General features: G+C 46.2%; 238 protein-coding genes, 2 pseudogenes, 1 riboswitch and 2 other annotated features (1 of these 243 running past the window's edge). Of the genes and pseudogenes, 176 read left to right on the top strand and 64 right to left on the bottom strand.

All coding sequences use genetic code 11. The annotated features are described in order from the left end of the window. The 3 genes from Q9R36_RS21085 to Q9R36_RS21075 all read left to right on the top strand — a co-directional run. A protein-coding gene (locus tag Q9R36_RS21085; protein ID WP_311225838.1) for a YhgE/Pip domain-containing protein crosses the window boundary here: on the top strand, positions 1–1156 show its 3' portion. It extends 674 nt beyond the left edge of the window; only the last 1156 of its 1830 coding nucleotides appear in the window; its start codon lies off the left edge, out of view; the stop codon is at positions 1154–1156. 116 nt (positions 1157–1272) lie between these two features. Next, positions 1273–1357: riboswitch (cyclic di-GMP riboswitch) on the top strand. A gap of 84 nt (positions 1358–1441) precedes the next feature. Next, positions 1442–2401, top strand: coding sequence for a sensor domain-containing diguanylate cyclase (locus Q9R36_RS21080; RefSeq protein WP_311225837.1), 960 nt, complete (start codon positions 1442–1444; stop codon positions 2399–2401). A 56-nt stretch (positions 2402–2457) separates the two neighbouring features. Further along, the gene (locus Q9R36_RS21075) at positions 2458–3519 is read left to right on the top strand and encodes a DmpA family aminopeptidase (RefSeq protein WP_311225836.1); all 1062 of its coding nucleotides are present in this window, start codon (positions 2458–2460) and stop codon (positions 3517–3519) included. 36 nt (positions 3520–3555) lie between these two features. On the opposite strand, the gene Q9R36_RS21070 is transcribed toward Q9R36_RS21075, so the two are convergent. Together Q9R36_RS21070 and Q9R36_RS21065 are read right to left on the bottom strand one after the other, a co-directional pair. Further along, positions 3556–4758 (bottom strand): DUF4085 domain-containing protein, encoded by a 1203-nt coding sequence (locus Q9R36_RS21070; protein WP_311225835.1) that lies wholly within the window; start codon positions 4756–4758, stop codon positions 3556–3558. 53 nt (positions 4759–4811) lie between these two features. Beyond that, positions 4812–5243, bottom strand: a complete 432-nt coding sequence (locus Q9R36_RS21065) for a hypothetical protein (RefSeq protein ID WP_311225834.1) — start codon at positions 5241–5243, stop codon at positions 4812–4814. A gap of 528 nt (positions 5244–5771) precedes the next feature. After that, positions 5772–6000, top strand: a binding site (T-box leader). 51 nt (positions 6001–6051) lie between these two features. On the opposite strand from Q9R36_RS21065, the gene asnS reads away from it, so the two are divergent. The 5 genes from asnS (at position 6052) to Q9R36_RS21040 (ending at position 10767) form a co-directional block, all read left to right on the top strand. Then, positions 6052–7443 (top strand): asparagine--tRNA ligase, encoded by a 1392-nt coding sequence (gene asnS / locus Q9R36_RS21060; RefSeq protein WP_129613517.1) that lies wholly within the window; start codon positions 6052–6054, stop codon positions 7441–7443. Positions 7444–7608: 165 nt separating this feature from the next. Then, positions 7609–8505 (top strand): DMT family transporter, encoded by an 897-nt coding sequence (locus Q9R36_RS21055; protein WP_101551430.1) that lies wholly within the window; start codon positions 7609–7611, stop codon positions 8503–8505. Beyond that, positions 8502–8777 (top strand): hypothetical protein, encoded by a 276-nt coding sequence (locus Q9R36_RS21050; protein ID WP_253616388.1) that lies wholly within the window; start codon positions 8502–8504, stop codon positions 8775–8777. The genes Q9R36_RS21055 and Q9R36_RS21050 overlap by 4 nt, the downstream gene beginning before the upstream one ends. Positions 8778–9007: 230 nt before the next feature. Continuing rightward, positions 9008–9736 (top strand): EAL domain-containing protein, encoded by a 729-nt coding sequence (locus Q9R36_RS21045; protein WP_022543432.1) that lies wholly within the window; start codon positions 9008–9010, stop codon positions 9734–9736. A gap of 26 nt (positions 9737–9762) precedes the next feature. Beyond that, entirely contained in the window at positions 9763–10767 is a 1005-nt protein-coding gene (locus Q9R36_RS21040; protein ID WP_009791971.1) for a GGDEF domain-containing protein, read from the top strand. Positions 10768–10856: 89 nt separating this feature from the next. Here Q9R36_RS21040 and Q9R36_RS21035 read toward each other — a convergent pair whose 3' ends face one another. Together Q9R36_RS21035 and Q9R36_RS21030 are read right to left on the bottom strand one after the other, a co-directional pair. Continuing rightward, a complete protein-coding gene (locus tag Q9R36_RS21035) occupies positions 10857–11258 on the bottom strand; it encodes a DUF1761 domain-containing protein (protein WP_009791970.1) in 402 nt (133 codons plus the stop codon). Between the two features lie 12 nt (positions 11259–11270). Then, positions 11271–12206, bottom strand: a complete 936-nt coding sequence (locus Q9R36_RS21030; RefSeq protein ID WP_311225833.1) for an AraC family transcriptional regulator — start codon at positions 12204–12206, stop codon at positions 11271–11273. Positions 12207–12374: 168 nt separating this feature from the next. On the opposite strand from Q9R36_RS21030, the gene Q9R36_RS21025 reads away from it, so the two are divergent. The 5 genes from Q9R36_RS21025 to Q9R36_RS21005 all read left to right on the top strand — a co-directional run bounded on the left by Q9R36_RS21025 (position 12375) and on the right by Q9R36_RS21005 (position 15599). Then, positions 12375–13247: a YitT family protein gene (locus Q9R36_RS21025; protein WP_022543433.1), complete on the top strand. Its 873-nt coding sequence runs from the start codon at positions 12375–12377 to the stop codon at positions 13245–13247. A gap of 114 nt (positions 13248–13361) precedes the next feature. Further along, on the top strand, positions 13362–13757 hold the full coding sequence (locus tag Q9R36_RS21020) for a VOC family protein (protein ID WP_311225832.1): 396 nt from the start codon (positions 13362–13364) through the stop codon (positions 13755–13757). A gap of 327 nt (positions 13758–14084) precedes the next feature. Continuing rightward, positions 14085–14285, top strand: coding sequence for a hypothetical protein (locus tag Q9R36_RS21015; protein ID WP_009791965.1), 201 nt, complete (start codon positions 14085–14087; stop codon positions 14283–14285). Positions 14286–14312: 27 nt separating this feature from the next. Continuing rightward, a complete protein-coding gene (locus tag Q9R36_RS21010) occupies positions 14313–14690 on the top strand; it encodes a hypothetical protein (RefSeq protein ID WP_253616392.1) in 378 nt (125 codons plus the stop codon). Between the two features lie 186 nt (positions 14691–14876). After that, positions 14877–15599: a peptidase MA family metallohydrolase gene (locus tag Q9R36_RS21005; protein ID WP_311225831.1), complete on the top strand. Its 723-nt coding sequence runs from the start codon at positions 14877–14879 to the stop codon at positions 15597–15599. A 189-nt stretch (positions 15600–15788) separates the two neighbouring features. On the opposite strand, the gene Q9R36_RS21000 is transcribed toward Q9R36_RS21005, so the two are convergent. Then, positions 15789–16565 carry a metal-binding protein ZinT gene (locus tag Q9R36_RS21000; RefSeq protein WP_311225830.1) on the bottom strand — a complete coding sequence of 259 codons (777 nt, stop codon included), beginning with the start codon at positions 16563–16565 and terminating at the stop codon, positions 15789–15791. A 303-nt stretch (positions 16566–16868) separates the two neighbouring features. On the opposite strand from Q9R36_RS21000, the gene Q9R36_RS20995 reads away from it, so the two are divergent. The 8 genes from Q9R36_RS20995 to Q9R36_RS20960 all read left to right on the top strand — a co-directional run bounded on the left by Q9R36_RS20995 (position 16869) and on the right by Q9R36_RS20960 (position 23433). Beyond that, the gene (locus tag Q9R36_RS20995; RefSeq protein ID WP_148950396.1) at positions 16869–17639 is read left to right on the top strand and encodes a TerC family protein; all 771 of its coding nucleotides are present in this window, start codon (positions 16869–16871) and stop codon (positions 17637–17639) included. Between the two features lie 139 nt (positions 17640–17778). Continuing rightward, the gene (locus Q9R36_RS20990; RefSeq protein WP_311225829.1) at positions 17779–18237 is read left to right on the top strand and encodes a DinB family protein; all 459 of its coding nucleotides are present in this window, start codon (positions 17779–17781) and stop codon (positions 18235–18237) included. Between the two features lie 116 nt (positions 18238–18353). Beyond that, positions 18354–18598: a binding site (T-box leader), on the top strand. A gap of 53 nt (positions 18599–18651) precedes the next feature. Continuing rightward, positions 18652–19650, top strand: a complete 999-nt coding sequence (locus Q9R36_RS20985) for a tryptophan--tRNA ligase (RefSeq protein ID WP_311225828.1) — start codon at positions 18652–18654, stop codon at positions 19648–19650. 375 nt (positions 19651–20025) lie between these two features. After that, complete coding sequence (locus Q9R36_RS20980; protein WP_311225827.1) at positions 20026–20499, top strand: 8-oxo-dGTP diphosphatase; 474 nt, start codon at positions 20026–20028, stop codon at positions 20497–20499. Between the two features lie 102 nt (positions 20500–20601). Then, on the top strand, positions 20602–21291 hold the full coding sequence (locus Q9R36_RS20975; RefSeq protein ID WP_311225826.1) for a hypothetical protein: 690 nt from the start codon (positions 20602–20604) through the stop codon (positions 21289–21291). A gap of 229 nt (positions 21292–21520) precedes the next feature. Then, complete coding sequence (locus Q9R36_RS20970; protein ID WP_187445491.1) at positions 21521–22054, top strand: dihydrofolate reductase family protein; 534 nt, start codon at positions 21521–21523, stop codon at positions 22052–22054. An 81-nt stretch (positions 22055–22135) separates the two neighbouring features. Continuing rightward, on the top strand, positions 22136–22312 hold the full coding sequence (locus Q9R36_RS20965) for a hypothetical protein (protein ID WP_165352667.1): 177 nt from the start codon (positions 22136–22138) through the stop codon (positions 22310–22312). A gap of 563 nt (positions 22313–22875) precedes the next feature. Continuing rightward, positions 22876–23433 carry a DUF5412 family protein gene (locus Q9R36_RS20960; RefSeq protein ID WP_311225825.1) on the top strand — a complete coding sequence of 186 codons (558 nt, stop codon included), beginning with the start codon at positions 22876–22878 and terminating at the stop codon, positions 23431–23433. A gap of 166 nt (positions 23434–23599) precedes the next feature. Here the strand turns inward: Q9R36_RS20960 and Q9R36_RS20955 are convergent, their stop codons facing one another. Next, the gene (locus Q9R36_RS20955; protein ID WP_165352666.1) at positions 23600–23749 is read right to left on the bottom strand and encodes a hypothetical protein; all 150 of its coding nucleotides are present in this window, start codon (positions 23747–23749) and stop codon (positions 23600–23602) included. Between the two features lie 297 nt (positions 23750–24046). On the opposite strand from Q9R36_RS20955, the gene Q9R36_RS20950 reads away from it, so the two are divergent. From Q9R36_RS20950 to Q9R36_RS20925, 6 genes are all read left to right on the top strand, one after another. Then, on the top strand, positions 24047–24469 hold the full coding sequence (locus Q9R36_RS20950) for a hypothetical protein (RefSeq protein ID WP_253616401.1): 423 nt from the start codon (positions 24047–24049) through the stop codon (positions 24467–24469). Positions 24470–25090: 621 nt separating this feature from the next. Further along, on the top strand, positions 25091–25543 hold the full coding sequence (locus tag Q9R36_RS20945) for a DUF6843 domain-containing protein (RefSeq protein ID WP_141195041.1): 453 nt from the start codon (positions 25091–25093) through the stop codon (positions 25541–25543). A 113-nt stretch (positions 25544–25656) separates the two neighbouring features. Continuing rightward, on the top strand, positions 25657–26148 hold the full coding sequence (locus tag Q9R36_RS20940; RefSeq protein WP_253616402.1) for a GNAT family N-acetyltransferase: 492 nt from the start codon (positions 25657–25659) through the stop codon (positions 26146–26148). 80 nt (positions 26149–26228) lie between these two features. Continuing rightward, complete coding sequence (locus Q9R36_RS20935) at positions 26229–26594, top strand: hypothetical protein (RefSeq protein ID WP_253616403.1); 366 nt, start codon at positions 26229–26231, stop codon at positions 26592–26594. Positions 26595–26759: 165 nt separating this feature from the next. Continuing rightward, positions 26760–27566: an aldo/keto reductase gene (locus Q9R36_RS20930; protein ID WP_253616404.1), complete on the top strand. Its 807-nt coding sequence runs from the start codon at positions 26760–26762 to the stop codon at positions 27564–27566. Positions 27567–27910: 344 nt separating this feature from the next. Continuing rightward, positions 27911–28312 (top strand): hypothetical protein, encoded by a 402-nt coding sequence (locus Q9R36_RS20925; protein WP_311225824.1) that lies wholly within the window; start codon positions 27911–27913, stop codon positions 28310–28312. 458 nt (positions 28313–28770) lie between these two features. On the opposite strand, the gene Q9R36_RS20920 is transcribed toward Q9R36_RS20925, so the two are convergent. Next, the gene (locus tag Q9R36_RS20920) at positions 28771–29790 is read right to left on the bottom strand and encodes an aminoglycoside phosphotransferase family protein (RefSeq protein ID WP_253616406.1); all 1020 of its coding nucleotides are present in this window, start codon (positions 29788–29790) and stop codon (positions 28771–28773) included. Positions 29791–30303: 513 nt separating this feature from the next. After that, positions 30304–31078, bottom strand: a pseudogene (locus tag Q9R36_RS20915) (SDR family NAD(P)-dependent oxidoreductase). 175 nt (positions 31079–31253) lie between these two features. On the opposite strand from Q9R36_RS20915, the gene Q9R36_RS20910 reads away from it, so the two are divergent. The 6 genes from Q9R36_RS20910 (at position 31254) to Q9R36_RS20885 (ending at position 37485) form a co-directional block, all read left to right on the top strand. Continuing rightward, complete coding sequence (locus Q9R36_RS20910) at positions 31254–32507, top strand: aminopeptidase (RefSeq protein WP_253616407.1); 1254 nt, start codon at positions 31254–31256, stop codon at positions 32505–32507. Between the two features lie 101 nt (positions 32508–32608). Further along, positions 32609–33043 carry an SMI1/KNR4 family protein gene (locus tag Q9R36_RS20905; protein WP_311225823.1) on the top strand — a complete coding sequence of 145 codons (435 nt, stop codon included), beginning with the start codon at positions 32609–32611 and terminating at the stop codon, positions 33041–33043. Positions 33044–33182: 139 nt separating this feature from the next. Beyond that, entirely contained in the window at positions 33183–33965 is a 783-nt protein-coding gene (locus Q9R36_RS20900; RefSeq protein WP_253616409.1) for an SMI1/KNR4 family protein, read from the top strand. Positions 33966–34128: 163 nt separating this feature from the next. Next, the gene (locus Q9R36_RS20895; protein WP_253616410.1) at positions 34129–34668 is read left to right on the top strand and encodes an RNA polymerase sigma factor; all 540 of its coding nucleotides are present in this window, start codon (positions 34129–34131) and stop codon (positions 34666–34668) included. After that, complete coding sequence (locus tag Q9R36_RS20890; protein WP_253616411.1) at positions 34658–35581, top strand: stage II sporulation protein P; 924 nt, start codon at positions 34658–34660, stop codon at positions 35579–35581. Before Q9R36_RS20895 ends, Q9R36_RS20890 begins: the two co-directional genes overlap by 11 nt. Positions 35582–36135: 554 nt before the next feature. Continuing rightward, entirely contained in the window at positions 36136–37485 is a 1350-nt protein-coding gene (locus tag Q9R36_RS20885; protein WP_253616412.1) for an amidohydrolase family protein, read from the top strand. Between the two features lie 140 nt (positions 37486–37625). On the opposite strand, the gene Q9R36_RS20880 is transcribed toward Q9R36_RS20885, so the two are convergent. The 3 genes from Q9R36_RS20880 to Q9R36_RS20870 are packed head-to-tail and all read right to left on the bottom strand — an operon-like array spanning position 37626 to position 40027. Further along, positions 37626–38834 (bottom strand): methyl-accepting chemotaxis protein, encoded by a 1209-nt coding sequence (locus Q9R36_RS20880; RefSeq protein ID WP_253616413.1) that lies wholly within the window; start codon positions 38832–38834, stop codon positions 37626–37628. Next, positions 38831–39427: an ECF transporter S component gene (locus Q9R36_RS20875; RefSeq protein ID WP_022543445.1), complete on the bottom strand. Its 597-nt coding sequence runs from the start codon at positions 39425–39427 to the stop codon at positions 38831–38833. Before Q9R36_RS20875 ends, Q9R36_RS20880 begins: the two co-directional genes overlap by 4 nt. A gap of 51 nt (positions 39428–39478) precedes the next feature. Then, positions 39479–40027: a DICT sensory domain-containing protein gene (locus Q9R36_RS20870; RefSeq protein WP_129613494.1), complete on the bottom strand. Its 549-nt coding sequence runs from the start codon at positions 40025–40027 to the stop codon at positions 39479–39481. 368 nt (positions 40028–40395) lie between these two features. Between Q9R36_RS20870 and Q9R36_RS20865 the strand changes: the two genes are divergently transcribed. The 15 genes from Q9R36_RS20865 (at position 40396) to Q9R36_RS20795 (ending at position 49523) form a co-directional block, all read left to right on the top strand. Further along, on the top strand, positions 40396–41031 hold the full coding sequence (locus Q9R36_RS20865; RefSeq protein WP_101551485.1) for an NAD(P)H-binding protein: 636 nt from the start codon (positions 40396–40398) through the stop codon (positions 41029–41031). Between the two features lie 35 nt (positions 41032–41066). After that, positions 41067–42677 (top strand): FMN-binding glutamate synthase family protein, encoded by a 1611-nt coding sequence (locus Q9R36_RS20860; protein WP_311225822.1) that lies wholly within the window; start codon positions 41067–41069, stop codon positions 42675–42677. A 106-nt stretch (positions 42678–42783) separates the two neighbouring features. Next, positions 42784–43701, top strand: a complete 918-nt coding sequence (gene hprK, locus Q9R36_RS20855) for an HPr(Ser) kinase/phosphatase (RefSeq protein WP_101551488.1) — start codon at positions 42784–42786, stop codon at positions 43699–43701. A 156-nt stretch (positions 43702–43857) separates the two neighbouring features. After that, positions 43858–44253 carry an outer membrane protein assembly factor BamD gene (locus Q9R36_RS20850; protein ID WP_311225821.1) on the top strand — a complete coding sequence of 132 codons (396 nt, stop codon included), beginning with the start codon at positions 43858–43860 and terminating at the stop codon, positions 44251–44253. 151 nt (positions 44254–44404) lie between these two features. Continuing rightward, positions 44405–44590: a serine kinase gene (locus Q9R36_RS20845; RefSeq protein ID WP_141195042.1), complete on the top strand. Its 186-nt coding sequence runs from the start codon at positions 44405–44407 to the stop codon at positions 44588–44590. Beyond that, complete coding sequence (locus Q9R36_RS20840; RefSeq protein ID WP_129613490.1) at positions 44577–45008, top strand: NUDIX hydrolase; 432 nt, start codon at positions 44577–44579, stop codon at positions 45006–45008. The genes Q9R36_RS20845 and Q9R36_RS20840 overlap by 14 nt, the downstream gene beginning before the upstream one ends. Positions 45009–45023: 15 nt before the next feature. Beyond that, a complete protein-coding gene (locus Q9R36_RS20835; RefSeq protein WP_311225820.1) occupies positions 45024–45461 on the top strand; it encodes a hypothetical protein in 438 nt (145 codons plus the stop codon). Positions 45462–45494: 33 nt separating this feature from the next. Then, a complete protein-coding gene (locus Q9R36_RS20830) occupies positions 45495–46037 on the top strand; it encodes a hypothetical protein (RefSeq protein WP_101551497.1) in 543 nt (180 codons plus the stop codon). A 45-nt stretch (positions 46038–46082) separates the two neighbouring features. After that, a complete protein-coding gene (locus Q9R36_RS20825; RefSeq protein ID WP_101551499.1) occupies positions 46083–46544 on the top strand; it encodes an NUDIX hydrolase in 462 nt (153 codons plus the stop codon). After that, the gene (locus Q9R36_RS20820) at positions 46541–46900 is read left to right on the top strand and encodes an NIPSNAP family protein (RefSeq protein ID WP_101551501.1); all 360 of its coding nucleotides are present in this window, start codon (positions 46541–46543) and stop codon (positions 46898–46900) included. The genes Q9R36_RS20825 and Q9R36_RS20820 overlap by 4 nt, the downstream gene beginning before the upstream one ends. A gap of 39 nt (positions 46901–46939) precedes the next feature. Continuing rightward, positions 46940–47800 (top strand): phosphotransferase, encoded by an 861-nt coding sequence (locus Q9R36_RS20815; RefSeq protein ID WP_311225819.1) that lies wholly within the window; start codon positions 46940–46942, stop codon positions 47798–47800. An 85-nt stretch (positions 47801–47885) separates the two neighbouring features. After that, a complete protein-coding gene (locus tag Q9R36_RS20810) occupies positions 47886–48272 on the top strand; it encodes a hypothetical protein (RefSeq protein WP_094768772.1) in 387 nt (128 codons plus the stop codon). 105 nt (positions 48273–48377) lie between these two features. Beyond that, the gene (locus Q9R36_RS20805; RefSeq protein WP_022543449.1) at positions 48378–48647 is read left to right on the top strand and encodes a hypothetical protein; all 270 of its coding nucleotides are present in this window, start codon (positions 48378–48380) and stop codon (positions 48645–48647) included. Between the two features lie 19 nt (positions 48648–48666). Continuing rightward, positions 48667–49134 (top strand): hypothetical protein, encoded by a 468-nt coding sequence (locus Q9R36_RS20800; protein WP_311225818.1) that lies wholly within the window; start codon positions 48667–48669, stop codon positions 49132–49134. 35 nt (positions 49135–49169) lie between these two features. Next, positions 49170–49523: a terpene synthase gene (locus Q9R36_RS20795; protein WP_396137128.1), complete on the top strand. Its 354-nt coding sequence runs from the start codon at positions 49170–49172 to the stop codon at positions 49521–49523. 62 nt (positions 49524–49585) lie between these two features. Here the strand turns inward: Q9R36_RS20795 and Q9R36_RS20790 are convergent, their stop codons facing one another. Next, positions 49586–49786: a cold-shock protein gene (locus Q9R36_RS20790; protein WP_009791915.1), complete on the bottom strand. Its 201-nt coding sequence runs from the start codon at positions 49784–49786 to the stop codon at positions 49586–49588. Between the two features lie 476 nt (positions 49787–50262). On the opposite strand from Q9R36_RS20790, the gene desA reads away from it, so the two are divergent. The 3 genes from desA to Q9R36_RS20775 all read left to right on the top strand — a co-directional run bounded on the left by desA (position 50263) and on the right by Q9R36_RS20775 (position 53225). After that, positions 50263–51291 (top strand): Delta(5) desaturase DesA, encoded by a 1029-nt coding sequence (gene desA, locus Q9R36_RS20785; protein WP_311225817.1) that lies wholly within the window; start codon positions 50263–50265, stop codon positions 51289–51291. 244 nt (positions 51292–51535) lie between these two features. Beyond that, entirely contained in the window at positions 51536–52564 is a 1029-nt protein-coding gene (locus Q9R36_RS20780) for an STAS domain-containing protein (RefSeq protein WP_129613483.1), read from the top strand. 196 nt (positions 52565–52760) lie between these two features. Continuing rightward, a complete protein-coding gene (locus tag Q9R36_RS20775; protein ID WP_311225816.1) occupies positions 52761–53225 on the top strand; it encodes a GNAT family N-acetyltransferase in 465 nt (154 codons plus the stop codon). 52 nt (positions 53226–53277) lie between these two features. On the opposite strand, the gene Q9R36_RS20770 is transcribed toward Q9R36_RS20775, so the two are convergent. Then, positions 53278–53817 carry a DUF6241 domain-containing protein gene (locus tag Q9R36_RS20770; protein ID WP_311225815.1) on the bottom strand — a complete coding sequence of 180 codons (540 nt, stop codon included), beginning with the start codon at positions 53815–53817 and terminating at the stop codon, positions 53278–53280. Positions 53818–54129: 312 nt separating this feature from the next. Here Q9R36_RS20770 and Q9R36_RS20765 point away from each other — a divergent pair, with 312 nt between their 5' ends. From Q9R36_RS20765 to Q9R36_RS20725, 8 genes and pseudogenes are all read left to right on the top strand, one after another. Beyond that, positions 54130–54930, top strand: a complete 801-nt coding sequence (locus tag Q9R36_RS20765) for a phosphotransferase (protein WP_311225814.1) — start codon at positions 54130–54132, stop codon at positions 54928–54930. A gap of 169 nt (positions 54931–55099) precedes the next feature. Beyond that, entirely contained in the window at positions 55100–55969 is an 870-nt protein-coding gene (locus Q9R36_RS20760; RefSeq protein WP_311225813.1) for an alpha/beta fold hydrolase, read from the top strand. 10 nt (positions 55970–55979) lie between these two features. Next, positions 55980–56440 (top strand): annotated as a pseudogene (locus Q9R36_RS26185) (DUF2691 family protein). 192 nt (positions 56441–56632) lie between these two features. Beyond that, the gene (locus Q9R36_RS20745; protein ID WP_311225810.1) at positions 56633–57052 is read left to right on the top strand and encodes a DUF6220 domain-containing protein; all 420 of its coding nucleotides are present in this window, start codon (positions 56633–56635) and stop codon (positions 57050–57052) included. Beyond that, positions 57049–57243 carry a DUF5957 family protein gene (locus Q9R36_RS20740; protein ID WP_311225809.1) on the top strand — a complete coding sequence of 65 codons (195 nt, stop codon included), beginning with the start codon at positions 57049–57051 and terminating at the stop codon, positions 57241–57243. Before Q9R36_RS20745 ends, Q9R36_RS20740 begins: the two co-directional genes overlap by 4 nt. Before the next feature lie 92 nt (positions 57244–57335). Further along, positions 57336–58421 carry a sensor histidine kinase gene (locus tag Q9R36_RS20735; protein ID WP_311225808.1) on the top strand — a complete coding sequence of 362 codons (1086 nt, stop codon included), beginning with the start codon at positions 57336–57338 and terminating at the stop codon, positions 58419–58421. Beyond that, the gene (locus Q9R36_RS20730; RefSeq protein ID WP_311225807.1) at positions 58422–59105 is read left to right on the top strand and encodes a response regulator transcription factor; all 684 of its coding nucleotides are present in this window, start codon (positions 58422–58424) and stop codon (positions 59103–59105) included. 123 nt (positions 59106–59228) lie between these two features. Continuing rightward, positions 59229–59579: a hypothetical protein gene (locus Q9R36_RS20725; RefSeq protein WP_311225806.1), complete on the top strand. Its 351-nt coding sequence runs from the start codon at positions 59229–59231 to the stop codon at positions 59577–59579. Positions 59580–59816: 237 nt separating this feature from the next. On the opposite strand, the gene Q9R36_RS20720 is transcribed toward Q9R36_RS20725, so the two are convergent. Both Q9R36_RS20720 and Q9R36_RS20715 read right to left on the bottom strand, forming a co-directional pair. Continuing rightward, positions 59817–61448 carry a glycoside hydrolase family 43 protein gene (locus tag Q9R36_RS20720; protein WP_311225805.1) on the bottom strand — a complete coding sequence of 544 codons (1632 nt, stop codon included), beginning with the start codon at positions 61446–61448 and terminating at the stop codon, positions 59817–59819. A 27-nt stretch (positions 61449–61475) separates the two neighbouring features. After that, positions 61476–62675 (bottom strand): ROK family transcriptional regulator, encoded by a 1200-nt coding sequence (locus tag Q9R36_RS20715; RefSeq protein ID WP_257989854.1) that lies wholly within the window; start codon positions 62673–62675, stop codon positions 61476–61478. Positions 62676–62817: 142 nt separating this feature from the next. On the opposite strand from Q9R36_RS20715, the gene Q9R36_RS20710 reads away from it, so the two are divergent. From Q9R36_RS20710 to Q9R36_RS20700, 3 genes are all read left to right on the top strand, one after another. Continuing rightward, positions 62818–64119 carry an extracellular solute-binding protein gene (locus Q9R36_RS20710; RefSeq protein WP_257989855.1) on the top strand — a complete coding sequence of 434 codons (1302 nt, stop codon included), beginning with the start codon at positions 62818–62820 and terminating at the stop codon, positions 64117–64119. A 90-nt stretch (positions 64120–64209) separates the two neighbouring features. Beyond that, on the top strand, positions 64210–65088 hold the full coding sequence (locus Q9R36_RS20705) for a carbohydrate ABC transporter permease (protein ID WP_257989856.1): 879 nt from the start codon (positions 64210–64212) through the stop codon (positions 65086–65088). 14 nt (positions 65089–65102) lie between these two features. Next, positions 65103–65924 carry a carbohydrate ABC transporter permease gene (locus Q9R36_RS20700; RefSeq protein ID WP_311225804.1) on the top strand — a complete coding sequence of 274 codons (822 nt, stop codon included), beginning with the start codon at positions 65103–65105 and terminating at the stop codon, positions 65922–65924. 20 nt (positions 65925–65944) lie between these two features. On the opposite strand, the gene Q9R36_RS20695 is transcribed toward Q9R36_RS20700, so the two are convergent. Beyond that, positions 65945–66574, bottom strand: a complete 630-nt coding sequence (locus Q9R36_RS20695; protein WP_311225803.1) for a YesL family protein — start codon at positions 66572–66574, stop codon at positions 65945–65947. Positions 66575–66791: 217 nt separating this feature from the next. On the opposite strand from Q9R36_RS20695, the gene xylA reads away from it, so the two are divergent. The 3 genes from xylA (at position 66792) to Q9R36_RS20680 (ending at position 70720) form a co-directional block, all read left to right on the top strand. After that, positions 66792–68114: a xylose isomerase gene (gene xylA / locus Q9R36_RS20690; RefSeq protein WP_224904960.1), complete on the top strand. Its 1323-nt coding sequence runs from the start codon at positions 66792–66794 to the stop codon at positions 68112–68114. Between the two features lie 22 nt (positions 68115–68136). After that, positions 68137–69636, top strand: a complete 1500-nt coding sequence (gene xylB / locus Q9R36_RS20685) for a xylulokinase (RefSeq protein ID WP_311225802.1) — start codon at positions 68137–68139, stop codon at positions 69634–69636. 100 nt (positions 69637–69736) lie between these two features. Then, positions 69737–70720, top strand: a complete 984-nt coding sequence (locus tag Q9R36_RS20680) for an aldo/keto reductase (protein ID WP_311225801.1) — start codon at positions 69737–69739, stop codon at positions 70718–70720. Between the two features lie 71 nt (positions 70721–70791). Here the strand turns inward: Q9R36_RS20680 and xylE are convergent, their stop codons facing one another. Further along, positions 70792–72213: a D-xylose transporter XylE gene (gene xylE / locus Q9R36_RS20675; protein WP_022543455.1), complete on the bottom strand. Its 1422-nt coding sequence runs from the start codon at positions 72211–72213 to the stop codon at positions 70792–70794. A gap of 350 nt (positions 72214–72563) precedes the next feature. Here xylE and Q9R36_RS20670 point away from each other — a divergent pair, with 350 nt between their 5' ends. From Q9R36_RS20670 to Q9R36_RS20645, 6 genes are all read left to right on the top strand, one after another. Beyond that, positions 72564–73304, top strand: coding sequence for a sulfite exporter TauE/SafE family protein (locus Q9R36_RS20670; RefSeq protein ID WP_396137127.1), 741 nt, complete (start codon positions 72564–72566; stop codon positions 73302–73304). 124 nt (positions 73305–73428) lie between these two features. Further along, positions 73429–75030, top strand: a complete 1602-nt coding sequence (gene dcuS, locus Q9R36_RS20665) for a DcuS/MalK family sensor histidine kinase (protein WP_248138978.1) — start codon at positions 73429–73431, stop codon at positions 75028–75030. Continuing rightward, a complete protein-coding gene (locus Q9R36_RS20660; protein WP_248138976.1) occupies positions 75027–75734 on the top strand; it encodes a response regulator in 708 nt (235 codons plus the stop codon). Before dcuS ends, Q9R36_RS20660 begins: the two co-directional genes overlap by 4 nt. Positions 75735–75855: 121 nt before the next feature. Next, complete coding sequence (locus tag Q9R36_RS20655) at positions 75856–77205, top strand: 2-hydroxycarboxylate transporter family protein (RefSeq protein ID WP_248138974.1); 1350 nt, start codon at positions 75856–75858, stop codon at positions 77203–77205. A gap of 415 nt (positions 77206–77620) precedes the next feature. After that, on the top strand, positions 77621–79315 hold the full coding sequence (locus Q9R36_RS20650; RefSeq protein WP_248138972.1) for an NAD-dependent malic enzyme: 1695 nt from the start codon (positions 77621–77623) through the stop codon (positions 79313–79315). A 530-nt stretch (positions 79316–79845) separates the two neighbouring features. After that, positions 79846–80751, top strand: coding sequence for a macrolide 2'-phosphotransferase (locus Q9R36_RS20645; RefSeq protein WP_253616432.1), 906 nt, complete (start codon positions 79846–79848; stop codon positions 80749–80751). Between the two features lie 80 nt (positions 80752–80831). Here the strand turns inward: Q9R36_RS20645 and Q9R36_RS20640 are convergent, their stop codons facing one another. Then, the gene (locus tag Q9R36_RS20640; RefSeq protein WP_224951292.1) at positions 80832–81368 is read right to left on the bottom strand and encodes a hypothetical protein; all 537 of its coding nucleotides are present in this window, start codon (positions 81366–81368) and stop codon (positions 80832–80834) included. Positions 81369–81590: 222 nt separating this feature from the next. Here Q9R36_RS20640 and Q9R36_RS20635 point away from each other — a divergent pair, with 222 nt between their 5' ends. After that, the gene (locus tag Q9R36_RS20635) at positions 81591–82625 is read left to right on the top strand and encodes a GGDEF domain-containing protein (protein WP_311225800.1); all 1035 of its coding nucleotides are present in this window, start codon (positions 81591–81593) and stop codon (positions 82623–82625) included. Here the strand turns inward: Q9R36_RS20635 and Q9R36_RS20630 are convergent. Both Q9R36_RS20630 and Q9R36_RS20625 read right to left on the bottom strand, forming a co-directional pair. Next, on the bottom strand, positions 82622–83113 hold the full coding sequence (locus Q9R36_RS20630; RefSeq protein ID WP_248138968.1) for a hypothetical protein: 492 nt from the start codon (positions 83111–83113) through the stop codon (positions 82622–82624). The two genes, Q9R36_RS20635 and Q9R36_RS20630, sit on opposite strands and share 4 nt — an antisense overlap. 23 nt (positions 83114–83136) lie before the next feature. After that, positions 83137–83637, bottom strand: coding sequence for a hypothetical protein (locus Q9R36_RS20625; RefSeq protein WP_248138966.1), 501 nt, complete (start codon positions 83635–83637; stop codon positions 83137–83139). A 175-nt stretch (positions 83638–83812) separates the two neighbouring features. Here Q9R36_RS20625 and Q9R36_RS20620 point away from each other — a divergent pair, with 175 nt between their 5' ends. Together Q9R36_RS20620 and Q9R36_RS20615 are read left to right on the top strand one after the other, a co-directional pair. Then, a complete protein-coding gene (locus tag Q9R36_RS20620; protein ID WP_248138964.1) occupies positions 83813–84313 on the top strand; it encodes a DinB family protein in 501 nt (166 codons plus the stop codon). A gap of 27 nt (positions 84314–84340) precedes the next feature. Further along, positions 84341–85216, top strand: a complete 876-nt coding sequence (locus tag Q9R36_RS20615) for an aminoglycoside 6-adenylyltransferase (RefSeq protein WP_094768809.1) — start codon at positions 84341–84343, stop codon at positions 85214–85216. 17 nt (positions 85217–85233) lie between these two features. Here the strand turns inward: Q9R36_RS20615 and Q9R36_RS20610 are convergent, their stop codons facing one another. Then, on the bottom strand, positions 85234–85398 hold the full coding sequence (locus tag Q9R36_RS20610) for a hypothetical protein (protein WP_009791875.1): 165 nt from the start codon (positions 85396–85398) through the stop codon (positions 85234–85236). 307 nt (positions 85399–85705) lie between these two features. On the opposite strand from Q9R36_RS20610, the gene abc-f (Q9R36_RS20605) reads away from it, so the two are divergent. Then, positions 85706–87337 carry a ribosomal protection-like ABC-F family protein gene (abc-f, locus tag Q9R36_RS20605; protein ID WP_311225799.1) on the top strand — a complete coding sequence of 544 codons (1632 nt, stop codon included), beginning with the start codon at positions 85706–85708 and terminating at the stop codon, positions 87335–87337. Between the two features lie 212 nt (positions 87338–87549). On the opposite strand, the gene Q9R36_RS20600 is transcribed toward abc-f (Q9R36_RS20605), so the two are convergent. The 3 genes from Q9R36_RS20600 to Q9R36_RS20590 form a co-directional block, all read right to left on the bottom strand. Next, complete coding sequence (locus tag Q9R36_RS20600; RefSeq protein ID WP_094768811.1) at positions 87550–88278, bottom strand: amino acid ABC transporter ATP-binding protein; 729 nt, start codon at positions 88276–88278, stop codon at positions 87550–87552. Beyond that, the gene (locus Q9R36_RS20595) at positions 88275–88919 is read right to left on the bottom strand and encodes an amino acid ABC transporter permease (protein WP_009791872.1); all 645 of its coding nucleotides are present in this window, start codon (positions 88917–88919) and stop codon (positions 88275–88277) included. Before Q9R36_RS20595 ends, Q9R36_RS20600 begins: the two co-directional genes overlap by 4 nt. Before the next feature lie 63 nt (positions 88920–88982). Then, on the bottom strand, positions 88983–89774 hold the full coding sequence (locus tag Q9R36_RS20590) for a transporter substrate-binding domain-containing protein (RefSeq protein ID WP_094768812.1): 792 nt from the start codon (positions 89772–89774) through the stop codon (positions 88983–88985). A gap of 277 nt (positions 89775–90051) precedes the next feature. Between Q9R36_RS20590 and Q9R36_RS20585 the strand changes: the two genes are divergently transcribed. The 5 genes from Q9R36_RS20585 to Q9R36_RS20565 all read left to right on the top strand — a co-directional run bounded on the left by Q9R36_RS20585 (position 90052) and on the right by Q9R36_RS20565 (position 95687). Beyond that, on the top strand, positions 90052–90948 hold the full coding sequence (locus Q9R36_RS20585) for an aminoglycoside phosphotransferase family protein (protein WP_094768813.1): 897 nt from the start codon (positions 90052–90054) through the stop codon (positions 90946–90948). A 51-nt stretch (positions 90949–90999) separates the two neighbouring features. Then, positions 91000–92010: a C45 family autoproteolytic acyltransferase/hydrolase gene (locus Q9R36_RS20580; RefSeq protein ID WP_248138959.1), complete on the top strand. Its 1011-nt coding sequence runs from the start codon at positions 91000–91002 to the stop codon at positions 92008–92010. 477 nt (positions 92011–92487) lie between these two features. Beyond that, entirely contained in the window at positions 92488–94389 is a 1902-nt protein-coding gene (gene abc-f, locus Q9R36_RS20575; protein ID WP_253616436.1) for a ribosomal protection-like ABC-F family protein, read from the top strand. A 67-nt stretch (positions 94390–94456) separates the two neighbouring features. Continuing rightward, entirely contained in the window at positions 94457–94972 is a 516-nt protein-coding gene (locus Q9R36_RS20570) for a YehS family protein (protein WP_094768816.1), read from the top strand. Positions 94973–94979: 7 nt separating this feature from the next. Then, positions 94980–95687 (top strand): M48 family metallopeptidase, encoded by a 708-nt coding sequence (locus Q9R36_RS20565; protein ID WP_253616437.1) that lies wholly within the window; start codon positions 94980–94982, stop codon positions 95685–95687. A 399-nt stretch (positions 95688–96086) separates the two neighbouring features. Here Q9R36_RS20565 and Q9R36_RS20560 read toward each other — a convergent pair whose 3' ends face one another. Further along, the gene (locus Q9R36_RS20560) at positions 96087–96983 is read right to left on the bottom strand and encodes a 3-hydroxyacyl-CoA dehydrogenase (RefSeq protein WP_311225798.1); all 897 of its coding nucleotides are present in this window, start codon (positions 96981–96983) and stop codon (positions 96087–96089) included. 278 nt (positions 96984–97261) lie between these two features. Here Q9R36_RS20560 and Q9R36_RS20555 point away from each other — a divergent pair, with 278 nt between their 5' ends. The 5 genes from Q9R36_RS20555 to Q9R36_RS20535 all read left to right on the top strand — a co-directional run bounded on the left by Q9R36_RS20555 (position 97262) and on the right by Q9R36_RS20535 (position 104013). After that, on the top strand, positions 97262–98719 hold the full coding sequence (locus Q9R36_RS20555) for a protein adenylyltransferase SelO (protein WP_311225797.1): 1458 nt from the start codon (positions 97262–97264) through the stop codon (positions 98717–98719). Between the two features lie 72 nt (positions 98720–98791). Continuing rightward, the gene (locus tag Q9R36_RS20550) at positions 98792–100249 is read left to right on the top strand and encodes a carboxylesterase/lipase family protein (RefSeq protein ID WP_311225796.1); all 1458 of its coding nucleotides are present in this window, start codon (positions 98792–98794) and stop codon (positions 100247–100249) included. 77 nt (positions 100250–100326) lie between these two features. After that, entirely contained in the window at positions 100327–101448 is a 1122-nt protein-coding gene (locus Q9R36_RS20545) for a sugar diacid recognition domain-containing protein (protein WP_253616440.1), read from the top strand. A gap of 119 nt (positions 101449–101567) precedes the next feature. Continuing rightward, entirely contained in the window at positions 101568–102842 is a 1275-nt protein-coding gene (locus Q9R36_RS20540; protein ID WP_311225795.1) for a GntP family permease, read from the top strand. 25 nt (positions 102843–102867) lie between these two features. Beyond that, positions 102868–104013 (top strand): glycerate kinase, encoded by a 1146-nt coding sequence (locus tag Q9R36_RS20535; RefSeq protein WP_257989883.1) that lies wholly within the window; start codon positions 102868–102870, stop codon positions 104011–104013. A gap of 103 nt (positions 104014–104116) precedes the next feature. On the opposite strand, the gene Q9R36_RS20530 is transcribed toward Q9R36_RS20535, so the two are convergent. Together Q9R36_RS20530 and Q9R36_RS20525 are read right to left on the bottom strand one after the other, a co-directional pair. Further along, positions 104117–104539, bottom strand: a complete 423-nt coding sequence (locus Q9R36_RS20530; RefSeq protein WP_311225794.1) for an anti-sigma regulatory factor — start codon at positions 104537–104539, stop codon at positions 104117–104119. A 127-nt stretch (positions 104540–104666) separates the two neighbouring features. After that, positions 104667–105365, bottom strand: a complete 699-nt coding sequence (locus Q9R36_RS20525) for a DUF2294 domain-containing protein (protein WP_257989885.1) — start codon at positions 105363–105365, stop codon at positions 104667–104669. A gap of 310 nt (positions 105366–105675) precedes the next feature. Here Q9R36_RS20525 and Q9R36_RS20520 point away from each other — a divergent pair, with 310 nt between their 5' ends. Both Q9R36_RS20520 and Q9R36_RS20515 read left to right on the top strand, forming a co-directional pair. After that, entirely contained in the window at positions 105676–106374 is a 699-nt protein-coding gene (locus tag Q9R36_RS20520) for a DUF2294 domain-containing protein (protein ID WP_257989886.1), read from the top strand. 138 nt (positions 106375–106512) lie between these two features. Next, the gene (locus Q9R36_RS20515) at positions 106513–106689 is read left to right on the top strand and encodes a hypothetical protein (RefSeq protein WP_257989887.1); all 177 of its coding nucleotides are present in this window, start codon (positions 106513–106515) and stop codon (positions 106687–106689) included. 53 nt (positions 106690–106742) lie between these two features. Here Q9R36_RS20515 and Q9R36_RS20510 read toward each other — a convergent pair whose 3' ends face one another. Beyond that, positions 106743–107048: a DUF2500 domain-containing protein gene (locus tag Q9R36_RS20510; protein WP_311225850.1), complete on the bottom strand. Its 306-nt coding sequence runs from the start codon at positions 107046–107048 to the stop codon at positions 106743–106745. Between the two features lie 556 nt (positions 107049–107604). On the opposite strand from Q9R36_RS20510, the gene nhaC reads away from it, so the two are divergent. Next, positions 107605–109026 (top strand): Na+/H+ antiporter NhaC, encoded by a 1422-nt coding sequence (gene nhaC / locus Q9R36_RS20505; protein ID WP_253616445.1) that lies wholly within the window; start codon positions 107605–107607, stop codon positions 109024–109026. A 71-nt stretch (positions 109027–109097) separates the two neighbouring features. On the opposite strand, the gene Q9R36_RS20500 is transcribed toward nhaC, so the two are convergent. Continuing rightward, positions 109098–109508, bottom strand: coding sequence for a potassium channel family protein (locus tag Q9R36_RS20500; protein ID WP_253616446.1), 411 nt, complete (start codon positions 109506–109508; stop codon positions 109098–109100). 248 nt (positions 109509–109756) lie between these two features. Here Q9R36_RS20500 and Q9R36_RS20495 point away from each other — a divergent pair, with 248 nt between their 5' ends. Next, positions 109757–110521, top strand: a complete 765-nt coding sequence (locus tag Q9R36_RS20495; protein ID WP_253616447.1) for a GNAT family N-acetyltransferase — start codon at positions 109757–109759, stop codon at positions 110519–110521. A gap of 61 nt (positions 110522–110582) precedes the next feature. On the opposite strand, the gene Q9R36_RS20490 is transcribed toward Q9R36_RS20495, so the two are convergent. After that, a complete protein-coding gene (locus tag Q9R36_RS20490) occupies positions 110583–111308 on the bottom strand; it encodes a MurR/RpiR family transcriptional regulator (protein WP_009791838.1) in 726 nt (241 codons plus the stop codon). Between the two features lie 237 nt (positions 111309–111545). On the opposite strand from Q9R36_RS20490, the gene Q9R36_RS20485 reads away from it, so the two are divergent. The 9 genes from Q9R36_RS20485 (at position 111546) to Q9R36_RS20445 (ending at position 123148) form a co-directional block, all read left to right on the top strand. Continuing rightward, positions 111546–112982, top strand: coding sequence for a glycoside hydrolase family 1 protein (locus Q9R36_RS20485; RefSeq protein WP_253616448.1), 1437 nt, complete (start codon positions 111546–111548; stop codon positions 112980–112982). 91 nt (positions 112983–113073) lie between these two features. Beyond that, entirely contained in the window at positions 113074–113934 is an 861-nt protein-coding gene (locus Q9R36_RS20480; protein ID WP_253616449.1) for an EamA family transporter, read from the top strand. 268 nt (positions 113935–114202) lie between these two features. Continuing rightward, positions 114203–116569, top strand: coding sequence for a polyprenyl synthetase family protein (locus Q9R36_RS20475; protein WP_253616450.1), 2367 nt, complete (start codon positions 114203–114205; stop codon positions 116567–116569). A gap of 151 nt (positions 116570–116720) precedes the next feature. Then, a complete protein-coding gene (locus tag Q9R36_RS20470; protein WP_248138404.1) occupies positions 116721–117158 on the top strand; it encodes a MarR family winged helix-turn-helix transcriptional regulator in 438 nt (145 codons plus the stop codon). A gap of 32 nt (positions 117159–117190) precedes the next feature. Beyond that, positions 117191–117952, top strand: coding sequence for a TerC family protein (locus Q9R36_RS20465; RefSeq protein ID WP_022543473.1), 762 nt, complete (start codon positions 117191–117193; stop codon positions 117950–117952). A gap of 210 nt (positions 117953–118162) precedes the next feature. Beyond that, entirely contained in the window at positions 118163–118948 is a 786-nt protein-coding gene (locus Q9R36_RS20460) for an SDR family oxidoreductase (protein WP_253616451.1), read from the top strand. A gap of 550 nt (positions 118949–119498) precedes the next feature. Then, positions 119499–120710 carry a hypothetical protein gene (locus Q9R36_RS20455; RefSeq protein ID WP_129613451.1) on the top strand — a complete coding sequence of 404 codons (1212 nt, stop codon included), beginning with the start codon at positions 119499–119501 and terminating at the stop codon, positions 120708–120710. Between the two features lie 19 nt (positions 120711–120729). Beyond that, complete coding sequence (locus Q9R36_RS20450; RefSeq protein ID WP_253616452.1) at positions 120730–121971, top strand: Zn-dependent hydrolase; 1242 nt, start codon at positions 120730–120732, stop codon at positions 121969–121971. A 1-nt stretch (position 121972) separates the two neighbouring features. After that, on the top strand, positions 121973–123148 hold the full coding sequence (locus Q9R36_RS20445; protein ID WP_253616453.1) for an amidohydrolase: 1176 nt from the start codon (positions 121973–121975) through the stop codon (positions 123146–123148). Between the two features lie 144 nt (positions 123149–123292). Here the strand turns inward: Q9R36_RS20445 and Q9R36_RS20440 are convergent, their stop codons facing one another. After that, complete coding sequence (locus Q9R36_RS20440; protein WP_253616454.1) at positions 123293–123805, bottom strand: GNAT family N-acetyltransferase; 513 nt, start codon at positions 123803–123805, stop codon at positions 123293–123295. Continuing rightward, positions 123802–124734 (bottom strand): glutathione S-transferase family protein, encoded by a 933-nt coding sequence (locus Q9R36_RS20435; protein ID WP_396137129.1) that lies wholly within the window; start codon positions 124732–124734, stop codon positions 123802–123804. Before Q9R36_RS20435 ends, Q9R36_RS20440 begins: the two co-directional genes overlap by 4 nt. Positions 124735–125063: 329 nt before the next feature. On the opposite strand from Q9R36_RS20435, the gene Q9R36_RS20430 reads away from it, so the two are divergent. The 6 genes from Q9R36_RS20430 (at position 125064) to Q9R36_RS20405 (ending at position 131016) form a co-directional block, all read left to right on the top strand. Beyond that, positions 125064–126329 (top strand): hypothetical protein, encoded by a 1266-nt coding sequence (locus Q9R36_RS20430; RefSeq protein ID WP_253616456.1) that lies wholly within the window; start codon positions 125064–125066, stop codon positions 126327–126329. Between the two features lie 360 nt (positions 126330–126689). After that, positions 126690–127082, top strand: coding sequence for a hypothetical protein (locus Q9R36_RS20425; protein ID WP_253616457.1), 393 nt, complete (start codon positions 126690–126692; stop codon positions 127080–127082). A gap of 157 nt (positions 127083–127239) precedes the next feature. Continuing rightward, positions 127240–128688, top strand: coding sequence for a phytoene desaturase family protein (locus tag Q9R36_RS20420; protein WP_253616458.1), 1449 nt, complete (start codon positions 127240–127242; stop codon positions 128686–128688). Between the two features lie 107 nt (positions 128689–128795). Then, positions 128796–129221, top strand: a complete 426-nt coding sequence (locus Q9R36_RS20415) for a YhfM domain-containing protein (protein ID WP_253616459.1) — start codon at positions 128796–128798, stop codon at positions 129219–129221. A gap of 84 nt (positions 129222–129305) precedes the next feature. Then, complete coding sequence (locus Q9R36_RS20410) at positions 129306–130190, top strand: helix-turn-helix domain-containing protein (RefSeq protein ID WP_170939552.1); 885 nt, start codon at positions 129306–129308, stop codon at positions 130188–130190. A gap of 211 nt (positions 130191–130401) precedes the next feature. Continuing rightward, positions 130402–131016, top strand: coding sequence for an acetate uptake transporter (locus tag Q9R36_RS20405; protein WP_253616460.1), 615 nt, complete (start codon positions 130402–130404; stop codon positions 131014–131016). A 47-nt stretch (positions 131017–131063) separates the two neighbouring features. Here Q9R36_RS20405 and Q9R36_RS20400 read toward each other — a convergent pair whose 3' ends face one another. The 3 genes from Q9R36_RS20400 to Q9R36_RS20390 form a co-directional block, all read right to left on the bottom strand. Next, positions 131064–133106 carry a molybdopterin-containing oxidoreductase family protein gene (locus Q9R36_RS20400; RefSeq protein ID WP_253616461.1) on the bottom strand — a complete coding sequence of 681 codons (2043 nt, stop codon included), beginning with the start codon at positions 133104–133106 and terminating at the stop codon, positions 131064–131066. A gap of 109 nt (positions 133107–133215) precedes the next feature. After that, positions 133216–133842: an FMN-dependent NADH-azoreductase gene (locus Q9R36_RS20395; RefSeq protein ID WP_253616462.1), complete on the bottom strand. Its 627-nt coding sequence runs from the start codon at positions 133840–133842 to the stop codon at positions 133216–133218. 123 nt (positions 133843–133965) lie between these two features. Further along, the gene (locus tag Q9R36_RS20390; protein ID WP_009791814.1) at positions 133966–134391 is read right to left on the bottom strand and encodes a MarR family winged helix-turn-helix transcriptional regulator; all 426 of its coding nucleotides are present in this window, start codon (positions 134389–134391) and stop codon (positions 133966–133968) included. A 183-nt stretch (positions 134392–134574) separates the two neighbouring features. Between Q9R36_RS20390 and Q9R36_RS20385 the strand changes: the two genes are divergently transcribed. Continuing rightward, positions 134575–136620 (top strand): bifunctional diguanylate cyclase/phosphodiesterase, encoded by a 2046-nt coding sequence (locus Q9R36_RS20385; RefSeq protein WP_129613442.1) that lies wholly within the window; start codon positions 134575–134577, stop codon positions 136618–136620. Positions 136621–136669: 49 nt separating this feature from the next. On the opposite strand, the gene Q9R36_RS20380 is transcribed toward Q9R36_RS20385, so the two are convergent. Then, complete coding sequence (locus tag Q9R36_RS20380; protein ID WP_253619044.1) at positions 136670–136963, bottom strand: DUF5634 family protein; 294 nt, start codon at positions 136961–136963, stop codon at positions 136670–136672. Between the two features lie 200 nt (positions 136964–137163). Here Q9R36_RS20380 and Q9R36_RS20375 point away from each other — a divergent pair, with 200 nt between their 5' ends. The 24 genes from Q9R36_RS20375 (at position 137164) to Q9R36_RS20260 (ending at position 159402) form a co-directional block, all read left to right on the top strand. Beyond that, positions 137164–137736, top strand: a complete 573-nt coding sequence (locus tag Q9R36_RS20375; protein WP_232217721.1) for a sigma-70 family RNA polymerase sigma factor — start codon at positions 137164–137166, stop codon at positions 137734–137736. After that, a complete protein-coding gene (locus Q9R36_RS20370; RefSeq protein WP_009791810.1) occupies positions 137721–139076 on the top strand; it encodes a DUF4179 domain-containing protein in 1356 nt (451 codons plus the stop codon). The genes Q9R36_RS20375 and Q9R36_RS20370 overlap by 16 nt, the downstream gene beginning before the upstream one ends. Positions 139077–139149: 73 nt before the next feature. Beyond that, positions 139150–139575 carry a flavoprotein gene (locus tag Q9R36_RS20365; protein ID WP_148950937.1) on the top strand — a complete coding sequence of 142 codons (426 nt, stop codon included), beginning with the start codon at positions 139150–139152 and terminating at the stop codon, positions 139573–139575. 77 nt (positions 139576–139652) lie between these two features. Next, positions 139653–140360, top strand: a complete 708-nt coding sequence (locus Q9R36_RS20360; protein WP_253616463.1) for a hypothetical protein — start codon at positions 139653–139655, stop codon at positions 140358–140360. An 85-nt stretch (positions 140361–140445) separates the two neighbouring features. Next, on the top strand, positions 140446–141165 hold the full coding sequence (locus Q9R36_RS20355; RefSeq protein WP_094769132.1) for a FadR/GntR family transcriptional regulator: 720 nt from the start codon (positions 140446–140448) through the stop codon (positions 141163–141165). 227 nt (positions 141166–141392) lie between these two features. Then, complete coding sequence (locus tag Q9R36_RS20350) at positions 141393–143177, top strand: L-lactate permease (RefSeq protein WP_253616464.1); 1785 nt, start codon at positions 141393–141395, stop codon at positions 143175–143177. A gap of 183 nt (positions 143178–143360) precedes the next feature. Next, complete coding sequence (locus Q9R36_RS20345; protein ID WP_253616465.1) at positions 143361–144077, top strand: (Fe-S)-binding protein; 717 nt, start codon at positions 143361–143363, stop codon at positions 144075–144077. 27 nt (positions 144078–144104) lie between these two features. Then, on the top strand, positions 144105–145532 hold the full coding sequence (locus tag Q9R36_RS20340) for a LutB/LldF family L-lactate oxidation iron-sulfur protein (RefSeq protein WP_094769089.1): 1428 nt from the start codon (positions 144105–144107) through the stop codon (positions 145530–145532). Continuing rightward, on the top strand, positions 145532–146248 hold the full coding sequence (locus Q9R36_RS20335; protein ID WP_253616466.1) for a LutC/YkgG family protein: 717 nt from the start codon (positions 145532–145534) through the stop codon (positions 146246–146248). The genes Q9R36_RS20340 and Q9R36_RS20335 overlap by 1 nt, the downstream gene beginning before the upstream one ends. A gap of 668 nt (positions 146249–146916) precedes the next feature. After that, positions 146917–147981 carry a C45 family autoproteolytic acyltransferase/hydrolase gene (locus tag Q9R36_RS20330; RefSeq protein ID WP_253616467.1) on the top strand — a complete coding sequence of 355 codons (1065 nt, stop codon included), beginning with the start codon at positions 146917–146919 and terminating at the stop codon, positions 147979–147981. Between the two features lie 20 nt (positions 147982–148001). After that, entirely contained in the window at positions 148002–148742 is a 741-nt protein-coding gene (locus Q9R36_RS20325; RefSeq protein WP_148950943.1) for a hypothetical protein, read from the top strand. Next, positions 148739–149344 carry an SAM-dependent methyltransferase gene (locus Q9R36_RS20320; RefSeq protein WP_253616468.1) on the top strand — a complete coding sequence of 202 codons (606 nt, stop codon included), beginning with the start codon at positions 148739–148741 and terminating at the stop codon, positions 149342–149344. The genes Q9R36_RS20325 and Q9R36_RS20320 overlap by 4 nt, the downstream gene beginning before the upstream one ends. Positions 149345–149435: 91 nt before the next feature. Further along, entirely contained in the window at positions 149436–150401 is a 966-nt protein-coding gene (locus Q9R36_RS20315; RefSeq protein WP_101551637.1) for an alpha/beta hydrolase, read from the top strand. A 158-nt stretch (positions 150402–150559) separates the two neighbouring features. After that, the gene (nagE, locus tag Q9R36_RS20310) at positions 150560–152023 is read left to right on the top strand and encodes an N-acetylglucosamine-specific PTS transporter subunit IIBC (protein ID WP_022543487.1); all 1464 of its coding nucleotides are present in this window, start codon (positions 150560–150562) and stop codon (positions 152021–152023) included. Between the two features lie 71 nt (positions 152024–152094). Continuing rightward, the gene (locus Q9R36_RS20305) at positions 152095–152232 is read left to right on the top strand and encodes a hypothetical protein (RefSeq protein ID WP_156916998.1); all 138 of its coding nucleotides are present in this window, start codon (positions 152095–152097) and stop codon (positions 152230–152232) included. Positions 152233–152614: 382 nt separating this feature from the next. Then, complete coding sequence (locus Q9R36_RS20300; RefSeq protein ID WP_022543488.1) at positions 152615–153046, top strand: MarR family winged helix-turn-helix transcriptional regulator; 432 nt, start codon at positions 152615–152617, stop codon at positions 153044–153046. Positions 153047–153198: 152 nt separating this feature from the next. Beyond that, complete coding sequence (locus Q9R36_RS20295) at positions 153199–154827, top strand: MFS transporter (RefSeq protein ID WP_311225793.1); 1629 nt, start codon at positions 153199–153201, stop codon at positions 154825–154827. Between the two features lie 28 nt (positions 154828–154855). Next, positions 154856–155491: an efflux RND transporter periplasmic adaptor subunit gene (locus tag Q9R36_RS20290; RefSeq protein ID WP_253616470.1), complete on the top strand. Its 636-nt coding sequence runs from the start codon at positions 154856–154858 to the stop codon at positions 155489–155491. Between the two features lie 39 nt (positions 155492–155530). Beyond that, positions 155531–156076 carry an NAD(P)H-dependent oxidoreductase gene (locus Q9R36_RS20285; RefSeq protein ID WP_094769078.1) on the top strand — a complete coding sequence of 182 codons (546 nt, stop codon included), beginning with the start codon at positions 155531–155533 and terminating at the stop codon, positions 156074–156076. Next, positions 156076–156438, top strand: coding sequence for a hypothetical protein (locus Q9R36_RS20280; RefSeq protein WP_253616471.1), 363 nt, complete (start codon positions 156076–156078; stop codon positions 156436–156438). The genes Q9R36_RS20285 and Q9R36_RS20280 overlap by 1 nt, the downstream gene beginning before the upstream one ends. Positions 156439–156645: 207 nt before the next feature. After that, on the top strand, positions 156646–157449 hold the full coding sequence (locus Q9R36_RS20275; RefSeq protein WP_253616472.1) for an amino acid ABC transporter substrate-binding protein: 804 nt from the start codon (positions 156646–156648) through the stop codon (positions 157447–157449). 14 nt (positions 157450–157463) lie between these two features. Continuing rightward, a complete protein-coding gene (locus Q9R36_RS20270; RefSeq protein ID WP_009791579.1) occupies positions 157464–158144 on the top strand; it encodes an amino acid ABC transporter permease in 681 nt (226 codons plus the stop codon). A 13-nt stretch (positions 158145–158157) separates the two neighbouring features. Continuing rightward, on the top strand, positions 158158–158904 hold the full coding sequence (locus tag Q9R36_RS20265; RefSeq protein WP_094769074.1) for an amino acid ABC transporter ATP-binding protein: 747 nt from the start codon (positions 158158–158160) through the stop codon (positions 158902–158904). A gap of 123 nt (positions 158905–159027) precedes the next feature. Then, positions 159028–159402 carry a YbaN family protein gene (locus Q9R36_RS20260; RefSeq protein ID WP_311225849.1) on the top strand — a complete coding sequence of 125 codons (375 nt, stop codon included), beginning with the start codon at positions 159028–159030 and terminating at the stop codon, positions 159400–159402. A 47-nt stretch (positions 159403–159449) separates the two neighbouring features. Here the strand turns inward: Q9R36_RS20260 and Q9R36_RS20255 are convergent, their stop codons facing one another. The 3 genes from Q9R36_RS20255 to Q9R36_RS20245 all read right to left on the bottom strand — a co-directional run bounded on the left by Q9R36_RS20255 (position 159450) and on the right by Q9R36_RS20245 (position 161730). Next, a complete protein-coding gene (locus Q9R36_RS20255; protein WP_311225792.1) occupies positions 159450–159890 on the bottom strand; it encodes a hypothetical protein in 441 nt (146 codons plus the stop codon). A 6-nt stretch (positions 159891–159896) separates the two neighbouring features. Next, the gene (locus Q9R36_RS20250; protein WP_022543494.1) at positions 159897–160241 is read right to left on the bottom strand and encodes an ASCH domain-containing protein; all 345 of its coding nucleotides are present in this window, start codon (positions 160239–160241) and stop codon (positions 159897–159899) included. Between the two features lie 73 nt (positions 160242–160314). Continuing rightward, positions 160315–161730, bottom strand: coding sequence for a Na+/H+ antiporter NhaC family protein (locus tag Q9R36_RS20245; protein WP_311225791.1), 1416 nt, complete (start codon positions 161728–161730; stop codon positions 160315–160317). 172 nt (positions 161731–161902) lie between these two features. On the opposite strand from Q9R36_RS20245, the gene Q9R36_RS20240 reads away from it, so the two are divergent. The 4 genes from Q9R36_RS20240 (at position 161903) to Q9R36_RS20225 (ending at position 165389) form a co-directional block, all read left to right on the top strand. Further along, positions 161903–162319, top strand: a complete 417-nt coding sequence (locus tag Q9R36_RS20240; RefSeq protein ID WP_094769071.1) for an SRPBCC family protein — start codon at positions 161903–161905, stop codon at positions 162317–162319. Then, complete coding sequence (locus tag Q9R36_RS20235; protein WP_094769070.1) at positions 162319–162675, top strand: ArsR/SmtB family transcription factor; 357 nt, start codon at positions 162319–162321, stop codon at positions 162673–162675. The genes Q9R36_RS20240 and Q9R36_RS20235 overlap by 1 nt, the downstream gene beginning before the upstream one ends. 145 nt (positions 162676–162820) lie before the next feature. Beyond that, on the top strand, positions 162821–164149 hold the full coding sequence (locus tag Q9R36_RS20230) for a sensor histidine kinase (RefSeq protein WP_094769069.1): 1329 nt from the start codon (positions 162821–162823) through the stop codon (positions 164147–164149). 352 nt (positions 164150–164501) lie between these two features. Then, positions 164502–165389, top strand: a complete 888-nt coding sequence (locus Q9R36_RS20225) for a GNAT family N-acetyltransferase (protein WP_311225790.1) — start codon at positions 164502–164504, stop codon at positions 165387–165389. 60 nt (positions 165390–165449) lie between these two features. On the opposite strand, the gene Q9R36_RS20220 is transcribed toward Q9R36_RS20225, so the two are convergent. From Q9R36_RS20220 to Q9R36_RS20205, 4 genes are all read right to left on the bottom strand, one after another. Further along, positions 165450–166460 (bottom strand): hypothetical protein, encoded by a 1011-nt coding sequence (locus tag Q9R36_RS20220; protein WP_311225789.1) that lies wholly within the window; start codon positions 166458–166460, stop codon positions 165450–165452. 399 nt (positions 166461–166859) lie between these two features. Next, positions 166860–167036, bottom strand: a complete 177-nt coding sequence (locus tag Q9R36_RS20215) for an SE1832 family protein (protein ID WP_009791566.1) — start codon at positions 167034–167036, stop codon at positions 166860–166862. A 183-nt stretch (positions 167037–167219) separates the two neighbouring features. After that, positions 167220–167384 carry a hypothetical protein gene (locus Q9R36_RS20210; protein WP_009791565.1) on the bottom strand — a complete coding sequence of 55 codons (165 nt, stop codon included), beginning with the start codon at positions 167382–167384 and terminating at the stop codon, positions 167220–167222. Positions 167385–167474: 90 nt separating this feature from the next. Beyond that, positions 167475–167876 (bottom strand): VOC family protein, encoded by a 402-nt coding sequence (locus Q9R36_RS20205; RefSeq protein WP_022543495.1) that lies wholly within the window; start codon positions 167874–167876, stop codon positions 167475–167477. A 314-nt stretch (positions 167877–168190) separates the two neighbouring features. On the opposite strand from Q9R36_RS20205, the gene Q9R36_RS20200 reads away from it, so the two are divergent. The 4 genes from Q9R36_RS20200 (at position 168191) to Q9R36_RS20185 (ending at position 171204) form a co-directional block, all read left to right on the top strand. Further along, a complete protein-coding gene (locus tag Q9R36_RS20200; protein WP_083783065.1) occupies positions 168191–168316 on the top strand; it encodes an FbpB family small basic protein in 126 nt (41 codons plus the stop codon). A gap of 15 nt (positions 168317–168331) precedes the next feature. Continuing rightward, on the top strand, positions 168332–168607 hold the full coding sequence (locus Q9R36_RS20195; RefSeq protein WP_009791562.1) for a YkvA family protein: 276 nt from the start codon (positions 168332–168334) through the stop codon (positions 168605–168607). Positions 168608–168631: 24 nt separating this feature from the next. Continuing rightward, the gene (locus Q9R36_RS20190; RefSeq protein WP_009791561.1) at positions 168632–169408 is read left to right on the top strand and encodes a TerC family protein; all 777 of its coding nucleotides are present in this window, start codon (positions 168632–168634) and stop codon (positions 169406–169408) included. Positions 169409–169974: 566 nt separating this feature from the next. Next, on the top strand, positions 169975–171204 hold the full coding sequence (locus Q9R36_RS20185) for an MFS transporter (protein ID WP_311225788.1): 1230 nt from the start codon (positions 169975–169977) through the stop codon (positions 171202–171204). A gap of 35 nt (positions 171205–171239) precedes the next feature. Here Q9R36_RS20185 and Q9R36_RS20180 read toward each other — a convergent pair whose 3' ends face one another. After that, positions 171240–172001 (bottom strand): MBL fold metallo-hydrolase, encoded by a 762-nt coding sequence (locus Q9R36_RS20180; RefSeq protein ID WP_311225787.1) that lies wholly within the window; start codon positions 171999–172001, stop codon positions 171240–171242. 118 nt (positions 172002–172119) lie between these two features. On the opposite strand from Q9R36_RS20180, the gene Q9R36_RS20175 reads away from it, so the two are divergent. Next, positions 172120–172530: an Lrp/AsnC family transcriptional regulator gene (locus tag Q9R36_RS20175; RefSeq protein WP_022543498.1), complete on the top strand. Its 411-nt coding sequence runs from the start codon at positions 172120–172122 to the stop codon at positions 172528–172530. A 45-nt stretch (positions 172531–172575) separates the two neighbouring features. On the opposite strand, the gene Q9R36_RS20170 is transcribed toward Q9R36_RS20175, so the two are convergent. Both Q9R36_RS20170 and Q9R36_RS20165 read right to left on the bottom strand, forming a co-directional pair. Then, a complete protein-coding gene (locus tag Q9R36_RS20170; RefSeq protein ID WP_311225786.1) occupies positions 172576–175605 on the bottom strand; it encodes an efflux RND transporter permease subunit in 3030 nt (1009 codons plus the stop codon). A gap of 463 nt (positions 175606–176068) precedes the next feature. Continuing rightward, positions 176069–176911, bottom strand: coding sequence for a metallophosphoesterase family protein (locus tag Q9R36_RS20165; RefSeq protein ID WP_306010308.1), 843 nt, complete (start codon positions 176909–176911; stop codon positions 176069–176071). Positions 176912–177104: 193 nt separating this feature from the next. On the opposite strand from Q9R36_RS20165, the gene Q9R36_RS20160 reads away from it, so the two are divergent. The 11 genes from Q9R36_RS20160 to Q9R36_RS20110 all read left to right on the top strand — a co-directional run bounded on the left by Q9R36_RS20160 (position 177105) and on the right by Q9R36_RS20110 (position 188347). Next, the gene (locus Q9R36_RS20160; protein ID WP_306010309.1) at positions 177105–177737 is read left to right on the top strand and encodes a glycerol-3-phosphate responsive antiterminator; all 633 of its coding nucleotides are present in this window, start codon (positions 177105–177107) and stop codon (positions 177735–177737) included. A gap of 273 nt (positions 177738–178010) precedes the next feature. Further along, positions 178011–179318: an ABC transporter substrate-binding protein gene (locus Q9R36_RS20155; protein ID WP_311225785.1), complete on the top strand. Its 1308-nt coding sequence runs from the start codon at positions 178011–178013 to the stop codon at positions 179316–179318. A gap of 76 nt (positions 179319–179394) precedes the next feature. After that, positions 179395–180222, top strand: a complete 828-nt coding sequence (locus Q9R36_RS20150; RefSeq protein ID WP_306010311.1) for an HAD family hydrolase — start codon at positions 179395–179397, stop codon at positions 180220–180222. Positions 180223–180272: 50 nt separating this feature from the next. Continuing rightward, on the top strand, positions 180273–181352 hold the full coding sequence (locus Q9R36_RS20145; RefSeq protein ID WP_306010312.1) for an ABC transporter ATP-binding protein: 1080 nt from the start codon (positions 180273–180275) through the stop codon (positions 181350–181352). Positions 181353–181356: 4 nt separating this feature from the next. Next, entirely contained in the window at positions 181357–182223 is an 867-nt protein-coding gene (locus Q9R36_RS20140; protein WP_306010313.1) for a carbohydrate ABC transporter permease, read from the top strand. 15 nt (positions 182224–182238) lie between these two features. Then, positions 182239–183063: a carbohydrate ABC transporter permease gene (locus tag Q9R36_RS20135; protein ID WP_009795174.1), complete on the top strand. Its 825-nt coding sequence runs from the start codon at positions 182239–182241 to the stop codon at positions 183061–183063. 20 nt (positions 183064–183083) lie between these two features. Further along, a complete protein-coding gene (locus Q9R36_RS20130; RefSeq protein WP_094769057.1) occupies positions 183084–183833 on the top strand; it encodes a glycerophosphodiester phosphodiesterase in 750 nt (249 codons plus the stop codon). Further along, positions 183830–184801 carry a glycosyltransferase family 2 protein gene (locus Q9R36_RS20125; RefSeq protein ID WP_094769056.1) on the top strand — a complete coding sequence of 324 codons (972 nt, stop codon included), beginning with the start codon at positions 183830–183832 and terminating at the stop codon, positions 184799–184801. The genes Q9R36_RS20130 and Q9R36_RS20125 overlap by 4 nt, the downstream gene beginning before the upstream one ends. Further along, on the top strand, positions 184782–185192 hold the full coding sequence (locus Q9R36_RS20120) for a GtrA family protein (RefSeq protein WP_148950955.1): 411 nt from the start codon (positions 184782–184784) through the stop codon (positions 185190–185192). The genes Q9R36_RS20125 and Q9R36_RS20120 overlap by 20 nt, the downstream gene beginning before the upstream one ends. Further along, a complete protein-coding gene (locus tag Q9R36_RS20115; protein WP_311225784.1) occupies positions 185156–187813 on the top strand; it encodes a YfhO family protein in 2658 nt (885 codons plus the stop codon). Before Q9R36_RS20120 ends, Q9R36_RS20115 begins: the two co-directional genes overlap by 37 nt. Before the next feature lie 123 nt (positions 187814–187936). Further along, positions 187937–188347 (top strand): ClpX C4-type zinc finger protein, encoded by a 411-nt coding sequence (locus Q9R36_RS20110; protein WP_009795180.1) that lies wholly within the window; start codon positions 187937–187939, stop codon positions 188345–188347. 131 nt (positions 188348–188478) lie between these two features. On the opposite strand, the gene Q9R36_RS20105 is transcribed toward Q9R36_RS20110, so the two are convergent. Further along, positions 188479–188670 (bottom strand): alpha/beta-type small acid-soluble spore protein, encoded by a 192-nt coding sequence (locus Q9R36_RS20105; protein WP_009795181.1) that lies wholly within the window; start codon positions 188668–188670, stop codon positions 188479–188481. 171 nt (positions 188671–188841) lie between these two features. Between Q9R36_RS20105 and Q9R36_RS20100 the strand changes: the two genes are divergently transcribed. Continuing rightward, positions 188842–189570 (top strand): DsbA family oxidoreductase, encoded by a 729-nt coding sequence (locus tag Q9R36_RS20100; RefSeq protein ID WP_094769053.1) that lies wholly within the window; start codon positions 188842–188844, stop codon positions 189568–189570. A gap of 52 nt (positions 189571–189622) precedes the next feature. Here Q9R36_RS20100 and Q9R36_RS20095 read toward each other — a convergent pair whose 3' ends face one another. From Q9R36_RS20095 to Q9R36_RS20080, 4 genes are all read right to left on the bottom strand, one after another. Then, positions 189623–190678 carry a M20 family metallopeptidase gene (locus Q9R36_RS20095; RefSeq protein ID WP_094769052.1) on the bottom strand — a complete coding sequence of 352 codons (1056 nt, stop codon included), beginning with the start codon at positions 190676–190678 and terminating at the stop codon, positions 189623–189625. An 80-nt stretch (positions 190679–190758) separates the two neighbouring features. After that, entirely contained in the window at positions 190759–191808 is a 1050-nt protein-coding gene (locus Q9R36_RS20090; RefSeq protein ID WP_101551679.1) for a TolB family protein, read from the bottom strand. Positions 191809–191821: 13 nt separating this feature from the next. Continuing rightward, positions 191822–192691 carry a permease prefix domain 1-containing protein gene (locus Q9R36_RS20085; RefSeq protein WP_009795185.1) on the bottom strand — a complete coding sequence of 290 codons (870 nt, stop codon included), beginning with the start codon at positions 192689–192691 and terminating at the stop codon, positions 191822–191824. Beyond that, a complete protein-coding gene (locus Q9R36_RS20080; RefSeq protein WP_035403153.1) occupies positions 192688–193011 on the bottom strand; it encodes a PadR family transcriptional regulator in 324 nt (107 codons plus the stop codon). The genes Q9R36_RS20085 and Q9R36_RS20080 overlap by 4 nt, the downstream gene beginning before the upstream one ends. A 498-nt stretch (positions 193012–193509) precedes the next feature. On the opposite strand from Q9R36_RS20080, the gene Q9R36_RS20075 reads away from it, so the two are divergent. Then, the gene (locus tag Q9R36_RS20075; protein ID WP_101551683.1) at positions 193510–194019 is read left to right on the top strand and encodes a DoxX family protein; all 510 of its coding nucleotides are present in this window, start codon (positions 193510–193512) and stop codon (positions 194017–194019) included. A gap of 76 nt (positions 194020–194095) precedes the next feature. Here the strand turns inward: Q9R36_RS20075 and Q9R36_RS20070 are convergent, their stop codons facing one another. From Q9R36_RS20070 to Q9R36_RS20060, 3 genes are all read right to left on the bottom strand, one after another. After that, positions 194096–194278, bottom strand: a complete 183-nt coding sequence (locus tag Q9R36_RS20070) for a YfhD family protein (RefSeq protein ID WP_022543504.1) — start codon at positions 194276–194278, stop codon at positions 194096–194098. An 89-nt stretch (positions 194279–194367) separates the two neighbouring features. After that, positions 194368–194493, bottom strand: a complete 126-nt coding sequence (locus Q9R36_RS20065; RefSeq protein WP_009795189.1) for a YfhE family protein — start codon at positions 194491–194493, stop codon at positions 194368–194370. A gap of 73 nt (positions 194494–194566) precedes the next feature. After that, positions 194567–195469 carry a TIGR01777 family oxidoreductase gene (locus Q9R36_RS20060; protein WP_148950959.1) on the bottom strand — a complete coding sequence of 301 codons (903 nt, stop codon included), beginning with the start codon at positions 195467–195469 and terminating at the stop codon, positions 194567–194569. A gap of 121 nt (positions 195470–195590) precedes the next feature. On the opposite strand from Q9R36_RS20060, the gene recX reads away from it, so the two are divergent. Continuing rightward, the gene (gene recX / locus Q9R36_RS20055; protein ID WP_248138439.1) at positions 195591–196403 is read left to right on the top strand and encodes a recombination regulator RecX; all 813 of its coding nucleotides are present in this window, start codon (positions 195591–195593) and stop codon (positions 196401–196403) included. Positions 196404–196453: 50 nt separating this feature from the next. Here the strand turns inward: recX and Q9R36_RS20050 are convergent, their stop codons facing one another. After that, positions 196454–197128 carry an SDR family NAD(P)-dependent oxidoreductase gene (locus Q9R36_RS20050; RefSeq protein WP_009795192.1) on the bottom strand — a complete coding sequence of 225 codons (675 nt, stop codon included), beginning with the start codon at positions 197126–197128 and terminating at the stop codon, positions 196454–196456. 118 nt (positions 197129–197246) lie between these two features. Here Q9R36_RS20050 and Q9R36_RS20045 point away from each other — a divergent pair, with 118 nt between their 5' ends. Further along, on the top strand, positions 197247–197591 hold the full coding sequence (locus Q9R36_RS20045; protein WP_035403156.1) for a YfhH family protein: 345 nt from the start codon (positions 197247–197249) through the stop codon (positions 197589–197591). 12 nt (positions 197592–197603) lie between these two features. Here Q9R36_RS20045 and Q9R36_RS20040 read toward each other — a convergent pair whose 3' ends face one another. Next, entirely contained in the window at positions 197604–197762 is a 159-nt protein-coding gene (locus Q9R36_RS20040; RefSeq protein ID WP_009795194.1) for a YpzG family protein, read from the bottom strand. 22 nt (positions 197763–197784) lie between these two features. Then, on the bottom strand, positions 197785–197958 hold the full coding sequence (locus Q9R36_RS20035; protein ID WP_009795195.1) for a small, acid-soluble spore protein K: 174 nt from the start codon (positions 197956–197958) through the stop codon (positions 197785–197787). Between the two features lie 130 nt (positions 197959–198088). On the opposite strand from Q9R36_RS20035, the gene Q9R36_RS20030 reads away from it, so the two are divergent. Next, positions 198089–198364, top strand: a complete 276-nt coding sequence (locus Q9R36_RS20030; RefSeq protein WP_022543506.1) for a YfhJ family protein — start codon at positions 198089–198091, stop codon at positions 198362–198364. Between the two features lie 26 nt (positions 198365–198390). On the opposite strand, the gene Q9R36_RS20025 is transcribed toward Q9R36_RS20030, so the two are convergent. Then, positions 198391–199371, bottom strand: a complete 981-nt coding sequence (locus tag Q9R36_RS20025) for a metal-dependent hydrolase (RefSeq protein WP_022543507.1) — start codon at positions 199369–199371, stop codon at positions 198391–198393. Between the two features lie 116 nt (positions 199372–199487). Between Q9R36_RS20025 and Q9R36_RS20020 the strand changes: the two genes are divergently transcribed. Both Q9R36_RS20020 and mutY read left to right on the top strand, forming a co-directional pair. Next, a complete protein-coding gene (locus Q9R36_RS20020; RefSeq protein WP_022543508.1) occupies positions 199488–199805 on the top strand; it encodes a hypothetical protein in 318 nt (105 codons plus the stop codon). A gap of 48 nt (positions 199806–199853) precedes the next feature. Next, positions 199854–200951, top strand: coding sequence for an A/G-specific adenine glycosylase (mutY, locus tag Q9R36_RS20015; RefSeq protein WP_009795199.1), 1098 nt, complete (start codon positions 199854–199856; stop codon positions 200949–200951). Positions 200952–201197: 246 nt separating this feature from the next. Here the strand turns inward: mutY and Q9R36_RS20010 are convergent, their stop codons facing one another. Then, complete coding sequence (locus Q9R36_RS20010) at positions 201198–201422, bottom strand: hypothetical protein (protein ID WP_009795200.1); 225 nt, start codon at positions 201420–201422, stop codon at positions 201198–201200. Between the two features lie 118 nt (positions 201423–201540). Here Q9R36_RS20010 and fabL point away from each other — a divergent pair, with 118 nt between their 5' ends. The 10 genes from fabL (at position 201541) to Q9R36_RS19960 (ending at position 212098) form a co-directional block, all read left to right on the top strand. Next, on the top strand, positions 201541–202290 hold the full coding sequence (fabL, locus tag Q9R36_RS20005) for an enoyl-[acyl-carrier-protein] reductase FabL (RefSeq protein WP_311225848.1): 750 nt from the start codon (positions 201541–201543) through the stop codon (positions 202288–202290). Positions 202291–202377: 87 nt separating this feature from the next. Next, entirely contained in the window at positions 202378–202575 is a 198-nt protein-coding gene (locus Q9R36_RS20000; protein WP_009795202.1) for a gamma-type small acid-soluble spore protein, read from the top strand. 637 nt (positions 202576–203212) lie between these two features. Beyond that, a complete protein-coding gene (locus Q9R36_RS19995) occupies positions 203213–203467 on the top strand; it encodes a YgaB family protein (RefSeq protein WP_009795203.1) in 255 nt (84 codons plus the stop codon). Between the two features lie 238 nt (positions 203468–203705). Next, entirely contained in the window at positions 203706–204236 is a 531-nt protein-coding gene (gene ntdP, locus Q9R36_RS19990; RefSeq protein WP_009795204.1) for a nucleoside tri-diphosphate phosphatase, read from the top strand. 107 nt (positions 204237–204343) lie between these two features. Further along, positions 204344–206092, top strand: a complete 1749-nt coding sequence (locus Q9R36_RS19985; protein WP_009795205.1) for an ABC transporter ATP-binding protein — start codon at positions 204344–204346, stop codon at positions 206090–206092. A gap of 370 nt (positions 206093–206462) precedes the next feature. After that, a complete protein-coding gene (locus Q9R36_RS19980) occupies positions 206463–207473 on the top strand; it encodes an ABC transporter ATP-binding protein (RefSeq protein WP_311225783.1) in 1011 nt (336 codons plus the stop codon). Continuing rightward, complete coding sequence (locus tag Q9R36_RS19975; RefSeq protein ID WP_094769933.1) at positions 207454–208440, top strand: ABC transporter ATP-binding protein; 987 nt, start codon at positions 207454–207456, stop codon at positions 208438–208440. Before Q9R36_RS19980 ends, Q9R36_RS19975 begins: the two co-directional genes overlap by 20 nt. A gap of 30 nt (positions 208441–208470) precedes the next feature. Next, positions 208471–210084, top strand: coding sequence for an ABC transporter substrate-binding protein (locus Q9R36_RS19970; RefSeq protein WP_129613409.1), 1614 nt, complete (start codon positions 208471–208473; stop codon positions 210082–210084). A 93-nt stretch (positions 210085–210177) separates the two neighbouring features. Then, on the top strand, positions 210178–211182 hold the full coding sequence (locus tag Q9R36_RS19965; protein WP_009795210.1) for an ABC transporter permease: 1005 nt from the start codon (positions 210178–210180) through the stop codon (positions 211180–211182). Positions 211183–211198: 16 nt separating this feature from the next. Next, positions 211199–212098 (top strand): ABC transporter permease, encoded by a 900-nt coding sequence (locus Q9R36_RS19960; protein ID WP_022543512.1) that lies wholly within the window; start codon positions 211199–211201, stop codon positions 212096–212098. 495 nt (positions 212099–212593) lie between these two features. Here Q9R36_RS19960 and Q9R36_RS19955 read toward each other — a convergent pair whose 3' ends face one another. From Q9R36_RS19955 to Q9R36_RS19945, 3 genes are all read right to left on the bottom strand, one after another. Next, positions 212594–213673 carry an FUSC family protein gene (locus Q9R36_RS19955; RefSeq protein WP_009795212.1) on the bottom strand — a complete coding sequence of 360 codons (1080 nt, stop codon included), beginning with the start codon at positions 213671–213673 and terminating at the stop codon, positions 212594–212596. A 331-nt stretch (positions 213674–214004) separates the two neighbouring features. After that, positions 214005–218477: a glutamate synthase-related protein gene (locus tag Q9R36_RS19950; RefSeq protein ID WP_311225782.1), complete on the bottom strand. Its 4473-nt coding sequence runs from the start codon at positions 218475–218477 to the stop codon at positions 214005–214007. A 359-nt stretch (positions 218478–218836) separates the two neighbouring features. Then, on the bottom strand, positions 218837–220132 hold the full coding sequence (locus tag Q9R36_RS19945) for a glutamate-1-semialdehyde 2,1-aminomutase (RefSeq protein ID WP_009795214.1): 1296 nt from the start codon (positions 220130–220132) through the stop codon (positions 218837–218839). A gap of 450 nt (positions 220133–220582) precedes the next feature. On the opposite strand from Q9R36_RS19945, the gene Q9R36_RS19940 reads away from it, so the two are divergent. Genes Q9R36_RS19940 through Q9R36_RS19930 form a run of 3 tightly spaced genes read left to right on the top strand, consistent with a single transcriptional unit; the run spans position 220583 to position 223182 of the window. Then, a complete protein-coding gene (locus Q9R36_RS19940; protein WP_009795215.1) occupies positions 220583–221590 on the top strand; it encodes an ABC transporter ATP-binding protein in 1008 nt (335 codons plus the stop codon). Positions 221591–221600: 10 nt separating this feature from the next. Continuing rightward, positions 221601–222392, top strand: coding sequence for an ABC transporter permease (locus Q9R36_RS19935; protein WP_101551695.1), 792 nt, complete (start codon positions 221601–221603; stop codon positions 222390–222392). Between the two features lie 4 nt (positions 222393–222396). Further along, positions 222397–223182 (top strand): ABC transporter permease, encoded by a 786-nt coding sequence (locus Q9R36_RS19930; RefSeq protein ID WP_009795217.1) that lies wholly within the window; start codon positions 222397–222399, stop codon positions 223180–223182. Between the two features lie 68 nt (positions 223183–223250). Here Q9R36_RS19930 and Q9R36_RS19925 read toward each other — a convergent pair whose 3' ends face one another. After that, positions 223251–223493: a hypothetical protein gene (locus Q9R36_RS19925; RefSeq protein WP_009795218.1), complete on the bottom strand. Its 243-nt coding sequence runs from the start codon at positions 223491–223493 to the stop codon at positions 223251–223253. A gap of 147 nt (positions 223494–223640) precedes the next feature. On the opposite strand from Q9R36_RS19925, the gene Q9R36_RS19920 reads away from it, so the two are divergent. From Q9R36_RS19920 to perR, 6 genes are all read left to right on the top strand, one after another. Further along, positions 223641–224045 carry a potassium channel family protein gene (locus Q9R36_RS19920; RefSeq protein WP_009795219.1) on the top strand — a complete coding sequence of 135 codons (405 nt, stop codon included), beginning with the start codon at positions 223641–223643 and terminating at the stop codon, positions 224043–224045. A 71-nt stretch (positions 224046–224116) separates the two neighbouring features. Next, complete coding sequence (bcp, locus tag Q9R36_RS19915; protein ID WP_009795220.1) at positions 224117–224587, top strand: thioredoxin-dependent thiol peroxidase; 471 nt, start codon at positions 224117–224119, stop codon at positions 224585–224587. A gap of 120 nt (positions 224588–224707) precedes the next feature. Then, on the top strand, positions 224708–225295 hold the full coding sequence (locus tag Q9R36_RS19910) for a hypothetical protein (RefSeq protein ID WP_009795221.1): 588 nt from the start codon (positions 224708–224710) through the stop codon (positions 225293–225295). A 218-nt stretch (positions 225296–225513) separates the two neighbouring features. Beyond that, the gene (locus Q9R36_RS19905) at positions 225514–226464 is read left to right on the top strand and encodes a D-2-hydroxyacid dehydrogenase (RefSeq protein ID WP_022543513.1); all 951 of its coding nucleotides are present in this window, start codon (positions 225514–225516) and stop codon (positions 226462–226464) included. Position 226465: 1 nt separating this feature from the next. Then, positions 226466–227017: a cob(I)yrinic acid a,c-diamide adenosyltransferase gene (locus Q9R36_RS19900; RefSeq protein WP_022543514.1), complete on the top strand. Its 552-nt coding sequence runs from the start codon at positions 226466–226468 to the stop codon at positions 227015–227017. 108 nt (positions 227018–227125) lie between these two features. After that, positions 227126–227563 carry a peroxide-responsive transcriptional repressor PerR gene (perR, locus tag Q9R36_RS19895; RefSeq protein ID WP_022543515.1) on the top strand — a complete coding sequence of 146 codons (438 nt, stop codon included), beginning with the start codon at positions 227126–227128 and terminating at the stop codon, positions 227561–227563. A 127-nt stretch (positions 227564–227690) separates the two neighbouring features. Here the strand turns inward: perR and Q9R36_RS19890 are convergent, their stop codons facing one another. Continuing rightward, positions 227691–228059 (bottom strand): YgzB family protein, encoded by a 369-nt coding sequence (locus Q9R36_RS19890; protein ID WP_009795226.1) that lies wholly within the window; start codon positions 228057–228059, stop codon positions 227691–227693. A gap of 307 nt (positions 228060–228366) precedes the next feature. Here Q9R36_RS19890 and Q9R36_RS19885 point away from each other — a divergent pair, with 307 nt between their 5' ends. Next, a complete protein-coding gene (locus Q9R36_RS19885) occupies positions 228367–229239 on the top strand; it encodes a nucleotidyltransferase-like protein (RefSeq protein ID WP_022543517.1) in 873 nt (290 codons plus the stop codon). The last annotated feature ends 194 nt before the right edge of the window (positions 229240–229433 follow it).

Genomic DNA, 229433 nt, shown 5'->3' with positions numbered 1-229433 from the left:
GCTAGAAGGCATTGATATCACAGCCATTCCGTCTTCACTCCCGATTGATGCACCTGACATCGATGACATGACAGGTGAGATGGATACACTGACAAAAGCGATCAAAGAAGTCAATGACGGAGTGGGGCAGCTGCAGAACGGCGCTTCGGAATTGCATAATGGCGCCGCTAAGCTCAGCGATGGCTCCAGGGAGTACCGTAATGGAATAGCGGCGCTCGATGGTTCCTCTTCCAAGCTGGTCAGCGGCTCAAAGAGCATCGAGCAGGCTCTGCAAAAGCTGAATAGCAGTCTGAGCGCTGGCTCTGGAGAAATGGGCCTTGGCGATTTGAAAAAGATGCAGGATGGACTGTCCCAATCCGCAGCCGGCCTGCGGGAAGTGTCCAGGAATCTGTCAGAATTGCAGCAGGCCTTTAGTGCCTCTTACAATAGCTTGAATGAAGCAATGGAAGGCATTCCGAATCATGAGATTTCCCAGGCACAGATCGAGCAGCTGAAGCAGAGCGGGGCCGATCCGGATGTGGTCGCGCAATTGCTTGAGACTTATACAGCTGCTCAAAATGCCAAAGGAGTCTTTGCTGCTGGGCAAGGCAGCTTTGCCGCTGTCAGCGGGACCTTAGAGCAAGTGAGCGCGTCTCTTACAGAGATGGCCAAGAATCTTGACGCTATGTCTGCCGGACTCTCTCAGGCTCTAGCCAATTCAGATGCTGCCGATGCGATGGCACAGCTGCAGGCAGGCGTTAATGCACTTGCCGCCAATTACGAATCCTTTCACTCGGGATTGGTGGACTACACCGGCGGAGTGAGCAGGCTGGCAGGTTCCTATTCTGAACTGCATAACGGCATTACTGGCGTCGCCGACGGAACAGGAGAAATCGCCAACGGCGCAGCCAGCCTTCATACCGGTACCACTGAACTTTATGAAGCAACCAGGGATCTGCCTGAACAAATGAAAGAAGAAGTTGAAGGCATGCTCGAAGAATATGACAAGAGTGACTTCAAACCGGTATCCTTCGTATCATCGCAAAACGAAAAGGTCAACTCAGTTCAGTTTGTGCTGAAGACAGAAAGCATTAAGCAGGAAGAAACGAAAGAAAATGAAAAGCCTAAAGAAGAGCCGAAAGGGTTTTGGGCTCGTCTGAAGGCGCTGTTTTCATAGGAGTGAGCCAAGGGGACAGGTCCCTTGGCTCTTTTTGATATTGGGCCACGGGGTCTGTCCCCCTGGCTCCATGGTTTGCATTGGAAGTCTTGCCGCTTATCCTTTAAAATTAAATAGATAAATATAGGCAAATTCATCGAAAGGTGAGGGCGCAAAACTATAGGGGCTAAAGCCAAGGGGCTATGTCGGCCAGTTACCGATTCATCTTTATGGACGATAGGCTAATCGGTTTCGGTTGGTCTATTTTTTATGCTGAAGGATCGAGGAAAATGAAGAGGGACAGCAATGATGAACATACAATTTGCACAAGGTTTTGGATTAGGGGCACTGACTGTTTTATTGATTGTGATTTATTTTTTCAGAAGTTGGAAAAAGAAAGAAACGGACTCTTTTAAAAATCATGAAAGTTATATGCATGTGATCGAAAACACCAAGGATTTCCTTTATTACTGCCAAGTCTATCCGGAGCTGCAATTCAAATATCTTGGTCCTTCAGCTGAATGCTTTTTCGGCGAAGGTTCCAATGCGGATGCCTATTCGGACGCTGGTGTTGCCTTCAGGGATATTCACCCGGAGGATATGGATATTCTCCAAAAAAAAGTCCATGGACAGGTAGATTTCAATCAAGCAATCGTTCAGCGCTGGAAAGATAAAGACGGCTACTATCGATGGTTTGAAGAGTATGCGACTCCCATATATGAAAATGGCGTGCTGGTTGCTCTTCAAGGGGTGGTGCGGAATATTGATGAGAGAAAAAAGCTGGAGGAGACATTGACATATCGAATCGCCCATGATGCGTTGACAGACATATATAACCGTGAATTCTTCGAGCAAATGATGGAGAAATATAATGAACGTGAGGATATAGCTGCAGCCATCATTTTGTGTGATTTGGACGGTCTAAAATGTTTAAATGACAACCACGGACACAAAACAGGGGATTTTCTAATTAAAGAAACAGCACATCTATTAGAACGCTTTTTTACAGAGGATGCTTATGTTTCCAGGATTGGCGGAGATGAATTTGCCGTCATTCTTTTAAAAAAGGAAAAAGAACAGGTGGAGTTACTGGCCGAAAAGCTAGCTGAAGAGATTAGCAGGTATAATGAAAGCAGCCAGGAAGTCAAAATCAACCTATCAATAGGCTTTGCGTTCAGTGAAAATTCCCGAGGCGTAATGGAACGCTTATTTGTTGAAGCGGATAACCATATGTATCAGCATAAAAGAACGAAAAAAGGTGCCTGAATCTATCCTAACAGATGGGAGAGAGATGCCTTTCTTCGCAAAAATGGAGGATAAAAATGCCTGCCAAAAAAAGAATCAGAGACTATGGAGTAAAAATAGGAACCCTTCAGACAGGTCCGCGCAATAGCATCACAGATGTGGAAGGCGTAACTGTGGGGCATACGACGCTGAGCGATGGTGCCAAACAAACCGGTGTCACAGCGATTGTGCCGCATCCGGGGAATCTTTTTAAAGAAAAGCTAATCGCCGCAACCCATGTGATCAACGGGTTTGGGAAGAGTATGGGAACAATTCAGATCAATGAGCTGGGTACGCTTGAATCCCCGATCATCCTGACCAACACGCTCGGCATCGGTACAGCGGCAGATGCTTTGATTCAGTATATGCTGGAGTCTAATCCCGAAATCGGCCGGACGACTGGAACGGTAAATCCGGTGGTGTGTGAATGCAATGATATGTTTTTGAATGATATCAGGGCTGGGTTTATAGAGCGGGAGCATGTTTTCCAGGCACTGCAGAATGCCTCGGCCGAGGTGGAAGAGGGAACGGCTGGAGCCGGGACCGGCATGCTTTGCTATTCGCTGAAGGGCGGGATCGGGACAGCTTCAAGGGTAATGGAGATGGACCATGGGACATATACATTGGGCGTTCTCGTGCTGACGAATTTCGGCGGTTTAAAGGATCTGCGGGTGAATGGGAAAGCGGTCGGGGTAGAGCTGAGTGAGGCTATCCAAGCTAAGGAGGAGCAGGATAAAGGTTCAGTTATCATCATTGTGGCTACAGATCTGCCTGTGTCAGAGAGGCAGCTAAATCGAATTATTAAAAGGACGGTTACAGGATTGTCCCGGACGGGGTCAATCATCGGGACGGGAAGCGGCGAGGTTGTCATTGGGTTTTCGACTGCTGTGAAAATTCCTCATGAAAAACCGGCAGATTGCCTGACCTTTTCTATGATACATGAAGAAGATATTGATCTGGCCTTCAGGGCGGCAGGCGATGCAACGGAAGAAGCTGTCCTGAATTCTTTGGCAGCGGCAACACGGGTGGTGGGCCGGAATGGGAATGTGCGGCCGGCTTTGAGTGATTTGCTGCGGGAGCATGGTATCCGGCTGGTGTAAAAAAAGCCATGCCCCCAATATTGCGGCGCATGGCTCCTATTCATGATCAATCAATTCTCCGTACTTTTTCATATTATCTTCAGTCAAAACCCCAGCTTTATAAAAATGATTTGCATAAACGAACAGCATCATTTCATTTTCTTCGGTAAACTCCAGTTTCTCCATGATGAGATTGATCGTCTCCGCATGCTCTTCAGGACTGGTATACATCGTATTCCAGGCGCGGACCTGCTGTTTAGGGATCCCGCTGAAAATGGCAGCTTCCAGCTCTTCCGGAGGGACCGGCTCCTTTAAGTGTGCGTATGGGTCTTCATCAATGTCAGTGTAGATGAAGCCGATCGGATTATATTCCTCCAAAGGGTAGGTGTATTGCCCGCTTGAGGTTGTAACCACAGTGTTTTTCTGGTCAATTTGCAGCTTTCCATCCTTAAAAAGAAGCGGTTCTCCTAAGACGCTTATCTCGCTTAGCACATCCGGCGCAGCCAGCCAATAGCGCTGATTTTGTTCTAGCTGTGCGATATATTTCCCAAGCGGCATATCCTCTAATTTTCCTTCATCTTTTAATCTCGTATAAAGCACCGGACGATAAAAATACTGCACAGTCAGATCCTTCATATGAATAGTCCATTGGGCATCCGGGCATTCAAACAGAACGCGGAAGGCAAAGCCTGCAGCGGTTATCTGGAGCTCATAGTATATCAGCCATTGGCCGGTCTGCAGCTGCTCAGCTGCTTCTTCCTCAGTAATATGATGGAAAGTAAAGTGGATATAAGGCTTTGTGGAAAAACCGCTCTCTGTATTGATATACAGATGAAGATTGCCATTCTCCCGCTCAATCCGCTCAATAATCGCATCATGGAGGCTTTCTGCAAACACCTCCTGGACAGCAGGTGATAAATGGGCAGCAGCCTGTGTTGTCTGCTCGTATGCGGCATCCAAAACCTGTTCAAACTCCCTGTCACTGTTGCGCATCCATTGAAGATAATCCTCCCGGACCGATTTTGGCAGGGAAGGCTGATTGAGCGTTCCATTTTCAAGATAAGGAACAAAGCGGCTCGGGAGCACAGTCAGCAGCTCAGCTTTTATATCCTCCAGTTCCTCTTTCAGGCGGGCAGGGAGATCTTCTCCTTCTTCCTTGGCTTCTCTCAAGGTGCTTTCCCAGTCAGAGTCTGTCTCAGGAATGGGGAGGAGGTTATGCTTTAAGAATGCTTCTTTTGCTTGAATTGTTAGATTCCACATTGAGGCACCTCAAATCATTTGGTAAAGTAGTATATTGTACATCTCCATTAAATCTAGTAAACAACCCCAAATTGCCGCGATGCGCAGCCATGGCATGTATCATTGTCAAACCGATGCTCCTTGGCAACCTTTTCACCGCAAAACTGACACTTTCGATATTGCCTTTTTCTGGTGTTAATAGTCTTAAGCAGCAGTTCAAGCATCACGTCCTGCTGCTCTTCTCTGTTCAAGGATTGAACTTCCTTCCAGGGAAAAGAATGTTTTGTATAAATGCCAGGCACCGGAGCCGGAATAGGTCCGTTCCATTGTACAGCTTCATATCCAAAGTCCAGACCTGCATCGGTAAAACGGATATAAACCTCTGGTTCATCGGCAAATCCATCAAGCTTAAAATAAGCGGCATGATTACCAGTAAAACTGTTAATTGAGTATTGATCATTAAGGGATTCAATCCAGGTGAAGGCCTTCATTTTTAAAGATTTCATTGTGAGCATCCTTTTGGCTTTTTCTATTATTATAGCATTCTGGAAATTTATGTGCCCCTGCTCATTCATGCCATTACCGCGAGTAAGGGAGCCAAGGGGACAGACCCCCTGGCCCAAAACAGAGCCAAGGGGACAGACCCCCTGGCCCAAAACAGAGCCAAGGGGACAGACCCCCTGGTCCAAAACGGAGCCAAGGACAGACCCCTGGCCCAAAACCGAGCCAAGGGACCTGACCCCCTGGCCCACCAACCGAGCCAAGGACAGACCCCTGGCCCAAAACCGAGCCAAGGGACCTGACCCCCTGGCCCACCAACCGAGCCAAGGACAGACCCCCTGGCCCACAAACTAAGCCAAGGGACCTGACCCCCTGGCCCACCAACCAAGCCAAGAAACCCGTTTCTCAAGCTGTTTATCCCCTCAAACTTTCGGCAATAATGCTTAATGAAGAGATTAATCTGCCCTGCAGCCAATATCCCAGTTGAAACTATCCCGCTCTTCGATTAATATATATGGTGTTGAACTAAACAAACGAAATCGATGATGAGGAAGAGTAGCTGGTGCTGTAATCTAAAGCGAGTCAGGGATGGTGTGAGCCTGATGAGGATGCATGAGCGAAGAACACCTCTGAGTTCTAACCGAAAAGGCTCACTGAGTAGGCTTAGACGTGTCCGGGACGTTATCTGCCGGAATTGATAAGCTGGCCGCATTTTGCGGCAATGTGGGTGGTACCGCGGAAGCAAAGCCTTTCGTCCCTTTTAGGGGGACGTAGGCTTTTTTTTATGAACACTATTTTTTAGGAGGATCAATCATGATTAAAGCAACTGTTAAAGAGCTGTACAGAGATCCTGAAGCCCATTTGAATGAGAAGGTGCGTATAACCGGCTGGGTCCGTACGTCCCGCGATTCAAAGACTTTCGGCTTCCTTGAAGTCAATGACGGCACTTTTCTTAAAAATGTACAGGTCGTTTACGGAGACGAGCTGCCGAATTTTAAAGACATCACAAAAGCGGCCATCAGCTCTACTGTTTCTATAGAAGGTTCCATCGTTCTGACGCCTGACATGAAGCAGCCATTTGAAATGAAAGCCGAGCAGATTACGATTGAGGGTAAATCAAATTCAGACTATCCGCTGCAAAAGAAGAAGCACTCTTTTGAATACCTGAGGACGATTGCCCATCTGCGTCCGCGCACGAATACGTATTCAGCTGTTTTCCGGATCAGGTCTCTGGCTTCTTATGCCATCCATAACTTCTTCCAGGAAAAAGGCTTTATTTACGCTCAAACTCCAGTCATTACAGGCAGTGATACGGAGGGTGCCGGCGAGATGTTCCGTGTGACAACGATGGACATGAATAATGTTCCTAAAACGGATGAAGGCGACGTGGATTTCAGCAAGGACTTCTTCAATGGAGAAGCCAATCTGACCGTCAGCGGGCAGCTATCAGCAGAAGCATTCGCTCTTGCTTTCCAGAAGGTGTATACATTCGGGCCGACTTTCCGTGCAGAAAACTCTAACACAACCCGCCATGCGGCTGAGTTCTGGATGGTTGAACCGGAAGTGGCATTCGCTGAGCTGCCGGATATCCTTGACCTGGCAGAAGCGATGATTAAGCATGTCATTCAGTATGTGCTGAACGAAGCTCCTGAGGAAATTACATTCTTCAACAGCTTTATCGATAAGACTCTTATCGAAAGGCTGAACACAGCGCTGAATACTGAATATGCACGCGTGACTTACACGGATGCAATCGAGCAGCTTAAAGAGTCAGGCGAGAAGTTCGAATATCAGCCTGAATGGGGTGCAGACCTGCAGACAGAGCATGAGCGCTACCTGAGTGAAGTCATTTATAAGCGTCCTGTCTTTGTCACAGACTATCCAAAAGATATCAAGGCTTTCTATATGAGAGCGAATGATGATGGCAAAACCGTTGCCGCTGCAGACCTGCTTGTTCCTGAAATCGGCGAGCTGATCGGCGGAAGCCAGCGTGAGGAGAGGGAAGAGCTCCTTAAAGAAAGAATCACTGAGATGGGCATGGACCTGAAGGACTACTGGTGGTATCTTGAGCTCCGCAAGTATGGAGAAACCAAGCACTCCGGCTACGGAATCGGCTTTGAGCGCCTGATCATGTACCTCACAGGCATGAAGAACATCCGTGATGTTATCCCATTCCCGCGTACTCCGGGGAATGCTGAATTTTAATTTACCTCCAGATCATTTTAAAAAGCCTGTCTGCTATTCCTTTAGCGGACAGGCTTTTTCATTTGGGATTCCAGTAAGCCGGCAGCAGAAATCCAGAACCATTTTAGGGAACCGAAATACAATGGAAGCATTGAGAGCCTAAATGCGGGAAGGGGAAGTAACAGCGTGGGGGTTATTTTAGCCATTTTCTGTGCCATAGCTTATTCTTTCAACTATATATTCATCCAGCTTGGGATGAGAAAATCCCCGCAGGATAATGGCAGTTTCCTGTCTCTGTTCATTTGTGTGCTGACCGTGACGGGGATATACGGATCGATGTTTCTTTTTGGGGAAAAAGAGATGGCGCCTGTTAGCTGGATTGGTGTCTTTTTTTATATGCTGGCAGGATTTTGTACGGTATTTTTAGGCAGGACTCTTCTGTTTGCCGGTATTCGAAAAATAGGCTCTTCCAGGGCGGCCGCGCTGAAAAATGCTGCCCCGGTATTCACCATTATCATGGCCGTTCTTTTTTTAGGAGAAACCATTTCTCTTCTTGCCGGGACTGGAATCCTCGTCATCCTGACCTTCCTCTTTCTGCAGGCACGATTTGACTTCCGCTCAGCAGGGGACCATGCGGAACGAGAGGATAAATCGGGGTTCATGCTGGCGATTGCTGCGGCCATCTGCTTTGGCATTGGCCAGGGGCTGAGAAAATTAGGAATTCTGTATGATTCTGATGCAGTCTTAGGATCATTGATTGGCTCCGTATTCGCCCTGCTCGTGTTTATTTTGATGGAAATTGGCAGAAAGCAGCTGAAGCTGACATTGGCATGGAACTTTAAAAATATCAATCTCTATTTTGTGGCAGCCGGCATTGTGACAGGGTTTGCCCAAGTCTCTTTTTTCGTGTCCCTTCTTTATACTCATGTATCGTATGTCAGTACCATAGCGGCTATTGAGCCGATCATTACGATTTTCCTGGCCAGGATGCTGTTGGCCTCTGAAGAAAGATTCGACTGGAGGCTGATTGCAACAGCCTGTGCTGTCTTTTTGGGGACGGTAATTATTATTATTGGGCAGTGAAAGCCAGAACGGAAGCCATTGCAGGTTGGGGCATTCTCCAGCTTGATCTGGAAGGGCTGACAAAAAGGGAGAATGGGATAGTAACAGAGTGGAAGGATCAAGAAATCCCATACATACTTGAAGCAAGAGCTTTTATTCATGCGATTAAGACAGGGTACGCCTCCGGGATTAAAACGGACTATTTGGATGCCTGCCGAACCCAGGGAATTGCAGCGGCAGCTGTGGAGTCAGCCCGTACCGGCGGCCTAGTAAAAATTATGGACGACTTTTAGCTTTGGAAAAAACGCAGTTATGAACAGGTTTTCCTTGATCAGTGGGAAGCGCGGGTAATAATGATGGGGGGAGCTCATAGGGGCTTTCCCTTTTTTTATCTTTGGCTGCAATGTAGGAAGCTTGTCAAATTCTTATATACCTAGAAAGATTTTTACAAGAACCTTACACGAATTTAACAGAGAAGTAGTACATTTGGATTATCGACTTTATGTTTAGGAAGGTATTTTTGATGACAACTATGCTGTTTGAATCTAAAGAAGATCAAAACTTCCATATGTTCAATTTCTGCCATGCGTTTCAGCCTATATTCAGTTTGGCAGAGCATTGTATTGCAGGTTATGAAGGACTGATCAGAAGCTTTGAGATCCAAAATCCCGAAGTGCTGTTTGCAATGGCCAAACAGAACGGAAAGCTGTATGAGCTGGATGTTTTTTCGATTGCCCGGAGCATCAGCACATTTGAATATCAAGCTGCAGCTGCTGCATCTTTCCGTTTATCTGTGAATATTTTCCCATCTACAATGCTGGAACCGGCTTTTTTATGGAAAATCGATGATATAATGAAGAAAGCATTGCTGAAGCCGGAACAGATTACGTTTGAGTTGAATGAAGCTGAATCGGTTGTTTCTTTAAACAGGCTGAAGGATATTGTCCAATATTTGAAGTCTCTTGGCTTCAGGATCGCACTTGACGATCTTGGAAAAGGACAGTCTTCCTTGCGGATTGCTCTGGAGCTTGAGCCGGATATCGTCAAGCTTGACCGTTATTTTTGTGAAAACCTGGCTGAGTCTGTGAAAAAGCAAAAGTTCCTTGATTGGATTGCTGCCTATTTTATCAGCGAAGGCGTGGCCGTTACGCTTGAAGGGATTGAAACTGCGGAGCAATTAATGATTGCCAGGCAGGCAGGCATTCAATTGGGACAAGGATATTACCTTGGAAGGCCCAGCACTCATCTATAACTTTGTACTGAAATGAAGGTGTCGTTATGCAAGCGACGATTGGAGAAATCGCCGAGAGAGTCATGTTTGTTGCTCCTTCGACAAAATGTGAATATGTTTATTCCATTTTTAAGGAAACGCCGGAAATTGAAGGGGTCGTTGTCTGTATGGACAGCCGGCCGGTCGGGCTGGTGTCGAAAACGAAATTTTATCAAAAGTTGTCCACTCAGTACGGCTTTGACCTGTTCATGAAGCGGAAAGTTGAGCTGGTCATGATCCCGGAGCCTCTTGTTATCGACCATTCTGTCCCAATTACGGAAGCCAGTGCCCTTGCTATGGACCGGACACAGGAGCAGCTGTATGATTACGTAATTGTAACGAAAGAAGACCTGCTGATTGGTACAGTGAGCATCCGGAATCTCCTGATGAAGCTGGCGGAGGAACAGATCAGCATAGCAAGATATTCAAATCCGCTGACAGGGCTCCCGGGCAATTTCGAGATTAAAAATGCCCTTAAGAAGGCAATGTCCTCGGATCAATATACCGTGCTTTATATTGACATCAACTCATTTAAAACCTTCAATGATACATTTGGATTCAAAACTGGCGATGAGGTCATCCAGGCAACAGCAGCAATAATGAAAGATGTGATTGCTGCAAGTCCCATGAGCAGCCATTCCTTTATCGGGCACATTGGAGGGGATGATTTTATTGCGGTTTTCCCTCATCATAACTATCAAAACATCTGCTCGGCGATTCTCGAAAGATTTGATGATTATGCCCGTTCATTTTACTCGGAAGAAGAGCTTAAGGAAGGGTGCATCCAGGCAGTAAACCGGATGGGAATCCCGGACAGTGTCCCGATCCTTGGTCTATCCATTGCTGTTGTCCTCAACACGAATACTGACTTTCAAACGATTGAAGAATTGAGCAGAGAAGCCGCCCGGCTTAAGAAACACTGCAAATCTTTCCGCAAAAGTGTTTATCTTACTTTGGAAGATGAAAAATGCTGCCAGGCCTTAGAGGAGTACACGAGCGGGTCATTGGTCTAATGAGGAAACATCACACAGCTCTCTTCTCGCTGCATAAAAAGGTGCCTGCCCTTGTAATAGAATACTGGACAGGCACCTTTCTTCAATACTTATAAAAATAACCCCACAACCATCCCCACCATAGTAAATGCAATTATATGGTCTCCAACAGCAATAACCAATGATTTCTTTGTGACAAGTCCGAATAAAGCATTTTTTACATAAACGATGGAGATCAATAATCCGGCGGAAAATCCCAGCACTGCGCCATCCAGCAGGCTGTCAGAGCCGGTCGCCTGAAGGACGGCAGCCATTAAATATGAAATCATGAATGCAATAATAACTGAGTAGATATATTTGAATGGGCCCTGGCTTTGTTTATTGATGATTTCATGATTGCTTGTATACTTTTTCGATAAGGCGATTGAATAATAGATTCCTCCGTAAAGGATGTATACCATTCCTCCGGCAATTACCGGAAGGAGGGAGATGCTGCTCCAATCAATTGACATAAGATTGCTCCTTTATTTGGGTTCGATGGCCAGGCATATTGCCCTGATTTTACACTCTACTGACAGCGACCCTTTGAGCGGCTTTACATCAACCAATTCCACGGGATTATCCAGATACCTGTATCCGCTTCTCGGCAGCCAGAAGCTGTACAGTTCAGAATAGCATTCAATCAGTCTGCTTCTTTCACTGTAATCGACAGGTTCATCAAACTCATATACAACATGCTTTCCCCCTTTAAATAGAAAGGCGGGTTCGCCCTCCGGAATCTTATCCTGATCAATTGCTATGCGGCAGTCATATCTGGTTTTTTCCGGAGGTGTTATATATGGATTATTTCTCGGCACACCAAAGGTGAACGGATCCGGTTTCATTAGCTCCCTTGATGTTGTCCAATGGTAGAGGTCTTCCCAGGCATCCGGGATTCCTTCCGTGTAAGGGCCGACGCTTTGTCTATGCACAGTTGCGCAAACTGGAAGCTCAATGGTCCTGACTTTATCCAGGTCCAGCCATCTAAACTCATTATAGGGATTCTGCTGCTGTTCCTCTTTCTTTATATTGCTGAAAAGTTTAGATTTCTTGCTATCCTGATAGACTCTCGGAAATAATTCCAGATAGGCTCCTTCACGCCACTTCTTGGGGCTCGTACTGAAATTTTCTTTAAATGAATAGGTAAAATAAGAGATGGAGGAGAATCCGCACATGAGGGCTACCTCGGTAATTGGAATCTCACGCTCATATATCAATAAGTGTGCGGCATTCTCGAGCCGGAGCCTTTTTATATATGCAGCCGGGGATTCTCCCATGAATGATTTGAAGATGCGCTGAAAATGAAAAGGGGAGTAAGTCGATACCTTGGCCAATTTTTCAAGCGGCAAAGTATCCTGCAAATGCTGATCTATATATTCAAGTACTTTAGTAATTTGTATAAACTGTTCTTTCCCAGACATCTTTTGTACTCCTTAGTGTAAATTTCCTAACTTATATTAAACAGGATATGCTGTTCAGGGACAAGGGCGGGCAAGGCTCTTTCCCCTGGCAAGTGTGAAGTAGTGTTGGGGATTGGCTAAAATATGATACACTGTAAAAATGAAAATAGAGTAAAGGCAGGAAATTTTATGACTGAAAAGAGAAAGCATAAGTCGAATAAACTGAAATTTGCTATGAGGGTGCTGCTGGTCATCCTCGGGGGAGTGATAGCTGCATATGGCCTCGAGACCGTTCTGATTCCGAACGATGTCTCAGATGGAGGTGTCACAGGCCTCAGTATCGTTGGGGCGCAATTATTTGATTTTCCATTAGGGATTTTGATCGCGGTCCTGAACATCCCGTTTATCTGGCTGGGATATAAGCAGATCGGAAAAACCTTTGCGATCCTTTCCATCATCGGAATTGCTTCCCTGGCTATAGGGACAAGCATGATGCATCATACCCCGGCAATCATTGAAGGCGATACCTTGCTGGTCACAGTAGTTGGGGGGATCATCCTCGGGTTTGGCATGGGGCTGGCGCTGCGGAATGGCGGTGCTTTGGATGGCATCGATATGCTGGCCGTGCTGCTGTCCCGGAAATTGCCGTTTGGGACGAGCGATATCATTCTCTTCTTGAACATCTTTGTATTTATCTTCGTTTCAACCGTGTTTGGCCTGCAGGGGGCAATCCTGTCAGCAATTGCTTACTTTATCGCATCCAAGGTCATTCACATTGTTGAGGTGGGACTGAGCGGTTCTAAAACTTTTCAGATTATCACCACTCAGCCTGCATTGATGGTAGAGACCATTCGCGACCGTCTGGGCCGAAGTGCGACTTATAAAGAAGTCTACGGAGGCTTTTCCCATGAAAAATTCAGGGAGATCACCTGTGTCATCAACCGCATGGAAGAAACCAAGCTGAAAGAAATCATCAATGAAATTGACCCCGATTGCTTTGTCACTGTTTATGATGTTTCCGAAGTAAAGGGCGGAAATTTCAGGAAAAAGGATATCCACTAATAGAAAAGATGCCTGCTCCAAAAACTTTGGGGCAGGCGTTTTTTTGTAGAAGGGATTCCTAAAGATAACTCGAAGTTAGTATTAGAAATTATAATTGGAAATCGGGAGGTAATCATGGGAAGACTAATTCATTTCGAAATTCATGTGGATGAAATGGAGCGTGCGAAAAAGTTTTATGGAGATGTGTTTGGCTGGTCGTTTCAGGACTGGAGCGAATATGCCGGGATGCCATACTTCGGCGCAGTGACGGGCGATGACAGTGAAATGGGCATCAATGGGGCCTTGATCAAACGCCAAAGCCCGCCGCCCGAACCCGGTCAGCCAGTGAACGGCTATTCCTGTACTTTAGGTGTTAAAGATTATGACAGCACGGAAGCCAAAATCATTGAATACGGCGGAAAGGTCGCATTGCCGAAATACGCTCTGCCGGGGATGGCGTGGCAGGGATATTATGTGGATACAGAAGGTAATATCTTTGGAATCCATCAGCCTGATGAGGGTGCGAAATAGCGGCAAGTGCTGAAATTTCTGCGAAAATCCAGGAAGAATTTTTATATCCTATTGCTTATCATCCTGATAGCCTGGTTTAGCTTGTATGACTTTCTAACAGAAAAGGAAGTCCACCTCCTTTCTAATTGTATCCAGGCAGCCGTATATATGGCCGTATATGCCTTCCTGGATTGGGGCTTTTTCGGAAAAGAACGGAAAAAAGAATAAAGAAGCAATGGGCATTTCCTTTTGATGGGGAAATGCTTTTTTTGTACTAATAAAAAGGAACTTTTTTCCTTATTAACCGTATATGTGATTAAGCAAATTGTCGGCAAAGGGGGAGCAAGGATGTTTTATAGTGATATACAAACGGTCCTGACGGCATTATTTTTCTGGTGGCTTGTGCTGCTTCTGTTTCAGCGCTTGGCCAATCGCTATCCTGAAAGGAATACGTGGAAAAAGGATATTTTGACTTCTTTTTATCAAAGCGTTTTGATTCTGATCCTGCTGCCGGTGCTGAAGTTTATATTGAACCAATTTGGGTACTAATAATCCGGCTAAGTAAGGAGTGAAGCGATGCGAGTCAAGAATATACTTATTGCTGCATCTATTTTTCTGAACATAGGATTAGGGCTGGTTGTCTATAAAGAGTTGAGCAAACCAGATGCTGGTGAAGTTGGGCTGATATTCAAGGAAGCGGTCAGGACAGAAAATGACCAGCAGGCCAGAACACTCATGGCCGAGGGAAGAAAGGCGAAAATCTCTGATGAGCTGCTGCAGCAAATGAAGGTAAGAATGAGTTCAGGTACAAGCTTCAATACCTATGAGCTGTTAAAATTTGAAAATGGCGAAATGGTGCTGCTTCATTTAACGCCTGATGATCGGTATGAAATACAGGATGTGATGATTGTGCCTGAGGAGATGAGAGGGGTATTTGATGGAGATGTACATTAAAAATAGGAAGTGGAAGGCGGGCAGAAGGATAAAGGCTGCCTCTGCTGCCATTTTGCTAATGGGGCTTCTTATCGGCTGTACCAATACTGACAAGGATGCCGAGGTCACCAAAAGAGCTGAGCCTCCAAAAAATGAATTGACAAATTTTAAAACAGAAGATGGGAAAATGGGAAAATTGATATTGTTATGCAAAATAAAGGGGAGTTTTCAACGGATACGCTAAAGCAGATCAAAGAAGAAATCCTCGGCTTTTATGGGGCACTGCAAAAAGAAAAGATTCCTCTTTCTCCACCCTCCAGGATTTATTTGAATCTGCATAATGAGCAAAAGGTCAGCTCCCATAACGGCGGCACCATCAATCTTTATTATATTTCAGAAGGAAATGATCCGCTCATTCATGAAATGACCCATGCACTTTTTAATGATGAAAAAGGACAAGTTACACAAGAAGGCCTGGCGATTTTTATGCAGGAAACCTATTCGGAAAGAAGTGTGAATCCTAATTATAAGGAAGATACACATGAAATCATGAAGGATTTAATCTCTAAAGACATCATACTGCCTCTTGAAACCCTGCTGCTGGATGACAGATTCTTCTCCTATACAAACCTGGATAAAGACTCATCCTCCCTCAGATGGCTGGCTTACATCGAATCCGCTTCGTTTACAAGGTATCTTATCAATGAATATGGAATGGAAAAATTCCTGGAAATTCATGGTGAAGCGAACCTGGCAGCAATTATTCAGGCAGTCTATGGAAAGTCACTGGAGCAGTTAGAAGGAGAATGGAAGCAATTTTTGCAGAGTGGTTCTGAACCAAATGAAGAAGCGGTGAGAAGCTATGAGTCTGGCATTCAAGGAATTATGAAGCATTTGGAAGAGAATAAAGAGCGTTTATTGGACGGGTGATAGGGGAGATTTTTATAAGGACAGAAGCTCTTCCTTCAGGCCAGTTGTCAGGATAAAAGGGGCTTGGTTAAAAAAAGCAGTGAAACGATTTAAACACTGAGCAATTTACCCAAAAAATGATGTAGATTAAAAAAGCTGAGAGACAAATATCACCTGCAAAAGGGCAATATCTCTCTCAGCTCAAATTTATTAATGAGCAGTCATTTCATGCACTATTTCGTCTCCGCTTAAATCAGAGAAATAATAGGTTGGCCAGTGCTCCAGTTCTTTCAGAAGCTCTGCATGTTCTTCATCCCCGAAATAAATGTGGTAATGGTCTGCTTTTGTCGGGTAGATGCTGTGATCGCTGAATTGGACATGCTTTGGCAGCCCGTCTGTTTCTTCTCCTGCCAGATCAAATAGAAAACGGACGCCCCGGTTTCCGGCTTCATAGGTCAGGATTTCGTAGCCGTGATATTCATATTCTCCTGTTTTTGCTTCACCATTTCTGTAAAATGTCATCTCGTTATCCTTGATAACAATTCGTTCAACGTCTGTCTCATAACCAGTTTTATAATAAGCTTTGTACTCCTCAGCGGATTTATCCTTTTTTGTTTCAGCTTTGTGTTCAAAAACCTCATCCAGCGTTCCGTCCAGCAGATAAGGGTAAACAGACTGCCAGTCTCCTTCCCAGTCAGATAAAGGACGGTCTTCGACTTGGTCATCTTCAAATATCCCTGAATAGATTTGTTGTTCTTCCTCTGAGCCGTGGCTGTGGTCATGCTCGTGTTCATGATCTTCCTCGTCATCATGGTCATGTTCATGATCATGGCTCTCTTCGGCACTCTCAGTGGATTCCTCGGCATTTTCAGCGGATTCCTCAGGGGCTGCCTCTTTAGCCGGTGCATCGCTCTTTTCCTGGCAGCCTGCAAGGATGATGCCTAATAAGAAAAGGAAAAAAATAGAACTGGTAAGCTTTTTGCTCATAAATGATATCGCTCCAATCATTATGTATTGTATAAATCGTAATTGTTACTATTTATACCTTACTGAATATACTATGTGCGAAAAAATGTGTCAATGTAAACCGTAATTATTTTGATTTATGATTAAAAAAACTATTTGAAAAAATAATATTGCAGACAACATCATGTGTTATAAAATGGAGTTATTGTATACATTGAGGGGATCATTTAAAAAAGAAAATGATTAATGCTTAATTAAATGGTTATAACCTGCCTTATCAGGGAAATCTACAAAAAATGTATTGTTGTTGAGAGGAGTGTTTTTATGGAGGGCATATGGCTTGAATATGCATGGGCATTACTGATTTTAATTGGATTGGAGGGCTTGCTTTCTGCGGACAATGCGCTTGTACTGGCTGTCATCGCGAAGCATCTGCCTGAGGATCAGAAGAAAAGAGCTATCAACTACGGAATCATTATGGCTTTTGCCTTTCGATTTATCGCGCTTTTTGCCATTTCCTTCATTGCCAACGTGTGGCAGATACAGGCAATCGGGGCGGCTTACCTGCTTTACCTGGGATTGAAGCATGTGATTAAAGCGAAGTTTGGGAAAGATAACGAACATAACCGCGAGGATCTGAAAGAAGAGTCCCGCGGCAAGGGATTTTGGCCGACTGTAGGGAAAATCGCATTAGCCGATTTGGCATTTGCAATTGACTCAATCCTTGCTGCGGTTGCACTTGCTTTGGGACTGCCGGATTCACCGCTCGATGATTTCGGCGGCATGGACGGCGGACAGTTCATTGTCGTAGTCCTTGGCGGTATCGCGGGCTTGGTCCTTATCAAATTCGCTGCAACCTGGTTTGTGCAGCTGCTTGCGAAACGACCGGCACTTGAAACAACCGCCTATGCCATTGTAGCGTGGGTCGGAGTCAAGCTTGCTGTCATCACGCTTGCACATGAAGATATCGGCGTCCTAGACCACCACTTTCCGCACAGCACAGGCTGGACACTGGTCTTCTACGGAATACTGATCGCAATAGCCCTCCTCGGATGGTTTGCACCGCAGAAAAAATCGAATACCGAAACATTATAAAGAGCCAAGGGGACAGGTCCCCTGGCTCTTTTTGCGGCTGGGCCACGGGGTCTGTCCCCCTGGCTCTTTTTTCAAGAAGGATTGGCGCCGTGTTTTGTGGAACTTATGGTGGATGTCATTATAAGAAGGAGTTCAAAAAATGAATGACCGCCACGAAAATCTTTTCACCCAGCTGCAAGCTTATAGGGAAGATATTCTGCTTGTGTTAGAAGGAATAACCGCCTGTCAGGCAGAGATTGTTCCCGATAAATTCCGCAATAACATCAGATGGAATATGGGGCATATTTATCTGGACCAATATTTATGGATTGAAGCGCTGACGAAGGAAAAATCACCGGTGCCGGAAGCATTCCGCACCTGGTTTGGCTATGGCTCAACACCTGCTGATTTTACTGAAGAAACACCCTCATTTGATGAACTTAAGGATCTGCTGAGACAGCAGCCGACATGCCTGAGGAAAGCCTATGGCCACCGCCTTGAAGAAGAATATCCGCCAACAGAAATGGGAATGCGGACAATCGAACAAGTGCTGATCCGGACGATATTCCATGAAGGCATGCATCTGCAGGCTATCATGGATATTCGGAAGTGGCTTTGAGCCAAGGGGACAGGTCCCTTGGCTCTTTTTTATGAATGGGCCAGGGTGTCTGTCCCCCTGGCTCGAAATAACTCTTGACCTCTTGATATCCATATTTTAGAATTAATTTTAATTATTGGAGAGCGATGATGAAGAATAGTAGGCATTAAGAGTGTGGCAGAGAGCTGATGTTGGGTGCGAATCAGTACAGGATTAATGCTGAATGGGCTTCTGAGCTTCCGGGCTGAATTTGCAGTAGGTCCGGCGGAGTGCCTTACCGTTACAAGAGGCTAAGTATTGGAACCTTTGGTTTCAGTATGGATAAGTGCGTTTACTTATTGTGAACGAATGAAGGTGGCACCACGGGTTACTCGTCCTTTTTGGAGGGGTAGCCCTTTTTGTATTTCATCCGATTTTGAACTAGGGGGAGGCATTATGGCAAAAACGATTTTAACAGGGATAAAGCCTACAGGACAGATTCATTTAGGGAATTATATCGGGGCGATCAAGCCTGCATTGGAGCTGGCTGATTCAGGGGAATACAGGGCGGCTTACTTTGTCGCCGATTATCATGGACTGACCAAAATCCATGATGGGGCCGAATTTAACCAGTTATCATATGGGATTGTTGCAACATGGCTGGCATTGGGACTGAATCCTGACAAGGTGATTTTTTACCGGCAATCAGACATTCCTGAAATCTTTGAGCTGAACTGGATATTAAGCTGTTTTGCATCCAAAGGGCTTATGAACCGTGCCCACGCCTATAAAGCCGCTGTTGAAGCCAATAAGATTGCTGGGAAAGATGCTGACTTCGGTGTGAACATGGGTTTGTTCAACTACCCAGTGCTGATGGCCGCCGATATTTTGATGTTCAAGACGGAGGTTGTTCCTGTCGGGAAGGATCAGATCCAGCATATTGAGATTGCCAGGGATATTGCAGAAAGCTTTAATCATCATTATGGCGAAACATTTCTGCTGCCAGAGTATAGAATTCAAGAAGATACAGCAGTGCTGCCAGGCTTGGATGGCCGGAAAATGAGCAAAAGCTACAAAAATACAATTCCTCTTTTTGAGGAGCCGGGCAAGCTGCAGAAACTTATCAACAAAATCAAAACAGATTCACTGCCGCCAGAGGCGCCGAAGGATCCGCAGTCTTCCGTATTATTTATGCTGTATAAAGAATTCGCTTCAGCTTTTGAAGTTGAAAAGATGAGAGCAGAATATCAGAAAGGCATCGGCTGGGGAGAAGTGAAAAAGGAGCTCTTCCATACAATGAATAGATTCATGGAGGAGCCGCGGGAAAAATATAAGGAGCTGATGTCCTCGCCGGCAGCAATTGATAAGATTTTGCAGGAGGGAGCAGAAAAAGCCAGGGCTGTCAGTGCACCGTTTTTAAAAGAAGTAAAGAGGAAAATAGGGTTCACTGTATAACTGTTTAACCAGCAGGATTCTAACTTCCCTGCTTTATAAATGCCATATGAATCTGATTGGGGGATATTTTGAGGGCAAAAATAATCGTATTCCTACTTACTCTTTTCACCTTTCTTACATGGCTGTTCATGGCCATCTATTTTTCTACAGAGAATGATTGGTGGTCTGTGCTTGAAAGCAGAGAGACCAGCTATGATACAGCTGTAGTTGGAGTATCTTATGTAAAAGTTCTCTTGGGCACAGGTCTATTTCTAGCGGGGGGAACCTTAGTGTACATGTTAATTTGCAGAAAATGAACCAGGGGGTCAGGTCCCTTGGCTCATTTTGAGGCTGGGCCAGGGGTCCTGACCCCCTGGCACGAAATGAGGAGATATTTTGGAGAATCAAATAACCTATAAAATCTGGACAGTGGTGATGATTCAGGATGGAGATAAAGTGCTGCTGCTGGACAGGCAGCATGACCACTTTAAGGGCTTTCTTCCGCCGGGCGGGCGAGTGGAATTCCCGGAGAGCTTTACTGATGGAGCAATCCGGGAGGTCAGGGAAGAAACCGGCCTTGAAGTGAGCAATCTTGTATTTAAGGGGATTTCGGAGTTTGTGAATCCGGTGAAAAATGAGCGGTATATGATGATGAATTATTGGACGAAGGACTTTGAGGGCGAACTGCTGGAGAATCCGCCGGAAGGGGAGCTGCATTGGATCAGCATAAAAGATGCAAAAAATTTGCCGATGCAGGAAGATATCAAAATGAGATTTGATTTGTTTTTCGAGCCGGGGACATTTGAGATTCAGACGGTTTGGGATGAGGAGAGGAATGGGCCGGGGGCCATTATGATTAAGAGAACATGAAGAGCCAAGGGGACAGGTCCCTTGGCTTTTTTTTGAAGCTGGGCCACGGGGTCTGTCCCCTTGGCTCACAATTTGGGAATGCTAAAAACGAGGTGAGGGCTATTGAAGAGAGTAGTATTTTTCTTATTGTCTATACTCTTAGTGAGTTTATCAAATGAAGCTGGAGCTGCAGAACCAAAACATAAAATAGTCGCCAAATCAGACAGCATCACTTTGCATGCCATAGAGAGGAATGGTCTTTTTTACGACTTTAAGTTGAATTTTCAGGGAAGTGAGTATTCCAGGCCCTTCTGGATAAATGCATCCAATCCCACTTACGCCCCTGAAATCCATTACGAGGATATTAATGGTGATAAAAAGAAAGAACTGATTATTATCCTGACCAAAGGTTATGGTACAGGCGTCTTAGAGCAAGAAGTGGCTGTCTTTCATGTAAATGGCCAGCCGTTGAGAGAAGTACTGGTTGACAACCCAATGGCAATTGTAAATAAGAATATAAAATCAAGCTTAACAAAAAACAAAGCAGTGATAACGATTGGACAGAAGTCTTATCAAATTGATGTTAAAAAGTTGAAGATTTTACCTGATACCATATTTCCAGAGATTAACTTTGGCAGCATCATTAAGTACGAAATAAGAGATAATAAACTTTATGCTGTATTGTATCCCCAGCTGTCTCCAGGTGCTTTTGCAGGCAGCATTGTCATTGGATATGAATACCGGGATCGTATGTATCAGGCAAAATCAATAATTTTTGTGAGCCAGGGGGACAGGTCCCATGGCTCTTTTTAAAACTGGGCCAGGGGGTCGTCCCTGTGGCAAGTCATTTTGTGATGTCAAAACTGATAATAATAAAAAGACCTAAGGGCAGAAATATATTTTAATGTAACAGGCGGGTTGATCCAGGAAGGATAACCGCCTTTTTTATTGAATTCTTATTTTATGAAAGTGCAGCTTAAAACAAGTGTCTTGTTATTAAAATAACATGGGACAAGTTTCTCCATAGTTAGGACGGTGCATGATGAAGAATCGGCGGAACATAGTACTCTTTATTGCTCAAAGCTTGGATGGTTACATTGCAACAAAAGAAGACTCATTAGATTGGTTATTCAAAGTTGAGGGTGAAGGTGATAATGGCTACTCGGAATTTTATGAAGAAATTGACACAATCATTATGGGCAAAAGAACATATGACTGGATAATGAAACACGAAAAAGGTCAATTTCCATATGAAAATAAAGATTGTTACGTCTTTACCAGGTCTCAAGTAGAAGATACAGCTGATGTTAAGTTTGTGAATGAAGATATTGTAAATTTCGCCAATAGCCTTAAAAAAGAAGAAGGTAAAAATATTTGGGTAGTTGGCGGCGGAGAATTGTTACACACGTTTTTGAAAGAAAAATTACTCGATGAACTGTTTATCACAATTGCTCCTTCCATCATCGGAGATGGAATCCCATTATTTAAATCCGGCGATTATCAGCTGGACTTAAAACTTAAAGGGACCCGAACTTTTAACCAATTTGTTGAAATACATTACACAGTAAAAAAGTGAGCCAAGGGGACAGGTACCTTGGCTCATTTTGAGACTGGGCCACGGGACCTGTCCCCCTGGCATGTTTAAGGGGGAAAAATAATGGAAGTGAGAATGGAGTATTATGTTCTCGGGCTACTCACAATATCATTTATGTTTTTCAATATTGCTGCCTATTTGATGGGTGGTGTAAATGAGCCGTACAGAGACCTATTATTAACTATTGCAGTCGGTCATTTTGTGATGTCAAAACTGATTATAATTAAAAAGAAAGAATGAGCCACGGGACCTGTCCCCCTGGCCTCATTGAAACTGAGGGGACAAATTGAAAATAAACATTATTATTTCACTCTCATTGGTTTTAATAACACTTTTAGGAGTAATTTTGGGTGTGTTTCAATAACTAGGGATCAAGTATTAAGCTATTTAAATGCTAGAGAAGATGCTCCATTAATTAGTTCGGCCGAGTTGGTTTATGATTGGAAAATGGGCAGATATATGGCAGATGTTAGATATGAAGATGAGTTGGATGTACGATACAGCTATATTTATGATAAGGAAAATAAAAAGGTTCGGGTCTATAATATTATTAAATCTAATCAAGGTATGGAGGGCGGAGTGCAAGAAGGTAAACATGACAGCTTGGATAATTATTGATAGATTCCTGATAAAACCATGGGAACATCAATTCACTTCTGGTCATTTACCTGATAAAAACTGAATTTGTAAAGTGAAGTGCTATTTAACTAACAAAGGCTATGCTCAAGATCAGCTGGCATAATAGGGAGGATTTCTTTATTTTTAGTTTGCTTGGAGAGTATAGTAATTAAAGCAGGGGGATTATGAATTTAATGTTATCTGGTTTCTTAGCATGTGTCGCTGCTACTATATTATTGGTGATTCTATGTGCCAAAATCATAAATGTTTTTGTCAAAAAGAAACGTTTCCCTAATAAATTACTGATAGCAGTATTGGCTGGGGTTATTTTGGTTTCTTCAATATATGTGTATGAAACGTACTTTTTTACCTTTAGTAAAATTGACAGAGACAATGTCCAAACGGGACCTGGATCTGTCACATCACCCAATGAAGAACTTACCGCTGCTGCTTTTTATGAACCATATGGCGGCGCGGCAGGCGGTGTTAACGTCTGGGTTGAAGTCACAAACAATCATAAGAAGAATAATGTTCAAACTGTTTATTATGCTGATGCAAAAAGTGACTTTTCAATGAAATGGATGGATGAAGACACCCTGTATATCCTCAATGACGACCCCGACTATCCAAATTCAAACAGAAGCATCAAGTTAAAAATCGGCAGAGAAATTTATCACGAAAATGGATTGGCTTGTAAAAGTCTGCTAATGAAAGACGAATTTGAGACTTGCTACCAAAACTAATATCTTCTATGTTCCGGTTCAGCTGCTGCCAAACCAGGCAGCTTTTCTTATATAACTTTGAGGCAGAAATGACGTTGTTCTAGATCGTCCTCACTTTAAGCTTGTAATGCGTAGCAAAGATAAGATGCTTATTCTGTTGAAAAAAGGCGATGAAATCATCGCCAATTTAAGCATCTTTTCTTGAACGTTCCTTATGATAAATATAATCAACCCGTTCTTTGGTTTTCATAAGCATTGAAGATAAAATTGCTGTGTATATAGTTGTTAAAAGAATTGCAATAATTCCTATGCCAAACAAATTATTATCACGATGCATCAATACCACCACCTTCTTTTAGTTGCAATAATATATTGCTCCTGATGCTTATTTTTATTCAAAAAATCAAGGAATCGGAGCAGTTGGCTGTTGATACTCAATTCACTTTTTCCAGATAACAGCTGCTTATGTTTTGGATGGCTGGTAAGCCAGATACCTTTCTTATCTCACAAAAGGGGGCAGCCTTCTGTAATGAAGTTAAGTATATGAGATAACATATGCCGGCCAAAGGCGGGTATTAGTGCATAGCATCTAATTGCGATGGGAAATCTATTGAAAAATATGGGAGTGACTTTCATGAGGAAAGTGATCGTTCTTTTCACCATTTTATTTATACTTACAAGTGGTGATTTTGTTAATGCTAAACCTTCCGAACCCAAGGTAATTAAACCTTATGCAGAAGATTGGTATGTCACTCCAGAAGATATTATTAAGGATATTGTATTTCCCTCAATTGATAAAAAAGTGACGCAGGAGTATTCAGGCAATGATGAAGCGATCTTTGGGTGGCAGTTCCAAAGAATCGTCGGTATTGTTTACAATAATAATCATTCTTATGATATTTCCATAAATATTCAAGTTCCAGAAGGAAGTAGCACACTCGGCAACTATGCACATGACCTTGTTAAAGTTAGGGTATCACCATCTTGTGATAGTCCTAAAATTGGTTGCAGTCATGGATTTAAAGTAGAAATAGTAGAGTACAGCCATTTGTCATGATAAGTTCTAAATAATACTTTGTTTGAACAGCGGCGTTTCAAATCAATTTTTGATAACAGTTGTAAAAGAAATACAATTAAACTGCAGATGCTTATGCTAAATCGGCTGCCAATCAGGCGGCCTTTCTTTTGTATAACAAACGGGGTGTAATGTATAACAAAATTTTGACTGACATGTAACTATTTAAAAGTTAGTTCGTCTGTTTATTTACACAAGGCGGCATCATATAAAATTGACGAAAATAATATCTTTTATAAGTATTTTGTTTATGATCTGAGTTAATGTGCGATAACGGTTTTATTAACAACCCCGCAAAAGCATTCCGGATCCAAGGGATTTTCTTTAAAAAAAATGCCGGCATAATTGCTGGATAAAATTGTTTATTCTAATGCCCAGACGTTAAATGGGTTTCTGATTTTGAATAACAATTAGGTGAACAATTGGAGAAATAACTAAACAAATAGATAAGGCATGGAGTTTTAAAAACGGGACAGCAAATATATTGTTGGAAGTAGGATATATAAAACAGATACTCCAGCTTATTTTGCGAATATAGAGGGGAAAGAAATACTGTTGTTCCATTATTAGGTATTTATGGCTCAGATCGGAGGTAAAGTTTATTTGTTTACCAGAATTGGATTAGCTGCGTTAGCTCTAATAATCTTAGTAACAGTTTATAGGTTGATAGCCATTCAAGAGGGAGTTGACCAAACCTATTTATTACCGATGGGTTTTGAGGGATGTGTAGTAATTAATTACAATGTGAAGGGTGCAAGGCCACTAAAAATAGATAACAATGAAATTGTTTATAAGGTTCCTAAGAGTGGGGTTTTAAACACTTCTTCCCCATCTGATTTTGGCTGGGTCAATGAACAGCATTCTGGAGGATACCAATTACGTGCGTTTTATGTTGACGGCAAAGGAAATAAAATTAAAGAATTACATCAAGAAAAAATAAGGTTTGGAGCGAACGGAGCAGCTCAAGAGGAGGGAAAGCCAGAAAGACAATATTCCTATCAGATTTTTGGTTCAGAAGACATTGAAAACAAAGGTTGTCCAGCACTTGATAGATAGAAACTGCTTCTATTGCACTAATGGATGCTCACGTTCCAAACCAGGCAGTTTTTTTTCCACATAAGTGGCAGTCGAAGAAGGAATTTTTACTTCTTATTCAAAGGGGACTTAAGATGAATATCACCATCCGCAAGATGCACTACCAAGATACAAAACAAGTTCAAAGCATAGCGAAAACAACTTGGAATGCCACATATGAGGGCATAATCCCCTTAGAAGTACAAAATAATTTTATAAAGTTAAATTATAGTGATGAAAGTATGAAACAACGTATAGAACGTTCTATAGTTTATGTTGCAGAAGTTGAGGGAGAAGTTGTCGGTTTTGCAAACTATTCTACAGTGAGGGATGGCGGAAAGGTCGAATTGGCGGCTATTTATCTTTATCCAGAATTCCAGGGCAGAGGGATTGGCACTGCTTTGATACAACAAGCGGTTAAAGAATTAAAAGGTATAAAAGAAATTTATATAAACGTCGAAAAAGATAATAAGGTTGGCATGTACTTTTATGAAGCTAAAGGTTTTGAAATAGTTAAAGAATATGAAAAAGAGTTCGATGGACATATCTTAAAACAAGTACGGATGGTTAAAAAGTTTAATTGCTAACGGGTGATTATGTTGCAGACTAGCTGCCATATCACGCTTTTAAAGTTATTTCATCTGTTTATTCAAAAAGGAGGCATCACATGAAATTCACAAAAATCTTATTTCCTATAAGTATGTTGTGTATTTTCTTAGTGGGATGCAATAACGGTCTTATTGACAATCCGGCTCCAAAGGACTTTCTTAGCGATGATAGTGCTGATATATTTCTTCTGGGTGGAATTGTGTATTCTAATGCCCAAGATGTTGATTGGGTTTCTGATCTGGAATATCAATTGGGTGAACAAATTGGAGAAATAACTAAAATAACAGATAAGGCCGGCTGTTTTAAAAACGGTACGGCAAATATATTACCTGTTGGAACTAAAATATATGAAACAGATACTCCAGCATATATTGCAAATGTTGATGGAGAGGAAATACCATATTTAAAACAGATTGAAGGTTAATCGTTGCTAGGCTATTGGGTGCTTATGGTTCAGATCGCTCACTAATCGATACTGCTGCTGAAACTTATTCCGATCAAGGAAAACGATAGCCAGAGGCACTTTTTGAAAATTCCATAATTTGATATGATATAAGTAAAGTAATAGACAGAGGGAGTGCTTAAAAATATGGAATACATAACGCTTAATAATGGGCTTGAAATGCCTATAGTAGGGACAGGTACAAATACGTATGGAAAAGAAAACAACGATTATAACGGAGCTTTAACAAACGAAATACCTGAACTGGCATCCGCAATTGAGCTGGGTTACCGTTCCATAGACGCAGCCATCATGTATCGAAACGAAAAGCTTGTCGGAAGTGTGTTGGCAGAAAGCAAAGTGCCTCGGGAAGAGTTTTTCATTACAACCAAAATTCCAGCCAGTGAAGAATATATTTCTTCAAAGGAAGCTACCCGGGCAGCTATTGATAATAGTCTGAAAAATTTCCAGACAGACTATCTCGACCTGCTTCTTATTCACTTTCCTATCGAGGACAAAGTACAGCTTAAAAACACTTGGGAAGTCTTTGAAGAATATTATGAAGCGGGCAAACTAAAAGCAATCGGTGTTTCAAACTTTGAAAAAAATCATCTGGATGAATTGAAAAAATTCGCTAAAGTGAAGCCGGCTGTTAATCAGATACAAATCAACTTAAAAGAACCCAACAAAAATCTCCTTGCCGTATTAAAAGACGAGGAAATTACCCCTGTTGCCTGGGGACCTATGAAAGCCGAAGCCCACCAAAAAGAAGCTTTGGATGAAATCGGTAAGATCTATCATAAATCCGGTGCACAAGTCTTATTAAAATACCAAATCCAACGCGGTGTGATTGTTATCCCTAAATCTCACAAACGAGAAAATCAAGCGTCCAATCTGGAACTTTTCGATTTTGAATTGACTGCGGAGGATATAGAAAAGATAGAAAATCTATAATTGCTTAGTCCTTTATCCTGGTAATATGAATAATATTGCTGGGATTTTAATTTTTTTTGAGCAATTCAGCTGCCATTTCAAAAAAAAGGCAATTACCTTATTGTTAATATATGGTAAAATAAGTTAATGAGGAGGCGATTAAAATTAAACGAACGCCATTTGAGCCACCAGCCGATTTTTACGATGAACGGTTAAGCAAAGTTGATGATCAAATCTGTTCTTTGTTAAAACAGCGGAGGGATATTTCAAACAACAACCCAGGGTTTCCGACGGATACTTTTATCTCTAACTGGGCTATCAAGTATGATCTCTATGAAGAGTATTTGAAGGCGTTATTCGGGGGAATGAGAATATACGATTTCTTTAAACCGCGTATTGAACCGGCTGGATTCAGAAAACACCTATCGGTTTTAAAATCGGTTGAAAAAGATGATCGGATATATTCCATAACCGTTATTCGGCAGTATGAGAATGCCAGCGTTATACAGCTGCATATTGATTGGGATGAGCCGGATGATTCGCCAATCGGCCGGCATCATCATAATAGTTTTGAATTGTTTTTAGGAGAGCAATACGATTGCTGGCAGTCTCGTGGTGGTGGCTCAACAGGGCATTTTACATACAGCTTCATTGTTTCTCCGCCATTGCCTGACGATATTTCCAATACAAAGATAGTCTTTAAAGAGTATAGCGACACCTTTAAGGAAAAGCCAACAGGACTTGAAATTGTTATGAATATAGAATAACAAGCTAAATGCAGAAATGTTTAAGATCTGAATGTGAATTGGTCAGATCTTTTTTTTGATGGTGAAAGAGGAGTAACCTATAATCACCAATTATGATGGTTGTCAGAAGTCGTTGGCTTATACCGGCTAGATAGTTCATCTCCAACAACCAAAGTGTATTCTTCTACTAATCACTCGAATATTAAAATGCAAAGAGTATTTGGAGAAAATGGTTTTACTCGAAGTGGGGTGGTTGAAAACCCTAGAGGACGGATACCCTGAAATCATTCATTACAAATTAAAAATACAGTTATTGAACTATCCAGTCTTATATTCTAAATCAGCTGTCAGCGATTTGTATAGCCTTCCACGATCAAGATCCAATAATGCGAGTAATAATGGAAGGTTAATTGGCAACAGGCAAAAAATTGATAGAAACTCCAAAAACAATCCAAAGCTTTTGGAGTTTCTTTTAAGCGTTATCCCTGTACCGGAGCGGTCTTCATTTCAAAGATTTTTTGGAGCGTAAGGATATGCTTTGTCTTCTCGTCATCGTCTTCTGTGTGGAGATACCACTCCACAAGCCTGTACCCAAATAGAAGAAGTATCATCTCGTAGATGCAATGATCAGCACTATGAGATACTCCACCCGCATATTCCGAAAAGCCTTTATAATAAGCGGGAACGCATCTTTGGTAATATTCGACCATGTGATCGGTATCCGCTTCATCCGCAATAAGGCTTGCGAGATCTTCCCCCAAATAACCCCAGCCGCATGTGTCCCAATCAATGAGTGCAATTTTTCCATCCGCATAAATCAGGTTGGCCACCCAGAAGTCCCGGTGGCATAGGACAAGGGGCAGTCTTTCAATATGGGCAAGTATCTCATCAGCTTGATTATCGATTTCTATGAGCATTTGCCGTATGTGCTGCGGCAATTCGCAATCTTCCGAGCGTATATAATTGTATACGACCGGCCATGAACGGTAATGCAGATACGTATTCTTCATGAGATCTGCATGGCTAAGATTACTCAGGTTCTGCAGCACTGCCGGCCGCTCCTTATACAGTTTGCCTTGAAAGCGTCCTAACTCCAGCGCGGCCTGCTCATACATATTACCGGTCAAGTCTAAACCAGTTACACCATCGATATATTCCAGCCACAGCTGGAATTCATTTTCTTCGGCATTCAACTCAGCGTGATAACATGCCGGCCAGCGTAATGCTTCTGAGAAGACCGCTCCCAATCCGGATGTATAGAGATCATATTCCCGGCGCCATGAATCGGGATCTCCATAACGCTCCCATTTCTTCTGGACTTTAAGCACAATACGATATGGTAATTTCTTGTCATCAGCGGTTTCGGCAATCCCTGTTACCAGGTACACACTTCCCACAGTTCCGCCCTGTAAAGGCATGGTTTGGCAGTCGGCAGAGACAATATCCTCTTTGAACCGTTGGCTTAAGATATGGTTCAGTATCTTAGAATTAATAATCATTTCTTCCTTCCTCCGTTTGCTCCCTCTGAATGGAGAGAATTTGGCTTCAAGATCTCTTTTCGTTATGTCTTGGACATACTCGGTCCTTGCTGGCTGTTTGTGGACGCAAAAATGCCACGGACCAGCAGCCTCTAAAGAAGCTGCTGTCGCGCGGCATCAGGACGTAAAAAAGATACGACCTTCATCGTATCCTGCAACAGCAAAATTCACGAAAGGTTACTTTAAATGGCATACCAAATAATACGGGAGAATCCCGCTTTTCTTCGCGCATGCCTGCTATTCAGTTTTAAGGCCAAATCACCATAAAAGTAGTTGCCATTAAAAACACATCTCCCTTCAGGTTAAGGAATTGGCTTATCGCTGGTTGACTTGAAACATTAATTGACAGGTCATTCCGTTTGCAGAACTGTCACTTTATTTACTAAAGCAGCAAACAACAAGAAATTAGGCCACTGGGACAGGCCCCCTGGCTCTTTTCTAGACTTGCCCATAGGACCTGTCCCTGCGGCATTCTCAATCCGAAGCCGGCGGGCGTGAAGTATATGGATAAATAGGATCCAGCAGTTCAAATTCATAACTCTCGCTATTTACTTTTCCAACAATTTTCTCACTATCATAAAGATCCAGCATGAATCCGGCCATTTCCCTGGCGGTATGGTATTTTTGCACGTTGTCACGGTAGCTGAATTCTTCTACTTCGCGAGCGTTTATAACAAATTCAGTTTCTGTCATAGCCGGCGCAAGCACTTTTACTTTCATGGCAGCTCCCTGATCCTGAAGTTCCTGGGCGAGCCCTTCTGTAAATGCACTCACATAAAACTTAGTAGCAGCGTACGTTACCCCGTTTGGTACCATTCTATAGCCTACATCAGAAGCCACGTTGATTAATTGGGTGCCTGCCTTTTGAGAATAATCATGTGTGTATAAAGTGGAAAGGGTTGTGAGTGCTTCAATATTGACTCTGAGCATCTTTTCAATCTTTTGTACATTCTGTTCGGCAACGGGGGCACTGTTTCCGAAACCGGCGTTATTGATCCAGGTTTCAATATCGTATTCTTTTAAACTCTCATATAAAGAATGAAGAATGAACATTTTCGCTTTCAGAAAGATCTGCCGGCAGAATTACCACATCCAGATCGGCGTTTATGTTGTGGATTTCTGCTTTTAGCTTATGCAGCTGATCTTCCCGCCTTGCAGTCACAATGACATTTTTATTGCGTGAAGCAAATGCAAGCGCCGCTTCGTAACCAATTCCTGAGCTGGCACCTGTAATCACCGTATACTTCATGAGAACTCCCCCTTTTAAATATTTCACAATTCATACTTATCTTACTGTTAACATTAACCAAAAAGCAAATGAACCAAGGGGACAGGTCCCTTGGCTCTTTTTGAGCCATGGGACCTGTCCCCTTGGCTTCATTTAAAGTACAATTACACAAAGAACACCACAGAGGAGATTCTAAATGATTAAAGGAATATATGAATTCGTAAGTGAAGCACAGTTAAAAAAGTATGCAGAGCTTGCTGTGCGGGCTGGTGTAAATCTGCAGAAAAATCAATTATTGATTATACATAGTGATATACAAAATGCTGTGTTTGCACGTCTGATCCAGTCGGCTGCCTACGAGGCAGGAGCTTCGAATGTATTTATAGATTGGACAGATGAACAATCTGCCAAAGAATTTTACTTACATGCAGCGGATCGTGATATTGATCACTTTCCTGATTGGCAGGCTGCCCGTTTTAAGGAGTGGGAAGATGCGGGTGCTGCTTACATCCATATTATTTCAGAAAACCTGGATGTTTTTAAAGAGGCTTCTCCAGAAAGGATAAGCCGTTTCCAAAAAGCTTCTCGTACCAAATTAAAGGATTATCATGCGAAAATCAGATCCCATGAGATACGCTGGTGTCTGCTGGCTGTCCCATATGTTTCCTGGGCAGCCAAAGTATTTCCGAACCTAAGTAGAGAAGAAGCCTTGTATTCATTATGGGAATTAATTTTAAAAGGATCCCGGGCAGATGGAAAAGATCCTATAAAAGATTGGGAGAGTCATAACAGAGCCTTCGAGTCCCGCAAAAAAATCCTGAACGAGAGCCAATTTGAAGCCCTCCATTTTACCAATAGCCGTGGAACTGATTTATTAGTGGGCCTGCCTGAAAATCATCGCTACATTGGCGGCGGTGTCACAGATAAAAATGGAATACCTTTCTTTCCGAACATTCCTACCGAAGAAATATTTACAGCTCCCCATAAAAATAAGGTGAATGGCAAATTGGCCGGTACGAAACCTCTTATCTATGGGGGAAGTATCATCGACGAATTTTATCTGATTTTTAAAGATGGAATGATTACCGACTATTACGCTGCAAGGGGACAAGAAGTGTTGCAAAATCTGATTGAAACAGACGAAGGTTCACATTATCTGGGCGAGATTGCCTTGGTCTCTAATAAATCACCTCTTGCTCAGACAGACACTCTTTTTTACAATACCTTGTTTGATGAAAATACAGCCTGTCATATTGGAATCGGAAATGCCTCTCCCTCCAATATTCAAAATGGCATTGGCCAATCTGAGGAAGAGCTGAAGGCCGCGGGTCTGAATGCCTCACTTTTGTTAGTCAATGTGACCTTTGGTACCGAAGATATGAAAGTAGTGGGCATTAAAGAAGATGGAACTGAAGTTTTGTTAATGAAGGATGGGGATTTTCAATTTTAAGGTTTCTATCACTATATGAAAAAACAGGAAGTAAGAAGGAGAAATAAGATCCTGGAGAGAATTAATATTCATTCAGTTTTCAAAGGTGGCAAGAGCTGATTATGTGGAGAGATTATTTGACAAGTATTTCAAAAGAGTGTGAGTTTAAAGCACCTGCAACGGAAGCGGAGACCGCTATAATTAAGAAGGAACTAAAAGTTGAATTGCCGGATAAGTTGGCTGAATTATACAAGGAAACAAACGGAGTTTATGGGAACTATGGAATTTCGTTTGTTTGGTCCATAGAACAGATGATTAAAGAAAATTTATTTTTCTGGACCCTTCATGAGCGAAGCGATTTTATGAAACCTCTGGATACCTTTTTATTTTTCTCTGATGCCGGAAATGGAGACTTATTTGGCTATTCAATAACAGATGGAAGGGTTCAGACAGAGCATATTTATGTCTGGAACCATGAAGATGACAGTCGTTGGAGAGTAGCTTCATCTCTAGAGGAGTTTATCAGAGGATGGATGATTGGGGAGATATCTGTATGAGTTTTCCTATGGGAAATCTTTAATTCATCCAGTCTGCTTCCTTTTGTGGAGAAAGGAGCATTTAAGCTTAATAGAAATTGCCAAATAATTATTTTGAAGTTCTAACTAATAAAAGAGTTTTTTGGGAGAGAATGCCGCTGTGAAAAAGATATGGCAAGAAGATGATGAATACTATAAATTGGAACCTTTAAAAGATAAAGAAGTAGAAAGAGCAGAAAAAAAACTTAAAGTGAAGTTGCCTAAATCCTATATTTATCTTCTTAAGATCCAGAATGGTGGATATATTAACTATAATTCGTTCCCTTCTAATGTCCCAACATCTTGGGCTGATGATCATATTAATATTGATCACATTTTAGGTATAGGTGAAGAAAAAGGTATATTAGAAAGTGAATACTTAATAAAAGAATGGGGTTTGCCGAAAAATATTGTTTTAGTCTCAGGAAGTGGGCATTCGTGGGTAGCATTAGATTACAGAAATACAAAAGTAGAGCCTCCGGTAATATACATTGATATGGAATCTGAACAGATTATTGAATTAGCTCCTAATTTTGACATATTCTTAAATGGATTATACGTAGAAAAAGCAGAACTTGAAGATATTTATCTTGAACAAGAGGGAAGACATTGGACCCCCGATGAACTTAACACAGCCTTATCAACGACTAACGAGCAAGAGATTACCCTCGCTTTGAACTATCTTTATGAAAATACTAAGGGAAATGAACATTTGATTGAACAAAGCTTGGTTGTTCTCCTTCAAAATCCTGTTATTGATATCAAACAGTTAGCAGTCAATTTTGCTCATCATTTCAATGAAGAAGGAATACTTTCTTCTGTAGTGGTTGAAGAAATGATATCAATTATACGGAAGGACAAGGAAATTGATTATTATGCCGATATGTATTTCAGTGAAAACTGAGATGACATCTTCAGCTACCGGGAGCTTAAATTCCAAATCGCTGCCAAAACTGGCGGCTTTTTTATTTTATAAAAGGAGCAGGTATCCTTTGTTTAAAATTAATTGTAACCTTTCTTGCAGCTCAAACGATTAATACTTGAAGACTAAACAAGGAGGGAACCATTTGGCCGGCAATGAAAGGTTAGGGGAGAGAATCGATCAGATCTATAAGAGTCATTATTTGGATGTATATCGTTTTCTTATTTGCTTTACTGGTAACCAGAATGATGCCGAGGACTTAACTCAAGAAGTTTTTTTACGAATCCTGAATAACTTGACCAGAGGCAAAAATATTGACCATCAAAGAACTTGGATTTTCTCCATTGCAAAGCATGTTGCCATTGACCATTATAGAAAAAGGAGATTTTCTTCCCTTTTTACCGACAGCTTCTTTAAACATATTGTCTCGGCCGAAAAGGAACCGGGAGAATTAATTGAGGAAAATGAAATGAAAAGGATTGTTCATGATGCTATATCTGAGCTGAAACCAAAGTATAGGACTGTAGTGATCCTAAGAGGCATTAATGAATTTTCAATCCGGGAAACATCCGAGATCCTTCAATGCAGCGAGTCAAAGGTCAAAGTAGATTATCACAGGGCTTTAAAAATACTTAGGATGAAGCTTGAGTGGGATATAGAGGAGGTCATCGGGAATGCAAACTGATAAAGACTTGTTCGACTTAATAAAGGAAACATATCCAATCAACCCAAGAGAGAAATTTGTCTTGGACACTGCTGATAAACTCAAAAAATCGGCCAGGCAGATAAACAGAAGAAGCCGGCTCAAACAATTTACGGTTGCTTCAGCCAGTATTGCCATGTGCACATTGGCTCTTTCATGGTTCTTCTTTTATGGCGGAAAAGATATCTTTTATAACAACTTCTCCACTCCTCAAAATGAACATTCAGCTTCGACAGCAGCTATAAAAATCCAAGATCCTTTAGTATATATCTACCATTCACACAATCAGGAATCTTTTGTGTCAGAAACCTCAACGAATCACTCAGATGATTTGTTTCACAAAGAAAGAAATATTTCACTGGTGGGTGAGCGGCTTAGACAAGAACTTAAAAATTATGGAATTCATGCTATCCATGATAGCACGAATATTAAGGCGGAATTAGAAGAAAAAAGACTCTCGTATAGCGACGCATATAAAGTTTCCAGAGTACCACTCGAAAATACCTTATCACATAATAAAAAGCTGAAAATGGTCCTTGATATACACAGAGATTCATCAAAGAGAAATCAGTCAACGATTAGCATAGAGGGGAAGGACTATCCTAGAATTGCATTTATAGTGTCGAAATCCAGTGCTAAATACGAAGTGAATTTTAAATTTGCCCAACTGCTGCATGAATATACTGAGGAAAGATACCCCAACTTATCCAGGGGAGTTTTTACTAAGGATACCCCTACTCAAAATTCTTATAATCAAGATCTGTTTGGTAACTCTGTGCTGTTAGAAGTTGGAGGGAAGGAAAATACTTTGGAAGAAGAGTATCGAACTGTTGATGTCCTTTCAGAAGTCATCAGTGAGATCCTTACCGACTGGAACGAACAAGAAAAGGAGTAAACTATTCTGTACTTACATTAAAAGTTAGCTGCCAAAAGTCTGGCAGCTTTTCTTATTCCATGAAAGGGGCAGGATAGTGAGGTATGGTTTTAAAAAAACAGGAATTCTTATCCTTATTTGAGTGCCAGCAAGCATCAAAATAAGCGGAGATTCTCCGGTTAGGATGCTGAGTACTGCACTGTAGAGGGTAAATTAGAGGGTGAATTTCCGGTTAAGCGGACCGATGGTGCACATTTTCTTGTTTATTGAATCGATAGCCGGAATTTCTCCGCCTATTTGAGCTATTTTAGAGTATTTTTGAAATTAGGGTGAATTTCTACGTTTATTTTTCAACCTGATACTGATTCTCTCATTCAGGTCCAGGGAGGGCCGCTCTGGGCGGGGAAGAAAAAAATTATAAAGACTAAAGACTACAGCCTGATAAGAAATACTTATCAGGCCATTTTGTTTTTCAAAGGTATTCCACTTATCCATTAAAAAGGATTTTACGCTTTTTCTGTTGAACTTTTATGGAAAAGTGAAATTTCTATAATAAGACTAAATTTGGAGGGGCTATGAAAGATAATTCTAAGTTGCTTTTATATAATGCAAACTTAATCGAGGTGATTTCGGGGACTGTTAAGAAAGCGTCGATTTTCATTTCTCACGGATATATTGATGAAGTTTTTTACGATAAAGAGCCGCTGAATGGAGAAGTTCCTCCTGATGTTAAAAGAATCAATGGTGAAGGTAAATGGATCATTCCGGGTTTGATAGATATGCATGTTCATATAAAGGAGGGATTTGCCCCATTTTTTACAGCTTCGGGAGTTACTGCTGTGCGGAATACAGGCGGTAATGTGCTAGAGCTGGCAGATTTAATCAAAGCTTCCACAGATGCCCCGACTCCAAGGGTTTATTCGGCAGACAGGGTGATAGATGGACCTCCAGGACTATGGGGGGAAACGAGTCCTTGGAATGTGAATATTGAGGATTCTCAGACAGCCAGGCAGGAAGTTAACAGACAGATTGAAGCAGGAGCTGACTTTGTAAAAGTGTACGGCTGGCTTTCAAAAGAAATGATGGAGTCTGTTTGCCAGGAAGCAAGGAGTCATGGCAAAGAGGTGAGCTGTGATTTGATTTATTCCTTCCATATTAATGCCGTTGAGGCCGGGCGGATAGGGATCAAGTGGAATGAACACGCTTCAGGTGTTCTGCAGGCCATGTATCCGCAATGGAGCATGGGGGCGGATCAGTCCACTTGGGATGCAATCAATTGGCTTGAGCCTGACTTTGAAAAAATAAATACGGTGTGCCGGCAGTTAATTGATTTGGATGTGAAGATATGTCCAACGATGACTCTTTTTGATGGGATGGATCGGGGAGCGGAATATTGGAAACCCCTTAATGAAGTCACATCCAGGATATTAGAGAGCAAGGCTTTAACAGGACAATGGCAAACCCTCTCCCAATACGAGGATGCCTTAAAATCCTTGGGAGTCCAGCACCAAATCAATAAAGCCATGGCAAAAGCATATTTCGATTTGGGCGGAACCGTAGTGGCTGGCACGGATACCCCGGCTGGAATATGGACATTTCCCGGAATGGCTCTCCATAGGGAATTGGAGCTGTTTGTTGAAGCTGGATTCAGTGAAATCGATGCAATCAGGTCTGCAACCTGCACAGCCGCTGAGGCCATAAATCAATCTGACCTTGGTGTAATAAGGGCTGGTGCAAGAGCTGATATGGTTATCCTGAATCAGAATCCTTTGGCAGATATAAGACATACAAAGGATATATACTCTGTCATAAAGGGCGGTAAAATTTTTACACAGTCTGAAATTCTAGATAAAGTTCCCGATGAGGAGTCTGCCAGTAAAAGAGCTGAGGAGTTTATAAAGGATTTTAATTTACTGCTGCAATAAGTTAAAAAGGTGCCTTGCCCCAATGGGGAAAAACACCTCTTTTTTTTCCTAAGGGAGAGCCTGTTTCCGCTGTCCCTATTGAGCGGGGAATCTTAACCATCTTTCCCTGAAGGCCAGTCTCAGTCTCAACGTTTCAAAGATTACTCAGCAAGCTTCATCTCATTTCTCTTTTTCATTTCACCAGGCCGGATCCATACTACATTTCCTTGGTGCTCTGTTTGTTCTTTTAAGTGATCCTGGATTTTCCGGATATGCTCTCCCATGGTCATGACAGTCATGTCGAGCTCTATCAGGTGTGCCTGCTGCTCCATCGTCAGTTCAGATGAGCCCATGGTTTTTTGGCTTAAGTTTTCTGTGATTCCCAATACTTCCTGCATCATTTCAATCAGACGCTGATTCTCGGCTTCCACCTCAGTTGAGTCGCGTTTGATTTCGTGTGATTGCAGTGAAAGTGTATTGATGCTTGAAATCACGCCATCAAAGATATCGATCATCTGCAGGCTCTTATCTTTTCCTTCTTCTAATACCAACACATTCGAACTATACGATTTTTCTTGTTCTTCTATATTTCTGTTCACATCGGTTACGATGGTGTTAATCGTTTCTGCACTCTCTTTGACCTGAACGGACAGCTTGCGGATCTCAGAAGCAACAACTCCGAATCCAGCCCCATTTGAGCCTGCACGGGCAGCTTCAATAGAGGCGTTCAATGCAAGGAGGTTTGTCTGGTTGGAGATATAATCGATAGCTCCGAGAGCCTTTGTGACTGCTTTCATTTTCTCGAGGAGCGTCTGGTTATAATCACCGAACTGCTTTGTGAGAGAGATGATTTTTGTGAAAACAATGCTGAAATCGTCGACCTTCAGCTTCCCCTCGTTGGACAGCAGCGTTACATCTGAGGTAGTGGAGTTCGTTACTTCAATAATGGCATCCAGGTTTTGTATCATCCCATTCATTTTTCCTAATTGATCCCCAAAGTACGATATCAGCTCATGCTGCTTTTGAATATCCTGTACCATATCCATAAGCTGGCCGCCAACCATTTCAGAAGAAGCGCTTACCTGTGTGTTCATTGAAACTAAGTGCCCGCTATGTGCTTCGAGATGGCGCAGTTCCTGCAGCGACTCCTCGATTGAGGTCTGAGCTGATGAGTTCTTCTCTGCAACTTCCTCATTTTGAGCATTCTCCTGTTTCAGCATCCTGGCACAGCCGATGAAGAGGGCTGCCGTAATGACCAGGGTTCCGATAAGAGAAAGTATGAATGAGTCTACGTAATAGTGGAGTGCCGACAGCAGCACAGAAGCCAGGAGGACGGAAGCTGCCATCACAGGATTCTTCTTGTTTTTCATACAGCCAGACTCCTTTTCTGTAAAATACGCTCCAGCCTGAAAGCGAACGGCAGGCCGATTGAATAAACTACGAATATCTTAATTAAATTAAAGGGGATGATAATGAGCAGAACAGCTGATTCAAAATCTTTCACAAGCGGGTTCGCATCGGTGAAAGATGTCAGATACTGATCCATATTCAGTCCGAGCAGGTTCATGATCGCCGGCAATATAAAGTAATAGTTAAGCAGGTACATAGCCGCGAGAAATATACTGATCGACAGGGTAAAGCTGACCCAGCTCAATTTTTTCTGATAGTGATAAAAAGCGCCTATCATTCCCACAATGAGCGCGCCAGAGCAGAAGTTGGCAATCTGGTTCACCGGGAGTCCCACATAGCTTCCGTGAGTTATATATTCAATGACATTTTTCAGGAATTGAACAAGGATCCCGGCAGCAGGCCCCATTGTAATGGCACCGATTAAGGCAGGAATATCGCTGACATCAAGTGTTAAGAAAACAGGGAAAAAAGGAAGCGGGATTTTAAATAAGTATAAAATAAGGCTAAGTGCTGTTAAAATGCCAATCGAGGCCATTTTCTGAATACGTGACATATGTAAAATCTCCTTTATGATAAAAGGGCAGCCCTGGGGCTACCCTTGGCATTAACCGATAAGTGAGAATCCTATATGTGGTGTTAACAGTTTTGTTGCATGAGCAATTACTTGCGGGTTTGAAGTCTTAACTCCTTTAAACTTGCGCCCTTCTTCCACCTCATGTACGCCGAAGCCCTCCATGTCATAGGCAACCATCATGGATTTGAATACCGGGCTGTCAATAATGAGGAACCATTCGCGCATCAGTTCACTGTTCTTTGGAAGCTCAATATAATGAATGCCATCACTTGGATCCATGGCTGCATCATTTTCTCCAAAGATATGAACGTTAGAGTACTCGGCCATAGCCTGGAAACGGTCCAGCACGTTCTTCGTGCGCGAGAACTTTTGAAAGCCTGCATAAACGTTCCCTTGAAGCTTCTTCGTTAGGACGATGTTCTCCATCATTAAGCACATATACTCCAGCTGCGGGACTTTAGTCTCGTATTTTAAAGACTGTGCATTCAACTGGCTTAAGGGAGCATTGTCGAGCTTTTGAGTCTCCCCCTCAACCTGGCCAAAACATTCTTGAAACAATGACAGCTTCTTTAATTCCATGAAAAATCTCCTCCTGTAAGTGGTTGTTGGGTCTTAAGAACCGAGAAAAAAGAACTAGTTCAAAGGTAAAAAAAGTAGTCCGCTACAGCGTGGACTATGCTGGGGTATGTATGAAAAGTATGTATTACTTCTTTCGCTAATTCTTTACCTTACTAAACTCCCTACCTCCTTTACCACGTTAAAACTAATTTAAACACAGTAATATAAAAATTTAAAATCTGAATGTTCTATGAGCCAAGGGGACAGGTCCCTTGGCTCTTTTTCAAAACTGGGCCATGGGGTCTGTCCCCCTGGCACAAATCCTTTTTGGTTTTCTCTGGAAATAGTGTGGTAAATAATAAAGATTAACTAAAGCGGGGAGGCATTCTATGAGAGTCCTTGTGATTGGAACGGAAGACTTGACGGGGGAGCATGTAATCAAGCAGCTGTCGGACAAGCAGCATGAGGCGGTGGCATTGGTTGGGACAAAGAGTAAGGTGGATGAAATGGGAAGGCTGGGGGCAGCGGATGTTTTTGTGCAGGAAAATGATGGTTATGCCAAGGCCTTTTCAGCTTGTGATGCGGTCATTTATGTGGGCGATGCTAGTGCGCGGACGGGTGAAAGCAAGCCGATTCTGATTGACCATCAGTCAGTCATTGATTCGGTGCAGGCGGCAAAGGACCAGGGAGTTAAGCGCTTTCTGCTGATGAGTGCGATGCGTGCGAATGAGACGGACAAAGGCGGTTCAGGAACAGACGGGGCGAAGGATCAGCCTGAGGAGCTTTTAAGAAATGCAGAATTAACTTATACCATATTACGGACAGGCAAGCCTGTAGACAAGCCGGGAAAAGGGAAGATTGAAGCAGCACTTTCTCTTAAAAGTAAGGAAAGTGAAATTCCGAAAGAGGATATCGCTACTGTACTGGTCGAGGCACTGGAACTGGAGGAGGCTTTTAACAGAACCATTGAAGTGTCTTCAGGAGAAATGCCGATCCGCGAGGCATTACAGCAGATAAGCAACTGACTGATACTTAACTATTTTATGAAAAGGGTGATAAGATGTCCAATATGAAAAAATACCTCCCAGCCGTTCTGAAGGGGACTGCGGCACTCGGGGCTGCGGCAGCTGCGACTTATATCTACCGGAAGGATGACACGCAGCAGCAGCATTCCATCCTGAGGAATTTCCCGCTCCTTGGCAGGGTCAGGTATATGACAGAGAAGATCGGCCCCGAGCTCAGGCAATACTTATTCGAAAGCAATAATGAAGGGACACCTTTTTCCCGGAAAGAGTTCGAGGATATCGTCAAGGCCGGGAAGTATAAGGAGCGTCTGATCGGCTTCGGTTCGGAGCGGGATTTTTCAAAAAGCGGCTATTATATCCGCAACAGCATGTTTCCGAAGCAGCGGGAAGAACTGAGGATCGATAACAGCCAGAAAATCAATACAAAGGTTTATAAAGTGGATGAAGAAGGCCTTATGACAAGGAAGGAACACCGGGAGGAAAGCCAGACAGATCCCTATTTTCTAACAGACGAAGACGCAGTCATCCTTGGCGAGCATACATGCCGGCAGCCGTTCAAGCTGAAAGGGCTTGTCGGGCAGTCTGCGATGAGCTATGGCGCGCTCGGCGACCGGGCGATCACGGCTTTGTCAAAAGGGCTGGGCCTTGCCGGCGGAACATGGATGAATACCGGGGAAGGCGGTCTATCAAAATATCATTTAATCGGAAACCCGGACATCATGATGCAGATCGGGCCGGGCCTGTTCGGCGTCCGGACTCCGGCCGGGGAATTTTCATGGGATGAATTTGAGAAAAAGAGCAAAATTGAGCAAGTGAAGGCATTTGAAATCAAGCTGGCCCAGGGGGCAAAAATCCGCGGAGGCCATATTGAAGGAGAAAAGGTTAACGAAGAAATTGCGGAGATCCGCCTTGTTGAGCCGTGGCAGACGATCAACAGCCCCAACCGATTCTACGAATTTAACAATTATGATGAGCTGTTTCAGTTTGTAGAAAAGATGCGGGATAAAGGCGGCAAGCCGGTTGGCATCAAGATCGTGGTCGGTGATTTGGATTCTCTTGAGGAAATGGCCCAGGTGATGAAGGAAACAGGAATGGGCCCTGACTTTATCACTGTCGATGGCGGCGAAGGCGGGACAGGCGCCACCTATCAGGAGCTTGCCGATGCAGTGGGGCTGCCTATTGGATCTGCGCTGCCGGCTGTTGATGAAATGCTGGTTAAATATAAAGTCCGCGACAGGGTGAAGCTGATCGCATCAGGCAAACTGATTACCCCGGATAAAGTTGCGATTGCTCTTGCCATGGGGGCAGATCTCGTCAACATCGCCCGCGGATTCATGATCAGCGTCGGCTGCATCATGGCGGAGAAATGCCATACCAACCACTGCCCTGCCGGTGTCGCCACAACCGACCCGAAGCTTCAGGATGGGCTGGTCATTGAGGAAAAACAATACCGGGTAGCCAATTATGTGGTTTCCCTCCGTGAAGGGCTGTTCAATCTGGCTGCAGCTGCTGGCCTTGATACCCCGACAAAATTCGAGCGGAAGCATCTCGTCTATAAAGACGAATGGGGAAGAGTTTCAGCTGTCCAAGATATGATCCTTACACCGAAAAAGGTAGATGAAATACAGGAGAAGGAACAAGAGTGAGCCAGGGGGACAGACCCCTTGGCTCAAACGAGCCAGAGGGTCTGTCCCCCTGGCTCATTTTTGATATAATATGAAGTTATATACGTTATTGGCGGTGATTTGGAGAGTGAAGAGTGTTAAGGTTAGTGATTTGGTTGAGAGGTTTTCGTTGAAGGTGCTGGCTGGGAAGGATAATCTGGATAAGCTGATCACTCAGTCCAGGGTGCACAGGCCGGGCTTGGAATTTGTGGGGCATTTTGATTTTTTCCCAACAGACCGGATTCAGATTTTGGGAAGAAAAGAGATCAACTTTTTACATAAGCAGACAGAAGAGGAACGGAAAATACGGATTGGCAATATCGTCAACTATCATCCGCCATGCTTTATTGTAACAACAGGTGATAAGGGGCTGACGTATTTAAGGCATTATTGCAATGAGTATGGCATCCCGCTGCTGACAACAGAAATTCCTGAAACGACATCAGATTATATCTCTCAATTAGATGCTTATTTGGTGAAGGAGCTGGCAGAGGAAACCTATGTTCACGGAGTTTGTGTGAATGTGTATGGAATGGGGATCCTGCTGCGGGGGAATTCGGGAGTGGGGAAGAGTGAAACAGCTCATACGCTGATTGGCCGGGGACACAGGCTTGTGGCAGATGATATTGTCGTGCTGAAAAAGCTTAGCCCGCAGACGCTCTTAGGGACGCATGATGAAAAAACAAAAGAGTTTCTGGCCCTCCGGAGTGTTGGGCTGATCAATGTTGTCCGCTCTTATGGACTGAAGGCATTCCAGAATGAAACACGAATTTCGCTGGATATCCAATTAACGAAATGGGAAAAGAATTCGTTGAACAATGATTTAGAGCATCAGCCTGATTTCACGGAATATCTGGGCGTTAAAGTGCCATCAATGGAAATCCAGCTTCAGCCAGGCCGTGACGTGGCCGGGTTGATTGAGGCAGCTGCGAACAACTGGTATTTGAGGCAGCAGGGGTACAGCGCTGCATCGGATTTCATGAGCAGGCTGGATAGTGAATTTTAACTGTTTAAAGAAGGGCCTTGCGGGGCTCTTTTTTTGTGCTTCTTTCCTGCTGCATAAATAGAGCGGGGGAAAATGAAACATTACAGCTTTTGTTTCGTCTATAATAAAGATGAATTAATTGGAAATTTTGTCTGTTTGCAGAGGGAAGGGATACTTTTGAAAAGAGCAGCGGCATTCATCGTCCTGATGCTGTTATTAGCAGGCTGCAACGGCGTTCAGCATAATACAGAATTAGAAAAGTCCATTTCTGATATCGTAGAAAATAAGGATAATAATGAGATAGCTCTTGACTCACTGGCAAGTTTCGATTGGGAAAAGGCCTTTTTATTTATGCCGTATAGTCCTCAAGAGCATATAGAGGAACAGTTAGGTGTCTCTTTTAACGATTCCAGCAGCATTGATTTTAGAGATGATATTTATCTGCTGGTCTTCAAGAACGATGGTGAAGTGGTGCAGTATGCTGAAGTGGAAAGGCAGGGGACTGATTTTTCGATCGGGGAAGAGGAATATCTGACGCCTGCTGAGGATGTTATCACGATTGAAAGACCATAGATATAACATCATATTTAAAAGAACTTATCGAAAATATAAAGCTGGTAAATATTGAACCAGGTGATAACTGATTGAGCCTGCTGATGTTCAGTCTAAAGGCAAGTTTTTCAGCATGAGCTCGTCAGAAAGATTGCTCCGGAGGGAATTTGATTTGAGATTCATTTTAGCTGTTCCATTATTAATAATGGGGAGCTTTTTAATAAGCATCACCGTAGATCGTTTAGGCAGCACCGGCAATTTTATCATGCACGCAATGGGTGTGGCCATTAATTTATTTGCTGTCTTTTATATATGGAAAAGAAAGCCGAAGCTGGAGGGGAAGGATGATAAGAAATAATATTCGGGCTATTGCCATCTGTGTGTTCAGGAAAAATGACTCTATACTTGTGGCTGAGGGATTCGACAAAGTTAAGCAGGACTATTTCTACCGTCCAATTGGCGGGGGGATCGAGTTTGGCGAAAAAAGCACTGAAGCGCTGGAAAGAGAAGTGTTCGAGGAAATTGGGGCAAACGTTAGGAATCTCATTCATTTAGGCACCCTTGAAAATATCTTTACCTACAATGGGATTCCCCGCCATGAGTTCGTTTTTGTCTATGATGGGGAGTTTGTTGACGCATCCTTCTATCAAAAACCATCTTTTATGGGTCTTGAGGATAATGGGGAAGAGTTCAAGTTAATGTGGAAGTCTATCAATGAGTTTCGGGATAAGGGATTAAGGCTGGTCCCTGAGGAACTATTAGCGCTGATTCAATAGACAGGGGGAGTAAGGTTGAAAAAAATACTCTTGTTATTTTTTTCCTTGATGTTTTTAGCTGCCTGTTCGAAAGAAGTGAACACTTATGACTATCGATTTGTCGGGGAAAGCGACCATTGGGAAGCGGAGTACGTATTTAAAGGAACAGAGGTGTGGGGCGAGAAAAATGGAAGCCGCACATACTCTAACGAAAATAATGATGAGTTCTTTTTAGAGTATAAAGGGCCTTTAGAAGAGCTTTCATCCATGAAAAAAATAGAGTACTCTTATGAAACGTCAGCAGGGAGGGGAAGCGGCGCAACAAAATTTGATGCACCGCCGACGAAAAAGGTTTTTAAAAGCAGCGGATCTTCGGAGGATAGCGGCATAGTGAATGAGGATGATATTATCAAAGTTTATGTAAAATGGGATGATGCCGAGGAGACTTTTGAACTGCACAGAGAAAAGCAGTAGACTTTTAAACTTATAAAAGAGAGGTTCGGGTTAATGTCTGTAAAAAAGCGTTTCTTCATTGGAATAGCCATTGCGGCTGTTTTCTCCTTCATTTGGCTTCTGCCTGCTCGGGGGAGCGAGGCACAAATTGCTAATGAGATTGCGAAAAAAACAAACGGAGTCAGTATAGACCATATCGATATGATTGATAACCATCTATCCGTTGCTTTCCTGCACACTGCAGCAGGTGAGGAAAGGGAAATGTATTTAGAGAGGTCGTTATTTTCTTGGGAGGCCAAAAAAGAGTTTGCCTTTACACCGGAAGGAATACATGACCCGATTCACCTTGCCTTCTTCACTTCGCCATTTACAGGTGAAGAAGAATACAACGCTGTGATTCTTCGGGTATTTGATAAAGAAATAGACCGTGTTGAAATAGTAAAGGGAGATCAAACTATTCACAACTTCAAGCTTCTTACTAAAGCTGCGGATGAAAAGTTTGGACTATTCAGAACAGATAGCGATGAAATCTATGATGCTGAATATATTGCTTACAATGCAGAAGGAGAAGTGGTTTTTAAGAACAAGTTATCTTAAAGACCTGTCCCTTTGTCCTAAAAAGGAGGCTCGCATCGTTTTAGGATGATTACTTTTGGAGAAAAAATTGAGAAAATAGAATATACCAGCAGACCGGCTGTCTACGGACTGTTTCTTCACCCGGAGAATGGGAAAGTCGCTGTCATACAGACCGGGGACGGAAAGTATTTTCTTCCCGGCGGAGGAATAGAGGCCAGGGAGACGCATGAAGAATGCATGAAAAGAGAGGCTCTTGAAGAAATGGGGACCGAGATTGAACTCGGTCCTTTTCTGGGGCAGGCACAAAGATATTTTTACTCTACCAATGAATACAAATACTATTTGAGCGAAGGGTATTTCTACTTATGTGAAATCGTCAGGCAAATAAGCCTGCCGCTGGAAGAGGACCATACGCTGATATGGCTGGATCCTTTGGAAGCTGAAGCAGGTCTGTTTCATGAGCACCAGGGATGGGCAGTGAAGGAAGCGTTGAAAATACATAGTTTAAGTAAGGGGGAAAGCAGATGATTTACCGCAGAAAAAGCTATAAAGTGGATGAAAGCATTGTAGAAGATTTCAATCTTCATTTTAATCAGACGCTGCTGCCGGCCCAGCTGAAATACGGGTCAAGGCTGGTCGGAAGATGGATGGGACAGCCGGCAGAAGGGGCAGTCGAAATCTTTGCAATATGGCAATATGACAGCCGTGAAGCATATGAAAACATTGAAAACAATGTGAGACATGATAAAGAGCACGTCCAGCGTGTGCAGGATTGGTTTGAGAAAATGGGCGGTAGGGAGAATCTGGGCAGGATATTTTTTAAGGTGGATGAGGACTTTTTGGAGACTACGGTACCTGAAGGACATACGATTCTTTCATGCTAGTAATAAAGATCATTTCCAAGTTGCGAGGAGAAAAAGGCAGTGAAATCAAAAATAGAAAATGTTATTAGGGATTTACTGGACAAGAGGATTATTGATTTAAACGAACCAGATATCAACATGCTTAAAGGAACGACTGAAGGAATTGTGTATACTTTAGCTGAAAATACTGTGCCGAAGTATGTGATAAAGTATGACCGGCCGCAGGAAATTGAATACGTGGAACGGTTTCTTCAGAGCTGCGGGAGTGTCAGCCTTCTGCCAGAATGGCTCTATACAGATCCTCAAAAAGAGTTTATCGTCTATTCTTTTATAACGGGAACAACGCACAATAATCGCGGCTTAAAGAAGGACTGGATGAGGACCCTGGTGAAGGAAGTATTAAATCATTACGAAGAATGCCATCCTGAAGAAGCATGGGGCAGGCTGGATCAGCCAAGGAAATCGTGGCATGAGTTTAATAAGATTAGTGTAGAACTCGCATATAGAGATTTAGGGGATTTGCTGCCGGAGGAAGATTATTTTAAAGTAAAATCAATTGTCGAGCGGATAAGCAGGTCTGGGGAAGAAAAAAAGTACCTGCTTCACGGAGACACAGGAGTCCATAATTTTGTTTTTAATCACAGAGTTCTGACAGGAGTCATCGACCCTTCCCCGATTATTGGGCCAGTCATTTATGACTTCACCTATGCCTTCTGTTCATCTCCGGATGATTTAGATATAGATACATTGCTTTCTTCATTCTCGCTGCTGGAGCATGTCTCAATGGGAAAATCGCAGCTCATAGACGAAGTGGTGGTGCAATTATACACGCGCCTTGGCATTTGTGTCAGGGTTCATCCTCAGGATTTAGATGGATATCTTATAGCATGGGAATATTGGAAGTCCTTGGTTTCTTCCTGATTTATAGGAATACAAGATATAGAGAAAGGTTTCATCGTCCAAAGCAGCTCAAAGAACCAATAGGTACAAAAAAGGGGGAAGCAAGTTGTTTCGGACGCTAATCTGTCTCTTGATTGGTTTAACGCTTTTCACTGCAGCAGGATGTGCGAATGGAGAAGAAAGCACTTCAGTTTCTGTTGACACCATTGATGCAGAAGAGGTTTTAAGGATGGATCCGGATGCTGATATTTTTCAGTATGATGATGTCATCTACCAAACCAATATAGATTGGGTTGAGAAATTGTCATTGAAAAAGGACGCTCAAATTGGTGAAATACAATCCAGAAATAAGAACGATACAGATTTTGAAAATGGAATGTCGAATAAGCTTCCTGTCGGTGCAAGGATATTCTCTGCTAAGGAGAGAGAAGATATTTTACTAGTGGAGTCTGAGGGGAAGGTTTTGAAGTATCTGGCTATTGTTGAGGGATAATGGAAGAGTAATGACGTACACTGAAGTCAATTTAGAATAGGTCCAACCGGGCTTTTTTTTTGTCCGATCTGATTCCGAAAAGCAGAAAGCAGGTGAAGATGAAATATGGCTGAATTAACCAGGCTGTCACTTTTATGCGTAGCCATCAATCTAATCTCAAATATACTGTTTTTTCTTATAGGAAACTGGGGCGGATTCTTTACTATGCTGTTAACTTTAAGCAATCTGGTATTGCCAATGTTTCTGTCATTTACAGGCGTTCTTTTAGGAATTGGGGCTTTAGTGTTAAAAGAACCGATCATAAAATCCTTGCTGGCCATAGCAGCAAATATAGGTTACGTGTTGATCTTCTTTTCTGTTATAAAAAACTTTTAATAGAATAAAGGATGAAGAAATGAAATATTTTGTTGATGACGACCATTGGGATGTACAGGGATATAGTAAAGAATTACAGAAGCTGTTGCCCAGATTTAATAATGAAACAGCCAATTTCCTGAAAAACCATTCTTTTCATGATGGAAAGGTTGTTTCGCTGACGGTTTTAAATAAAGAGAATGGAATAACAAAGGATCCGACCGCAATTCTGATGGTCATTAAGCAGTATGATGAGACTGCAGGCACCTATGAAATACAATGGGAGAATGTCCGCAAGTTTTTCATGGACTATGATATCACGCGAAATGTTTATGGCAACAATTCCAAAAAGATTGCATTTGGCGGCAGAAACGGCCTCGATGATTGGGGATATGATGAAATCACTCCGCTGAGCAAAAAGAAGCTGAAGCATGAGATTTTTCTGTTTTCACAGACGAAGATAATCATCCATTGTTCCGCTATAAAAATTAGAAAAGTGAGAGCATAGGGAAATCCCGGTATACACCGGATAAGGAGTACACGATGATATCACTTGCCAGAATCTTAAAATTGCGTGATCTGGAGATTTTCCAAGTAATAAGGAAGGGAAGAGTTTTAGCGTATAGCATCATTGAGGATACTCGGAATCCTTTTACAGAAGAAGACAAAAAATTTGATCCTTTGTGCTTTATGGATGAAGAGGATATTAGTGAGATTTTAAATGTTTTCAGGATTGCATTGATTAGCGATAAAAAATTAAGCAAAGCCGATTCGATTACATTAAGAACATTCTTTTCGGAGTTTGTGAACAACACCCATTTGACGAATTTCATCATTCAGGAATATGTTCAAAAGGACTTGTATGAAGAGGAAGAGGTGCTTTCTAACACGGAGTAATTTTCATTATACAGAAAAAAACAGGCCCTATTTATATAGGGCCTGTCTGTATTATGCGAAGATTAAGCTTTTTGAACGTTAGCTGCTTGAGGTCCGCGAGCACCTTGCTCAACGTCAAAAGTTACTTTTTGACCTTCGTCTAAAGATTTGAATCCTTCGCTTTGAATAGCAGAGAAGTGTACGAATACATCGTCTCCACCTTCACGTTCGATGAAGCCAAAACCTTTTTCTGCATTAAACCATTTAACTGTACCTTGTTCCATTTTTGTTGCCTCCTAGTGCTGCCGCACAATGTATTACTATCCCTGCTCAAAGTATTTATATAGACGAAAAGTCATTAATTAACTTATACCGAACAAAAATAATTCTTTTTCATCATAACAGCAATCGGAAAAAATTGCAAATTATATTCTTGTTTTATTATGGCAATATTTGTTAGGTGGGATGAGTTGCTTAACCGGGTGCCAAATTTTCAATCATTTCTATAATGAAAGCTATATTCCCACAAAGGAGCAGGCAGAAAGTTTTATCCGATATCGAGCTGGGTATAATTTTTTTACGCCGCTATACATAGGTTCAGCTATCTTCCTGGCAGATGAGAAAGTGAAAGTTTTTTTGAAAAAAAAAGAGATAACCATGACACTTATCATGTATGGTATATGACAGCTGGGACTACCGCAAAGATAAAACGTTTTCTATACTTAAATTAACTAATTGAGTGAAGGAGAAACTTTTAAAAATGAACGAACAAAACCCAAGGGCTTTGAGAAAAATGGTTACTCCTTATGAAAAGTCCGATTTACAAAAAAGTATCTGGCAGATTATTAACACATTGGTGCCATTCTTCCTGTTGTGGTACCTGGCTTATAAGAGCATACCGGTCTCTTATTTCCTTACATTAGCGATTTCTGTGGCTGCTGCAGGTTTTTTAGTGAGAATCTTCATTATTTTTCATGACTGCTGCCACTATTCCTTTTTCAAGAACAGGAAGGCGAATCGGATCCTTGGCACGATAACGGGGATTCTGACGCTGCATCCTTTCGATCAGTGGGCACATGATCATTCTGTCCATCATGCCACCAGCAGCAATCTGGACAAGCGCGGTACAGGCGATATTTGGGTACTGACTGTTGAGGAATATTTGGAAGCTTCAACTAAAACCAAAATCTTATACCGTTTGTACAGAAATCCGTTTGTTATGTTCATCCTCGGCCCGATTTACGTTTTTGGCATTACCAATCGTTTCAACCGCAAAGGGGCAAAGCGCAAAGAACGGATGAATACGTATATTACGAACCTGGGAATAGCGGCTGTGGCGGCACTGCTATGCTGGGCAATCGGCTGGCAGAACTTCCTGCTCGTTCAGGTGCCGACTTTTATGATTTCAGGTACTCTAGGAGTATGGCTGTTTTATATTCAGCACACGTTTGAGGATTCTTATTTTGAAGAAAATGAGCATTGGGAATATGTAAAAGCAGCTGTTGAAGGAAGCTCATTTTACAAGCTTCCAAAAGTCATGCAATGGCTGACAGGCAATATCGGTTTCCATCATGTCCACCACCTGAGCCCAAGAGTCCCAAACTATAAGCTTGAAGAAGTGCATAAAAACACGGAACCCTTGCAAAACGTTCCGACCATTACACTGGCAACCAGTCTTCAGTCCCTGAAGTTCCGTCTTTGGGATGAAGATGGGAAGAAATTTGTTGGGTTCAGCCATCTGGGGAAAGCTGCTAAAACCCAGGGATCAGCACGGCTGGGATCTGATTAATTGATCAGGATATCATGATAAGAGGTTTGTACCTTGCAAAAAAAGTGCTCACATGCGCAAATGATTTGTGCAGTCAGCACTTTTTTTGTGCTGATAAAATGTACTTCTCACATTCTTGTGCCCACTGAATGATCGGGTACAGATGAGATATGTATAGAACTGCACATAAATGGTGAATTTATTGGTAAAAAAGCGGTCAATCTATTAAAATAAACAGGCGTAAGATTAGCGGGGAGTGAACTTCATGGCGTTGGCAAGGGAAAAAGTATCTGTACAGGTAAACAGTAATGAGTTTGTGTGGGATCCCCAAAACGGGCTCTTTACCTTTGATGGTGCACCAGCTCTTTTGTTTTGGGATTCAGCAATAGAATTATTCTTAAGAACAATTGAAGAAGTTTCTGGTGAAGATGTATCTAAAACCGTTTATGAAGCAACGGGATATCGAATGGGTCACCTGGTAACTTCTTATTATACCGGCCGAAGGGACCTCGAACAGCTCCTTGAAGAATATAGTGATATATACAGAAATGCCGGCTGGGGCAACGTCAAAATTGTTCACTATAATTTTGAAGAAAAGAGAGCAACCGTTCAGCTGACCAACAGCTGGGAGCACAGGATTTTTAATCATACAGACAAGGAAAAGGCTGGCGTATTATTGCCGAGCCACTGGGCAGGAGTCTTTACAGGCCTATTTGAACAAAAAGTCTGGTACAAAATCAGCAAAAGCCAGCTGGATGGAAACGAATATGACGAAATTGAAATCTTTCCTTCTGATGTTTCACCTACAGAAAATATCTTCGAACTAGCAAGACAAAAAGAGACAGAACATATCCTGGAGCTGGAGCAAAAAGTAAAAGAGAGAACCGAAGAACTTTCCACCCTTGTGAATGAATTATCCACCCCTATTATTCCGGTATTGAAAGGAATTGTTGTCGTCCCGCTTATTGGCAATTTCAACGATGAACGACTATCCAATTTTATCGAACGTTCACTGCTTGAATTTTCCAGGCTTAAAGCCAATTACCTGTTAATTGATCTGACAGGTGTGAAAGGGCTGGACAGTTACACGATAGAAGGCATCCAAAAGCTGATTCTTTCTATCCGCTTGATAGGCGGGGAATGCTTTATTGTCGGTATTTCAGCGGACCAGGCCATACAAATATCACATTCAAACATTCAATTCAGCAAAGTACAAACCTTCTCTACCTTACAGCACGGAGTAGAATATGCCATTGGGCAGAACGGTTTTGAGATTAAAGAAAAGAAGGCGTGAAGTGCCTTCTTTTTGTGTTTTTTCGACCTGGTTCCGCCTTCTGACGGCTGCAGATCTATCCACTTAAAAGGGAAGCCCGAAAATACCTGGCTGTAATCATAAGAAATCTTTATGAAGAGTCATCATATACTTGTAATTCCTTTATGGAATGAACTCAGTTAGCATAGAAATATAGATTCTATAGGGAGGGAAAGGAATGGAGGCCAAAATATGCATTAGATCCGCTGCTCAGGAAGACTTGGACAGCATTGTGCTCATGCTTGCTGATGATGTTCTCGGGAGTACACGCGAAAAGTATGAGGATCCGCTTCCAGACAGCTACATAAAGGCATTTCAAGCTATTTCATCTGATCCTAATAATGAGCTGATCGTTGCATGCAGGGGAACTGAAGTCGTTGGGGTTCAGCAAATAACCTTTACACCCTATCTCACACATCAAGGCGGATGGAGGGCTGCGATTGAAGGGGTAAGAACAGCGGCTTCAGTAAGAGGTATGGGAATAGGGTCTGAACTGATTACATGGGCCATTCAGCGTGCAGAAGAACGCGGCTGCCATCTGGTGCAGCTGACAACTGATAAAAAAAGGCCGGATGCGCTGAGATTTTATGAGCGTTTAGGGTTTAAGGCAACACATGAAGGGTTGAAGCTGAAGCTTATATAAAACAAGGCCCTCAGGCTTTTAAAAACAGCGGCCAATCCGGCAGCTGTTTTATTTATGGATTCCTAAAGTTATTCTCAATAAATTTCTCCTCATCAGCTGGCTTCAGAACCCTGTATGCCTTGCCAATCTGGCCGCCATCCATTTCCCAAAAATAATTATGATCCTCTATGATGCCAGTAAAGTCTTCGTTTCTCCACTTCGCTGCTATTTCCAGCAGCGTTTCTTTTTTTTCAAAATCACTCGATTGCAGGATGCTAAAGATTTTTTCAACATTTTCTTTGCTCATCTCGACAGCACCGGTCTTTTTCTCGGCCATGACTTTCTGATGTGTCATAAAGTGCATGGCATCCATGACTTCTTTTTCAGCAGAGCTTTGGTCTACCGGGAATGTTGTAGTTGCCCCTTCCACTTTGGCAACCTGTTCAGGTGCTGCATCTGGATCCCAGGCTTCTTCAGAGGGACCGGACTCTGGCTGAGTTTGTTCTATGCTTTCATTCTGATCTGTGTTATTGGTTGTTTTCATGAAATTGACTGTGATAAAGAGAACCAGGAGCAAGGGGATGGCTGCCAATATGAAGATTATTTTTTTCATGGATGGCTCTTCTCCTTTTCTCCATTATACCACTCGGGTTTCACTGGAATGCTAATATTTGGTATTATAAAAATTGAGAGATGCATAGAAAGGGGAATCTATATTGCACATGTGGAATATCTTGAATTGATTTGTAGAATTGGATAGAGGCAGTGGGCGGTCCTTGTTGGGGGATACGTTTATTTGCTGATCTTAATTCATTCAAGGGATACATGATGCGGCCATATAAATTTCCATTGCCAGGCAGATATTGCGGGTGGAGTTGCATCTCTATTGGCATAATCATAGCGTCCCTGACCAGGAGGAATCTTCATGAAGAGTCAGGACAAAAACGAAGAGCTGCTATCAGGAGGAAATGTCACAAACGTTTATCGTTCTGGAGATACAGTCCGGCGGGAAATGAAGCCTGATAGTAAAAACATCCAAAAGTTATTGCAGCATTTAGAAAATAAAGGATTCAGCTTCGCACCGAGGTTTTTAGGCATTGACGAAAAAAATAGAGAAATCCTGAGCTTTATTGAAGGAGAAGCCGGCAATTATCCTTTAAAAAAGTATATGTGGTCTAATGATGCCTTAAAAGAGATTGCAGGAATGCTTCGGCTCTATCATGATGCTGTGAGCGATTTTCCAATTGATGAGAGCTGGCAGCCGATTGATAACACCCCTCAGCCGTTTGAGGTAGTGTGCCACAATGATTTTGCCGTTTATAATATTATTTTCAGGCACGAAAAGCCGGCAGGGATTATAGATTTTGACGTTGCTGCGCCCGGCCCGAGAATTTGGGATATCGCTTATGCTCTTTACACTTGTGTTCCTTTAAGCAGACTGTACCATACGGAAACAGGTGAAGCAGTTTATTATGACCGGTCAAAGGATGCCGAACGCATAAAACAGAGGGTTGCATTATTTTTTCAATCCTATGGTATGGCTGGATTGGAACATGGTTATATAGAGATGGTGCGGCTCCGGGTAGATGGGTTATGCAAAACCATAAGAAGGAAAGCTGAAGAGGGAGACAAGGCGTTTCAAAAGATGATTGATGAAGGGCATCTTGAGCATTACCAGAAGGAACTTCAATTCATTCGTGTTCATGGTGAAGAATGGATGATGTGAATGAAAAAAAGCGCTAAGCCTGGCCGGTTTAGCGCTTTTATTTAAAAAGTCCTGTAACAGCTTTTATTTAAAAAGTCCTGTAACAGCTTTAATTGAAATGAAACTTACCAGCTCTTTCGGGCGTATATCCACTGTAAAGGCTGATATAGAAATGCTGGGGAGATGCCAAATGACCATCTATAAAAATGAACATGGCAAACGCACGCTGGAGAAGGATTATGAAGAGTATATAGGCACTTTGAGTTTTGATGTGGAAAGGATATTTGTGGATACCAGCTATGGAAGGACACATGTCCTTGCTGCCGGGCCAAAGGAGGCGAAGCCTGTATTTATTTTTCAGGGAGGCAATTGCATCAATCCGATGACACTGTCGTGGTTCTCCTCATTAGCGGACAGCTATCGGATTTATGCCCCTGATACCATCGGACACCCGGGATTCAGCGCAGAAACAAGGATTTCAGCTCAGGATGATAGTTTTCCGAAATGGGTAAAAGAGCTGATGGATCATTTCCAGCTCAGCAGATGCGCCTTTGTCGGTCCTTCTTATGGCGGAGGAATCATTATGAGGATTGCAGCCTACATGCCCGGCCTGATTGACTGCGCAGTGCTGGTGTCTCCGGCAGGGATCAGCCTTGGGTCCAAGACCAGGATGATTAAGGATATTTTACTGCCGATGGTGGCCTTTAAGGCTTTTTCTTCGGAAGCACAGCTGGATAAGCTCACTGGTATTATGTCTGGCGGTTCGATGAAAGTGCGGGATAAAGAGATTATCGGTCATGTGTTCAAATATGTGAAGCTTGAACAGGATATGCCGAAGATAACGGAGCGTCATGAGTTGGCGGGATACGAGGCGCCGACACTGGTTATAGCGGGAAAAAAAGACGTCTTTCTTCCTGAGCAAAGTCTTAACCCGGCAGCAAAAGAAATCATTTCAAATCTAACCGACTTTAAGGCATATGAAATGGGGCATTTTCCTTCTGAGGAATATTTGATTAAGATCAACGAGGATATTACAGCGTTTTTAAGTGCTTATTATTAGGAGGGGCCACATGATAAGAGGGATGACTTTTGAAATTCCCAATGAATATGGCCGGTTTCTTTTTGAGATTCTGCTGGCGCTGAAAGCTTCCAGCTTTGAGTGGATGATTGCTGGTGAGGAAGGTTATTTTATAGAAAACGGAGAGCTGGCAGAGAGCTTTTCCCGGAAAATAAAATGGTCATGGCAGGCGGGGATCTGATGCTGTATCTCAGCCCTTACACCTGCTATCTCATTTTTGCCGACTTAAAGGCTTTTTCAAAAGGAAAGGCTGCTGATGATATCCGGACCTATAAAGATTTCTTGAAAAGTGATTGCCAAATAGCAATTCTCATTGTGGACAGCTCTTATACCGCTGTTTATTGCAAGGATAGGGAGAGGACAGAAAGGCTGTACCGCTTTTGCAGGGAGCGATTCTTGAATGCGGAATATATTACGGATGAAAATGATAGAAATGAGCTTGCTGTTTGGTGATTAGAAGCCGGATGCCTGCCTTGAAAAAGGGCAGGCATCCAGCTTTTTTTTGAGCCAAGGGACCTGTCCCCCTGGCTCGAACCAGGGGGACAGGTCCCTTGGCTTATTTAAGAATTATTTAAGATTTCCATAAGCCCCGGTTTAGAAATTCTCTGTACGATGTTCACAGAGTCAATTGAAGGAGGATTGGTTATGAAAGAGGGTTCTTTAAGGTTTCGGGCCGGGGGGATGGCTTTTGTGGTGTTTTCGATTTTGTTTGCGGTGTGTGTCCTGACACAGCTGTATATTGCGGGGATGGCGGTGTTTGTAAATCCGGCAAGCTGGACGAGGCATGTCAGGTTTGTCCACCTTTTTGGTTTTTTTCTCCCGCTTTTAATGCTTATCTCGGCTTTTGTTGGCAGACTGCCGCGTTCTATTTTAGTTCAGGTGCTGGGTGTGATGCTGTCGATTTTTTTAATGTATTTTACAGCGAATATAACGGGTACGCTGCCATGGGCAGGGGCGCTGCATCCGGTTATAGCGGTGATTATTTTAATTCAGTCGCTGCTGATAGTGAAGAGTGCCTGGGGATTGTTATTCCCTAACCATAAAGGGGAGGGTGTTGAAGAATGAGGGGTTTTGCAGCTATGCTGCTTGGCATTGTGGGCGGTTTTATTGTTGGGATTGCGTTGTCGAGTGTAATCGGGATCATCAGCATGGGTTTGTTCAGCCAGCCGTTTGGGATTAAATATCTCCCTTATTTTACAGCGGTCATCTGTGCAGTGCTTGTACCTGTGATGGACCGCATAAGCCTGAAGAATTAAAGATAATAGGAAGGCTGTCAGGGGAATCTTGACAGCCGGCAGCTATATATGTGGAAATTAGGATAAACTGGATCAGGAGAGCAGGTGAATAAATGTCGATAAGAAAAAGGCTGATCTTGTCCAATGTCGGGATGATTCTGATTCCGGTCCTCAGCTTGCTGCTGGTAGAGGTTATTGCGGGATATTTATTTTTTTATCTATTCAACGGGAAGCCTGAGGGGCGGGATCTGCAGCTGTTCCTGACTGCCCGGTTTGCGGCAGTGATTGTGATCCTTGTGCTGACCAATGCAATACTGACTTATTTTGTATCAAAGAGCATTCTTGTGCCAATCCGGAAACTGTCTGAGGCGGCCGGAAAAATCAGTGAAGGAAATCTGGAATACAGTGTGAAATCCAGCAGCCGGGATGAACTGGGGCAGCTGTCCAATACATTTGAAGACATGAGGCTGAAGCTGAAGGAAGCTGAGCGCATGCAGAAGCAGTATGAAAGAAACCGGCAGGAGCTCATCGCCAGCATTTCGCATGATCTGAAAACACCTTTAACCTCAATCAAAGGCTATGTGAGCGGGATTCAGGACGGCATAGCAGGAACTCCCGAAAAGCTGGAGCGGTATATGAACAAAATCAGCAGGAATGCCAATGATATGGACGCCTTGATTGATGAGCTGTTTTTATATTCGAAGCTGGACCTGGAGCAGATGCCCTTTCATTTTGAAAAAGTGAGGCTTGATTCCTTTTTTGCCGATTATATTGAGGAGCTGTCATATAAGATGGAAAGGGAAAATGGGCGTGCAGAGCTGATTTTAGAAGGGGAGCAGGGCTTTCTCGCTGAAGCCGACCGGGAAAAGCTGAACAGGGCTGTTATGAACATTACGCAAAACAGCCTGAAATACATGGACAAAACATCTAAACGGATTCAGATCAGGCTGACTTCGGGGACGGAAGATCTAGAGGTTGAAATCAAGGATAACGGGGCCGGCATCGGTAAAGAGGATCTTCCCCGCATATTTGACAGCTTCTACCGTACTGATGCATCCCGCAATTCGGCGACAGGCGGCAGCGGACTCGGCCTTTCAATTGCCAGGAAAATCATTGAAGGGCATGGCGGGAGGATTTGGGCAGCCAGTGAGCCGGGGAAAGGAACAAGCATTCATTTTACATTGAAAAAGGTGAAGTAAATGAAAAGGATACTGATTATAGAAGATGAGACGGATATTGCCGAGCTGGAGCGGGATTATTTGGAAGTGAGCGGCTTTGACAGCGATATTGCTTCCAATGGCGAGGAAGGGCTGAGGCTGGCTAAGACAAATGAATACAGCCTGATCCTGCTGGATTTAATGCTTCCGGGGATTGATGGCTTCCAGCTATGCAGGGAAATGAGAGAATTCCTGGACATCCCGATCCTGATGGTGACTGCGCGTGAGGAGGATATTGATAAAATCAGGGGCTTTGACCGGGGCGCGGATGATTATATTGTGAAGCCGTTCAATCCGAATGAGCTTGTCGTCAGGGTTAAGGCGCATACAGCCAGATATGACCGGCTGATCAGCCGCCAGCCGGAGAAGCGGGAGGTACGGAAGAGAGGGCTGGTGATGGATGCCGATTCACGGCGGGTGTATGCAGATGGAGAAGAGAAGGTGTTCACGGCAAAGGAATTCGATTTGCTGTGGTTCCTTGCTTCAAACCCGGACAGAGTTTTCTCGAAAGAGCATTTGTTTGAGCGGATCTGGGGCTATGATTCCCTGGGTGATATCACGACCGTCACAGTTCATATCAGGAAAATACGCGAAAAGATTGAAAAAGATCCATCGAATCCGGAGTACATCGATACGGTCTGGGGAGTAGGATACAGGTTTAAATGAGGGTGTGGGGAGAAAATGATGGAGCACCTTTTTCGCGCATATTGTTTTTGATTAAAGGTGAAAGAATTGACATTGTCTAGTTTCAAGTAACTATTTTATAATAGAGTAAAGGGAGGTGAGAAAATGACGGAAGAAAGATTTGACCGAATTGAGGGAATGCTGACGCAGCTGCTTACAAAAGTAGCTAATATGCAAACCGTTCAACAGGAGCACAGCAGGAAATTTGATTCTATCGATAGGAAGTTTGATGGCATTGAAAAGAAATTTGATTCTATCGACAAGAAATTTGATTCTATTGATAGGCGCTTTGAAATCATTGAAGCAAGAATGGATGCTACTGATGCAAAAATTGATGGACACCATAAAGAAGTAATGGACCGATTCAATAGATTAGAGCTGGATCAGGACTTTATTTGGGAAAAAGCTGCACGTAATGAAAGAGAACTGGAGCTTATTAAAAGGAGACTTTCTTGAAATTCTCTATACTTTACCCTCAATAATTAAAATTCTCTTCATAAGCAATACTCCTCTGTTTTGTTCCACTGAAATATATTCCTCTACACTAAATATCAACACAGCCAATTAAGAACTACGGGGCTTTAATTGAATATAAAGTTTAATACTAGTCTAAAAAAACTCCGCCTGGCTGATGGCAGCAAGCGGAGTTTTTGTGATTGGATTTTGAGCCATGGGGTCAGACCCCATGGCTCCTTAATTCTGGGCCAGGGGGTCAGACCCCACGGCTCGATATACAAAATAATCAAAATCTGCATGAAGCTTTTGCCCGGATGTGTCCTGGCATTGCATGCCTACGAATGCGCCGGTGAAGAAGCCGCCTCCGTTGATGTAGTCGTCTGAGAGTTTGTAGGAATCCAGGGTGACTGGGACTTCGGTCCAGCTGTTTCCGTCGAATGAATAGGAATAGCGGTAAGTGTTAGTGCTTACATTTACGCGCAGGTAAACATAGTCTGCTTCGTCCGGAACGGTGATTGGGCTGTCCTGGAGCGGCTGGCTGAATGTGAAGTTGTCGCAGACTGTCAAGTCAAGGATGCGGCCTTTTTCTTCGTTCCAGGTGATCTGCAGGGCGGTCCAGTTCTGAGTATTATAGTAGTTTACGAGTCCGGCAGCCTGCTGGAATGTGTCAGGATTGAAGGCCACTTTTGTTTCGGCCGTAAAGTTGAAATGCTGCCAGCGCCTCGCAATATGTGCTTGCGTAAATTTAGAAGTTAGAGATTCCCTTCCATAAAGGCGCAGATGTCCAGGGTTGTCTTTTAATGAAACGATATCTTCTCCGAGCGGAATCCTTAGAGACTGGAAGTGTAGATTCAAAGTTTCAGAGCTGAAATCATCCTTCTCATCAAAATCCTTCTCCCATTTGACCTCCTCTATGGCCGGTCCTTCGATTTCGACGGATGGCTGGTTGCCTCCGACCACATATGGCCAGTCATTTTTCCATTCGAGGCGCTGGATGGCGGTTTCCCTGCCCAGAGGACAATAGCCGCGCGGGTCGAGAAGCGCTTTGTTTTCCTGCGGCAATGGGCGGCCGGTCAGGTGCACAAGGAACCATTCGTCCGTATGTGTCTTTACGATCGAAGCATGTCCGGCTTTCTGCAGCGGATTCCTTGGGTAAGGGAATGACGTGATCAGCGGATTGTCAGGATGCACTTCATATGGTCCCCACAGGTCTTTTGAGCGGGCGATGGTTGCCTGATGATCGTATTTTGTTCCTCCTTCGGCTGTGAGGAGATAATAATAGCCGTTCATCTTATAAAGATGTGGCGCTTCAGTCAGTTTAATATCGGTGCCTTTGAAAATGACCTCTTTTTTGCCGACCAGCTTCTGCTCCTCAACACTGAATTCTTGCAGGACGATACCATAGAAGTTATGGTGGCCGACCCGGTGATCCCACATCATGTTGACGAAATATTTCTTTCCGTCCTCATCATGGAATAAAGAAGGATCAAAGCCGGAGCTGTTCATGTAGACAGGCTCAGACCATTCGCCATCAATCTTATCGCAGGTGACGAGATAGTTGTGGCTGTCTTTCCACTGTCCTTCAACGACTTTGACATCTGTGTAGATCAGCCAGAATTTATCATCATGGTAAGAGAGTGCAGGAGCCCAGATGCCGCCTGAGTCAGGATTGCCCAGCATATTCAATTGGCTGAGGCGGTTGAGCGGGCGGGAGATGAGCCGCCAATTCTTTAGGTCCTTGGAATGATAGATCCCGACGCCAGGGAACCATTCAAACGTAGAAACGGCAATATAATAATCTTCGCCTGCACGGCAAATGCTTGGATCAGGGTTAAAGCCTGTTAAGATCGGATTTTGAATGATTGTCATTGTACAGCACCTCTCCTGGATATAATGTTAGGCTTCCTGGATATCGATGGTCAGGAAGTTTTCGCTCGCATAAGCGGCCGCCCCGAATGCAGCAGCATGGGTGGATAACTGGGAAAAATCAATCTTTAGATCCTTTTTGTGTGTAGAAAGCGCATGGACCAGCTTCTTCTTCAGCGGTTCCTCCAGCCACTTGGAAGAAGAGGCGAGACGGTTGCCGATGATGACCTGCTCAGGGTTGAAGATATTGATGATGTTATTGATTCCGACCCCGATATAGCCGCCGATCTCTTCAAAAATGTGAATGACGCCGGCATCCCCGTGTTCAGCCAGTTCATTCAGGCTTTCAAGTGAAAGCTTCTGCCCATTCTCCGGCTGGATGGCATCCCTGGCTGCGGATTCAACCAATGCTTTTTCAGAAGCATAAAGCTCCCAGCAGCCCTGGTTGCCGCAGCGGCATACAGGTCCGTCTGTTTCAATGGTCATATGGCCAAGCTCACCGGAGAATCCATTGTTTCCTTTGTAAAGCTCTCCGTTTAAAATGAGGCCGACACCGATGCCGATGCCGATGCTTACATAGATGATATTATTGGCTTCCTGGCCTGCACCGAATTTTTTCTCTCCATATGCTCCTGCATTAGCTTCATTTTCAATCAGGATGGGAACATTGTACTTCTCTGTCATCACTGATTTCAGGTCGATATTCCGCCAATTCAGGTTGGGGGCAAGAAGGATTTCGCCTTCCGTGCTGACGGTGCCAGGCACGCCGATGCCGATCCCGACCAGTCCGTAACGGCTTTTCGGCATTGAACCGATCAGGGTATCGACTATTTTGAATAGCTCTTCTTTGATTTCTTCAAAAGTCAGGTCATTGAACTTTATCAGTTCCTCACTGCAGATTTTTCCCTGAAGGTCGGTCAGGATCCCAAGGATATAGTTGACGCCGATATCAATGCCGATGGAGTAGCCGGCAACCTGGTTGAAGAGCAGCATAACAGGCCTGCGCCCGCCGCTTGAAACACCTGGCCCTGATTCAAGGATCAGGCCTTCGCTGAGCAGCTCGCTGACCTGGGAGGAGACGGTCCCTTTATTCAGTCCGGTCAGGTTGGCGATATCTGCCCTTGAAATAGGAGTGTATTCCTGGATGGTCTGCAGAACTAATGACTTATTGCCTTTTTTCACAACATGCTGGTTGTAGGTCTGGGTCAGCCTCATTTTTAAAAGCTCCATTTCGTGTGGTTTTCCTAAGTGTACCATTTTCATTTTATATTATAAACTTAGTTTATCCGCTAGACAAACATTCTTTGAGATGGTAATCTATGTTTAGTAACAAATCTCGGAATCAAAATAAAGAATATTGGGGGTATTTAGTTTGAGAAAGAAGAAAGCGGTTACAACACTCTTTGCCATTTTTTCCTCCCTTGCCCTGATTACAGGCTGTTCAGGATCCGACGAAAAAGCGAGCGGCGGCTCCGGTGATGAGAAAACAATTGAATTCATGCACCTATGGCCTGAAGGAAGCTCCAAGCTGCACAACGAAATTGTAAGCGGAATCATCAAAGACTTTGAGAGCGAGCATCCAGATGTGAAAGTGGACCTGGAAGTGCTGAGCAATGAGCAATATAAAGATAAGCTGAAAGTATTATCTACTTCTAACCAATTGCCTGATGTAGGGCTGACATGGGCTGCAGGATTCCTGGACCCTTACGTGAGCGGAAAGAAATTCACCCCGCTGGATGACCTTCTTGAAGGAGATTTGAAAGATAAGTTTGTATCCGGCACAGCAGAAGCATATGAAGTCGATGGAAGCACATATGGACTGCCGCTTGAATTGAACATTGCAACAGTATTTTACAATAAAGCTATATTTGAAAAATACGGGCTGGAAGCGCCTAAAACTTATGAAGAGTTTCAGAATGTAGTAGAAACATTGGATAAAAACGGCGTTGCTCCAATTGCGCTTGGAAACAAAGACCGCTGGACCGGGTCTCTATGGTATATGTATCTGGCTGACCGGATCGGCGGCGGAGATGTCCTGACAAAAGCGATCGACCGCAGCGGTTCATTTGAAGATCCTGCCCTTGTTTCAGCTGCTGAAAAGGTGCAGGAGCTGGTTGACATGAATGCGTTTGTCAAAGGCTTCAACGGACTTGCCGATGAAGAAGCGAAGAGCATGTTCATGAACGAACAGGCAGCTATGTACCTGATTGCGACATGGGATCTGCCGAATTACACAACCAATGAAGACGTTCCTCAGGAATTCAGGGATTCGGTCGGCTATTTCAACTTCCCGACTGTCGATGGAAAAGGTGATATGGACAGCTTTGTCGGCGGTCCTGGAGTAGGATTATTCGTTGCAGAGGATTCCGATGTGAAGGAAGAAGCGAAAGAATTCGCCTCGTACTTCATCCAGCAGTGGGGAGAAAAGTCCGTGACGGATGCAGGCGTTATCCCGGCAACAAAAGTGGATGCGGCGTCACTTGATCTTCCTGATATGTATGTCGATGTCCTGGAAGACCTGAACTCTGCCAGCAATATCACGCTTTTTGCAGATGTACAGATGAGCGCAGATACAGCTCAGGTCCATTTAGATATGATTCAGTCGCTGTTTGGAAAAGAAGTGTCTCCTGAAGAATTTGCCAAGGCGCATGAAGAAGCGCTGTCCAAAGAATAAGGGTTCGCTGAACACTAGTAATCAACTAAAGAAAAGGACATACCCTTTGCCGGATTGTCCTTTTCATTTTTAAATATGGGGTTGAATGTGATGAATAAAGTAATGTCAAACAAGTGGATTATCGCATTATACGTTCTCCCTGCACTCCTTCTGATTGGTATCCTCATCTTCATCCCTCTGATCTTGACCGGTTATTACGGCCTGATGGACTGGGATGGCATCGGAGCTATGGAGTTCATAGGGCTGGAAAACTATATCAATGCCATCCAGGATGGGAAGTTTTGGGACAGTGCCTACCATTCTTTCCTGCTGGCCGTATTTTCAACGCTGAGCCTGGTCATCTATCTGGCCATTTCAATGATATTGGCATCCCGGATCAAAGGGGCAGATTTGCTGAGAAAGATCTATCTGATCCCGATGCTGCTGTCATCTGTAGCGATTGCACAGCTGTGGATCAAGGTGTTCAACCCGACCAACGGAATGCTCAACAGCATCCTGATGGCCTTCGGTGTGGAAGATCCTCCAGCATGGCTGGCAGAACCGTCAATCGTTCTTTATGCGATTTTTATTCCTATCTTGTGGCAATACGCAGGGTTTTACATTTTGATTTACTATGCAGCACTCAAAAACATTCCGGAATCATTGGTTGAGGCAGCAAGGATCGATGGGGCCACACCGCTCCAGATCGCCTGGAAAATCAAGCTCCCATTGATCATGGGTGTTGTGAAAGTGACGATTGTGCTGGCTGTAGTCGGGTCGCTGAAATACTTCGACCTGATTTATGTAATGACCGGCGGCGGCCCAAATGGCGCCAGCGAGGTTATGGCATCCTATATGTATAAACTGGCTTTCTCAAGCAATGACTTCGGATACGGCAGCGCCATCGGCTTCCTTCTCCTGATCATTACGCTGATTGTGACAGTGATTGTGCGCAAGGCAACAGCTACCAAAGAAGAAATTCAATATTAAGCGGGGGTTGTACAATGAAACGAGCAGGTTACTTCATACTCTATCTTTGCCTGGCAATCGTAGCCATCTTTCAGGTCTTCCCGGTCATTTGGCTGTTCCTGTTTTCTTTGAAAAATAACCAGGAAATCTTCTCAAAATCCCCTTTCTCGCTGCCAACTGAATTCAGGTGGGAGAACTACACCAAGGTGTGGGAAGGCGGCATCGGGATTTATTTCTGGAACAGCATCTGGATTACAGGCGTGGCCATCCTCTTGACCGTACTCCTGGCGAGCATGGCGACATTTGTCATTACAAGAATGCAGTGGAAGCTGAGCAAATTGGTGCTTGGGCTGTTCATGGTCGGACTGATGATCCCGATCCATTCAGCAATCATCCCGCTGTTCAGCATGTTCTTAAATGTAAATCTGATTGACAATCCTTGGTCAATCGTCATTACGTATACGGCTTATAATCTGCCGATCACGATGATGATCCTTCTCGGCTTTTATTACACTTTGCCGAGGGAAATTGAAGAGGCTGCGATTATGGACGGCTGTTCAGTCCACAGGATGTTTTTCAAAATCATCCTGCCTATGACGATCCCGATCATGTCGACCACTGTGATCATCAATATGATCTATAACTGGAATGAGTTTGTATTCGTCAATACCTTTATCAGCTCTGATCAGTATAAAACCCTTACGGTCGGAATCCAGAACTTCATCGGCCAGTATATGACCGATTGGGGCGCGATCGGCGCAACACTCATCATCAGTGTGCTCCCAATCCTCCTGGCATTCCTTTTCTTCAGCAATAAAGTTGTTGAAGGCATCTCCTCAAGTGCAGTTAAAGGATAATACAAAAAACACTTTCTCCTTCAATCAGGAGAAAGTGTTTTTTGTTTGGCCTGCTTCCGCTGGATTTTATTGAAGGCATGGAGGCAGAGCCACATGATGATAAAAGCTGCTGAACTGCCTCCGAATATAAAGGCAAGGGCCGGGGCCAGCTGAGTGATAAAATAAAGCGAAGCAAGGCAGAGGATCATCAATACGGTGTGGACCGGATTGACGAGCATGATCAGCAGGGCCTGTTTGATGAGCTGCCTGACGTTCAAATCAAAATGCACAAATACTGGAAAAAGATAAAGAAGAAACAGCAGAAAAATCATCAGGAATGCGAGCGAAGGGACATAGGCCCAGGTGAGCACATCAAAACCGGCCTGGGTGAACCAAAGATTGAAGCAGGCCAGGGAACCGATGATTATGATAATGAGGCCCAGGCGATTGCCCTTCCAGAAATCTTTTTTATAATATGAAAGGAAGCTGGAGAATAGGGGTGCGTCTGTTTTCCCCCTCAGCCAGTCCCTTGTGATGGCAAACATGGCGAGGGTGGAGGGAAAGAACCCAAAGAGGATGCCTCCTGCAAGAGTGAATAGTATCCATAAGAGATTCATATAAGCGAAACGGGTGATCCATTCAAATATCCGGTATAAAACGCTGCTTACCATGGCTGAAGCCTCCAATTATCCTTAAGTAAAACCTATTATACTGGAATAAAAATCATTTCGCAGTATTATAAGTAATCTTTGTTTATTCAATAGACAAACAAATGAAATATTGATATAATTCTTTTGAAAGCATTTACATTTTATAAAAAGATAATCTAAAAGAATCTGCTCAAAAGATTCTCAAAGAACTTTATTATGATTCTGGGAGGAACGAAAAATGGCTTATTTTAACATTGAAAAGATTAAATATGAAGGTTCAGCATCAACCAATCCATTTGCGTTTAAATTTTATAACCCGGAGGAAAAAATCGGCGGCAAAACAATGGAAGAAATCCTGCGTTTTGGTGTAGCTTACTGGCATACGTTCACAATGGACGGCTCTGATCCGTTCGGGACCGGGACAATGCTCCGCCCTTGGGATAAGTACACTGGAATGGATCTGGCAAAAGCTCGCGTAGAGGCGGCATTTGAATTTTTTGAAAAGCTGGATGTGCCATTCTTCTGCTTCCATGATGTAGATATTGCACCAGAAGGAAGCAGCTTGAGAGAAACTAACCAGAATTTAGATATCATTGTAAGCATGATTAAAGATTATATGAAGGACAGCAAAACAAAGCTGCTTTGGAATACTGCGAATAACTTCACGAATCCACGCTTTGTCCATGGTGCTGCAACTTCGAACAGTGCGGATATTTTTGCTTATGCGGCAGCGAAAATCAAGAAAGGCCTTGAGGTCGGAAAAGAACTTGGCGCTGAGAACTATGTGTTCTGGGGCGGCCGTGAAGGCTATGAAACGCTGTTGAATACAGACATGAAGCTTGAAATGGACAATCTTGGCCGCTTCATGCACATGGCAGTCGACTATGCGAAGGAAATCGGCTTTGATGCCCAGTTCCTGATCGAGCCGAAGCCAAAAGAGCCGACTACCCACCAATACGATTTCGATGTGGCGACAGGTTATGCGTTCCTGCAGCATTACGGATTGCAGGACCACTTCAAATTCAATATTGAAGCAAACCATGCAACATTGGCCGGCCATACGTTTGAACATGAGCTTCACTATGCACGTGTGAACAATATGCTTGGCTCTGTCGATGCCAACCAGGGTGATCCATTGCTTGGCTGGGATACAGATGAGTTCCCGACAGACTTGTATTCTACTACACTTGCAATGATCGAAATCCTAAAAAATGGCGGACTTGGCCGCGGCGGGCTTAATTTCGACGCCAAAGTAAGAAGGGGTTCATTTGAGCCTGAAGATCTTTTCCACGCCCATATTGCGGGGATGGACAGCTTCGCGGTTGGCCTGAAGGTCGCTCAGAAGCTGATTGATGACAAGGTACTGGACAATGTGGTTGAAAACCGCTATAAGAGCTATACAGAAGGCATCGGCCTTGAGATCGTTGAAGGAAGGACAGACTTCCATAAGCTTGAGGAGCATGCATTGGGCTTGAGTGAAGTGAAGCACCAGTCCGGCCGCCTCGAAAGCATCAAGGCTACAATCAACCAGTATCTGTTAAGGGCTTATGCCGGAGAGTAACTCTTAGAGGGTAGGTGCACCAATGAAATATGTTATCGGCGTTGACTTAGGAACAAGCGCGGTAAAAATATTGCTGGTCGACCAGGAGGGGAATGTGGTCCAGGAGGTTTCCAAGGACTATCCCCTGATCCAGGAGAAGACCGGCTACAGCGAGCAGGATCCGAAAGAGTGGGTAAATCAGACAGCGGCAGGGCTGTCTGAACTGCTTCAAAAATTCGGCGGTAATCCTGAAGACATTGAGGGCCTCAGTTTTTCCGGGCAGATGCACGGCCTTGTCCTTCTGGATGAGAACCGTGAAGTGCTGCGGAATGCGATCCTTTGGAATGATACAAGGACGACGGCACAGTGCAGGGAGATTTATAATCAGGTTGGCGAAGAGAGGCTGCTTGAGATTACGAAGAATCCGGCGCTGGAAGGCTTTACACTTCCGAAACTGCTTTGGGTAAAAGAGCATGAGCCGGAGATCTATAAGCAGGCCAGAACCTTTGTCCTGCCAAAGGATTATGTAAGATTCAAGCTGACAGGCGAGCTGCAGATGGAATATTCCGATGCGGCGGGAACGCTGTTATTGGATATTGCGAAAAAAGAGTGGAGCAGCGAGATTTGCGATCTTCTCGATATTGACGCTGCACTTTGCCCTCCATTGGTTGAATCTCATGAAAAGACGGGGAATATCACTCCAGAGTTCGCAGCAGCGACCGGCCTTCCGGCTTCTGTCCAGGTGTTTGCAGGCGGCGCCGACAATGCCTGCGGAGCGATCGGCTCAGGGATCCTGGAAGAGGGGAAAACTCTTTGCAGCATCGGTACCTCTGGTGTGGTCCTGTCTTATGAAAGCAGCAGCGATAAAGACTTCGCGGGAAAAGTCCATTATTTCAACCATGGAGCCGAGGATGTTTTTTACACGATGGGAGTCACCCTTGCAGCAGGCCACAGCCTGAGCTGGTTCCGGAATGTGTTTGCCGCGGAAGAAAGCTTTGAGGAATTGCTTGCTGAAGCAGGAACGGTTCCTCCAGGATCGAACGGACTGCTGTTCACGCCTTACATATCCGGGGAGCGCACCCCGCATGCGGACGCAAGCATACGTGCAAGCTTCATCGGAATGGACAGCTCTCATGAACGCAAGGAATTCGTCCGCGCCGTCATGGAAGGGATCACTTTCTCACTGAACGAATCCCTCGCCATTTTCCGAGAAAATGGCAAGAAGATCGATACGATTGTTTCTACCGGCGGAGGCACGAAAAACGAAGACTGGCTGCAGATGCAGGCGGATATCTTCAACTCCAGGATTGTAAAGCTGTCGAGTGAGCAGGGTCCTGGCATGGGTGCGGCTATGCTTGCCGCTTACGGATGTGGATGGTTTTCTTCCTTGAAGGAATGCGGCGATGCCTTCCTGAGGGTGGAAAAAGAATTTGTCCCTGATGCAGGAAATGCGGAGATCTATCAAGAATTATTTCATGTATACCAGGAAGTCTACGGGCAGACAAAAGCACTTAATGAAAAGCTGCTGGCCTATCGAAAATAAACATAATGAAAACTGAAGGCTGCCCTGGAAGGATGCATCATAAATGCAATGCTCCCGGGGCGGCCTTCAAGGTTTCAGGATAAAAGAAGGAGTTGGCGAAATGAAATATAATCAGCTGGGCGATACCGACTTGAAAGTAAGTGAACTGAGTTTCGGCACTTGGGCAATCGGCGGCTCATGGGGCAAGACAGATGACGGAGAAGCGCTCAAAGCTCTGGAACGCGCCATAGATGCAGGAGTCAATTTCTTTGATACGGCCGATGTGTATGGTGATGGACATAGCGAGGAGCTTTTGGCGAAGGCCACGAAAGGCAAAGAAGATTCCATCCATATCGCTACAAAGTTCTGCCGCAGCGCTGATATTTATGATCCGGCAACCTATTCAATGGATAGTGTCCGTTCTTTTTGCGAGAATAGCTTGAAAAGGCTGGAGCGGGAGGCAATCGACCTTTATCAGATTCATTGTCCGCCTATGGAGATTTTGAAGGATGGCAGCGTTTTTGAAGTGCTTGAGCAGCTGAAGCAGGAAGGAAAGATCCGCTATTATGGCGTCAGTGTGGAAACGGTCGAGGAAGGGATCTTCTGCCTGGAGAATACGAAGGCAAGCGCGCTGCAGGTCATTTTCAACCTGTTAAGGCAAAAGCCGCTGGATGAGCTTTTCCCAATGGCGATGGAAAAGAAGGTAGGGATTCTTGCGCGTGTACCTCTGGCTAGCGGGCTTCTGACAGGAAAATTCTCAAAGGATACCACGTTTGAGCAGGATGACCACCGCAACTTCAACCGCAACGGGGAAGCCTTTAATGTCGGCGAAACATTCGGCGGACTTGATTTCGAAAAAGGCGTGGAGCTGAGCGAGCAGGTGAAGTGGATGGAAGAAGGCAGGGGAAGCATGGCAGGAGCAGCCATCAAATGGATTCTTCAGCAGCCGGAGGTGAGCACAGTCATCCCTGGCTTCCGGAATGTGAAGCAGGTGGAGAGCAATCTCGAAGCACTGGATGCAAAGCCGTTCAGTGAAGAAGAACTGCAGAAGTTGAAGGACTTTTATCAGAAGGAAGTGCATGCCCATATCCGGGGCGTTTATTAATAGGTAAGGCCTCCAGCTCTGGCTGGAGGCCTTTTTTGTTTGGGGACAGGGTTGCTGTCCCGTTTTATGAATTACATTGCTTTAGAACGCTTTGTTTCGGCAGGCGCCTTCCACAGGCTTTCCATCTGCTCTAGGGATTTGCCTTTCGTTTCAGGCACATACTTCCAGACGAAGATGGCGGAAAGGACGCTCATCAGGCCATAAATGCCGTAGGTCATCCCGCCGCTGAATTCCATCATCATCGGGTAGGTGGAGGAGACCAGATAGTTGGCACCCCATTGGGCGGCAACCGCGATCGCCACAGCCTGTCCGCGGATGCGGTTCGGGAAGATCTCGGAAATCAGCACCCAGCAGATTGGCCCCCAGGACATCATGAAGGAAGCGGTATACACGATGATGAATAAAAGCGTGCTGATGCCGATGATATTGGCAAAAGCGAGGCCCGCGACACCGAACATGCCGATGGCCATTCCGATCGAGCCGATGATGAGGAGCGGCTTGCGTCCCCATTTATCCACAGTCATGATGGCGATAACAGTGAAGATGACGTTGACAAGTCCCATGACGATCGTCTGCAGCATGGAAGCATCCTTTGCAGCGCCCATGCTTTCAAAAATGCGCGGAGCGTAATAGAGAGCTACATTGATGCCGACAAACTGCTGGAAAACGGATAGCAGGATGCCGATGACAATCACTTTTTTTCCAAAAGCAAAGGTGGACATTTTCTCTGCAGTTGCATTCATGGAAGATTTGATTTCGCTGAGTATCTGTTTGGCGCTTGCCGGGCCGTTGATTTTCGAGAGAATCCTCAGTGCGCTTTCGTCCTGATTCTTCAGAGACAGATAGCGGGGCGTCTCCGGCACGAAGAAAAGGAAAACGAAAAACAGCAGGGCCGGGATGGCTTCAGACAGGAACATATACCTCCAGCCGGTTTCATTGATCCATTCCACTGATTGCCCGCGTGCGATTCCCCAATTGACAAAATAAACGACCAGCATGCCGAAGATGATGGCAAATTGATTGAAAGAAACCAGCCGGCCCCTGATGGCTGCCGGGGCGATTTCCCCTATGTACATTGGCACAATGGCGGAAGCGAGTCCGACCCCGATGCCGCCGATGATGCGATAAAGATTGAATGTCAGCAGAAGGCCGATAGTAGGTTCACCCGCTGAGAAGAACAGAAACTCAGGGTAAGCAGAGCCAAGTGCTGATAAAAGGAATAATACGGCCGCAATGATCAGCGATTTTTTTCGGCCAAATGCAGAAGAAAAATAACCGGAAATGATGCCGCCGATGATGCATCCGATCAGAGCGCTGGAGATGGTGGCTCCATGAATAAACGAGCTTAAGCCCAGGCTGTCCACCAGATAGGTTTGGATTGATTTTTCAGCCCCTGATATGACAGCTGTATCATAGCCAAAGAGCAGGCCGCCGAGAGTGGCAACGAGTGTGATAGAGAAGATGTAAAGCGAACCATTGTGCTGTTTCGTCATGTGTGAAGGCAGTTTTCATTATACTGGAATGATAGTTAAACGCTTACATTGTTATCATAGTTTTTGAAGCGTTTACATTTACCGGTATAAAAGAAATTCACTGCCCATTCCCTCCCCTGCTGATAATTTTTTTACAATAATGAATAATTGCATTATAGCAGACTATATTAAGTTTGTCCAATGAATGAACTAAGTTTTGGATAGTAGGAAGGAGCCAAGGGGTCAGACCCCCTGGCCCGGTTTTTTTAGTTACAAAATTCTCCCGCACTTTTGTAAAGTTTTATAATAGTAGCTGGTGCTTTTCTTCCATTTATGAATTCTGCTGGAGCTGCTTAAGAGGGGGAATTTGCGTGGCTATTACGTTTACGATGCTGTTTTTGGGGATTTTGCTTGGTTTTATCGGGGCCGGGGGATCCGGTTTTATTATTGCGCTATTGACGGTGGTGTTCGGTGTGCCGATCCATACGGCGCTTGGGACGTCGCTTGCGGCGATGGTGTTTACGACCTTGTCGGGGGCTTACAGCCATTACCGGCAGGGCAATATTGATGTGAAAATGGGACTGGCTGTCGGGTGCTTTGGAGCGGTCACTTCGTTTCTGGGCTCGGGAATCGCGGTGTGGATCCCGGTTGATTCGCTTCATTGGCTGACGGCCGGAATGCTGTTTCTGTCAGCAGTGATGCTGCTGGTCCGTTTGTTCATCGTCAGCCGGATGGAGGACAAGGGAGCAGAGCCGCAGCGAAGGCTCTTCATGAAAGCTGCATTTGTGGGCATTGTCTGCGGCTTGCTGTCAGGCACGTTCGGCATCGGCTCTGCGCCTTTCATTCAGCTTGGACTATTAGCCGTCTTAGGCCTTTCTGTGCAGAAGTCTGTCGGGACGACGATGCTGGTCATCCTGCCGATTGCACTGGCAGGCGGCATCGGCTATTATTTTGAAGGATACTTTGATTCGATCCTGCTGCTGCAGGTGCTGGCCGGAACGATGATCGGTTCATACCTCGGAGCGCGGTTCACCAATTATGTGCCGCTTCCTGTTTTAAAAAGTGCCATGGTGCTGACGCCTATTATGGCCGGATTCATCCTGCTGTTCTGAATTAGGTAAAGACAGACTGCAAGGTCCTTCCTCAGGGAAGGGCTCTGCGGTCTTTTGTCATTACTTTGTGTGGATAAGGGTATGGTGGAGAATACTTTAATTAAATCTATGGCTGGAGGAAACTATGAAAAAGGGCCGCTGGAGCTTGCAAGCCATCATTATTATATTTGTTTGTGTGGTGGTCATGATTTCCCTTATGATCACCGACCTGCTGATCAGCAGCAGGGTCACCTCCAGTGTTGAGGAAACACAGGAGGATAAAGCTTTAAATGTCGCTAAAATGGTGGCGCACAGCCGGATTGTTGAAGATGCTTTGGAAGGGGATCCTGAGGGCGCAGGGGTCCAGGATTTTGCCAATGAAATGCGGGAGCTTACAAATGTCAATTTCATTGTAGTAATGGATATGAAGGGCTACCGCTTGTCACATCCGGAGTCATCTGAGATAGGAAAGCATTTCAGGGGCGGGGATGAAGGCCCTGTGCTGGAGGGGGAAGAGTATGTTTCCTATTCCAAGGGCATACTCGGTCCATCGATGCGGGCATTCACTCCTGTCATTGGCAGTGCCGGGGAGCAGATAGGGGCTGTGGCTGTCGGCATTTCTCTAGAGACGGTAACGAAGGCTGTCTATAAGAGCCAGAACGCAATCTACATCGGCACGCTGATCGGCATCCTAGTGGGGATTATCGGTGCGGTGATACTTGCCAGGTACATAAAAAAAATCCTGCTGGGACTGGAGCCTTCCGCGATTGCCAAGGTGCTGGAGGAGCGCAGCTCAATGCTGCAGTCTGTGCGTGAAGGGATCATTGCCGTTGACCAGAGCGGGAAGATTACGCTCGTAAACCGGGCGGCAAGGAAGCTTTTTCAAAAGGCCGGCATTGAAAAGGATCCGGTTGGGCTGCAGATTGAGGAGTATCTTCCGGAAACCCGCCTGAAGGAAGTCCTGATCACAGGGAAAACACATCTTGACCAGGAGCAGAGCTTCCACGGGGTGACGATTCTAGTCAATCGGGTGCCGGTGGTGGTGGATAATCAGCTCGTCGGCGCCATTGCGACCTTCCGGGATAAGACGGAGGTCCAGCTGCTTGCCGAACAGCTTACAGGTGTCCGCAATTATGCAGATGCTTTGAGGGCACAGGCCCACGAGTTCATGAACAAGCTTCATGTTATCCTGGGGATGGTCCATACCGAGCAGTACGAGCATCTTGCCAGGTATGTGAACGAGACGGTCAATCACCGGGAGAATGAAATGGGCTTTGTAACAAAGAAGATCCATGACCCGGTCCTGGCCGGTTTTCTCATCGGCAAGCTGAGCAATGCCCGGGAATCAGGGGCGGTGCTGTCGTTTGATTGTGCCGATAATCTGCCAAAGCCGGTGGACCCGGAAATCACCCATGATCTGATCACGATCATCGGCAACTTAATCGATAATGCATTGGAAGCTGTATCAGGAAGGCCGGTCAAAAAAGTGGAGTTAATGCTGGATTATGCCGAGGAAATTTTAACAATAGAAGTAAGAGATACAGGAAGCGGTATGACAAAGGAAATCCAGGATCGGATTTCCGAGAAGGGTTTTTCCACAAAAGGGAAGGACAGGGGCTTCGGGCTGTACCTGGTCACACAGGCGGCTGATAAGCTGGAGGGGGAACTGATCATTTCCTCCAAGGCAGGAAAGGGGACGCAGTTTGCCGTCTATATACCTTATAAAGCAGGGGATGATGAGACATGATCAATGTAATGATTGTTGAAGATGATCCGATGGTCGCTGAAATTAATAAACGGTATCTTGCCAAGGTAGAAGGGTTCCGGCTGGCTGCGTCGGCCAGGTCGGTCGATGAAGCGGTCAGCCTTCTGGAGAAGGAGGACATCCAGCTGATTCTCCTTGATATTTATATGCCCGGGAGGCTCGGGCTTGAACTGGTCACTTATCTGAGGGAAAATGAGCTGGAAACCGATGTGATCATCATCTCTGCCGCAAAGGATATGGACCGGATCAGGCAGGCCCTGCGTTCGGGTGTGGTGGATTATCTCATCAAGCCATTTGAATTTGAACGGTTCAATGCGGCGCTGACAGCCTATGAGCAGCAGAGCCGGTTCGCTGAAAAGAGGGAAGAGGTCACCCAGCAGGAGCTGGACAGCCACCTGCTGCGGCGCGAGGAGCCGTCGGTCGTGGAAGAACTCCCGAAAGGACTGACAAAGGATACGCTGAAACAGGTCTGGGAAGCCGTGCAGGAGCTTAAGGAAGGACCGTTCTCCACCGACGAGATGGCCGAGGCGGTAGGCGTCTCAAGAGTATCGGCGCGGAAATACCTGAACTTTTTAAAAGAGCTTGGCATACTGGATGTGAAGGTCATCTATGGCACGATCGGCCGTCCCGTGTACCAGCATGAATATAACCCATATAAAGAGCATTTGATTAAGAACTTTCTGTAAGCAGTTTCTGAAACTGCTTACTTTTTTTAATTTCAAAAAGAATTTCTCTAATTACATAATCTATGAAAACGCTTTTAGAAAAATTAAGATGGACATGTAGAACAGATGGGAGGAAAGCTTTATGGAACCAGCTAAGAAACTGCAGCCGATTTCTGCACCAGAAGATAATAAAAGGGAAGAGAAAAAAGGCTTTTTTGCAAAATTGGGAAGTATAAAAGTAGGAGCAGTGCCGCTTCCGCTTTATGTTTTAATAGCACTTGTTGTATATGCTGCGGCAGCTTATGAATCACTGCCGGCTGATATGATCGGCGGATTTGCCGTCATTATGGCAATGGGAATCCTGCTTGGCGATATCGGAATGAGAATCCCGATCCTGAAGGATATCGGGGGCCCGGCGATACTATCGCTGCTCGTTCCTTCTATATTGGTATTTTTTAATATTATTAATACAACCGGAATGGATGCTGTCACCCAGCTGATGAAAACATCCAATTTCCTGTACCTGTATATTTCGATCCTGGTTGTCGGAAGTATCCTCGGTATGAACCGCAGGGTCTTGATCCAGGGGTTTACCAGAATGTTTGTGCCGCTTGTTCTGGGTACACTTGCCTCAGTTTGTGCGGGCGTTCTTGTCGGTATGCTGTTTGGATATGATGTAAAGCATACGCTGTTTTATATTGTTGTGCCGATCATTGCCGGAGGGATTGGCGAAGGAATCCTGCCGCTGTCCATCGGCTATGCTGATGTCCTTGGCCAGAGCTCAGAATCATTTGTCGGCCAGCTGATTCCTGCAGCGGTCATCGGAAATATTGCAGCGATCATCTGTGCCGGCATCCTGTCCCGCTTGGGAGAGAAAAAGCCGGAGCTTACAGGAAAAGGAGTCCTGGTCAAATCGAAGGGCGGAGACGGGATCACAGAATCTTCGACAATCAACAAACCTGTCGAGTTCCCGCTAATGGGGGCAGGGCTCCTGATTGCCTGCAGCTTCTTCATTATCGGAGGGCTTGGCCACCATGTCCTTGGCATCCCGGGTCCAGTCCTGATGATTTTTGCGGCTGCCCTTGTTAAATGCCTGCAGCTTATGCCGGCCAAAATGGAGCAGGGTGCCTTCCACCTTTATAAATTCGTTTCATCCAGCCTCACATGGCCATTGATGGTCGGCCTTGGAATGCTGTATATCCCGCTTGAGGATGTAGTGAAAATCGTAACGCCTTCTTATATTGCAGTTTGTGTGGCTGTTGTCCTGGCCATGGTCATCACAGGCTACTTCACAGGAAAACTGATGAAAATGTATCCTGTTGATGCCGCAATCGTTACAGGCTGCCACAGCGGCCTTGGCGGAACAGGCGACGTTGCCATCCTTTCAGCTTCCAACCGCATGTCCCTGATGCCGTTCGCACAGGTTTCCACAAGAATCGGCGGCGCATCAACAGTCATCCTTGCCATTCTGTTAATGAAGATCTTGAACTGAACCGGGTCCGGGACTGGGCTGAGGGGGCTGGGCCAAGGGCAGGGCCAAGGGGACAGACCCCCTGGCCCGAAAACTGGGCCAAGGGGACAGACCCCCTGGCTCGAAAACCGCGCCAAGGGGACAGACCCCCTGGCTCGAAAACTGCGCCAAGGGGACAGACCCCCTGGCCCGAAAACTGAGCCAAGGGGACAGACCCCCTGGCTCGAAAACCGGGCCAAGGGACCTGACCCCCTGGCCCGCGAATTGACAGAAAAGCTGGAATAGTATTTAATGGATTCTGGTATAGGCGGGCGGCATGTGATGCTGCTTGCTTTTTTAAATAATTTTAGTTAAATAACCTGGAGATAATGGGTAAAGGCTACTAACATGGAATAGTACGGAAATTGACTCCAATTGAAAGGAAGAACTATGATCTATGACTGCTTCAGATGGTGCAAAAAACGTAATTTACACAGATTTGAGAGGAAAAGAGCTTCTATCAAATCCTTATTTGAATAAAGGTGTCGCATTTACAAAAGAAGAGAGGGATGATCTGGGGCTTCAGGGCTTGCTGCCAACCCAGGTGCTGACTCTTGATGAACAGGCAACACGTGCGTATGAGCAGTTCTCCAGACGGACAAACAATATGTTCAAAAACGGAGTGCTCTATGATTTATATAATCGTAATGTCGTCCTGTTCTACCGTCTCCTCAGGGATCACTTGAACGAGATGCTGCCGATCATCTATACACCGACTGTGGGTGAGGCGATCCAGCGCTATTCCCATGAATATCATCGTCCGGGCGGCCTCTATTTGACCATTGAAGATCCGGAGGAAATGGACAAGGCATTCGAAAACCTGAATAAGCCCCATGAAGGAATCGATCTGATTGTTGTGACGGATTCTGAGAGTATCCTGGGAATCGGCGACCAGGGCGTCGGCGGGATCAATATCGCGATTGGCAAGCTGGCAGTTTACACAGCGGCAGCCGGCATTGATCCAAGCCGTGTGCTTCCGGTTGTGCTTGATGTAGGGACCAATAATGAGGACCTGATCAAGGATCCTTTATATATCGGAAATAAATTCCCGCGCGTCCGCGGTGAGCGCTATGAGCAGTTTGTCGACCAGTTTGTTGTAACGGCGCGCAAATTTTTCCCGAATGTTCTTCTTCACTGGGAAGATCTTGGCAATGTGAACGCACGGAACATCATGGAAAAGTACGGCAATGAAATCCTGACTTTCAATGACGATATCCAGGGAACAGGGGCTGTTACACTTGCTGCCGTCATGTCTGCCCTGAAGGTGACAGGCGGATCCTTGAAGGACCAGCGCATCCTTGTTTTTGGACCTGGGGCGGCAGGCATCGGAAACGCAGACCAGATGGCAGAAACGATGATCCTTGAAGGTCTTGACCGTGAAGAAGCATATGACCGGTTCTGGGCATTTGACTATCGCGGACTGCTGACGGAAGAAACGCCTGATGTCCTGAAATTCCAAAAGCCTTATGTACGCAGTGCAGAGGAAGTCAAGGATTGGGAAAGAGACGGAGCGTACACGATTCCGTTATTGGAAGTGGTGAAGCGGGTAAAGCCGACGATCCTGATCGGCACCTCCGGCCAGGCCGGCGCCTTCACAGAGGAAATCGTAAGGGAGATGGCCAAGCACGTTGAAAGACCGATCATCATGCCAATGTCCAACCCGACACTCCTAGCTGAAGCGGTGCCTGAGGATCTTTTCAACTGGACAGACGGCAAGGCGCTCATTGCCACAGGAAGCCCGTTTGCGAATGTAGAGTATAACGGAATCAGCCATGAAATCGGCCAGTCCAATAACGCATTTGTTTTCCCTGGCCTCGGCCTCGGAGCGATTGTCGCCAAAGCTGAAATCATTTCAAAAGGCATGTTCGCCGCTGCAGCCAATGCAGTTGCCGAGAAATCAGACAGCAGCACGCCTGGTGCTTCCCTGCTGCCGGCCATCACCAAACTGGCTGACGTCTCAAGGCATGTTGCCATCGAAGTAGCCAAGGCTGCCGTCCAGGAAGGCATTGCCAAAGCGGAGATCGACGATATTGAACAAGCTGTAGAGGATGCTATGTGGAAGCCTGAATATAAACAAATTAAGAGTAAATAGTGGTACAAGGGGGGGACAGGTTTTGCTGTCCCTCTTTTTTGGGATTAGGGCGGTGCTCTATGTACTGATCGGACACTGTATTGGCCTAATGCGGGACAGTCATGAAAAAAAGGTTTTCTATCAGGATAAATGTGACAGCAGCCTGTGTCCCTGCGGCCCCTTTCATGATATAATAGATTCAACTTTTAACAGAAATGGAGGTTTTCTTTGTGGCAGCCAGCATCAGACTACGTTTTTTCCCAGCTTTGAATCGTTAATTAAATACGTTCAAGGGCTCTGCCTGTGTGCAGGGTAAATGGGATTGGTCTGCCTATTTTTAAGAAAACCTTATTTTACGTTTGATTGTATAAGGAAAGGGAGGACGAGTCTGTCCTCTTTTTTTGCTGTCTTTTTTCATGGCCTTTTGAGTTTAGTCTTCTCTTTGGCATTTCTTTTTTAGGACAGACATAACTATATTTTCCATTTACTTTAAACACAGGCGGCCAGTCTGTGTTTTTTTAGTACAAAATAGCATTAAAGGAGAATGGACTATGAGTATGGCAAAAGAAAAGGTATTGAGAATTGCAAGAAAAAATGGTATTGAAGCTAAAGAAGAGCCGCTGGAATTCAATGAGTCGGGGCTTGATTTCCTGGTTGTATTTGTGGAAGATGTCAAGGGAGAGAGATGGGTGCTCCGTTTCCCCAGGAGGGAGGATGTAATACCGTCAACTGCGAAAGAAAAGAGGACACTTGAGCTGGTCGGCTCCTACATCCTGATCCAGACTCCGGATTGGCTTGTATATAACGAGGAACTGATTGCCTATAAAAAGCTGGATGGCGTTCCTGCAGGCACCATTGATCATGAAGCTAAAGCCTATAAATGGGAGCTGGACGTGAATGATTTGCCAGAGAAGTATATAGAGAGTCTGGCAAAAGCCATGATTTCCCTCCATAAGATTGGGAAGGACGAAGCTGAGGGAGCGAAACTGCCAGTTGAGAGTGCAGAAACGGCGAGAGCCAGTATGATGCTGAGAATGGAAAAAGTGAAGGAAAAGTTTGAAGTACATGACGCCTTGTGGAAAAGGTGGCAGACGTGGGTGCACGATAGCTCGATGTGGCCCAAACAGACTGGTCTGGTGCATGGGGATCTGCATCCAGGGCATATCCTAATCGACGAGGACTCACGGGTGACTGGTTTTATCGACTGGACAGAAGCGTCAGTAACTGATATAGCCAATGATTTCGTAGGGCATTACCGTACATTTGGCAAAAAAGAGCTGGAACGGCTGATCGGCTGCTACAGTGCTGCCGGGGGGTACGTGTGGCCAAACATGGCAAAGCATGTCATGGAGCTTGAAGCAGCCTATCCTGTAGCCATTGCCGAATTCGCCTTGAAATCCGGCCTGGAAGAATATATGGAAATGGCGAAACAGATTCTAAGCCAGGAAAACTTATAAATGCAGCGGGACAGGGGAAGTGCACCTTGTCCCGCTTTTTATGGAACATTGTGCATGACCTGCCCCTCAAGATCAATTGCCTATTCTGCCTCATTTCCTGCACTTGCAGGATCCGAACCTTCATCACCAGCAGTGAGCGTGTCCCACGATTGGCTGCTGCCGCCCATAACCGCCTCGCTGATTGGATGTGTATATCTGTTTCTCACCTCAAGCAGATCATCATGGCGGAAGAACATGGTCGGTTCATTCATTTCATCAGCAAGCCTTTGTCCTACAAAGGAAAGCTCCAGTTTTACCGCCTGAAGCTCCACATCACCGACTGCGAAGAAGCGGAGCTGGTCACCGGCATTTCCTCCTATGTCCGGGTCTAAAAAACCGAATGTCCTGTTTCGGCAGCTGCCTGCCGGGATGACAAATACAGCGTCTGGAAAGAGGGTTGATTCGCCAACACCGTCCTCGTCTAATGAACAGACTTCCGCAAACAGCTGAATCCTATAATCTCGATTAGTCGGATTGGAGATGGAAACTCTTACAACGTCAGGCGGACCTCCTGCTGGATCCCCTGAGATTTGGCCCGGAATTTTCATCGGTCCTGTCGTCAAAATATTAAATCGCATTCATTTCACTCCCTTCATAATCAATATATGAAAAGCAGGAAGAAACGAATGGACAAACCTCCTGGAGCTGCAGACTATTTTAGGGCGGAGGAAAGATCTTTTGCCGGCGGGGCAGGAGCTTTGTTTTGTGCCGAAAAGACTGGACTTTTTTCCATTTGTTTGTAAGATAAAGAAAGAAGTTTATAAAGCAGAACTGCACTGCGACTTAAAGGGGAAGCGGATTTGAGAAAGTATAATTCATATATGGATTTCAAACGTATGATCTATCTGTATATGATTCCTTTGATTCTGTTGGCGATGGTTAGTTATAATCTTATGGAAAATGACTCGGAAGACAATTTAGAAACATATCTGACAAGGATTTTGATAGCTTGGAATATCATCAGCTGGGCTGCTGTTTATAAAAGAAAGTTTTTGCGTGCTTTTGAGCTCGCTACTTTGGCGATCATCAGTGCTGCACATATAGCCATCATATATGATGGTGTCTTTAATTATATCGGAAAGGGGAAGGAAGGGGCATTTGGGGTCTCTGTCATATGGGTTCCGGCAGTTATTTTGATTTTCTTCCTGATCTTAAGGGCAAAATGGGGCGCTGTTTATTCGCTTTTCATTTTTGTCATTATATTTGCTTTTGGACTGATGAATCTCCCTAATGCCTCTGGCGACAGCCTTGAGTCACTGGCTCAGTTTTATGTGGCCTACCTTTTTTATATACTTGTATTTTATATGGCCCTTCACCTGTTCAAGCTGTTTTCAGAGCTTGAAAGCATGAAAAGGGTCGCCTTTACTGACTCGCTTACTGGAATTGCAAACCGGCTTCAAATTGATGGGTGGCTTGAAGAATGGATAAAAAAATCAGAAGGCTTTTCTGTTATCTTCTTTGATATCGACCATTTTAAATGTGTGAATGATACTTATGGCCATGATGCTGGTGATCTTGTTCTGAAGCAGCTGGCATCCCTGGTTGAAAATCAGTTGACAGGCGCTGAGCTTTTTGGGCGCTGGGGAGGGGAAGAATTTATCATTCTTACCCCAAAGACGGGGGAAGGTGCGGCACAAATGGCTGAGAAATTGAGGAAGGTGATTATGGAAAGCAGCTTTGCTCCGGCAGGGAATCAGACTGCCAGCTTTGGCGTTGCCCCGTATAGAAGCGGCGATACTGTAGATTCCCTTCTCTCAAGAGCTGACCAGGGACTTTATCAATCTAAACATGAGGGGCGGAACCGGGTGACGTTTGGGGATGAGGGACAGATTTAGTGTCCCTTTTTTGCTGCAGGGACAAGGTACCGGTTTCTTCGTCCGGTGCATTTTTTTAATATCATAGTTAGTAGAACAATGATGAGCAGTACCGTGCTAAAGCTGAACATATTGATATAGACAGCATTAGTGTAGATTGTCATGCCGCTTGTTAACTGACTGACATCGCTGCTTTCAAAATGTGCGGAAAGAGATTTTCTGATGTGGCCCAGTCTTGATTTTCCAATATAAATAGAAATCAGCATAAGAAGGGAAACTGAGAAGAAAACAGCTGCAATCCAGCTGTTTTTAATTGTATTTGGGATAGATTGATAGATCGGCACTATGAGAAAAATAGAAAGAAGGAGCAAGAAGCCTGCAGGCAGGAGACCGATATTTCCGTTGCCGGACATAATGTCAAACCGTTTGATCGTGTAAATTTCGGTAATCATGAAAACGGTGAGATAGGAAAGGGAAAGGCCTATAATCAATATCCAAGCTTTTTTCATGGTATGCTCCTTTTGGAAATGGCTTAGATTTCTGTATAAAGACACTCTTCATTTTTTTTTAACGCAAGGACTGTTTCATCAAACTCATTAAATAGCGAAATATAGCCTTTAGCTGTCTTCAATCCTAATCCTTTTAGTGTGCTGGAGTGACCTCCTTGTGCTGTTTCAATCAAGTCTGCCCCCTCTACTGGACTGCCGGTGAAAGCAGAAGTGCCTTTTATCGCATTTTTTCGCCATTCAAGTCTTAAATCCCTGGATCCATACCATATTATACTTTCATTTACATCAATTGCATTCCAGCTTACAGCGATTTGATCTTTAAACGAACAAAACTCCAGCTGCTGTCCTCCTATTAGTAAGACGACTGGACAATCACCCCAAAATTCACCGCTCGACACTTCGTGGACAGTCCACATCCCACATAGATTTTTATTAACCATGGATCTAAGGCGATTGCCGTGATTCTTTATGAATTCCAAAGAGTCTCCGTAGAAAACTGGCTTATAGTTTTTAATGCCAAGCATGAAGAAGCCTCCTGTATTAATATTCATATTAACTTTAGCAGGAGACACTGCTTTTTGGAAATGCTAATATTTCTTGTTTTTTGAGCCAAGGGACCTGTCCCCCCGGCCTCACAAAGGATTTCCCAATTGGAGTGGAGAATAGTAGTGTCAGGGACTTTGGAAAGGAGCGGGAGCGATGGCGGAGCAGAGTGTCATGGAGATTTATAAACAAAGCCTCGGAAAGTATGATTTGGAACAGCTGAGGCAAATTCCGGCTGATGGGGTATGGTCTCTTGCGCAGATGTATGATCATGTGATTGTGGTGGCCGATGAGTATTTGGATGAAGCGGAAGCGTGCGCTGCTGCTGAGCCTGTACAGGGCAGAGGGAAAACGGAGTTTGGCGAAAAGCTGTTCAGGGAAGGAGGCTTCCCGCCTGTTAAAATCAGGCTGCCGGATGAGATGAACCAGCCGCCGGACAACTCAGGCACTTCAGCTTCCCTGCTCGAAAGGCTTGTGCAGCTGGAAAGAAGGATGAGGGAGCTGGGGGAAAAACTGGATAAGATTCAACCTGACCTTAAAACTGAGCATGGAGGCTTCGGCTGGCTGAGCGCCATGGAGTGGCACGAGCTGGCTGAAATGCATTTCCGGCATCATCTCCGGCAGAAAGGGGAGCTGGAGGAGAGGCTGGGGATTTAAGAGTATGAGTAAAAGGAGCAGTAAATAATGAACAAACTGACTTATGAAACAATAATAGCGGGATTTATGGAGATGGCTAAAAACGATGAAAAGATCCGGGCGGCGCTCATTGTAGGTTCCAGGGCAAGAACGGAGGTGCCGGCTGACGAGTATTCCGACCTTGATCTTGTGGCTATCGTGGAAAACCCGTCTGCATTTCTTGATGATACAGACTGGCTGGGGAAAATAGGGAAGCATTATCTGACATTCCTTGAGAATACTGCCGTTGGGGGAGGAAAGGAAAGAAGGGTCCTGTTTGAAGAGGGGCTTGATGTCGACTTTGCGTTTTTCCCGGTTTCCGCACTGCCGGAGCTTGAGCAGGATCCGGAGCCGCTTGGCGTATTTGCAAAGGGTGTGAGGGTACTGTTCGACAAGGACGGCACCGTCACAGCCCTGGTTCATCAGGCGCCCAAAAATCTGCCTGCCCCTCAGATGCCTGGTTCAGAGGAGATAAGAAATGCTATCCATGATTTCTGGTACCATGCTGTATTGGCTGCAAAGAAAATCAGGCGGGGAGAGCTGCTTGACGCAAAATCGATTTGCGACTCTTATATGAAGCATTTGCTCATGCAGCTGGTACGGACGCAGACCAAGCTTAATAAAGGCCTTGCTTTTGACACCTGGCACGGTAACCGCTTTTTTGAAAAATGGGCTGATCCTGAAACAGTGTCCGCCTATAAAAACCTTTATGGAGTTTATGAAGAAGAGGATGTCTGGAGGGCCCTGCATAATACGATGAGCTTTTTCAGAGAAACTGCCAAAGATGTTTGTGTAAAAATGGATCTCCACTATCCTGAAGAAGGGGATGCATATGCAGCAGGGCTGGTGGAGTCTCTTTATAGCCAAGAGCAGCGGCCAGTGTGAGCCTCGATAATTTCCCTCTATAACTTGTCCGCAATATAGACAGAAGGAGTGTTGAAGGCAGTATCATCCGTACCATCATTGGTTTCCATATAACTGAAAAACAAATTCATAACAACAAACAAAATAATGACCAGAGCCAAAACACCAACAAAGATGAATACGGCTACTTTTTTTCCAGACATCAGGTGTCCTCCTTTTCCTTATTTTTACGTATTATATCACAATGTTCCGCCATTTTGTGGTATACTAATATCCAACTAAGTGCGAAAGGAATGATGGGTGGACGATGGATAACTGATCTTATTTTTTCTTGATTGAAATAGCATATTTCAATTCACACAAAAAATAGGATTAGTCTGCCCATTTTTCACTTATACATCTTTCAGCCATTATGATAATGGTTTATTTGCTGATGCAAAGGTACGGCTAATCCTTCCAATTCAATTGGGAGGATTTTTTTGGTTCTCCCTTAAAGAGAGGGATGAGAGTATGAAGGAAATGTTGAAACTGAATGACCTTAGCTATGAAATTATGGATGTAAGCCTGTTTGAAGGGGTGAATAGCAGTGTCCTGCAGGGGGAAGTGATCGGCATCATTGGGAAAAATGGAGCCGGAAAATCCACTCTGCTGCAGCTGATCACCGGTGAGAGGCAGCCTTCCAGCGGGCAGATCCAGTGGGTGGGGCAGGAAGCTGATATCCTGATGGTAGAGCAGGAAACAGAATCCTATGCTTCAGGGCATCAATCTCCATTGGAAATTAAGCTGCTGGAAAAATGGCAGGTTCCTGCTGTGGGCTATGTACGGATGAGCGGCGGGGAAAAACTGAAGGCCCGTCTCGCAAAAGGCTTTGCGGCAGATGCAGGCCTTCTGCTCCTTGATGAGCCGACCAACCATCTGGATGAGCAGAGCATGGAGATTTTGAAGGAACAGATTGCAGCCTATAAAGGGACGATCATCCTCGTATCCCATGACCGCCACTTTTTGGATGCTGCGGTTTCTAAAATCTGGTCGATCGAGGATAAGCAGCTGATTGAGCATAAAGGGAATTATTCGAGTTATATGGAGGCCCGGAGGCAGAAACGGCTTGCACAGCAGCGGGAATATGAAAAGCAGCAGAAGATGGTCGAGCGGATCGAGGGGCAGCTGAATGAGCTGAGCTCCTGGGCAAACACCGGCCATGCTAAATCGATGAAAGAGGAAGGCTTCAAGGAATATCACCGTGTGAAGGCGAAGCGCCTTGATTCACAGGTGAAATCCAAACGGAAGCGGCTGGAAAAGGAGCTGGAAAAATCAAAAGCAGCTCCTGTCGCGCCTGAGCATGAGGTCCGCTTTTCGATTTCGGCAAACACAAAGCGGGGCAAGCGGTTTTTGGAAGTGAAGAATCTTGCAAAATCCTTTGATGGGCGCAGTCTGTTTGAAAAAGCGCATTTTACCATCCAGCATGGTGAAAGAGTGGCCATAACAGGGCCGAACGGCAGCGGGAAGACGACTTTCCTGAAAATCATCATGGGAAAGGAAACAGCAGAGGGAGAGGTCTGGGTGTCGCCGGCAGCCAGTGTCGGCTACTTGACGCAGGAAGTATTCGATCTGCCGCTCGACCAGACGCCGGAAGAGCTTTTTTACCGGGAAACGTTTGCTGAAAGAGGGAAGGTTCAAACCTTAATGAAGCATCTTGGCTTTTCGGCATCGCAGTGGAAGGAGCCGATCAGGAATATGAGCATGGGCGAGCGCGTCAAGTGCAAGCTGATGGAATACATCCTGGAGGAAAAAGATGTGCTCATACTTGATGAGCCGACCAACCATCTTGACCTTCCTTCGCGCGAACAGCTGGAAGAAACCCTGTCAGCCTATCCAGGGACACTACTGGCGGTGTCGCATGACCGCTATTTTCTTGAGAAAATAACCAGCAGCAAGCTCGTGATTGCAGGCGGGACTATTCAAAGGCAATTCGGCCAGGAACCGGAAACAAGGGATGACCGGGAAGAGCTGAGGATGAAGCTTGAAACTGAAAGGCAGGAAGTGCTGGGGAAGCTCAGCTTTATGACGCCGAAAGACAAAGAATATCAGGAGCTGGACCGGAAATTTAATGAGCTTACAAGGCGGATAAGGGAGCTTGGATGAATGTTGTGCGGATATTAGGTTGGGGAAGGGTGCAGGGGACGGATATTAGCAACTTTTTGATGTTATTAGCAACTTTATCCATATATTAGCAAGTTTCCCGTTTTATTAGCAACTTCCCAAATATATTAGCAACTCGCCTTTTCAAAAGTCCAAATCAAAAGGAGCCCTGCCGCCGCAGCAGGGCTCCTTTCTGTTGTATCCACAAACCCGGCCTAAAGCACTTTGCCAAGAAAAGCCTTAGTCCGTTCATGCTTGGGGTTGCCGAATAATTCGCCTGGGACATCTTCTTCGACGATATATCCGCCGTCCATGAAGATGACACGGTCCCCGACTTCGCGGGCAAATCCCATTTCGTGAGTGACGACGACCATGGTCATGCCTTCACGGGCAAGATCTTTCATAACCTCGAGCACTTCCCCGATCATTTCAGGATCGAGGGCAGATGTAGGCTCATCGAACAGCATGACCTTTGGCTCCATGGCAAGTGCCCTGGCGATGGCGACACGCTGTTTCTGCCCGCCGGATAATTCGCCGGGGTAGCTGTCCGCTTTTTCCTCAAGCCCTACTTTTCTAAGAAGTTCGAGGGCTTTCTTTTTTGCAGTTTCTTTGTCGACGCCCTTCGTTTTCATTGGGGCCAGGGTAATATTCTGCAGCACTGTTTTATGAGGGAAAAGGTTGAAGTGCTGGAACACCATCCCGACTTCCTGGCGGATTTTATTGATGTTGATTTTAGGATCGGTTATGTCATTTCCATTCACGATGACATGGCCACCCGTAATTTCCTCAAGTTTATTCAGGCATCTCAGAAAGGTACTCTTTCCAGAGCCGGAAGGGCCGACAACACAGACCACTTCCTGCTCTTTTACCTCTGTACTGATATCTTTCAATACTTCGAGTTCGCCGAATGATTTTTTCAGATTATTGACTTGGATTACGCTCATCGCAGCTGATATCTCCTTTCAATAAAGTCGCCGAGCTTGGTGAGCAGGTAGATCAGGATGAAATACATGAGCGCGACCATGCCCCATATTTTAAAAGGTTCATAGGTCGCTGATACGACGACTTGCCCTCTTTGAGTCAGTTCGGCGATTCCGATGACCGACAGGAGGGAGGTGTCTTTCAGGCTGATGATCGCCTGGTTCACAAATGTCGGCAGCATCCTTCTTAAAGCCTGGGGCAGGATGATATAGCGCATGGTCTGCGTACTTGTCAGCCCCAGTGTGCGGGCAGCTTCTGTCTGCCCTTTATCGATGGACTGAATGCCGGCCCGGATGATTTCAGCTATATAGGCGCCTGCATTGATGGCAACGCCGACAATACCTGCCGTTACAGGCTCAAGCGAAATAAACGAAAGTGAATTCAATCCAAAGTAAATGAAAAATAATTGAACGAGGAAAGGTGTTCCCCGTACTAAGTTGATGAACCAAATGGCGATCCACCTTAAAGGCGGAATCGGGGAAAGGCGGAAAAGTGCGGTGATCAGCCCGATGATGAATCCAAACAGCAGACCGAGAACGGTAATATATGCAGTCAGTTTTAGCCCGGCCCATAAGACAGGAAGGGCTTCTATGAAAATATCCAAATCGCTGCTCCTCTCTTTCTCGAAAAAGACAGCGCGCTTTTGAGGAGCGCGCTGAGCAAATTCTTACTCTTCCAGATAACGTCCTAAAATCTCATCATATGTGCCGTTATCCTTTATCTTCTGGAGGCCGCTGTTGATTTTTTCAAGCAGCTCCTGGTTCTCGCCTTTCTTTACAGCGATACCGTATTGGTCGCCGGTCAGGCGGTCCCCGACGGTTTTCAGATCAAGGCCGCTTGTTTTAATGGCGTACGCGATAACCGGATAGTCTTCAATCAGCACGTCTGCGTTCCCGTTGGCCACTTCCTGGAACATGGACGGGCTGTCATTGAATTGGCGGACTTCTTTTATGCCGGCTTCCTCTTTAATTTCCTCGGCATGCTCCGCACCTGTTGTACCATTCTTAACGGCGACCACTTTCCCTTTTAAATCGTCTATACTGGTAATGTCGCTGTTATCTTCTGAAACAACAAGGGTCAGCCCGGCATCAAAATACGGGTCTGAAAAATCAACTTTTTCTTTGCGGTCATCTGTAATGCTCATGCCAGCAATAGCTACATCAAGCTGGTCAGCCAGGATGGCCGGGATGATGCCGCCAAAATCCATAGGCTTTAATTCAATCTCAAACCCTTCTTCCTCTGCAATGGCATTGATGATATCAATATCAATCCCTTTATACTCGCCGCCTTCTTCAAACTCAAACGGAGGATAGGTTGTATCGGTCCCAACCGTATAGGTTTTGCTTCCGTCGTCACCGGAGCTCCCTCCATCACCGCTGCTGTCTGCATCATCTGTGCCGCATGCAGCCAGGACCAGCATCACTAGCATCATAAAGCTGAATAATTGTATTTTTTTCATCTAACCCCTCCCAATCTATTGTCTGATAATTCGCTACATTGACAATGTTAGCAAATGTTTACAGGTAATTTCAAAGGAAAAGGCTTTCAGCAGGAGAGCTGGGTGGGTAATGTGTCCCGGTTTTGCGTTGTTATTGGACAGGGAGAAAGGCTTTGTGAGGCAGTTTATGTGTGGGGAAAAGGCAGGGGGAAAAGGTCCTGTACCTGCGTCTGTTATGCTATACTTGGAAAAAAACGGGAGAATACCTTCAGTAAGCTAGAGGGAGGCTGGGGTTTATATGCTGGGAAAAGAAGAATATCTTGAGTTCATTTCGGATGAATATCCAGACTTAAAAATAAAAAAGTTTCAAGCAAATGAAAAGGGCTGGGATAACGATATTGTGATCATTAATGAAAGTCTCGTCTTCAGGTTTCCGAAATCTGAAAATGTGATCTCAAAAGTAGAGGCGGAAGGAAAGCTCTTGCATCTGCTGAAAAAGAAACACCCCATCCTGCAGTTGCCGGATTATGAATATTTGTACCAGAATCAAATGTTAAGATGTGTCCGGTATGATTATCTCGAAGGCAGGATGCTAGGCGATATCAGCATGGACTCCTTCAAGAATAACAAGGAAAATGCAAGGCTGCTGGGCGATTTTCTAACTAAGCTGCACTCCATAGACCCTGCAGAGGCAGACACTATGAATCTGAAAACCCTTCATACATTGGAGTACTGGGAAGCCTTGCATTCATCTGTCAGGGAGGAAATTCTCCCTTATCTAAAAGACAGGGAAAAGGATCTGATTAATAGGATATTCAGGGATTTTCTTGAAGAATTCCCTGGCTATTCTATTAAAAAATCTATCATTCACGGTGATTTGACAGCTTCCAATATCATTTACAGCGAAAAGAAGGGCCGTATCAGCGCGGTCATTGATTTTACCGACGCCCAGCTTGGAGACCCGGCATTCGACTTTGCGGGCATTTACTGGGCTTATGGAGAAAACTTCACCAGGGAGGTCCTGTCCTGGTATCAGACGAATGAATCAGCAGATGCCCTCTTTAAAAGGGTTCAGAGCTTTTACGGGCTTCAGCCTATTTTTCATGAGCTCCTTTATGATGTACGGAATGGAAAGAAGCCGGACTGGAAAGCGGGACTGGGAAAGTTTGGAGCCTTAGTGTCATTGGTTTTATAAACAGCGTTGAACTCTTTAAGCGGTATGAATCTATCAAAAGGAGACCTCGATATGGAATTCAAAACGGATATTTTGCAGCTGCGGAAGGGCCCTTATGAAAACGGTGCAGCCTTGGGCAGGCACTTGTCAGGGAAGCCTATAGTGAATGTGTTTAAAAGTATCACAAAGGCTGCTATCAATATAGAGAAAATGGAGGGAATCCTTAAAGCTTATTCTCCTCATCTCCTGGATGAATTAAAAGGGATTGCTGACGGCTTGGAGATTCCTTATCATAAGGCAGCAGCACTTTTCAGCGGTTATGATGTGCCCAAGGTGGCTGCCATGGGCTGTACAGCGGTTATGACGAAAGACTTTTATGTGCGCAATTATGATTTCTCCCCAGAGTTCTATGACGGTATCTTCACTCTATCAGAGAATCTGCCGGCTCTTGCGTCAGCCGGCTACAATCTTCAGGCCATCGGCCGGCATGATGGGGTGAATGAAAAAGGGCTCGCGGCAGGGCTTCATTTTGTCAGTCACGATGGCTATCAGGAAGGGCTATCGGCATGGACAAGTGTGAGGATGGTGCTGGATACTTGCGCCACTGTGAGGGAGGCTGCTGAACTTCTGAAGGAAATTCCCCATGCAGCCTGCTATAATTTCTCCCTAGCTGACAGCTTTGGCAATCAGGGGGCAGTGGAGGCAAGCCCCGATAAGGTATTGATAAGACAAGGGCCGGAAGTGTTTCATTCCTGCGTCAACCATTTCAGGTCAAAAGAGATGGCAGGGAAGAATCGTGAGCATATTGATGGGTCGATCAAGCGAACCGGTTATCTCGATTTGGTCGGAAGTAAACAGCTTTCTTTCCAGCAAACCTTCGATCTGTTCAGGGACTCAGAGTCACCGCTGTTTTTTACAGACTATGAAGATCTCTTTGGAACACTGCACACGTTTGGCTACTCTTTTCAGGACTCTCAGATAGTTACTTCTCTCTGCCGTGGAGAAGATCCGCTGCAGATTAATCTAAAAAAGTGGCTTGCTGGGGAAGATCTTGAACAAACAGCAATGCAAGGGAAAATATGAGCCGGATTATTATTAGTCCGCATGCTCATTTACAACTAAAGGATAACATGAGATAATACAGAAAATTATGAAGGGGTGAAGTAAGTTTATGGAACCAACTAATTGCCAATATTAATTGATTTTAAAATTAATATGAATTTTGTATTGAGTGTTAAAATGCCTAATCTGATTAGGTCTATTTGTTATGCTCTTTATGGAATGATGGCAAATTAGAAGGAAACTTACTTTACTCACCGGGTTTATAATTTACGGGATCAGTCCGGCAGCTCTAGGCTGCTCCAGAGGCTGAAATGGGCTTATTTTGTGATGGGCGCATTTCAGGCTTCACTGGCGATAAATTATAGAAGCATCCAGGCTGCAGGAAGGGATATCTTCTTGCAGCCTTTTTATATGCGGGAAAATTCAATAGTTGGAAGATCTTCTTTGCCTTGTCCATAAAAGTGTAGCAGCCAATATGGATGAAAGAAGGAATAAAAGATGCTCGAATTAAAATTGAACGGAATCAAAAAATATATGGAAGCCACACTGATCATGAGGAATGTATCAATTGAAGCCTTTGAAGGGGAGAAGATTGGGATTGTCGGGGCCAATGGCTGCGGAAAGAGCACCATCCTGAAGCTGATCGCGGGGATTGAAAAGATGCATTATTATCCGGGTTATCCGCAGACATCCAGTCCCGGCTATGATGAGGGCCTGATTCATTTTCCAAGAGGGGCGAGCAAGGCATATCTGGAACAGTCGCCGGTTTTTCCGCCGGGCTTGACTGTGAACGATGTACTGAATCTTGCTTTCGAAGAAATCGATGAAATTGAAGCACGCATGCGTGAACTGGAGGAGCAGATGAAGGTGCTCACAGATAAGGAGCTTGAAAAAGCCTTGAACCAATACAGCGATCTGGTTATGCAGCTTGAGGCGAAGGGCGGCTACGAGCGGGAAGAGAAGCTGGGCAAGGTGTGCACCGGACTTAAGTTCAGCGAAAGCTTTTTGAACACAAATTTTGATCTTTTGAGCGGCGGGGAAAAAACGACCGTTGTGCTCGGCAAGCTGCTGATCCATAATCCTGACATCCTGCTGCTGGATGAACCGACGAATCATCTTGATATGGAAGCGATCGAGTGGCTGGAAAGTTATCTGAAAAGCTGCAGGGGCATTGTCCTGATCGTCTCGCATGACCGGTATTTCCTTGACCGCACCGTGACGAAGATAGTCGAGATTGAGGATATGGAATCCATCACTTACAAAGGCAATTATTCTTCTTTTATCAGCCAGAAGGAAGAGAATATGCGGATTCAATATGAGCATTTTCGTGAGCAGCAGAAAAAAATCAACGGCATGGAAAAGACGGTGTCCGACCTGCGCGAATGGGCGATGAGAGCGGATAACAATAAATTCTTCCGGCGGGCAGCGAGCATTCAGAAGAAGCTTGATAAAATGGATATCATTGAAAAGCCTGTCTTCAAACGGAGAAATATGAGGCTGGATATTAAAGCCGCCCAGCGTTCAGGCAAAGAAGTCATCAAAGCTGACGGGCTGTGCAAAAGCTTTAATGATAAGGTTATTTTTAAAAACAGCGTCCTTTTGGTCCAATATGGAGAAAGAGTCGGTCTGCTTGGCTCAAATGGCAGCGGCAAAACCACTTTCCTGAAAATGCTCCTCGGCGAGGTGCTGCCAGATGGAGGCACAGTAGAGCTCGGCGCCAATGTGCAGGCAGCCTATCTGCCGCAGAAAATCGTATTCAATGATGAAGAGCTGACCGTACTCGAGGCCTTCCGGGAGGACATTTCCATTGTGGAAGGAAAGGCCCGCGAGTATTTGGCTAAGTTCATGTTTTATAAAAAAAGTGTCTTCACGAAGGTGAAGCAGCTGTCAGGCGGCGAAAGAATCAGGCTGAAGCTGGCGATGCTATTATACCAGGATATCAATCTGCTGATCCTGGATGAGCCGACCAACCATCTGGATATCCCATCGATCGAAACACTGGAAGCTGCCTTGGAAGACTTTGAAGGAACGATCTTCTTCATCTCACATGACCGTTATTTTATCAACAGAATCAGCGAAAGAGTGGTTGCAGTAGAAGATTATTCGCTGAAAAACTACCCAGGCAACTATGATTCCTATAAAATGATAAAGGAACAAAAAGCCGTCCAGGTGATGCCAGTGCCTGAGGAGAAAAAGAAGAATCAGCATTCTTATGCAAAACAGGACACGTCAGCTGAGAAGGCTGAAGCAAGAATACAGCGGCTTGAGCAGGAATTAAAGGAAATTGATGCCTTCATGGCAGAGGCCGGAAGTGATTATGACAGGCTCAATCTGCTGTATGGCAGGAAAGAGAAATTAAATAAAGAACTGGAGGAAGCCATCGGGCTTTGGCTGGGATGAGAGTTCCTCCGGTTCATCAATAAATTGGGACAGTGTGCCTGTCCCGGTATTACAGGAGTGTGTTAACGTGGATAATAATGATATTTTGATTCGGTGCAGGTATGCAATGGATATTAAGAATAACGATGTAGTGGAGATTTTCAAGCTGGGCGGAATGGAATTTACGCGGGAAGAAGTGCTGCTGATTCTGACGAAATCGCCTGATTTGGAGGATGATGCGGCTCCAGTGGCAACAGATAGGCATATTCCGTGCACAGATGACATGCTGGAAACGTTTTTGAATGGATATATTGTTTTTAAGCGCGGCCCGCAGCAGCCAAGGCCAGGTGAGCCGGAAGCGCCGCAGGTCAGGCTGTCTGACAATGAACATCCTAATAATCTATTGCTGAAAAAGCTGAAAATAGCATTGTCCCTGACAAGTGAAGATATGCTCGATGTATTCAAGCTGGCAGGGCTCACAGTGACTAAAGGCGAGCTTGGCGCTTTTCTCAGGAAAAAAGGCCATAAAAACTATAAAGAATGCGGAGACAATTTTGCCCGTAATTTCTTAAAAGGATTAACGGTTAAATATAGAGGAGAATGACAGGATCATGCTGCACACATTTCAAGGGGAGACGATCAGTTTTCAGATTGTCCATAAAAACAGGAAGTCGGCCGGGATTTATATCGATGGTCTTGGCCATATTGAAATCCGGGTCCCTAAAGGCACAAAGGATGAAAGTGTGCTGAAGCTGGTGGAGGAGAGATGGGATTGGATCCTGGAGAATACCCAGGAAATGAAGGACCGGCTGGAGGGCCCAAAGGAACGGAGCTATGACCGGGATGAGAAGTTCCTCTATCTGGGGAAATCTTATCCTATTGAAGTGACCATGGATGCCGGGGTTGAGCAGGATTATGCTGCAGTGGACGGAGATAAGCTGCGCATTTTTGTGAAGCAGCCGGGGGATGAACAGATCCAGCAGGCTCTGAAGCGGTTTTACTATCAGCAGTGCAAAGCGCTTGTTGAAAAAAACATTCAGACCAATCAGCAGCATTTCAAAATGAAGCCGCAATCTATTCGCATCTCCGACAGCCCTACTACATGGGGAACCTGCGACTCCAACCGCCGGCTTACGTTCAACTGGAAGCTGGCCATGGCTCCGCCGAAGGTGATTGAATATGTGGTGATCCATGAAATGTGCCATATGATGCATATGAATCATGACCGCTCCTTTTGGCGCCTCGTCGGGAAGCTGATGCCGGATTATAAAGAGCAGGAAAGATGGCTGGCTCTTTCAAGCTGGCAGATGACGGTTTGAGCGGAGTTTGGGGGACACCAGCCTGGGGGCTGGTGTTTTTTTGAGTTGGCGGGGAGGGTGATTTTGGGCTAGTTGCTAATAAAAAGTGAAAGTTGCTAATATATCTGGAAAGTTGCTAATAAAAAGCAAAAGTTGCTAATATAATCCAAAAGTTGCTAATATATCGGAAAAGTTGCTAATAAACATTATCCAGCCCGCAAACATACCCTCTATTTGGGAGTGAGAATGTAAAATTCCTGCCGGCAGGCGCTTTGTAAAGCTAAATTCACCAAATATCATCTGCTCAAAGCACATTTTCCCGGTCCGAAACCTGAATCCATCCAAATACTTCACCCCAAACCCACACAAAAAAAGCTGCCCTCCAGCGCAATAAGCACATCGGGCAGCTTTTTCAAATGATCAGCTGTCTAAAAAGTCGTCTTCCATATAGCTCGGGTTCGGGTATTTATAAAATCCTTCACCTGTTTCTCTTCCAAGCTTGCCTTTGTCGATATAATCTCTCTTCAGCATTTCAGCCAGTTTGGCGGATTCTGCCATGCCGGCCTGGCCTTTGCCGTTTGCGATATTGTAGGCAGTTGTGATGCCGACGATATCGAGTATGGCGAATGGGCCTTTTGGCGCTCCGGTTGCGATCATCCAGGTTTTGTCGATGGTTTCCGGATCGGCAACGCCGTTCAAGAGCAGCTTCTGGCCTGCTTCCAGGAATGGAACAAGCAGTGAATTCAGGATATAGCCCGGCTGTTCTTTGTGCACAGGAAGGGCTACCATGCCGATTGCTTTCGCAAACTCGATGACATCATCGAATACTTCCTTGCTTGTGCCGGGATGCCCCATTACTTCTGCTGTATTGTTTGTCCAGATTTCATTCGCAAAGTGCAGTGCCAGGAAATGTTCCGGACGGCCTGTCGCGTCAGCAAACTGGCTTGGCAATAGAGTAGATGAATTAGTGGCAAAGATGGTTTTCTCAGGTGCCACAGACCCGAGCTTTGTATAAAAATCAATCTTGATCTGCACCACTTCTGGAACAGCCTCGATTACGAGGTCGGCATCAGCAACAGCTGCAGCCAGGTCACTGTGGAAGGAGATGCGCTCATAGGCTGAATTTACTTCTTCTTCACTGGCCCCAAGGTCCTCCTGATAGCGCGGCTTCAGCTTCCCGATTCTATCTTTTGCACGGTCAAGTGCCTCGTCGTTAATGTCATATACAGATACATTGAACCCTTTAAATGCAGTTTGGAATGCGATCTGGCTTCCAAGCACTCCGCTTCCGGCAACGGTTACATTCTTGTAATTCATAGAAAAAACACCCTTTCTATTTGAATCATTCATAGTTTTATTACCACTTTTATTATAAACCTAAGCTGAGAAATTATAGAAGTATAATGCTTGGGTAATAAGGACTATATGACCATTTGAAAAATGATGATATACAAAAGTCCCTAACAGTTTTGAGCCATTAAAATCATCTCTCCGTTCCTCCCGTGCATTCCGCGCGTCAACTCAAAAAGGAAAGGGTATAATAAAATTATCGACTGCAAACAGGATTTTTATGTCAAAAACGTAAAGGGGATAAAATGACAAACAGCAATAGAACAGGATGGAAGCTGGAGAACAGCTATGCACGCCTGCCGAAAATGTTTTTTACAAGCCAGGATCCGAATCCTGTGGAGGCGCCGGAGCTGGCAATTCTGAATGGCCCTTTGGCCGCTTCACTCGGACTGGATGCTGAGCAGCTTCAGAAGGGTGAAAGCATTAGCGTGCTGGCCGGGAACGAAATGCCTGAAGGAGCAGCGCCGCTTGCACAGGCATATGCAGGGCATCAGTTTGGACATTTCAATATGCTTGGGGACGGCCGAGCGCTCTTGATCGGCGAGCAGATCACCCCGGAAGGCGAACGGTTTGATATCCAGCTGAAGGGCTCGGGGCGGACCCCTTATTCCCGCGGCGGAGACGGCCGGGCGGCACTCGGCCCGATGCTGCGCGAGTATATCATAAGCGAAGCGATGCACAGCCTCGGGATCCCGACGACCAGGAGCCTTGCCGTTGTAACGACAGGTGAAATGATCCGGAGGGAGACCATGCTGCCGGGGGCCATTTTAACGAGGGTAGCTGACAGCCATCTCCGAGTCGGGACCTTCCAATTCGCGGCTCAATTCGGGGAAAAGGAAGATGTAAAAGCTCTCGCGGACTATGCCATCAGCCGCCACTACCCGGAAATAGAGGGAGGGGAAGAGCCTTATCTGGCACTCCTGAAGGCGGTCATCAGGCGGCAGGCTTCATTAATCGCCAAATGGCAGCTGGCCGGGTTCATCCATGGGGTTATGAATACCGATAATATGACGATCAGCGGCGAGACGATCGACTACGGCCCATGTGCTTTTATGGATACCTACAATCCTGAAACAGTCTTCAGCTCCATTGATGTGCAGGGACGCTATGCCTACGGAAATCAGCCGTACATGGCCGGCTGGAATCTTGCCCGATTGGCGGAGAGCCTCCTGGTCCTGCTGCATGATGATCAGGACCAGGCTGTTGAGATTGCCCAGAAGGAAATTTCCGGTTTTATGGACATTTACCAGGGCAACTGGCTGGAAGGTATGGGAGCCAAACTCGGGATCTTCTCTATTGAAAAAGAAGACAAAGCGCTCGTCGATGAACTCCTTTCCCTAATGAAGGAGCACCAGGCTGATTATACGAACACATTCAGGGCCTTAACGATCGGCAGGGAAACAGCCTTAGAGGGCAAGCCGGGGTTTTCCGAGTGGCATGATAAATGGAAGTCCCGTCTGGAAAAACAGGATAAGACATCTGAAGACAGCAAAACGCTGATGCAAAACAGCAACCCGGCAGTGATCCCAAGGAACCATAGAGTGGAAGAGGCCCTTGAGGCGGCTGCTGAAGGAGACTACAGTGTGATGGGCAGGCTCCTGAATGTGCTGGCAAAGCCATATGCCCATTCGGAGGCTGAAGAGGAATATTGCACCGGTCCCGATGATGAAGGCAATGGCTATGTAACTTATTGCGGAACCTGATCAGCAGGAGCGTGCCCCGATCATGGGGCATGGCTCTTTTTTTGAAAAAAAATCCAAAGGGAGAGTGTGAAAATGGATTCAGCCATTGTAAAAACAAAGCAGGGACCAGTAAGGGGGACGGAGGGACATACTGCCACAGTGTGGAAAGGCATTCCTTTTGCCAAGAAACCGGTCGGCGATCTGCGCTTTCAGCCTCCAGAGCCGCCTGAAGCGTGGGAAGGAACTTTTGAGGCAAATGAATTTGGCCCTGTTTGCACGCAAAATAAAGATATAGCAGCCATGCTTGGCGCGCCGGCTGAAAACATGTCAGAGGACTGCCTGTATTTGAATATATGGGCACCGGCTGGTCCAAGGGAAGGGCTGCCGGTTATGGTATGGATTCACGGCGGCGCCTTCAGGGCAGGTGCGGGGAGCAGTCCGCTCTATGATGGAGCAAGTATGGCGGAAAACGGCGGGGTCATTGTTGTAACGATCAATTACAGGCTCGGCGCCTTCGGCTTCCTGCACCTTGCCGGACTGGACAGCAGTTATAGTGCGAACCTTGGATTGCTTGACCAGATTGCGGCATTAAAATGGGTCCGGGAAAACATTGAAGCGTTCGGCGGCGATCCTGAACAGGTGACGGTGTTCGGGGAGTCGGCAGGGGCAATGAGCATCGCCTCTTTATTGGCCATGCCTGCTGCAAAGGGACTGTTTCAGAAGGCCATCCTGGAAAGCGGGGCATCGCAGATCATCCCGCCGGAGCAGGCTTCCATGATAGCTAAAGCGGTGCTGCAGCAGCTTGGCATTGATGAGGGGAACATGGATAAATTAAAGGAAGTGCCAGCGGAGGATATTTTGAAGGCTGCCGAACGGGTCACCGCGGGTCAGGGACCGGGTATGATCTTCCAGCCGACAGTTGATGCTGAGACACTGCCGGTTCCTCCGCTGCAGGCAATTACCGGAGGAGCAGCAGAAGGGATCCCTATCATGATCGGGACCAATCATGATGAAGGGGCATTTTTCTTCAGGCCGGGTTCAGCCCCGATGCCTGGTCCGGCAAGAGATGAAGCGATGGCCAAGCTGATTGGTCCGGAAGCGGCGGAAAAGGTAAAAGAGCACTACCCGGCAACAATTGAAGGGGAATCCCAGTTCATGACCGATTTTGTTTTCTGGAAGCCTGCGATTGAATATGCTTCCGGGCAGGCAAAGCATGCTTCTGTCTGGATGTACCGGTTTGATTGGCATATTCCCGGTCATCCGCATGTCGGCAAGGCAGCACATGGACTTGAGATTGCGTTTGTTTTTTCAAATCTTTTCTACTTTAGCCGGCTTGGCGTCAAAGTGGATGAAACCATACAAAGACTTTCCCGGCGCATGCAGACAGCCTGGATCTCATTTGCCAAAGCGGGCAATCCGAATGCAGGAGATGAAATGAATTGGCCGGCATACCAGCCGCTGGACCGCTATACTTATATTTTTGACAGTGAAAGCCGGGTTGAAGCTGACCCTTACAAAGAAAAGCGTGAGCTGATCACAGGACGGGGATAATGGCCGGGTTAGTTGTCCCGCTTCGTCAACAGGCGGGGACAGTAAACCTGGCACCTCCGTCCTTTAGGAGGTGCGAAATGAAGTTTCTGGATGGAGCTTTGGCTCAGGAGATCGTGGATCGGACGATGCAGATCATCGGCCGGAATATTAATGTAATGAATGAAAAAGGTGTGATCATCGGTTCCGGTGATAAGGGGAGGATCCAGTCTGTCCATGAAGGGGCGGTCCAGGTGATCGGGGCTGGCCGCGGGTTTGAAATTACTGAAGCAGAGGCCGGGCGGCTGAACGGCGCCAGGGCAGGGATCAATCTTCCGATCACCTTCCAGGATCGTATCATCGGCGTAATCGGTATCACGGGGGAGCCGGAAGAAATCAGAAGCTACGGAGAGCTTGTCAGAATGGCGGCCGAAATGATTCTTCAGCAGGCTGTTTTGATGGATGAAATGCAGTGGGATGAAAGACTGAAAGAAGAGCTGACAAGCCAGCTGCTGTCCGGGATTGAAAATCTGGACTCGCTCTATTTTGAAAGAGCGGACCGCCTCGGAATTGACTTGGAAATCCCGAGGACGGCAATCGTCATTGCAGCCGATGAGCAGACCAAAAGCTATAAATGGATCCGCGGCAGGCTGGAAAAGGATGATTTGTATGTGATGAACCCTGAGTTTATCGTCCTGCTCAAAAAGGTGATCATAAAAGGAGAAAACTGGGATCACGGCCAAACTATGAACCAGGTGGAGGATTGGCTTTCAGGGCTTGCAGGCAGCCAGGGGCTGTCATGCCAGGCGGCCATCGGCCAGTATCATCCCGGTTTGGAGGGAATCTCCAGCTCTTACCGGGAGGCTGTACATACGCTGGAGGCGGGAAGGAAGATTGACCCGCACCAGGCACTTTATTACTATGAAGATTATAAGCTGCCAGTCTTCGTTGCCAGGGCAGCAGAGCTCGGAATAGCAGGAGCGTTCCAGCACCATGCCGTAAACTTAAATCAGCATGACAAAAAAGGCGAGCTGCTGGAGACTTTGAGGATGTATATTGAAGAAAATGGGGACAGCAGCTCTGCGGCAAGCCGCCTTTATATACACCGCAACACCTTGAGATACCGCCTGGAGCGGATCAGGGAGCTGACCGGAAAAGATCCGCGCTCCATAAAGGATCTGCTGGAACTCTATTTATCTCTCTTGCAGAATCAGCTTATATAAATTATGCAAATGCACAAAAAGGTCCGGAATTACCGGGCCTTTATTTTACGATGTGAACAATGTAAACCTTTACGCAAACGCTTACAATAGAGGTAACATCTTTTGAGGGAGGAATCATCTTGGAAGCTACCATTCAAGTAAGCGCTTTAGGGGCAATTGCCGCTTTAGCCGTTGCCATCATATTAATTCTGAAAAAAGTTTCCCCGGCCTATGGCATGGTTGCCGGCGCCTTAATCGGCGGCCTCATCGGCGGGGTAAATATCACCGATACCGTCACTTTAATGATGGAGGGTGCTAAAGGCATCATCCCGGCTGTTTTAAGGATTTTGGCTGCCGGCGTCCTGGCCGGTGTGCTGATCGAATCGGGCGCTGCATCCGTCATTGCAGAAACGATTGTGAAAAAGCTCGGTGAAACGAGGGCTCTGCTTGCATTGGCGGCGGCCACGATGATTCTTACAGCGGTAGGCGTGTTTGTCGATGTGGCAGTCATCACGGTTGCACCGATCGCCCTGGCCATTGCGCAAAGAGCAGCTATCAGCAAAACGGCGATATTGCTCGCCATGATCGGCGGAGGCAAGGCCGGCAATATTATGTCGCCGAACCCGAATGCCATTGCAGCATCAGATGCATTCAATATCCCGCTGACCAGCATTATGGCAGCCGGGATCATTCCAGCCGTATTCGGCCTGGGGATGACCTATTTCATCGCGAGAAAGCTTGTGAATAAAGGGACTGCCATTTCTGCAAGCGAAGTTGCCCCGCACAAGGGAGGCGCGCTTCCGCCGTTTTGGGCCGCGCTGATCGGACCTGTCGTTACGATCATTTTACTGGCATTGAGGCCATTATTTGATATCAGCATCGATCCGATGATTGCCCTGCCGCTTGGAGGGATTGCGGGAGCGATTGTGATGGGCAAAGCAAGGAAGATCAATGATTTTGCCGTCTCAGGACTCGGAAAAATGACAGGCGTCGCCATCATGCTGCTTGGAACAGGCACATTGGCGGGAATCATCGCCAATTCAGGGCTGAAGGATGTTCTTATAAATGGACTTGAGGCCGTCGGTCTGCCAGGGTATGTGCTTGCACCTGCATCCGGGATCTTCATGTCGGCTGCCACCGCTTCGACAACCGCAGGTACGGCTGTAGCAAGCCAGGTATTCAGTTCAACGATCCTGGAAATGGGTGTCAGTGCTTTAGCGGGCGCAGCCATGGTCCATGCGGGGGCTACAGTCCTTGATCATCTGCCGCACGGAAGCTTTTTCCACGCAACAGGCGGAAGCGTCAATATGGAAATTAAAGAACGTTTGAAGGTCATGCCGTATGAATCACTGGTCGGCCTAACGATGGCGGTTGTATCTACTCTCATTTACGGTGTATTTCAGGTGTTCGGATAGAATTCAATAAACAGGAGTGATAGAAATGAAGATTGTGATTGCACCAGATTCCTATAAAGAGAGCTTGTCGGCCATGGAGGCCGCTGACTGTATCGAAAAAGGCTTCAAGCGGATCATTCCTGATGCTGAATATGTGAAAGTGCCGATGGCTGATGGAGGGGAAGGTACGGTCCAGTCGCTGGTCGATGCAACTGCCGGCAGCATCATCCCGGCAATGGTGACAGGCCCGCTGGGGGAGCCTGTTGAAGCCTTCTTCGGCCTTTTGGGAGATAAGAAAACCGCTGTCATTGAGATGGCGGCAGCATCCGGCATCCATCTTGTGCCGCCAGGAAAAAGAAACCCGCTAGTGACAACTACAAAAGGGACCGGCGAATTAATCAAGGCTGCACTTGATCTCGAAGTCAGCCATATCATCATCGGCATCGGCGGCAGCGCGACGAATGACGGAGGGGCCGGGATGGCACAGGCACTTGGCGCCCGTTTGGTCGATGCAGAAGGGCGGGAAATCGGCGGGGGCGGGGGAGCGCTCTCAAGCCTCTCATCGATTGATCTTTCACAGCTCGATGAGAGGCTTGCAGGTGTAAAGATTGAGGTCGCATGTGATGTCGACAACCCGCTGACAGGGGAAAAAGGGGCTTCCGCCATTTTCGGTCCGCAAAAAGGAGCCGATTCTCAAATGGTGGGACTGCTGGATCATAACCTGGCACATTATGCGAGCGTTATTGAACAGGATCTTGGGAAAAGAATCAAGGATGTGCCTGGATCCGGAGCGGCTGGCGGCCTTGGCGGCGGACTGCTGGCTTTCCTTCCGGCTGAACTGAAGCGGGGAGTCGATATTGTCATTGCAGCTGCCGGGCTGGAGCAGATCGTGGCAGATGCTGATCTTGTCATCACAGGTGAAGGCAGGATCGATGGACAGACGATTTTTGGAAAAACCCCGATCGGTGTTGCCAAATCCGCCAAAAAATCGGGAGTTCCGGTGATCGGGCTGGCCGGCAGCATTTCCAGGGACTGTGATATTGTACAAGAGCATGGGATTGACGCAGTCTTCAGCATCGTCCCGGGAGCAGTCTCCCTGGAGGACGCATTTCGGAACGCAGCAGTATATGCAGAACAGGCAGCAGCCAATGTTGCGGCGGTCTGGAAGATGGGACGGCAAGGCAAGCAATAGCTTTCATATAAAAAAGCGCCATGATTTTATAAATACAGGCGCTTTTTATTGTGTTTCTAAAGAAATCCTTACGTTTTTTCCTCAATCCATCCGTAGCGGCCTCTTAGCACATTCCTTCACAGACTCTCGTTTTCCATTTAATCACGGTAATTTTGGTGCCCGTTTCATTGCTGGAATCTATACAGAACTCATCCATCATCCTTTTGACAGCAGGCAGACATGCCCCAAGCCCACTGCTGCTGGAATAGCCCTGCTTCAGTGCCTTTGGAATGTCAGCGATTCCTGGGCCGCAATCAGTGGCAGTAAGCCGCAGCCCAATCTGATCGCCTGCGGAAATACTGTCAAATTGAATCTGCCCCCTGCCGGCATACCGGTAGATGTTCCTGGCAAGCTCAGAAATGGCGGTCAGAATTCTTGCCTGGTCAATTGGATTGAAGTGCAGGGATTGGGCAAGCTCTCTGCCCCTTTTCCTGGCCAGGATGATGTCATTCTCCTTTATAATTTGAACCACTGCAGATTTCTCCATGTCTGGCAAACCCCTTACTGCCATTTCACGCTCTGGCATTTGTATGGTCACGTGTCTAATGTTAAAAAAAAGAGCCAAAAGAAGGAAGCTTCCTTCTTTTGGCTCATGTCCAGTTCTGTCGCCTGGGTCATTGCTGCCTGTTATTATTGGGCTTTAAGATGAATAAGCATACGCTTTTATCCTGTTCAAAATCCCATGAAGCAAACACATTTTCCAGCTCTGCATCCAAATAGCTCTCGAACTGTGGTCTGTGCTCCATTAACAATCTTTTTTCAAGATCCCGCTTGGCCAGAGTAAGGACTTCCGGATAGCCCTGCCGGATCAATTCTTTTTCAACAGCTACCAGTATTTGATTACGGACAATCACCAGAGTCCTTGGATTCAGAAGGGAAGAGTGTACTTCACCCGGGGCCTTTTCGGCTTCCAGGCTGACTTGGATGACTTCCTTATGTACAGCTTCCTGGCTCTGGTATGGGCTGTATTCCGGAGCGGCCTCTGTTGAAATGCCGACGAACATACCTGAATGGCTTTCCAGGTTCCAGTCATAATAGAATTCATCAATGGTCACGCCTATATCCATTTGGATATATACCTTAATCTCCTCTATAAGTGCAGGCATCAGCATATCCCTGATTTTCTCGACATACTTGCTTTGCTCTGTATCTAATAATCTATCTTCTATCGGTGACATAAAGTCTTTCATATATACAGTAATATAAGGGGGAGAAATGGTGGCAAACACTGCCCCCGGCCCCTTGCCGAAAGCGCCGCGCAAAACCCGTCCGATAAAAGATCCCAATTCCTTTTCTTTTTTCTTAATGTCCATACTCGCCATCCTTTGATTCAGGCATCATATCCCGAATCCATTCAGCTGCGGGGACGGGGATCGTTTAGTCTTGAGATAATGCAATTATACCGTAAAAAATGATTCTACCTTATTTATTCTTCCAAAATTAAAATATTCCTCTAAATTTTTACAGATTATTCATAAAATATGTTTTTTTTGTGAGAAAAAGGGGAAAATTATGTTGTGGAGATTTGCCTTTTAGGAGTTTCCCTTATGGCAGGCAAATGCTAAAATGGAAAAAGGAGAGAGGATATGATGCTTCTTTCTATGTGCAAGGGTAGACGGAAACATGGAAATTAAGGCGCAGCAGACAAAACTGGCAAATAACTTTGGCAAACTGCTGCGGGAGAAATTTGGAAAAGGCCCGGAAGCTATTTACGCGACGGTATCAAAGCCATATGTCCTTATTTATATAAGCGGCTTTATATCAGCCACAGAGCAGGTGCTTCTTGACCAGGGCCAGGATTTGACGGTATTGACAACAAGAGAATATCTGATGAAATCGCTTGACCCTGAAATGCGGGGACAGATCAAAGCGATCACCGATATAGACATTCAGCATATGTATTATGATTGGAATCTTGATAGGCAGACAGGGGTCTTTGTCGGCGTCGGCCCGTCCATTGTGGCTGAGAGCAAAGATTTAGAATCTGACTATAAGGGGAAGAAAAAAGTCCACGAAGAAATCATCAGCATAAGCAGGCAGGCGGAGAAAGCGCCGGACCGGGTTGAATCATATATGCTCGGAGCCCGGACATTGGTTGTCATCCGCGAGGGAATATTAGTGCCGATCGAAAAGCAGCTGATAGCCCTTGGATTTGTTGAAACGCTCCGGGTTGCCAAAAGGCAGCTGGAAGGTGAATTGCTCAGCAATGATATTCATTTTTCTGCTATCCTGGAAGCAGGGATACAGGACGTTTTTGTTGATTGGAATTTTGAACTGGATAACAGTGTTATTTCATTTATACTCAAACCCAATGATGCATAAGGCAGTAATGAACCGGACAAATTGTGCCGGACATAAGCCGAAGAGAACAGGAGGTCCTGTTCTTTTCGGCTTTTTCTTTTGCACATCAGCAGATCTTGCAATAGGTTTTTGCGGCCTATTAAAAACAGGAGGGTATCAATGGCACAGAAACAGCCAAAGACCGGCATAATGGAGGAAGAATTAGATCTCTTTATGGAAGAGCTTTTTCGCCTGAAACAGGATTATGAACAATGCGAAGATGAATTTTTTAAAAAAGAACTCCAGAATGATATCAGGGTTCTCTTGTCTGCTATTAATAGGATGGAGAGGATGTAAATTAATCGAATGTCCCGGCAAGAAATGAAGGAGAGGCAAATCCCCGCCTCTCCTTAAGAATGACCTAGCCCTCTGTTCCTCTCAAACCCCAAATACCGCGTTCCCTGAAACGTCAGCATCCCCAAGTCTCCTTCTGCAAGCAAACCATATTCTTTCCCGGATACATGGAATTCCGAGCGGTCGCCGCTGTCAAATTCAAACGTCACATAATAGCGGGTGCTTGAGGAAACATGATGATGGTTATCATGATGGGCATGTGATCTCCTGGATACATCTGTCCGCTTTGATTTAACGGCCGCCCTCACACTCAGCGTGGGGGACTGCTCATTTTTCTGCCACTGGCCGACCCCTTTGAAAATATTGAATATTAGGCCGCCGATAACGATGATAAATATGATGCCGATAAAAACGGGGGTCAGCCTGAAAGATAAAGTCCCCCATGAAAAATGGTTCTGACATGTCAGTGCTCCTTTCGCAGTGTCCTTTATAAAGCATACGTTACAGCGCAGGAAAAGGTTTCAAGTGGTCTTTGTGTGTGAAGACAGTCCGGCTTGCCCTTCAGGAAGCCTCCCGGACCATACGAGTGCATTATTAAGAATTACAGAGTTAAGAAGCTTTCAGGTAAGCTCACCATGTTTCATGATGAAATATGCGCTTATATCGGAATTTACAGAAAAATTCCACTATAGTATTATTTTTATATACCTTTTTACAAGGTCAGCGTGAAGGAACCTCTGCATAAGCCTTCCAAGTAAAGCTTGTCACATCAAGCTCTGCACGCTGCTGCCCTTTTTTGGGCCCTCTGTTTTATCCTATTTAAACCTCGTACTGCAAAAACAAAAGATCTTATTTCATTCTTGTCAAAAAACAATCCAGGACAGTTGTAAGATCAAATTCACCGTAAGGAGTGGTTGGTTGGAAACCGATATTAGAAAACCGTCTTTTATTTATGCGTTATCAATGTTATGTGCGGCAATTGCCGTCATCTCGGTCGGCATTCTTGCTTTTGATGCACCGATTCAAATTCTGATGTTTATTAGTATGCTTGTATTGATCCCTTTCATGATGGGGCTGGGATACTCTTATAAGCAAGTGGAGAAATCGATGCTGTCATCGATGAGCAAGGCGCTTCAGCCTTCGCTGATTCTTTTAACCGTCGGCATTTTAATCGGTGCATGGATTGCATCCGGAACCGTGCCTACCCTGATTTATTATGGAATTAAAGCAATATCGCCCCAATTCTTCCTGGTCACGACCCTTTTGTTCTGTTCATTGGTGTCTGTGGCAACAGGGACTTCCTGGGGAACCATTGGAACAGCAGGGATTGCCATGATGGGTGTAGGGACAACATTAGGCATACCTGTCGGTGTGACAGCCGGCGCCATTATCAGCGGAGCGTACTTTGGGGATAAAATGTCGCCATTATCTGATACGACGAATCTGGCTCCGACTGTCTCAGGCGGTGATTTGTTCAGCCATATCAAGCATATGCTCTGGACGACTGTGCCCGCTTATCTGATTACGGCGATTATCTTCATGTTTATCGGCTTTAAATACAGCGGAGCCAGTGTGGATGCGGCGAGTGTAAATGAACTGACATCCTATCTTGCTGAAGCATTTAATCTGGGTCTTGTGCCGATGATTCCTGTCATTGTCCTGATCGGGATGCTTATGCTGAAAAAACCGGCCATTCCGGCCATTTTTATCGGCGCAGCCGTTGGCGGCATCATTGCCATCGTTTATCAGGGCTTTAGTTTTTCAGACACAATCAGCATTTTTTATAACGGCTATGGAGTAGAATCCGGCATTGAAATGGCCGACAGCCTGCTTCAGCGCGGCGGACTTGTCAGCATGCTTGCGCTCATCGCGCTGTTCCTGTTCGCCTTGGGCCTTGGAGGGATGCTTGCCGAATCCGGCGTCCTGGAAGCGCTCATTGCTTCTTTTGCCGATAAGATCCAAAGCACAGGCATTTTGACCCTTGTGACCATCCTTGTCAGCTATGCAACACTTGCCATCGGCGGATCGGTATACTTCTCGACCGTCATGGGCGGCACACTGATGAGGCCTATTTTTGAACGGCTTAACCTCAAGCCTGAAAATCTGTCGAGAATATTGGAGGATACAGGGACACAAAGCTCTTCCCTTGTCCCATGGACCGGAAGCGGCATTTACACAGCAGGCGCGCTCGGAGTTGCAACAGGGGCATATCTGCCATTCTGTTTCCTTGCCCTGATCACCCCGCTTGTATCCCTGTTCTACGGATTCACCGGGCTGACCATGACTGAAAAAGAACGTCCAAAAAAGAAAACTTCCATGAAAACTGTGGAAGCATCATAAGATAAAAAGAGGCTGCCGGAGAATTTTGTCCGGCAGCCTTTCTTTATGACGCAGAATGGGAAGGCCTTTCCCTAATCCTGCTCTTCTTCATTTCCTGACGATCCCATCGCTTTCATAAAATACGCAGTCGGCAGCAGGACACCTGTGGCAGCTTCCAGCAGGGCGAAAAAACGCAGTGGGCCTACCGGGATCAAGTCGCCGTAGCCGACGGATAGAATGGTGACTCCGCTGAAATAGAGCAGATTCCAAAACGACTGATCTGCCGGTTTCCCGTCCAGTGTCCCAATCCGCAGCACCACATCATCGAATGAAAGGGCGTAAAAAATGACGGAAAAGCCAAGCGTGAGGCCGAGCATCACAAAAAACAACTTCAAAAATAAGACAGAGCTGAAGCGGCTCTTCTTATAGGACTTATTGGCAAAAAAATAATACAGATTTGCCCCGATAAAAACGAGGGCAGCCCCTGTTAAAACAGAACTCAAAACAAAGTGAACCTCCTTGTATCCAGCCTATATTATGTATTTGACCTTAATGGTCGGCGGGTAAACGTTAGAACTGCCAGCAAACGTTCCTATCTGGTAAAAGGAGGAAATCCGGCCGGTGTGAAGAAATAATATGCATGGAAGCGAAACGGATGAAAAAAGAAGAAAGATGACGGATAAAATTGGGCTCTCATCATCCTTATCTTATACGCATCCTTGCAAACTAGAGAAAAAGGAAGGGGAGAAATATGCCTGCTGCAGTACTGAAAGAACTAAATGGAGAATGCCTTGGGGAAGGCTGCTACTGCCTGCGCAGCAAGCCGGGTTCCTCAGGCTACCAAAATAAAAATCTATGGCTGACCGAGAGATTTACAGAGGGCCTGAAGTATTTGAAAGTCCTGGAGAACGGCAGACAGGCCGGATTCATTGAATATACGCCGATCGAATTTTCCTCAAGGGCTATCTATGGGGAAAATTATCTTGTCATCCATTGCCTTTGGGTGCATGTGACAGGGAAAGGCTATGCCTCGCAATTGATTGAGCGTTGCTTGGAGGATGCCAGAAAGCAGCAGAAAGCAGGTGTCATCGTAATCACTAATCCGGATACCTCCTGGACGCCAAGCGCCGACATTTTCATCAAGCATGGATTTGTGGAAAAAGGAAGGGCTCCCTATGGGTTCGAGCTCATGGTTTATAAATTTGGGGATGATCCTGACCCCTATTTTCCCGGTGACTGGAAGAAGCGGCTGGAACCATTCGAGGAACTGACGATTCTGCGAATGCCGCAGTGTCCGTTTGTGGGAATTGCGGCAGACAACCTCACAGCCGCTGCAGAAAAACTGGGGCTGAGAGCGAATATCATTGAGCTGACAAGCAGGGAAGAACTGCTGCGCCTTTCGCCGACACCGTATGGCATTTATGGGGCAGTTTTTAAAAAGATACTGATTTCTTATCATAGGCTGACTGTGCATTCGGCGGTGAAGCGATTAAAGGCGCTGGGTGGCTTAGGCTAGATTTGGATTTTCAGCGATATGGTGAGGCAGGGTCTTAAATTTAATTCCAGATCTTTTTACATTAATGGCCAAGCCGATGTATCTCCCTGCCCATCGATTCAAGAATATACACAACCGGAACCTGAGTGGTGATATTCGACTCTCCCATAAACTCTTCGCTTACATAATAAGAGATATTTAAGTCAGATATCTTTGCAATCGTGGAAGCGCGGTTATTCGTAATGCTGATGACTCTGCTTCCTTCCTGCTTCAGCCTATTCAGGTGGGCAACTGTAAAAGGCGTTTCCCCTGAAACGGAGAGGGCAATGACAACGCTGTTTTTCTGCCACTTTGAATGGATCGGAAAATGAGGATCTTTTATATACAGCGAGAAAGCGCCTAAGCTTGAAAAATATCTTGCCCCATATTCCGCCAGGATGCCTGAGCTTCCGATCCCGATAAAAATGACACTGTCTGCCTCTGCCACAAGCCTGGAAGCTTTTGCAATGCTCTCCTCAAGATCCCCTTTAAGCGCCCTTTCCAGAAATTCGGCTGCCGACTCCCGTGAGCTTTTGATGTTTGCTCCCTGCTGTTCTTTCAGCTCCATTTTCAGCTTTACCTTAAACTCCGAAAAACCTTCGCAATTCAGTTTGCGGCAAAAGCGGAGAATCGTACTTGTCGACACATGTGTTTCATCTGCCAGCTCCCGGATCCGCATATAGACCACTTTCTCGCGGTTTTGGGAAATATAATTATATAGAGAAATCTCCAGCGGATTAAAGCTGGCAATCATTTCATTTGTAAACAAGGCTGTTCCGCTCCTATCTAAAGGATATCATCAATCGTTTTTCTATTTTATCACAAGCATGCTCTCTGAAACATAGTGTTTCAGTTATGAAACAATTCTCATTTTCGGTAAAAACGAACTGAATGGGCAGTCTTCATTTACTCTTCTTGAGATTCAGCGTTAAGATACTTAGTACAAGGCTTATTAAGAGAAGAATAAGCTAAAAGTAAAATAGGATCAGCCAGAGGAGGCAACATCATGAAAGAATACCGTTTTCCAGAAGGTTTTTTATGGGGAGGCGCGACGGCAGCCAACCAAATAGAAGGCGCCTATAATCAAGGAGGCAAGGGACTGAATATAGCAGACGTCCTTCCCGGCGGAAAAGGGCGCTATGACATTTTAACAAGGCCGGGCTTTGACTTTGAGATCCATCCTGACGATTACTATTATCCCAACCATGAAGCGATTGATTTTTACCATCGCTATCAGGAGGATATCGCTTTGTTCGCGGAAATGGGCTTCAAGGCTTTCCGGATGTCGATTGCGTGGACGCGGATTTTTCCGAACGGGGATGAAGCTGAAGCAAATGAAGAGGGATTGGCATTCTATGACCGTGTCTTTAATGAGCTTCATAAGCATGGCATTGAGCCGGTCGTAACACTCTCCCACTATGAAATGCCGCTTCATCTGGTGAAGGAATATGGCGGCTGGAGAAGCCGGAAGGCCGTTTCTTTTTTTGAAAAATATACAAGGACAGTTTTAACCCGTTATAAGGATAAAGTAAGGTATTGGATGACCTTTAATGAAATCAACAGCGGCCTTGTCATGCCGATTCAGGGGCTGGGCTTTTCCATCCAAGAAGAAAAAGACCGTTATCAAGCCACATTCCAGGCGTATCACCATCAATTTGTCGCCAGCGCTCTTGCAGTGAAGCTGTGCCGGGAAATCAGCCCTGAATCCAGGATCGGATGCATGATCCTGTTTGCCCCTGTGTATTCTTATGACAGCAATCCGGCCAACGTTATGCACAGCTTAAGGGAAGAACAGCTCTTCAACTATTTTTGTGCAGATGTGCAGGTCAGGGGAGCATATCCTTCCTATATGGACAGATACTTTAAAGATCATGGTATCCAGCTTGAAATGGAAGAAGGAGACCTGGATATTATCAGCGAAGGGACTGTCGATTATATCGGCTTCAGCTATTATATGTCCCGCACCGAGAAGAAGGAGAAGTCAGATGATGAAGCTTCACAGGGCAATCTGATCGGAGGCGTCCGCAATCCGTTCCTGAAGAGGAGCGACTGGGGCTGGGAGATTGATCCAGAAGGGCTGCGGATCAGTTTGAACCTGCTGCATGACCGCTACCAGAAGCCGCTTTTCGTAGTTGAAAACGGTCTGGGTGCCTATGATGAACCTGAGGAAGACGGCACAATCAATGATGATTACCGGATCGATTACCTCCGCGGCCATATTGAAGCGATGGGGGAGGCCATTGAAGACGGAGTTGATTTGATGGGCTATACAAGCTGGGGCTGCATCGACATGGTCAGCATGTCGACGGGTGAATTCTCAAAGCGCTATGGATTCATCTATGTGGACAAGCAAGATGACGGAACCGGCACCATGGAGAGAAGCAGAAAGAAATCTTTTTATTGGTATAAGGATGTAATCGGGACAAACGGGCGTACACTATAGGGTACAAGAACCCGGATGTACCCAGTCTAAGGCTGCTGTAACCGGCAGCCTTTTTATTTGGGCAGGCATCCTATTCAAGGGAGATGTCACAATGAGTATTATCCTCGCATTATTGGCCGCTCTTTTCGCCTCAATGACCAATATCCTGGCGAAAATCGGGATGGAAAATGTAAACACCAACCTGGCAACTGCCGTCAGGACGATCGTTGTCCTGATCCTCGCTTTCCTCATGGTCCTGATCACAGGCAAGTTCGGCACAATCGCTGCGATACAGCCGAAAGCCATGCTTTTCATTATTTTATCAGGCTTCGCCACAGGGCTGTCCTGGCTGTTTTTCTTCAAAGCGCTGGGAATCGGCGAGGTTTCCAAGGTCGTGCCGATTGATAAGTCCAGCATCGTCCTGACGATCATCCTCTCCATTTTGCTGCTTGGCGAGCCCGCAGCGCCCCAAATCCTGGCCGGAGGTGCCCTCATCACCATCGGCACCTTCGTGCTGATCGGCAAAAATGAAGACAAAAAGAGATTCACCGGATCACAAAGCTATATTGTGTACGCGATATTGGGCGCTGTTTTTGCTGCCCTGACCTCGATCCTGGCCAAAATCGGAATGGAGGGGGTAGATTCCAATGTCGCTACCTTTCTGAGGACCATCGTCATTCTCCTGTTTGCATGGGCCATTGTTTTTTACCAGAAGACATACCGGGAAATGAAAACTATCTCCTCCAAAGGCTATCTGTTTCTCATCCTTTCGGGAGCGGCAACAGGGCTGTCCTGGCTCTGCTACTTCGGGGCGCTCGCGATTGGCAAGGTCTCCGTTGTGGCTCCGATTGACAAATTCAGTGTGGTGATCACTATGATTTTGAGCTTCGTTATTTTAAAAGAAAAAGCGAGAAAGCATACTATTGTGGGCGGGGCAATCATCACTTTGGGGACGGTTTGTCTTGTTTTCTGATCGAAGCCCGTCTTTCTTTTGGGACGGATCATGCAACATCCTTGCTGACGGCATCCATATCCCTGCTAACTCTTTCATGCAGAAAAACCAATAGATACAACCAGCAATCCTCTGCGTTATCTGTCAGGGGATTTTTTTCCTTTCTATCCCCGCAAAAGCCCCCAAACATGCTATGTTAAAAGAATGATATAGGAGGATGGCCTCATTAATGATTGCCCGTAAACATGCATACATATAAAACAGACCAAAATGCAAAGGTAGTGTCCAGATGATAAAAGAAACCTTAATAAACCCTGAAGCCTGCTACCGGGAGGCGGAGAAGAAGGCCGCTGCCTATTTTCAGACTCTATTTGCGCAGGCATCAGAAAAAAGCTTTATCCCTGTTCTGGAAAGAGACTTTCATTCATGGAAAAAGAATCATCGGCAGACATCGTCTTTTTTGCCGTTTTTTTCACGGAAAAACAGAAAGCCTGATTCCAAAGCTTATCATTCTTATATCAAGTGGCTGGAATACAGGGGCAAGCTGGATGATTATCTGGACCGGAGCATTTCTTATTTATATATGAGGGATTTGGGGAAATCCCTTGATGACCGGGATACGAAGGAAAGCATCGGAAGGGCAGTGGAGAGCCTGAAGGAGCGTCTCACGGCACCGAAGCAGCAGGAAGCAGGGAATTTCGGCATGGCCGGGCTGTACAGATGGGCTGAGAAAGAGGGCATCCAATCAGCTGTCATCTGGCTGATGGAAAAATTGCAGCAGACTGCACGGAATATCCCTGAAGGCATGGATGCTGCCCATGCCCAGCGGAAGCTGATTAAGATCATTGCAGGTGTACTGATGCATGAAAATGAAGCTATGAAAGAAGGGATAGAGGCAGGGGAGCGGAAAAGAAGATTGGATCGGGCTATCAGGCTTGGCTATTCTTATGGACTGACTTATCCTTTCATAGATGATCTGCTGGACAGCCGGGTACTGTCTGAAGAGGAGAAAAAACAGTTTTCTGAGCTGATCCGCACTACCCTGACAACAGGTAGCATCCCGCCGCTTGGCAGGTGGCAGCGTGATATTCTGCCTTTTATCACCTATGTACATAATGAGCTGCGGGAAGCCTTCCATTATATAAAAGCCCAGCAGACGCCTGAGACGCTGGCCAGCTTCCTTGAACAGGCTTATGTCTTTTTCCAGTCCCAGGAGGTGGACCGGCAGAAGGATCTGAATGATTCATCATACACAAATGAAGAATTGTATATTCCCGTTATCCTGAAGTCGTCCTCGTCGCGCCTGATTGTCCGTTCTGTGCTGAACAGCGGAAAGGATGACGGCTTTGACAGCCGGACCTTTTATTATGGAATCTACAACCAGCTTGCCGATGATTTTGCAGATCTGTTCGCTGACCTGGAGGATGGGGCGGTCACCCCTTATACATACTACCTCACCCACCACAGGGCGCGGCATGACCTGCTGAATCCGTTTGAGGTGTATTGGACCGTTATTATCCACCTGATCCATGATGTCTACGGTTCCAATCCAAAAGCGAGGGAAGTAATTTTGGACCGGGCCATCAATGGTTTAAAGCGAAGCAAGGAGAGGCTCGGAAAAGAAAAATACAGGGAAGTCATGGAGCTGTTTGCACCCGGAAGCCCGGAGTTCAGCCGGCTGATTCAGCAGATGGCAGCAAAGGCCGCTGATGTCGACTTTTTCGATAAGCTGCTGAGGGACCATATGCTTGACAGCCTGCAAAAGGAGCGGCTGGGGCAGGAGGATTTCCGGTATAAAGTGGAGGAAGTGCAGAAAAGGATTAATAACGTGCTTCCGATTGAGGATAAAGATCTGCTGATGGGGGAGCCTGTCCGGGAGGCGGCCAATTACAGCCTGGCAGCCGGGGGAAAAAGGCTGCGGCCTGTCATTGCCTGGTTTGTGGGCGTTGAGGCATACGGTATGGAGGAAACTGCTTTGATGCCGCTTCTCCGGTCCTTGGAATACATGCACACAGCTTCTCTGATTTTCGATGATCTTCCGGCCCAGGATAATGCCCCGAGCAGAAGGGGGAAGGCTGCTGTCCATGAGGTATATGGCACGGCAGCAGCTGAGCTTTCCGGTCTTTATTTGACGCAAAAAGCTATGGAGGATCAGGCATCGCTCACCTCTTCCACGCCGGATGCGGTACTGGAACTGATCCGCTATACCGCCCGTTCAACCGCTGAAATGTGCCGCGGGCAGGCGATGGACCTTGAGGCGAAAGGAAAAGCATTGACGGCAGGGGAGCTGGATGCTCTTTGTTTTTATAAAACAGGCATTGCCTTTGAGGCGTCCATCATCATGCCGGCCATCCTTGCAGGAGCAGAGCAGGATGAAATTGATGTCCTGAAAAAATTTGCCCGGCATGCCGGGATCGCATTTCAGATACGGGATGACCTGCTCGACGTGGAGGGAGATCCGATGCTGCTCGGCAAGCCGGTAGGAACGGACAGCAGAAACAAGAAGGAAACATATGTATCGGCACTTGGGAAGGATGGCGCCAAAAGGTCGATGTGGGAGCATTATTGTTCGGCAGCTGAATTGCTTCAGGAGCTGCGGGGGGAGTTTGCCTTTTTGGGATATCTGCTGGATTATATGGTCCATCGTGAAAAATAAAATAGATTGCGTACGGCTGCTGTAAAGCGGCCTTCTTCTATTTTTAGCGAGTACACTATCATTTTCTTTCAATACTTGCCAATTTTATCATTATGATCTATAATATATATAGATTATATATAATATAAAACATACTTAACGGAGGACTATCATGGTTGTTATGGATTTTAAAAATATGCTGTGGAACTATACACGGAAAATCAGCGAAAATACAAATGTGATTATCACTTCCATTTGTGAGCAATATGGACTTACAAGCCTTCAGATCCGGATACTGGTCGAAGTTCAGCAGCATGGTTCCCATACAATCGGCAGCCTTGCATCCCGTCTGAACATGGCTGGCACCAATATTTCAACCATGTGCAAAAAACTCGAAAAGCTGGAATTCCTGAGGCGGTTCCGGGATCCGAATGATGAGCGCGTCGTCAAGGTAGCCCTTACCGATAAGGGTGCTCAAACAGTTGAAGAAATAAATGCAGCACTGATAGAGAGGATTTCTTTTTCCATAAAAGACGAATCCGATGAGTCGCTTACTGACATTATTGAAGGCCTTAAAAAGCTGAATGAACTGCTGGAAAGAATGAAATAAATAAGCTCAAGACATCAAAGGAGATATGAAGAATGTGGCAGGAAATATTATCAACGTACGCTTCAATGTTTGATTGGCATATGTGGGCGGAGATGCTGACCTCATCAAAAGCATGGGGGATGATTTTATCGCTGGCGGTCCTTGAATGTATACTATCAGCCGATAATGCACTGGTCCTGTCGGCTTTCGTCAAGCCGCTGCCTAAAGATCAGCAGAAGAAAGCCCTCATTTTCGGACTGTGGGGAGCTTATCTGTTCCGATTCATCTTCATCGGTCTCGGTACGTTCCTAATCAAGTTATGGTTCATCAAATTGATCGGTGCCTTGTATCTGCTATGGCTGTCCGTTAAGTTCTTTATGGACAAGCTGAAAAACAAAGAGGAAGGCGAAGAGGATGAGGCCCGCAAGCCAAAAGGCTGGCTTGTTACGACATTCGGGCTCTTCTGGGCAACCGTCATCAGTGTCGAGCTCATGGACTTGGCGTTCTCAGTCGACAGCATCCTGACCGCCCTGGCTGTATCAGAGGAAGTCTGGGTCATCCTGCTCGGCGGCATGATCGGCATCCTGCTGATGAGGGGTGTTGCAACCTTCTTCATCAGCCTGATGAACAAAGTGCCTGAGCTGGAAACGACCGCTTATGCACTGATTACTTTCATTGCGGTTAAAATGGGACTGACACTGGTCGAAATCCATATACCGAATGAAATTTTCATCGGCGTGATGATCCTTGCGTTCATTGTTACCTTTATCATCCACGCTATCCGCAAAAACAGGACAGAGAAATTCTCACACTGATTAAAACGCCCGGCAAAGCTGGAATCCAGCTTTTAGCCGGGCGTTTTTTGTATTGGGAAAAATGGAATGAAGGTTTCACAATTTGGCTATTCACAGCCATTGGCTAATCTGGCAGCAGGTGAAAGAATAGACCTCCGCCTATTCCTGTGTTTAGAACAGCCCCTGATGGGAAGAGAGAATGGTAGAGCAAATAATAGGAGGAATCAGATTATGAGCAAAACCATTTTCATTACCGGTGCAGGCAGCGGACTTGGAAGAGGGGCTGCCATCGGCCTTGCCAAAAAGGGGCATAAAATCATCGCGACAACAGAAATTACACCGCAAAAGACAGATCTTCTCAGGGAAGCACGCGATCTTGGACTCGATATGGAGGTATTCAAGCTGGATATCACCAATGAGCGAGACCGGTCTCAGATAGAGGAATACGACTTTGATATTTTTGTGGCCAATGCGGCCATCAATGAAGGCGGACCGCTCGGTGAAGTGCCGATGGACCGCTTCAGGGCTTTATTTGAAGTGAATGTGTTTTCCACTTTGGAGACTGTTCAAATCGCTGCCCGGAAATTCGTCAAAAAAGGCAGCGGCAAAATCATTTTCTTGAGCTCGATGGCAGGCATTTCCGCAACTCCTTATGTCGGACCTTACACCGCTACTAAGCATGCTATTGAAGGAATTGCACAGACATTGAAGAGCGAGCTCGAGGAATTTGGCGTAAAAGTTGCCACAATCAATCCAGGCGCCTACAACACCGGGTTTAATGACCGCAGCGCCGAGGAAATATGGAAATGGTACGATGAAGACAAGAATTTTACCAGGAAAGAAGATATGCTCAAGCAGCAGGAAGGGCTGAAGCATCAATTCGATCCAGAGGACATGATTGAAAAAATGATTGAAATCATCCCGGCGGACCATCATAAATTCCGTACGGTCCATCCGCAGGAAACTGAAGAACAATTGAAGAAAACCCAGCAGGAGCGCTGGGAGATGGAGATATAGGATAAGGGGTGCCAGGCACCTGCTGCGGCAGGTACTGGCACTTTTTTTGTCACTATTTGAAGTCTGCAGGCATATTTCCCCGGAAATGGTCGAATGCAATGGTATTGTGAAGATGTCATGCCAGGCACCGGCCGTGGACAGAATAGGTTGTAGTGTCCATATGGAGTGTCAGGCACGGTCATTACAGGGAATGTATTTTTTGTAGAATTAGGCCGATTTTATGTAGAATAACTGAAAAACTTGTTTTATGTAGAATACTAGGAAACTTATGTGGAATCGAATGATTTTCTTCGCAAATGATTGATAAATGCCGGTCCGAAGCCAATCGGACCGGCATTTTTTTACATTAAAAACTCACTAACTAGCACCAAGCCTTCAAGCAGAATTTCTTACTTCATCACTTTAAAACGGCCATACATAAAAATGTAAACGGTTACTTAAATATTTAAAATAATTTAAATTGACTGACTAATTTTGCTGTATTATTATACTAATATTAATAATTTTTCGCTCACCGAAATAATAAATTCAGAAAAGGAGGGAGTTTCCTATGTCCCAAATGTTGGCAGTTGTTATTCTTGTTTTAATTTTATTCATCGGAGATTTTGTGGCAGTCCGTACGAAGGCATGGGTGCCTTCCATCTTTGTGTGTGCAGTATTATTCCTTGCGGGATATTGGACATTTTTTCCGCAGGATATCGTCGCGCTGGCAGGTGTGCCGCCGGTTGTTGCGACACTAATGATGTATCTGCTGATTACAAATATGGGTACGCTCTTATCGGTCAAGGAACTGAAGGATCAATGGAAAACGATTGTTATTGCTATTTCCGGCATCCTTGGCATCATCGCCATACTCTTCGCAGTCGGAACATTTATCTTCGGCTATCAGACGATTGTTGTGGCAATTCCGCCGTTGGTCGGAGGTGTAGTCTCTGCCTTGATCATGTCAGAGGGTGCAAAGGAAGCGGGGCTTGCTTCACTGTCCGTGTTCGCCATTGTCATCTATGTGATGCAGGGGTTTGCAGGCTATCCGATTACATCCTTTGTTTTGAAAAAAGAAGGAAAGAACCTGCTGGAAGCCTATCGCAAGAATGGCGGTGCAGCACCGAAGGAACAGCAGCCTGCCAAAGCGGAAATGGCAGCGGCGGCTGAGGCTCCAGCCGCGCCGGAGCTCAAGCTGTTCAGGAGTATGCCGGAAAAATACAATACTGATTTCTTCAAGCTGCTGCGCCTTTCGGTCGTTGCTTTCCTGGCCTACCAGGTTTCCGCCTGGCTGGCGCCGGTTGTCAGTGTGAGCCCGTTTGTCATCTGCCTGCTGTTTGGCGTAATCGCCACAAGCTTAGGCTTCCTGGAAAAGCAGGTCCTCCAAAAGGCCAATGCCTTCGGTTTCGCAATTATGGCCTTGATGCTCTTTATCTTTGATGGTCTGAAGCAGGCAACACCGTCCATGATGCTGCAGATCATCGGGCCGCTGGTCGGCACTATTGTGCTTGGCGTCATCGGGATGTACATCTTCTCCTTTATTGCCGGAAAAATTCTCGGCGTCAGCAAAAATATGGCCTTCGCCGTATCATTGACAGCTTTATACGGATTCCCGGCAGATTATATAATCACGAACGAAGTGATTAAATCACTGACCGAAGATGAGGAAGAAAGGGAGATGCTGACTAGCCATATGCTTCCGCCAATGCTCGTCGGCGGCTTCATCACCGTCACCATCGTTTCCGTTGTCCTCGCAGGGTTCTTTGTCAGCCTCTTATAAAGAAAGGAAGGATTAGAACATGAGTCTAGTAAAAGAGCAGCTTGCTGCCAGAATAGAGAAGCATATAGAAGCGCTGAGTCATTTTACGGCTACGCCTGGAAAGGGTACAACACGGCTCACCTACAGTCCGGAAGACCTTCAGGCCCGCAATTATATTAAGGGAAAAATGAAAGAAATCGGATTGGAAGTCACTGAGGACGGCCTTGGAAATATTTTTGGAAAGCTCGAAGGAACCCTGGAGGATGCACCAAGCGTGCTGATTGGCTCACATTTCGATTCTGTTCCGAATGGCGGCTCCTATGACGGACCGGCAGGCGTTGTGGCAGGTCTTGAAGTGGCTGCGCTGTTTGCAGAGAATAATGTGAAGCCGAAGTACCCGCTGGAAGTCATCGCAATGGTGGAAGAGGAAGGCTCCCGCTTTGGAGGCGGTCTCATGGGGTCGAGAGGTATCACCGGGCTGATGTCCGAGACAGAATTTTTCAAGCTGGCAGACCGGGATGGCGTGCTGGCGAAGGACGCAATGGAGAAAATCGGGCTTGATCCTTCTCTTCCAAAGCAGAGGGACCCGAAAACGATTAAAGCGTTCCTGGAGCTGCATATCGAACAAGGGCCAATACTCGAGGAAAAAGGTATCCCGATCGGTGTGGTAGAAGCGATTGTCGGTCTGACCCAGCTGGAAGTAACTGTGAAGGGGCAGGCAGGCCATGCCGGGACGACTCCGATGGACCGCCGCTCAGATGCACTCGCTGCGGCGGCTGCCATCATTGCCGGGCTTTCGGGACTGGCTGAAGCAGAAGGGGAAGGGAGCGTTCTGACCGTCGGCCGCCTGAATGTTTTTCCTAATGGAGCCAACGTCATCCCGGATAAAGTGGTGTTCTCAGTGGATATCCGCTCAGGCAAGGAAGAGCATGTACTGAATATGGTTGAAAAAGTGAAAGAACGAATCGGCTCCTACGATGGCGGCGGAATTCAGACCTCCGTCGAACAGCCGCTGTATATGAAGCCTAAAGCAATGAACGAGGAAATCCTGACGCTATTTAAAGAAAAAAGCGCTGAATTGAATATTCAATACTGCCCGATCAACAGCGGAGCCGGGCATGACGCAATGGTCCTTTCCGATTTCACGGACGTAGGCATGCTGTTCATTCCAAGCAGGAACGGCCTGAGCCATTGTCCTGAAGAATGGTCAGATTCCAAGGATATTGCGAAAGCCGTCGAAATTTTCTATGAAGCAGCAAAGAAGCTGACGGAGGCTGAGTAAGATGCTCCACCCTGCAATCAAAGCCTCTATTCAGGCTGGCAGAGAAGAGCTGGTCAGCATCCGGAGGAAGCTTCACAGCGAACCGGAGCTTCCGTGGGAGGAAGAGAAAACAACAGAGTTTGTGGTTACCTCTCTTGAAAAACTCGGCATTCCCTTCAGGAGGATGAACCCAACCGGGGTGTTGGCTGAAATCACCGGCGGCAAACCCGGAAAACGGGTGGCCTTGAGGGCAGATATGGATGCCCTTCCTGTTGATGAGCTGAATAACAATTTGCCTTATGTGTCAAGCTCTCCCGGAAAAATGCATGCCTGCGGACATGATGCCCATACAAGCATGCTGCTTGCCGCTGCGAAGGCCCTTGTGGAGATCAAAGGCGAGCTGCCAGGCACCGTCCGCCTGATTTTCCAGCCGGCTGAGGAAATTGCCGAAGGGGCGAAGGAGATGGTGAAGCAGGGAGCGATGGAAGGGGTCGACAATGTGTTCGGCATCCATATCTGGTCCCAGATGCCGACGCATAAAATCTCTTGCACTCCTGGCCCGTCATTTGCTTCCGGCGATATATTCAGAATCAAGTTCAAAGGACGGGGCGGACACGGTGCCATGCCGCACGAATGCATTGATGCCGCTGTTGTCGCATCTTCCTTTGTCATGAATGTCCAGGCAGTCGTATCACGGGCCATCGATCCGCAAAGCCCGGCCGTCCTGACAGTCGGCAAGATGTCAGCCGGCACCCGCTTCAACGTCATTGCGGAAAATGCCGAGATTGAAGGAACGGTCCGCTGCTTTGATGCGGAAACGCTGGATCATGTGGAAATGCTGCTGAAGCAATTTGCAGAGCAGACCGCCTCTGTCTACGGGGCAGAAGCCAAGGTGGAATATATCCGCGGCACGGATGCTGTCATCAATGAGGAACACAGTGCAGGATTGGTGCAGAAGATCGCGGAAGAAGCTTTCGGGAAAGAAGCGATCTATCATGAAAAGCCGACAATGGGCGGCGAGGACTTCAGCATCTACCTCGCACACGCACCAGGAAGCTTCGCACTCGTCGGCAGCGGCAATCCTGATAAAGATACCGAATGGGCTCACCACCACGGACGTTTCAACATAGACGAAGACGCACTCACAACAGGCGCAGAGCTTTATGCGCAGTATGCATGGGTGTATCTGAATGATTAGTGTGGGTGCCTGGCACCGCAGATGGACAGATTGGGTAAAAGTGTCCATGGGCGGTGCCTGGCACTTTTTTTGCCAACTCAGCTTAATCAGTATGCGTCTGAGCTATGAAAAGGAAAACGGGGGAAGTACACCTTCCCCCGTTTTTTACTCTATTTCTAAAACATAAGCCCTCACAATAATCCCATCACCAGCCGGCTCAAAATCATACTGCGGCAGCCTTTTAAATCCAAAGCCTTCGTAAAGTTTCATCGCGTTTTTCATAAAATCGCCTGTGTGCAGGCCGATTTTATGGAACCCCTGTTCCTTTGCGCGGCGGATGCATTCAGAGATGAGAGCTTTCGCAATGCCCTTGCCCTGAAACTCAGGAGCAACGGCAAGCATCCGGATTTCCGGGTAATCCAGTTCCTCCACATAACCTTCATAGGCATCAGTCCTGGCCGGAAAAAGGGCGACGCTGCCGGCGAGCTTTCCATCCTCCTCGGCAATGATCAGCTCTACGCCCGGCTGCTGGTCGGCATCAGAGGATATCGCTTTTTTCAATGCTTCCCAATGCGGCCCTGGAATGCTGCCGGTATGGGCCGAATAGGCGGAAACCCGCTGCCCGCGGATGCTCTCTGCCATGTCCTTGTCCGCATTGCGGATGATTACGCCGCTCATCTGCCATCTTCTCCTTTTTTCAAAAACTTCTCTTTCTTACCGCTGAGCTTTTCTCGTCCATGCTCTGTGTTCCAAACTGAAACTTCAGGGCCCTTTGGCAGGATAGCCGGCTCTGTTTTGTCAGTTGAGATGGTGATGGACAAATGATAGTGCTGCTTAATTGCATCAAAATCTGTTGTGTCCCCGAAGCCCGGTGTCTGGTAGAGATCGCGGGCGTAGCCCCATAGATGCGTATACTCGCGGATCAGATTCCGGTTAGTGTTGAACGCCGTGTAATAGGCAGCATCAAACCGGGCAAGGGTCGTGTACAGCCTCACATCCGAATCGGTGATATAGTCGCCGAACAGGAAGCGCCGGCTGGAAAGTCTCACTTCAAGTTCGTCAAGGCGGCTGAACAGCTTTTCATATGCCTCTTCATAAGCTTCCTGCGAATGGGCGAAGCCGCATTTGTAGACGCCATTATTTACATCATGAAAGATGCTTTCATTCAGTTCGTCGATTTCAGCTCTCAATGCTTCCGGATAAAGGTCAGGTGCATCTTCTTTATGCAAAGAGGCCCATTCTGTCTCAAGATAGTTTGTGAGCTTAAAATAGTCGTTGTTGACGGCCTTTTTTTCTTTTATATCAACCATGACCGGCACCGTCGGCCTGCCGTCATAATCAGGGTCTGCGTTTTTATAAACTTCGCTCATATATTGAATGCCGAGGACAGGATCGCGGTTTCCTTCATCAAGTGAGAATTCCCAGTCAACATGCTGAAGGCGGGGCCGCATCGGGCTGGCGGTGCCAAGGCTGATGCTGTCTTCCAAGCCAAGCACACTCCGGACAATAACCGAACGGTGCGCCCATGGGCAGGCGGCCGACCATAAAAGGCGGTAGCGCCCCGCTTCGGCAGGCAGCTTATCCGCCCCCTCGCCAAAAGGAGTCATAAACCTGTTCGTCTGGCGCTTGAAAGAGCCGTCAGATGAAATCTCCTTTGGTTTATTGCTTGAAGGCAATTCACAATTTGAACCTTGAGATGATTGTGGCAATGTACAGCATCCTTTCTTATTTAAAAAGTAGTTAAGCAGTTAAATATCTCAATCTGCTACCAGTTTAGTATAAGGGCAATTTTCAGTCAATTTTCAGCGGTGCCTGGCACCGCAAATGGACACTTACCCCATATTTGTCCACTGACGGTGCCAGGCACTGCCACATTCTTTGAAACCAAATTACAGTTTCTTTCGTAAAGAAATTAGGATGAAACAAGGAGGCTGCTATGGATCAAAGAATAAAGAAATTTGCAGATTCAGTTTTTGAAAAGTTCGGGCTGGCAGAATATGATCTCGGAAGAACCGGGTTCTATCAAGACTCGCCTTTTCAGAACAAGACGGACTATACTCTCTGTATGGAATGGTTTCCTATTGGTGCAGCTGCAGAGGGTGATGACAGCAATCCGGAGGGCACGGCTGTCATAGAAGTGCACATCCCGAGCGGCAGGACGAGGAAAGCGATATTTGCGGGCGGGAAGACATCGGCCGACGGGGTTAAATTCATGCCCGGTGACCGGGGCAGTATGATTGATTGGATTGAGAAAGAAACTGGCCTGAGCTATGGGCAGCAATTCATGCTGACGAGGGAACAGGGCAGAAGGCTTCATTTTTCAGCGGCTGTCAATGACACCGCTATCTATCCTGGTGGTTATATAGAGCTGGAAACAGATGAGGAAGGAAGGCTGATTACTTTTTCTTCATATGGAATTTTTCCAGAGGCAGGTCAGGTACAGGAAGAGAAATATGCTCTCTCGCTTGAAGACATAGATGAAGATCTTCTTAGAGAGCAACTGATATTCGCTCAATTCCCAAACCAGGAAAAAGAAAAGTGGTTTTCCCTATTTGCGATTGAGGAAGTCTTCATCAAGAATGACAGGATGAAAACGATTGAATTTGACCCGATAGGGATGGAGCCAAAGCTTATGGTCGATCAGGTAATAGATTGGGACAAGCCTTCAGACGTTCCTTTTGAACGAAAGCCTATCATAGAATCCGAAGACATTGGAGCAGACCAGGCATTCAGCGGAGAACCTCATATAGAGTCCTGCCCGATCAGGGAGGAAGAGACTGATAAATGTACGGATGCTGTCAGGCAGGTGCTCAGCCGCGAATATCCTGGCGAGTCCGGCCAGTGGACTTTGAAAACACTTCGCCGGAGCCGAGGGTGCATTGATGCGGTATTGAGGAAATCCGGGCACGATTTTAGTGTTTTTAAGCGAAAGCTGACGGTTGTGATTGATGCCCATAGTTATGAGCCGAGAAATTATATCGACAACAAGATGATGCTCGACATGTTCGACGGATACCAGGTACCAGGGGAGAAAACGGTCGATAAGGACGAAGCCTTTGAAAAATTAAAATCATACTTTTTCTTAAAACCGGTGTATGTCTATGATGTTGAGAAAGAAAAGTATGTTTTATGCGGAAAATTGGACTGCCGGCATGCAGTAGATGCTGAGACAGGCGAAATCGTCCTGCTGGATGATATTTAAAGTAGAATTTGCGCCGGAAATGCCCTTCTGATAGATATCAGAGGGGCATTTTTTCATTAAATACTTTGCAGGGGCAAGTGATTCTACAAAAAATTTCTGTTATTCTACCTAAAATTGTTATTATCCTACCAAATTTTCCTGTTATTCTACCTAAAATCAGCGTGATTCTGCATAAAATACATTTATTGGAATTCACAAGCATCGCCCGTGCCTGACACCTCAAAAAGACACTTTCCCCCATTCTGTCCACGGGCAGTGCCAGGCACTGACTTCACCAGGAACATACGTTTTCAAGGGACATGCATAATGCCGCCCTCGCCTTAATAAGATGAACTATCATCTTAGAAATGGGGCGAGAATTTGGTAAATGCGAATGGCATTGTTACAAAGGAAATCCTTGCGCGCTATGTGGAATTGAGCAAGACAAAGAAAGCTGCGGAAGAGGAGCTTGAGTCGCTGAAAAAGATGTTCAACCTACATTTTGATCAATCAGTCGGACAAAATGAAAAGGGCGAAATCACAGTGAGCACCTTCAAACTCCAGCGGCAGATCAGGAAAGCAGAGAAATTTGAGCAGGAACTAACCGTAAAAAGGCTTGAAGAGTTAAATCTCCATGAACTGATCCAAAAAAAGCCGGATGAAGGTAAAATTAAATCAGCCATGGACCTTGGCCTGCTAAAAGAAGCAGATCTGGAGGGCTGCCGTACCATCAAAACCAATGCAGCCATATATGTAAAAGAGATAGATTCCTGACCGTGACAGGCACCGGAAATGGACACTTCTTCTGAATTTGTCCACGAGCGGTGCCTGACACCGTAATAGACACCATATTAGAATTTCAATATCGCCGCCAATATTGCTTATAATGGGGTAAACATGTAGCGCGTACAGCAGGAATGGAGGCGGTGAAATGGAAAAGTCAGTTTGTATAATCGGCGCCGGGATCGGGGGTTTGACAGCCGGTGCCCTTCTGGCCAATGCCGGTTTCAATGTGACTGTCCTGGAAAAGGCATCAACCGTTGGCGGATCGGCTGGCTTTTATATACGAAAAGGACGGATGTTCCCGACCGGTGCAACTGTCGCATTCGGACTGGAAGAAGGAGGACTGCTGAGAGAGCTGCTAAATGAAGCAGGGGTACACCTCCCGGCAGAATGTCTGTCCCATCCTATGGATGTTATATTGCCCGATCGGAAAATTTCCATTTTCCAACGCACAGAATACTGGGAGGAAGAGCTCCAGCGCGTATTCTTTGAGCACCCAGAGGATGTTTTGCGGTTCTGGAGAGAGCTTCACAAAATCGGGGAAATGGTACAGGCTGTTTCCGCTTCAGGGATATCTCTTCCGATAAAAAAACTTTATGATCTAGGAAGCTTCCCAAACCTTGCCCTCCGGCGTCCTTTTTCCATGTTAGGGCTCGCCCGCTATGCGGTTTCAACAGTAGAAGATCTCTTAAAGAAGCATAAGCTCGAACATTATCTCCCGTTCAGGCAGTTCTTGGATGCCCAGCTGCTGGATGCCGCGCAGACAGATGCTTCTGAGTCTGCTTTGCTGCCTTCAAGCCTGGCCCTGACCATTTATAGGAATGGAAGCTTTGCCATTGAAAAAGGGCTGGGGCAGATCAGTTCTTCTTTAGCAGAGAGGATAGTGGAACTTGGCGGAAGGGTGGAGCTTGTTTCTCCAGTTAAGAAGGTTGAGTACTGCAAAAGTGAAAGAAAGTGGAAGGCAGAAAGCAGGAAATGCAGCGGAGCATTTGACCTTATTATCAATAACAGCGGCATTTCCTTTGGAAAAGGGACAAGCCATAGTGAAGGTGATGAGTTTTCGTGGGGAGCTTTTCGTGTTGACAGCATTGTGTCAGGAAAGGACCAAAGAAAACTGCCTTTCGCCTATCAAATCATGCCGCAAGGGGAGCAGGAAGAGTTTCACGGCCCCATCTATGCAACTCTGCAGGAATCGAGGGACGCAAGCGGGCTTACAATTGAGGACGAAATGATATTGACGATTTCTGTTCATACCGACAGCACCATATGGGCTTCATTTGGAAAAGAAGAATACAGGCGGCGGAAAGATCAACTGGCAGGCAGGCTGCTCCATGAAGTGGATAAAATCACACCAATTAAAACCCGCTTGCAAAAGGCTGAAGCTGGAACCCCTTTAACGTATCAAAAGTTTGTAGGTAAATCGGAGGTCGGCGGATTTCCCCTGACCATCCGGAACAGCATCCTCAAGCCAAAAAGCTTCCGGACTTCCTTGCCCGGATTCTATTTAGCAGGAGAGCAGGTCTTCCCAGGACCGGGTACACTATCAGCAGCGCTAAGCGGCCGCAATGCCGCGAGGGCCATTATAAAAGAACATTAACCCTGCGTGCCAGGCACCGCAAATGGACACTTTCCCCAAAAATGTCCACGAGCGGTGCCTGGCACGCATTTTTTGGTATAAAATGAGAAAAACAGAGGAGGACAACCATGAAACAATCTATCATTATGCTAATATTATTCGCCATTCTTTCAGCCGGGTGCCAGGCACCGGAGAAGATGGTTCTGCTTGATGAGCCAATATCAGAAGTGAACGTTTCAAAATCTGATGGATTCGGCGGGATGAACGAAGAAATCCTCTATTCTTTTCAGGACAAAGAAAGTCTAACCAGATTCGAGGATGCAATCACATCTGCGGTCCTGCGGCCTGGGAAGGCCGATATCTCAGATCCTGAATATGACGTGATGGTGGAATATCAGCCGGAGGGGGAGTTTCCGGCACATGGGATCCACCTGTGGCTCGGCGGGGAAAACGAGAGAAGCACCTTCATGTATATCGGGGATGATGCTGTTTATCTCACCTCTCCTTCACATACAGAGAAATTAAGGCAATTGCTCTTCCAAGAGAAAAAATAATGGCAGCTTGCTCAACTTAGCAATATAGGTCAAAAAAACCGCCATCTGCTTTTGTTATCTTAAATATGGAAGGAGGTGCCAGCAGTGGCCTACAGTTCCATCATCCAGAAAAGCATAGAGCATATTGAATCAAGCCTTCATGAGGACCTGTCGCTGGACAATATCGCTCAGACAGCCGGGTTTTCTAAGTTTCATTACCACCGGATTTTCCAGAAGGAAGTCGGGGTGACGGTTTCCGAGTACATCCGCTACAGAAGGATTGCCAACAGTGCCCATATGCTGCTTTATACAGATGAGAAAATCCTTGATATTGCTTTATACTTTCAATTCGAATCACAGGAAGCCTTCACAAGATCATTCAAAAAATATTATCATTTGCCGCCGGGAAAATACAGAAAGCTGATCGGGAAACTGGCGGAGCAAAAGGAGGAAAAAAACATGGACAAAGAACAGAAGCCAAAAGGATGGGTGCTCAGTGGAAGCCATCCGTTCAACTACCAGATGGGAATTGATCATGAGACTTTTCACAAAGGAAAATCATCAGGGTATCTGCAGTCACAGACTGTGGAAGCGCCAGGAGAATTTGCGACCATGATGCAGGAAATCAACGCAAAAAACTATCGAGGGAAGCGGCTTAAGTTTTCCGGTTTCCTGAAATCAAATAATGTGGACGGCTTCTGCAGCTTTTGGATGAGAGTAGATAATGCTTCCGATGAAGTACTGCAGTTCGATAATATGGGCAATCGCCCGATCAAGGGAAGTACAGGCTGGAATTATTATGATATTGTCCTCGATGTGCCGGAAAATAGTGCGGTGATTGCCTTTGGCGTCATACTATCCGGCAGGGGAAAAGTGTGGGTGGATGAATTGAAGTTTGAGGAAGTCAGCACCTCCGTCCCTACAACCAATATTGATTTTACAAGAGATCTTCACGAAGAACCGGTCAATCTCTCTTTTGAAGAGGAGTAGAGAATGAGGAAAAAAGCAGGCATAATCCTTGGGGCCGGCCTTGTAATTGGGATCACATTGCTGAAGCTTCAGACAGGCAGCTTTCTGTGGAATTTTATCAGCGGCCTATGGGGCTGACCAGCGTAATAAAGCCCTTCCCATTAATAGGCTGTTGACACTCTTACTTTTATCCTATAAAGTACACGAGTATGTTTTTTATTAGGAGGAAAGTATGGAGACTCAGAATCACAAACAAGTTAAAATCACAGCAGCAGATCCATCCGCGTTGGGCTTATTCGGCCTTGCCATGGTCACGTTTGTGGCGTCATCACAGAAATTGGGCCTGACAGACGGATTATCTTATATCCTTCCCTGGGCGTTTTTCCTTGGCGGATTGGCGCAGCTTTTCGCTTCGGTTCAGGATTCGAAGCATAATAATATTTTCGGGACAACGGCCTTCGGGGCTTTTGGATTGTTCTGGTTCGGTGTCGGCATGACCTGGCTGATCCAGCTTGGCTTCTTTGGAGAAGCCCTTGCCTTGGATGGAGACCCGAAGCAGCTGGGGTTCGCGTTCGTCGGCTATTTGATTTTCAGCCTCTTTATGACGGTAGGGGCTATGGAGACCCATAAGGTGCTGTTTTTCATTTTCGTGTTCATCGATTTTCTGTTTATCGGTCTATCTCTGAGCACCTTTGGCATTATGCATGAAGCGACACATATGCTGGCAGCTGTTGCGGAAATGTGCATTGCGCTTCTGTCCTTTTATGGATCAGCGGCCATTGTGCTGAATACGCATTTTGGAAAAGTCGTGCTGCCAATCGGCAAGCCATTCGGGATTTTTAAATAAAAAGAGGGTGCCAGGCATCGGGAGCAATCCCGTGCCTGGCACCTTTTTTATATAGATCTCTCCACATTCACACGTCCGGAAAAAAAGGTGGCGCCTCCGCCCATGTCGGCGATGCGGTCAGGGACGAGTGCGTTGACAAGATGCTTTTTGCCGGGGGAATCTGCCCAGAGGCCTTGGGACACTAGGACTCCCGGCAGCACACGATCCCCGGCATTCGCCTTCAGGATGCATTCGCCCCGGTCATTCCAAACTCTCACCATGTCCCCATCCAGAATCCCCAATTCCTGTGCATCCTGACTGTTCATGAACAGCTGCGGCTCTTTTTCCAGGTCCTGATGCTTTTGATTATTGGAAAAAGTGGAGTTCAGGAAATTATGGTTCGGCGCAGGGACGAAGAGGAACGGGTGCTCGCTGTCTTTTTCAAGCGGCGTATAGACAGGCAGCGGCGGATAGCCGTCCTTTGCCATCTGCTCGGAATACAGCTCAATTTTCCCGCTGGGCGTTGGCAGTTTACCAGGGAAAAGAGGCTGTACCTTACCCTTCACAAAGCTATTCTCCTTCAGCGTTTCGTAAGTGACCCCATCCAGTGCAGGATTTCCGGGATGATCGAGCGCCTGGCTGATCATTTCCGCCTCGGTGTCAGAAAAAGCCTCATCTTCAAAATCCATGCCTGCCGCCAAAAGCCGGAAAACCTCCACATTAGATTTTGATTCACCATAAGGTTTGATGACCGGCTCCTGCAGCTGCAGAAAATGATGCCAGTATGAGGTGTACAAATCCGTATTTTCAAAAGAGGAAGTCGCTGGGAGCACGATATCGGCATATTTGGCCGTTTCGGTTAAAAATAAATCATGGACCACCGTGAAAAGATCTTCTCTCTTGAGGCCGCCCCTGACCAGATTGGCTTCCGGAGCGACAACCGCAGGATTGGTCCCGTAGATGAACAATGACAGAATCGGGTGCTCTGATTCTTGAAGCGCCTGGCCGAGAAGGTTCATATTGATGGTCCGGGCCCTGCTCTCCTTCCGAAGATCCGGGCGCTGCAGCTTGAAATTATTGAGTGCCAGATACCCGCCATTGCCTTTAATGGCTCCGCCGCCTTTTTTCAGCCATTGGCCTGTGATCGCGGGGAGGCAGGAGATGGTGCGTATGCACATGCCGCCATTGTCATGGTGCTGGATCCCATTGCCGATCCGGATGAAGGAAGGGGAAATGGTCCCGTACATCCTTGCCAGTTTATAAATATCATCCACAGGGACGCCGGTGATAGCGGAAACAGCAGCAGGATCATAGGCAGCACAATGCGCTTTCAGCTCTTCATGTCCAACCGTACAGTTCCTGAGGAATTCTTCATCCGCCATGTTTTCCTCAAACAGGATATGCATGATGCCAAGGGCAAGGGCTGCATCTGTCCCTGGAAGGATGGGGATGAACCAGTCGGCAGCCCGTCCTGTCTGATTTTTGTGGACATCAATGACGATCAGCTTTGCCCCGTTCTTTCGCGCCTTTTGCGCCAGGGCGATCTGGTGCATATTCGTGCTTGCCGCATTGATGCCCCAAAAAATCATCAGCTTAGAATGGATCGTATCCTCAGGATCAATGCCGAAGCTTCCGCCCATCGTGTAGCGGTAGCCGACGGTGCCTGCCGCCTGGCATATTGTATAATCCAGCTTTGAAGCGCCAAGCCGGTTGAAGAAGCGCCGGTCCATGCCCTCGGAATTCAGCCTTCCCATATTTCCATAGAAGCTGTAAGGAAGGATGCTCTCGGGTCCTGCAGTTTGCAGAAGTTCTTTCCAATGCGAGGTAATTTCCCGAATGGCTTCATCCCAGCTTATTCTCTCAAATCTGCCTTCGCCTTTTTTGCCAATTCTTCGCAAAGGATGTGTCAGGCGCTTTTCATCGTAAATCCGTTCAGCCTTATGCCGCACCTTCTGGCAAATATGCCCCTTTGTGACCGGATGCTCCGGATCCCCGGCAATTTTAACAATTCTTCCATTCTCTTTCTGCAGCAGCAGCCCGCACTGATCAGGGCAGTCCAGCGGGCATACGCTCTTGAATATTCCATTCTCTGTATCTGCAGCTGACATCATTTGACCGCCTCTCTTATTTCGTATATTAGTATCTTAAAAGAGTTGGACAATTCCTGCAATATAAGAAAAAGCCTGCTCCGATTGGAACAGGCTTAATGGTGCGGGCAGATTAAAATTCCTTCGCTGCCGCTTTTGCTTTTTCAAGTCCTTCATTGATGATTTCCTGTGCACGGTCAGGGAATTGGTTATGGCCTTCAACGATGATAGATTCAACGTTCTGGACGCCCCAGAAGTTCAGGATGGTGCTCACATAGTTGACGGCCATTTCAGCGCTTGCCGCAGGGCCTTCAGAATAAATGCCTCCGCGTGCATTAAGAAGGACAACCTTCTTGTCTCCCAGCAGACCGACAGGGCCTTCTGCTGTATAGCGGAAAGTTTTTCCTGCCTGTCCGAGATAATCAAGATAGGTGTGCAGTACTGCAGGAACAGTGAAGTTCCAAAGCGGGAATGCGAATACCACTTTATCTGCAGCCAGGAACTGGTCCAGATATTTGTTTACCAGGTTTGCTGCTTCCGTTTCAGCTGGCGTAAGCTCCATGCCTTTAGCAAGCTTGAACATGCCGCCCATCATATCATTGCTGTAGTATGGCAGGTTTTCGCCGAATAGGTCCAGCTCAGTGATTTGTTCGCCTGGATGAGCTTGTTTGTAGCTTTCAACAAAAGCATTATAGAGCTGAACGCTTACAGCCTGATCGGCCGGGCGGGAATTGGCTTTGATGAATAATACGTTTGACATAAGAATACCTCGCTTTATTTTTCTGGGTTGCTATAGCAACTGTGAATGATGCTGTATAAGACAAACATCACTTTACCACATTCTTGGTTGTTGTAGCAACATTTATGCAGGCAAATGAACAGACTACTGGACATTTGCCTGCATTTTGCGGAGAATCCTTCTGACTTCGTTCTGCTCTTCCTCTGAAATTCCCTGGCAGACGAGAGAGTTGAACTCCTCGGTTAGGGGAATGATGTGCTCCCCGAGCTCCCGGCCTTTTTCTGTCAGGAACAGCTGGAGGGAACGGCGGTCGCTTTTATGCTGGATCCTTTGAATAAATCCCTTTTTCTCAAGATTGGATACCATGCGCGCAATATTGGTTTTATCTTTCAGCAGCCTTTCCGCTACTTCATTTTGTGTGATTCCATCCTTTTCCCAAAGCAGCATCATGATTAAATTTTGCTCGGGAGCCAGATTATAAGGCGCCAGCCTGTTCTTTACATAGCTGGTCAGCGTCAGGTCGGTCTGATGGATATAGATGCTGATGTAATCGGTAAAAGAAAGCTTCAAAAGGGTTCCTCCGTTCTATAAGTAAACAGGCTGCAGATAATCATATTTTATGGTTATGACAGCAAAAAAACAATAAGTTGAGCATCAATTTGCCGGAAGGTGATCTTTTAGTTGATAATCGGAAAAAACTGCCGATATAACCAGTATGATATGCCTATAAAAAATGAATGAGGTTATACACCCATGTTTACAGTCCGAGACTCAGAGAATATATATATTCTGCAAGGACATTATTCTGTCCCGATTGTTCTTCTTTCTATTATTATTGCCTGCTGTGCGTCTTATACCGCACTATCCATGAACCAGCGTATGCAGCAGCCAAGCTTTTTCCAGCAGAGGTTCTGGCTGCTGCTGTCTTCCATTGCCATGGGGCTCGGAATCTGGTCCATGCATTTTATCGGCATGAGCGCGTTCATGCTTCCGATGCCGATGAAGTATGATTTGACGCTTACAATCGTTTCTGTGTTTCCAGCCTTTTTGGCCTCTTATCTGGCCTTTTATATCAGCAACCGGAAGAACAGCACTCATTGGCCATCTGCTATTTCAGGGGCCATCATGGGGATGGGCATCTCAGCCATGCATTATTTCGGTATGGCTGCCATGAAGATGGAAGCTGAATACAGCTATAAGCCGGGCCTGTTTGCCGCCTCCATCGCCATTGCTGTCGTAGTATCCTATGTTGCCTTGTATATATTTTCTGTGCTGCAGAAATATATGGGCAGATTTCTGGTAAAAGCGGCCACTGCTCTTATCATGGGCCTTGCGATTACAAGTATGCATTACACCGGTATGGCCGCTGTTGTTTTTTATACAGATGCGCCATTGGGCCATGCTTTGCATGAGATGCATAGTATGGATATGAGGCTCTTGATTGGCGTCATCACGGCGGGAATCTTGATTCTCCTTGCCATTTCCGGCCTGACGAGCCTTCTGGACCGTTATGTAGAATACCGCCTGAGCTATTTTGATCCGCTTACAAAGCTGCCGAACCAGCGGCAGTTTGAACAGGATTTGAAAAACGGGGGCAAAGGATGCCTGGCCATCATCCATATCCATGACCTGGAGAAATGGAACAGCGGTTTTGGCTATTCATTCGGAGATGAAATCATCCAATCTGTCCATGGGGGGATTAAAGGGCTGCTTCCGCTGGAAATGAAGGCATACCGCATCGAAGGAAATCGTTTTGCGATGTTCGCCTCCGGGGAGCATGAATATGAAAAATTAAAGGCAGCCTTGCATAGAATCATGGCTGTATTCACTCAGCCGCTGATCATCGGAAAACAGCGGCTCGTGATAGATATGGTGTGTGCAGTAAGTTCAGCCAGCGATAAACAGCCGCATAAAGAACTGTTCTCAAGCACAATGGCTGTACTCCTGCATTCAACAACCAGGTACAAGCATGAGGTAATTGAATATAATCCCGCTGTCCATACCTACAGCTTTGAAAAGGAACTGGCTAAGGATATCACACTTGCTATGGAAAATGACGACCTTTTTCTTGTCTACCAGCCGAAAATCTCCTCAAGCACATGGGAGGTTTCAGGCATGGAGGCATTATTGCGCTGGAACCACCCCAGGCATGGCATGATTTCGCCAGGCGTTTTCATTCCCATCCTCGAGGAAAGCGGGAAGCTTTTCAAAGTCACAGACTGGGTGATTGAAAAAGTATGCCTTCAGCTGTCCCACTGGCGAAAAGAAGGGGCAGCCCTTCACCAGATTTCCATTAACATCCCGGGCCCTTATCTGACTTCAGCCAAACTGCTGAACGTTTTAATAGACAGTCTTGAGAAATATGATATCAGCAGCCATCTGCTTGAATTGGAAATCACGGAGACCAGCGTCATCCATGATATTGAGAATGCCATTCAGGCAGTGGCGCAGTTCAGGGAAATGGGGCTTTCTGTTGCCTTGGACGATTTTGGTACAGGCGTATCCTCTCTTTCGTATTTAAAAAGAATACCGATTTCGACCATCAAAATTGATAAATCCTTCGTCGACGGGGTGCCGATGTCAGAAAAGGATTCGGCCATCCTGCGGGCCATCATTTCTCTGTCCTGCTCCCTGAATTTAAAGGTCGTCATCGAGGGAGCAGAATATCAGGACCAGATCGACTTTATTGCTTCTTTAAGCGAATCGCCGCATGTACAGGGCTATTATTTTTCCCGCCCGCTGAAAGAAGAAGAGCTGCAGGACTGGATACAGAACAGACATGAAGAAGCATTGGTTTAAGAAAGAAGGCAGGCCGGACACTTTCAGTCCAGCCTGCCTTTTCTATATGCTAGATTTCTTTGAGTGCACTCTCCAGATCTCCATATCCCCTTTTGTCCTGAAGCATCGGATCATCCGTCTCGGCCGTCCAGCCGTTTCCAAGAGCCGTAAATCTTCCATCCTCCTGCTGTGCAAAAGGTGTATGTATATGGAACGTCTGATCATCCTTCTTGACCGTGCAGCCGAAATAATAGCGCCCGCCCTGGCCTGGCTCCTCATAAGTGCCTATACTGTCCGCCCCGTATTCATTCAAATAGCCCTCAAAAGACCTCTGCAAATCCGCCAGAATCTGCTCACGCGTCATCGATTCCACTGTGCTGTCTCCTTTCGTTGTTATCTGCTTTTAATATGGCTTGGTTCTTAGGTTTTATTCTTCACAGTGAATGGGTTACTTGTAAAAAGGTGTGAGATATAATGATAATTATTTGTTTTTTAAAAAAATTTGAAACCCTCAGCTGCTTCACCTCGTCAAATCACGAATTTTAAACAAGGAGGTGGGTTTTGGTGTATATAGAAGGTGAGCAGGATTTTAATCCGGATTTGGCAAAGAATGAAAATTTGGAAGAAATATTAGAAGAAATCATGGTTACATACGGAACGGAGCTTGCAACGCTTGCTTTCTCTTATGTAAAGGATGCCGGGCTGGCCAAGGATATTGTACAGAATGTATTTATCAGCTGCAGCTCCAGCCTGCAAAAGTTTAAAGGGGAGTCTTCCCTGAAGACCTGGCTGTACCGGATCACCATTAACCAGTGCAAAGACCATTTAAAGAGTGCGTACTTCAAAAGGATACTTTTACCAGGTAAACAGGAGGACAACTCAACACCTCATGCGGACAGCCCTGAGGCAGCGTTACTCGAAAAAGACCATAAAAGGCAAATCAGGGATTGTATCATGTCTTTAAGCCCGAAATATAAAGAGGTCATTTTTCTATACTACTATCAGGAGTTTACAGTTGGAGAGGTCGCCTCCACTCTTCGTATATCAGAGAATACTGTCAAAACGAGACTGAAACGGGGAAGGGAAAAGCTCGGGGCGATATTGAGAAAGGAGGACATGCAATGGGACAGGATATAAAAAGCAAAGATCTTTTTAGTGAGGTGGAATTTACTGCAGAGGACAGACAGAAGGTGCAGGACTGTATAAAAAATAGTGAAAAACCACTTTTCTTTAAATGGCGGATCAAATCGATTGCAGCAGCTGCAGTTCTCCTCACTTTGGCAGGTTCCTTGGCTTTATTCGGATCAGGAACAAAGGCATTTGCTTTTTCAAACTTTCCTTTCTTTGATTCCATCTTCAGCCTTTTTGGCGATGAAGGGCTCCAAAAGGCCTCAAATGACGGAAATGTATCGCTTTTATCTTTAGAAAAGCAGGAAGATGGGATTAAGATGAGCATAAAGGAAGCAGTTTACGATGGACGCAGACTCTCAATCAGTTATGTGATTGAATCAGAAAAGCCGATAAATAATTACTCATATAAACAAATCGATGCTTATATACCCCTTAATCATTCTGAAGAGGGTATCTCCAGAAATGGTGTAAGGGATGAACAGATTTCTGAAAACAAAGTGGCAGGCATCTCAACCTTTACGTACGATTATGATAAAGGCGAATTGCCGGATAAAATAAAGGTGGACTTTCTATATAAAGCTACAACAGACAAATCTTACAAATGGGAAAAGGACTTCTCGTTCCGGTTCCAGTTCCCTGTTGAAAAATCAGAGGATATTAAAACCATCCCTATGAATATGGTTAAACAGTGGGAAAACAAAGTACTAGAACTAAAGAGTATTAAGCTGAGCCCGCTGACTACATCGGTTAATCTCCGATATAAGGAGCCATATAACAATAGGGAGCCCTATCCGTCTCATACAATCAGGCTTATTGATGAAAATGGCAAAGTTTTAAGGAATTTAAACAATTGGACAATGGGAATGGGGACCCAGACAAAAGAAAACGGCCAATGGTACAGTGTGACTGAATACAAAGAGTTTTTCGAGCAAGTGGACAAAGGTTCGTCAACCGTAACCATACAGGTGATAAATGGGACTTCAAACAGGTTTAAAGAAGATACGCCTCTAAGTAGTACCCCGCTCTCAACTGAAGCAGCCTTCCAGATGGGAGAAATGGGCAGCATTGAAATAGAAGGGATTGAAAGGGCAGACCAAACACTCATAATTGCCTATAAATATAAAAGCTCCCTGGCGTTCCTGAATGATTTTCAGTTTATGCTTACAGATAAAAATGGGGAATTTTATCATGGCATTGAGAAGTCCCGGGAATATTTAGGAGGCGAAGCTTATCTTGTTGAAGAAGTGTTCCCGAATACGCCGGATGAAGGTCTTTTCATCAAATATTTTAATGAAAAGGCTCCCGAGCTCATAGAAGAATTCCAAATGGAAGTACCGATCAAATAATCCTTTCAGGAAAAGGATATCCCTTCTCCACTGTAGAAGTTAACTCCAACAAGAATATACAGGAGGCTGAGCAATGGAACAGGAATTCAAATCATTTCTCAACCATTATCTCCAGGTCTGGAGGGAATCCTCGATCGAAGAAATGAAAGAGCTGATATCAAAGGATTATCAGGCAAGGGAAATCCGCGGGGATCAGATTGATGATTTTGGCTACGATGAGTCGGTCAAAGGCTGGGAGCAGGGATTTCGGTATGTAAAAGAGAATGAAGGGATCTGGGATTTGAAGGAGCTTGCTGTCATTCCGCTGAAGGAGGATGAAGTGATGGCGGTCTTGTCGGCCTCGATTATTATAAAGGGAGAACGGATCGGCACAGCCAATCTCTTTTTCGATACCTTCAAAAAAGACGGAGAAGGCAGCTGGAAGCAGGCCAGAAGCTATGTAGAAACAGGAATTTCCCCGGAAAGAATCGGCACCCTGCAGCTCGAGCAGCATATCTGAAAAGGACCATGCGCAGTGGTCCTTTTTCTTTGCTATCATACATATAACAGTAAATGGAACCGCAGGAGGTGAGCTCCATGATCAATCTGGATTTTACAGGTAACGCAGTAGAATGGGCAGCCACCATATTGGCTTATGCAGCTATTGTGATTGCCGCAATCGTTTTATATAAAAAGCAGGAGGAAAAGCCCAAGGTATTAAAAATCATCCTCATTATGTTTATTGGACTCTTTTCTTTTTCAATTAACTGGCAAAGTGACGGCCTGCCCATCCGGCTGCCGATACTGCCTCTCGGGGTATGGATCCTTTACTTTTTTTCCAGGGGCAAAGAAGGGAGATGGGCAAAGTACCGGCGGTTTGCCTGGCTGGGGTTTGCCGCCAATTTTGCTTTGCTTGCGGCTTCACTTGCAGCGGCTATGTTTTACCATGGGGTCTATGACACAAAGGATCCTGCCGTCTATTTGGCCAGTGTTGAGAATGCAGAAGTGGTCCTGCTGCACCCTTCAGCAGAACGGACAGTTCTCCGCCAGGGAGCACTGCTGGAGACAGGAACATGGACCAGGGGAAATTTTGATAGTGAAGAATGGTACAGGGAAATAACGATGGACGACAATCATGATGAAAGATTTCCTTACCTTCTTTCAGGGACAGAGCCTAAATGGGGAAGCGGCCTGGAGTCAGTCATTTATATTGAAAAGGATGGGAAGGGCGTCTTGATCTCAGGGCCTGATGCTCAGATGTATTACCGGTCTGAAAAGCCGCTGATTGAACCCTATGCCAGATAAAAAGAATCTTAGCTGGCCTCTCCGCATTGTCCGTTCATCCATTATGCTATAAAATCAGAAGCAGAAGGATAATGGGGTGAGCCATGTGAACTATAAACGGATTAAACCGCGTAAAATATATGAAGAAATTGCTGAGGCGCTAATGGATATGATCAAGTCAGGAGAGCTGAAGCCGGGAGATAAGCTTGCTTCGGTCCAGCAGCTGGCTGAAAACTTCCAGGTCGGCAGGTCTGCGGTCCGGGAGGCCTTGAGCGCTCTGCGTGCCATGGGGCTTGTGGAAATGCATCAGGGCGAAGGAACCTATATCAGGGAATTTGAATCCAATATGCTGACGCTTCCAGTGTATACAGCCATGCTGATGAAAAAGGCAGATGTTAAAAATCTTCTGGAGGTGCGGAGGATCCTTGAGGTCGGCGCCGTCAGTGCTGCTGCAGAAAGGCGTACGGTAGAGCAGCTGGCTGAAATTGAATCAGCGCTTGAGCAGATGAAAAAGGCCAGCGATGAAGAGCTTGGGGAAGAAGCGGATTTTCAGTTTCATATGGCGATTGCCAAGGCGTCGCAAAATGATCTGCTGATCAGCCTGATGAATAATGTTTCGGAAATGATGGTGACCACCATGCGTGAGACAAGGAGAATCTGGCTGTATTCTACCGAAAAAGCTTTAGGCCGCCTCACACTCGAGCACCAGAGCATCTATGAAAGCATCCGGGACCAGGATGGGCCCCGCGCCCAGCAGCTGATGCTCGACCACCTGCATAGTGTGGAAGAGGTCCTGATGAAATATATGAACGAAATGGAAGAGTGAGGGCCTGCATCCGAGGGGGATGCAGGCTTATTTATTTTTTATGATTCTTTGCTCGGTATTTAGGAATCCATTAAAACCGAAAAGCGTTACTCCCTGCAAAAGTTAATATCTGAAAATTTCCTATTGTAATGTGAAAGCGTTTTACTTATACTGTTTAATAGAATAAAGTCATCTGATGACCTGTTAATATGATGAATGAATATGCTATTAAAAAGGAGAGAAAAACGATGAGTATTGGAATGCTCGCTCTCATTGCTACCATACCGATTGTTTCGGTATTTGTTTTTTTAGTCATATTGAGATGGCCAGCGAATAAGGCGATGCCTTTATCGCTGATCGTAACCGTCCTGATGGCCATGGCTGTGTGGAAGGTGCCTGGCGCCCAGATCGGGGCTGCTGCTGTCAAAGGCCTGGCGACCGCCCTTGAAGTAGGGGTGATTGTCTTCGGAGCAATCCTGCTTCTTAACACCTTGAAAGAAAGCGGTGCCATCTTTACGATACGTAAAGGCTTTATGAGCATCTCGCCTGACAGGCGCGTCCAGACGATCATCGTCTGCTGGCTGTTCGGTTCCTTCCTGGAAGGTGCCGCAGGATGGGGAGCCCCGGCGACAATTGTCGGTCCGCTTCTTGTGGCAATCGGATTCCCCGCGATGGGAGCTGTCATGGTTGCCCTGATCCTGCAGTCAACGCCGGTATCATATGGAGCCGTCGGTACACCGATCCTGATCGGCGTCAATACCGGACTGAAGGATTCGCCGCTTGTCCAAAGCTATGTTGCTGAACAAGGAACAACGATGGAGGCATACATAAACGGTATCGGCGGCCAGGTTGCCCTGATTCACGGAGTGATCGGGATATTCATCCCTCTCTTTATGGTTACGATGCTGACTTATTTCTTTGGAAAAAATAAATCGATTGCAGAAGGGCTTGCCATCTGGAAGTTTGCTATTTTCGCAGGACTCGCATTCACGGTGCCTTACGCGCTTGTGGCCAATCTCCTTGGACCGGAATTCCCGTCCATGATCGGCGGTTTGATAGGACTTGCCATTGTGGTGCCGGCAGCAAGGAAGGGATTCCTTGTTCCGAAAAAGTCCTGGGATTTCGATTCAGCAGACAACTGGGATCCTGCCTGGACGGGAACCCTCCAGGTTGATAAAGAAGATGCTGCGACAAAGCCTGTCTCTTTCCTGGCAGCCTGGATGCCTTACATCCTTGTTGCGGTACTGCTGGTGCTGACAAGACTGAAGACACTCCCGTTTGCAGGGTGGATCCAGTCCTGGGTCATCAGCCTTGAGAATGTATTCGGGACAGTCATCACAGTTGAATCCAAGCCGCTGAATATTCCCGGTGTGGTATTCATTGCTGTATCGCTGATCTCCATCCTTATTTACAGGATGAATATGAAAGCATACGGCCGGGCGGTCAAAGATTCTTTCAAAACCGTTGTCAGTGCCATGGCAGCCCTTATTTTCGCAGTGCCGATGGTGCAGGTATTCATCAATTCCGGCGTCAACGCAGCTGACTATACCAGCATGCCGCTCGCACTCGCTGAGGGCATATCAGAGGTATTCGGCTCCTACTGGCCGCTTGCAGCACCGACGATTGGAGCGATCGGCGCATTTGCGGCCGGAAGCAATACAATCAGCAATATGATGTTTTCGCTCTTCCAGTTCGGGGTGGCAGACAATATCATGGCAGCACCTGCCACAATCGTTGCCCTGCAGGCAGTCGGCGGAGCTGCCGGCAATATGATCTGTGTGCATAATGTTGTGGCTGCGTCCTCTTCTGCAGGCCTGATCGGAAAAGAAGGAAATTTGATCAGAAAAACACTGATCCCGATGACCTTCTATGTCATTTTTGCCGGGGGGATCGGCTATACAGCCATCAATGGCTTCGGCTTGAATGCAGGGACAGCCATCCTCGCGCTTGCCGCCGGCTTCATCCTCGTGATGCTGTACAAAGGGGAAAAACAGAACCGTACGGAAAGCAGGCAGCTGAAAAAAACAGCTTGATAATCGGCAGGTTCCTATAAGGGGCCTGTCTTTTTCTCAGGAAAGTATTTTAGTGTACTAAAGTCATCTGATGACCTGTTGACTATAAACCTATAAAGATTTAAACTATATAGTATCAAAAGTAAAAAAAGTGAATCAGCTTTCAAAAGAAGTGAAAGCGATAACAAGGAAAAGGTGAAATCGATGAAAGTATCATTATTTGTTACCTGCCTGATCGATATATTCCAGACTGAAGCGGGAAAAGATACCGTGGAGCTGCTCGAAAGGCTCGGCTGCGAGGTCGATTTCCCGGAGCGCCAGACATGCTGCGGACAGCCTGCTTACAACAGCGGCTATGTGGAAAAAGCGAAAGAATCGATGAAACATATGATAAAAGTTTTTGAGCATGCAGATTATGTGGTATCTCCTTCGGGATCATGCAGCACGATGTTCAAAGAATATCCCCATATTTTCAAAGGGGACCCGAAATGGGAAGAGAGGGCCCAGCGTTTGGCTGATAAAACGTTTGAACTGACGCAGTTCATTGTTGATGTGCTCGGCGTTGAAGATGTCGGTGCCAGGCTTGATGGGAAGGCAACCTATCATACTTCCTGCCATATGACGAGGCTGCTCGGAGTGAAGGAAGCGCCGATGAAGCTGCTGGGCAATGTGAAGGGGCTTGAGATGAGGCCGCTTCAGAACAGCTATGACTGCTGCGGATTTGGAGGCACTTTTTCGATAAAAATGACACCGATTTCAGAGCAGATGGTCGATGAAAAAGTCATGCATATTGAAGAATCAGAGGCTGATATTTTAATAGGCGGAGATTGCGGCTGCCTGATGAATATCGGCGGGCGGATCGAGAGGCACGGAAAGCAGATCAAAGTAATGCACATAGCATCCGTCCTGAACAGCAGATAAAAGTGCAGAGAAAGAGGGGGAATAAAAATGGCAATGAAGATTGGAGATAAGCCCTTTAAGGAACGGGTTGCCGGCGGCATCAATGATACGTTTATGCGCGGAGCCGTTTCTTCTGCACAGGGGCGCTTCCGCACAGGGCGCCTGAATGCAGCGGAAGAGCTTGGGAACTGGGAGGACTGGCGCCAGCTTGGCGAAGAAATCCGCTCCCATACAATAGAAAATCTTGACTACTATCTGGAGCAGCTGAGCGAAAATGTGGCAAAGCGCGGCGGCCATGTCTTTTTTGCGGAAACGGCGGAAGAAGCGAATGACTATATCACGAATGTTGTAAAACGGAAAAAAGGAAAAAAGGTCGTTAAGTCCAAATCAATGGTCACAGAAGAAATCAACATGAACGAGGCGCTTGAAAAGGCCGGCTGTGAAGTCATTGAAACTGACCTTGGGGAGTGGATCCTGCAGGTCGATGACCATGATCCTCCTTCCCATATCGTCACGCCCGCACTTCATAAAAACAAAGAACAAATCCGCGATGTGTTCAAAGCGAAGCTGGGCTATGACAAAACGGAAAAGCCGGAAGAGCTTGCCTTGTTTGCACGGGAAAAGCTTCGCAAGGAATTCCTGGAGGCAGACATCGGCATCACAGGCTGCAATTTTGCCATTGCAGAGTCCGGCACGGTTTCTCTTGTGACGAATGAAGGAAATGCCCGGATGGTTACGGCGATCCCGAAGACGCAGATCACCGTTATGGGCATGGAGAGGATTGTACCGACCTGGGAAGAAATGGAGGTCCTGGTCAGCCTTTTGACAAGGGCGGCAGTCGGGCAGAAGCTGACAAGCTATGTCACCGGCCTGAGCGGACCCAAGCAGGAGGGCGATGTTGACGGACCGGAGGAATTCCACCTGGTCATCGTCGACAATGGGCGCTCGAAGATATTGGGGACGGCCTTCCAGTCAATCCTGCACTGCATCCGCTGTGCAGCCTGCATCAATGTTTGCCCGGTCTACCGCCATGTAGGCGGACATTCCTACGGCTCCATCTATCCGGGACCGGTCGGGGCTGTCCTGTCGCCATTATTGGGCGGCTATGATGAATTTAAAGAACTTCCTTATGCTTCAACCTTATGTGCGGCGTGCACAGAGGCATGCCCGGTAAAGATTCCGCTTCACGAGCACCTGCTGCGCCATCGCCAGGAAATTGTCGAGAAAGAGGGCAGGGCTCCTGCCTTTGAGAATCTTTCCATGAAGGCCTTCAGCATGGGTACTGCTTCACCGGCCATGTACAATATCGGTTCAAAGCTGGCACCGGCGGCACTTGGCGTCTTTTCAAAGGATGAGAAAATTTCCAAAGGACCCGGCCCGCTGAAAAATTGGACAGATATCCGCGAATTCCCGGCACCTAAGAAAGACCGGTTCAGGGACTGGTTCAAAAAGAGAGAAAAAGAGGGTGACAAATAATGCCTGCAGGACAAATCCAAAACCGCTCATCTTTCCTGGATAGCCTGGCGAAGAATCTTGGACGGGAACGGCGCATTCATGTTGAAAAGCCGGTCTGGAAGCATAATCCGCAGTGGGAGGTCCTAAAGGGCTTTTCACAGGATGAGCTTGCCGAAGTCCTCATCAAGCAATGTGAAATCATCCATACAGAAGTGCATCGGACAGTAACAGCCGACCTTCCTTTTCTGATAACAGAACTGATAAAGGAAACAGGCGGAAAATCAGTCGTCACATGGGATGACCCCCGTTTTGAAGAATGCGGGCTCGGCAGCATGCAAAGCACCCTTAAAACGGACGGAATCGATCTGCATGTATGGGATCCCGAAGCCGGGGAAGAAAACCTCGCCATTTCAGCCACCGCCGATATCGGGATCACCTTCAGTGACACAACCCTGGCAGAATCCGGAACCGTTGTCCTATTCAGCGGCCAAGGAAAAGGGCGGTCCGTCAGCCTCCTGCCAGCCATCTACTTTGCCATCATCCCAAAAAGCACCATCGTCCCAAGAATGACCCAGGCAGCCAAAGCCATCCACGAAATCGCAGCCAAAGGAGAAGAAGTCCCATCCTGCATCAACTTCATCTCCGGCCCAAGCAACAGCGCCGACATCGAAATGAACCTAATCGTCGGCGTCCATGGCCCAGTCAAAGCTGTTTATTTGGTAGTAGATGACTTATAAGGAAAGCTGACGAAATAAAGCTGTTCAGTAATTAAAGGCTCCCAAAATCAAGTTATAAGCAGACTAAGAGTTATTTAAGCTGCATAACATTTCAGCCAAGGCTTACCATATAAATTCCGAAAACCTGCTGATTGGAGTGGAAGCACGCAGACTCCTGCGGGAGATAGCGGCAAGGCTGAGACCCCCCAAGAGCTTGCTCTGAGGAGGCTCAGCGCTGTCCCGCGGAAAGCGAAGTGCCTGAAACGGAAATCAGCAGCCCCCATTAGCAAGAGAAAAAGAGTCTATGAGTTGAATCAGATTGAAAAAAGGGTATAACCACCCAAAAGAGTTATTTGTGTTAAACAACTTTTCAATGGAAACCATGCCAAAAAATTTCGAAGACCTGTTGATTGGAGTGGAAGGCACGCAGACTCCTGTGGGAGATAGCGGCAAGGCTGAGACCCCGCAAGAGCTTGCTCTGAGGAGGCTCAGCGTCGCCCCGCGGAAAGCGAAGTGCCTGCAACGCAAATCAACAGCCCCCATCAACAAGTGATAAATAGTCTAAAAGCTGATCCTAATCGGGTCAGCTTTTTCTTAATAAGAGTAGCTTTATTTTCAAGATTCCTTCCAGTATCCTTAATAAGAAGCAAGTTTAATCAGGTAATCTAAGAGATAAAAGAGGGATCCCTATGAAACAAATACACAGCGACATCATCCAGTTCCGCGGCACCCACTATGACTTCGGCTATAAGCAGGGAGAAAAAATCAAAAACTCCCTTTCCGTAAAAAACCGCGAAGAACAATGGAAAGTAAGAAAACCGCGCTTCATCATCGATGAAAAAGAAGCAAAGGATGCAATCAAAAAATTCGCCCCCGGCACTTGGGACGAACTGCTCGGCCTCCAGGAAGCACTGGAATGGCCGATGCAGAAAGTCCTCCAGGAGTTCGGCGGCTATCGCGTCGATTATAACCGATCCGGCTGCTCCATCTTGACAGGCAGCAGCTATCTGATCCGCAACTACGACTATCATCCCAAAACCTATGAAGGCCGCTACACCCTTTTCCAGCCAACTGACCAGGGCTATGCCATCATCGGGCCCAGCCAGCGGGTCACAGGGCGGATGGATGGAATGAACGAAAAAGGCCTGGTGGTAGGCTATAACTTCATGAACCGGAAAAAACCGGGCGACGGCTTTATCTGCTGCATGATCGGGAGGCTGCTTCTTGAATCATGCGCAGATGCCGATGAAGCTGTAAGCATGCTCAAGGAGATTCCGCACCGCCATTCTTTCACCTATGTTGTATATGACCGAAGCGGGAAATCCTTTGCGGTGGAAACTTCCCCGCGCCGTGTGGAGATCCGGCAGACGAATGCCTGCACCAACCATTTTGAAATTATGAAAGATGAAAACCGCCACCATTTGGCAGACTCACTCCGCAGGCTTGCTGTTATCAAAGAAGCAGGCGTGGAAATGACCGAAGCGATGGAGGCGTTCAGACTCCTGAATGATACAGATAAAGGCGTTTTTTCTGATTTATACAGCAGCTGGGCCGGCACCATCCACACATCAGGTTATTTGCCTCAGGAAGGTAAAGCCTGGTTTGCCCTGGGCGGCGACCGGAGCCCGGTTGAATTTGACTTTGACAGATGGCTGCAGGGAGAAGATATTGATATGAAAAGGATCACAGGTGAAGTGAATACCAGCATCCCCTTCCTGCATATGGATGATCATGCAAACTGGTTCAGCAAATAAACGTTGCCGGAGGTATGGATATGAATAAGAAAAGGCTGTTCCTGCTGTCCGGTCTTATTATTACAATAACAGTCGGCATCGGACTTTATTGGCTTTATTTTTCCAAACCGGACGGACTGCCTGATGACAAGAAGCTCATAGATTATATGAACCGCTATCATTCCGACATGCAGGCCAGTGATATCAAGGCAATCATCCCAGCCGATGAAGAGCATGTTTTTGTTCCTTTTGTGAGGAAAGGCGGAGAATATGGCGCCAGCTTCTGGACATGGAGAAAGCGCGATTGGGAGCTTGATTATATAAGCTCTGCCGGGGAGCCGAAGATTTGGCGGATCGACCCGGATGACCCATCTTCATTCCGGATAGCCTGGAGCTTTTCGCCTGACAGCGGCTTAGAAAAGATTCGCTACTATTTAATGAGAGACAGGGACTTTTTTGTTTCAGGGGGAAAAGAGACTTATTTGCCAAAGGTGCAGATGGAGCATGAAACCATGCTTGATGAAGGCAGCTATGGGATGATGGAGCTGCCGGAAGAGTGGAAGTCCGTCGCGGGTTCGTTGGCGGATTCTGTCAAGAAGAGCCAGCCTGATTGGTTCTCTTTTCCTGTGCTCGGCATCCATTTTGGCTGGATTGGCTACGATGAAAATGGAAAAACCTTTTTTCCGGATGTGGGTGACAGCTTTGGTACTGGCGGTTCAAATATAGATTATATGCAGATGCTTGGGGAGAATGACATTGAACAGCCAGGGAGGAAAGAATGAAAGAACAGGATTATGACAGACTTCTTCATATTAAAACAGAAGGCGGACAGCAGGGGTTTACCCGCTCTTTCCATTATCACCGATATGAGGCGACACCTTATTCCGCACTGGATATTTTATTCGAGGATTACAAATTGGCGGGCACCGACACGCTTGTTGATTTCGGCTGCGGGAAGGGCCGGCTTGTCTTTTACAGCCATTATCTGTTCCAGGCTTCCGGCACAGGTGTTGAAATGAATGAGGATTTATATGAAGAAGCCCTTCGCAACGCAGAAACTTATGTGAAAAAAAGCAGAAAAAGCAGGGGGATGCTCCAATTTGAATGCAGCCTTGCAGAGGAATACAGGATCAGGCCGGAAGAGAATTGCTTTTACTTCTTCAACCCCTTTTCCATCCAGGTGTTCAGGAATATCATCGCAAATATCCTTTTGTCTGTGGAAGAACACCCGCGCTCTGCAGATATTGTGCTGTATTACCCATCAGAGGATTATATTTTTTTCCTTGAAAATTATACAAGCTTTGAACTGGAAAAAGAGGTAGAGCTCCCGGAAAGCAGCCATGATCAAAATGAAAGGTTTTTGATCTACAGGCTAAAGATGTGAAATCGCTTACATTTTATTTGCTGGAGATATAGAATTTATTGGAAATGATAGATATAATGGTTTCAAGATAAATAGTAAATGGGGTAGGAGAATGAATAAGAAAAAGATCCTTCTGATTAGCGGCATTGTCATCGTGCTTTTAGCTGCGGTTCTGATAGGAGCAGGCAACTACTTTTATAATGTAGCAATCAATCGGAGTGATGAGTCCCTGAAGCTCCATGGCGGCAGCGAGTCAAGAGCAGTCAGTGCAATGGCAGCTGAGGAAGAGGCGGCCAAGCTTGCTGAAGTGATGGAGTGGACGGAAAAACAGGACTTCAAGACTGTTGAAATCACTTCGGACGACGGGCTGAAGCTAAAGGCAGCTTTCCTGAAGAACCCGGATTCCAATGGCAGGGCAGTCATCCTGGCTCATGGATATAAAGGCAGCAGCGAACAGATGCCGGGCGTTACGAAATTTTACTATGAGCAGGGGTTTGACGTCCTGAAGCCGGATGCCAGGGGCCATGGCTTAAGCGAAGGGAATTATATCGGCTATGGCTGGCATGAACGGAAGGACTATGTGAAGTGGGCCAGCAGGCTGATAAAAGAGGAAGGGGCAACTGATATTTTTCTGCACGGCTTTTCCATGGGGGCAGCGACCGTCCTGATGGCAAGCGGGGAAAAGCTTCCGCCGGAAGTGAAAGGGATCATTGAGGATTCAGGCTACACAAACGTTCATGAAGAGCTATCCCACCAGCTGAAATATCTGTACCATCTGCCTTCATTCCCTCTCATGCAAGTGACGAGCGCTGTGACGAAGGTAAGGGCAGGCTATACGTTCAGCGAAGCTTCGGCAGTTGAACAGGTGAAAAAGAATAAGCTTCCGCTCTTCATCATCCACGGTGACCAGGACGAACTGGTCCCGACCGAAATGGCAGACCGGATTTATGATGCGGCGACAAGCGAGAAGGAAATCTGGATTGTGCCGGGGGCCGGTCATACAGAGGCTTATACAATCGCTGAAGAAGAATACCAGAAGCGCTTGACGGCTTTTATTAAAAAAGTGCAAAATAAGTAAGGCAGAATTGGAAATTTGATTGAATATTTACAATTTTGTGAACTATAATAGATGCAGGCATGGACTTTTTTCGTTTATCTTATAAAATATCACGAAGAGGAGGACCGTTCTGCATTACAAATTAGACAAACAAGTTTTTCATCCAGGGGGGAATAAAAATGGTCATGAAGTACTTACAGAGAATGGGCCGCTCTTTAATGCTGCCTGTAGCCGTGCTGCCGGTGGCTGCGATTTTGATGGGGATTGGGTATTATATCGATCCAAACGGCTGGGGGGCAGGAAACCCGGCTGCCGCTTTCCTGATTAAAGCTGGAGGCTCTATCCTTGATCATATTCCGGTGCTGTTCGCGGTCGGAATTGCCTTGGGAATGGCGAAGGAAAAAGATGGTTCCTCAGCTATTTCCGGATTGGTCGCCTATCTCGTTGTCACAACACTGCTATCAACTGACACGGTTGCGATGCTGCAGGGTGTAGACGCTGCCGATGTAAACCCTGCTTTTGGGAAAATCGAGAATGCTTTTGTTGGTATCTTATCAGGGATTGTAGCATCGATTATGTATAACCGCTTTGCCAAGGTGAAGCTTCCGGATGCCCTGGCATTCTTCAGCGGAAAGCGGCTTGTTCCGATCATGTCCGCTGTGACAATGCTGGCCGTGGCCGCAATCCTGTTCTTTGTCTGGCCGCTCATCTTCTCCGGACTGGTATCCTTCGGGACAGCGATAAGCAAGATGGGCTTTGTGGGCGCAGGGCTTTACGGGTTCTTTAACAGGCTCCTGATCCCAACTGGGCTCCACCATGCTTTGAACTCTGTGTTCTGGTTCGATACTGTCGGAATCAATGATATCGGAAAGTTCTGGGCAAGCGAAGGAACTAAAGGGGTGACTGGCATGTATCAGGCAGGCTTCTTCCCTGTCATGATGTTCGGTCTTCCGGCTGCTGCCCTGGCCATGTACCATACGGCGAAATCAAAACAGAAGAAAATGGCGGCATCACTGCTGCTTGCTGCAGGCTTTGCTTCCTTCTTTACGGGAGTGACTGAGCCGCTCGAGTTCTCATTCATGTTCATTGCGCCTGCTCTTTATGTCGTGCATGCGGCATTGACGGGAATATCCCTTGCTGTTGCGGCCTTCTTCCATTGGACAGCAGGCTTCGGATTCAGTGCAGGGCTGGTCGACTTTGTATTGAGCCTAAAGATCCCTATTGCCAACCAGCCGTGGATGCTCCTGGTTCAGGGTCTCGTATTTGCAGTCCTGTATTATGTGCTGTTCAGATTCCTGATCACCAAGTTTAACCTATCCACTCCTGGCCGGGTTGAAATGACTGAGGGAGCAGAGGGCGCTGAAGGCGGAGAAGTATCTGCCCCTGCGGCAGGAAGTGAAAAATTCGCCATCATGGCTGCTAAAATCTATGACGGCCTCGGCGGAGATGCGAATGTTACATCTGTAGACAACTGTGTGACCCGCCTTCGCATTGAAGTGAAGGACATGGAGCAGGTCGACCAGAAAAAGATTAAAGATACCGGGGTTCCGGGAATCAATATTGTCGGTCCTACAAGCATTCAGGTCATCGTTGGCACATCAGTGCAATTTGTAGCCGATGAAATAGAAAAGATCAGGAAATAACATTGAAAAAGCCGGGCGATGCCTGGCCTTTTCTTCTTTTCTCTTTATATATGGAAAGGGGAGGGGATGGTATGAAGGAAAAAAAGCATAGAAAAAGAAGGCAAAAAGGGAGCATGCATCCTTTTATTGTCTTTACTCTTCTTATGATAGCTGCTGCCATGATTTCTCTGTGGGCCAATGAAGGCTACAGCAGCATGGGAGAAGGGTAGATAGCACTGATTCGCCGGAATTTTTCAGGAGGGCCGTTTCCCTTGACCGCTTTCTAGTAAGCTATGGAATTCCGGTCAAAAGAAGCGGGATAGCGCCAAAGGACAGACAGAGGTTCTTTTCTCAATATGGCCATCCAGGAAAGGACTCAGACGTTGACCGTCATGCTGTGCTGCTGAGAGTTTTGGAGAATTGACGGCCAGCTTAAGCATGGCAGAGCTGGGCCCCAACTCTATTATGAGTGTTGTGGTCCATAGACTGTGCAGGACACGCCGCGAATTAGCTATCTCTAAACAGAGTCCATCACATTTCATCCCTTGATACCTCAGGTAAAATGGTTCATAATCACAAATAGAAGAAAGGCGTTTATTAAGAGGGGGGCGGATGGTGCTGAAGGATACTTTACGGCAGATTGAATATGAAATTGCGATGCTTGTGAGGCTGACGACTGCCCACAGTCCGAAGCTGGGGAGCCTTGACCGGTCGGAGTATCTGCTGCTGAGTGAGATTTCTGCGCATGAGCCCCTGGCAATCAATGCACTGGCAGAAAAGCTGATGCTGAATCTCTCTACAGCGAGCAGGCAGATCGCCGTTCTCGAAGGAAAAGCTTATATTGAACGTTTCCCGGATGAACATAACGGCCGGATCAGCCTGGTCCAGCTGACAGATAAAGGACGGGCGGTGCTTCAGAAGGTGAAAGAAGCGCGCCAGTCTGTTTATGGGGAAATCTTGAAAGACTGGTCACCGGACGAGCTGGCAGGGCTGGAAGCCAGCCTGACAAGGCTTAATAAAGATTTCAAACTATGGGGAAAATAATACGGATGAGGAGAGAGCCGCCAAGGCTCTTTTTTTGTTGGAAATTACCTGTTGCAGAATCACTGTAAAGTTGTATAATACAATATATTGTCTATAAGTTGTATAATGCAACTTGTAAAAAGAAATATAAGTTTTGAAAGGAGGATCTGCTGTTGAGTCAACCTGTCAATATTTCCGGCTCTGATTCGAAAAAGATGGCCATTCCGCCATATTTGGCCATATCCATTCTGACCATCTTTTCTATCGGGCCGCAGTACTTTTTAAATTTATCTTATATTCTCAATCAGGGGATCATTCAAAACGGCCTGAACCTTGGTTCGAATGATCTGCTGCTGCCGTCCACATTATCCAATCTTGCATTTGCGTTCGGTGTGCCGCTAGGTCCGGTGCTGGCAAGGAAGATCGGCCTTAAGAGGAACTATCTGACCTTTGTGCTGGTTTTCCTGCTTGGCTCTGTACTGGACGCGCTGTCACTGGGCATTACAACATTGACGGCCGGCCGGATCATACAGGGAATCAGCGCCGGCATCCTTTTCCTGACGATTTTGCCGGTCAGCCTGACTTCTTTTCCGAACAAAATCCGCAATACCTTCCTGCTGATGGCGATTGGGGGACTATTCGGGTCGAGTGCTGTCGGGGCATTCTTTGGAAGCATTTCGCTCTCATCAGGCATGTGGCGCTGGCTGTTTATCCTGAACATCGTTTCAAGCATTTTATGCCTTGTAATGGGAAGTATTTTTCTTCCATCAGCACAGGATGAGAAAAAACATAAGGAGCCGCCTGCGGATAAAAAAGGGATTTTCCTGTTAGGGTTATTTATCCTAAGCCTCGCCTATCCCCTTTGCAATCTGATGGAAGAGGGCTTCTCATCGATCAGGATCTGGCCGCTGCTGGTTCTCGCCGCCATCATCATGCTCCTCTTTATCTATATTGATTTAAAATCGGAGAATCCGCTGGTTCCGTTTGGCTCTCTCAAGGCAGCCAAGCCGGTGTCAGGCACTATCATGGCAGTCGCGTCCCATATTTCACTCATTTTTGCCCTTGCCGGGATCAATGGGTTTCTCCGGAATAATAAAGAATTGCCATTTGAGTATCTATCGCATTTTTATTTCTGGTTTTTCATCGGGATATTGATCACAGCTATCCTGAAAACTTTATTATATGACAGGCTTGGAGCAGGCATTCTGGGGACAATCGGTTCACTGGCTGTCATTTACGTCAGCTGGAGATGGATGAACATCACTCCTGATATCTCCCTTCATGCTCTCTATTTCCAAATCGCCTGCCTTGGGGCAGGGGTCAGCATGGTGCTGGTGGCAGGAGCACTTGGGACGGCCCTGGCCGGGGACATCCATAAAGCCTCCAAGCGGTCAGTCACCCTGCATTCGATCAGGAATTTTGCCGGGGCAGTGGCTGCTCCGTTGCTCGGCTGGTTCATATACAGGCAGAATGCGTATCATTATGAAGCAGTCAGGAACCACGCAAGTAAATATGAACCGGAAGTACAGGCGGAAATGGCCAGGATGACAAGGCATCTGATGGAAAGCGGATTGCCATTGGCCAAGGCGAAGAGCATGGCATTCTATGAATTGGTCGTTAATGCGAAAAAGTCGGCCATCCTTACGGCATACCATGACCTGTTTACGATCATGCTGGGAATCGGCGTCATCATGCTGCTGGCTTCCATCGGCAAGATTGCGACAGGGAAAGGGCGCTCGCTTGTCCAAAAGCAAAAAAGAATTCTTCTGCCCGCTCCGGACAGCCGGCAGGCACATAAATAATAGAGGTTACCTGAGAGGAGAAAGATGAATGAGTAAAGGACGTTTAATCCTGACAAATATTATTGGCATCCTGGTTGTGTTCGCATTGATTGCAGCAGGTGCTTATTACTATTACCAGAATGAAAACTATGTAACAACGGATGATGCAGTGGTATCAGCCGATATGATGCAGGTAACGGCACCGGCATCAGGGATGCTTGCAGAATGGAAGCTGGAAGAGGGGAAAAGTGTCTCCGAGAATGCAAGCGTCGGAAAAGTAGCGGCAGGAGAAACTTCTGTTCCTGTCAGCAGCTATATGAACGGCACGGTCATCCAGAATCAAGCCTATCCTCATCAGATGGTCCAGGCGGGACAGGCGCTGGCAGTTGCTGCAGACATGGAGCATCTTTATATTACGGCCAATATTAAGGAAAAAGACTTGAAGGAGATTGAAGTGGGAGACAGTGTTGAAATCAAGGTTGATGGAGATGGGAACACATTATTTGATGGAGAAGTAGAGGAAATCGGCTTTGCCACCAATTCATTATTTTCTGTGCTGCCCCAGCAAAGCTCCAATGGCAGCTACACCAAAGTGACCCAAAAGGTCGCAGTGAAAATTTCCCTGAAAAATGCTTCAGACAAAGTGCTGCCGGGGATGAATGCGGAAGTGAAAATTTCGCTCTAAAAGAAGCGATTAAAGGAAAAATGCGGGGAGGAAAGGCAATTGAAGATATACGTGGTTTACGATAGCGAAGGCATGCATACGGAAGCCCTGGCCAGGTCCATTGCTGAAGGCGCCCGGACGATAGAGGGAGCAGAGGTATTGATTGATCATGTCAGCCAGGCAGATGTGTATAAACTCCCGGAAATGGATGCCATCATATGGGGATGCCCGGGCCATTTTGGAACCATCAGCTCAGGCCTGAAGGCGTGGATTGATAAGCTGGGCTATTTATGGGCGGAAGGAAAGCTGGTCAATAAAATCGGCGCGGTTTTCTGTACAACGGCAACCACTCACGGCGGCCTCGAGGCAACGATGCTCAATCTGATTACGCCCATGCTCCATCAAGGGATGATTATTGCCGGACTGCCTGCCAATATTCCGGCAAATGCCTTATACGGCTCTTATTATGGTGTCGGCATCACCTGCCCGATTGATTCAGACGAGAAGATATCAAATGAAGGGCTGGAACTCGGGAGAGCCCTCGGTGAACGGGTTTCACTTCTGGCCAGACGGCTTGATGCCGGCAGAGACGGAGCTGGTCAGTAATGGCCGGCATCATATTTTGCCTTTTGGCTGCTTTACTCGTGGCTGCCAGCCTGATTGCTGCCAATCTAAACTCTACACGCAGACATGGTCAGCTGGAGGAGAAAAAGAGTGCCAGCCAGGCAGTGCTCCAGGCTCCTGAGGAACATCCTGCTGAACCCGTTCAGGATGCAGGGGAAGCAGCAGGCACACCAATAAAGCCTGCTGCGGAAGATGCAGAACGGATGGAAGACCATGCATACCGGCAGGCCCTGCAATCTTTTATGAAGGAAAATGAGAAAAAGCAGGATTCCTCTGACAGCAGGATGGATGACCAGGCATTCCGCGGTGCCTTAAAATCACTGAACCAGAAAAAAGAAAAGTAAAGTTCAACCCGCATCTGGCAAAGGATGCGGGTTTGCCTGATTTTAAGGATTGCCGGCTGAAAGTTTTTATCTGCACATGAAATAGTGGCATTAAGGGGATTCTTTTTAATACCGAGCAATATATGTTGACTTTTTTTCACCAGTGAATTAATCTAAGTAACGTTGTTTGAATTAAACCGATAAAAATACTAGGAGATTGATGCACACATGAAGAAGTACGCACTAATTTTACTCACATTTGCATTAGCGATTTCCCTTGCTGCATGCGGAAGCAGCGGCGATGGAGACAAAGATACAGCGAAAGACCAGAGCCTGTATGACCAGATCAAGGAAAAAGGCGAAATCACTATCGGGACTGAAGGAACCTATGCCCCGTTCACCTACCATGATAAAGAAGGAAAGCTGACCGGTTTTGACATTGAAATTGCAGAAGAAGTGTTCAAGCGCCTTGATATCAAGCCTGTGTTTGTTGAGACTAAATGGGACGGCATGATTGCCGGACTTGATGCAAAACGCTATGACCTGGTTGCGAATGAAGTAGCCGTCCGTGAAGACCGCCTTGAAAAATACGATATGTCAGATCCATATATCGTTTCTAAAGCGGTGCTGATCGTTCATGAAAATAATGATGAAATCAAGACGCTTGATGATTTGGACGGCAAAAAGGTCGGGCAGTCACTGGACTCAAACTACCGTAAAATTGCTGAAGAGCATGGGGCTACGAACACGGTGGTAGAAGGCTTCAATCAATCAATAGATCTGATAACATCAGGCAGGATCGATGCGACACTCAACGACAGCCTATCTTATCTTGACCTTAAGAAGCAGCGTCCTGAACTTCCTGTAAAAACAGTTTATGAAGAAGAGAATGCAACTAGCAATGCCTTCCTTTTCCGCAAAGGCAGCGATGAGCTTGTCGAAGCAGTGAACGGAGCTCTCGCAGAAATGAAGGAAGACGGAACATACCTGGAAATTTCAAAAAAATGGTTCAACACAGACGTATCGAAATAAAGGATCTGATATAGATGTTTGATGAACGCGCAGAACGAATTATAGGAATCCTCGCTGATTCCTTTTTTCCTATTCTAAAAGCCGGGATCTATTTTACGATCCCCCTCACACTGATTACATTTGCCCTCGGCTTGATTCTTGCGTTTTTTGTGGCCCTTGCCCGATTGTCCAGCATCAAGCCGCTTGTCGCACTGGCCAGGTTTTATGTTTGGATCTTCAGGGGAACCCCGCTGCTGGTCCAGATTTTCATCCTGTTTTTTGGACTTCCAAGCGTAGGCATCACACTGGATCCGTTCCCGGCAGCTGTGATTGCTTTTACCTTGAACAAGGGTGCATACAGCTCTGAAATCATCCGGGCGGCAATTCTTTCCATCCCTAAGGGGCAATGGGAAGCGGCTTCTTCTGTCGGGATGACCAGGAGCCAGGCGATGAGGCGCATCATCGTTCCCCAGGCAGTCAGAGTCTCACTCCCTCCGCTCGGGAATTCTTTTATCAGCCTGGTAAAAGATACTTCCCTGGCAGCGACCATCACGGTTACCGAGATGTTCCAAAAGGGGCAGCAGATTGCGGCAGCCACCTATGAACCGCTGTGGCTGTACATCGAGGTTGCTTTTATTTATCTGATTTTCAGTACAGTCCTGTCTTATTTCCAGAACAAGCTTGAAGACCGTTTTGGAAGAAGCGTCGCAAAATAATGGAGGTGCCTGAATGATAAAGATTGAAAACCTGTATAAGAAATTCGGCGAACTGGAAGTACTGAAAGGGATCGACCTGTCCATCCCGACCGGGAAAACGGCCGTTATCATCGGCCCTTCAGGATCCGGGAAGACAACACTTCTCAGATGCATGAATCTGCTCGAAACTCCTGATGCCGGTAAGATCGAGCTTGGAAACAAAACGCTCCAGTTCGGGGATTCTGCGAAAATTAAAACGGCGGAAATGGTAGCCTTCCGCAAGCAGACCGGCATGGTATTCCAGAATTATAATCTCTTCCCGCACTTGACCGCGGCTGAAAATGTAATGGAAGGCCAGATGGTCGTCTTGAAGCGCTCGAAAGAGGAAGCGCGGAAAAAAGCACTGGGCCTCCTCGAAAAGGTGGGGCTCAAAGATCGTGCCGATAATTACCCGCACCAGCTGTCCGGCGGCCAGCAGCAGCGGGTCGGCATTGCCCGGGCAATGGCGATGGATCCGCAGGTGCTGCTCTTTGATGAACCGACATCAGCTCTTGACCCGGAACTGGTAGGAGAAGTGCTGAAGGTTATGAAGGATCTGGCCAAAGAAGACATCACAATGGTCATTGTTACGCATGAAATGAGCTTTGCCCGCGATGCGGCCGATGAAGTCATCTTTATGGACGGGGGCGTCGTTGTCGAGAGGGGAACACCAGAGGACGTATTTGAAAAATCACAAAACAAACGGACACAGCAGTTCCTGAACAAAGTGACTGCCCGATAAAGTAGAGGCCCTGCACAGATGCAGGGCCTTTGTTTATAGAGTTTTGCATCACATACAGCAGATATATCTTTTTACTATGAAAAATGGTAGATTTAAACTCAGAAAAGGAAGGGGGCAGGGGTTATCAGGAAAATAAAACAGATTTTATTCGTCACAGCCGGCTTTCTGGCCCTGGGCCTTGGCATCCTTGGCATCATCCTTCCCGTCGTTCCGACCACCCCGCTGCTTCTGCTGGCTTCATTCTGCTTTATGAAAGGATCGGAAAAGTTTGAAGCCTGGTTTAAGCAGACAGGTATTTATAAAAAGCATCTGGAAAGCTTTGTGAATAAAAAGGCGATGACACTAAGGCAAAAGTTCACGATCCTGCTGTTTGCCGACATTATGATTATCATCGCATTCTTTTTGACAGACATGACAGCAGTCAGGATTATACTGATCATCATTGTTATTTATAAATACTATTATTTTTTCTATAAAATAAAAACCTTGCCTGAATAAGGCAAGGCTTTTTCATTTTATCCTCATCTTTCAATAGGCAGACCGTCTCACCAAACACCAGGCTTGACGACCATGAACCAGAGCATGGCCGAAAGAAGGATGATGTAAATCCAGACAGTGCGGTTAAGCTCGGCAGCTGCTTTTTCCTTATCGGTCCCTTCTTCCCGGAATTTCCGCAGCTTCGGAGTGAAGGCGCGCGCCAGGAAGAAGAGGGAGAGAAACAGGATGATCAGGGTCATGCCAACCCAGGAGGTGCCCCATGTCCATGGTCCGGCTGCGATCAAAATCACGCCGGATCCTACAAGGACGTGACCGGAGTGCTTGGAGAGCCTGACAACGGACCGGAAAGTATCCATATAAGCTTCAAGCTCGGCACCGGCGGCAGTCTTCAGCTTCTTCACAATCGGGAAGAGGATGAAGAATGGCCCGATTGACATAATCGCACTAAGTACATGTATGTATATAACAGCCCGGTAGATTAAATCCATTGAGTCTTACGCTTCAGCCGGTTTGAATTCGTGGACCCATACCTTCATATGCGGAAGCCAAGGCATTCCTTTATGATACGAAAGGATTGTCTGCTTATAATCCTCGACAGAGCCGAAGCCTTCCTGGCGGGCATGTTCGTCGGTAAGCTCACCGAGAGTCTGGCTGTAAACGGAAGTCACGATGAATTCTTTATCCTTGAGCACCATGATTTCCCCGATATCAGCATACCTGCCATTCCTTCTCGTAGCTGTCTTTTCTCCTTTTAGTACCTTCTCGATATCCGCCGGTACCGTAACGAGTCTTTCAATGCTGCATGTTTTAGCTGGCAATCCACTATCTTGGTGTGTCATATGATTCCCCTTTCAGTTTTGTGCCCTTTAACTTTACCACATTTCACTCGGTGCGGTGAGGGCAATTCAGCTGTCAGAAGAAAAATACGGTCCCCGCATATAATACGGCAGTAATACCGGCGGCAATCAAAGCAGGCTTCAGCTTATAGCGGGCATATTCAATGACAGACAAATTCAGGATCCGGGCGATCGTATTCGTATCGTCGCTCAGCGGGGAGGCAAATGCACCAAAGGTCCCGCTGGCAAAGACAGCGCCGATGACGAGCGGAAGATAGATCCCTGAAGCAGCAGCCATTGAAATCCCGAGCGGCATCAGGATGCCCCAGGTGCCCCATGCCGACCCGATGAAATATGAGATGGCTGCTCCGAATAAAAAGAGCAGCGGCACAACGATGGATGGAGGAATCCAGCTCGAATATCGGGTGACAAACGCGGAAAAGCCCAGCGCCTCTGTTACGGACGACAGCCCCCAGACAACCGCGAGCAGGACGATGACTGACATAAGGTCATTCCCGCCGATCACGAAGCTGTTCAAAAGATCGGACGTCTTCGTCTTTTGGAACCGGAAAAACAAAAATGTAAATAAAACAGTAAATACAAGGGCAATCAGCATAGCATCCATCACATCCGCTTTAATGAAGGCAGCGGCAAAGCCCCCTGCCTTCTTATAGCCGTCCCACCATGTGAATATTAAAGTCAGAACAACAACAAGCGCAAGCGGTACCAACAGATTCCACGGCTTTTCCGGCAAGTCTCTCCCAACAGCCGGGTCGCAAGTATGCCAGTCATCTTCATCATCGCCGGAATTTCCGATCTTTTCAGGATTGCTGTCCTGCGTTGACTTTGAATGATGGAAGAAGCTCAAATAAATGCCGAGAAGAATCATCACAAATGAAAAGAAATTAAAAGGGATGCTCCTCAGGAACAGATCATAAGGATCGGCATTTATGTTCTCATTGCTGACAGCAATATCGACAATGGAGGTCATATAGCCGACAAAGGCTGTAGCGATCGGTATCAGGACAATGATGGGAGTTGCTGTGGTCTCGATAACAAAGCCAAGCTCCTGTGTCGACATTTTCACTTTTTTCAAAAGTGCCCGCATGATCGGCGCAATCGTGACGAACCGGAAGCTGGGGGCCGAAAAGGTCCCAACCGTGGAAAGGTAAGTGAGAAGGAGTGCCTGCCTTTTATTTTGGATCCTGACTGACGCCTCCTCAACAAACCCCCTGATGCCTCCGGAAATCTTGATCATGCCGACAAGGCCGGAAAAAGCATAAAGAAAAAGGATGATCTTAATATTATTTTCATCTATGAGCCCTTTAACGAGAAAACGGATGAGCGTCTCCAAGCCTCCTGCCAGTGTCGGCTGAAGAAGGAAGGATCCGGCGAGAAGGCCGGCAAAAAGGCCTGGAAGGACCTGTTTGGTTTTTATGGCAATGGGTATCGCAATCAGAAATGGAAGGATAGAAAACCAGTCAGTCTGCACAATCATTCACCCTGTCTTTTGTCATAGTGTTAGATTGCCGAGGTTGGGAAAAAATTATTCCGATTGTGGGCAAGGTTTCCTATATGAACTTCCATTGACATATAACCATAAGGTGTTATATTTTAAAAGTGTAACCAAAAGGTTGTATATTTGTCGGAAAAGGAGAATCATTATGGCAAAAGCAGATGATATTGTCAAGGTCATCACCATTGAAGCACCAATTGAGAAAGTATGGTCAAAGGTAGCCTCTTCAGAAGGAATCGCGGAATGGTTCATGCCGAATGATTTCAAGCCTGAACTGGGCTGTGAATTTCATCTTCAGTCACCTTTTGGGCCTTCTCCATGCAAGGTGACCGAGCTTGATCCGCCTTACAGGCTTTCTTTTCTCTGGGACAATGATGGATGGACTGTTTCGTTCCTGTTAAAAGAGAAGGACGGGAAAACAGAGTTCACTCTTATCCATGCCGGCTGGAAGGAAACCGGTGAAATCCTGCCAAAGGCCCGCGAGGCGAGCGGCGTTGTCAGGGAGCGCATGAGCGGCGGCTGGTCAGGCATTGTAGAAAAATTGAAGAAAGCTGTGGAGTCATAATGTCCGCCCCGGCACAAAAATACGATGTTTTCCAGGCTGTGGCCGATCCGACGCGCCGCGAAGTCTTAAGGCTGGTTGCAGAGAAGGAGCGTCCTGTATCAGAAATTGCCGGCCATTTTTCCATTAGCAGAACTGCAGTGGCCAAGCATCTCCATATCCTTTCAGAAGCGAAGCTGATCAAGGGGCGAAAGGCGGGGAGGGAGAAGCTTTACACGCTCCAGCCCGAAACCCTCGCTGAATTGAGGGAATGGCTCGCTTATTTCGACCGGTTCTGGGATAACCGGTTATCGGTGCTCAAGCATCTCATTGAAAATGATAAAAGCACTTATCTGGAGCACAATGAAAAGGAAGAATAGAATGAAATGAAGCAGGCCATTCAGACTGGCCTGTTTTTGAAATTTTCCCAACCTATTTTATGATGTGCTCACCCTCAAAATATAGTAAACTTGAATTTAGGCTATTTTTACTATAAGTGTTATCAAGAAGAGGAAGTTAGAGCAGATGAAAAATGCCAAGCTCAAAGCCATCATTGTAATATCAGCAGGATTGCTGCTATTGTTTACTATTTTCAACATGTATATATCTTATGTAAGCATAAAAGGCTCTACCGTAAGGTCCATCGCCAGCCAGACGCTTGAAACAGCCAAATCTATTGCAGATACCATGCCAGTCATCATTTATGAGGAGTTTCTGGAAAATCCGGAAAAAGGGCCGGAATATGAAGCTATCAAAAGGTATCTGGAGGATGTCAGGAAGAAGACAGGCTCGCTCCATGTGTATACCCTCCTCATTGATAATCCCGAGGTTTCGAGGGCAATGATAGCCGGGCTCCCGCCAGGTGCCGAAGAGTTTCCAATCGGCGGGATCTGCACTGTACCTGAGGAGCAGGTGAAGCTGGCCTATAATGGGAAGCCTTTTAGTACCGGCCTCATCCAGGATCCCGAATATGGAGAGTATTTGACTGCAGGCGCGCCAATCAAAAATTCGGAAGGTGCAACCATTGGGTTCCTGGCCATCGACATCAGCGCGGAAATGATCGGAAGCATCAGCAGCAAGGTGCTGAAAGGCAGTTTATCCAATCTGGTCTTCAACGGAGTCTTTGTACTGTTTCTCCTCGCAGCATTCATCTTTATCCAGCGCTGGTACCAGCGCGAGCTGAAAAATGAAGTCGGTGAGACGGAATATACGTACCAGGCAGAGTTTGATTCGCTTCTTTCCTCAGTCCGGTCATTGAGGCATGATTACTCAAACCATATCCAGGTGCTTCACGGCCTGCTGAAGATTGAGAGCTATGATCAGGCCCTTTCCTATCTGACGGCCCTATCCAAGGAAGTGCATTCCATTGAATCCATCAAGCTCGATACGGTCAACCCCGGGCTGGGGGTACTGCTTGAAACAAAAAGGCTGCTGGCGCAAAATTACGGCATCGAAGCCAGATTTTCCGTTTCTGAGGACTCTTTTGATCTTATTAAAACAACAGACCTGATTAAAATCCTCTCTAATTTGATAGATAATGCCATAGAGGCTTCCCTTGAGCTTCCTGAGGAAGAAAGGAAGCTGTCAGTATCCTGCACGGCAGGTGAAGGCCGCTATATGTTTACCGTGACAAACACAGGCCCCTGCATAAATTCATGGGATAAAGAAAAGATTTTCGAAAGCGGATTTTCAACGAAAAAACCGGAAAAAGGCAAAACAAGAGGCCAGGGGCTGTTCATTGTAAAACAGATCACCAGCCGCTATGGCGGCCAGGTTACCTTAGATTCACATCATTCGGTTACTTCTGCTAAAGTGGTCATTCCTGCAGCTGCTGGAAAGAGCCCGGCAAAATGAAAAAGGATAAAATCCCATGGGATTTTATCCTTTTTCTTATACAGAAAATCCACCCTCGAAAGGATGGACAGGAAAGGGAAAAGGGTTCTTATTTTTGCTTTCTCGGATATTGACTTGCCGCTTGGCGCTTCATTTGCTCTTCGCGTTCAGCATCTTTTTTGAACGCTTCCATTGCTTTGTAAAAAAGCAGGCTCATCTCTTCCGCCTCCCTGTGTAATGATTAGATATTCCACTCGTTCCCGGTGTGTTTTCCTGTAAACTTAAATCAGGGATTTTTTTGAAAAAAGATTGGACGCTGATCATTTTTCGCCTTACTATAAAAGCAAAGAAGCCTTGATGGGAGGAAAGTAATATGGCTGTACTGGAGAAGCTGACGTTTGTCTCAGGCTATGAAAAAAACCGAATATTGCGCAAGAGTTTTAATGAACTGGCGAAAGAGACTTTCGGCATCCAATTTGAGAACTGGTTTGACCTCGGATACTGGTCAGATAAATACATACCCTATTCTTTTGCTGACGGAGAAAAAGTGGTGGCCAATGCATCGGCAAATCTGATCGGGTTTTCAGGAGAAGGAAAGGATTGGAAGGCTGTCCAGGTGGGCACTGTCATGACGCATAAGGATTATCGCAATCTAGGGCTGGCAAGGCAGTTGATGGAACGCATCCTGGAAGACTATCAAGGAGCGGATTTCATTTACCTTTTTGCCAATTCAACTGTGCTCGATTTTTATCCGAAATTTGGGTTCAGTCCGGTAGAGGAAACGCAATATTTCATTAAAGCCAACGCCGACAGCAATCAAAGCGAGATCCGCAAATTGGATGGCAGAAATCCGGAGGATCTAAGCTTCATTTATGAGATGGCAGGCAGGAGAACCTTTCCAGGCGGGTTTGATGCAGTCAACACAAGAGAGCTGCTCATGTTTTACTGCCTGAATGTGTTCCATGATGACATCTACCACCTCCCGGAAGATCGGGCCATTGTACTCGCCAGGCAGGAAAAGGATGTCCTGCATGTGTATGATATCATTTCCTCTGAACCTGATTGGGATCCGGCCGGCCTTGCCGGAAGGCTCGCAGGAAAGGAGACAAACAGGGCAGCGCTTTATTTCACCCCTTCTCCAAAGACCGATGTGCTGGAAAAGGTGAAGTATCAAGACAGCCATGTTTTATTTGTAAAATATAATGGCGAACATAGCAGACTGCCGGCAGAGTTTAAGCATCCGCTGACAGTCCAGGCATGAAGAAGGCGTCTCCTTTTTTGGAGACGCCTTCTTCACTGGCTGCGGGGCAGAAACGCCCTCCTATTTCCCGACTTTAAAGCTATAGACCGCCATGTTGGTCCCGTTTTCGTCTTTGATTAGACCGCCCTGCAGCTTTTCGCCTTTTTCGCCGTAGGTTTCCTTGATATAGGATAAGCCGTTGCCATCAGTGGGGTCGAACATGATTTTGACTTGATAGGATTTCAGATCTTTGATTTCGGTCATCGGGTTGGAGATGACCAGGCGGAAGGATCCGTCAGGCAAGACATCGGCACGGTCATTGAAGCCTGTGATGATATAGCCTTCTGCACTGACGCCTCCTGTAACAGATGCTCCTTCCAGAATATTGCTTTTGCCATTAACGTAAATGAAATCTTCATCTTCGGTCACTTCAGTTTCCATCCGGATTTGAACAGCTCCGTAATCATCGGGCTTTGACCATTCCGGTTCTTCAATCATGACCGTGCTTTCCGGCTGGGACAGGTCAATTTCACTCACAGCGATAATCTGCTTCTGGTGTTCTCCGCCTTCCTCATCAAGCCTGACGAATGCCCCTTCGAGCTTGCTGCCATCCACGGAATAATGCTCATTCACCTCATCGCTGCTGGCAGAGGGCTTGAAAATGATTTTTGTATAAATCACCGGATATTTATAATCATCCGGGATGCTGTCTTCAAGTGTGAAGCTTCCATCCTCTTCGACAAGAGTGGTGCCGGCGCTTCCGATGATGGTGCCGTCTAGCGGATCGGTATAAAGGAAAAGCTTTGAACCGGGTAGAAGATTGGTGGTGCCTGTGACTGTGATGTTTTGATCTTTCCGGTGGATTTCGCCTTCAAGCTTCACATCATAATCGCCTGCATCCTCACGCGCTGTAAGCACCGTAGTTTCAACAGCCTCTTTATCACTGTCCTCATCCTCAGCAGAATCCTGATCTTCCTTTTGGGCTGCCTCATCCTGTACAGGCTCCTTTTTGCCTGCTTCCTCATCCTGACTGTTCCCGCAGGCAGCCAGCAGTACAACAAGAATGACTAGAATAAGAGAATTGATTTTCATAATATGTTCCTCCGATTATAAGATAACAATCCCTATTGTAAACGGGAGGAAGGAGCTGCTGAAAATAATAATATCCAAATATTAGAAAAATAAATCAATCTTCCTATTATGAGGTGTGAATTTTATTACTAAAGTCATATAAAATACTCGCTTGTTGAGGCGAGTCGTGCAGAGATAGGTTATTCAGGCATCCTTTGGATTCAAATCGACGAGTCATGCATAGATAAGCTCTATTCGGTACATGACTAGGCCTCACCGCGACGACTCATGCATAGAATGTCTGCTTTTTAAATATAAGGACCGGTTTCAAGCCGGCCTGTTACGCATTAAATTGCACTTATCAATATACAGGGCCTGTCTAAAATAAGACAGGCCCGATTATCTTACCCAAAACTCATATCACTCGTTTTCCAATTCTTTATACAAACTTTTCAGCTCTGCCTCGATTGCCTGGATTTGTTTTTCGAGCGGAGACAGGTTTCCGTCGACAGATTCCATTTTCTCCAGATCGTTTTGGAGCCGTACGTAATCAAGCTTAAGATCTTGTATCTTGTATTCTATTTCAGCTTTTTTCATCCTGATCCCTCATTTCTTCCATCTACTCTGAAATATAACGTTTACAGAAGGGATGGGCAACTGATATGCGTTTATGTATTTAAGCATAGATAGCGCTGTTTAAGCGTACCGCCAAATTTTTTCATATCTAATTGCAAAGCAAGTCATAGGCGCCTGCCTTCAAAGGAGGACACCTATGGCTTTTTATAGAGAGGCTTCTGTCAGCGCACTGGCTTCTTGTTCGGTCAATAGGATAAAAATGGTTTCTTTCCTGTTCATCGCCTCAAAAGTAAAATCGATTTCCAGCAGCAGGTAAAATTGCCGGTTGATCCTTACAACACAATGCTCCCCGATTGACGCAATGTTCATGATTTCACATCCTTTACGGATACATATAATGCGCTTTGGGGGAGAAAGGTGTGGACAAAGCAGAAAAAGGGGCAATGCCACCTTTAATGCTTACTGTCCAGGATGAAGGACATTGCACGCGCTCAGATTGTTGCCGTCCGGGTCTTTGAAGCCAAACCCGCCCATCCCGTTTTCAGGATGTACATTAAGCGGACCCACTTCTACCTTTTTTTCCTGGAGCCAATCTCTGAACTCTTTAAGAGATTCTGTATAAAAATCAACAACGGTGTGGTCGACCCCTGTATATGTATTATGGAAAGACAGATTTCCTTCACTGCCAGTCTCTACAAGAAAGATGGTCGGCACCCCTTTGGCTTCAAATGTCAGCATGGCAGCTTTTTCCCCATGAAAGTGAACCGAGACACCGAATATTTCTCTGTAGAACGCTATGGACCTTTCAAGATCTGAGACAGGTATTTCAATCGTGGCAATATGAGATACAAATTTTTGCATGGTTATCCTCCTTAAAAAATGGTCTGTATAATAATTTGCCATTGGATATGCCATTTCCTTCCTGCAGAAGAAAGTTTGACAGCCCAGAAGGTTTATATTATGATAAAGGCAACAGTTAAATAGTCTCCTAAAGGGGAGTAGCTTTTACAGCAAAGTCGTCATTTCGGAGTTTTCTCCCGGCTTTGTTGGCAACCATGACGTTGTTAGCAAGACCTTTACCTGATTCGGGTAAAGGTCTTTATTTGTTTATTGAGCCTTTGCCGGATGTGGCAAAGGCTTTTTTTCTGTTAAAAATTTTAAAAGGGGTGTCAGGCATGAAAAAGAAGAAGTTCCAGTTTGAAGAATTGATCAGGAAGAACAAGGAAGAGCTTCTGAAGGACAAGAGAGAGATTGAAAAAATTGAAAAGCGGCTGGATGAGAGGTATGCAAAATCGCAATAAGGAGTGTGAAGCAGCATGAAATTTTTCCGGAGAATCAAGTTTCTGTTTAAATTTTGGAAGGTCATACCCTTTCTGAAAGATTTCTTTTTATCGAAGGAGGTTGAGGCCCACAAGAAGGCGCTCGGCATCCTGCTCGTTTTGACGTATGCCTTTTTCCCATTCGATCTTATTCCCGATTATCTAGCTATCCTTGGAATCGTCGATGATTTGGCAGTGGCTGGATTTGTTGTAGAGCGGATGATCAAGATGGCGCCGGATTCACTGAAATTAAAGCATGGAATAGAAAAATAATCAGATTAATAGGAGGTTCAAAAAATGGATTTTGCATTATTAATGGAATATGGCTGGGTGCTGCTGCTCCTGGTAGCCATCGAAGGGCTCTTAGCCGCTGACAATGCGCTCGTACTGGCCATCATGGTCAAGCATCTGCCTGAAGAGGAGCGGAAAAAGGCATTATTCTACGGTCTGGCAGGAGCTTTTGTCTTCAGGTTCGGCTCATTATTTGTCATCTCATTCCTGGTCGACGTTTGGCAGGTCCAAGCGATTGGTGCGCTTTACCTGTTATTCATCTGTATCAACCATATTGTCCGTAAGCTTGCCGCCAGAAAATTCGGAGCGAAGGAGGAGGAAGAGGGAGAAGAAAAGAAGAAATCAGGCTTTTGGGTAACTGTTCTTAAGGTAGAGCTGGCTGATATCGCCTTTGCTGTCGATTCAATCCTTGCTGCTGTTGCCTTGGCGATCGCGCTCCCGGATTCAGGGCTTCCGAATATCGGTGGACTTGACGGAGGAAAATTCCTTGTCATCTTTGCCGGAGGTTTCATCGGTCTTATTATCATGCGCTTCGCAGCCAATCTGTTTGTCGGGCTGCTGCATTCAAGGCCTGGCCTCGAAGTTGCCGCATTCCTGATTGTCGGCTGGGTAGGCGTTAAGCTGTCTGTGTACACACTCTCACATCCGGCGCTTGGGGTACTGGCAGAAGGATTTGCCAAATCTTCTGAATGGAAAATCACGTTCTATATCGTGCTTATTTTAATTGCAGTTGGCGGCTGGTTCTTTTCGAAGCCGAAGGAAGAGGCTGTATCTGAAGGTTAAGTGGAGTTTGCTATGAGCCCTGGTTCCAGGGGCTGGAGGTTAGACCGCTATTTCTGGTGAAAAGGGAAATGGCGGTTCCAGCATGAGGAGGTAGAACCGCTATTTCTATGAAAAGCGAGAATAGTGGTTCCAGCATGAGGAGGTAGAACCGCTATTTCTATGAAAAACAAAAATAGTGGTCCCAGCGAGAGAAGGTAGAACCACTATTTCTGTTAAAACGGAAAATAGTGGTTCCAGCGAGAGAAGGTAGAACCACTATTTCTGCGAACACGGAAAATAGTGGTCCCAGCGAGAGAAGGTAGAACTACTATTTCTGTTAAAGTGGAAAATAGTGGTTCCAGCGAGAGAAGGTAGAACCACTATTTCTGTGAAAACTGGGAATAGTGATGCTAGCAGCTAGAACCGCTAATTCAACGAAAACCAAAAATAGTGGTTCCAGCAAAAGAGGAGGGCGCTGCCTTCCTCTTTTTATACGAGTTTGGCAGTTTGTAACATTTTCCCAAGAGGATAAGGGAATCGCATGCTATAATGAATTGATTGACTATTCCCGCAATAAGGGTGAATTTATGAACCAATTCAATTGGAAGCTTGCTTCACTTCTCCTGACTGGCATCGGCATTTCCAGGCTGGGGGATTTTATTTATCTAATTGCTATCAATCTGCTTGTTTTCGAGATGACCGGCTCGGCTGCAGCGGTCGCTGGCTTGTGGATCATCGGGCCGGTTACAGCTGTGCTGATGAATTCCTGGAGCGGGGGAGTTGTTGACCGGAGCAATAAAAAGAAGCTGATGATCGTTACGGATATCATCCGGGCTGCCGGAGTCGCGGTTATCCCGCTGCTCGGCAGTGTGGAACTGATTTATGTCTGTCTGTTTGTCATCAGTCTTGCAAAGGCATTTTTTGCACCAGCATCGACTACATATATAGCCATGCTGGTACCCGCAGCTAGCCGGAAGCGGTTCAACGGGATCAGCAGCCTTGTCTCATCCGGGGCCTTCATTGTCGGCCCTTCCATTGCTGGTGCGCTGTTTTTGATCGGAACCATTGACATGGCCATCTACTTGAACAGCCTCTCATTTCTTGTTTCGGCCATCATCATCATGTTTCTTCCTGATGCAGATAAGGATGCCTCTATGCATGAAAAGAGGAATGCGCTCGAGCATCTTAAAGAGGACTGGCGTGAGGTGATCACCTTCAGCAAGAAAGAATCCATTGTTTTTGCCGTCTATGCCAGCTTTCTTGCGTTTGGCCTGTTTTCCCTTGCCCTGGATTCACAGGAGGTTGTGTTCATCCAGGATACAGTCGGGCTGTCCGAGGCTGACTACAGCTTCCTGGTCAGCATCACAGGAATCGGCTTTGCGCTTGGAGCCCTGTTGATCACCGTTATTTCCAGGCTGCTGAGCATCAAGCAGCTCATGGCCATCGGGATGCTCATGGTCTCAGCAGGATATATGGTTTATGCTTTATCCTATTCATTCGCGATGGTCACTGCAGGATTTTTGCTCCTTGGCTTTTTTAATGCCTTTATGAGCGCGGGCTTTCAGACGTTTTATCAGAATAATATCCCCATCTCCATCATGGGGAGGATGACGAGTGTATTGACCGTCTTCCAAAGCATTGCCCAAATCATTTTCCTGCTCGGCATCGGGATCATCGGTGATATCATCCCTCTGCGCTATTCAACGATCGTCCTTGCCGGAGCAAACCTGCTGCTTTCTTTTTATGTCATCTGGCTGGCTTTGAAGCCTGGGATGAACCAGTATTTTTCAGAGGACGAGAGGGCAGAGGCAATGTAAAAACAGACAGGGGGATTATCCTGTCTGTTTTTTCACTAAAACGAGTAAGATTCACCGTCATCAGGCACCAGCACATTAGAAGAGATTCCCTTGTCCTTAATAAACTTCTTGAGTTCGTCCCTGGACAATGTCCAATGATTGACTGCTTCCATGTGGCTTGCAATGATTTTAGCCTTAGGGGCAGCCTTGCACACTTCATATACATCATCCTTGCCCATCACAAGAGAGCCGCCCTCAAGGAACTGATTATCTCCCGCATTTACTACAATGACTTCTGGAAGATGTGCATCAATTTCCTCCTGAACATCTGCATTCCAGACAGTATCTCCGGCTATATAGAGTGTTCTTTCGGAAGGATGTTTAAAGACTGCACCGCACACCAGACCAGCAAGCTTCAGAATTTCTCCCCTGCCATGCTCGCCTTTCGTTTTTATCAGATGGATGTCTTCGAATACTGTATCCTCTTTAAGGACTTCTACATTTCGAAAACCGTCACTTCTGACTGAACTGGCATCTTCCTCATTTTGCACGAACATTTTAATATCCTTTGGAAGTGCGTTTTTGGCTGCATCATCATAATGATCCAGGTGAAGATGGGTTAGAATGACTGCATCTGCCTGACCAACTATTTCATCAATAGAAAATGGCAGTTTGGTTAAAGGGTTTTGCTGTTCCTGCCTGATAGAATTAGGGAAGGGGGAATAAGTACCTTTCTCTGCTAAAAATGGGTCGATTAAAAACTTTTTCCCAGCGTAATGGACAACCAAAGTTGCATTTCGGATTTGTTGTATAATCATATTGCACAGCTCCTTTTCCATAATGTAAGTATAGTTTATAATAAGACCCTTTTGGCTTTACATAGATTAAATCAAGTCTTTAAGCACATTCACTTGATTAATGAAAGGATTTGTTGGGATGTTAGATGGTACGGATAAACATATTATAGAAGAGCTTTCAAAAAACAGCCGCATAAAGATGAAAGAGCTCGGTGAAAAAGTCCACCTGACCGGACAGGCGGCCTCAGCCAGAGTTGCAAAACTGGAGGATTCAGGGGTTATTGAAGGATATACCATTAAAGTAAATAAGGAAAAGATGGGTTACCCAGTTCATGCCATCCTTCATATTTATACGAAAACCGCCAATCATCAGCCGTATTTATCTTTCGTTAAGAAACAAGAACAGTACATCATCCATAACTATAAAGTGAGTGGGGAAAGCTGCTATCTGCTTGAATGCAGATTCCCATCCAATGAAAGATTGGATGAATTTTTGACGGGACTCAGCAATGCAGTGAGCTACAAATTATCTATCGTTATCAGCAAATAGAAGAACAAAAAGAGAAAAGCCCCGCCAAAGGCGGGGCCTCTCTCATCAGCTTGCATTCTCCATCACAGGCTCCGGCTGCTCCTTCGTCTTCTTGGGAGAGCGGCTGAATAAGCGGTACACAGCCGGAATCAGCAGAAGTGTTATAAAGGTAGCGAACATCAGCCCGGAGATGAGGACTGTTGCCATTGGCGCCTGATAGTTTCCGGATGTGCCGGAAGCAAGGGCCAGCGGCAGCATTCCGCCAGCTGTTGTAAGGGTCGTCATAAAGATTGGGCGGATCCGGTCCTTTCCGGCCTGAATGAGTGCATCAGTGATTGCAGCTCCTTCTTTGCGCAGCTGGTTGGTCCGGTCCAGCAGCAGGATGGCATTGTTCAGCACAATGCCGATCAGCATGACGATTCCCATTGCCGACATGACGCTCAGCTCTTGCTGGGTCAGGAAGAGCCCGATGATGACGCCAACGATTGTCATCGGGATGACTGACATGACGATGATCGGCTGAACCAGATGATTGAATTGAACCGCCATGACAAGGTATACAAGGAATATGCTGATGGCAAGGATGAAGACCATATCCTTGATCAGTTCCTGCTGCTGCTCCAAATCTCCGGCTGCAGATAAAGTGTAGCCTGCCGGTGCATCAAATTTCTCGATCAGTTTCTGTACATCACGGTTGATGCTGCCAAGATCCCTGTCTTCAATATCAGCCGAAATAGATATGAATCTTTCACCATCTTTATGGGAGATTTCATTCGGCGCATCGATCTTCCTCAGGCTAATCAGCTCTGACAGCTTCTTTTCTCCTCCGGCAGCAGGGATGGAGAGCTTCATGAGCGCCTCTTTAGTTGCCGTCTTTTCGCTCCATCCTAAAATGAGGGGAACAGATTCTTCATGGAGTGAAACCTCGCCAAGCGGCATTTCCATAAAGGACTGTTCAATGAATTGCTTGACCTGCAGTCCGGACAGTCCGGCTTTTTGAATTTCGTCTTCCTTTAATTCTACGATCTCTTCAGGTGATGTGCGTTTCATGGAAGAAGTAATAGCGACGATTCCATCTATTTTTCCAAGTTCCTTTATAAAAGAATCGGAAACAGTCTCCAGTTCTTCAAAGCTTTCGCCCTTCAAATTAACTTGCACAGGATAGCCGCCGCCGCCTGACATCGCACTCTGGACGCTTTCAATTGGCAGGGTATCCTCAAGCTCGCGCAGCGCCTTCATGATTTCCTCGTTGACCTCCTTCTGGGATTTTGTAATATCATCCCCTTTGGTCATATTGATGATGGTGTACATCATACCGCCGCTGTCCATGACATAATTGGATTCTACATCCTTGATTTTGCTCAAGCTTTCATTCATTTCTGCGGCAACCGCTTCTTTTTCCTTGATGGATACACCGGTCTCCAAATCAACCATCAGCTCGGAATAGCGGTTGAACACATCCGGCATGATTGTCATCGGTATTTTTGGAATAAGCAGCAGCGAGCCTGCAAACATGAGGAAAAAGGCTGCAATCACTGCAAAACTGTGGCGCTTTTTCTTTACAGTCCAGTTAATCACCCTGCTGTAAAAACGTAGCAGCGGTCCTTCCCTGCGGGCTTTCTTTTTGCTGGAAATTTTTAAGAACTTCTCTGACAGGGAAGGGATGACTGTGAATGAAACCAGTACTGAACTGATCAGTGTGATTGCAACAACTGCCGACAGTATGATCATGAATTGGCCCATTTCTCCGCCCAGCAGCCCGATCGGCAAAAATACGACGATGGTAGTGAGCATACTTGCGATTACGGCTGCCGATACTTCTTTCGTTCCTTCCAATACGGCCTCAAGACGGGCTAGCCCCTGCTCTTTTTTGCGGTAGATGGATTCCAGAATGACGATGGAAGAGTCAACCATCATGCCGATTCCCAATCCCAGGCCGATAAGTGTCAGCATATTGAGGCTGTATCCGAACATCCACATCGAGGCGAAAGTCAGGAGTACGGAGGTCGGAATTGAGATTCCGACAATGAGAGTGGCCCTTAAGTTCCTCAGGAATAACAGGAGAATCACTACAGCAATGATGCCCCCAATGAGGATGTTGGACGCGACGCCGTCAATGGATTCCTGTACATAGTCAGCCTGCGCAACCATCTCATTCAGCTCAAACCCTTTGATCAGCCCTTCTTCACGGATTTTTTCGATTTCCCCGCGGACAGCATCAGCCATTTCGATCTGGGTTGCATCCGAAACTCTCCCGACCTGGACAAACACAAGATCCTTGGTGCCATTTTTCCAGACAAAAGAGGAGCTTTCCTGCGGCGCTACTGTAATATCAGCAATGTCACCAAGCTTGATGAAGCCTGAAGGAGAAGCAATTTTAATATTCCTTATGTCATTTTCTGAACCCGGCTTTGTATTCCAGCGGACAGAAGGGGATTCCTTTTCCAGCTTGAGCTGACCGAGCGTCGCTTCGCTGTTCACCTGCTGGATGGCAGCCATCACCCCGGAAGCATCCAGTCCTTTTTTCAGCATGTCTTCCCGGTTTAAGAGAATGTTTACTTCATCCTCCTCCATGCCGGAAAGCGATACATCCCTTACTTCAGGCAGAGCTTCAAGCCGCGGCTCCAATGTTTCCTTTGCAAATCTGGTTATGTCCTCAAGATTGCCGTTCGACAGATCCAGGAAAAATTCATAGCTTTGGCTAGCGCCGTATTGCCCCATTTCTACTTCCTTTACAGCAGATATCCCGGCAGTGGAAGAATTGATGACAGATTCCACTTCTTTGAAAACCTCGTCACCCCGGCCCTGCTCAAAGGCCATTTGGATGGAGCTTCTTCCGGCAATTGTAGTGGACGTTACATCTTCAACCCCGTCGAGCCCTTTTAATTGCTGCTCAAGCGGAGTGGTAATCGATCGCTCAATTTCTATCGCAGGCATTTCTCCCGCATTGATCTCTGCATAGCCGCCATCCATCTTCATGGCAGGCATGAGCTCCTTATCAAGCTCAAGAACTGCATAGCTCCCGGTCAGCAGGACCAGGACTGCCACAAGTCCAACCAGAATCTTTCTTTCAACGATAAATTTGATCAGTTTCATAAGTACTCTCCTTTTAGTGAAATGAAAATATGGATCTTTGCTCCCAAGGGATAATCATACAGAGCAGTTGTAGAAAATAATACATTAATTAGTAAAATTTTCTTGTTGAAGGGGTAAATCCCATATCCTTCTGTTTTCCATCATAAACTCAATCAGTCTAAAGCGGATTGAGCCTCAGACATATTTTGACTAAGACTTGGGACCTAGAAAAGAGCAGGGCGTTTGCAGGCTCGAGGGGCTGGCGTTCAGCAGGGTGTGAAGGCTAAGGCTTTATTTGCGGCTTTGAAGATATATTTGCGACTTTTGGGATATATTTGCGAGTTCCATATATTTGCGACCTTCCTGAATGCTGGCCAAAAACTCGGCAACATCTGCATAACCAGTATTCCGCCGGCAAAAACCGCCTCCTCGCCGGCAAAAAGAAATAGACACAGCTCACAGCCATGTCTATTTCTCAGTGTTCCTACAGCTGATAGGCAGCTGCATTGAGGGGAATGCGGCACTCACGCTGTTCCTGTGTGCCTCTTGCTGCAGGGGTTGGCCCGAAGTGGGGGATGTTTCCGGCGATGAATCCTGCTTTTTCGACCAGGAAATCATCATCCAGATCAATGGCGGAAACGGAGATCTCTTCTTGGCCGATTTCAATGACACGGACTGCCTGCTGGTCAAGGCATGCGGATTTTTGTACAAAGGTCCAGTTGTTTTGCTGCACGATGGAGTCTACATGGGTGTGGCCGTTGAAATAAACGCCAAGCCCTTTCTTTTGGCTCAGCACTTTCCACATGTCGATATCCCGGTGGATGGAGCCTTTTTCGCCATCTGAGCGGGTTGTTGTGTTATAGACAGGATGGTGGGCAAACACAAGAAGCGGCTTGGAGCCGGAAGCTGCAACAACAGTCTCGAACCAGTTCAGCTGTTCTTCATCCATCCAGCCGCCCCAGTCTTCATAGTTCATTTCCCTCGCCGTATCAAGGAAGGCGAAAACTGCTTTTTCATTTTCGAAAGAGTGATATTGTTTCTGGCCGGTGATGGCGAGCACTTCTTTCTTTGTCATCGCATATACATCGTGATTGCCAAGCGCATGGTAGAAGGTGCGGTCTTTTTGCCTGATGATGCTGTAGATTTCCTCAAGCTCGTTTGGAAGGCCGAAATTAGTGAGGTCACCGATCGAAACATGAAAATCAGCCTCGATATCCAGGAAGTAGTTCATGAATGTTTCATAGAAAGCTGTACGCGCTTCTTTGAGTCCCAAAACCTCTTCGTTGATTGCCGGGTAATGCAGATCTCCAATCATTGCAATTTTCATCTTTTATTCTCCCTTCGTATGTACTGCCTTTCACTTAGAACAGTAATGGCCGAATATTAAGAAAAATGACGAGGAATGTAAAAATCAGGTTAAAGAGCCTCCCGGTTACTTTTTATCATAGAGGATTATGATACTGTAATAGGGGAAAGGACAGGATCACGGACAGCAAATCTATTTTCAGAATAGGAGTGTTATGGTGGCAGCATTGGCAGAGAAAGCGGAATTTCTGGAACGGCTGGAAGCATGCAGGAAGATTGCGGCAGTCAAAGAGCCCTGCGGAATTGAAAAAGCAATCAAGTATAAAGATAGAATCAGCGCTGTCTTCCTGATGACCGGCAATATTATGTCTGTAAAGAATTATGCAGATCTGTTCAGGAAGGAGGGGCTTCCTGTTTTTATCCATATAGAAAAGATCGGGGGATTAAGCCTTAACAGTGAAGGGCTGGATTTCATCGCCAATTATGTCAAGCCGCTCGGCATTGTGACCACAAAGCCGGGACTTGCGGCAAAAGCTAAGAAGCGGCGCCTGATGGTCATCCAGCGTGTATTCATGATAGATTCGGAAGTATATGATCATGTGCTGGAGCTGAGCGGACCTGATGGCCCTGATATGATTGAAATCATGCCTTCAAGGCTTCCTCATATCATTCAATCACTCTCGGAAAAGCTGCCGGTGCCGGTGATCACGGGAGGGCTGCTGACGGAAAGGGAGCATGCAGAAGAATCGCTCTCATGCGGGGCTGCGGCGGTCACGACCTCCAATACGGGAATCTGGAAGGAAGATTTGAGCAAAACCGGGCACAAAAATGCGAGAATGCCTGTTTAATAAAGATTTACAATTCCATAATACTATCTTAGCAAAAGGGATGTAACATCATAATCGACAAGTACATAGAAAACAGGTTCAATGCAGAGAGACCTCAAACACGGAGAGTAGGGATTCCGTTTGTTTGAGGTCTCTTTAGTTTTTTGGGAGGTGAGGAGGCAGGCCAGTACCTTTGCCATTTTCTTGAAAGCTTTACAGCTCCAATCTTGCTTAAGCTGAACTACCTGATGCAAAGTGCTAGATCACAATCCATTGAAAACGGGGGAATATGAAGTGAAGAAAATATCCGGTCTTATCGTAATGATTTTTATGCTGCTGATGGCAACCGCATGCTCAGGCACTAATTCTGCCGGTACAGAAACGAAATCTTCGGGGGACAATACCGCATCTGCCAGTGATGACAGAATCCATATCAAATACTGGTATGCGTGGGGAGATAAAATTGGCGAGAATAATGAAAATCTCGTCAAGATGTTCAATGAATCCCAGGACAAGATTTATGTAGAAGCAGAATACCAGGGGACTTATGATGAGCTTCACTCCAAGACACAGGCTGCTTTTGCCGCCAAGAATGCTCCTGAAGTCACTCAGAATGAGATTGCTTCCATTGGCGTTTTTGCTAAATCCGGCATGACACAGGACCTCACGCCATTCGTTGAAAAAGATGATATCAATATGGATGACTTTAACCCGGGGCTGATGGGGAATTCCTATGTGGATGACAAGCTTTACGGCCTTCCATATCTGCGAAGCACACCGATTCTGTATATGAATACGACCATGCTGAAGGAAGCTGGGCTTGATCCGGCAGGGCCTAAGGATTGGAAGGAATTCGAAGAATATCTGACTGCCCTCACAAAAGAAGGGAAAACGGTCGGGATGACCATGCCGGTCAATATCTGGATGTATGAAGCATTTGTCGCACAAGGTGAAGGGCAAATGATCTCTGATGATGAGAAGAGTGCTGAATTCAATGGAGAAGCAGGTGTTGAAGCGCTTGAATTCTGGAAAAAGATGGCCGACAAAGGCGTCATCAAGGTTCCTGGCGGCGAAGCAGCTGCAGAAGTAGCCAAGCAGGATTTTGCCAACAGCCGTTCTGCCATGGCTTTCTCTTCTACAGCCGATCTTTCTTATAATTTGAGCGTGGCCGAAGAACAGGGCTTTGAGCTGAACACTGCTTTCATGCCTGCCAATAAGGTGAATGGAGTGCCGACAGGCGGTGCCAACCTGGTCATGACAGCCGGTCTTGATGAGGAAAGGCAAAATGCCGCATGGGAATTCATCAAATGGATGACGGCAAAAGAACAAACCATTTATGCCAGCGAATATACTGGCTATCTGCCAAGCCGCCTTTCAGCTGTAGATTCTGAAGAAATGAAGTCACTATATGAGAAAATGCCCCAATTCAAAGTGGCTGTCGACCAATTGCAGTATGGTCATGCCCGTCCGATGGCAGAAGCCTATCCTGAAGTGGCTAAAATCCTGACAGACCAAATCTCCAGGGTCATGCTTGAAGATGGCCTTGCTCCAAAAGACGCCCTTGATGAGGCAGCAGAAAAAGCCAATCAATTGCTTAAGTAATCATTAATTGCATCAGGCTGCCGGGGGAGGGATTCAGTCCTTTTCCCCGGCATTCATAAAGAAAGGGGAATGCAGAATGACTTGGCACAAAGACATTAAAGTGGCCATTTTCGACTTGGACGGCACATTATATCAGGATTATGCTTTTTTAGGGAGATATATCAGCCACATGCTTGGCAGCCGCTTGCAGGGACAGGAACTTCAGGCGGCCATCGATGAAGCTTATATGATTCTGGAGGGAAAGCACCCGGTGAAGTTCGGCTATTTGTTCTGTCATGATGGAAACAGGGCATACAGCCATGATGGGCTTGTCCCGACAGGCTGCTTCGGATGGGATGGAAAGGAAGGGGTACTGAACCAAGAAGAGATGGACGGACTTTTCTACATAGGCGATCCATGGGGGATTGCAGCCATTCTTGCAAAAAGGCATGGCGTCCATGCAGAAGAACAGCTGAATGCGTTCGAAACAGTCAGGAAGGAAATGCTTGCCGGACCCCATCAGATCGAGGTGTTCCCCGGCTTGATTGAAGCGGTAGGCAAAATGGGTGCTGATCGCAAGATTTTTATGACCAACACCCCATCTCCTTCTGCTGAAGAATTTGTCAGCTTTCTTGGGCTGGAAAATCTGTTTGATACATACATAGTGGATGCACAGAAGCCTGAGGGCATCAGGGGCGTCATGAAAAGGCTGGGGGAAGAAGGCTATCAGCCCCATGAAATCTTATCCGTCGGGGACAATCCCTTCAATGACCTTTACCCGGTGAAACAGCTTGGGGGCAGGACCTGCCTGATTTCCGGGTATGAGCATGCCGGCTCAGAGGAGTGGGACCATTCAGTAAAAACAATCGAAGAGCTGGCCGGATTCTTGAGGCTTTTGGAGGCCGTTCCTTCAGGGACTCTCTAGGATCCTTGTCTGGAGAAAATCCAATACTCGAAAACAGGAGATGAAAAGGCATGGCTGAAATCAGATTGGTGAACATATCAAAAACCTATAAAGATGAAGAAATCATCAATGATTTGAATCTGACCATCCGTGATGGATCCTTCACAGTACTGGTTGGCCCATCCGGCTGCGGTAAATCAACGACATTGCGGATGATTGCAGGACTGGAAAAGGAATCAGGAGGAGAGATTTGGATCGACGACCAGAAAGTGAATGATCTTGCCCCCGGAAAGCGCGGCATTGCCATGGTATTTCAAAACTATGCTCTGTATCCGACCATGACGGTCAGGGGAAATATTGAATTCGGGCTTGTGAATAAAAAGGTTCCTAAGCAGGAACGGGAACAGCTTATTGCTGAAATATCAAGGATTGTCGGCCTGGAGGAATATCTTGATAAAAAGCCGCAGAACCTTTCAGGCGGACAAAGGCAGAGGGTAGCGCTCGCCAGGGCCATGGTAAAGAAGCCGAAGGTATTCATTCTGGATGAGCCCCTCTCCAACCTGGATGCGAAGCTGAGAGTCCAGATGAGGACAGAGCTGATCCAGCTTCACAAGCAGCTCGGCACCACCTTTATATATGTGACGCATGATCAGGTGGAGGCCATGTCGATGGGGGATGAAATCGTCATTTTGGATAAAGGCAAAATCAAGCAGGCTGACAGCCCGATGGCTATCTATCATGATCCAGAGAATATCTTTGCCGCGAGCTTTATCGGAACGCCTCCCATGAACATAGTGGAAAAAGCCCTGCTTTCTGATTATATGCCGGCTGTAGACGGTGACGCAGCCTATATTGGATGCAGGCCTGAGCATATGGAAATCGTTACGGCGGATACCTTTGATGCGCACAGCATCATCCTCCCTTCCAGGGTGGCCGCGATGGAAACACTTGGATCTGAGACCATTTATACCGTTCAAAATACGGCTGGCGTTATGCATGTGAAGAGCTTTCTCGATCCGATGCCCCATCTGCAGGATGTGCATGTAAGGCTTCCATATGAAAAGCTTTACTTTTTCACGAATGATGGAATAAGGAACAGGTCAGCAAGCATGAGCATGCAGGAGCCTGTACTGGTAAAAGGGGGCCGCTGATATCATGATGAATAAGCTGAGGCCGTATGGCATGATTGCGCCATCGATTGCCATCTTCGGATTATTTTTCATTTATCCTATCTTATACATGATTTATTTAAGCTTCCATGACTGGAACTTTGTCAGTCCTGTTAAGGATTTTGTGGGTATCGGCAATTTCAAAGCGCTTTTCGCAGAGCGTGAGTTCATTGAAGTGATGCAGAATACCTTTACCTACACAGCCTTGACAGTATCCCTGACAGTGGCGGTTTCTCTGCTGCTTGCCCTGTGGCTGAACAGGCAGGGAGCTCTGTACGGATTTGTGCAGGGTGCGATCTTCAGCCCGCATATTATCTCGCTTGTTTCAGTGTCGATGCTTTGGATGTGGCTCATGGATACTGACTATGGACTGCTGAACTGGTTTCTCAATTTGTTCGGCATCGCAAATGTCCCATGGCTGACAGATCCGGGAACCTCGCTGTTTTCTCTCGTCATTGTGGCGGTCTGGAAAGGGATCGGCTTCAATACGCTCATTTTCATTGCCGGGCTGCAGAGCATTCCGAAGGATATTTATGAAGCGGCAGAGCTGGATGAGTCGAATAAGGCGAGGACCTTTTTCAAGCTGACGCTCCCGATGCTGTCACCGACGCTCTTTTTCCTGACGATCATTTCCCTGATTGCGTCATTCCAGGTGTTTGAAACGATTGCGATCATGACCCAGGGCGGGCCGATTAATTCAACGAATACCTTTGTTTTCTATATTTATGAGTATGGTTTCCGGTTCTTCAAAATCGGCTATGCATCGGCCGCAGGTGTTCTGCTGCTGATTCTGGTAAGCCTTTTGACAATAGTCTACTTCAGGCTGCTTTCCCGGAGAGTCCATTACCGATGATGTGGAGGATTATATATGAAGCTTAAAGCTGCAGGAAGGCTTTTCAATTTGGCCGCACTCTTACTGGTTGTTGCTGTTTTTGCACTTCCGTTTGTCTGGATGATTTCCACTTCTTTTAAAACGCTTGGTGAAACAATGACATTTCCGCCGAAATGGCTGCCTGAGGAGTTCAAATGGGAAAACTTCTCCAAGGCATGGAACTCCGGGCCGTTTTTCCGCTACTTCTTAAACAGCCTGATGGTTTCAGCGGGAATCCTGATATTGCAATTTCTGACGATTATACCGGCAGCCTATGCTTTTGCCCGGTACCGTTTCAGGGGAAGCAGGTTTTTCTTTGCTGTGACCATGATTACCCTGATGATTCCCTCTCAGCTTATCTTTTTGCCGGTCTATCTGCAGATGAGCTCCTGGGGGCTGCTTGATTCCCTGTGGGCGCTGATCCTGCCGTTTGCCTCCAGTGCTTTTGGCATTTTTATGCTCAGGCAGTCGTTCATGCAGGTCCCTGAGGAACTGCTGGAAGCCGCCCGGCTTGATGAAGCTTCTGAATGGAAGATCATGTTCCGCATTATGGTTCCGATGGCAAAGCCTGTTCTTATCACATTTGGATTATTCAGCTTCATCACTCACTGGAACGATTATTTCTGGCCGCTTGTTATGACGACAAGCGATGTGGCGCGCACCCTTCCGCTCGGGATATCCAAGCTTAGGGAAGTAGAGGGAGGAACTGCCTGGAATGTGCTTATGGCAGGAAATATGATCCTTGTTGTGCCGATCCTTATTGCCTTTTTCTTTGCTCAAAGACAGATTATCCGTGCTTTTGTTTATACAGGAGTCAAATAGACAGGAAAGGATGATGATTGATGCTGAAGAATGCCTGTGTTGCACACCGCGGCTGGAGCGGGAAAGCCCCTGAGAATACGGCGGCCGCTTTCCGGCTCGCCCTTGAGCACCCTATGATTTCTGCCATAGAGCTGGACGTCCATTTATCAAGGGATGGGATCCCTGTTGTCATTCATGATCACACGTTGGAACGGACAACAAACGGGAGCGGATATGTGAAGGACCATACTGCCGCTGAACTGGCACTCCTTGATGCAGGCTCATGGTTCAGCCCTGAGTATTCCGGCGAAACGATATCCTCGCTGGAGGAAATCATTCAAATGGCCAAAGGAAAAAAGAAGCTTTTCATTGAGCTGAAGCAGATGGCCGGAATGTATGAAGGACTTGAAGAAAAAGTGGCAGGATTGATCAGAAAATATTCACTCTATAAAGAGGCCCTGGTCATCTCTTTTGATCATCATTCACTTCTGAAGCTGAAAGAGCTGGATCCGAGGATCCGCACCGGCCTCATTTACCTGGGTCATGCGACTCTCCTGGCAGAGCAGGCAGCTTATACGGGGGCAAGCCATGTATCCGTTCACTATGGCTTTCTCTCCCGTGAGTTAGTTGAATCTCTGCTGGACGCCCGCATTGAAATCGGCACATGGACAGTCAACGGCAAAGAAGCTTTGAAAAAGGTGCAGGACTTGGGCGGAAGCATCCAGATTACAACCAATCATCCGGAAATCATGGTCGGCCAGCCGGAAGAGCAAATGGAGGCAGCAGAATGAATCAGGCAAAAATATCATTTATCATCCCTTCCTATAATGAAGCTGAGAATATCCCCAGGGTGCTGGAGGCAATCCGGACGGAAATGGCAAGCCTTTTTTATCAATACGAAATCCTGTTTGTGGATGATGGGAGCTCGGACGGCACGATGGAAACCATCCATCGGCTGGCTTTTCACCATGAGGAAGTAAAATTTATATCGTTTACAAGGAATTTCGGGAAGGAGGCGGCCATGCTTGCCGGACTCCGGAACGCAGAAGGTGATGCGGTCATCATGATGGATGCCGACCTTCAGCATCCGCCTTCCCTGATCTGCCAGCTGGTGAGGGGATATGAAGAAGGGTATGGGCAGGTGATTGCCAAAAGGAACCGTACGGGAGATTCTCCGGTGCGTTCATTCGTTTCCTCCTGCTTCTACCGGTTTGTGAACAGGGCAGTGGACGTGCAGCTGTCAGACGGTGAGGGAGATTTTCGGCTGCTGAGCAAAGAAGCAGCAAAGGCGCTCCTGCTGCTCAGTGAAGGAAACCGCTTTTCCAAAGGCCTTTATTCATGGATCGGATTCGAGCAGAAAATAATAGAATACGAGAATGTCCAAAGGGAAGCAGGGGAGACAAAATGGTCATTCCCTAAACTGCTGAATTACGGGATTGATGGGATCGTTTCTTTTAACCACAAGCCGCTCAGGGCATGCTTTTATCTGGGCGCCTTTGTCCTTCTGCTTTCGCTCGGATATATCGGATTTACCTTTGTCCAGATCATGCAGCATGGAGTCTCTGTTCCTGGCTATTTCACGACCATATCTGCTGTCCTTTTCCTGGGAGGAATTCAGCTTGTCTGCATGGGAATCGTCGGTGAATACATCGGCCGCATTTATTATGAGACAAAGAAAAGGCCGCATTATCTGATTCAGCAGACCAATATTCAGCAAGCAAGCGAAAGAGGGGAGCAGCATGCGGTTCATACACAGTGAATTTTTCCGCTTTGCCGTGACCGGCGGGGTTAATACTCTGCACTATTACTCAATTTATCTTGTTCTTCTCCATTTTGCAGGGTTCCATTATTTCCTGGCGCATAGTATAGGTTTCGCAAGCAGCCTGATTGGTTCTTTTTTCCTGAACACGCTATTTACTTATAAAGTGAAGCCGACATGGGGGGCGTTCATCCGCTTTCCGCTGACACAGCTGTTCAATACGGGCATGACTGCAGTCATCTTGTTCATACTTGTAGATGGGCTGAAGGTGAGCAGCAGCCTTGCACCGGTCATTGCAGTCGTCTTTACTTTGCCAGCTACTTTCATTTTAACGGGGAGAGTCCTGAAAACATCATGCAAAAAGCGCGAAGCTACTTACCAAACTTATTAAACTTTCTTCAGGCAGACAGATGGCCTAAGGCTGCCTTCTTTTTCTTCTGTCTGCTGGCAGCTGTAATGAGCCATATGTTTTTTATTTCTGAGTGGTTCGAGGGCCGCTATATGACCGGGATGAACGATGGATTGTCGCAAATGCAGCCGTTCAAGCAGCTCTTGTATGAGCAGTACACCAGCGGGGAGTTTTTCTATTCGCCTGACTTCGGGTTCGGCGGGGGCACCTATACCCAGCTTGGCTATTATTTTGCTACTTCTATCTTCTTTCTGATTACGATGCTTGTAACCTATATACTTGAGAGTCTCGGCCTGATCGGGGCGCCGGATATTTTTTACTGGGCTGACATCATCCTCATTGTAAGCATCATCAGGCTGACCGGCATCCTGCTTCTGGCCTCCTATTATTTCAGGATGCTGGGAATGAAAGCACTGCCCGCCTTTACTGGCGCTGTCATTTACGGCACAAGCATCATTTACTTCAGGCATGTGACCTACTGGGAATTTTTTGCCGACAGCATGCTCTGGCTTCTCCTCCTCCTGATAGGGATTGAAAGGATCATGCAGGGGAAGGGTGTTGGCCTGTTTATTGGAGCGGTGTCCATCAGCTTGTTTGACAATTTTTATTTTGCTTATGTTAATTTCCTTCTGTCCGGCGTTTATGTCCTGTTTCGCTGGATTCTCCCGTTTGATGGAAACGGGCGGGCCAAGCTGATCCAGCTGAAGCATTATATTATCGGGCTGGCCGCAGGATTCTGCATCAGCGGCTTTTCGTTTTTTCCTGCCGTATATGGCTATTTGAACAATTACCGACCTGCATATGAGGACCATATCCCTGCTTTTGAGTTTATTGACAATCTGCTGCTGAACGGAAGAATTGTCTATCTGCCGGCATTTGTTCTCATCTGCCTGCTGGCAAAGCCTTTATACAGGAACAGGCATTTCCGGTTTTTTGCTGCAATGACGATCGTTCTGTCCATCCTGCATTTCAGTCCGTTTATAGGCAGCTTGTTCAATGGTTTTTCTGCTCCACAGTACCGCTGGGAATATATGCTGTCGCTTGCAGCCGGCGGGGCGGCAGGAGCTGCACTCCCCCTGGCAGGCAGGCTCAAGCTTCTTCCGCTTGCATCAGCAGGAGCAGGTGCGGCTTTATTTTACATACTGTTCTATCATTTTGACCCTAAGCTGGAATTTGAAGAAGTGCAGGATGCTTATATGGCGATTGCAGCCTTCATTTCGGCTGCTGTTTTCCTTCTCGGGGCAGCATTTTTCAGAAAAAAGGCCGGAGTACTGCTTTCAGCTGCTGTCATCCTGACCAGCGTGCTGATCCCGAATTTTTACCAGGAAGAGCGTTTGACCGTGACAGGGACGGAATATCGTGTATCAAAGGAGTTCATGAACAGCCGTGACTATAACGGTGCAGACCAGCAGGAGCTCATCCGGCTGGTACAGGAGGGTAACGCTGATCCTTTGGCAAGGATCGACTGGATGATCCCTTTAAGGAATAATACCCCGATTGTCCAGGATTTCAGAGGGATGAGTGTCTATTCCAGTATCTTAAATAAAGAGCTTCTATGGTTTTATCTCAGTGATCTTGAAATCGATATGGGGCGTGAGAGCGTCAGCCGCTATGCTTCCCTTGGGGACCGGGCCAACTTGTACAGCATCCTCATGGGAAAATATTATATTGCTGAGAAGGGAGATGCCTCCATTCCTTACGGCTTTAAGAGAATAGCTTCTGCCGGCGATTATGAGGCTTATGAAAATGAAAACCTCCTGCCTTTTGTGCGGACGGCTGACAGCGTTTATCTGGAAAAAGATCTGAAAGGAAGTTCCCCTTCGGCAAAGGAACAGGCGATGCTGAAGGGAATCGTTCTTGAAAAGGGGAAAGCAAATGCCCCCATACCGGACAGCAGAAATCTGATTTCACAGGCAGAATTCAAGCCAGTAAACGCTGAGTATGCTGGCGGAAAACTCAAGGTCAGCGGTGAGGAAGGCGGCATTGATTTATTGATCAGTGAAAGAAATCCTTCTGCAAAAGACTATTTGGTTGGCTTCAATATTGATGGCATCAACAACAAGGAAGAATTTATCCTTGAGGTCAATGAGTTCCAGACAATCAGGAAAGAAGAAGGGTCTATATACCGGACGGGTGTGGATGACCTGATCATAAGGGTCAAGGCAGCGGACCAGATTTCCCTTAGGATGCCAAAGGGAGAATATCATTTAAAGGACTTTAAGCTTTTTGAAGAAACCTTTGAGGTGCTGGAAAATGTGAAAAAAGAAGAACGCCGCCATGTTCCGCCAGAGGCAGAGTGGTCAGGAAACCGTCTGTCATTTGAACTTCAAATTGAAGGCGGGCATTATGCAATCATTCCGCTACCTTTTGAAAAAGGCTGGCGCTTAAAGATTAATGGAGAGGAAGAAGAGCTGCTGAAGGCCAATTATGCATTTACAGGCTTCCGGCTGCAGGAAGGTCAGAACAGGATCGAGATGGTCTATTATCCGCCGTATTTCTTTCTGCTGCTTGCACTCTCTTTTGCTGCAATAAGCATTTGCCTTGCTGCGCTCTTTAAAAAATCAAGGCGCATGTCCGTTCGCCATATCAATGTTAGTTCTTAATGTGAAAGAGTAAGTTAATTCCTGAAAAAATTTGGAAATTGAAGGAACAATCTATATGTGTGAAGAATATATCTCACTATGTATGTATACAAATGTGTACATACAAAATAGGAGGTGTATGCAGTGGAAAAAGACTTTCGCAAAAAAACATTTCGAGGTGCCAAGATTGAAGATATGATCTTGGAATTAGAGAAACTTAGCTCATTATGTGAAGAGAAATCTAAAAGTAGTGAACAATTAGAAAGGCAGCGTTTCTATGAAGGAATGGCTATTGCTTATACTACTATTGCAGTGAAATTAAAAGGAGACTTCGACTATATTGAACCAAAAGTAATTGATGAATTGTACAATGCCTTAGAGAAAACTTCAAATCCAAATAGTTTAAGCAATACAGAACACGGTACCACTTGTTCTTTTTGTCGTAGAAGTAAAGAAGAAGCCGGAGAATTAGCTATGGGACCAGGAGTTTCTATATGTATTGAATGCTTAGAGTTTGGTGCTGAAGTTATAAAAACACAATCCACAGAAGTATAATTCATTAACAAGCAATTTGGAAACCTTATAAGGTTTTTCTTATCTCTAATTAATTATCAACATTCATATTTAACACAGCCAATAAAAAAGGAGACCCCCGCTAAAAGGGTCTCCCGCTCCACAAAGGCCCGCTATTGCTGCCTGTTCTGGAGCTGCTGCTCTCCGAGGGCGACAAGGCGCTTTGTCATCTCGCCGCCGACAGAGCCGTTTGCCCGCGCGGTCGTTTCAGCACCAAGCTCAACTCCAAACTCATTGGCTATTTCTTGCTTCATCTGATCAAGTACATTAGCTGAACCAGGAACCAACAGTTTGTTTCTTGCCATGATCCATCACTCCCGACGAAGGATTGAACAATGGATATTGTTCTTTTTTAACTTAACCTGATGCAGGCTTCATGATACAGACAATCGGGGAAAGCATGCCTGAGCATCCGCCTGAGGGTTTTGGGATAAGATGTGCTAGTATGGGGATAGTTAAGAAATGAGGTGTCCAGGATGAAAATAGAAGTATGGTCGGATTTTGTCTGTCCGTTTTGTTATATAGGAAAACGCCGCCTGGAAGGGGCATTGATGGATTTCCCATACCGGGATCAGGTAGAGGTGGAGTTCAAGAGCTTTGAGCTCGATCCGAATGCCGCCCCTTACTCTGGGAGAAGCATTCATGAGGCACTTGCTGAAAAATACGGCATGAGCATCGAGCAGGCGAAGCAGGCCAATGTGGGAGTGGGGCAGCAGGCGGCAAGCGTCGGCCTGACCTTCAATTTTGACGAAATGAAGCCGGGCAATACCTTTGATGCCCATAGACTGGCTAAATTCGCGAAAACAAAGGGAAGGGAAGCTGTTCTGACGGAAAAGCTCCTTAATGCCTATTTCACAGAATCAAAAAACATAGGCGATCACGAGGAGCTGGCTGGTCTTGCGGAAGCAGCAGGACTGGACAGGGAAGAGGCGCTCAGCATTCTGAAGGATGAAACAGCTTATGCCAATGATGTCCGCATTGATGAAGGCATTGCCCGGCAATATGGCGTTACAGGGGTTCCTTATTTTGTCATCAACCAGAAATATGCCATCTCAGGCGCCCAGCCTGCGGAAACCTTTGCCAGCGCTCTCCAGAAGGTGTGGGAAGAAGAAAATCCTGTAGTGAAATTGCAGGAATTGTCCCCGGAAGGTGCGGCTGATGCCAGCTGTACGGATGGAAGCTGCATCGTTCCGGAAAAAGAATAGATTGAAACAGACTAAAAGGGGTTCGAAATAGAGATATTTCAAACCCCTTTCTTTAAAAACTTTCAGCAAAATCAACCAGCATCTCCTTGTATACATGAACAGACTCCGGCAGTACATATTCTTTATCGCCATGCCAATGCAGTCCGCTCGGTCCGAATTCGATGGCCGGTATGCCGTAGTTGGCAAAGAAGACGGTATCGGCAGAGCCATGCTGTCCGAAAAAGACCGCTTCATCTTTAATATGCCGATCAACGACCGGCTTCAGCTTTAAGATGAATGGGTTGTCCCTTGCTGTTTGCAGCGGTTTGCTGAACATGCTGACAAGCACTTCCCCGTCCGTGATCGATTCGATCTGTTTAACGATTTCATCCTTATCCTGGCCGGGCAAATAGCGGATGTCGTAAAAAAGCTCGCATTTTTCCGGGACTTTATTATATACATCGCCTCCGCGGATTTTGGCCAGGTTGATGGAAGGGGAAGGATAGAATTCGGAGCTTTCTTTGGCAAAAGGGAGCTCCTTCAGCTTTCCATGGACTTCATATGCCCTTTCAATCGCATTGATGCCTTCCCATGGCCGGCTTCCGTGGGCCGGATCTCCATCAATGGCAATTTCGAGGCGCATGACGCCCTTTGCCTGGAGGGCGATTCCAAGCTGGGTCGGCTCTGAGCAGATGACAAAATCGCCGCGGTATCCATTTTCGGCAAGGTAGCCGGAGCAGTTGAACCCGCCGATTTCCTCATCAGAAACGATCTGAAGCTGAAGCTTGACCCCAAGCGGCGCCTCCTTCAGCTCTTTGAAGGCGCACATCATCGCTGCCACGCCAGCTTTCATATCGGCGGCCCCTCTGCCATAAATCTTGTCTTTCACCTCTACGGGGATGAATTGATCTTCTTTGCCTGAAACAACATCTACATGGCCGTTCCAGACAATGGTTTCATTGCCGCTCCCTATCTCTGAAACAAGCATTTTGTAGCCGTTATTTTCAATGATATGTACAGGGAGCCCGTGGCCCTCAAGCCAGTGCCCGCAATAGGCAACAGCTTCATTGGCCCCTTCTTTGTCCGAGCTGTTGATGCTGATCAGCTCTTTCAGCAGGTTTTCCAGCATTTTTTTCCCTACCTCCTCTGTCTATGGGTTATAGGACTTATACCCTGTATTCTCGAGTTTAAAAGGGAAAAAGCCTCTTTCTAGTCTTCTGAAAGAGGCAGTTCTATCTTTTCTATTTCTTTGCCATTCAGTTTCACGCTGTACAGATGATACTCGGGCGACCCTTTAGCAAAACGCTTATCGACCATAAAGTATACGCGGTCACCATCAGCACTGAATACCGGCCTGTCTGTATACTCCCCTAAATGGGTAAGCTGGGCTTCCTCTCCGGAATCCACATCCATTTTATACAGCTCATATTCATAGGTTCCTCCTTCATCAGAGTTACTGATGGATTGAAAAATCATTGTGTCTCCATCAGGAGAGAAGGTGAAATCAAAAACATCCATTTTTCTGTCAGGATCACCTGCTATCTTCATGCTATCAGGGTTATCTATGGGGATTTCAAATATGCGCTGCTTCACCTCAAAGGTTTCTTCAGGTGTATCAGCACCCTGGTCATCATCCATCTGGATAAAAACACTGTTTTCTCCCGGACTGAGCTGGAGGCTGTGCATAGAATAGCTCTTCAGATCAGTTATTTGCTTATGTTCGCCTTCAGCCGGATTAAATGACCAGACATCAAGGTCATGCGGCCGTTTGCTGGCAATAGGTGAATAGTTCTGAAAGGTGCCGGCGCGCAAATAATAGAGAGTATCATCAACAGGAGAAAATTCAGTTTCCGTGATAAGCTCATTCTCGGTAAAAGCATCTGTGACCTGCTTTGTCGATAAATCAAGAATATGGATGGTGGTTTTAAACGCTGTATCTTCATCCTGCTGTTTATTGGTGGAAATGAAGCTTAGCAGAGATCCGTCATAGGAAAAGCTCGGATCCAGGATCATTCTTGAGCTGTCCAGGGAAAATGCCTCAGCATTGATATCTTTTTCCTTGTTGTACAGCATAAGGCTTGGTTTGCCATCTTTGTAATTTACATAAGCAATCGTATTCTGTGAGGATATATCATATTGATTGGTAATCCCATTCTGCTTTTCATTTTCGGATTTATCCAGATTAAGCCCGAGGAGGATAAGCAGGAGCGTGATGCCTCCAATAAATGAAAACAGCAGGATGATACTTTTCTTTTTCATGAAAAGCTCCTTTCTAGTAAAACAGGGCAGGCGCGTAGATAAGTGCCAGGCCTGCCAGGATGGCGATGAAGGGAATCGCCGAGAGTCCGTATGCCAGTTTCTTATTTTTTCCTGCAACCTTGATCTGGATCACATAGAGGATGACCCAGAAGAGTATCGGGCTTAAAGAAATCAATATGACCGGGTGCAGGCCTATCATGATAAGCCCTCCCCAGGCAAAAAAGAGGCAGGCAGCTGTGATCAGGACGCCGGCGGTAATATTGATGGCATGAAGCTTTTTCAAAGTTTTATCCATCTTGCCGCTGCTGGCGCTGAAATCATACAGTGTCGTCCGATAGACAAGGACAATGGCAAGAAGGATATTGAGCCAATCCCAGATCGAAAGTCCGAGTGAGATGCTATGATCCAGATTGCTGGCCAGCAGATAGCCGGCCGCATAAACAAGGATATGCAAAATCAGCAGGGAGTTCATCCAGAGCTTCCGGTTCAGGTGGAAAACCTGGTTCACGGCAAGGAAAAGAATCATGGAACTCGCGCCCATGGAAAGCAGCAGCCAGCCGATATGGGCATCTCCATTGATCAAAAGCTGTCCCAGATAAGCGCCTATTGTAAAAAGGATGGAAGAGATGGCAAGCGTCAGCATCATTTCTTTTCGGTATGGAAAGAGAGACTGCTGAATCTGGCTTCCGATTTCCCCTTCCTCGCCAAACTGTTCCATCGCTTTCTGTTCGGCTTCGCTTTCACTGAAGCCCTGTTCCTGGAAGTGCTCTTTTGAAAGCTGCAGATGTACCATAAGCTCCTCGAATAGATCTTCTTTTTCTTCTTTGGAGCATTCGGTATGCTGGACAATTTTCATGACAAAACGTTCAAGCTGCGATTTCACGTTAATCCCCCCGAGCTTTTGCGGATCATGCTTTCGATCAGGCTCCAGTCCTTTCGCTTCTTTTCCAGCTCCTGCAGGCCGTCCTCAGTAATACGGTAATATTTCCTTCTCCCTGCTGCCGTTTCGCTCCAGTATGACTCTGCAAACTTCTTTTTCTCCAGGCGCTTGAGGGCAGGGTAGAGAGTGCCTTCACCCATTACATAAGCTTCATCGGAGATTTCCTTAAGGATTTTTGTGATTTCATAGCCATATAAATCCTTTTGGGCAATGAGCGATAAAAGCAGGAGATCTGTACTCCCTTTCATCATTTCCTTATCCATTTCCATCACCTTTTTCCTAATGTTACTAACAGTGTAATACGATGTACCTCGTATTGCAAGGGTTAATCTTATAGTTTTATCTATACTTGTATAGGTTTAAAGACTCAGGGGTGTAGGTCTTATAGCATGTTATCCAGAGACTTATTAACAGGGAAAACATGAACAGAAAAGTATTCCACAGACATATCCACATTATCCACAGAATTATCAGAAGTTTTGCTCATTATTATGTTAACTGATTAAAGCGTTAGTAAATATGAGATTATTTAGATTATCCACAAAATTCACAGGGTTGTGGATACTTTTTATTCACAGAGTAAAAAGAATATGAACATATTGTGAAGTGCGTTGCAGAAAGGAAAAACATGGAGTATATTAAAAGTGTAGAAAGTAAGTGAAGATATTCACAAACTTTCTTGTAAAAGCTGGCCGGCTTAATTATTTTTTGTTTAGTATTGTGAAGTTATTCACAAAATAACAAAGCGGGAGACGATGATCATGAAAGTGCTGAAAACTCCACAGGCAGCGGCAATATGGACTGTATTAAGAATATGGCTCGGCATTCAATGGATTGAAGCGGGATGGCATAAACTCGCTGATGGCTTTGATGCAGGGGGATTCCTGCAGGGGGCGATCGCCCAGGCAGGAGGGGACCATCCAGCTGTACAGGGCTGGTATGCCGGATTCCTCGAGCACTTTGCTCTTCCGAATGTTGGATTGTTCAATGTTCTGATACCTTGGGGAGAACTTCTGGTTGGAGCCGGGCTTGTACTTGGGGCAGCAACCATTCCTGCCCTGATTGCGGGTGCATTCATGAATCTTAACTTTCTTCTGGCCGGTACAGTAAGCACGAATCCGATTTTATACACAGCAGCGGTCCTCCTCTTATTCGCAGGCGGGGCAGCCTATTACTGGGGTGCTGACCGCATCATGATTCCTTATTTTAAGAACATGGCAAAGAAGAAGAAAACGGCCGTTTTTGCGAAAAGGCATGCCCACGGGCACTAGGAAAGAGAAAAGCAGCAGGTTCTGGACCTGCTGCTTTTTTTATGCTGAGAGAGTGCGGGCAAATGCCCTCAGCCGGTCAGCGGCTGTTTTTGGCGCGCTGGTCGGCAGCTTTTGAACGTGCCATTGCTTCTAAATCATCATGGTCTGCAAGGTCGCGGTCAAATTCGACATCCAGTCCATCTGATTTCATGTTCTTCGGAACTTGTGGAAGTGATGCTTTGTTTTTATCCCGAGTTTTGTGTCCATGTGCACGGCCCATTCGAAAAACCCCTTTCAACAATAAAAGTACGGAATTGGCTTCCGTACTCTTAGCTTGCACCCTATCAAGGCAATTATGAGCATTTTGCATCAATGCTTGGATTTTTTCTTCGTAAAGCCGCCGGCCTGGTCTGCCAGCTTGAACTCCCTGGAGTAAACAACCTCCTGCATGCTTGACAATGTACTCTTGGACTTATCTTTCGATTTTTTATCCATCAGGCACCATCCCTTTCCGAAAAAATGAACTCCTTTTCTTAATTTTTCCTAAAAAGGAAGGAATCATACCTTCTTAATAAATATCTTTCAGTGCTTCCTCAAGCCCAGGATAGCGGAAACTGAATCCGGCAGCCTCCAGCTTAGCAGGAAGAACGCGCTGCCCCTCGAGCACCAGCTTGCTCATTTCCCCAAGAGCGAGCTTAAGTGCAAAGGCTGGAGCAGGAATCCAGTGGGGGCGGTGGAGGGTGCTTCCCAAGGTCCTGCCAAAGTCCTTCATTTGGACAGGATGGGGGCTCGTAAAATTAACCGGGCCGCTTAGGTTTTTATTTTCCATGGCAAACATAATGCCCCTTGCCACATCTTCAAGATGGATCCATGAAACCCACTGATTGCCGCTGCCGAGATTGCCTCCTGCAAAAAGTTTATAGGGAAGAGCCATCCGGGGGAGCGCCCCGTCATTCTTTTCAAGAATGATCCCGAATCGGCAGAATGCGGTGCGGACATCCCATCTGCCTGCCTCTGCCGCCTTTTCTTCCCACTGTTTAACAGTCTGAGCCAAAAAGTCCCCCGCCGGTTCTTTATTACTTTCTGTAAACGTCTCTGTTTCCGAAGTGCCATAGTAGCCAACTGCACTGGCATTGATCAGAGCCTCAGGCTTTTCTTTTAGCTCACTGATTATGTTCAGGACAGCCTCTGTGGCATCCAGCCTGCTTTTAATAATCCTTTTCTTACGTTCTTCCGTCCATCTGCCGCTGTTGATCGATTCGCCAGCCAGGTTGACGATATAATCAATCTCTTTCAGCTGTGCCGCCGGATTGTCACCTTCATTCAGCCACTGGACATAGTGAATATTGTTTCCGTTCTTTTTTCCTTCTGTGCTCCTCGTCAAAATGAAAACCGTGTGGCCCGATTCTGCGAGCTTCTTCACAAGGGCATGCCCGACAAAGCCGGTTCCGCCTGTAATCGCTATTCTCATGGGTGGACCTCCTTTTCCTATACTGTATTTATACGCTTTTTCCTGTGTAAACTCCTTTTCCAGGCTGCAGTTTGCAAGTGATGCAGCACATTGTGATAAAGTGGAGAGAGAGGTGAAGAGGATGCCGGTAATCACAAAAATATCAGTCCAGCAAAAAAGGAAGGACCGCTATAACATTTTTATGGATTATGGCAAGGGTGAGCAGTATGCCTTCAGTGCCGATGAAGATGTCATCATCAAATTCGGCCTGAAAAAAGGGATGGAGCTTGACGCGCTCTCCCTGACCCAAATAGAATTTCAGGATGAAATCAGAAAAGCTTATAACCAGGCTATTCATTATTTATCCAGAAGAATGAGATCGGAAACAGAGGTAAGGAAGCATCTTGCTGAAAAAGAAACAGATGAAAGCATCATCAATGAAGTCATCGTTAAGCTGTACGAATATAAATTTCTGAATGACAACGAATTTGCCATCGCTTATGTGAGGACACAGGCCAATACGTCTGATAAAGGCCCTGACGTCATTAAACGGGAGCTGAAGGAGAAGGGGATATCACAGCCTGATATAGAGGAAGCCATACAGGAGTTCCCTGTTGAGGACCAGGTCGAAGCAGCAGTAAAGCTGTGCCAGAAATATGCAAAAAAGTACAGCAGGGAATCACAGAGGCTTCTGAAACAGAAGCTTGAGCAGATGCTCCTCAGGAAAGGCTATCCTTTCTCCGTAATCAATATTGCCGTCGAAGAGGCAGAGTTTGAGGAAGACGATGACGGCGAAATGGACGCCATCCGCTATCAGGGAGAAAAAGCCTATCGGAAATACGAAAAGCTGCAGGGCTATGAATATAGGCAAAAAATGAAGCAGGCACTCTTTAGAAAAGGATTTCCGATTGAATTGATTGACCGGTTCCTTGAGGAAAAGGAAGAGGAAGAATAGAAGACAGGCAGCGGGTATTTGCGCTGCCTGTTTTTTTGTTCTACATCCAATCATTTTCCGGATTCAATCACAATCTTCTCTTCAAAACGGTTCTCGGTAATTATGCCGGCTACCTCAGCAGGTGAGCGGAGGCGTGAGCGGTCTGAAATATAGTTGTTATGATCCCAAAATGGGGTGTCCATGCCGCCCATATATACTGCCTGGATCAGGACCGGATCGTTTTCGTATTCTTTCTGCAGGCTTTCAGTAAAGCCCCGGGCCGCGAATTTGCTGGCACAGTATGCAGCTTCATTTGCTTTGCCGCGCAGCCCGGCAGTTGAAATGATATTCATAAGGAAGCTGCCCTTCTTTTGCTTGATAGCAGGGAGGAGTGCCTGTGCCATGTAGATGGTGCCCATCAGGTTGACTGTGAGCATATCATGGAGCTCCTCGTCCTTCAGGTCTTCAAAAGGACCGAAATGCCCAACGCCGGCATTGTTGATCACACCGTACAAATCAAATTGCTCTGGCAGTCCCGCAGCTTTCTCCTTTACTTCAGCCGGCTTGCTTATATCAAGAATCAGGATATCCGCCTTTCCCCCCTGGCTGGAGATTGCTTCTTTCGTTTCCTGGAGAGCTGCTTCACGCCTTCCGGATAGTATGATATGGAAACCAAGGCCGGCGTATTTAAGGGCCAGCTCCTTTCCAAGACCGGTGCCAGCGCCGGTGATGATAACTGATTGCATGTTGAGTCCTCCTTCAAGGGTAAAGTCCTTTATTTATACAGCTCTTTTCACTATACTAAAAAAAGATGAAGTTTTCCTCCGGCAGGCCGGACACAGGAATAAAAAAGGATGGATTATAATGGCGCAGGAGAAAAGATACAGTCAGCTTTCCCAGTACGAACTGCAGCAGGAAATCGCCAGCTTGCATGAACAGGCGAGAAAGGCTGAACAAATGGGCATGCTCAGTGAATTTGCTGTCCTCGAGAGAAAAGCCGTCATGGCCAAAGCATACCTTCTTGATCCGAAGGACTTTAAAGCAGGGGAGATTTATGAAGTGGATGGCGATCCCGGCTCATATTTTAAAATAGATTATTTGAATGGTGTGTTCGCCTGGGGCTTCAGGCTGCATGGCGGAAAGGAGGAAGAGGCGCTTCCGATTTCCATGCTGAAGGAATTAAAGGAAAATCAGAGCGGAGAGCTCTGATTTCCCTGCAGGCTAGGCCTGTTTCCTTGTTTGCCTTTTCAGAATAATGAGGTCCTGCGATTGCTGGGTCTGCCCATTTACCTGGGCATGTGCATGCTTCGGGCGGTAAAAGGGACCAGTAAACGGACTGGAATAAGGATTGTTATCAAAAAACTTTTTAGAGTTTCCCATAATCAAACCTCCTCATTATTGGTTAAAATAATTCAGGTGTATCATCTGTACGGTTTGATGACGCCCGCATGCGTTCCTGCGGATGGGTGTTGATTGACCCGTCTGCGCGTTTTGAAGCATATTCTGCTTTCGCGCGCGGTTCGCCTTCAAACTTGTTATGATTCTGATTTGGGAAATTTTTTGCTTTGTTCCGCATTCGTTTCCCCTCCTCGAGGTATGCTTGCGCGTGCTGCCTTGATTAGCCGCGCAAGAATAGTATGTGTTTAAAAAAGCAGGCTTATGAACGAAATGCAATAACAATAATATTTGGCAAAGAGGTGCTGTCTATGTTTGAAACACAAGAAAGACTGGTTGAGCTTCTCATGGAGAAAAACGGCAACCTTTCCTACGGCCAGGCCCGGACATGGGTAGAGCTTTTGTGGGATGATTTTGAAACGACCCGTGCAAAAGCGGGCTATGAGTATAAAGGAAGCCAGGTGACAGACAGAATTGTCAGGCAGTGGATTGAAAACTATGGTGCAAGGCTTCATGACTTTGTTGCCAGCAATCCAAAATATAAGAATTTGCTGGAGCAGAAACCGGATGATAAAAATCTCCATTAAAAAAGATGGCAAAAATGCCATCTTTTTTAATTTGGGATAATATCGAGCTTCTTCCGCAGCTTTTCCTCACTGAAAATCCACCCTGTATAAGAAGAAATGATATTCAGGTCATTGTCCAGCTGGACGACGGCAACGAATGGGTAATGTCCGTTGCTGCGGTATCTGAGATCAATGAACCGGACTTCGAATGATTCCTCGAGATCTTCTACCTCCCACCTGTATACAGGGGAGAAGGAAAGAAATGCCGACAAATTTTTATCCTTTTTGGCAGCTTCCAGCACAGGAGTCTGAGGTACCGGCACCCTGTTGAACTGATCCAGGATATCGATATGCCCATTATTGGCCCGGCCGACAAAGAACTGATGTTCAGTCATGATGGCAAGCCTCCACTGATGGAATTTCATGGTCGGGGCGATGATGATTTCCGTACTGTCAGGAATAATGGCTTTCACCGCTTTCAGGACGGCCCGCTGGGCAAGGAACCGGATGATATAGTATGCAATCAGTACGGCATAGATTGCCAGGAATGTATAGCCGGGATGTGCACCCAGTATCCATATGAACAAACCGGCAACATGGATGCCGAAAATGAACGGGTCAAATGTATTGATGATCCCAAGGGCAACCCATTTGGAAGAAAATGGCCTTAAAGCCTGTGTCCCATAAGAGTTAAATATGTCGACAAAAACATGGAGGAATACGGCCCCAAATGTCCAAATCCATAGGTGAAGCAAATTTGCTTCAGGGAAGAATGGATAGATGACCGCGAGTATTGCAAGCGGCCACAGGATGACAGCCGGGATGCTGTGCGTGATTCCCCTGTGATTCCGTATATAGACTGCATTGTTTCTAAGCTTTAATACTGTATCAATGTCAGGGGCCTGAGAGCCGATGAGCGCCCCGATCATGACGCTCGTCGCTGTTGCTGTGCTATCTGCTACAACGGGGTCCAGAGTGGCAAGCCCGCCGAGTGCAAAGCCCATGACCACATGTGTGCCTGTATCCAAGAGGAAAGAACCTCCTTCCATGGAATAATCTGAAGTTGCGCTGTTTCTGTATTTTATCAGTAAAAAGCTTGTCATCAAAGCCATTAATGGTTTACGTTAAAGGAGCTGCCAATATAATGATGAAGCATGAAGTCCAAATGTTTTTGCAGTACGAAGTTCATCCAGCAGATTTGAATCTTTTTAAAAGCACTATCGAAAAAATCGCAGCGCTTCTCCCTGTGTATGAAGCAGCTGACATTTCGTTCGTCTACTCTGGGGCTGAACATGAGCCTTCGTTCGTTACGGAAACCTGCTCACTGCCGACAGAAGCCCATTATTTCGCGCTGAAAAAGCTGAGAAGCTCATGCGGGCACTCTGCATTCGGCTGCCTGGACAGCTTCATACCCGGCGGTCTCGAAGAAATCCGATTCTGGGCTTTGAAAAAGAAACTTTAATATTATATTCCCATATTTCATGGAAGTTTAACATCCGGAGGATCAAAATTGAAAAAAACAGCATTAGCCAACTTAGATGCATTTAATAAAGAAACCTTCCGCCAGGACCTGATCGGCTGGTTTGAACAGGAACAGCGGACACTGCCATGGAGGCAGGATCAGGATCCCTATAAGGTATGGGTATCGGAAATCATGCTCCAGCAGACAAGGGTCGACACAGTCATTCCATATTTCAACCGGTTCATCGAACAATTTCCGACAATCGAGGCGCTTGCAGAGGCTGAGGAAGACAAGGTGCTGAAGGCGTGGGAGGGGCTTGGCTATTATTCAAGAGCCCGGAACCTGCAGGCAGCTGTAAGGGAGGTTCATGAACATTACGGCGGCAGGGTTCCTGATAATCCGAAGGAAATTTCCTCATTAAAAGGGGTCGGCCCTTATACGGCAGGGGCCATTTTGAGCATAGCCTACGGCATTCCGGAGCCGGCCGTCGACGGAAATGTAATGAGGGTGCTGTCAAGAATTCTCTCCATCTGGGAGGATATTGCAAAGCCTGCAACCCGCAAGATTTTTGAAGAGGCGGTGCGGGAGCTCATTTCACACGAAAACCCATCATTCTTCAACCAGGCACTCATGGAATTGGGTGCGCTCATCTGCACCCCGACGTCGCCATCCTGCCTGCTGTGCCCAGTCCGTGAGCATTGCCATGCTTTTTATGAAGGCAAGCAGAGTGAACTGCCGATAAAGACAAAGAACAAAAAGCAGAAGGATGTCCAGATTGCCGCTGTCGTGCTGCGGGACAGAGAGGGCAGATACCTGATCAGGAAAAGGCCTGAAAAGGGCCTGCTGGCCAATCTGTGGGAGTTTCCCAATACTGAAATCAGCCTTGCTTTCCTGCATGAAAAAGATCAGCTGGCAGAACTGATCAAAGAGCAGTATGGCGCCATAATAGAAACAGCTGAGATGACAGGACAGATCGACCATGTGTTCACCCACCTAACATGGCATATCCATGTTTATAAAGGGACACTGCTTTCCCTGGAAGAAGAACGGAGCGATCTGAAGCTTGTAACCGAAGAAGAGCTGAAGGAATTTGCCTTTCCGGTTTCCCATCAGAAAATGCTCAAGCACGTGCAGGAGCATAAATAGAACAGCAGGGGGCAGCCCTGCTGTTTTTTTGTGAATTAGGAAACAAGGATTTTTCGCTTTTCTACTTGTCCAGCTCCGGGCGCTGGAACCTCGAGTCATAAGCCAAACAGGCCAGAAGGTAAAGAACAACCTTCCGACCTGCTCGTCTTATGCATGAGGCCCACAGATGCGGGTCATGCGGACGTTGCCACAGGACGTGGCGCTCTTAGTCCGCGTTCCTCTATTGAACCAGGCTTTTCCGCATGTCTACTCGTAACTGACCCGTGTCCCATGTGTATAGTCAGCTTCCTGCCTTTTAAGGCCGCCGCGGTTTTCGATTTCTTCTATGATTTCACGGTGGATGGTTTGTCCCTCTGCATTGAGGTAGGGAACTACCTGCTGCATGGAGTGATGGAAGAAGGCCAGTTCGCTGTCCTTCCATTCCGTCTTTTTCACCATGGTTAGTTCAGTCATATCCCTTCCGACGTACATACTTTCATTCCTTTCTCTTTGAGCCTGTTGTTTAAGAATAGTGTTATAATCCTGTTTGCCAGATATACATGGAAAAGATAAAATGAAAACAAATGAAACAGGAAAGGAATTACGATTCATGACACAAAAAGTAGCACTTGTAACAGGAAGCAGCCGGGGCATCGGGAAGGCGACTGCCATTTCCCTTGCCAAGGAAGGATATGATATTGTCATCAATTATGCCAGGAGCAAAAAGTCTGCACAGGAAACAGCAGAACAAATTGAAGTTCTTGGCAGAAAAGCCCTGATCGTAAGGGCCAATGTTGGAGATGTAGAGAAGATTAAGGTTCTTTTCCAGGAAATCAGGAATGAATTCGGCCGGCTGGATGTATTTGTGAATAATGCGGCATCCGGTGTTCTTCGCCCTGCTATGGAGCTTGAAGAAAGTCATTGGGATTGGACGATGAACATCAACAGCAAGGCCCTGCTGTTCTGTGCACAGGAAGCAGCCAAATTGATGGAGGAGAGCGGGGGCGGCAAGATTGTCAGCATCAGCTCGCTCGGCTCGATCCGCTATCTGGAAAACTATACAACAGTCGGTGTATCAAAGGCGGCACTGGAAGCATTAACCCGCTACCTGGCTGTTGAGCTCGCGCCGATGAATATCGCTGTCAACGCAGTCTCCGGGGGTGCAGTCGACACAGAGGCATTAAAGCATTTCCCAAACCGGGAAGACCTTTTATCTGAGGCAAGGGAGAAGACGCCGGCAGGGCGGATGGTTGAGATTGAAGATATGGTCAACGCAGTCATGTTCCTGCTGTCCGATAAATCAGGCATGATCAGGGGGCAGACCATCATAGTCGACGGAGGAATCTCCCTGCTCGTATAATAAGTTTAAATTAGAATTTTTTTCCTGAAAATTAAAGGATATTTTCTCTGCGGCTGGTTAAATTAATAGTCGTGGAGGTGATTAACAATGGCAAACAGACAAAACCAAACTCAAGCTGGCACTAACATCCAGGAAGTGCGCCAGCAAAACGCTCAAGCTTCTCAAGGCCAGCAAGGTCAATTCGGCACTGAGTTCGCTAGCGAAACAAACGCTCAAGAAGTACGTCAGCAAAACCAGCAGGCTGAAGCCCGCAAAGGTCAAAACGCTGGCAGACAAAGCCGCTAATTGTACGGGAAGGCACTCTTTTATCCGCAAAGAGTGCCTTCTTTTTATTTTGCTCTTTTCGCATTAAATGCTGTTATTTGAGTGCCATACCCTCCCGGAAAGCCAACCTTCCCGGACCTGGATGAGGGAGTCAGTGTCAGGTTGAAAAATAAGAGGAGAAATCCCCCTATTTTCAAAAAAACTCTAAAAATAGCTCAAATAGACGGAGAAATTCCGTCTATTGACTCAAAAAACTGGAAAATGGGCAACTTCACTTCGCTCCACTTAACCGGAAATTCTCCGCTAATTTATACCCATCCGTACTATATTCAGCAGCTTAACCGTAGAATCTCCGCTTATTTTGAGGGCTTGCTAATGTAAAATAAAAAGCGCTTTTGAAAAAGTTTAGAAGGCAGAACCCGGCTTCGAACATTGTCCAGCTCCAGCGCCTAGCCCCTCGAGGTCACAAGCCACCCTTCCAAAAAGGAAAAGATCGCCTTTCCGGGAGGGGTGTCTTCTGCTTGTCGGGGATGAACAAGGCGCTTCCGCTTTTCCCTATTCGACAAAACTTCCTTTCAATCAGCAGAACTAGTCAAAGGAAAGATTGGGGCAAAGCCGAAATACATAGGTAGAATCTGAAATTGGGACGGTGACCTGTATGAGTACTTTTGACCTGCTGGTATCTGAACAGATGAAAACGATGGAAAAGCTCCTGTTTCTTCAGTCAGAACTGGAACGCTGCCAGGAAATTGAGCATGAGCTTAAGATAATCCAGGAGGAAACGGAGCTGGAAAGCGTCCAGTTTGAAATCCACCGCATGAAAGAGGAATTGCGCGAGATCCACCGGGTGTTTGAAACCCAGACGGAAGAGGTAATAAGGTCGTACCAGGAAGTGAATCTGACCTGCGGCTGAGAGATAGGCAGCAGGGAAGGCCGGGAAACAGGCTGGATCCTTGTGCTTCAAGAGTGACTATATGGGATAGATAGGGCCATTGAGAGATTTTCAATGGCTCTTTGTTTTAAATTCTTTCTTTAACCGTTATAATAATAGGAAATAATACGTTCTTTGTTGCCTTTTGTCGTTTTAGGAAACTTGTGCAAGTCATTTGATAGGTTGCAAAGCGTTTGGGAATGAAAGTAGGGGAGAAGAAATGGGCGTACCCATCGAAGGAGAACCGATGCAAATACACAGCTACAAACACAATGGGCACATCCATCGCGTCTGGGAGGAAACGACTGTCCTAAAAGGGACACAAAGTCTTGTGATCGGAGGAAATGACAGGACGATTGTAACCGAATCCGACGGAAGGACCTGGGTGACCCGGGAGCCGGCAATCTGTTATTTTCATTCACAGTACTGGTTCAATATCATTGGTATGATCCGGGAGGATGGCGTGTATTATTACTGTAATATCAGCTCTCCTTTTATATTTGACGGCGAAGCGCTGAAGTATATTGATTATGACCTGGATATCAAGGTTTTTCCGGATATGACATTCAATCTTCTTGATGAAGATGAATATGAGCGGCACCGGAAGGAAATGAACTATCCTGAAGTCATCGACCGGATATTAAAAGCGAATGTCGATAAGCTGATCCAGTGGATCCGCCAGCGGAAAGGGCCTTTTGCCCCGGATTTTATCGACATTTGGTATGAAAGATATTTAACCTACAGACGCTGATATTAAGGATAAAAAATGCCTATGTAGCACCTGTTGACCTTGTTTCAACAGGTTTTTATCTGTTTAAAAGAGGTATTCTATAGAGAGAGCATTAAGGGGGGCAGCAATTGGACAGCATCAAAAGATATATGAAGTTTGTTAAGCCGTACCGGCTGCAAATTATCGGCACACTTTTAATCGGCATTATAAAATTTGCCATTCCGCTTTTGATTCCGCTTTTAATTAAATATGTAATTGATGATATCGTCGGGAATGATTTACTGTCCCAGAGCGGAAAAACGGAAAGGCTGCTATGGATCATGGGAGCCATGATTGTCATTTTTGTGCTGGCCCGTCCGCCGATTGAGTATTACCGGCAGTATTTCGCACAATGGACAGCAAGCAAAATCCTTTATGATATCCGTGATAGTCTGTTTCACCATATCCAGAAGCTCAGCTTCAAGTTTTATTCCAATAACAGGGCAGGGGAAATCATTTCAAGGGTCATCAATGATGTGGAACAGACAAAAACCTTTGTAGTGACAGGCCTTATGAACCTATGGCTTGATATTGCAACAATTATTATAGCGGTCGTAATTATGTTCAATATGGATATTACACTGACGATTGTTTCTCTGATTCTTTTCCCATTCTATGCTTTCAGTGTCAGGTATTTCTTCGGGAACCTGAGAAAACTGACCCGTGTGCGTTCACAGGCGCTGGCCGAGGTTCAGGGATATTTGCATGAACGTGTCCAGGGAATGGCCGTTGTAAAGAGCTTTGCCATTGAAGATCATGAGCAGAAGCAGTTTGACAGCCAAAATAAAAATTTCCTGGAGAAAGCCATCGACCATACAAAATGGAATGCGAAGGCTTTCGCTGTCGTTAACACCATAACCGATATAGCGCCATTGATCGTCATCGGCTATTCAGGCTATTTGGTTATACAGGACGACTTGTCGATTGGAACAATGATGGCGTTTATCGCCTATATTGACAGGCTTTATAATCCGCTTCGCCGGCTTGTCAATTCTTCCACCACCCTGACGCAGTCGATTGCATCCATGGACCGGGTGTTTGAGCTGGCTGATGAAAAGTACGACATTGATGACTCGCCGGACAGCATTGAAGTGACCAATGTGAAGGGCCATATTCAATTCAACCATGTGGACTTCTCATATGATAAGGAAGAAGAAACTGTGTTAAAGGATATCTCCCTTGATGTCCGGCAGGGAGAAACGATTGCACTCGTTGGGATGAGCGGAGGAGGAAAATCTTCCTTGATCAGCCTGATTCCCCGTTTCTACGACGTCACAAAGGGGGAAATCCTGCTTGATGGGACGGATATCAGGCGGTTTAAGGTACGTTCTCTCCGTGATAAAATCGGAATTGTATTGCAGGATAATATCCTTTTTAGTGAATCCGTTAAAACCAATATCCTTCTCGGCAAGCCGCATGCGAGTGATGAAGAAGTGATTGCAGCTGCCAAGGCAGCCAATGCACATGATTTCATCATGAACCTCCCGGAAGGTTATGAGACTAAAGTCGGGGAAAGGGGTGTCAAGCTGTCTGGGGGGCAAAAGCAGCGGGTGGCCATCGCAAGGATTTTCCTGAAGAATCCGCCGATCCTGATTCTTGATGAAGCTACATCGGCTCTTGACCTGGAAAGCGAGCATCTCATCCAGGAGGCTTTGGAAAAGCTGGCTAAAGACAGGACCACATTCATTGTAGCCCACCGGCTCTCCACGATTACCCATGCCGATAGGATTGTCCATATCGAGAATGGGGAAATTGCCGAAATCGGCAATCATGAAGAACTTATGGCCAGACAGGGTCATTATTATAACTTATTCCAGGTACAGCAGCTGGAGCATTAAGAAAACCCTCCTCTTCTACAGAAGTAATCTTGTAGAAGGGGAGGGTTTTTTCCAATTTAATACAGGTAATTTTGCTCATATAGCAAAACACCAGAGCATATGATTGGAAAAGCCGCTTTCATTTACTGGATTTATTTAGTATTCCTAAATACTATTTCAAAGATTTAATATATTTAAATAATTTGGAAAAATCAGTAGACTTGTTTAATCTTTTTTTATAGAATGAGAAAAAGATAGTGACCAAAGGTACAAATTTAAAGGGGCATACTGTGAGGATGCCCTCCTGGTTCACGGCATTTAAACTGCAGGAAATCAGGAGAACCCATGAAAGACCAGTGCTTCAGCATGGAAAAAAGGAAGGAGTAATGGTGTGAGTCAAGCTCCCGTTTTAGATGTAAAGCAGCTGAAAACCTCCTTTTTTTCTTCAGATGGAGAAATACCAGCTGTGGATGAAATCAGTTTTTCGGTCCGTAAAGGTGAAATTCTGGGAATAGTAGGCGAATCAGGCTGCGGCAAAAGCGTGACGTCGCTGTCAATCATGAAGCTGATCCCCCAGCCGCCCGGGAAAATCACAGGCGGCGAGATTCTGCTCAATGGCGAGGATCTGGTTGCAGCTTCAGAGAGCAGGATGAGGGAAATAAGAGGGAATGAAGTGGCGATGATTTTCCAGGAGCCGATGACTTCCCTTAACCCGCTGTTCACAATCGGCAGCCAGCTGGTTGAGGGCATTATGATACATAAGAAAATAAAGAAAAAGGAAGCGGCCAGCCAGGCTGTAGAAATGCTCAAGCTTGTAGGGCTGCCAAGGGCAGAGCAGATCATGAAGGAATATCCGCACCAGCTTTCAGGGGGGATGAGGCAAAGGGTGATGATTGCCATGGCCCTCTCCTGCCATCCGAAGCTGCTGATTGCGGATGAACCGACTACAGCGCTCGACGTGACGATCCAGGCCCAGATCCTCGCTCTTATGAAGGACTTGAATAAAAAGCTTGATACGGCCATCATGATGATCACCCATGACCTTGGCGTTGTTGCCGAGGTCTGTGAAAGGGTCATAGTCATGTATGCAGGCAAGGTAGTCGAGGAAGCGCCTGTCAGGGAAATCTTCAAAAACGCCAAGCATCCTTATACAATCGGGCTTCTCCAGTCGGTCCCCGATATAAGGGAGAGGAAGGACAGGCTATACTCGATACCGGGTAATGTCCCTAAGCCTGGTTCAGTCAAGCATGGCTGCCGATTTGCGGCAAGATGCGAATTTGTCCATGACCGCTGTCTGTCGGAAACGCCGGAGCTGTACCGGGGAAATTCGCCGGTGCACACAGTAAGATGCTTTCTTCATGATGAATCAGGAGGTGCAGCCAATGACGGAAGTTCTGCTTGAGGTCAATCAGCTTAAAAAGTATTTCCCAATAACGGGCGGCCTTTTTGGCAAGAAGACCGGAGATGTAAAGGCCGTTGATGATGTCAGCTTTTATGTCAATAAAGGGGAAACACTCGGGATTGTAGGGGAAAGCGGCTGCGGTAAGTCAACGACCGGCAGGATGCTGATGAGGCTGATTGAACCAACCGAAGGAAAGGTGCTGTTTGAAGGGAAAGAACTGACAGGACTGAACGATTCGGAAATGAGAAAGATGCGCAAGGAAATGCAAATGGTATTCCAGGATCCGTTTGCTTCCCTGAATCCCCGCCATACAGTCGAAAAAATCCTTGAGGAGCCGCTGATCGTCCACGGGATGGGGGATAAGAAAGAGCGGAAGCAAAAGGTAAAAGAGATGCTCGAAGTCGTCGGTTTGAGCAGCTGGCATGCGAAAAGATATCCCCACCAGTTCAGCGGCGGACAAAGGCAAAGGATCGGGATTGCACGGGCCCTGATGACCAGGCCGAAGCTGATCATTGCGGATGAGCCGGTCTCTGCGCTCGATGTTTCCATACAGTCACAGGTGCTGAACCTGCTTGAAGACCTGCAGAAGGAGTTTCAGCTGACTTATATTTTCATAGCCCATGATCTGGGTGTTGTCAGACATATCAGCGACAGGGTGGGAGTGATGTATCTTGGGAGGCTGGTAGAAATCACGACGGCTGAAAAGCTGTATGAAAAGCCTTTGCATCCCTACACGTCAGCCCTTCTTGGAGCGGTGCCGGTCCCGGATCCAGATTTGCGCAAGGAAGCGGAGCTTCTGAGCGGAGATATCCCGAGCCCGGCTAATCCGCCAAAAGGCTGCGCTTTCCATACAAGGTGCAGGGAGTGCATGGAAATCTGCACGGTCGAACGGCCGCAGCTGGAAGAAATTGAAGAAGGTCATTTTGCAGCCTGCCACTTATACACCAGTAACAGGGTGCATGCATGATAAAAGAAAGATATTAAAAGGGGGAAAAGTATGAAAAAGCGCAATGGTCTTTTAATGTTGGTTTTTGCCCTGCTGCTGTCACTGGGGCTTGCAGGCTGCAGCGGCAGCCAGTCAAGCGGCACTGATGAAGGAGAGAAAGATTCCGGTACAGATTCGGGCGGTGAAACAGCTGCCGGCGGAACACTTGTCTTCGGGCGAAGCGGAGACTCTGATGCTTTGGACCCGGCCGTTACTACCGAAGGTGAATCCTTTAAAGTCACTGTCAATATTTTTGAAACATTGATCAACTTTGGCGAGCAGGATACAGAAATCCAGCCTGGCCTTGCAACTGAATGGGAGGAAAGTGAAGACGGGCTGAAGCATACGCTCAAGCTTCGCGAGGGAGTCAAGTTCCATGACGGGACAGACTTCAATGCAGAAGCGGTCGTCTTCAACTTCAACCGCTGGAAAGCAGGAAATAAAGAAGAATTCTATTATTATGCCTCTCAATTTGGCGATGTCCTAACAGAGGTAAAAGCAGTTGATGATTATACAGTTGAATTTACATTAAGCAGACCGATCGCTCCATTCCTGAAAAACCTGGCGATGTCGCCATTTGGAATCGCGAGTCCTGCAGCAGTAGAAAAGGCCGGCGATAAGTTCACTGACAACCCTGTCGGAACAGGTCCTTTCAAGTTCAAAGAATGGAAACGGAACGACCGTGTCGTCATTGAGAAGAACCCGGATTACTGGCAGGAAGGCCTGCCAAAGCTTGACTCAGTCATTTTCAGGGTCATCCCTGAAAACTCAGCAAGGCTGAATGCTTTGTCTACAGGCGAGGTTGACCTGATTGATGGCGTAAGCTTCAGTGATGTAGGGCAAATCGAAGGAAATGCAGATCTGCAGCTGTTTGACCGCCCGTCCATGAATGTCGGCTATCTTGGGCTGACCAATACACGCGGCCCGCTGAAGGATAAGAAGGTCCGCCAGGCGCTGAACTACGCAGTGGATAAGCAGGCTCTCATCGATGCCTTCTATTCCGGATATGCTGAGCCGGCAAAGAACCCGATGCCGCCGGGAATTGCAGGCTATAATGATGAGGTGCAGGATTATGAGTATAACCCTGAAAAGGCAAAGGAGCTTCTGAAGGAAGCAGGCTATGAAAATGGATTTGAGATGGAGCTTTGGGCCATGCCGGTTGCACGACCATATATGCCGGACGGGCAAAAGGTTGCTGAAGCCATCCAGGCCAACTTTGCTGATGTTGGCGTAAAGGCGAAAATCGTATCCTATGAATGGGGAACTTACCTCGACAAAGCCAATAAAGGGGAAGCAGATTCCTTCCTTCTCGGCTGGACAGGGGACAATGGAGATGCTGACAACTTCCTGTATGTCCTTCTTGACCAGGATACTATCGGATCCAATAACTACACATATTACAAAAACCAGGAGGTCCATGACCTTCTGATTAAAGCACAGACGCTGACAGACCAGGCCGAGCGTGAAGAGCTGTATAAGCAGGCTCAGCTGATCATCAAGGATGATGCGCCATGGATCCCGCTTGTCCACTCCAATCCTGTTCTTGCAGGAAAAGCGGATATTACCGGATTCAAGCCGCATCCAACAGGATCGGATCTGCTGTCTTCTGTGGAATTTAAAAAGTAAATGGAAAGAGAAAGAAAGGGAGTTCCTTAAAGCGGCTCCCTTTTCTTTTAGCCGGACCGATGCGGCTGGACAACCATCAAGAGAGGTGAAAACATGCTGTCATATACGATCAAACGAATATTTTCCCTTATACCGGTTTTACTGGGCTTGTCGCTGATTGTATTTTTCATGATCAGGGCCATACCGGGAGATCCCGCCCAAATCATCCTGGGCCAGCTGGCAACAAAAGAGGCTGTGGCTGATTTGACAGAGCAGCTTGGGCTTGATAAGCCCTGGTTTATTCAATATTTTACATATCTGGGGGGCCTGTTTACGGGTGATCTTGGGGAATCGCTTCGTACGAAGGCACCGATCAGCGGAGAAATTTGGCCTTTCCTGGCAGCTACCATGGAACTTTCCTTCTGCGCCATGCTCATTGCGATCTTTTTCGGCGTGAATGCAGGGATCATCAGTGCCTGGTTCCAAAATTCCTGGTTTGATTATATTGCCATGGTGCTTGCTCTTATCGGTGTATCCATGCCGATTTTCTGGCTTGGCCTTATGGAGCAGTGGATTTTTGCCATCAATTTGGACTGGCTCCCTACGTCCGGACGGGAAGAGGTCAGAAATCCGGTTGAGGCCATCACCAACCTTTATATCATCGATACTCTCCTTGCAGGACGGATGGATCAGTTCTGGGATGTCATCCGCCACCTTGTGCTTCCGAGCCTTGCATTATCGACCATACCGATGGCCATTATTGCCAGGATCACGCGTTCGACGATGCTTGAAGTCATGCGTTCAGACTTCATCCGTACAGCACGGGCCAAAGGGCTAAGGATGTTCTGGGTTGTGTACAAGCATTCTTTGAAAAATGCCATCATTCCTGTTTTGACGATTATCGGACTGCAGACCGGGCTCCTTCTTGGCGGTGCCATCCTGACGGAGACCATTTTCAGCTGGCCGGGAATCGGAAGATATATCTATGAAGCTATCAATTACCGCGATTATCCGGTCATCCAATCAGGGATCCTTGTCATTGCATTCATCTTTGTCATGATCAATCTGATTGTTGACCTCTTATATGCTGCAATCGATCCAAGGATCAAATACAACTAAAGGAGGGAAGAAGCCTATGGAATTATCAACAGAAAAAAATGTACATCCGTCTGCGGTCCAGGCCGAGGAAAAGGTGGAATCCCCCTGGCTTGAAGCATGGCGGAGCTTCCGGAAAAACAAGCTGGCTGTTGTCGGCGCGCTTATTGTTCTGTTCTTTGTCATTCTCGCAGTATTTGCGCCGCTGATCGCCCCTACAGGCATCAACGAGCAGCAGCTGGCAAACCGGCTGAAGGCCCCATCGGCCGACCATTGGTTCGGAACCGATGATTTTGGAAGGGATATTCTTTCCCGGGTAATTTATGGGGCGCGGATTTCTTTATGGGTCGGCTTTCTGGCCGTCCTTGGCTCACTTGCCGCAGGCTGTCTGCTTGGCATCCTTGCAGGCTATTATGGCCGCTGGGTGGATACGATCATTTCACGGTTCTTCGATATCATGCTTGCATTTCCTAGCATCCTTTTGGCGATTGCAATTGTAGCGGTACTGGGCCCATCCTTAAGGAATGCACTCATTGCCATTGCCATCATCAATATCCCTAACTTTGGGCGCCTGATCCGTTCCCGTGTGCTCAGTGTAAAGCAGGAGGAATATATCATGGCGGCAAAGGCGGTCGGCATGAGTGATGCCCGTATCTTATTCCTTCACGTCCTGCCGAACAGCATGGGTCCAATCATCGTCCAGGGAACACTGGCAGTGGCAACTGCCATCATCGAAGCAGCTGCTTTGGGCTTCCTTGGCCTGGGGGCAGAAGCGCCAAATCCCGAATGGGGAAAAATGCTCTCAGATGCAAAGGCATACCTCATCCAGGCCCCCTGGACAATGATCTTCCCCGGACTCGCCATCATGCTCACAGTACTCGGCTTCAACCTCATGGGCGATGGGCTGAGAGATGCATTGGATCCTAGGATGAAGAGTTAGGAAGAAAAGGGAATGTGCATGCTCAATAAAGGAATGTGAATTCTGCTCATGAACAACATATATTTGTACTACATCTTGTGGCATTACGCATATTAGGCATTGGTTGAATATTCCACATTTAAGTGTCTTTTGACTTGAGAACCTAGAAGATTGGCAATGTCAAAAAGGGTACGGAAAAAGATCTTCCGCACCCTTTTTTGTTTGATAACAAATATTCTTTAGCGCCTAATTAACTAATAGATTTAAAAGCTGCCTTGGATATTACATTACTCAAACTTTAAAAAGCCTGTTGATTGCAGTGGAAGGCACGTAGACTCCTGCGGGATTGCAGCGGCCATGCTGAGACCCCGCAGACGCGCAGCGGTGAGGAGGCTCAGCGTCGCCTCGCGGAAAGCGAAGTGCCTGTAACGGAAATCAACAGCCGCCGCTATCGGAAAAACCTAATCACTTCGTTTGAAGAATTAACAAAAGCAGCCTGATGGCTGCTTTTGTAATTTATTCCTCGTTTTCCTCTATACTAATCTCGTTTTCCTCTTTATGATACGACTGGAAGCTCGAAATCAATGTATCCAAATGCTCGACCTGTTCGTCGTATTCAATAATGGCAGAAATAATCTGCATCGTATGATAGATGATCTGCTCATCATCATTTTCCATGTTTTTATGCTGCGCCAGGAAGAAGGTGAACAGCTCCTTGCGGTCCAGGCAGATATCGCCTTCTTCAAAACTCACCTGAGGTTTCACTTTACCAATGAACTTAAGCATCACATGCTCATGATAGTGTATCAGACAGTCCAGCTGCTGCTGGATAGAATTCTGGAAATCCTCTGGCATCTGCTGCAGCTCGTATTCATGGCGGTGCAGCCTTTTCAGTGTTTCAAGCGACATTTTAACGGTCGAGATCATCTGTCTGTAGATGACCAGCTTTCTTGCTTTGACCGGACTGTCTTTTTTCAGGTAATTACGTTCTTCCTTGTACATAAGGTACAGCTGATCGAGCTTGATGACATCATCTTTCAGCTTTTCGATATCATTTTTTAAGAGCATATGCTCAGAGGCATGGCGGACGTTCAGCCTGATCCACTTTGTAATATCTTCTGTCGCATTGGATATTTTATAATACAGCTTGTTTTCATATTTAGGCGGCAGGAATACAAGATTGACCAGGAAAGCTGATAATATCCCAAGCATGATGGTCGAAAAACGGATAACAGCAAATTGAACAAAGTCATCACCAGGAGTCTCCATGATGGCGATTAAGGTCACCAGTGACAGGGCGATGGTTTTTTCAAGCTTCAGCTTCAGGTTGATAATGATGACAATGACGGCGGCAAGACCGACAATGAAATAGTTGTTTCCGAAAACAAGAACAAAGACGACGGCAATGACAGCCCCGATGATATTGCCCTGGATCTGCTCGATTACCGATAGATACGATCTGTAGATGGTAGGCTGAATCGCAAAAATGGCTGCGATGCCTGCAAAAACAGGAGTTGGCAGGTTGAAAATTTCTGATAAAAATAAAGACAGTATGATGGCAATTCCCGTTTTTAGTATTCGGGCTCCAAGCTTCATGCAAATAATATCCTTTCGTATTTATAATGGCTGCCTTATTACAATAGAACAGCAATTATCTATTTTATACTTACTTTAAACCGATTTGCTCATTGTTAAACAATTATGTACTATACAGGGATTATCCTTGAAGTTCAAGGGACAAATATGATAAATCTCCGATAAAATTCCATTAAGGCGCTTACATGAAAAAAGGGGCGCATTGCCGGATCGATTATAGTATATGGGCGGGAAAGGCCTTCATATGATCCTTCAGTTGTGATGTGTATAAAAAGAAATAGGAAATAAATAAGGCCCGCTCAAGAATGTTGAGCGGGCCTTTGGCGAACCATCATTCTGTAGAAACAGAAGGGTCAGCCTGTTCTTTTACAGGTACTACCTGGAAGAAGTGGTTTTCAACGTCTTCAAGCAATTTGGACAGCTGTTCAGATTCTTCGTGCTGCCCTTGTTCCGCGAGCATTTTTATATAATTGCCGAGAAGCTCTTGAACATCTTCCTGCCCTTTTGAGGATAAAGCAGAGACCGTGACCTTTGCCCCTTTTGCGATCCTGCGCTGAAGGGCTTCCTTCGTGAGCCCCAATTCCGGCTGATGGCGGAGATATACGACTCCGCCGGTCATGCCCGCGCAGATCCATGGTCCAGGATCGCCCAGGACAAGGCCTCTGCCATTTGTCATGTATTCAAAAGCAAATCCCTTAATATTGGCATGTGTCCCGATGTTGCCATGTTCTTTTTCAGGAAGAGGCTTTTTCAGCTGCCCGCCAATAATCATGTCAGCACCGGAGAGACGGATGCCTGCCCGAGCATCGGCATTGCCCTGGGCCACGAGGAGCCCTTTTTGTGCGCCGTATCCAAACCCTTTGCCGACTGATCCGTTGTAGAAGTTGCCATTCTTTCCTTTTGATTTAAAAATCAGAATCTCTCCGCCGAATGAAGTCTTGCCGATGCCATCCTGGGCACCGCCGGCCACTTCAATATGGATACCGGCGCTGTTGTAGGCTCCGAGCCCATTGCCTGGAATCGAGCCGCCCTTATATTTAAGGGAAACTGGCGGAAGGCTCTGATATGATCCGTCCAGCCGGTTTCTGACACGGTGGCAGGAAACACGGCTTCCCAGCACACGCTGTTCTGAAGTAATGCTCTGGTATTCGCGTGATTGGTGAAGCTCTTCTACGCTTGCATCAAGATATTCTGCGCCTACTGCAACCTGAAGCTGGTGGGCATCGAGGGAAGCAGCCGCTTCCTGGTGGCTCAATTGGCCAATCTCCAGGGTGCGGAGGAGGTAGGTCAGGTCAAGCTGTTCTTTTCCTTTTGCCTGCTCGAGGAGGTCAGAGCGCCCGACAGCGTCCTGGAGGTTCCTGATTCCAAGTCCAGCCGCCAGCGCCTTGAGTTCCGTCCCGAAAGCTGTATATAAGTTCATGATGCCCTGGACGGCCAAATCGAATTGACGAGGGACGAAGCGGCGGAGGCCATGATCTTTTGCCTGCGCTTCTGTTTCGATCTGGGTCGCAATCCCGACATGGCATGTATCCAGATGGCAGCCGCGGCATGTGGTACAGCCGATTGCAAGCATAGAAAGTGTCCCGAATCCGATTCTGTTTGCACCGAGGAGCATAACCTTCAGCACATCTGATGCACTCTTGATGCCGCCGTCTGCCCAGATTTCCACACTGTCGCGCAGTCCTGCTTCAAGCAGGGCGTTATGGGCGGCCTTAACGCCGATTTCAACCGGAAGTCCGACATGCTGGAGCGCATGGATCCTGGCTGCGCCGGTGCCCCCGTCAAAGCCGCTCAAAGTGATGATATCCGCCCCGGCTTTTGCGATTCCAACAGAGATCGTCCCGATATTAGGAACGACAGGGACTTTTACAGCAACTTTTGCTTTATCATTGGCCGTCTTAAGCTCGTGTATCATTTGGGCCAGGTCCTCAATTGAATAGATATCATGGTTGTTCGAAGGCGAGATTAAATCTGAGCCGATGGTGGCATTTCTCGCCTCGGCAATCTTCGCTGTCACTTTTGAGCCGGGAAGATGTCCGCCTTCACCCGGCTTCGCGCCCTGGCCGATTTTGATTTCAAGCAGGTTTGATGAGTTCAGCAGCTCTGCGTTCACCCCAAACCGGCCGGAAGCAACCTGCTGTCCGCGGGTATTCGGGTATTTGCCCAGCATATCCTTGATTTCCCCGCCTTCACCGTTCATGCTGACCATGTTCAGGCGGTCTGCACCTTCTGCATAAGCCCTGAAGGCAATCTCATTCTGTGAGCCGAACGACATGGAAGCAATGACAAAAGGAAGATCATGCGTGCCGACATTCAGGCTCACCTCTGAAGGCGATACAGGGGAGGAGGCAGGCTTGAAGCCGGTCAGATGGCGGATCGTTGTTGGATTCTGCTCCTCCTGTTCTGAAATCTTTTCCCCGTATGCTGTATAGTCGCCGGTTTTGGCAACTTCGCCGATGGCTTTCCAGATGCGCGGGAAAAGATGAAAGGTTTTTCCGATTCTTTCTTTTTCATTCTGGTAATCTTCTGCTCTCTGAATAGCATCTTCCTTCATGCTATCGAAATTGCAGGCAAGCTCTCCTGAACCGAAGAAGTTTACGATATTCAGTATTTCGGCTGTCTCCTCATGAAGCCCGATGCTTGAGAATAGGCGTCCGTAGCCTCTCAGCTCGTGGATCCCGATAGTAGAAATGACCTTTTCAAGGCCTTTTGTCAAGGCAGTGTACAGGTTTACAAGCGGCGTGGCAGATTCGTCCAGCACAGTCATGAACATATAGTACGGAGATATCAGATCTGCACCAAGTCCATAGCTGGTGATGATATCATGCAGCGACCGGATGGAAGCCGAACGGAGCAGGATGGAACAGTCCCTGCGGACCGCTTCCTTAACGAGCGCCTGATCGATCGCTGATACAGCCAAATGCGGATCGAGCCAGAGATACCCATTTTGGTGAGCCTGTGAATCATCCAGTATGAGGAGGGATTTTCCGCTCCTGACAGCGGCCACGGCATCCTCCGCCAAACGGCCAAGGGCCTCCCGGATGCCTTCATCTTCACTGAAAACAATCGGGATGTAGGCAGTCAGCTTTTGCTCCTGGTAATAGTCTGTCACCTGGTCATAGCTTGGCTGCTGGATGATGCCGGAACATTCGAATCCTGCTTTTCCTTCAATCAGGAGCGGAGTCTGAAGTTCAGTCACTCCTGAGACTTCCTTATCAGAATGGAAGAGGGCAGGGCGCTTCCCGATGATGGTCCTGGTTGAAAAGTGTTCTGTCTCACGGTCACGGTCAATGGCCGGATTGGTCACGACGGCCACACTTTCCTTTATATAGTCGGCAATATTTTTCCGCTCAGGGTTCAATGCTGCCAAAGGTGCATCATGTCCTAAAGAGCGGATCGGTTCAATGCCTTTATCAGCCATCTGCTCAACAAGCTGGACCTGGTCCCTTTCCCAGCCGAAAGCTTTGTATTGGCCGTTATGGATCTTGCTTGGATAGTTCATTGAAATCGTTTTGGGCAGCCTTGGCGTTTCGAGCCGCTTCCTGCTGCCGTCCAGATGCACCCGCTTTGAGAATCTCTTGTATACTTCTTCCTGGTATGCATGCTGTTCAAATACTTCAAGAACATCTCCGTTCCATTTCAGGCCGACCTTTTCTCCAGGAGCCAGCGGCTTAGGCTCGTTTACATATTCGCTGGAAGGAATAATACCCGGTTCGGAAGAGAATAAATAAGAGCTTTCTGTTTCAAGCATCCAGAGCGGGCGCAGCCCAAGTGCATCCACGCTGAATACTGCCTCGTCCGCAAAGCGGGAAATGATGCCTGCAGGACCCTGGGCAAAATGGCCCCAGCCTTCCCGGATGTAGGTGTACAGATCCTGGAGATGGACCGGGTATGACTTGATTTCATTTACGATTGGCGGGAACATCACATCCATCGCTTCAAAAAGCGAATAATTTTCACGGCAAATAAACGTCTCAAGTGTTCTGCTCAAGTCCTGTGAATCGCTGCCGTCCTTCACGAGAGGGACGCCTGCAAGCTTAGCTTCATCCCGAAGCTTGGCAATTGTGTTGATTTCACCGTTATGCCCAAGCACACTGAAAGGCTGGACGCGGAAAAAGCTGGAGAGCGTATTGGTCGAATATCTGTTATGGCCTAGTGTCATCGTCGATGCGGCAAGCGGGTTCGCAAGGTCATGATAATATTTGGGCAGGATATCCCCTGCGCCCATTACTTTATATACGGCATGGTGCTGGCTTAAAGAAGCCACATGGACATGCTCATCTTCTTCGAAATCTATAATGAGGTTAAATAATTTTTCCGTAAGGGGCTGGCCCTCCAACTCTGATACAATGGCAAACTGCCAGAATATAGGGTTTTCCTGGATGGCAATCGGCCCAAGGGCTGAAGAATCTGTCACTTCGTCTGATTCAAATAGGATTTCAAAGCCTGCATCTACTAATTTTTCTGCAAGACTGGCTTTAATGCTTGAGCTTTTTTCATTTCTTGACATGAAAACATGGCCGACCGCAAAACCTTCGCGGGAGGCTGCCTCAGGATCGGCACCGGCGTCAGATAGCTTCTGCTTCCATAGCTCGCGCGGGATATCAATGTGAATCCCGACGCCGTCGCCTTCTCCGTTAATAAAACCCGCGCGGTGATTCATCGTGACAAGCGCGTCAATGCAGCTGAAGATATTCTCCCTTGAAGGGATCTTATTCTTTTCCATTGCGGCTACAATCCCGCAGGCATCGTGCTCCTGGCGGTTAAATTCAGTGAATAGGGATGGGCTCCAAGTTTGTGTCATAAATACGGCTTCAGCAAATTGCCAAGCCGGTTCACCTCCTATAAGATTTTTCTGTATACAAAATGAAATTTTGTAAGGTTAATTGTTTCGGGGAAACATATAAGGGGAAAAACAGACAAAGTGGGACTTTATTTTTCAAAAACACAAAATAAACAAAAGTGAGTTTTTCGAAAATTAGTATTTCTATCATATCATAAGAATTTTCAGAAATCAATTAATTATACAAAACTATGGATGGGGAATAGGGAGCTGGAAAAGGATATGCTGATAAAACCTCTTATTTTGTAAACGTTTTCAATATTACCTATATTAAAAAAGGAGCCGTTTCAGGCTCCTTTTATGCATAAAAAACTGTATAATTATTCTCCGCCCATTATGCTGAATGCATGATTGACTGCATGGAGAGTTGCGTGTATATCTTCTTCGGTATGGGCAATGGTTACAAACCAGGCTTCATACTTGGAAGGTGCCAGGTTGATCCCCTGCTCCAGCATCAGCTTGAAGAAACGCGCAAAAGTCTCGCCATCTGTGTTTTCTGCCTGCTCATAGTTTTCTACTTTTTCTTCTGTAAAGTAGATGGTCAGTGCGCCTTTCAGGCGATTGATGGTAATTTGGACCCCGTGCTCAGCCGCAGCTGCCAGGATTCCTTCTTCAAGCATTTGCCCAAGCCTGTCGAGATATTCATAAACTCCATCCTGTTTCAGGACTTCAAGGCAGGCGATTCCGGAAAGAATGGAAGCCGGGTTTCCTGCCATTGTTCCTGCCTGATAGGCTGGGCCTAATGGAGCCACCTTTTCCATGATTTCCAGTTTGCCGCCGTAAGCACCGATCGGAAGCCCGCCGCCAATGATTTTGCCCATTGCTGTCAGGTCAGGCTGAACGCCAAGCATATCCTGGGCGCCGCCATACATAAAGCGGAAGGCTGTTATGACTTCATCATATATAACGAGAGAGCCTGCTGCATGGGCAATTTCGTTAATCTGCTCCAGGAAGCCCTCCTTTGGTTCAACAATCCCGAAATTTCCTACGATCGGCTCGACCAGCACTGCTGCGATCTCGTCTCCCCATTTTCTCATCGCTTCTTTAAACGGCTCGATATCATTGAATGGGACCGTGATCACTTCCTGGGCGATGCTTTTCGGCACGCCGGCAGAATCAGGTGTTCCAAGTGTGGATGGCCCTGAGCCTGCAGCAACAAGGACAAGGTCGGAATGGCCATGGTAGCATCCGGCAAATTTAATGATTTTGTCTTTTCCTGTGTATGCCCGCGCCACACGGATCGTGGTCATGACGGCCTCAGTGCCTGAATTGACGAAGCGGACTTTTTCCATGCCCGGCATGGCTTCCTTCAGCATCTTGGCGAATTTAACTTCGTGCGGGGTAGGTGTTCCGTACAGGACCCCTGTTTCTGCTGCTCTTTTGATTGCTTCAGTAATATGAGGATGTGCATGGCCAGTGATGATGGGGCCGTACGCAGCCAGATAATCGATATATTGATTTCCGTCAACATCCCAGAAGTAAGCTCCCTGCGCACGCTCCATCACAACGGGAGCGCCGCCGCCAACGGCTTTATAAGAGCGGGAAGGGCTGTTTACTCCGCCCACAATATGTTTAAGTGCTTCTTCATGTATGCGTTCTGAATTTGAGAAATTCATTTTCTTCCTCCTTAGGCGTAATTCCCCCTCTATATTACCGCAGTTTAACGGGCAGTAATAGCCCCGCGCTTATAGTAAGAAAGTTAGGAAAAAGGAAGGGGTGCGGGTCTAAACTGCCCGTAAAGCCCGGCTGGTTCAACTAACCCCTTGGGAAGGGCGTCCAAGGGGAAGTTTCCCAATGCCGCAGTTTAACGGGCAGTAATAGCCCCGCGCTTATAGTAAGAAAGTTAGGAAAAAGGAAGTGGCTGGGACTGAACTGTCCGTAAAGCCTTACTGGCTGAGTCAGCCCGCTGTGGAGAGTGCTCCAGAGGGAAGAAGTGCAGGCTATTTGTATTAAAGATGTCCTTTGGCTAAAATGAGTTCTTGGGGCACCGGCTTTGGAGAAGGCAGGATGCCTTGGATGTTTTGAAATATATGCCCTTGTAAAAAGGGATTGAACTGGAGGAAAACATGAAGGATGCCATCATTGTAAATGGCCTGCGCAAGGAATTTAAGGCCTATTCAAGCAGGGCCGGCCTTAAAGGGGCCTTCCGCGATCTGTTTACGCGAAATTATAAGATTGTCCCTGCTGTCAACGATATCAGCTTTCAGGTAAGGCAGGGGGAAATGGTAGGCTACATAGGGGAAAACGGAGCGGGAAAGTCGACGACCATCAAGATGCTGACCGGCATCCTGGAGCCGACTTCCGGGGAGGTGACTGTCAACGGGATGAATCCGCACAGGGACCGGGAGAAATTCGTCCAGACGATCGGGGTTGTGTTCGGGCAGAGATCCCAGCTGTGGTGGGATATTGCCGTTCAGGAATCGTTCCGGCTTTTAAAAAAGGTTTATAAAGTTTCTGATGAGGATTATGCCAGCCATATGGACCATGTCATCAGGACGCTGGATATCGGGCCTCTCCTGGATAAGCCCGTGCGCAAGCTCTCGCTTGGACAGAGAATGCGCTGCGAGCTGGCGGCGGCCCTGATCCATAATCCGCCGCTGTTATTTCTTGATGAGCCGACGATTGGCCTAGATGTCCTGGTTAAGCTGAAAATCCGTGAGTTTTTAAAAGAAATCAACCAGAAATACAATACAACCATTCTTTTGACCACCCATGACCTTTCTGACATTGAAGCACTTTGCGAACGGGTTGTCATGCTTGATGAAGGCCGCATCATATACGACGGTGCTTTGCAGAGCCTGAAGGAAACCTGGGCTGAGGGAAAGGAAATACGGTTTGAATTTCTTGAGCAGGCAGAATTGGGAGCCTTGGAAGAGCTTACTGCTGATCTCCCGGTCGAATGGCAAAGGAATGGAGAAGACGAAGCCTTTACGGCCTTTGCGGAGGATAAAGAGGAAGTCATCTCTGCGCTGATTGCAAGGGCAGTCTCGGCCTACAAGGTCAGGGATATTAAAATCATGGAAACGTCAACCGAAGAAATTATCCGCAATATATACGATAAAGGCATGGCTTGAGGAGGCAGCAATGGATAAGTATGTAGAAATGATCCGTATCCGTTTTTTGATGATGCTCGCCTACCGGACGAATTATTATACAGGCATTCTGATATACAGCATTAATATTGGCGCTTATTATTTTTTATGGACTGCGATATATGGAGGGAAAGAGAGCATTGAGGGCCTTTCCGTCCTGCAGATGACCACCTATGTAGCTGTTGCCTGGATGGCCAGGGCCTTTTATTTCAATAATATTGACCGGGAAATGGCTGCAGAAATAAAGGAAGGAAAAGTAGCGGTCGAACTGATCAGGCCATACAATTATCTTGGCATGAAGACTATGCAGGGGCTTGGTGAAGGCATTTTCCGTTTGTTCTTTTTCTCTGTTCCCGGCATGGTCATTGTGGCCCTGATCTTCCCGCTTGAATTTTCGGCAGACCCTTCTACCTGGCTGCTGTTTTCAGTGTCCATATTACTCAGCTTCTTGATCAATACCCAATTAAATCTGCTGACAGGGATTACGACTTTTTTCTTATATAATAATACAGGCTTGATCAGGGCCAAGCGCGTTGTGATCGATCTGTTTTCCGGGCTGCTGATCCCTCTTTCCTTTTTCCCTGTGTGGGCTCAGGATATCTTGAAATTCCTTCCCTTCCAGGGCATCAGCTATATTCCAAGCATGATTTTCACCAATGGCTTCACACAGGGGGAAGCCATCAATGGTCTGCTGCTTCAGGGAGTGTGGGTGCTGATCCTTATCATTCCGATACAGGCACTTTGGACCGCGGCGAAAAAGCAGATGGTCATACAAGGAGGGTAACAGCTTGTTTTATATTTCGATTTTCTTCCAATATGTGTCTCAGTATATGAAAACAAGGCTGGAGTATCGGGCAGATTTGGCGGTTGAGGTTGTATCCGACTTGCTGTTTCAGGCAGTCAATTTGATCTTTATCCTGGTTGTCTTTGGACATACCAGCTATTTGAGCGGCTGGAACAGAGATGAAATTATCTTTATTTATGGCTTCTTTCTTGTTCCGTATGCCCTGTTTTCTTCCTTTTTCAATATTTGGGATTTCAATGAACGATATATCGTAAAAGGCGAGTTTGACAGGATTTTGACCAGACCTGTCCATAGCCTTTTCCAGATTGTCCTGGAAAGGATGGAACTGGAATCTCTGTTTGGAGCCGTGACCGGCCTGGTGATTATGTTTTATGCGGGAGAGCAGCTTGGACTCAGCATAAGCTGGTATGATCCTTTCTTGTTTATCCTGCTTGTGCTCGGCGGTGTGATGGTTTACGCGGGAATCTTCGTCCTGATTGCGTGCATCAGCTTTTGGGCAGACGCGAGAACTTCCATCATGCCGATGATGTACAATATCGGGAATTATGGAAGATATCCGGTAGACATATATAATGGTGCCATCCGTTTTGTGCTTACCTGGATCCTCCCGTTCGCGTTTGTCGGTGTCTATCCGGCGGCCTATTTCCTTGGGAAGCATGAATGGCTGGCCTATTCTTTCCTGACGCCAGTCATCGGTCTGGTATTCTTCTGCCTGTCCATCATCGTCTGGAATCAGGGAGTAAAGAAATACCGTGGTGCGGGGAATTAGAATGGCAAAAACAGCACTCTCTTAAATGAGGTGCTGTTTTTTTTATGTCTTCTGATCTTGGTGTAAACTCAAACTCTGCTGTTTTCTTTTTCGTTCAAATGTTTGATATCTTTGAGATAGTTTTGATAAGCAGCCGTTGCTTTATCCGGCGGCTTTGGGAGTGTTTTATAAATTTTATTAAGCATATAAACCGCTCTGAACAAAGTGCCGGCAATGATCCCGAAAGCAATAATGCCCGCCAATAAAGGACTCAGCATCAATAAAATGCATCCTAAAATTACAGCGAGCAATATAGACAGCAGCAGATACATAAATAACTCCTCTCACTTTAAAAATGGATATTCATTATTTTAACAGGATAATACTGGAACCGCACTATTTGTTAAAAGACAAGCCGGCATACAGGCCCTGCTTTAAGCGTATAAATCTAGGGAGTATAAAGGAGAAGAGGGTCTGATTTGGTCTTTTATCTTTCGCTGATATTGATTGCCTTCTGTGTATTGATGAGTCTGCGGACCTTGTTTATCCCCCATAAGATCCGCGGGAAAAGAGTCTCGTTTGAAAACTTTCTGTATCTTGCTTTTATATATGTGACGGTCATGATTGGCTTTGGGCTTATTTACGTTTTAATGGAGCAGAACGGTACCCAGGTTCTCCGGGAAAGCGCGGGAGCAGAAGGGGGAACATTTTTTCAAAGGCTGGAGACAGGTTTCTATTTCAGCGCCGTAACCCTTTTTTCAGTAGGCTATGGCGATATTTCCCCTATAGGGATCGGGAGGATGATCGCCGTCCTTGAGGCATTGATCGGCTACACGATTCCCGCAGCATTTGTAGCGAGGGCCGTATTCGACAGAGAGTCCTGACAGTGTCCCGGATTTGTGTTTGCGGCAGATTTTGGATAGGCTTATGATATCACAACGATGGAGGGATTAATATGCAGATTGAACTGGGAAAACAGGCTCCGGGGTTTGAACTGCCGGACGCAGATGAAAAGCCGGTAAAGCTGTCAGACTTCCGGGGCAAAAATGTGGTCCTGTATTTCTATCCTAAGGATATGACACCTGGGTGCACGACCGAAGCATGTGACTTCAGGGACAAGCATGAGGAGTTCCAGGGAGCGGACGCTGTAATCATCGGTATAAGCCCGGACCCAGCTGGCAGGCATGGTAAGTTTATTGAGAAATACGGATTGCCTTTTATCCTGCTGTCAGATGAAGAGCATAAAGCCGCTGAAGCATATGATGTATGGAAGCTGAAGAAAAATTTCGGCAAAGAGTATATGGGGATTGAAAGATCCACCTTCATCATTGATAAAGAAGGGAATCTGGTGAAGGAATGGAGGAAGGTAAAGGTTAAGGGCCATGTCGAAGAGGCGCTTGCTTATGTACAGGAGCAGCTTTCCTGAGTAACGGGATTGGATACTTGTATCCAATCTTTTTTTCATTTTAGTGTAGTGATTTGCGGGGGCCAATCGTCTAATATACTAAGGGTTAAATTTTCCAGATTGGATATTGGGTGATATGTGATGAGCAAATGCATTTATATCTTGCTGACAGATACAGGAACGATATTTTCAAGACTGATAAAGTGTTATACGAAAGCTCCGTATAATCATTCTTCCATTGCGCTGGACAGGCAGTTCAATCAATTATTCAGCTTCGGGAGGCGCAGCTATTTGAACCCTTTTTCAGCCGGATTCATTAAGGAAAGGGTCGATGGGGGCGTGTTCAAGCATAAGAGAAATACGAGATGTGCGGTTTACCGGCTGCAGGTTTCAGATTCACAGCATAAAGACATCCGGAAAATAATCCTGCAATTTGAGGAAGATCCGCTGAGGTATAAATATAATCTCCTCGGGTGCATCGGCATTATCTTTGGGATAAAATTTCAAAGGGCCGATGCCTTCACCTGCTCGCAATTCGTATCCACCATTCTTACACAGAGCGGGATACATACATTTGATAAATGCTGTGAAATGATCAGGCCTGATGACGTTGCCGGCATCCCCCGGCTGTCTTTGATATATGAAGGATATCTCCATCAATATTGGGAGAGGTCGCGAATGGCTGAACCACTGCATAAAAGGGCAGCTGTCTGGCCCAATTTAACATAACAAAGGCGGATGTCCATTCATTTAAACAAGTTTTGAATATCATTAGATTAGGGCATACCTCCTCAGATACTTTGAAGCAGATCCTTTCAGGGTCTGTTCTTTTTTTATGCTGGCAGAGCAAGAAAGTTTCGGCATCTGAAGAAGTGGGTATGATCGATTGAAAAATGTAAAAACATCCTTCGGGTGATATGATGAAGAAAACGAAGGAGGGAACGGGTTTGAAAATAGTATCTTCTCTGCAGCCGGAAAAGGATCTGCAGGATAAAATTAAGAATACTTTTCCGGATGCGGCTTTTGAATTTTATGAGAGTATGGAGCAGGCTGAAGGGGCATTATCCCAGGCTGAAGTCTTCATTACTTATGGCGAGGATCTGACAGCTGCGCATATTGAGAGTGCCAAAAAGCTGAAATGGATCATGGTAATGTCCGCGGGGCTGGAATTGATGCCGCTTAAGGAATGTGAAGAAAGAGGCATTCTTATTACTAATGCAAGAGGGGTTCACAGCATCCCGATGGCAGAGTTTGCACTTGGGATGATGCTGATGCACGAAAAAAAGGCGAAAAAGCTTATTGTCAATGAAGAGAATGAAGTCTGGGACCGGAATATCCAGATGGGCGAGCTCCGCGGAAAAACCATGCTGATCCTTGGAACCGGCGCAATTGGAAGTGAAATAGCCCGGCTGGGGAAAGCTTTTGGATTGAAAACCTGGGGCATCAACCGCAGCGGTTCGCCTGTGCCACATATTGACAGCCTTTTCAGCCTTGAAGAGTTGGACATACTATTACCGGAGGCTGATTTCCTCATCTCGGTGCTCCCCAGTACAGGAGAGACAAGACATCTGCTCAGGATGGAGCACTTCCGCAGGATGAAGAACAGTGCAGTCTTCATCAACTTGGGCAGGGGGGATGTCGCCGGGGAAGAAATATTGCTGGATGTGATGCAGAAGAGGCTGATTTCACATGCCTATCTGGATGTTTTTGAAACAGAACCGCTGGAGAAGGGGCATCCATTCTGGAAGCTGGACAATATAACCGTCACTCCGCACTTATCAAGCAGATCAGCCATGTACCTGCCAAGATCCTTTGAAATTTTTGCCCATAATCTTCATACATATATACAAAGCGGGAATGACTATGTGAATAAAATTGATCCTGGGAAGGGGTATTAATTTGAAGATCTACACTAAAACAGGAGATAAAGGAACAACATCGCTCATATACGGAGAGCGTGTATCAAAAGGGGACATGCGGGTAGAAGCTTACGGGACCTGTGATGAAGCCAATTCGATGATCGGCCTGGCACTCAGCTATTTAAAGGGTGAATTTTTTGAGGGTAAAAAAGAGCTTGAAGACACATACCATAAAATACAAACAGCCCTTTTCCATGTAGGCGCAGAGCTTGCGACTCCTCCCGGGAAAGAGGTCAAGTGGAAAGTTTCTGAAGGTGATATCAAAATCATGGAGAACAAAATTGATGAATGGGATGCTGAACTCCCGCAGCTTGCCAATTTTATCCTTCCAGGAGGAAATCCTGCAGGAGCCGCTTTCCATTCTGCCCGGACGATTGTGCGGCGGGCTGAAAGGGAGGCCGTGCGGATTGAAGGTGTTAACTCATTGGTGCTTTCATACCTGAACAGATTGTCTGACCTGCTGTTTGTAACGGCCAGATATGTAAATCTTCAGCTGGGGGAAAACGAGAAAAATCTTCACGAAGAGGATTGAAATCAATCAGGCATCATACAGTAATATTGACAAATAGCATAAAAAGTTAGTACACTATTTATAAAGATTACAAAGTAAGAATCTTTGTTGGAAAAGAGGTGCATGACGGTGGCTCAAACACAGTTAAAAGAAGCGCTGGATACCTTGAAGGATACAGGAGTGCGTATTACTCCGCAGCGTCATGCGATACTTGAATATTTAATAAGCTCCATGTCACACCCGACTGCAGATGATATTTATAAAGCATTAGAAGGAAAATTTCCTAATATGAGTGTGGCTACAGTTTACAATAATCTAAGAGTATTTCGTGAAGTTGGCCTGGTAAAGGAACTGACCTATGGGGATGCATCAAGCAGGTTTGACTTTATTACAACCCATCATTATCATGTGATTTGCGAAAACTGCGGAAAAATCGTGGATTTCCATTATCCTGGTTTGGATGAAGTTGAACATCTGGCTTCCCATGTAACAGGTTTTAAAATCAGCCATCACCGCATGGAGATTTACGGCACATGCCCGGATTGTGCAAGCAAGGAAGCGCACTAATTCTATAACGCCGATAGCCTGCTATCGGCTTTTTCTTTTGTTTTAGAGGGAATCGGCGGCTTACGGATGTTTTGCGGATAAAAAAATAACCCAGCATCCCTGCTGGGCCGATTTATTCTGAGCATATTTATTGCTCAGCTTTTTTCTGTTTTGAACCCTTTCTGTTGTAGCTCTCATTGAATTCTTTCCCTTCGAGGGAAGGATCGAGTGTCAGCGGTTCATTGCAATACATGCACATATCCACACGGCCAAGCATCTTTGTATATTTCCCGCAATTAGGGCACTCAACTTGTACAGTTTTTGTTGAGAGCATGCCAATCCAGAAATAAACACCGGTGCTGGCGATGATGCAAAGCATGCCTAACAGCATGAATATAGTCATGACAATCGGTGAAGTCCTGAAGAATATTCCTATATACATAACAATAAAGCCGATGAATACCAGACTAAGCGCAAAGGTCCGTATTTTGTTGATCTTGCTCGAATATTTTGCCATTCTTTTTTGTCCCTCCCAAAGTATAACTATACCATATTTGCTTTTCTAAAGGATATCTGCAATACATGAATAATGATCCTGTCGAATAATGCTTGGGGACAGCAGGAATTCCTGGATGGCTGTAGAACCTATATGCTATAAAAGAAAAGCGAGGGGCCTTGCGCAGATGAGCGCAGACTTGGAATGCCGTGTGCTGCGGCAATATCAAAGTGCCTCCCGGGGCTGGTCCGGAGGATAGGCTCCGCTGCACTAAGTTATTGAAGTTCAAATTAATCTATCCTTATCTAATATTAATGGAGGAATGATGATGGAAGACATTCTTCGCCCTATTTATCAGGAACGGGCAAGCCAGGCCAACACGCTTGGAGTGCTGATCATAGAAAAAAGAAATAAAGCGGTCCCTGTTACAGATACCTTCGATGCAGTCCTGCTGATCGTTGTCCAGGAGGCGGAGGTGCCGGTTTTCGTGAAGCATTATACTTATAATGATAAAAAAGCAGCACTTCATATCGTAAAGGAGAGCCAGCTGAATGAATGGATCCTCCACGGCTCCAACAGGAAGATTTTTGATTGGCTATATAATGGGAGAGTCGTTTTTGACCGCAATGAGTATATAAGCAACCTGAAAGTTGAATTAAAGGAATTCCCGTTCTATGGAAGAAAGCTGAAGATGGGCGTGGAATTTGCGAAATTAATAAGGCGCTATATGGATGGAAAGGCATTTTTTGAAAATAATCATTATCTCGATGCCTATAACCATGTCGTTCATTCTCTTCACCACCTGGCGCGGCTTGCTGTCATTGAAAGCGGCTTTCACCCTGAAGTCACTGTATGGCATCAGGTTAAACAGATAGAACCGGAAATCTTTAAATTATATGAAGAGCTTGTCATCAGTGAAGAGCCATTAGAAAAACGCCTTGAGCTTCTTTTTCTGGCAAGTGAATTCCTGATCCATTCAAAAACCAAAATCGGGATTCAGCATCTCACTGATATAATGTCCGAAAAAGAGGACTGGTCCTTCAATGAAATGATCACCCATCCTGAATTAAGTGCTTATTCTGTTGATTTAAGTATGCTGCTTGAATATCTGATCGATAAACATCTAATAGAGGCAGTTGAAATTGTGACGAAAAGCCCTGGTTTGTATCACCGCCATTATCGGACGAAAAAATTATTTTAAAAAAACATTAAAACGTATTGACCTTTTATTATTTACTTGATATATTTATATCCGTCGCTGCTAGTTGTTCAGCAAAAACACAGTGGCTGACGGATTTAAATAACAACCTGAAAAATTATTTTTGAAAAGTGTTGACAGAACGAATGACACATGATAAGATAATAAAGTCGCTCAAGGGCGGCGAGGTTAAAAGA

Source organism: Bacillus sp. AG4(2022) (assembly GCF_031844465.1).
GTDB classification, from domain to species: Bacteria; Bacillota; Bacilli; order Bacillales; family Cytobacillaceae; genus Bacillus_AB; species Bacillus_AB infantis.
This window is presented reverse-complemented; position numbering and strand designations above follow the sequence as displayed.

Bases quoted from the DNA above. Each gene is read 5' to 3' on its own strand.
- Q9R36_RS21080 (WP_311225837.1), top strand. From the start codon at position 1,442: ATGATGAACATACAATTTGCACAAGGTTTTGGATTAGGGGCACTGACT.
- Q9R36_RS21075 (WP_311225836.1), top strand. From the start codon at position 2,458: ATGCCTGCCAAAAAAAGAATCAGAGACTATGGAGTAAAAATAGGAACC.
- Q9R36_RS21070 (WP_311225835.1), bottom strand. From the start codon at position 4,758: ATGTGGAATCTAACAATTCAAGCAAAAGAAGCATTCTTAAAGCATAAC.
- Q9R36_RS21065 (WP_311225834.1), bottom strand. From the start codon at position 5,243: ATGAAATCTTTAAAAATGAAGGCCTTCACCTGGATTGAATCCCTTAAT.
- asnS (WP_129613517.1), top strand. From the start codon at position 6,052: ATGATTAAAGCAACTGTTAAAGAGCTGTACAGAGATCCTGAAGCCCAT.
- Q9R36_RS21045 (WP_022543432.1), top strand. From the start codon at position 9,008: ATGACAACTATGCTGTTTGAATCTAAAGAAGATCAAAACTTCCATATG.
- Q9R36_RS21040 (WP_009791971.1), top strand. From the start codon at position 9,763: ATGCAAGCGACGATTGGAGAAATCGCCGAGAGAGTCATGTTTGTTGCT.
- Q9R36_RS21035 (WP_009791970.1), bottom strand. From the start codon at position 11,258: ATGTCAATTGATTGGAGCAGCATCTCCCTCCTTCCGGTAATTGCCGGA.
- Q9R36_RS21030 (WP_311225833.1), bottom strand. From the start codon at position 12,206: ATGTCTGGGAAAGAACAGTTTATACAAATTACTAAAGTACTTGAATAT.
- Q9R36_RS21025 (WP_022543433.1), top strand. From the start codon at position 12,375: ATGACTGAAAAGAGAAAGCATAAGTCGAATAAACTGAAATTTGCTATG.
- Q9R36_RS21020 (WP_311225832.1), top strand. From the start codon at position 13,362: ATGGGAAGACTAATTCATTTCGAAATTCATGTGGATGAAATGGAGCGT.
- Q9R36_RS21015 (WP_009791965.1), top strand. From the start codon at position 14,085: ATGTTTTATAGTGATATACAAACGGTCCTGACGGCATTATTTTTCTGG.
- Q9R36_RS21010 (WP_253616392.1), top strand. From the start codon at position 14,313: ATGCGAGTCAAGAATATACTTATTGCTGCATCTATTTTTCTGAACATA.
- Q9R36_RS21005 (WP_311225831.1), top strand. From the start codon at position 14,877: ATGCAAAATAAAGGGGAGTTTTCAACGGATACGCTAAAGCAGATCAAA.
- Q9R36_RS21000 (WP_311225830.1), bottom strand. From the start codon at position 16,565: ATGAGCAAAAAGCTTACCAGTTCTATTTTTTTCCTTTTCTTATTAGGC.
- Q9R36_RS20995 (WP_148950396.1), top strand. From the start codon at position 16,869: ATGGAGGGCATATGGCTTGAATATGCATGGGCATTACTGATTTTAATT.
- Q9R36_RS20990 (WP_311225829.1), top strand. From the start codon at position 17,779: ATGAATGACCGCCACGAAAATCTTTTCACCCAGCTGCAAGCTTATAGG.
- Q9R36_RS20985 (WP_311225828.1), top strand. From the start codon at position 18,652: ATGGCAAAAACGATTTTAACAGGGATAAAGCCTACAGGACAGATTCAT.
- Q9R36_RS20970 (WP_187445491.1), top strand. From the start codon at position 21,521: ATGAAGAATCGGCGGAACATAGTACTCTTTATTGCTCAAAGCTTGGAT.
- Q9R36_RS20965 (WP_165352667.1), top strand. From the start codon at position 22,136: ATGGAAGTGAGAATGGAGTATTATGTTCTCGGGCTACTCACAATATCA.
- Q9R36_RS20960 (WP_311225825.1), top strand. From the start codon at position 22,876: ATGAATTTAATGTTATCTGGTTTCTTAGCATGTGTCGCTGCTACTATA.
- Q9R36_RS20955 (WP_165352666.1), bottom strand. From the start codon at position 23,749: ATGCATCGTGATAATAATTTGTTTGGCATAGGAATTATTGCAATTCTT.
- Q9R36_RS20950 (WP_253616401.1), top strand. From the start codon at position 24,047: ATGAGGAAAGTGATCGTTCTTTTCACCATTTTATTTATACTTACAAGT.
- Q9R36_RS20940 (WP_253616402.1), top strand. From the start codon at position 25,657: ATGAATATCACCATCCGCAAGATGCACTACCAAGATACAAAACAAGTT.
- Q9R36_RS20935 (WP_253616403.1), top strand. From the start codon at position 26,229: ATGAAATTCACAAAAATCTTATTTCCTATAAGTATGTTGTGTATTTTC.
- Q9R36_RS20930 (WP_253616404.1), top strand. From the start codon at position 26,760: ATGGAATACATAACGCTTAATAATGGGCTTGAAATGCCTATAGTAGGG.
- Q9R36_RS20925 (WP_311225824.1), top strand. From the start codon at position 27,911: ATGAGAATATACGATTTCTTTAAACCGCGTATTGAACCGGCTGGATTC.
- Q9R36_RS20920 (WP_253616406.1), bottom strand. From the start codon at position 29,790: ATGATTATTAATTCTAAGATACTGAACCATATCTTAAGCCAACGGTTC.
- Q9R36_RS20910 (WP_253616407.1), top strand. From the start codon at position 31,254: ATGATTAAAGGAATATATGAATTCGTAAGTGAAGCACAGTTAAAAAAG.
- Q9R36_RS20905 (WP_311225823.1), top strand. From the start codon at position 32,609: ATGTGGAGAGATTATTTGACAAGTATTTCAAAAGAGTGTGAGTTTAAA.
- Q9R36_RS20890 (WP_253616411.1), top strand. From the start codon at position 34,658: ATGCAAACTGATAAAGACTTGTTCGACTTAATAAAGGAAACATATCCA.
- Q9R36_RS20885 (WP_253616412.1), top strand. From the start codon at position 36,136: ATGAAAGATAATTCTAAGTTGCTTTTATATAATGCAAACTTAATCGAG.
- Q9R36_RS20880 (WP_253616413.1), bottom strand. From the start codon at position 38,834: ATGAAAAACAAGAAGAATCCTGTGATGGCAGCTTCCGTCCTCCTGGCT.
- Q9R36_RS20875 (WP_022543445.1), bottom strand. From the start codon at position 39,427: ATGTCACGTATTCAGAAAATGGCCTCGATTGGCATTTTAACAGCACTT.
- Q9R36_RS20870 (WP_129613494.1), bottom strand. From the start codon at position 40,027: ATGGAATTAAAGAAGCTGTCATTGTTTCAAGAATGTTTTGGCCAGGTT.
- Q9R36_RS20865 (WP_101551485.1), top strand. From the start codon at position 40,396: ATGAGAGTCCTTGTGATTGGAACGGAAGACTTGACGGGGGAGCATGTA.
- Q9R36_RS20860 (WP_311225822.1), top strand. From the start codon at position 41,067: ATGTCCAATATGAAAAAATACCTCCCAGCCGTTCTGAAGGGGACTGCG.
- Q9R36_RS20840 (WP_129613490.1), top strand. From the start codon at position 44,577: ATGATAAGAAATAATATTCGGGCTATTGCCATCTGTGTGTTCAGGAAA.
- Q9R36_RS20830 (WP_101551497.1), top strand. From the start codon at position 45,495: ATGTCTGTAAAAAAGCGTTTCTTCATTGGAATAGCCATTGCGGCTGTT.
- Q9R36_RS20825 (WP_101551499.1), top strand. From the start codon at position 46,083: ATGATTACTTTTGGAGAAAAAATTGAGAAAATAGAATATACCAGCAGA.
- Q9R36_RS20820 (WP_101551501.1), top strand. From the start codon at position 46,541: ATGATTTACCGCAGAAAAAGCTATAAAGTGGATGAAAGCATTGTAGAA.
- Q9R36_RS20805 (WP_022543449.1), top strand. From the start codon at position 48,378: ATGGCTGAATTAACCAGGCTGTCACTTTTATGCGTAGCCATCAATCTA.
- Q9R36_RS20800 (WP_311225818.1), top strand. From the start codon at position 48,667: ATGAAATATTTTGTTGATGACGACCATTGGGATGTACAGGGATATAGT.
- Q9R36_RS20795 (WP_396137128.1), top strand. From the start codon at position 49,170: ATGATATCACTTGCCAGAATCTTAAAATTGCGTGATCTGGAGATTTTC.
- Q9R36_RS20790 (WP_009791915.1), bottom strand. From the start codon at position 49,786: ATGGAACAAGGTACAGTTAAATGGTTTAATGCAGAAAAAGGTTTTGGC.
- desA (WP_311225817.1), top strand. From the start codon at position 50,263: ATGAACGAACAAAACCCAAGGGCTTTGAGAAAAATGGTTACTCCTTAT.
- Q9R36_RS20780 (WP_129613483.1), top strand. From the start codon at position 51,536: ATGGCGTTGGCAAGGGAAAAAGTATCTGTACAGGTAAACAGTAATGAG.
- Q9R36_RS20775 (WP_311225816.1), top strand. From the start codon at position 52,761: ATGGAGGCCAAAATATGCATTAGATCCGCTGCTCAGGAAGACTTGGAC.
- Q9R36_RS20770 (WP_311225815.1), bottom strand. From the start codon at position 53,817: ATGAAAAAAATAATCTTCATATTGGCAGCCATCCCCTTGCTCCTGGTT.
- Q9R36_RS20765 (WP_311225814.1), top strand. From the start codon at position 54,130: ATGAAGAGTCAGGACAAAAACGAAGAGCTGCTATCAGGAGGAAATGTC.
- Q9R36_RS20760 (WP_311225813.1), top strand. From the start codon at position 55,100: ATGACCATCTATAAAAATGAACATGGCAAACGCACGCTGGAGAAGGAT.
- Q9R36_RS20745 (WP_311225810.1), top strand. From the start codon at position 56,633: ATGAAAGAGGGTTCTTTAAGGTTTCGGGCCGGGGGGATGGCTTTTGTG.
- Q9R36_RS20740 (WP_311225809.1), top strand. From the start codon at position 57,049: ATGAGGGGTTTTGCAGCTATGCTGCTTGGCATTGTGGGCGGTTTTATT.
- Q9R36_RS20735 (WP_311225808.1), top strand. From the start codon at position 57,336: ATGTCGATAAGAAAAAGGCTGATCTTGTCCAATGTCGGGATGATTCTG.
- Q9R36_RS20730 (WP_311225807.1), top strand. From the start codon at position 58,422: ATGAAAAGGATACTGATTATAGAAGATGAGACGGATATTGCCGAGCTG.
- Q9R36_RS20725 (WP_311225806.1), top strand. From the start codon at position 59,229: ATGACGGAAGAAAGATTTGACCGAATTGAGGGAATGCTGACGCAGCTG.
- Q9R36_RS20720 (WP_311225805.1), bottom strand. From the start codon at position 61,448: ATGACAATCATTCAAAATCCGATCTTAACAGGCTTTAACCCTGATCCA.
- Q9R36_RS20715 (WP_257989854.1), bottom strand. From the start codon at position 62,675: ATGGAGCTTTTAAAAATGAGGCTGACCCAGACCTACAACCAGCATGTT.
- Q9R36_RS20705 (WP_257989856.1), top strand. From the start codon at position 64,210: ATGAATAAAGTAATGTCAAACAAGTGGATTATCGCATTATACGTTCTC.
- Q9R36_RS20700 (WP_311225804.1), top strand. From the start codon at position 65,103: ATGAAACGAGCAGGTTACTTCATACTCTATCTTTGCCTGGCAATCGTA.
- Q9R36_RS20695 (WP_311225803.1), bottom strand. From the start codon at position 66,574: ATGGTAAGCAGCGTTTTATACCGGATATTTGAATGGATCACCCGTTTC.
- xylA (WP_224904960.1), top strand. From the start codon at position 66,792: ATGGCTTATTTTAACATTGAAAAGATTAAATATGAAGGTTCAGCATCA.
- xylB (WP_311225802.1), top strand. From the start codon at position 68,137: ATGAAATATGTTATCGGCGTTGACTTAGGAACAAGCGCGGTAAAAATA.
- Q9R36_RS20680 (WP_311225801.1), top strand. From the start codon at position 69,737: ATGAAATATAATCAGCTGGGCGATACCGACTTGAAAGTAAGTGAACTG.
- xylE (WP_022543455.1), bottom strand. From the start codon at position 72,213: ATGACGAAACAGCACAATGGTTCGCTTTACATCTTCTCTATCACACTC.
- dcuS (WP_248138978.1), top strand. From the start codon at position 73,429: ATGAAAAAGGGCCGCTGGAGCTTGCAAGCCATCATTATTATATTTGTT.
- Q9R36_RS20660 (WP_248138976.1), top strand. From the start codon at position 75,027: ATGATCAATGTAATGATTGTTGAAGATGATCCGATGGTCGCTGAAATT.
- Q9R36_RS20655 (WP_248138974.1), top strand. From the start codon at position 75,856: ATGGAACCAGCTAAGAAACTGCAGCCGATTTCTGCACCAGAAGATAAT.
- Q9R36_RS20650 (WP_248138972.1), top strand. From the start codon at position 77,621: ATGACTGCTTCAGATGGTGCAAAAAACGTAATTTACACAGATTTGAGA.
- Q9R36_RS20645 (WP_253616432.1), top strand. From the start codon at position 79,846: ATGAGTATGGCAAAAGAAAAGGTATTGAGAATTGCAAGAAAAAATGGT.
- Q9R36_RS20640 (WP_224951292.1), bottom strand. From the start codon at position 81,368: ATGCGATTTAATATTTTGACGACAGGACCGATGAAAATTCCGGGCCAA.
- Q9R36_RS20630 (WP_248138968.1), bottom strand. From the start codon at position 83,113: ATGAAAAAAGCTTGGATATTGATTATAGGCCTTTCCCTTTCCTATCTC.
- Q9R36_RS20625 (WP_248138966.1), bottom strand. From the start codon at position 83,637: ATGCTTGGCATTAAAAACTATAAGCCAGTTTTCTACGGAGACTCTTTG.
- Q9R36_RS20620 (WP_248138964.1), top strand. From the start codon at position 83,813: ATGGCGGAGCAGAGTGTCATGGAGATTTATAAACAAAGCCTCGGAAAG.
- Q9R36_RS20615 (WP_094768809.1), top strand. From the start codon at position 84,341: ATGAACAAACTGACTTATGAAACAATAATAGCGGGATTTATGGAGATG.
- Q9R36_RS20610 (WP_009791875.1), bottom strand. From the start codon at position 85,398: ATGTCTGGAAAAAAAGTAGCCGTATTCATCTTTGTTGGTGTTTTGGCT.
- abc-f (WP_311225799.1), top strand. From the start codon at position 85,706: ATGAAGGAAATGTTGAAACTGAATGACCTTAGCTATGAAATTATGGAT.
- Q9R36_RS20600 (WP_094768811.1), bottom strand. From the start codon at position 88,278: ATGAGCGTAATCCAAGTCAATAATCTGAAAAAATCATTCGGCGAACTC.
- Q9R36_RS20590 (WP_094768812.1), bottom strand. From the start codon at position 89,774: ATGAAAAAAATACAATTATTCAGCTTTATGATGCTAGTGATGCTGGTC.
- Q9R36_RS20585 (WP_094768813.1), top strand. From the start codon at position 90,052: ATGCTGGGAAAAGAAGAATATCTTGAGTTCATTTCGGATGAATATCCA.
- Q9R36_RS20580 (WP_248138959.1), top strand. From the start codon at position 91,000: ATGGAATTCAAAACGGATATTTTGCAGCTGCGGAAGGGCCCTTATGAA.
- abc-f (WP_253616436.1), top strand. From the start codon at position 92,488: ATGCTCGAATTAAAATTGAACGGAATCAAAAAATATATGGAAGCCACA.
- Q9R36_RS20565 (WP_253616437.1), top strand. From the start codon at position 94,980: ATGCTGCACACATTTCAAGGGGAGACGATCAGTTTTCAGATTGTCCAT.
- Q9R36_RS20560 (WP_311225798.1), bottom strand. From the start codon at position 96,983: ATGAATTACAAGAATGTAACCGTTGCCGGAAGCGGAGTGCTTGGAAGC.
- Q9R36_RS20555 (WP_311225797.1), top strand. From the start codon at position 97,262: ATGACAAACAGCAATAGAACAGGATGGAAGCTGGAGAACAGCTATGCA.
- Q9R36_RS20550 (WP_311225796.1), top strand. From the start codon at position 98,792: ATGGATTCAGCCATTGTAAAAACAAAGCAGGGACCAGTAAGGGGGACG.
- Q9R36_RS20545 (WP_253616440.1), top strand. From the start codon at position 100,327: ATGAAGTTTCTGGATGGAGCTTTGGCTCAGGAGATCGTGGATCGGACG.
- Q9R36_RS20535 (WP_257989883.1), top strand. From the start codon at position 102,868: ATGAAGATTGTGATTGCACCAGATTCCTATAAAGAGAGCTTGTCGGCC.
- Q9R36_RS20530 (WP_311225794.1), bottom strand. From the start codon at position 104,539: ATGGAGAAATCTGCAGTGGTTCAAATTATAAAGGAGAATGACATCATC.
- Q9R36_RS20525 (WP_257989885.1), bottom strand. From the start codon at position 105,365: ATGGACATTAAGAAAAAAGAAAAGGAATTGGGATCTTTTATCGGACGG.
- Q9R36_RS20520 (WP_257989886.1), top strand. From the start codon at position 105,676: ATGGAAATTAAGGCGCAGCAGACAAAACTGGCAAATAACTTTGGCAAA.
- Q9R36_RS20515 (WP_257989887.1), top strand. From the start codon at position 106,513: ATGGCACAGAAACAGCCAAAGACCGGCATAATGGAGGAAGAATTAGAT.
- Q9R36_RS20495 (WP_253616447.1), top strand. From the start codon at position 109,757: ATGCCTGCTGCAGTACTGAAAGAACTAAATGGAGAATGCCTTGGGGAA.
- Q9R36_RS20485 (WP_253616448.1), top strand. From the start codon at position 111,546: ATGAAAGAATACCGTTTTCCAGAAGGTTTTTTATGGGGAGGCGCGACG.
- Q9R36_RS20480 (WP_253616449.1), top strand. From the start codon at position 113,074: ATGAGTATTATCCTCGCATTATTGGCCGCTCTTTTCGCCTCAATGACC.
- Q9R36_RS20475 (WP_253616450.1), top strand. From the start codon at position 114,203: ATGATAAAAGAAACCTTAATAAACCCTGAAGCCTGCTACCGGGAGGCG.
- Q9R36_RS20470 (WP_248138404.1), top strand. From the start codon at position 116,721: ATGGTTGTTATGGATTTTAAAAATATGCTGTGGAACTATACACGGAAA.
- Q9R36_RS20465 (WP_022543473.1), top strand. From the start codon at position 117,191: ATGTGGCAGGAAATATTATCAACGTACGCTTCAATGTTTGATTGGCAT.
- Q9R36_RS20460 (WP_253616451.1), top strand. From the start codon at position 118,163: ATGAGCAAAACCATTTTCATTACCGGTGCAGGCAGCGGACTTGGAAGA.
- Q9R36_RS20455 (WP_129613451.1), top strand. From the start codon at position 119,499: ATGTCCCAAATGTTGGCAGTTGTTATTCTTGTTTTAATTTTATTCATC.
- Q9R36_RS20450 (WP_253616452.1), top strand. From the start codon at position 120,730: ATGAGTCTAGTAAAAGAGCAGCTTGCTGCCAGAATAGAGAAGCATATA.
- Q9R36_RS20445 (WP_253616453.1), top strand. From the start codon at position 121,973: ATGCTCCACCCTGCAATCAAAGCCTCTATTCAGGCTGGCAGAGAAGAG.
- Q9R36_RS20440 (WP_253616454.1), bottom strand. From the start codon at position 123,805: ATGAGCGGCGTAATCATCCGCAATGCGGACAAGGACATGGCAGAGAGC.
- Q9R36_RS20435 (WP_396137129.1), bottom strand. From the start codon at position 124,734: ATGACTCCTTTTGGCGAGGGGGCGGATAAGCTGCCTGCCGAAGCGGGG.
- Q9R36_RS20430 (WP_253616456.1), top strand. From the start codon at position 125,064: ATGGATCAAAGAATAAAGAAATTTGCAGATTCAGTTTTTGAAAAGTTC.
- Q9R36_RS20420 (WP_253616458.1), top strand. From the start codon at position 127,240: ATGGAAAAGTCAGTTTGTATAATCGGCGCCGGGATCGGGGGTTTGACA.
- Q9R36_RS20415 (WP_253616459.1), top strand. From the start codon at position 128,796: ATGAAACAATCTATCATTATGCTAATATTATTCGCCATTCTTTCAGCC.
- Q9R36_RS20405 (WP_253616460.1), top strand. From the start codon at position 130,402: ATGGAGACTCAGAATCACAAACAAGTTAAAATCACAGCAGCAGATCCA.
- Q9R36_RS20400 (WP_253616461.1), bottom strand. From the start codon at position 133,106: ATGATGTCAGCTGCAGATACAGAGAATGGAATATTCAAGAGCGTATGC.
- Q9R36_RS20395 (WP_253616462.1), bottom strand. From the start codon at position 133,842: ATGTCAAACGTATTATTCATCAAAGCCAATTCCCGCCCGGCCGATCAG.
- Q9R36_RS20385 (WP_129613442.1), top strand. From the start codon at position 134,575: ATGTTTACAGTCCGAGACTCAGAGAATATATATATTCTGCAAGGACAT.
- Q9R36_RS20380 (WP_253619044.1), bottom strand. From the start codon at position 136,963: ATGACGCGTGAGCAGATTCTGGCGGATTTGCAGAGGTCTTTTGAGGGC.
- Q9R36_RS20370 (WP_009791810.1), top strand. From the start codon at position 137,721: ATGGGACAGGATATAAAAAGCAAAGATCTTTTTAGTGAGGTGGAATTT.
- Q9R36_RS20365 (WP_148950937.1), top strand. From the start codon at position 139,150: ATGGAACAGGAATTCAAATCATTTCTCAACCATTATCTCCAGGTCTGG.
- Q9R36_RS20360 (WP_253616463.1), top strand. From the start codon at position 139,653: ATGATCAATCTGGATTTTACAGGTAACGCAGTAGAATGGGCAGCCACC.
- Q9R36_RS20350 (WP_253616464.1), top strand. From the start codon at position 141,393: ATGAGTATTGGAATGCTCGCTCTCATTGCTACCATACCGATTGTTTCG.
- Q9R36_RS20345 (WP_253616465.1), top strand. From the start codon at position 143,361: ATGAAAGTATCATTATTTGTTACCTGCCTGATCGATATATTCCAGACT.
- Q9R36_RS20340 (WP_094769089.1), top strand. From the start codon at position 144,105: ATGGCAATGAAGATTGGAGATAAGCCCTTTAAGGAACGGGTTGCCGGC.
- Q9R36_RS20335 (WP_253616466.1), top strand. From the start codon at position 145,532: ATGCCTGCAGGACAAATCCAAAACCGCTCATCTTTCCTGGATAGCCTG.
- Q9R36_RS20330 (WP_253616467.1), top strand. From the start codon at position 146,917: ATGAAACAAATACACAGCGACATCATCCAGTTCCGCGGCACCCACTAT.
- Q9R36_RS20325 (WP_148950943.1), top strand. From the start codon at position 148,002: ATGAATAAGAAAAGGCTGTTCCTGCTGTCCGGTCTTATTATTACAATA.
- Q9R36_RS20320 (WP_253616468.1), top strand. From the start codon at position 148,739: ATGAAAGAACAGGATTATGACAGACTTCTTCATATTAAAACAGAAGGC.
- Q9R36_RS20315 (WP_101551637.1), top strand. From the start codon at position 149,436: ATGAATAAGAAAAAGATCCTTCTGATTAGCGGCATTGTCATCGTGCTT.
- nagE (WP_022543487.1), top strand. From the start codon at position 150,560: ATGGTCATGAAGTACTTACAGAGAATGGGCCGCTCTTTAATGCTGCCT.
- Q9R36_RS20305 (WP_156916998.1), top strand. From the start codon at position 152,095: ATGAAGGAAAAAAAGCATAGAAAAAGAAGGCAAAAAGGGAGCATGCAT.
- Q9R36_RS20300 (WP_022543488.1), top strand. From the start codon at position 152,615: ATGGTGCTGAAGGATACTTTACGGCAGATTGAATATGAAATTGCGATG.
- Q9R36_RS20290 (WP_253616470.1), top strand. From the start codon at position 154,856: ATGAGTAAAGGACGTTTAATCCTGACAAATATTATTGGCATCCTGGTT.
- Q9R36_RS20280 (WP_253616471.1), top strand. From the start codon at position 156,076: ATGGCCGGCATCATATTTTGCCTTTTGGCTGCTTTACTCGTGGCTGCC.
- Q9R36_RS20275 (WP_253616472.1), top strand. From the start codon at position 156,646: ATGAAGAAGTACGCACTAATTTTACTCACATTTGCATTAGCGATTTCC.
- Q9R36_RS20270 (WP_009791579.1), top strand. From the start codon at position 157,464: ATGTTTGATGAACGCGCAGAACGAATTATAGGAATCCTCGCTGATTCC.
- Q9R36_RS20265 (WP_094769074.1), top strand. From the start codon at position 158,158: ATGATAAAGATTGAAAACCTGTATAAGAAATTCGGCGAACTGGAAGTA.
- Q9R36_RS20255 (WP_311225792.1), bottom strand. From the start codon at position 159,890: ATGGATTTAATCTACCGGGCTGTTATATACATACATGTACTTAGTGCG.
- Q9R36_RS20250 (WP_022543494.1), bottom strand. From the start codon at position 160,241: ATGACACACCAAGATAGTGGATTGCCAGCTAAAACATGCAGCATTGAA.
- Q9R36_RS20240 (WP_094769071.1), top strand. From the start codon at position 161,903: ATGGCAAAAGCAGATGATATTGTCAAGGTCATCACCATTGAAGCACCA.
- Q9R36_RS20235 (WP_094769070.1), top strand. From the start codon at position 162,319: ATGTCCGCCCCGGCACAAAAATACGATGTTTTCCAGGCTGTGGCCGAT.
- Q9R36_RS20230 (WP_094769069.1), top strand. From the start codon at position 162,821: ATGAAAAATGCCAAGCTCAAAGCCATCATTGTAATATCAGCAGGATTG.
- Q9R36_RS20225 (WP_311225790.1), top strand. From the start codon at position 164,502: ATGGCTGTACTGGAGAAGCTGACGTTTGTCTCAGGCTATGAAAAAAAC.
- Q9R36_RS20220 (WP_311225789.1), bottom strand. From the start codon at position 166,460: ATGAAAATCAATTCTCTTATTCTAGTCATTCTTGTTGTACTGCTGGCT.
- Q9R36_RS20215 (WP_009791566.1), bottom strand. From the start codon at position 167,036: ATGAAAAAAGCTGAAATAGAATACAAGATACAAGATCTTAAGCTTGAT.
- Q9R36_RS20210 (WP_009791565.1), bottom strand. From the start codon at position 167,384: ATGAACATTGCGTCAATCGGGGAGCATTGTGTTGTAAGGATCAACCGG.
- Q9R36_RS20205 (WP_022543495.1), bottom strand. From the start codon at position 167,876: ATGCAAAAATTTGTATCTCATATTGCCACGATTGAAATACCTGTCTCA.
- Q9R36_RS20200 (WP_083783065.1), top strand. From the start codon at position 168,191: ATGAAAAAGAAGAAGTTCCAGTTTGAAGAATTGATCAGGAAGAACAAG.
- Q9R36_RS20195 (WP_009791562.1), top strand. From the start codon at position 168,332: ATGAAATTTTTCCGGAGAATCAAGTTTCTGTTTAAATTTTGGAAGGTC.
- Q9R36_RS20190 (WP_009791561.1), top strand. From the start codon at position 168,632: ATGGATTTTGCATTATTAATGGAATATGGCTGGGTGCTGCTGCTCCTG.
- Q9R36_RS20185 (WP_311225788.1), top strand. From the start codon at position 169,975: ATGAACCAATTCAATTGGAAGCTTGCTTCACTTCTCCTGACTGGCATC.
- Q9R36_RS20180 (WP_311225787.1), bottom strand. From the start codon at position 172,001: ATGATTATACAACAAATCCGAAATGCAACTTTGGTTGTCCATTACGCT.
- Q9R36_RS20175 (WP_022543498.1), top strand. From the start codon at position 172,120: ATGTTAGATGGTACGGATAAACATATTATAGAAGAGCTTTCAAAAAAC.
- Q9R36_RS20170 (WP_311225786.1), bottom strand. From the start codon at position 175,605: ATGAAACTGATCAAATTTATCGTTGAAAGAAAGATTCTGGTTGGACTT.
- Q9R36_RS20165 (WP_306010308.1), bottom strand. From the start codon at position 176,911: ATGAAAATTGCAATGATTGGAGATCTGCATTACCCGGCAATCAACGAA.
- Q9R36_RS20160 (WP_306010309.1), top strand. From the start codon at position 177,105: ATGGTGGCAGCATTGGCAGAGAAAGCGGAATTTCTGGAACGGCTGGAA.
- Q9R36_RS20150 (WP_306010311.1), top strand. From the start codon at position 179,395: ATGACTTGGCACAAAGACATTAAAGTGGCCATTTTCGACTTGGACGGC.
- Q9R36_RS20145 (WP_306010312.1), top strand. From the start codon at position 180,273: ATGGCTGAAATCAGATTGGTGAACATATCAAAAACCTATAAAGATGAA.
- Q9R36_RS20140 (WP_306010313.1), top strand. From the start codon at position 181,357: ATGATGAATAAGCTGAGGCCGTATGGCATGATTGCGCCATCGATTGCC.
- Q9R36_RS20135 (WP_009795174.1), top strand. From the start codon at position 182,239: ATGAAGCTTAAAGCTGCAGGAAGGCTTTTCAATTTGGCCGCACTCTTA.
- Q9R36_RS20130 (WP_094769057.1), top strand. From the start codon at position 183,084: ATGCTGAAGAATGCCTGTGTTGCACACCGCGGCTGGAGCGGGAAAGCC.
- Q9R36_RS20125 (WP_094769056.1), top strand. From the start codon at position 183,830: ATGAATCAGGCAAAAATATCATTTATCATCCCTTCCTATAATGAAGCT.
- Q9R36_RS20120 (WP_148950955.1), top strand. From the start codon at position 184,782: ATGCGGTTCATACACAGTGAATTTTTCCGCTTTGCCGTGACCGGCGGG.
- Q9R36_RS20115 (WP_311225784.1), top strand. From the start codon at position 185,156: ATGCAAAAAGCGCGAAGCTACTTACCAAACTTATTAAACTTTCTTCAG.
- Q9R36_RS20105 (WP_009795181.1), bottom strand. From the start codon at position 188,670: ATGGCAAGAAACAAACTGTTGGTTCCTGGTTCAGCTAATGTACTTGAT.
- Q9R36_RS20100 (WP_094769053.1), top strand. From the start codon at position 188,842: ATGAAAATAGAAGTATGGTCGGATTTTGTCTGTCCGTTTTGTTATATA.
- Q9R36_RS20095 (WP_094769052.1), bottom strand. From the start codon at position 190,678: ATGCTGGAAAACCTGCTGAAAGAGCTGATCAGCATCAACAGCTCGGAC.
- Q9R36_RS20090 (WP_101551679.1), bottom strand. From the start codon at position 191,808: ATGAAAAAGAAAAGTATCATCCTGCTGTTTTCATTTATTGGAGGCATC.
- Q9R36_RS20080 (WP_035403153.1), bottom strand. From the start codon at position 193,011: ATGGATAAGGAAATGATGAAAGGGAGTACAGATCTCCTGCTTTTATCG.
- Q9R36_RS20075 (WP_101551683.1), top strand. From the start codon at position 193,510: ATGAAAGTGCTGAAAACTCCACAGGCAGCGGCAATATGGACTGTATTA.
- Q9R36_RS20070 (WP_022543504.1), bottom strand. From the start codon at position 194,278: ATGGGCCGTGCACATGGACACAAAACTCGGGATAAAAACAAAGCATCA.
- Q9R36_RS20065 (WP_009795189.1), bottom strand. From the start codon at position 194,493: ATGGATAAAAAATCGAAAGATAAGTCCAAGAGTACATTGTCAAGCATG.
- Q9R36_RS20060 (WP_148950959.1), bottom strand. From the start codon at position 195,469: ATGAGAATAGCGATTACAGGCGGAACCGGCTTTGTCGGGCATGCCCTT.
- recX (WP_248138439.1), top strand. From the start codon at position 195,591: ATGCCGGTAATCACAAAAATATCAGTCCAGCAAAAAAGGAAGGACCGC.
- Q9R36_RS20050 (WP_009795192.1), bottom strand. From the start codon at position 197,128: ATGCAATCAGTTATCATCACCGGCGCTGGCACCGGTCTTGGAAAGGAG.
- Q9R36_RS20045 (WP_035403156.1), top strand. From the start codon at position 197,247: ATGGCGCAGGAGAAAAGATACAGTCAGCTTTCCCAGTACGAACTGCAG.
- Q9R36_RS20040 (WP_009795194.1), bottom strand. From the start codon at position 197,762: ATGGGAAACTCTAAAAAGTTTTTTGATAACAATCCTTATTCCAGTCCG.
- Q9R36_RS20035 (WP_009795195.1), bottom strand. From the start codon at position 197,958: ATGCGGAACAAAGCAAAAAATTTCCCAAATCAGAATCATAACAAGTTT.
- Q9R36_RS20030 (WP_022543506.1), top strand. From the start codon at position 198,089: ATGTTTGAAACACAAGAAAGACTGGTTGAGCTTCTCATGGAGAAAAAC.
- Q9R36_RS20020 (WP_022543508.1), top strand. From the start codon at position 199,488: ATGATGAAGCATGAAGTCCAAATGTTTTTGCAGTACGAAGTTCATCCA.
- Q9R36_RS20010 (WP_009795200.1), bottom strand. From the start codon at position 201,422: ATGTACGTCGGAAGGGATATGACTGAACTAACCATGGTGAAAAAGACG.
- fabL (WP_311225848.1), top strand. From the start codon at position 201,541: ATGACACAAAAAGTAGCACTTGTAACAGGAAGCAGCCGGGGCATCGGG.
- Q9R36_RS20000 (WP_009795202.1), top strand. From the start codon at position 202,378: ATGGCAAACAGACAAAACCAAACTCAAGCTGGCACTAACATCCAGGAA.
- Q9R36_RS19995 (WP_009795203.1), top strand. From the start codon at position 203,213: ATGAGTACTTTTGACCTGCTGGTATCTGAACAGATGAAAACGATGGAA.
- ntdP (WP_009795204.1), top strand. From the start codon at position 203,706: ATGGGCGTACCCATCGAAGGAGAACCGATGCAAATACACAGCTACAAA.
- Q9R36_RS19975 (WP_094769933.1), top strand. From the start codon at position 207,454: ATGACGGAAGTTCTGCTTGAGGTCAATCAGCTTAAAAAGTATTTCCCA.
- Q9R36_RS19970 (WP_129613409.1), top strand. From the start codon at position 208,471: ATGAAAAAGCGCAATGGTCTTTTAATGTTGGTTTTTGCCCTGCTGCTG.
- Q9R36_RS19965 (WP_009795210.1), top strand. From the start codon at position 210,178: ATGCTGTCATATACGATCAAACGAATATTTTCCCTTATACCGGTTTTA.
- Q9R36_RS19960 (WP_022543512.1), top strand. From the start codon at position 211,199: ATGGAATTATCAACAGAAAAAAATGTACATCCGTCTGCGGTCCAGGCC.
- Q9R36_RS19955 (WP_009795212.1), bottom strand. From the start codon at position 213,673: ATGAAGCTTGGAGCCCGAATACTAAAAACGGGAATTGCCATCATACTG.
- Q9R36_RS19950 (WP_311225782.1), bottom strand. From the start codon at position 218,477: ATGACACAAACTTGGAGCCCATCCCTATTCACTGAATTTAACCGCCAG.
- Q9R36_RS19945 (WP_009795214.1), bottom strand. From the start codon at position 220,132: ATGAATTTCTCAAATTCAGAACGCATACATGAAGAAGCACTTAAACAT.
- Q9R36_RS19940 (WP_009795215.1), top strand. From the start codon at position 220,583: ATGAAGGATGCCATCATTGTAAATGGCCTGCGCAAGGAATTTAAGGCC.
- Q9R36_RS19935 (WP_101551695.1), top strand. From the start codon at position 221,601: ATGGATAAGTATGTAGAAATGATCCGTATCCGTTTTTTGATGATGCTC.
- Q9R36_RS19925 (WP_009795218.1), bottom strand. From the start codon at position 223,493: ATGTATCTGCTGCTGTCTATATTGCTCGCTGTAATTTTAGGATGCATT.
- bcp (WP_009795220.1), top strand. From the start codon at position 224,117: ATGCAGATTGAACTGGGAAAACAGGCTCCGGGGTTTGAACTGCCGGAC.
- Q9R36_RS19910 (WP_009795221.1), top strand. From the start codon at position 224,708: ATGAGCAAATGCATTTATATCTTGCTGACAGATACAGGAACGATATTT.
- Q9R36_RS19890 (WP_009795226.1), bottom strand. From the start codon at position 228,059: ATGGCAAAATATTCGAGCAAGATCAACAAAATACGGACCTTTGCGCTT.
- Q9R36_RS19885 (WP_022543517.1), top strand. From the start codon at position 228,367: ATGGAAGACATTCTTCGCCCTATTTATCAGGAACGGGCAAGCCAGGCC.